This is a genomic window from Sandaracinaceae bacterium (assembly GCA_020633055.1).
Classification (GTDB): domain Bacteria; phylum Myxococcota_A; class Polyangia; order Polyangiales; family Houyiibacteriaceae; genus JADJJE01.
Genome location: JACKEJ010000010.1, coordinates 57672 through 288357 on the forward strand (window position 1 = coordinate 57672; position 230686 = coordinate 288357).

Here is a 230686-nt window from a genome sequence, read left to right on the forward strand (position 1 = left end):
CTCCCGCCTCACCTGGCACCGGCCAGCGACTGCGCGCGCGGGAACCTGGACGAGTGCCGCGAGCAGGCCGGCACCCCAGAGGGGCGCGCGCTCGTCGCCCAGGTGGCGAACGACGCCACCAACGCGTGCGCGGCGGGCCAGCTCGAGGCTTGTCTGCTCGCGGGGCTGCTCCAGAGAGGAGGCATCGGCGTCCCCCGTGACCTGCCGAACGCTCGTCGACTGTACTCGGTCGCATGCGACGGCGGCCTGCTCCGCGCCTGCGCGCACTTGAGCACGATGCTGCGCAGTGGCTCGGGGGGACCCGTCGACGACGCCAGGGCCATGGCTGTCGCAGCCCGCGCGTGCGACAGCGGAGACCCGAGCGCCTGCGACCACCTGGGGTTCCGCTACATGACCGGAGCGGGCGTCGACGTCGACGCCGTGCGCGGTCGTGCGCTCATGTCGCGTGGGTGCGACCTCGGCTCGATGCTCGCCTGCTGGAACCTGGCCGTTGCCTACGAGCGTGGGCAGGGCGGTCCCGCGGACCCGGAGCGCCAGCGGAGCACCCTCGCGCGGTCGTGCGAGGGCGGACACATGCCCGCGTGTACGCGCCTCGGCCGCCTCATCGACACGGGCCGCGGTGTCCAGGCCGACAAGAGCCGCGCCGCACAGCTCTACGAGCGAGCGTGCGCCGTGGGCGAGGTCAGCGCCTGCTACTACCTCGCGTTCCTGCTGGTGAATGGACCGGACCACTTGCACAATCCCGACCGCGCGTACGCGTTGCTGAGTGGCCAGTGCACCGCAGAGCACTGGGACTCGTGCCGCTTGCTGGCGTTCCTGTACCTGGATGGCATCGGAACCACGGAAGACCGCCCACGAGCCCGCGAGTTGCTGCAGCAGTCGTGCGCCCATGGCGTCGACCTCGCGTGCAGGGACCTCGAGACATACGCCAGCAGCCTGGCAGAACGGCCAAGCACCGCGCCCGTGCCGCCCGTCGCCAACACGCAGTCTCCTGCGCATACCACGGTGACTCCTCCGGCAACGCCGCTCACGCCGGCGCGTGACCCGAATCGACCCGCCGACCCCCTCGGTCGGGTTCGGGCTCGACGCCACACGAACGACGGGACGGCGTCGCGCGAAGAGATCCGCAGGAACATCGCGTCCCGCGCCGTGCCGCACGCGAGGCGGTGCATCGCCGGCCTCGGGGTGCCTCCGAGCGAGTACATGCTCACGGTGACGTTCTACGTGGAGGCCGACGGGTCCGTAGACTTGGTGGCAGTGGAACCATCCCGCCAGAACGCACAGGTGTCGCAGTGTGTCGCCGTCGGCTTCCGCCAGATCCGTCTCCCGACGACCGCGGCGGGTGCGCTCGTGCAGTTTCCGCTCCGATTCTGACGCGGCGGGACACGGCGCTATGACGGTGGGCACGGCCTAGCGACCGCGAGAACGCCGTGGGGCCTTGCGCGGTGCTGCCGGCGGCGTGCGCTTGCTCGAGCGCTCCCGAGGCTGTGCCGAGCTGGTGCGGGGCCGCGAACCACCGGGGTTCGCGGGAGCCACGTCGAGGTGCACCAAGCAGGACTTCATGGTCGGGCCTACGGGCGGCTCGGGGAAGTCGAGGGGGAGCGCGCAGTCGACGATGCGCCCGTCGCGCCCGGCCTGGGCGAGGCCTTCTCGGATGTGTCCGCGGAACGCCCGCGGCGTCATGCGGCGGTCGTTGCTGCACAGCAGCAGGAGCCCCCCGCGCGCGGCGACCCGCGCAGAGAGCGCGCACAGCTCGACCCAGTCGCTGCCCGACGTCCAGCGGGTGCGCTTGGTCTTGGAGTAGGTCGGCGGATCCACGACGACGAGCTCGAAGCGCTGCCCGTCGTGCCGCTGGGAGCGCAGCCAGGCGAAGACGTCCGTGCGTACGAAGGTGTGCCGTCGCGTGTCGGCGCCATCCGCGGCGTCCGCGACGGGCGTGACGTCTGCGCGAACTGCCCCGGAAGTGCCGCGCGACGAGGAGGCCACCAACGCACTCACCTGGGCCTCGGCCCAGCTCAGCGCGGGAGCCGCCACGTCCAGCGTGCACGTGCGCGCGGCCCCACCCGCCACGGCCGCTACCGTGAAGGGCCCCGTGTACGCGAAGAGGTTGAGCACGCTGCGCCCCCGAGCCAGCTCACGGACGCGTCCGCGGTTGTCGCGCTGGTCCAGGAACAGCCCGGTGCTCAGACCGTCGCCGAGGCGCACACGATACGGGACGCCAGCCTCGTGCACCGTGACCTCGGGCTCGTCGGTGGGTTCACCCCACGCGGGGCGCTCCGGAGCCAGTGCCTCGGTGCGCGTGTCGGCCAGCGTGTTGCTCTGCTTGGGGCGACGCTTGAGGTAGACGCCGCGTGGGCCCAGCTCCGCCAGCACGGAGAGCAACGTGTCTTCGTGAGCGGCCAGGGCCTCGTCGCGGAGGTGCACGAGCAGATGCTCGTCGTAGACGTCCACGGCCAGCCCGGGCGCGCCGTCCCCCTCCTCGTGCAGCAGGCGGAACGCGGTGGTGACGCCGCGCTCGTGCTCGACGAACAGCCCGTAGCGTCGCGCTCCGGCGCGCCGCAGCGCCGCCCGGAAGGCCTCGGCCAACGCGTCCGGGGAGCGCTCGGGCGCGACACCTGCGAGACGCAGGTGGTCCGGCAAGGCAGGCGCGCACAAGCGCAGCGCCGCCCCCGTGAGCGGGTGGCGCAGGCGCAGCTCCTCGGCGTGCAGCATCAGCCGTGGGGCTGGGGGCCCGCCGTAGAGCGTGTCCCCCACGAGGGGAAAGCCGCGGGCCGCGAGCTGGGCGCGGATCTGGTGGGTGCGGCCGGTCTCGATGCGCACGTCGACCAAGGCGAGGTGACCCTCGACCTTCACGCGCCGCACGTGCGTGACCGCGCGCTGCCCGGCGCCGGCCGCAGGCCCGCCCCTCTCGCCGCGCGCGCGTCCCGCACCCGCCGTGCCGGGCGCACTCCGTGTCTCTGACGCGCCCTGCAGCGGCGGACGTCCACGGCTCCCCCGTGCGTCCTTGCTCCCCAACACCTCGGTGCGCCCGTCACGCCCCGGCACAAGCACGTCCTCGAGCCGCAAGGAGGCGGGCAGCCGCGTCACGTCTCCGGCCACCCAGGCCACGTAGCGCTTCTCCACTTGGCGCCCCTCGAACTGCTCGGCCAGGCCCGGGTTGGCGGCGCGCGCCTTGGCGAACAGCAGCACGCCCGAGGTCTCCTGGTCGAGACGCTGGTGCACGCCGAGGTAGGCGCGACCGTCCCGGCCCCGCTCACCGAGCGGCGCGCCCTGCGCTTCGGCGCGCTCGTCCAGGAAGCCGGAGAGCCGAAAGCGGGCGTCGTCCGGCGACTCCGGCCGAGCGCTCTGGCTGGGCATGCCCGCCGGCTTGTTCAGCGCGACGAGGTGCTCATCCTCGTAGAGGATCCACGCGGGGTCGAAGCGCGTGAAGGTGCGCGCGAGCCCCACGATGCGTCTCAGCCCGCCTCGGCGCGCAGCGCTTCGGGCAGCAGCAGCGACGGCGTGCCGCTGGCCGTGATCCACAGCTGGTGCGCCGCGCGCGTGGCGGCGATGTGCAGGAGGTGGCGCGCCTCGTCGTCCTGCGGGTACGTGGTGGAGTTGCACTCCACCAGCACCACGTAGTCGAACTCGAGGCCCTTGACCTGGCGCACGTCGGTCACGTCGACACCGGGCCGGAACGGGAAGTCCTGATCGGCGATGCGCCGCAGGTTGGGCACCTCGCCACGCTTGAGCCCCTCGGCGTACTCGTCGGCCTGCTCGGGGTAGCGCGTGATGACGGCCACCGACGCGAGCGGCTCCGCCAGCACCAGGTTGCGCAGCGCCTCGGACAAGAAGCCCACCGTCTCGCCGCTGCTCCCGAAGCGGAACAGCTCCACCGGGGCGCCGCCGCGCGTGGCCTGCCCCGTCACCTCGTTGCGCAAGTGACCCAGGATGTCGGTCGCGAACTCGATGATGGGGGCCGTCGAGCGGTAGCTCAGCTTCAGGGGCTCGATCTCCACGTGCGACAGGCCCAGCTGCGCGAGCACGGTGCGCCAGTCGGTGAAGCCGTTGTCCATGTGGAGCCGCTGGGCCACGTCGCCCGCGAAGGTCACGCTCTTGTCGCCGCCGCGGCCGGAGACGGTGTCCAGCACCACCGACATCTCGACCGGGCTCAGGTCCTGCGCCTCGTCCACGAACGCGTGCTCGTAGGTCAGCGCCTGGCGCTTCTTCGCGCGCAGCGGACCCACCAGCTGCTGATAGGCGTGCAGCAAGAGCGCGTCGTCCTCGCGGTCGAGCGACACGGTGTCCTTCTCGCTCGCGCCGTCGATACCGTGGTCGTGGTCGCTGGCCTCCTGTGGCGCGGCGTCCTCGTCGCGCTCCCGGTCCAGCCGCTCCTCGCGGTAGGCGACGATGTCCGTGCAGCGCCGCGTGCAGTAGGCGTGGCACCACTCGAGCTCCGCCTCGGACAGGCCCGGCGCGTCGTCGCGTTGGAACGCGGCACGCAGCAGGCCCGCGTCGGTGAGCAGGTCGGCCCACAGGGCCACCACGTCACCCGAGCGCTCCACCTCTTGGGTGATGGTGCGCTGCAGCTCGTGGCGCCCCGCCGCGTTCACCTGCCGCGACTCGTTCTCGGCGTTGTCGAGCCACGCGGAGAGCAGGTGCAGGCGCGCGATGATGGGCTGCCCTGCGCTCTCCTCGAACGCGCGCAGCGCACGCCCCCCACCCTCGTGGCGCTTGCCGATGTCCACGATCCGCGCCGAGATGTCGGCCGAGATCTGCGCGATGCGCTCGTCGAAGACCTCTTTGAGGCGCGGGTGCTTCTTGAGCCGGATGACGTGCGCGGGGGTGTCGTCCGCCACGGAGATGGGCACGTGCGGGAAGTGCCGGCGGCGCGCCTTCTCGGCCCAGCGCTCGTAGGTGACCACGTGCACACCCTCGGCGCCGAGCGACGGGAGCACGCGCGAGATGTAGCGCACCAGCGCGTCGTTGAAGACCACCACGAGCATGTTCTCGGGCGTGAAGCGCTGCTTGTCCTGGAACGCCAGGTAGGCCAGCCGGTGGAGTCCGATGGTGGTCTTGCCGCTGCCGGCGCCGCCCTGGATGACCACCACCCCGGACGTGGGGCGGCTGATGAGCTCGAACTGCCGCGGGTCGATCAGCGCCGTGATCTCCGACAGGCTCTTGTCCTCGCGCGCGTCGGCGTCGCCCACGCCGAGCGTGCCCGGCTTGTGGTGCGACTCGGGCCGCATGGCCGCGCCCTGCCCGCCCGAGAGTGCGACGGCGCTCTGCCCGAGCCGCCGCCAGCTGCCATCGGCGCGCAGCTGGAAGCTGCCCTGCGGCGACCCGATGCGCTTCAGGCGACCGTCGGAGATGCCGAGCGTGCGTCGCAGCAGCACCTCGCCCTCCACGTCGCGGTCGCCGAAGGTCTCCTCGTAGTCGTCGCCCTCCTCGTAGCGGTAGTAGATGCGGCTGACCGGCGCGTCCCGCCAGTCCACGATGCGGATGCCCGTCTTCGGGTCCAAGAACGTGGCGCGCCCGATCAGCACCTCACGCTTCTTCTCGTCCTCTTCGAGCAGCAGGCGCCCGAAGTACGGCGAGCGCTTGTCGATCTGCCCCTCGCTCACCTGCGCGCGCCGCAGCGCCACCTGCTGCAGGCGCTCCATCTCCTCGACCAGCGGCGGAATGTCCTCGAGGCGGGCGTCGCGGATCTGGTCGCGCAACGCCACCAGCTCCGCGTCGTAGTCGGCCTGGCTGAGCGAGCGCCGGGGCCCATCTTCGCGCGCGAGCAGCGTACGCTGGACACGCGCCAGGACCTTCTGCTCTTCCTCGACGATCTGGTCGAGCTCTTGGTCCGATTCGGTCGCGGGGGCGGAAGAAGTCGTCATGGCAGCCGAGGGTGGGGGTCCGAGGATGGGAAACGCGGGTCGGACGGAGTAGCACGGTTCAAGGGGGGGTCCAGGCGCTGGGAGGTGCCCGCGAGCGGGGGCGCAGCATCGCCTCACGTGGTGCAAGCTTGCACGGCGCCGGTGCAGGAACGAAAGCGTCACATTTGTTTCCTGGAAATCGGCCGCGAAATCACTCGTTTTTGGAAGCCCCTCCCGGACCTTCGCGCTGGCACGGACCTCGCAATGGTTGGCGAGCCAGCGGAGGAAGTACGTGCAAGCATCGGGCGTCACCCACATCGGCCGCCGGCCGAACAACGAAGACAGCTACCGCATCGAGCCGGAGCTGGGCTTGTTCTTGGTGGCCGACGGCATGGGCGGCTACGAGGGCGGGGAGGTCGCGAGCCGCCTCGTCGTGGACACCCTGGCCGCGTTCTTCGCGAAGCCGGACGAGTTCACCGACGACATCGCGCCGTCCGCCAGCGCCCTCGACGGCCCGAGCGAAGCGGAGGAGCGCATGGCCCTGGCCATCCGCATGGCGCACCGGGAGGTGCAGCAGGAGGCGCAGGGGCGCCTGCGTGAGATGGGGTCCACGCTCGCAGCGCTCCACGTGCACGACAGCAAGGTGCTGATCGCCCACGTTGGGGACAGCCGCGTCTACCGCATCCGTGACGGCCACATCGAGCAGATGACGCGCGACCACTCGCTGACCGCCGACCTGGAGGCCGCAGGGTGCGAGAGCATGCTGGCGCACCTGCCGCCGCACTACCGCCACATGGTCACGCGCGTGATCGCGGCCAACGCGAACGCGCAGCCCGACTTCCGCGTGGTGGACGCGCAGGCGGGCGACACGTTCGTGCTGTGCAGCGACGGAGTACACGACGTGCTGGGGGGCGACGCCATCCTGGACGCCGTGGACGACGCGGAGTGTGAAGAGGCGAGCGAGCGCGTGGTGGCGCGTGCCTTCGCGGAAGGCACGCAAGACAACATCACGGTGGTCGTGGTCCGCGTTTGAACGACGTGTTCAGCCGACCTTGACGACGGCGCCCTCGCTGTCGACGACCGTGACCGCCACCTCGACGCCGCGCCGCACGCTCTGCGTCACGACGCAGAAGTCCTCGAACTGCGCCAGCACGCGCTCGAGGTGTGGGATGTTCGCGGCGGCGTTCCCGAGCGTGAGCTGCACGGCCATGTGGGTGATGCGCTGACGGCCCTCGACGCGCGCCATGGTGCCGGTCACCTCGGCGCGCACCTTGCCCGGCTCTTCCTTGTACTTGCGGACCGCGAACAGCAGGCTGGCCGCGAGGCAGTTGGCCACGGACGCGGCCAACAGGCGCCCCGGGTTCGGTCCCTGACCGTCGCCCAGCGGCGCGGGCTCGTCCGTCAGCAGCTGACCGAAGTCGCCGAAGTCGACCTGGAAGCGGTAGTTCTCGATCAGCTCGAGGCTCACGGTGAACGTCTGGTTCTCGGACATGCGTTTCTCCTGGATGGCAGCCCGCGTCAGTCGCCGCGCGGGAGCTTCTTGATGAACACCTTGGAGCCGCGGCCAGGGTCCACCTTGGCGCGCTTCAAGGCGGGCAGGTCGGTCCTGCGGGCGGGCTCGAAGCCCCGCTCGATGAACCAGTGCGCCGTCTGCGTGGTGAGCACGAACACGCGCGTGAACCCCCGGTCCCTGCAGCGCTTCTCGACGAAGCCCAGCAGCTCTTCGCCGCGGCCGGTGTGCCGGTACTCCTCGGAGACCACCACGCACGCCAGCTCGGCCATCTTCTTCTCGGGGTACGGATAGAGCGCCGCGCAGGCCACGATCATTCCGTCACGCTCGATGACCGTGAAGTGGTCGATGTCGTCTTCCAGCATCTCGCGCGAGCGGCGGATGAGCACGCCGCGCTCTTCGAGCGGCTCGATCAGCGCGTGGATACCGCCCACGTCGGCGCGGCGCGCCTGGCGCACGTCCTCGAACGCCTCACCCGTGACCAGGGTCCCCACGCCGTCGCGCGTGAACAGTTCGCGCAGGAGCGCACCGTCCGCCGTGCGCTCGATGAGGTGGCCGCGCCGCACACCGCGTCGCACCGCCACCGCGGCGGCCTCGAGGTGACGCCGGACGTCGCGCCCCAAGCGCCGCTTCGCGGCGACCATGCGCTCGGCCTCGGACGGTGTGATCTCGTGCAGCGCGTTCCCGCGCCCGTCCGTCAGCGGCTTGCCCTCGGTGAGGCAGATGATCTTGTCGGCCTTGAGCGCCACCGCCGCAGCCGACGCGACGTCGGGGGTGCCCACGTTGAACGCGTCGCCGGTGAGCGAGTAGCCGATGCTGCTGAGCAGCACCACCGCGCCGTCATCCAACCGCTGCCCGATGGCCTCGGCGTCGATCTTGCGCACCAAGCCGCTGTGCTCGTAGTCCACGCCGTCGATGACGCCCACGGGGCGCGCCGTGACGAAGTTGCCCGACGCGACGCGCACGCGCGCACCGGCCATGGGTGAGTTGGGCAAGCTGGTGGAGAACAGCGCCTCCAGCTCCACGTGGATGGTGCCCGCGGCCTCCTTGACGCAAGCGAGCGCCACGTCGTCGGTGACCCGCATGCCGGACACGTAGCGCGGCTCCGCGCCGCGGCGGGCCAGCGCCGCGTCGATCTGCGGCCGTGCCCCAGCGACCAGCACCACGCGGATGCCGAGGCTCTGCAGCAACGCCACGTCGTGGATGAAGTCCCGCGCCCCCCGCGACTGCAGCAGCTCGCCGCCGAACAGGATGACGAAGGTGCGCCCGCGGTGCGCGTGGATGTACGGCGCCGACGACCGGAACCACTGGACGAAGGGGTCGCTGGAGGCAGGCATGGCCGCGACTCTATCAGGCGGGGCGGCTCAGCCGCGCCGGTAGTTCGGGGCTTCCTCGGTGACCACCACGTCGTGCACGTGGCTCTCCTTGAGCCCCGCGCCCGTCATGCGGATGAAGCGCGACTGCGTCTGCAGCTTCTCGACGGTCTGGCAGCCGGTGTAGCCCATGCCCGCGCGCAAGCCGCCCACGAGCTGATAGACCACCGAGCTTAGCGGACCGGCGTAGGGGACGCGGCCCTCGATGCCCTCGGGCACCAGCTTCTCGGCGTCCACCACGTCGCCCTGCGAGTAGCGGTCGGCCGAGCCCTTGCGCATGGCGCCCACGCTGCCCATGCCGCGGTAGCTCTTGAACGTGCGGCCCTGGAACAGCACCAGCTCGCCCGGCGCCTCGTCGGTGCCGGCGAAGAGCGAGCCGATCATGACGGTGCTGGCGCCGCACGCGATGGCCTTCACCACGTCGCCGCTGTACTTCACGCCGCCGTCCGCGATGATGGGCACACCGTGCTTGCGGCCCACGGCCGCGCAGTCCTTGATGGCCGTGACCTGCGGCATGCCGATGCCTGCCACCACGCGGGTGGTGCAGATGGAGCCGGGCCCAATGCCGACCTTGACGGCGTCGGCGCCGGCCTCGATGAGCGCCTCCGTGGCGGCGGCGGTGGCCACGTTGCCGGCCACCAGCTCGAGGTGCGGGTAGGCCTTCTTGGTAGCGCGGACGGCGTCGATGACGCCCTTGCTGTGCCCATGCGCCGTGTCGATGACGATGACGTCGACGCCCGCCTCCGCCAGCAGCCGGATGCGCTGCGCGCTCTCGGCGCCCACCCCCGTCGCCGCGCCCACACGCAGGCGCCCGTATGCGTCCTTGATCGCGTGCGGATAGCGCTCGGCCTGCAGGAGGTCCTTGATGGTGATGAGCCCCACCAGCTCGCCCTGCTCGCCCACCACCAGCAGCTTCTCGATGCGGTGCTTGTGGAGGATGCTCTTGGCGGCCTGCGTCTCCACGCCGGGCGAGACCGTGACCAGGTCGCGCGTCATGAGGCTCATGACGGGCTGGTCGAGGTTGGTCTCGAAGCGCACGTCGCGGCTGGTCAGGATGCCCACCGGCTTGCCGTCCTGCACGACCGGGAGCCCCGAGATGTCGTGCTGACGCATGATGTCCAGCGCCTGCGCGAGGGGCTGATCGGGCCGCACCGTGACGGGGTCCACGATCATCCCGCTCTCGGCGCGTTTCACCTTGAGGACCTGCGTGGCCTGCTCTTCCGGCGTCAGGTTCTTGTGGATGATGCCGATCCCACCTTCGCGGGCCATGATGACCGCCGTGCGCCACTCCGTGACCGTGTCCATCGCGCTGGACACGATGGGGATGCGCAGCTCGAGCCCTCGTGTCAGCCGGGTGCTGACGTCGGCGTCCTTGGGCAGGAAGTCCGCGTAGCCGGGCTCGAGGAGAACATCGTCGAAGGTGAGGGCCTCGCGGAACGCGCTTGTCTGATGGGAATCGGTCACGGGGGGTTACTCCGTCGCGTTGGTAAGGCGCCGGAGTATAACCGGAAACGAAGTGGACGCTATGCGGGCAGCCGCGCGGAGGTCATGCGCCCCCGCGTCTCGGTGCAGGTGGCGCGGTGCTGGCTACGGGGCGGTCCCGACGACGATCACCGGCAAACACGTCGGGTCTGGACGCACGGCGCAGCGCGGCACCGCGCCAGAGACGTCGCAGTAGCCGATGGCGCAGTCCGCGATGGCCACGCAGGGGTCGGTCTGTACCGTGACGCACTCGTTGTCGATGCACACGGCGGGCGCGCACGGGCTGCCGTAGTCGAGGCAGTTGTTGGGGCACCCTTCGGAGTACTCGCAGTAGCCCGTGCGGATGTCGCAGGCGCCACCCTCCGGACAGCGATCGAGCTCGCGGCCATCGTCGCAACCGCTGGGCAAGCAGATGGCCTTCACGCACTCGCCGAGGTCGGCGCTGTCCTGACAGATGTCGTCGTTGAGACGCATGGCACAACCGTCACCGAGGAGGTCGGCCGTGGGGTCGTCCGGCGCGCAGAGGTTGACCGTGCAGTCGACGCCGTCTTCGCAGAACTGGTGGTTGGGGACATGCTGGCAGCGTGGCGCGTTGACCTGCCCCGCGGTGGTGCAGATGTCCGTGGTGCAGGCGATGCCGTCGTTGCACAGGGCGTTGCTGGGGACCGGCTGCGAGCAGGTGCCGTTCGGGCTGCAGGTGGACACGGCGCAGCTGTCGGCGTCCGTGTTGCAGCGCGCGCTGCTGGGAGCGTAGACGCACGCACCCAGCACGCAGGTGCCGACCAGGCACTGACCCTGGAGAGGACACACCACGGGCGCCCCCCGCACGCACATGTTGTCCTCGCACGTGACGGGGCCGGCACACGGGTCGCCCAGGTTGCAGTCCGACGCATCGTCGCACGACGGAAGGGGCTGGCAGTCGGCGACCACGTCGCAGTACTGACGGTCGGGACAGACGGCGTCGGACGGAACGTTCAGGCAGCCCATGGCGGGATCGCACTGGTCGGACGTACACGTCACGCCATCGTCGCAGTCGAGGATGGCGTCAGTGCCGACGCAGTGGTTGTCCACGCACTGTTCGATGCCGTTGCAGACGTTGAAGTCGTCGCACTCGGAGGCTTCTGTGCACTCGAGCCCGCCGATGTCCCGTCGGCCGGTTCCGGCGTCGCTGCCGCTCCCGTCACGCGCCTGAGTGTCCAGCACCAGCCCACACCCCGTGGCCGAGACGGCACACATGAAGCAGGCGACCCACATCCAAGAAAAGCGTTTCACAGCGCCTTCCATAGTGCCGCGTCGCCCGGGCAACGCCAAGTGGGTGCCCCGAAATTGCTCAGTAGGCCTTGGGGAGCTTGCTCGTGTCCATGTGATCGAGGGCGAAGCGGATGAGGCCACTGCGGCTCATCTTGGTGTGTCCCTCGGCCTTCAAACGCGCGACTTCGGCGTCCAGCCGGGCGAGGTCGTCGCGGTACATCGAGATGCAGAGCACCTCGTAATGGCTGGGCTTGGGCTTCTGCTTGCGCTTGGCCTTGACCTTGGCGAGCGGCTTGACCACCGGCGCAGGCGTCGGTTTGTAGAACGACTCGCGGAGGACCTCGCGCACCTCGTCTCCGTCGAATAGCTCATCCATCGCGCGTGCCGGTTCGTGACTCATCTCTCTCTCCTTCTCTCTACACCAGGCCGTGTCGGGCCCCACTCAGGCCGACGCCAACAGCTCCTGAAAGCCGGCCGAGGCGCCGCGCGACGCGGGCTCGGTGACCGACAGGACGTGCTGCACCAGCTGGCGATAGTCTGCAGCGCCGTGGCACTCCGGGTCGTACTCGAAGATGCTCTGCTTGGCCGTGGGGGCTTCGCGCAGGCGCGTGTTGACCCGCACCGGCGGCAGGCACTTCTCGCCGAAGTGTTTGCGCAGCGCGTCCACCGCGTCGCGGGCCACACGGTTGCGGCTGTCGTAGAACGTGGGCAGCACCCCTACGATGTCGACGTCGTGCTTCAGCAGTTCGCGCACGTTGCGGAGGGTCTTGAGCACCTGCTTCACGCCGACCAGCGACAGGTAGTCGCAGGACACGGGGACGATGACGCTGTCGGCGTAGACCAGCGCGTTCTGGTTCATGAGCGAGAGCGCGGGCGCGCAGTCCAGCACGACCACGTCGTACGAATCGCCGAGCGTTCCAAGGCGCTCGCGCAGCACGCGGTCGCGGCTGGCTCGCTGCGCCAGGTGCAGCTCGGCGGCGGCCAGCGTCTCGTTGGAGGTGATCACGTCGAGGCCCTTGCGGACTGGAATGGCGGCGTCTTCGGGGGCGAGGCCGTGCACCAGCACGTGGTAGAGGGTCTTCTCGCCCCGAATGCCCAGCGAGGCCCCCACGTTGCCCTGGCCGTCGGCGTCGACCAGCAGGACGTTGTAGCCGGCCTCGGCCAGACCAGCCGCGAGGTTCACGCTGGTAGTGGTCTTGCCGGTGCCGCCCTTGTGGTTGAACACGGCGATGCGGCGCACGGTGCGCGTCGGCGCCATGAGACCGCTGCCCGTCTCGCTTCGCTCGGTACCGGCGGCGCGGCACTCCGTGGAGCAGTAGTAGCGGCGCTCGCCGTCGGTCACGGCCGCTTGGAACGGGTACTCGAGCTCGAACGCGCGCGCGCAGACATCGCAGACGCAGTGCGGGGCCGCCGCGCGAGACGCGCCGGGCTGCGCGCCGACTTGCTCCGCGTCGAGCGCACCCGAGAGCAGGCGCTGCTGACAGACCATGGAGCACACATAGACGAACGCGCCCGCTTCTTCGCGGACCTGGTAGCGAAAGCGTACTTCGAAGTCGCGCTCGCAGACGCGACAGACACCATGAGGTGACGACATGAGTCCTCGTTGCTCGGTTCCTGAGGCAGTTAATGAAACGCCTCTCTCTTCCGGTAGTTCACTTGGGGGGCGGTGGTCAAAAAAGTGGTTGTTCTGTCCGTCTGCGCCCGGCGGTTGGCTGCTCGGAGGCTCAACGAACGTCGTCGCGAAGTGGGCCTCGGCTTGCTGGACGCCGCCGCGCAGGAGGCCTCGGCGCCGGGGCCGGTCGCGCAGGCGCTCCCTTCGGTGCCTCCCCCATTTCGGCGCGCCGTTGGCGCTTGAAATCGGGCCCCCCCAATCCCCTGTGCCGAGGCCTCCTGCGCGACGGCTTCCGTGTGGCGTGGGGCTCTGGGCGCTCGGCGGGTGAACGAGTGGGGTGCGCGTCCGGTGGGCGGGGACTGGTCCGAGGAGGCGCTTGTTCGACGGGCGCGGCGGGTGAACTCGCGGGGTCGTTCGGCTTGGAGGGGCTGGTGGGGCCGTGACGGGTTCGGGTGGTGCGGGTTGGACGCGGGGTGGGACGCGGGGTGCGGGACCGGGACGCGGGGTGCGGGCTGGATCAGTCGGCGGTGAAGCCGACCTTGTTGTGCGTGCCGTCGCAGTAGGGCTTGTTCGCGGACTGTCCGCAGCGACAGAAGAACACCTTCTCGGTGCGGTCGGTGGTGCGCCCGGTGCCGGAGACGATCTCGAGCGGGCCCTTCACCTGCAGCGGCCCGTTGGGCAGGGGCTTCACCTGAATGGGTCCGTTCCGCACCGCGAGCGGCTCGGTGGGCTTGGTGGCCGGTTCGCCGGTCGCCTGGAACGACGCCGCGGTGTGGCTCCCGTCGCAGAAGGGCTTGTGGGCAGACGCTCCGCAGCGACACAGCGTAGCGCGCAGCCGCTCCCCGTGCCCCGCGATGCTCATCTCGGCGTGGAGCGCCAGCGGCCCGTTTTCGCGGACGCGCGCGAGGTTGACCTTGGGCGGCACCTCGCCCGGACCGCCGTCCAGGCGCTCCACCTCGATGGCTCCCGACGGGCACCCCAGCGCCAACGCGAGCAGCTCGTCCGGCGTCGCCGCGTCGGGGTGAATCCACTCCCCCTCCACGTTCGGCACGAACACGTCGGGGCGCCCTAGCACGCACTGCCGCGAGTGGATGCACTTCTCGCCTTCGAAGCGGATGAGAGCCTGCTTTCCTCGGACGACCTCGGTCATGGCGTACCTCCAGCGTGTGAAGGACACGAGTCTACGCCCCCTGGCCGCGCGCGTGTCCATCGATTCCCGCACCACCAAGCCCCACCCGCCCAACTCCAGCTCACCCGAGCCCCAAACACACCCATCCATCCCGCACCACCGAGCCCCACCCGCCGCATCCGAGCCCATCCGAGCCCACCAAGCGCCCAAGGATCCGGAGCAACTCGACGGATCCCCACGCGCCCACGATCACGTCACCCGGACGGCGGCGGGGTGGGTCTCAGCAAGGGGATTGGGGGGGCCCCATTTCACGCGCCAAAGGCGCGTAGAAATGGGGGAGGCACCAAAGGGAGCCCCAGCGCGACCGGCCCCGCCGCGGGACCCACCCCGCCGCCGTCCCGCTCCGACGCAACCGCCCCGCACAGGCTACAAGTCGAGCTCCTCCGCATCCGCCTGTCGGGCGCGCTCCATGATGAACTCGTACCGGCTCTGCGGGTCCTTCCCCATCAGCTGGCTGATGACCGTCTCCGCCTCGAGCGCGTCCTCGATGGTCACGCGCAGCGCGCGCCGCTGGCGCGGGTCCAGCGTGGTCTCCTTCAGGTCGCTCGCCGGCATCTCGCCCAACCCCTTGAAGCGGCTGATGTCGGGCTTCACGTTGCGCGGCAGCCCGCGCAGCACGCGGTCGCGCTGCTGCTCGTCCAGCGCCCAGTACGTCTCCTTGCCCGCGTCGATGCGGAACAGCGGCGGCTGCGCCAGGAACACGTGCCCGTTGCGGATGAGCGACGGCATCTTTCGGTAGAAGAACGTCAGCAAGAGCGTGGCGATGTGGTGCCCATCGCTGTCGGCGTCCATCAGCAGGAAGATGCGGTTGTAGCGCAGCTTGCTCAGGTCGAAGCCCTTGCCGATGCCCGTGCCCAAGGCGCTGACGATGTTCTGCAGCTCCTTGTTGGCCAGCACCTGCGCGTCGGTCGCGCGCTCGGCGTTCAGCACCTTACCGCGCAGCGGCAAGATGGCCTGCGTGCGCCGGTCGCGCGCCGCCTTCGCGTTGCCACCGGCCGAGTCACCCTCGACCAGGAACAGCTCGCAGTCCGCCGGGTCCGTGCTGGCGCAGTCGCTCAGCTTGCCGGGCAGGTTCAGGCGGTGGCTGACCGCGGTCTTGCGGCTCACCTGCGCGCTGGCCGCGCGGCTGGCCTGGCGCGCGCGCGCCGAGATGATGATGCGCGCGATGATGGCCTCGGCCGCCGACGAGTTGTTGTGCAGCCACTGCTCGAGCGCCGTGCGCACCGCGTTCTCGATGGGCGCGGTGACCTCGGCGTTGTTCAGGCGGTCCTTGGTCTGGCCCTGGAACTGCGGCTCGCTCACGTAGGCGCTGACCAGCGCCACCACGCCCTCGCGGATGTCCTCCGCCACGATCTTCAGGCCCTTGGGCGCGATGTTGTGCGCGTCCATGTAGCCGCGGATGGCCTTGTTCACCGCCTGCTTGAAGCCGTTCTCGTGCGTACCGCCGTTGCCCGTGGGGATGCCGTTGGCGTAGCTCTTGATGAGCTCGTCGGTGCCCTCGGTCCACTGCAGCGCCACCTCCACGCGCGGGTCTCCCTCGCGCTCGTAGGTGAAGGCCACCGGGTGGATGGGGGGCTTCTTGCGTTGCGCCACCAGCTTGGTGAGGAAGTCCGCGATGCCGTTCGGGTGGTGGAACTCCTCGCGCGAGCCATCGCTCTCCAAGCGCAGCACGATCTTGAGCCCACGGTGCAGGTAGCTCGTGGCCTCCAGCCGCTCGCGGATGCGGTCCGGCTCGAACGCGCCGCTCTTGCCGAAGATCTGCGGGTCGGGCTTGAAGTAGATCTCCGTGCCCTTCTTGCGCGCCTCGCCCACCTTCTTGACGGGCGCGAGGGGCACGCCGCGCTCGTAGCTCTGGCGGTACTCGCTGCCCTCACGACAGATGGTGGCCTCGAGCCGCTCGCTGAGCGCGTTCACCACGGACGAGCCCACGCCATGCAAGCCGCCCGACACCGCGTAGCCCTTGCCGCCGAACTTGCCGCCCGCGTGCAGCGTGCAGAGGATGAGCTCGAGCGCGCTCTTCTTGAACTTGGGGTGCTTGTCCACCGGGATGCCGCGCCCGTTGTCGGCCACGCGCGCCCCCTTGAGGTCCGCGTCGATGGTGACCTCGATGCGCGACGCATGCCCGTTGATGGCCTCGTCCACGCAGTTGTCCACGATCTCCCACAGGAGGTGGTGGTAGCCCGTGCGGTCCGTGCCGCCGATGTACATGGCGGGGCGCTTGCGCACCGGCTCCAGGCCCTCGAGGACCTCGATCTGATCTGCGGAGTAACTCATGCGTCACCTGCCGGAATCTCGGGGGCCTCGGGCAGGTCCATGACGACCTTCTCCACCGAGCCGCGCTTGAAGAGAGAGAAGCCCTTGCCGCCGCGCGAGACCAGCTCGTACTTGCGGGTCGTGATGCGGTACTCGTTGCCGCCCTCACGCTTGACCAGGAGCACGTCGGAGTCGCGCGTGAGCACGCCCGCGCCCATGACGTAGTCGTCGCCGCTGAGCTTGATGAGCGTCACGCCGCGGCCAGCGCCAGCCAGCGCGTTGACCTCGTCGCTGTTGCATACCAGCGCGCGCCCCTCACGGGTACAGCAAGCCAGCGCGTTGCCCTCGTCGACCAAGCCCACGAAGACCACCTCGTCGCCGTCCTTGAGGCGCGTGAACTTGCGCCCGGCCTTGGTGCTGGGGTCGCGGTGCCCGCGCAGCGACAGCCGCAGCGACATGCCCTGCTTGGTGACCGCCACCACGAACGGCGCCTCCGGCTCGCTGCTGCCCTCGGTGGGCGCGGGCACGTCCAGCATGCGCGGGTCCATGCCCACCGCGTAGATGATGCGTTCGCCGTCCCCCATCTTGAACAAGGTCGGGATGGGCGAGCCGTGCCCCGTCGTGGCCGGGATGTCCACGATGCGCGTGACGTAGCACGTGCCCTGGTTGGAGAAGAACGCGACGCTGGAGCGCGTGGAGCCGCCCACGATGGCGAGCACCTGGTCCCCCTCGCGCACGCGCACCTTGGACACGTCCTTGACGCTGCCCTGACGCTTGACCCAGCCCTGCACCGTGACGACCACCATGGCGTCCTCGTCCACGATGAACTCCTCGGCGTCGAAGGCCGGCTCGTCCACGTTGGTGAGGATCTTGGTGCGCCGCAGGTCCAGGTACTTGTCCTGCAGCTCGTGCAGCTCGGCGCGCACGATGTTCCAGCGCGACTTCTGGTTGCCCAGCTGCTGCACGATGATGGCGGCGCGCGCCTGCTTCTCGGCCAGCTCCTCGCGGATGACCAGGATCTGCAGCTTGGCCAGGCGGTGCAGGCGCAGCTCGAGGATGTGGTCGACCTGCAGGTCGCTCAGCCCGAAGCGCTTGGTCAGCTTGGCGGCCGCGTCGGCCTTGTCCTCGCTGTTGCGGATGATCTTGATGGTCTCGTCCAGCGCGTCGAAGACGATGACGTAGCCTTCCAAGATGTGGATGCGCTCCCACAGCTTGAGCAGCTCGAAGCGCAGCCGGCGCGTGATGACCTCCAGCCGGAAGTCGAGGAAGTGCCGCAGCGCGGTCAGCAGGTCCACCCGCTGCGGCGCGCACACGTCGCCGCCGGGGACGACGATCTCCACGCCGGCCTCGGGCACGCCGTCCGCGATGTCGTAGTCGTTGGTGGGGATCAAGCACGTCAGGTTCACCTGCATGCTCATCTGCAGCGGCGTGTGCTTGTTGACGTACGCCATCACCAGGTTGGGGTCGGCGCCCGGCTTCAGCTCGCACACGATGCGGCAGTCCTCGGTGGACTCGTCGCGCACGTCCACCAGCCCCGGCAGCTTCTTGGCGATGATGATCTCGGCGATCTTCTCGACCACCGCGCGCCGCTCCACACCGTACGGGATGGCGTTGATGGCGATCAGGTCGGGGTCGCGCTTGCTGTCGCCGGGCTCGAGCTTCCACGTGCCGCGCAGCTTCAGGCTGCCGCTGCCCGTAGCGTAGACCTCTTCGATCTCCGCCTTGCTCGCCAGCAGCTCACCGCCCGTGGGGAAGTCCGGCCCCTTGATGAACTTGAGCACGCCCTTGAGCGAGATGTCCGGGTCGTCGATCATCGCGAGGCAGGCCTTCACCACCTCGCCCAGGTTGTGCGGCGGGATGCTGGTGGCCATGCCCACCGCGATGCCCTGCGAGCCGTTCACCAGCAGGTTGGGGAAGCGCGCGGGCAGCACCTCGGGCTCGAAGCGCGTGCCGTCGTAGTTCGGGCGGAAGCCCACCGTGCGGTTGCCCAGGTCGTCCAGCAGCTCGTTGGCCAGCGCCTGGAGGCGCGCCTCCGTGTAACGCATGGCGGCGGGCGAGTCCCCATCCGGGGAGCCGAAGTTGCCGCGGCCGTCCACCAGCGGCAGGCGCATGGAGAACGTCTGGGCCATGCGGACCATGGCCTCGTAGAGCGCGGTGTCGCCGTGCGGATGGAACTTGCCCATCACGTCGCCCACCACCGCGGCGCTCTTGCGGTGCTTGGCGTCGCTGCGCAGGCGCAGCTCGTTGTGCATGGTGTAGAGGATGCGCCGCTGCACGGGCTTGAGGCCGTCCCGCACGTCCGGCAGGGCGCGCGCGGTGATGACGCTCAGCGCGTAGTTGAGGTAGCGGCGGCGGGTCTCCTCGGCCAGCGAGGCGTCCGCGAAGTCTTGGATGGGCAGCTCGGGCTGCGTTTTCTTTGGTTTCTTGGCCATATCGCCCAACGACTGCACTCGCGTTCAGGAGTGCGTGCGGCTGCGCAGATACCAAGGGCCACGCGGCAGAGCAAGCCCGTCAGTCGTCACGGGCGCGCAAAGGCACGGGCGCGAAGTGGTTCAAGGGCCAGGTCCCGCCCCCTCGCTCCGGGGCCGTCACGAGCGCCTCGCGCACCCAGGCTTTGGCGTGAATCACCGCGGGAAGCATGGGCTCCCCATGGGCCAGACGGGCCGCGATGGCGCTCGCCAGGCTGCAGCCCGTCCCGTGCCCGGCACGCGTCTCCACGCGTTCGGCGCGCAGCTCGTGTAGCGATCCGTCGATCGCCAGCACGTCCACGGCGGGCCCTCTGAGGTGCCCCCCCTTCACCAGCACGGCGCGGGGTCCGAGGTCGAGCAGCGCCCGGGCGGCGTCGCGGGCCTGGGGCAGGGTCTGCACCTCGCGCCCCGTGAGCCAAGCGGCCTCGGCCAGGTTGGGGGTGAGCACGGTCACCTGGGGCAGCAGCTCACGGCGCAGGACGTCACGCGCGTCCTCGGCCAGCAGCGCGCCCCCCGGGCCGGCCGAGGCCAAGCGCACCGGGTCCACCACGCACAGGAGCGGCTGCGCCACATCGGGCTCGCCCACGCGGGGCGGACGGCGGGCGGACGCGTCGCGCAGGCACTCGGCCACCGCGCGCACGTTGGCCGCCGAGCCAAGCGCGCCCGTCTTGAGCACACGCACCGGCAGGTCGGTCAGCACGGCGCGCAGCTGCGCCGCCACCAGCGCCGCGTCCAGCACCACCACCTGCTCGCAGCCGCGCGTGTTCTGCACGGTGAGCAGGCTCATCACGGCCGCGCCATACACGCCGTGCTGGTGGAAGGTCTTGAGGTCCGCCTGGGCGCCAGCCCCGCCCGAAGGGTCCGAGCCGGCCACGGTCAGCGCAACCGGCGCGACCGCCTGCGTCGCCCGCTGGCCGTCGGGTGTCTGGTCCGCGTGGTTCGAGTCGTCCGTTCCAGCAGGCACCGCCCTGTTGTCGTCCGAGCCGTCGCCATCCGCAACCCGGCGCGGACGCATCGACGGCGCACGCGTGACGTGCTCTGTGGCACGCCCGCGGAGCCGGGCTGGACGGAAGGTCACCACGCGTGAGAGCGTAGCCCTCACCATCAGGCCATGACCAACGACGCCGCGACCACGCTGGTAGCGATCAGCAAGCGCTTCGAGGTCATCCGTGAGCTCGGCCGTGGCGGCATGGGGGTGGTGCTGGAGGCCTTCGATGCGGCGCGCGGCCTAAACGTCGCGCTGAAGCTCATCCCCGACGGGAGCGCCCAGGGCACGCTGGCGCTGAAGCGCGAGTTCCGGGTGCTGGCGGACCTGCAGCACCCCAACCTGGTGCGGCTGCTCGACCTGGTGGTGCAGCCACAGGGCTCCTTCTTCACGATGGAGCTGATCGATGGCGTGGACTTCCTCGAGCACTGTCGCCCGGGCGGAGACCTGCGCGCCGCACCGCACGTGAGCACCGTGGTGGCCCGCACGCTCGGCTCGTCCGGCTGGACCGACGGCGACGACGCCGCCCAAACGGACACACACGGCGACGCGGGCGTGACACGGGTCGACGAGGCGCGCCTGCGCCGGGCGGTGGAGCAGCTGGTGCACGGGCTGTCGGCGCTGCACGCCGAGGGCCTCGTGCATCGGGACTTGAAGCCCAACAACTGCATGGTGTCGCGCGGCGGGCGCGTGGTGCTGCTCGACTTCGGTCTGGTGCAGCCCGTCGCGACGGAGCTCGGCCGGGGGAGTGGGCGCATCGTGGGCACGGTCGCCTACATGGCCCCCGAGCAGGCTCGCGGGGAGACCCACCTGGGCCCCGCCACGGACTGGTACGCCCTCGGCGTGATGCTGTACGAGGCCCTGTCCGGCGTGCGGCCGTTCGAAGGGAACGCGACGAGCATCATCGTCGCGAAGCTCACCGCGGAGCCGCGGCCCCTGCACGAGCTGGCGCCCGAGGTCGCGCCGGATCTGGCGGAGCTGAGCATGGCGCTGCTGGCGCGCGACCCGGCGGCCCGACCGGATGCCGCGGCGATCTTGGCGCGCCTCACCGGCGCGCGCGCCTCCCTGCCCCCCGGTCCACGCGGCGCCCCGCTGGTGCAGCGTGACAAGGAGCTGGCTGCGCTGGAGGACATCCTCGCGCGTCTCGCGCGGGGCCGCGGTGCCATCGTGCTCATCCGAGGCGTGTCCGGAGCGGGGAAGTCGGCGCTGGTCACGCGGGCGCTCCAAGCGTTCGGGGCCAAGAAGCGCGCCGTGGTGCTGACGGGCCGGTGCTACCCACGCGAGGTCGTCCCGTTCAACGCCTTCGATCGCGTGATCGACCAGCTGGTCACGGCGCACTCCGAGCGGGTGAGCGAGGTGCTCCGCGCGCTCGGTGGCGAAGACGTGGCCGCGCTGGCACGCATCTTCCCGGCTCTCTCCGCGCTGGTGGGGTTCCACGCCGACACCACGGAGCCGCTTGGTGTGGAGGCGCGCCAACACACGCGTGACCGGGCGTTTCGCGCCGTCCGAAAGCTGCTGAGCGGCCTCGCTGCGTACTGTCCGGTGGTGATTTCGCTCGACGACGTGCAGTGGGCGGACGCCGACAGCCTCGCGCTGGCGGGCGCGCTCGCCAACACCTCGTCGCTGGGCGGCGTCGGCCTCCTGGTGAGCTACAGGCAAGCCGACGAGGCCCCGCCGCGCTTCGCGTCGCTGCTGCGTCGGGCAATCAACGACGCGTCCCTCCGCTGGGAGTTCCTGGAGCTGCCCGTCGGCCCCCTCGATCACGCCGCCGCGGTCGCCTTGGCCGCGTCGCTGCTGGGGGACGACTCGGCCGACAGCGCGCGGCTGGCGGACTCCATCGCGACGGCCGCCGAAGGGCTGCCGATTGGGATCGTCGAGCTCGCCCGGCTGGTGCGCGCAGAAGCAGAGGCCGGTCGCGCCATCGACTCGGTGGAGTCGGTGGACCACGCGATCCGCACGCGCTTCTCACGGCTCTCGCCCGCGGCCAGCCGCCTGCTGCACCTGGTCGCGGTGTCGGAGGGCCCGCTGCCCCTGAAGGTGGCGCGCCGCGCGCTCGGCGACGTGGAGGAGGACGACCCCACGGCCGTGCTCACCGGCAACCACTGGGTGCGCGAAGACAACGTGGGCGGCACGCTCATGTTGGACACGCAGCACGACCGGCTGCGCGAGGTGGTCGGCGGGACGCTGACGGCCGAGCTGCGTCGGGACTACCACCAGCTGCTGGCACAGGCGCTGGAGGTCGAAGAGCCCGCCATGCACGAGCACCTCGCGCACCACCACGCGGAGGCGGGACACCGGACGCTGGCAGTGGCGCACGCGCGCACGGCGGCTGAACAGGCCATGCAGCAGCTGGCCTTCGACCGTGCCGCGAAGCTGCTGGGGCGCGCCGCCAGCCTCGCCAGCGAGGGGGAGCGGGGGCGCCTCGCCGTGCAGCTGGTCCAAGCGCTGGTCGCCGCGGGGCGCGGGAGCGAAGCGGCCGCCCTGGCGCTGCCGGCCGCGGCAGGACGCACGGATCAGGACGCGCGCGATCTGCGGCGCCTCGCTGCGGAGGGCCTGCTCCAGACGGGTCGCGTGGACGCGGCGCTGGACGTGTATCGCAGCGTCGCCCGGGACGAGGCCATCACCCTCCCACGTGGCAAGGCGAGCACACTCACGGCGTTGCTCGCGGCCCGCGCCACCCTCGCGCTGCGGTCCGAGGTGCCGGCCGGGCAGGACGACGAGCGACAGCGACGGCGCATCGACGTGCTCACGGCGCTCAGCGCCGTCTTGCTGCTGATTGACCCGCTCAGCGGCGCCTTGATCCACACGCGGCGGCTGCTGCTGGCGCGGCAGTACGGCGACGCGCGCCAGCTGGCAATCGCGCTGGCGAGCGAGGGCGCGATGCGGTCGGCCATGGGCAACCGCGTGCGCGGGGCGGCCATCATCGCGGACGCGCAGCAGCGCGCCGAGGCCAGCGGCGACCCCTACGCCATCTCGGCCGCGCTCTTCGCCAGGGGCATCTTGGCGTACACGGAGTGGCGCCTGACCGACGCCGAGCGAGACCTGCACGAGTCGGAGGCCGTGCTGCTGGGCGCCGCCACGGGAGCCTCGTGGGAGCTCACCACGGGCCGGCTGTTCCGGTACTTCTCGGCCATCGCCGGGGGTCGCTACCGCTCGGCCCTGCACGACCTGGCCGAGCACCGCGAGGACGCCCGGCGGCGACGCGACAGCTACGCGACCGCCGTGCTGGGGACCGCGTGCGCGGCGTTTCAGCACCTCGCGGTGGACCAGCCAGCAGGCGCCCACCAAGCGCTCGACGAGGCCCTCGACGGCTGGCCCGCGGAGCCGTTCTTGCTGCCTCACCTGCTCGAGGCCGTGACCCGGGCCGTGGTGTACGCCTACGAGCGACGGTTTGCAGAGGCCTACAGGCTGGCCGTCGCGACGCACAAGCGGGCGCAGCGCGCGGGACTGTTGCGCCACCAGATCAACCGCGCGCGTGTGGACCAGCTGGTGGCGTGCTGCGCGGCCCGCCACGGAGACACTCGGCGGGCCACCCGCCACGCACGCGCGCTGCTGGACCAACCCCTGGGCGGCCTGGGCCCCGCGGGACACATGGTGCTGGGTGCGCTCGCCGCGGAGGCTGGCGACCACGTCGGGGCCGAGCGAGCGCTGAGGGCCGCCGTGGATGGGCTCATGGAGACCGAGTTCGGCTCCTGGCGCGCCGCCGCCTGCGCCGCCCTGGCCGAGCTGGTGTCTGCGGACGAGGCCGCGGCGCTCCGCGAGGTCGCGGACCAATGGGTGTCCGCGGAGGGCATCGTCGCCCCGCACCGTCTGTACGCGGTGTTCGTCCCGTGGTCCGTGTTCGACCGCGTCGAAAAGGAAGAGTCCGCATGAGGGCCATCGTCATCGCTGGGGTGATCGCGTTGTTGGCGCAGGGCTGTGGCGACGCCGCGCGCGTCCCGACGTTTCAGTCCGGGGTCCCTCCCGAGCGCCCGCTGCTGGGGCAGAGCCCCGAGGAGGAGCAGGCGTTCTGTGAAGAGGCGATGCGCTACATCGACGCGCTGTACCCGCTCGAGCTCGCGCAACGCGGCGAGTGCATGACGGGCGCGCTGGTGCTGGGCCTGATCCGCGGTGAGCCGGCGTGCGAGACCGAGATGACACGCTGCCTGGCCGAGGCCGAGGACATCCCCGTGACCGACCTGATGTGCGACGTGCACGACTTCACACCCTACGCGGGGTGCGAGGCCACGGTGGGCGAGGTGGAGGCCTGCGCCAACGCCACCGCCGACACGGTGGTGCGCCTGGTGTGGCCTCTGGGCTGCGCCTACGCCTTCGAGCTGCTCGCGCGCGACGAGCCAGCCGCCGAGCTCGACGCCGCCATCGCGGCGCTGCGCAGTGGACCGTGTGCACCGCTCGCGCCCACCTGCCCGTACTTCGGTGTCGCGCTGGACGAGCTCGCCGACAACCTGCGCGGGCGCTGAGCCGAGGCACGGGCACCCGCAGCGGGCGCAGGGAACACACGCCGGACACGCGGCGTTGGCGAGCCACCCCCCATCCGGGCACCGTCCGGGCACTCCCCGGCAACCCCTGCTACCCTCCCCCCGCTTCGTGACTCGTTCCCTCCCCACGACCCTGCTGGCCACCTCCTCCGCGCTGTGCTTCGCGCTAGCGTGCGGCGGTGGTGACGAGCCCGAGAGCACAGAGCCGGAGCCCGTGGTGGCGGCCGAGCCGTCCGTCGCCGAAGAGGCCGACGCGGGCGCCGAGGGCGAGTTCGCCGAGCACACCATCGCCCAGGGCCAGACCCTGTGGGACATCGCGCAGCTCTACGGGGTGTCCGTGCGCGACATCCTGGACGCCAACGAGATGACGCGCCGCGACGCGCGGCGCATCCACCCGGGCCAGGTGCTGCGCATCCCCGGGGTCACCGGGCCGCTCGAGCCCTCGGGCAGCACCGAGGACGCAGGGGTGGAGCTTGCCGTGGAAGAGGTGGCCGACGGAGGCGTACGCAGCGGCGACGGGGGCACGGACGAGCAGCTGGCGGCGGGCGCGTACCACACGCTGAGCGAAGGCGAGACGCTGTGGGACCTGGCCAACGCGTACGACAAGACGGTGGACCAGCTGCTCGAGGCCAACACCTTCAACGACGACGACGTGCGCAGCCTGCGGCCGGGGCGTCGCATCCTCATCCCGGGCATCGAGGCCAGCGACATCCGCAGCTCGGTGCGGCCCGAGGGGCGCGGCATCTGGCACACCGTGGGCGAGCGCGAGTCCATCTGGGAGATCGCGCGGCGCTACCGCATGGGGGCCAGCGAGATCATGGGCGCCAACAGCCTCAGCCGTGAGGACGTGAGCGACCTGCGCACCGGGCGGCGGCTGTTCATCCCTGGGCGCGGGCCCAGGCCGGGGTCGCGGCAGGCCTCGGCCGAGCGGCCCATCACACCGGCGCAGCGTCGGGCGCTGGGACGCGCGCGCCTGCTGGGGCTCGGGACCGACCGCGCGGGGCACAAGCTGCTGGGCGGTCTGGTGGAAGACCGCTGGCTGCGCGCGGCGGGCGGCAACGCGGGGCGCTTCGCGGGCACGCTGCGCTGGCCGGTGACCAACGGGCGCTTCGTGCGCGGCTACGGCTCCGGCGAGCAGGGCTACCACCTGGCGGTGGACATCGCAGGGGACATCGGCTGGAACGTGCGCGCGTCGGCCCCGGGCCTGGTGGGCTACTCGGGCGACGGCATCCGCGGCTACGGCAACATCGTGCTGGTCATCCACCAGGGCGGCTGGATCACCCTGTACGCGCACAACTCCGTGAACTTCGTGGTCGCGGGCGAGCGCGTGCGCGCCGGGGGCGTGTTGGCCGAGGTGGGCAGCACCGGCATCAGCCGCGGCCCGCACGTGCACTTCGAGTTCATGTACAACGGGCAGAACTGCGACCCAGCGCGCCTGTTCCGGCCCGGCCTGCGCTACAGCGGCACCCGCTCGCGCCCCGGCAACCTGGAGTGGCTGGTGCCCAACAACCGCCCGGACGACATCGCGTGTGGGCGGCGGCGGCGTCACCCCCGCGGGCGATGGACGCTGGACTCGGACGTCTCGCCGTAGCGTGCGGACGCTCTGGGCGCGCGTCGTGGAAGCGCGACCGCTGGGCGCGCCGCACCCGCTGCGACGGGAGCGCGACGAGAGCGCGGACCGCTAGCGCGGCGGGGTGGCTGCGGCGGGGGGCGGGGTGGGCGCGTTCAGCACGTCCAGCGTGTCGGACAGGCTGTCGCGGATGCACCCGTAGCAGTCGGTGCGGCCGTTGCGACCGCAGCCACGGCGCGGCTGCGTGTCCAGGTGGTCCACCGCCGGGCGGGCGCGCCGGTCGCCCAGCTCGCGGATACGGTCCAGGGCCACGCGGCGGGCCTCACAGCTGCGCGCCGCCTCGAGCTGTGCCGCGGCCTCCAGCCAGGCGGGCAGCTCCGTGGAGGGCTCGTAGGCCAGCACGCGGCGGGCAGCGTCACGGCGGTCACCCGTCTCGGCGCTCTCGTTCATGATGGCCACGTCGGCCTCGAGCACCTCGGGCACCGTGGTGCCCTGCCCCGTGGCGCGCAGGATGAGGTTGAAGTCCTCGTCGATGGGCATGGCCAGGAGCCCGGCGTACACCAGCCCGCCCACCGTGAGCGCCACACCCGTGAGCACGCCCAGGATCCAGAACAGCACGCGCCGTGCCTTGCGCGGGGGCGTGAGCGCCGAGCTGGTGGTCTGCTCGGCGCGCTTGGCCCGAGCCTTGCGCGCGCCCGTGTCGTTGAGGGCTGGGTCCTTGCCGTGCGCCGAGTGGCCGTAGGCCAGCACCAGCAACGCGTCGCGCACCTCGGCGGCCGTGGCCGGACGGTCGGCCGGCTTGGTCTCGAGCAGGCTGCAGATGAGCTCGTCCAGCTCTTCGGGCAGGTGCGCCCACTCGTCCGACATGCGCAGGCGGGGCGCCTTCTCGGTGAGCTGCAGCGTGAGGATCTCGCTCACCCCGCTGACCTGGTCGCTGGGGTAGCGCTGCTTGCCCGTGACCATCTCGTACAGCATCAGGCCCAGCGCGTAGAGGTCCGTGCGCTCGTCCACGGGCTGCCCGGTGGCCTGCTCGGGCGCCATGTAGCCCGGCGTGCCCATCACGTGGCCCACCGTGGTGAGCGTGCGCAGGCGGCTCATGCGGCCCGGATCGTCGGCGTCCAGGCTGCGCACCCGGGCGATGCCGAAGTCCAGCACGGTGGCGCGAATGGCGCCATCGATGCGGCGCGCGCACATGACGTTGTCGGGCTTGAGATCGCGGTGCACCACCTCGGCCTCGTGGGCGGCCGCGAGCGCGTCGGCCACCTGGGCGGCGATGGCGCAGGCCTCGGCCCACGGGATGGCCCCGCGGCGATGCAGCTCGTCACGCAGGCTCTCGCCCGGCACCAGCGGCATGACCATGAAGCGCCCGCCGTCTTCCAGCTCGCCGTAGTCGATGGCGGTGGCGATGTGCGGATGATCCAGGCGGGCCATGGCCAGCGCCTCACGCGCGAAGCGGGCGCGAATCTCCTCGTGCTCGCGGTAGGCCGGGAGCAGCACCTTGAGCGCCACCTGGTGCCCCAGACGCACGTGCTCGGCCGCGAACACAGCCGCCATGCCGCCCACGCCGATGATGGACTCGATGCGGTAGCGGTCGTCGATGATGACGCCGAGCCACTCGTCGAGGCTGAGATCCGGCGGGATCGAGAACGGCGGCTCCTCCTGAGAGAAGGCGCTGTCGTCGCTGGCCGACACCCGGGAAGGCGTCTTGGGTAAGGAAGGATCGGTCTGCATTACGAAGAGGCTCGCCCCCTTCTATCACTTCGAGCGCGCACTGAGAATGTGCGCAGGCATCATCATGGAGAATTCACGCAGCCCTGAACGAGAGCCCTCGAGAGCGCCCCGCGCGAAAATGTTTCGAGACGACGTTGACAGCCCCAAGGACGCGAGTATAGTGCCGCTCTCTGCCGCGGGGTGGAGCAGTTTGGTAGCTCGTCGGGCTCATAACCCGAAGGTCGTCGGTTCAAATCCGGCCCCCGCAACCACCACCAACTATTGGTCCGATACGCCTGGCTTCACGGTCAGGCGTATTGCGTTTAACCAGTTGGGGCGTCTGGGACGGCCCGCAAAAAAGGAGGGCCCCGGACGACGATGCGCAACGCGAGCGCGTAGGGGCGGACGATCGCGAACGCGCACCCGCATGCGACCCCCACGCGCGATCAGCATGTCTACGGCGACCCATTGGGAAAGATGCGCGTACCGGATGAGCGGCCTGGCGTAGGCTCCGGTTCTGGTGGCCACGGAGAGAGCGCCGGCGATGGTGGGCAGCGGCGGCCGCAGGTGTACCCGAGCGCCTCGTCATAGATGCGCTGACCGCAGCGATCCATGTGACAAGCAAATTCCATAGTGACCGCAACGTGAGAAAGTGGTCCTATACGACGGATGGGCTTTCATCACCAAAGGGGCGCGTAGTGTCTACCGCCCGCAGCGAGCGGCAGCGTGATGCTACCTGCTGAAGAGGCACTCGCTGATGCGAAGCGTCGCCTTCTAGCCGCCGCAGACATTGGCGACCACCTAACGTTCATCCAGAAGTTCGCCGCTCGCTATGAGTGGCCCCAGCCTGCCGTGGATCACATCCGGGGCGCGCTAGAAGCCATTCGCGCTCGACAGGCAGACAAGGACCTGTACCTGGGCGTGGTCGGAGAGTTCTCGAGTGGGAAGACAACGTTCATCAACGCGCTCATGCGGGACGACCTTCTCAAGACCGACGTGTTGCAGGCGACCACCGCGACTGCGACCTGGATGCGATACGGGGACCAGCTCGATGTCGAGGTGACCTTTCAGGACGGCGAGCAGAGATCGTACCGGCGTGACGGCATCACGCTTTGGAACCGCTTCACCGCATGGTTCAAGAGACCCAGCTTCGGAACGGAAAAGAGCCGTCTTCGTGATTTCATTCATCGCACCACGGCGGAGGAAGCCGTCGCCGCGACGCTCGCTGGCGTGACGATCTTCCATCCCTCGGACGCCTTCCGGAGGGGACTCGTCATCATCGACACTCCAGGCATCAACGCCGCCAACCCTCGGCACGCCGAAGTCACGACTCGGGCCGTTCGGGAACAGTGCGACGCTGCCATCGTCGTGATCCCGGCAGACGTTCCGGTCTCTCAGTCGCTACTGGCGTTCATTGGCCAACATCTTTCGGATTCGGTTCACCGCTGCGTCTTCCTCGTGACGAAACTCGATCTCATCCGGCGGCCGACGGAACGCGAGCGACTGTTGCGAACGATTCCCAAGCGTTTGGAGGCTGCGCTTGGCGTATCGAATCTGTCCGTGTTGGCGGTGGCGCCCCGGACGGTTGTAGATCAGGTGACAGCGGAGGAGGAGGAGAACCCGCAGGCGGCCGAGGCGTTCCGTCGAGAGTTCGCGGTGGTCGAAGCGGAGATTTGGCAAACGTTAGGGGAGCAGCGGGAGGTCATCCTCATGGAGCGGCTGACGGTGCTGATGTCTCAGCTGCTCGCCTGGATTCCGCAGGCGCTAGACGTTCAGGAGAATGAGTACCGACGGCGCCACGAGGCCTTGCTCCGAAGTCAGATTCCCGACCTGGCCGGCTTCACGGCTGCGCGGCGGGCCTATCATCGCCAGCATCTCGCACAGTCGAGCGCGCCCCTGCGCGAACTGACACTGTCCCAGATTCGTGAGACGAGGAATGGGTTGCTGCGCGAGGTTGAAGCCGCGGTGATGGCTGTCGAGAGCAAAGCCGGGCTGAAGGGCGTGGTGGACGAGACCATTGCACCGCGGATTACCTTCGTGAAGGGGTGGCTGGGAGAGCAGGTTGCTGCTCGTCTCGACGAGTTGGGTGGTCTCGTCGCCGCGGAGCTCGCGGCATTCGAGGCTGAATTCCAGGCCCTGTATCGCCAGCTCTCGACGTTGGGCGGGGCCATCGATTACACCGAGACGCTCTCGAGTCGGTCCCTCGCTGGGAACGCACATCACGGTCTCGCGGCCGTAGCCGCTGGCATTGCGGCCGAACAGGAGAGCGCAGCTCTTCGTACCTTCGGGGGTGCGGGGGCCGGTGCAGCGATCGGCACCATGCTCATGCCCGGCATCGGTACCGTGATTGGCGGTGCCCTGGGGTGGTTCGCCGGTGCGCTCTTCGGCCCATCGCTCCCCGAGCTGAAGCAGAAGTGCTTCAGCCAACTGCGCGAGACCATCGACGCGGCGTTTTCGCAGACCCATACGAACGTATCTCGCGCCTTCGATCAGGCCGTCTTCGAGCGACAGCTGGGCCTCGCAGCGACGATCGATCGCTACTTCGCTCACTACGGTCAACTGGTCGCCCAGATGATCGAACGAGACCGGCAGGAGGCCCAGCGGCTCGAGGCCAAGCGTGAGATGATTCGTCGCGATCTTCGGGATATTGAGACGCGTCGCGCAACGCTGGAACGAGGGCGTGCTGTGTTGCGGCAGGCTGGTCGGGGTAGTCTTTCCCGGGAAGGTGCAGTGAGATGCCAGTGAGCTTCGAACTCTTGACCTCGTTGCTGCATCACCATACGGGGGACATCGAAGGGGTACTTGATGGTGTGGTGCCTGGTGTGGGCGGCCTCGAACACGCTGTCGGTGCCGTCGACGACCTTTCCGGGATCTGGGGGGATGCGGGCCAGCATGACGCGGTCGACGTGGAGCCCGTCGTGGGCGGCGACCCTTGGGCCGAAAGTGACGAGACCCGTGCGGACCATTCCCTGGAGGGGACGGAATTGACGTCCGACCCATGGCATGACGAGGGCTTGTCTCACCACACCGACGTGCTCCGCTACGAGGGCGATCCTTCCCACGATGCCTGGATGGACTCTCTCGACCAGGACGCGTTGAACGACGCGACAGGCGAGTCGGCTGCACTTGCGGTCGACGCCATGACGGCGTCCGACCCGTTGGCGTGGGAGGCGGAACCTGACGGCGTCGTCCTGGTCGGCACCCCGGATTTGGATGCTGCGTACTGGCATCATCAAGAAGGGGAGAGTTCCTGTGCCGTCGTGAGCCAGGGCTCGGTCCTCGCGTCGCTCACGGGTGAGCACTTCTCGGAGCAACAGCTGGCTTGGGAGGCCACCCAAATGGGCTCCTTCGACCCCGTGTGTGGGACTCCCCCGACAGCGGTCGGTGATCTTCTCGAGGCGCACCACGTGCCTGTCGACCGACTGGTTGGTGCAAAGGTGGGTGATCTCTACCGGGCGCTGCAGATCGGCGAGAAGGTCATCGTCGGTCTGGACGCGAACGAGATCTGGTTTCCGGACCATGGGGCTGCGGGCGAAGTCGCAGAGCTCCCCGATGCAGGTCACGCGGTGTGCATCACGGGGTTCGAGATGTCCGAAGACGGCCAGCTGTCCGTCATCATGAACGACTCGGGCGTTCCGGACGGTGCTGGCCGTCGAGTCGCAATGATGGACTTCAAGAACGCGTGGGACGACTTCGGCAACTTCGCCGTGATCACCAGGTGCAAGGGGTGAGGTGACGCCTTGACTGACCAAGAACAACTACAGGAAGCGATTGCCGCGTTCGATCGCGCTCACCCCGTCGACCATTCGAAGCCCAAGACGCTGTGGGACCTCGTCCGGCGCGTGCACGCATCACCCGTACTCGCGGAGTGGGTGACGTTGGAGAGCGAGGTGCTCACACCGCTCTTCGAGCGCGCCGAGCCAGGAGCTCGATGGGGCGCCACTCTGGTGGTGCACGCGTTGCTGGCAACCCGGAGTCAGTCCCCCGGTCGAATGACCCCGTGGGGGTACGTTGCGTGGTCGTGGCCATCGGGCAGACCGCTCGCCATGCTCGAGCTGGGAGGGCCCTTTCTCGCAGGGGACATGCCGTCTCTGTCCGTAGCGGACCGATGTACGCCCGAGATATGCCATGCCGCGGAGCGCGCATTGGGCAGCGGCGATCAGATGCCCAGCGTCTCGGCCGAACTGCTGACTTGCTACGCTCCGATCCTGCGCGCTCTCGCGAGTCGGAGTACCCCCGATGGTACGCAGCGAGCTTCTGAACCCGAGTCGCAGGTCGCCGAGGAGGGCACCAACGCAGCATCACCACCCCGCCGGCCCCCGCCGGTGCGTGAGCTGCTCGGGGCGCTCTCCAGCTCGCGTGCCTTGCTCGAAGCGTGTGGCTATGGGGAACTCCAGCGCGAATGGCACAGGATTCGTGCGTGGATGAACGCGCCGCAATTCACAGTGGTCGTCGCTGGGGAGTTCTCGCGAGGAAAGAGCACCTTCGTAAACAGCCTGCTCGCAGATGAACTCCTGCCGGTAGGAGACCTACCCACGACCGCGATGGTGGTGCGGATCTCGGACGGCCCCGAGGAGCGCTTCGTTCGGGTCGACCGCGAGCGCCGTCGCGAGACGCTCTCTCGAGAGGACCTCGATGCGCTAGTCGCGGACGATGATGGCGTGGATCCTGAGGGGATGCTTCACCTCGAACTGCCGAACTCCTGGCTGAAGGCGAGTGGCATCCAGCTGGTCGACACCCCTGGTGCTGGCGATCTCAGCGGTACCCGCGCCGAGCTCGCGACCGCGGCCATCGCGAGCAGTGACGCAACGCTCGTTGCCGTCAGCGCTACCATGGCGATGAGCCTGACGGAGCGCATGTTCGTCGAGCAGAACGTGCTTACGCGTGCGGTTCCAAAGGTCGCGGTGGTCGTCACGCGTCTGGATCAGGTGTCGCAGGCGGATCGAGCACGAGTGCTGGCTCATGTTCGGGAGCAGGTCGCGGAGCTCGCACCCGGTGCCGAGGTGTGGTCTGCCCATGGTGCCCATGTGCTCCCCTCCACGGTCACCGATATGGTCGCAGGCCCCGACGCCATTCGGCGTCGGTTGACGGCGTGGGCCAAAGACGCTTCGGAGGTCGACAGTCGCATCGTGCAGGTGGGGGAACAGCTTCTGTCTGTCCTCGATGGTGCTGGCGAAGCTCTCGCGGCCGAGTGCGACATTGTACGAAGCTACCTCGCGGGCGAGCGTGATGCAGCGGCGGCGGCGGCGAGCGCCCTTTCGCGCGCGCAGCTCGGATGGGGCGACCTGGAGCTCGAGTTCGGCCGCAGAGAGTTCGCCGTCTCGGATTGGGTCGACCAAGAGCTCCGGGGTCAGCACGGCCGGATCTCCGACGAGCTTGGCTACGAGCTGAGTCGTCATCCCGCACCTGGGACGTGGTGGGAGAAAGACCTGCCGTATCGGTTCAACCGAGCCGTGACCCAGCACCTGAGCCATCTGGAGAAGCAGCTTCAGCAACGCATCGCGACCGACGCAAATTGGCTCCGCACTTCAGTGCGCGAGCAGTTCGATCGTCAGCTGGGCCTGGAGAGACCGGGTGCGGTCGTGGAGGCACCGGCCGAGGCTCCGGATCTGGTGGACGCGGGCTTCAACATGGGGACGGCGCAGAAGGCGGGCCGCATCGGCTCTCTGTTGGTAGGTGTCGTGGCCGCGGCGCTGTTCAGCTTCCCACCCGCCGCGATTCTGGTTGGTGGGATTGCCGGCCTGCTGTCGGAGTCGTTCACGAAGCGCAAGGTCGAGGACCAACGCGAGCGCCTTTGCAAAGAGCTCGAGACCGTGTTGACGACAGCTCTCAAAGAGGTGGGAGACGCCACCAAGGTCCGCATCGCGGGCATCTATCGCGAAATCATGGCGGAGACGAAGAAGCAGGAGCAGCTCTGGCGTTCGTCCCGAGAGCAGGCGATTTCGAGGGCGAGCACCGTCGACGACAATCAGGAGCTTCTGGCCAAACTGGAGGCGAGAACGGCAGAGCTCCAGTCCCTGAAGGCCCAATTGATCAAGGTGATGGAGGGATAGGACGATGTCCGATTTTTCACGCACATACGAGGTCTATCGCGCGCGCATGCAAGCGCTCGGAAAGATCGTGGCCAAGGCCGAGCAGCAGTTCAAGGCACTCGATATGTCGGCATGGGCGGACATTGCGTCAGCTGTGCAGGGCAGACTGGAGTCTGACCGCTTCAAGGTAATTGTGGTCGGCGAGTTCAAGCGCGGGAAGAGCACGTTCATCAATGCGCTCCTCACGGAGGAGGTGCTTCCAGCGTTCGCGACACCGTGCACCGCCGTCATCAATGAGGTCAAGTGGGGCCCGGAGAAGCGTGCTGTCTTGCATTTTCGAAACCCGCTTCCCGGGCACCTGCCTCCGCTCCCTGAACGTGCGCGGGAGCATATCGCGAGCTTCGCCGATGGAACGGTCGGTCCGATGGAAGTCGAAATCGACGAGCTCGAAGAGTATGTGGTCATCCCGGAGGACGCCAACGACCAGGCCCAGGCGGTCGCCGAGTCGCCCTACGAGAAAGCCGAGATCTACTGGCCGATTCAGCTTTGCCAGAACGGAGTCGAGATCATCGATTCCCCGGGGTTGAACGAACACGGGACGCGGACGAAGGTCACCCTGGACTACATGAACCAGGTGGACGCGGTGTTGTTCGTGATGTCGTGTCAGGCCCTCGCCAGCCAGTCCGAGTTGAAGGAGATTCAGAGGAGCATCCGGGGGGCAGGGCACGAGCACATCTTCTTCATCGCGAATCGCTTCGACGAGATCCGACCGCGCGAGCGTGACCGACTCGTTTCCTACGGCAAAAAGGTGCTGACTCCGCTCACGGCGATGGGGTCCGATGGCGTCTATTTTCTGTCGGCCCTCGACGCCCTCGATGGTCGCCTCAACGGTGACGATGCACGGGTGGAGCGCTCGGGCATCGATCCTCTGGAGGCTGGATTGGCTCGCTTCCTCACGAAGAATCGCGGGTCGCTCAAGCTGTTGGCGCCTGCGCAGGAGATCCTGAAGGGCGTCCGGGAAGCTCGCGCAGAGGTCATCCCAGAACGCCGCGGCATGCTCGACACGAGCGAGCAGGAACTCAGGTCTCGCTACGAGAAGGAGAGGCCGGCATTCGAGGCGGCCGATCGTCGTCGCCAGCAGATTGTCGGAAAGGCCGACCAGGTCAGGGACCGGCTACGCAAGGAAGTCGAGCGAGTGGCCTCGGCCTACTTCAGAGCGCTGGCCGACAAGATTCCTCGATGGGCCGAGGAGCTCGAACTAGAGACTTCATTCTCGGTGATGACGCTCAGTCCCAAAGCGAAACTAGAAGAGATGACAGCGGAGGTTCTCGCTGGTCTACAGAGCCAGATAGAAGAGGATTTCAAGACTTGGCAGGAGACTGAGCTCAAGCCGATCGTGGAAGACCGATTGCAGCACATGAACGACTCATTGTCGGCGGACATTGGCGTTCTTCTCAGCGACCTGAGTAGCCTGTCGGAGAGGTTGAGTGGAACCTCGAAGGGTCTGGAAGAGTCGCCTGACGTCTCGCCGATGGAGCGAGTGTTGGCTGCTGCCGGCGGATTTTTGATCGCGGGCGTAGGGGCGGGATTGGTCGGCGGGACCCTCGGCTTCAAAGAAATGATGAAGAGCCTTGGCCCGCAGATTGCGCTGATCGCCGGGATGTTCGCCTTGGGGCTCACGAACCCCATCACGATGATTCCCGTCCTGGTGGCAGGCGGCGTGCTGCAGGGAGTGCTCAAGGGAGGTCAGATCACCGACAAGGTAAAGAGCAAGATCGCCGAGCAGCTCGCCGGCGACATGCGCGAGAAGGCGGACGAGCGTTCGAGAGCAATCGCTGACGATGTCTACGAGCAGACAGGAGCGCTGCGCGATGGAATCGAGGCTGGAATGGCTGTGGAGGTTCAGAAGATCCGCGAGCAGGTGGAATGCATCCTGGAAGAGCTTCGCGAGGGGCGAGAGCAGGCCACGCAGAAGCGGGCGGAGCTCGACGCGTCCCTGAAGGTGCTCGGTGCTCTCGAGGGCGAGATCGACGACCTCGTGATGGGATTGGTCAACGAGGTGGTGTGAACCGACAACGGGTAGTTCGTCGACCCCGTCACTGCTCATGCTTTCAGTCGGTCACAATCACACCGCCGGATGGCCTCTCGGGGCCTGGTAGCGTGAACGAACTCACGATTCCTGCCTTCACCCCACCCTCGTCTGGTATTCTCTGCTCCCCCGGGAGGCTCATGAACACCCACGCCTACTATCAAGCGGCTCTGGCCGGATTGCGTCATGTCGAAGCTCGTCGCCCCACGGGACGGCGCTTCGGAGCGGACGCGGACGCTCGCTGGGCGCGCCTCGCGGGTGATCTGACGACGGCGGAGCGGCTGGACCTGCTCATCCGCGACGCGGACGCGCAGTGGCCGGGGGCGTTCGGCGCTCGGACGGTGTTCGCGCTGGACGGCGTGGCAGAGGACGAGGCGTTCGGTCCGGAGTGGGAGTCGCTGGACGCAGTGGACGCGAACGAGCTCTGGCGAACACCCACAGACGCCGCGGTGGAGTCCAGCGCGGAGCGGTCGCTCGCAGCGGCGGCCTCGGCGTGGCGGCTGAGGCCGGCCGTGGACGCGGTCCACGCGGAGCACTTCACGGGGCCAGTGGATCCGGCGCATCGTCTCCTGGTGGTCGGCCCGAGCGCGGTGGCGGCGACGGTTCGCGCGTTCGCCGCGGGCTCGGATCTCGACTTCGGAGAGCAAGTGGTGGTGGTCGCCACGCCGCCGGCGCATCGGCAAGTCGCGGCGCTGGCGAGCGCGCTGCTCAACGCGCCTCGCGGGACGGCGCTCCGCCTCGCGACCGACAAGACCCCGCTGAAGCGCGCCCATCGGCTCGTCGCCTCCACTGACGCTGCGCCCGAGGACCTCGCCACCGCCCGCGCGCTGACCGAGGCCTGAACGATGGCGCTCGGCAACGACCGCTTCCATCTCATCGGCGAGACGCCCCACGCGCACGAACGCGAGGCGATCAAGTTCGCGCGGGAGCAGCTCCCGGATCAGGACCCCTACCACCTGTGGGGTCTGGTGGAGCTCTACGAGCGCTCCACGGGCCGGACGCACGAGATCGACATGCTCGTCATCGGGCACTCGGCGATCTACCTGGTAGAGGCGAAGAGCCACCCGGGCCAAATCGACGGCGACATCGTGGATTGGCGCTGGCGACCGCCCGACTCGGATCGGGTCATCTGCCTGACGCCGCCCTTCCCGGGCGCGAACCACAAGGCCAAGGTGATCCGCTCGCGCCTCGAGCGGCTCGTGGGCCGCCGCGCGCGAGTGCCCTGGGTGGAAGCCCTGGTCTTCATGAGCGCGCCGGACCTGGAGCTGAAGCTCACGGGAGACGCGCGCACGCACGTGGTGACGCGCGGCACCTTCCGCGACGCCATCGTGCACCACCGCTTCCCCGGCGCCCCGGAGAACTGGCGCGGCCAGCGCATCAACCGGCCGGACATGCTGGAGATCGTGCGCGCCTGCGAGGAGCTGGGCTTCCGCCCCCGCAAGGCCAAGCGCTACGTCGGCTCGTACGAGACCCAGGAGCTGCTCGCCGACGGCCCCGGCTACCAGGACCGCGTCGCGGTCCACCGGACGAACCCGCACATGCGCGCCATCGCGCGCACGTACCTCGTGCCGGATCAGACGAGCGTCGCGCGCCGCCAGCAGCTCCTCCGCGCGGCAGAGCGCGAGTCGCATCTGCTCTGGGACGTCCGCGATCATCCCAACGTCCTGCGGATGAACGACTACGTGACGGGCGAGGCCGCCCCCCTCGGCCCCACCGTCCTCTTCGACCCCTTCGACCGCGGCGTCCCGCTCGACGAGTTCCTCAAGAACACGCCGAACCTCGAGCTCCACGAACGCTACGAGATCATCGAGCAGGTCGGCCGCGCGCTCGCGCATTGCCACCGCCGGAGCGTCGTCCACGGCGCGGTCTCGCCCTCCGCCATCCTCGTCCGCCGCGCCGACGTCTCGCCCGACGGAGAGCCCCGCGGCGCGATCGAGACTCGCCTCTACAACTTCCAGCTCGGCGTCGGTGGCGCCGCGGATCCCACGAGCCACCTCACGGCGTTCGCGCTGGACACCAGCGCCGTCTACCAGGCTCCCGAGGTCCTCGAGAACCCCGGCGATCGCTCCCCCGCGTCCGACACCTACAGCCTCGGCGCGGTCGCCCACCTCGTCTTCACAGGCGCCCCGCCCGGGACGACCCTGGTGGACGTCCGTCAGCGCCTCCAGCGCGCCGGCAACCTGAACCCCGCGGACGTCTCCGGCGGCGAGATCTCCGCTGGCATCTGCGAGGCCATCGCCCTCGCCACCGAGCTCTCCGTGGCCTCGCGCGCGGACAGCGTGGAGGATTGGGTCGAGCTGCTCCTCGAGGGCATGACCGAGCCCACCGAGCCCTTCGCCGCAGCTGCTGCGGCCAGCGCCCCGGCCGACGTCGATCCGCTCGACGCCCCGAAGGGCGCGCTCCTCGGCGCCGGCGATCCCGCGCACCCCGACGAGGCCCTCCGCGTCCTCGGCTTCCTCGGCCAGGGCGCCACCTCGCGCGTCCTCCAGGTCCGCCGCGTCCGCCTCGCGCGCGACGCCGAGCCCACCGAGATCGACGGCAAGGACCTCGCCCTCAAGATCAGCCTCGAGGCCGTCCACGACGAGCGCCTGCACGCCGAAGCCGACGCCATCGAGCGCTTCCGCGACTCCCACATCGTGCACCTCGAGGAGCGCCGCGTCCTCGCCGGCCGCACCTGCCTCCTGCTCGGCTTCGCGGGCGAGCACACCCTCCAAGAGCACGTCTCGCTCAACGGCACGCTCGACCTCACCACAGCGTCCCGCCTCGGCGAAGACCTCCTCCACGCCCTCGAGTACCTCGAAGAAGAAGCCCGCGTCGTCCACCGCGACATCAAGCCCGCCAACCTCGGCGTGCTCTCGCTCAACAAGCAGCGCCTCCGGCTCCGCCTCTTCGACTTCTCCCTCGCGTCCACCTCGCCCACGGAGCTCAACGTCGGCACGTCCGCGTACCGCGACCCCTTCCTGCCCGATCGCGCCGCCTGGGACTACGCCGCGGATCGCTGGAGCGCCGCCGTCACCCTGCACGAGATGCTCACCGGCGCGCGCCCCTCCTTCGGGGGCTCCGCCATGGCGCCCGACGCGCAGCTCCGCCTCGCCGCCGAGCGCTTCGACCCGGCCGCCCGCGACCGCCTCGTCGAGTTCTTCACCTGCGCCCTCGCGCGCCAGGTCACGGACCGCTTCCAGACCGCCGCGGACATGCGCCACGCGTGGGTCGCCAGCTTCGAGGCCCCGGCCCCGAGCCTCGCCACCGCGCCGAGCGCCGCCGAGAGCCCTGCCCCATCCGGGGCGAGCGAGCCCACCCCCGCGCCGACCTCTCCCACCGCCGCGACCCAAGCCACTGTCATCGACGCGCCCTCGACGGAGCCCACCCCCGCGACGCCCAGCGACGGCGCCGCCCAGCCCTCCGGCACCGGCGTCGACGCGGAGCGCGCGTACACCGCCGCCGACCTCGACCCCATCCGCCCCGACACCCCCATCGAGGCGCTCCCGCTCAGCCCCCGCGCCCGCAACGCCCTCGACCGCGCTGGCTACTCGCGCGCCGAGGAGCTCCTCGCCCTCCCGGAGAACCGCCTCTCCGCCATCCGCGGCGTGGGCCGCCTCGTCACCCGCGAGGTCCTAGCTTTCCGCAACGCCTGGAACGAGCACGCCGCGCCCTCCGCGCCCTCCGTCGAGGCCTTCGTGCCCGGCTTCGTGCCCCCGTCCGGCAGCCGCCCCACCCTCGAGCCCGTCGTGGACGGCGCCTTCGCGGCCGTCCTCCGCGACGCCGGCATCACCATCCTCGGCCTCCTGGCCATCGCACCCCGCGCGCAGATCGAGGCGCTCGCCGAGAAGCACGGCGCCGACGCCAACGCCCTCCGCAAAGCGCTCGTGAAGGCGTCCGGGAAGACGACGAGCAAGCACACGGCCGCCCAGACCGCCGCGACTTCCCAGACCGACACGTCTGGCGCCGACGACACACTCACCAACACCGGCGAGGCCCTCGCGCCCCCGCCGGGCGGCAAGACCCCCGCCGAGTGGCTCGACCTCCTGCTGCCCGCGCGCCCCAAGTACGCCGAGTACGTCCGTGGTCTCTACGGCCTCGCCGCACCCTTCACGGGGCGCCTCAACGTCACCATGAGCGAGGCGGCCACACACTTCGGCTGCTCCCGCCAGAACCTCTACCTCGCCGTCGGCCGCGCGCGCGACACCTGGGCCGAGCTCGACGCGCTCGATCCCCTCCTGCTCCTGGTGGAGACCATCATCCGTGACGCCGGGGGCGGCCTCTCCCTCGCCCGCGCCGCGGAGGCCATCGCCGCCCTCCCGCCGAGCGAGACCCTCGTCCCCTCCCGCGAGCCGGACCCGGGCCTCGCGCGCGCCCAGGCCGCCGCGCTCTTCCGCGTCGCCGCCGAGCTCGAGAAGGACGAGACCGACAGCATCCGCGTGCTGCGCCTCACCGCCGGCGCCGAAGCAGACGCCTCCCCCGACGCGGCGTCCGACGCGAAGCCCGGCGAGCGCCTCTTCGTCGTCGCCACCCAGGAGCACGGCGACGCCATCCGCCGACTCGCCAAGGCCGCGGATCGCCTCGCCGCGCGCAGCGTCCTCGCGTCGCCCGACCAAGTCCAGCAGGACCTCGCCGAGGCCGCGAAGGGCAGCCCCTTCGCGTCCCTCGACCCGGCGCGCCTCGTCGCCCTCGCCGCCGACGCCTCGGGCGCCGCCGCCTGCTCCTCGCGCCTGGAGATCTACCCGCGGGGCATGAGCGTCGAGCGCGCCCTCGAGCTCGTCCACTCCTCCGGCATCTTCCGCCACGGCCTCCGCCCCGAGCACGTCCTGGCCCGCGTCCGAGCCCGCTTCCCAGACGCGGCCCCCCTGCCGCCACGCCCTGCGCTGGACGCCCTCGTCGGCGCCTTCGGCCTCGTCTGGGACCCGGAGCAGCTCCACTACACCACTCGGAGCGCGCACCTCCACACCAGCCTCTCCACCGAGCTCCACTCCCACACGCAGATCGGCACGACCTCGGTCGCGCCCTCTCGCCCCTCCGGCGTCCCCCCCAGCGCCCCCCGCCGCGCGCCCACGCCCGCCAAGAAGGTCGACGCCCACGCCCGCAAGAGCCGCGAGTTCGACGAGCAGCTCCGCATCGCCGTGGACCGCCGTCTCTTCCGCGTCGTCGGCGTGAACGTCAACCACGCCCTGCTCGCCGAGCGCGCCCTCGCCGCCCGCCTCGGCGTCACGCCCACGGCCCTGGACACAGAGCTCCTCCGCATGCTCAGCGTCAAGATGCGCGAGTTCGAGGTGGACGAGGCCGACGTCCACGACATCGACCGCGAGGGCCCGGGCGGCCCCGATTGGGGCGAGTTCTGCGGCCTCGTGGCCAGCGCCGCCGACGCCCTCGCCGACCGCCTCTTCCCGCGCGAAGGCCAAGCCGCGCCCGAGGAGAGGGAAGACGCGCCCCCGCTGCTGCTGACCCGCCCCGGGCTCATCGCCCGCTACGAGCTCGGCGACTTCCTCACCCGCCTCGTCACCGCGAGCCAGGCCAGCGACGCCCGCGCCACCTTCCTCCTCGTCCCCCAATTCGACGAGCGCGGCGTCCCGCACATCAACCGCACTTTCCCCATTGAGAACGCCCGCGGGGCCGCGCTCCACCTGCCCTTCGCGTGGGTCCAGGACCACCTCCCCACCCCGGATCGAGGAGCCGCCTGATGGCCGCCAAGAAGAAGACGCCCCAAGCCGCGACCAAGACCGCGACCAAGACCGCGACCAAGCGCGGCTCCAAGAAGAAGCAGGGCCTCGCGGACCTCCCTGCGCAGGCCGATCCGCGCGCCCCACTGGACGCCGCGCTCCTGCTCACCTCCGCCCGCGGCGTCCTCGCCATATTGGAGAAGGACCTCGAGGCCCGCATCGAGCACTCCCCCGCCGTCACCCGTGCGCTGAAAGCCCAGCACGCCCACGAGAAGGCTGACGAGCGCACCGCCGACGCTTTCCCCCAGTGGCGCGACGCCTTCGTCGAGCAGGTCGCCGCCGCCTGGCTCCTCAGCTGCGTCTTCGTCCGCGTCCTCGAAGACCGCGGCCTCCTCGGCCAGCATCGCCTCGCTGGCCCCGGCGCCGCCGACAGCCAGCGCACCTTCTTCGAGATGGCCCCCTCGCTCACCGAGCGGGACTACCTCCTCCTTGTCTTCCGCGAGCTCTCCCGCCTCCCCGCCGCCGCCGGTCTCTTCGACGCTCAGCACAACCCCGTCTGGAAGCTCGCCCCCAGCGCCGAGGGCGCCAAGGCCCTGCTCCAGCTCTTCCGCACCCCCCACGCGGATGCGCCCGCGCTCCGCTTCGGCCAGGACGACACCCGCTTCCTCGGCGACCTCTACCAGGACCTCAACGAGAACGTCCGCAAGCGCTTCGCGCTCCTGCAAACGCCGGACTTCGTGGAGTCCTTCATCCTCGACCAGACCCTCGACCCCGCCATCCAGAAGTTCGGCCTCGACCAGACCGACCTCATCGACCCCACCTGCGGCAGCGGTCACTTCTTGTTGGGCGCCTTCGAGCGCGTCTACGACGCGCGCTTGCGCGAAGAGCCCGGCCTGGCGCCCCGCGAGGCCGCCCGCCGCGCGCTCGACCAGGTCTACGGCGCCGACATCAACCCCTACGCCGTCGCCGTCGCCCGCTTCCGGCTCACGCTCGCGTTCCTCGACAAGGCCGGCTTCGCACGGCTGGCGGATGCGCCTGCGCTCCCAATCCACGTCGTCGTCGCCGACTCGCTGCTCCACAACCCCCAGCACGAGCAGCTCACCTTCGGCGGCCAGGACGGACAGTCCGCCGCCGACTGGGAGGGGAAGCTCTACGCGCTCGAGGACGAGGCCGCGGCGCGAGCGGTGCTCGGGCGGCGCTTCGCGGCGGTGGTGGGGAACCCGCCGTACATCTCGACGAAGGACAAGGTTCTCAGGGATCGCTACCGCGCCAGCTATCGAACCGCTGCCGGGAAATACACGCTCGCGGTTCCGCTCACTGAACGCTTCTTTCAGCTTGGCAGGGCGGGAGCTCGGGTGGGAATGATCACCGCCAATTCGTTCATGAAGCGCGAATTCGGAAAGACACTCATCGAGGACTACCTTCCCACCGTCAACCTCGACCTCATCGTCAACACTTCGGGTGCGTACATCCCCGGGCACGGCACGCCCACGGTGCTGCTCTTCGGATCCTCCGAGGAGCCGTGCGGCGACGAAGTGCTCGCCGTGCTCGCCAAGCGTGGCGAACCCAAGACTCCGGACGACCCTGCGCGCGGCGAGGTCTGGTCCAGCATCGCGGATCACTACCGCGAGGTCGGGTTCGAGAACGATTACGTCAGTATCGCGGAGGTCACACGCAGTGATCTCCGAGTACATCCGTGGAGCCTAGCGGGTGGCGGCGCCGAGGACCTCAAGTCACTGATCGAGGACCGTGGCGCCCGGACACTTGCGGACGTCATTGACACCATTGGAGTCATGTGTGTCCCGGGCACGGACGAGGTTCTGACGGCTTCAACGAGCAACACGTTTCGCAGGAATGGGTTTGCTGAGGAGGCCTGGCGTCCGTTCGTTACCGGCGAGATGATTCGTGATTGGTCGCTGGCCAGTGGCGCATGCGTATACGCGCATGGCGAGAGTGGAGAGTATCGCGAAATTCCGTCCGCTGAGCGGTACCTATGGCCGTATCGCTCCACTCTTGAGAACTACATATTCTTTGGAAAGACCAAGTCTCAACGAGGACTTGACTGGCGGGAGATGGGAACCGTAGTCAAGGACAAGCTCAAGACCCCCCTCAGCATCACCTTCGCCTTCGTCGCCACCCACAACCACTTCGTCCTCGACCGCGGCGGCAAAGTCTTCAACCGCTCCGCCCCGATCATCAAGCTCCCCGAAACCGCCACCGAGGACGACCACCTCGCCCTCCTCGCCTACCTCAACAGCTCCACTGCGTGCTTCTGGATGAAGCAGGTGTTCTACCCGAAGGGCGGCGACCAGATGGGTGATGGTGGGCGACTCTCGAAGACGTCGTGGGAAGATCGCTACGAGTTCGCCGGAACTGGCTTGAAAGGACTCCCGCTTCCCGAACTCGACGGCCTTCTCCCCTATGCACGAAAGCTCGATTCGCTAGCGAATGAACGCCAGGCGCTTTCGCCAGCGCGGCTCATCGAGACGACAGATGCGGCGGTGCTCGCGCAGCGGATTGAGGATGCGCAACTCCGTTCCAACCGCCTGTTCTTCGAGATGGTCGCGCTCCAGGAGGAACTCGACTGGATGGTCTACAGGCTCTTCGGACTCGGGACGCAAGAGCTAGCGGGAGTGCTCCACGCGGGCGAACTTGCTCCGGGGCAGAGACCCTTCGAGCGGAGCGTCTGGAAAGCAACGGGTGGCGAGGGTCCCGATGCCGTCTGGTTCACTCGAAGCGGATACGAGCCACCGACCGGGAAGCCAACCGCAATCGAGGCAGCCCGACAGGCCGCCACCGACGCCTCACGCAACCTCGGATTGATCGAAAGCCTCGACTGCAAGCGTCGTTGGACGCTCACCGATCACGACGCCGCGTTGCGAAGCGCTGCCAGCGCTCACTTCGCAAGTCGCCTGGAAGGCATGTTCGAATCGCCGCTCGTGACGAGCGAGGCATCGCTGTTGCAGCAGCTCCTAGACGACGCCAAGAGCACGGCGCTGGCGGCGATGATCTTCGAAAGCGCGGATGCCCTTCGCTCACAGGCCGGCCTCCTGGCCGACGACACCATCCCCTACCTCGCCGCCCTCCGCTTCACCCCCGCCGGCCTCGAGAAGCACGCCCAGTGGCAGCACACCTGGGACCTCCAGCGCCGCGAGGACGCCGGCGAGAAGCTCGCCGAGCCTATCCCCGTGCCGCCGAAGTACGACCAGAAGGACTACCGCGACGGTCGCTTCTGGTCGCTCCGCGGCAAGCTGGACGTGCCCAAGGAGCGCTTCATCAGCTACCCCGGCTGCGAGTCCGACGAGGACGGCGAGCCCGTCTACGGCTGGGCCGGCTGGGACCACCTAGAGCGCGCCCAGGCGCTCGTCGCGCTCTACAACGACCGCAAGGACCGCGAGGGCTGGACCACCGAGCGCCTCCTGCCGATGCTCGTCGGGCTCCAGGAGCTCATCCCCTGGCTCCTCCAATGGCACAACGAGCCCTCCGCCGAGTTCGACGGACTCCGCATGGGCCAGACCTACGCCGACTTCCTCGACAGCGAGCGCCGCAACCACGGCGTCACCCCCGAGCAGCTCGCCGCATTCCGCCCCGAGGACCACCCCGAGGTCTTTGGCGGGAAGAAGAAACGCACGAAGTAACCGGCCGCCGCACCGCGTCTCCGAATCATGGCATCACCCTCCACCATCTCTCCCCGCGTCCGTGACCTGCTCGACCTCCCCGAGCGCGTCCGCAAGGGCGACTTCGTCCTCAAGCTGAACGAGGGCCTGACCCGGCCGGAAGAGACGGCCGGCACCTTCGTGGCCACGCCGCCTCTCGTCGACGCGTTCGATCGCGCGCTCGGCCTGGTGGGCAGCGCGCTCCGCGACGGCAAGAGCCAGGCGGCCTACCTCCACGGCAGCTTCGGTAGCGGTAAGTCGCACTTCATGGCCGTGCTCAGCCTGCTGCTGGAGGCGCACGAGGCGGCGTGGAAGAAGCCAGAGCTCCACGCGCTCCGCGAGAAGCACGGCTTCGTCGGCAAGACCAAGCTGCTCCAGCTCCGCTTTCACATGATCGGCAAGGAGAGCCTCGAGTCCGCCGTCTTCCGCGGCTACCTCGAGGCGATGGACGAGCGGCATCCGGGCGAGGTGCTCCCCGGCGTGTTCGCGGACGAGGCGCTCTTCGACGACGCGGCCAAGTTCCTGGACGAGCTGGGCGACGAGACCTTCTTCGAGCCGATGAACGCGAAGAGCGGCGGCCAGACAGGCAACAAATCGGGCGGCAAGACGGGCGGGCGGCTCGGGAAGTTCGCGGAGAGCAAGCGCTGGACGCGGGAGCGCTTCGAGGCGTGCCGACGCTCGCTCGTGCCGAGCGAACGGGCGGAGCTCTTCACGGCGCTGGTGGAGACGCGCTTCCCCTCCTACCGCGACCAGAACCAGTTCGTGGACATCGACGACGGCCTGGCCGAGCTCGCGCGCCACGCGAAGGGCCTGGGCTACGACGGCATCGTCCTCTTCCTGGACGAGCTCATCTTGTGGCTGGCCCACAAGGCGAGCGACAGCCAATGGCTGCACAACGAGGTGCAGAAAATGGTGAAGCTCGTGGAGGCGCAGGCCGCGCACCGCGAGGTGCCCATCGTGAGCTTCATCGCGCGGCAGCGGAACCTGGCGGACATGGTCGGCGAGGAATACGCGGGCGACGAGCAAGCCCGCCTCGCGCACTCGCTCGAGTATTGGGAGGGGCGCTTCGACAAGATCGTCCTCGAGGACCGCAACCTCCCCGCCGTGGTGGAGAAGCGCGTCGTGAAGCCCAAGGACGACGGCGCGCGGGCTCAGCTCGACAAGGCCTTCGAGTCCATGAAGCGCGGCGCCACCGGTGGCTCGTGGGAGACCATGCTGGGCGGGCTCGACGGCGCGGCCTTCCGCCAGCTGTACCCCTTCAGCCCGGCCCTGGTGGACGCGCTCGTCGCGCTCAGCAACTCGCTCCAGCGCTCGCGCACGGCCATCCGGCTCTTGAACGAGCTCCTGGTGGACCACGTGGAGGACCTCCGCGTGGGCGAGGTGGTGCGCGTCGGCGACCTCTTCGACGTGCTCGCCGGGGGCGAAGATGCGGCGGACGGCGTGATGCGCGCGCGCTTTCAGAGCGCGAAGCGGCTCTACAAGGAAGACCTGCTCCCCGTCATCCAGGCCACGAACCAGACCGCCACGCCCGAGAAATGCCAGCGCCTCCGCCCGGACGCGGTGGTGGCCATCGGCTGCTCCAACTGCCCGGAGCGGAGCTGTCGGCACGACAACCGCATCATCAAGACGCTGCTCATCGCCGCGCTCGTCCCGGGCGTGGACGTGCTGAAGAACATGACGGTGAGCCGCCTGGTGCAGCTCAACCACGGCTCCCTCAAGACCCCCATCCCCGGCAACGAGGTGGCCACCAGCGCCAAGCGCCTGCGCGACTGGGCGAGTCAGGTGGGTCAGCTGCAGATCGGCGAGCAGAGCGACCCCACGGTGAGCCTCCGCCTCGAGGGCGTCTCGGTGGGCCCCATCCTGCAATCGGCGCGCGACAAGGACTCGCACGGCGCGCGGCAGCTGGCGCTGCGGAACATGCTCTTCGAGGCGATGGGCCTCGAGTCCCCGAACGACTCCAAGACGGAGAAGGCGCTCACCTGGCGCGGCACGAACCGTCGCGGCCTGGTGCGCTTCGCGAACGTGCGGCGACTCACCAGCAGCACGCTCGAGTGCGCGACGGAGGACGACTTCCAGGTCATCGTGGACTACCCCTTCGACGACTCGGGGCACGGCCCGAGCGACGACCAGGACGTCCTCGAGGCGTTCATGGCCCAGGGCAAGGGCACGTGGACGCTGGTCTGGCTGCCGAGCTTCTTCTCCCAGGAGGTGAACGAGCTGCTCGGCGAGGTGGTGGTGCTGGAGCACATCCTCTCGTCCACCGAGACCAAGAAGCGCTACCTCGGGAGCCTGGGCGTGGAGGATCGCGCGCGCGCGGAGCTGGACCTCGAGAGCCTGAAGGCGCAGAAGCGGAACCGGCTGCGGCAGTCCATCGAGCAGGCCTACGGCATGCGCGCGGACCGGGCGGAGGACCTGGACAGCGGGCGCCTGGTGGACAAGCCGCTCGTGGTGCTCAAGCCAGGGGCGACGGTGCAGATGTCGCTCGCGCCCAACCTCGGCGAGGCGCTGGACAGCTTCCTCCCGCAGCTCCTCGAGCAGCGCTACCCGCGGCACCCCGAGCTCGAGGGGAGCTTCTCTGCGCGCCGCATGGAGGTCTTGCTGGACGCGTTCGGGCGGGTCGTGGACGCGCCGGAGAAGCGCATCGCGGCGGATCGGGATCTCGTGAAGTCCGTCCGGACCTCGCTGGCGGCGCTCGGCCTCGTGCGCGTGACGGAGGGCGCGGTGCTGCTCATGGAGGACAAGGTGCTCCAGGAGATCGAGCGACGGCGCGCGCAGGAGGGTGAGGAGCACCCCACCGTGGAGGAGGTGCGCGCGTGGATCGACGGGACGGGCCGCATGGGCCTCCCGCTCGAGATCCTGGACCTCGTGGTGCGCTGCTACGCACGCTGGTCGGCTCGGACGATGGTGGTCGGCGGGCGGGTCTACACGGCGAGCGCCAAGGGGGTGCTGCCCTCCGACGCGGTGCTGGAGAAGCCGCGCCTCCCCGGCGAGGCGGCGTGGAACGCGGCGCTCGGGCTCGTGAGCGTGGTCTTCGGCGAGACCTTCGCGGGCAAGGGGCTCCATGGCGAGAACCTCGTCCGGTTGGCCGAGCGGTTGCGCGAGCGGCGCGAGCGTGCGCTGGGGCCGGTGGAGGCGCTGCCGGGTGCGCTGCTCGAGCGGCTACGAGGGATGGGCGTGGATGCGGAAGCGTCCGGCGGGAGCGACGCACCGCCGCGGCTCGTGACGGCGCAGAGCGCCCGCGCGCTGCTGCACGCGTTGGACACGGACGACGCGGTGGCGCTGGTGGAGGCGCTGGCCGCGTTCCAGCCGGCCACGAGCAGCAAGGCGCTGCGCGACCACCTCACCAGCGCGGCGGCGGTGCTGAAGGTGCTGCAGGACAACCTGGTCTTCGGCGTCTTCGAGTCACTCGGCGCACGCGCGGACGACGTGCCGGGCGCGGCCGAGCTCTTGGACGACGTGCGGCGCTGCCTGCGGCAGGACGAGCTGAACGAGCACGCGGCGACCACCCTGCGCAACCTGGCGGAGCGGGCGCAGCTCCTGACCGCGCCCACGGGCCCGGCCAAGCCTGGCGGCGGCGCGAAGAAGCCGGGGACGAGGGTGGTGGCCTCGCGCACGCTCGACGCGTCCGGCCGAGCGGCCGCGCTGGCCGCGCTGGACGAAGCGGTGGCGGAGCTCCGCGCGGCCATCGAGTCTGGCGAGGATGTCGTCCTCCACGGCAAGCTCGAGGTCCTCGTGCGAAGTGACGACGACGGAGGGCACGGATGAGCGCGGACGCGACAGCGGCCGGCCTGGTCGTGCCCGTCGTGAGCCGGCAGGACCTCGCGGAGGACTTGAAGCGCCTCTATGAAAGCCCGCGGGAACACCACCTCTTCGCCTACTACGGCACGGGCAGCGAGGACGCGGTGGACCTCCCCAACGCGGCTCGCGTCACGGTGGTCCCGGTGCGGAGCGAGCTCGAGCTGCGGATGAAGCTGCCGCTCCTCGATGACGACGCGCGGGTGGCGTTCCTGGTGCCCTTCAAGGGCGAGGTCCCGCTGGACCTCCAGGCCCGCTTCGCGCTGAACGGGCGCGTGCGGCGGATCCGGGCGGATGCGCGGCTCCGCCGCATCTTCGGCGTGAAGGATCTGGACGACGAAGTGCACGGCAGCGCGCTCGCGCAGTACCTGCTGGACCAGGGCGCGCCAACGATGGCGGTGCGCGAGAACGTCTCGCGCCTCACGCCCGCCGGCATGTGGGACGCGTACTTCCAGCACACGTGGCGGGTGACCTGGGCGGGTGATCCCACCGCCGCGGCCGCGCTCGGTTGGGCCGTGCGCGACGGTCACGGCCCCGCGTTCGCGAAGGCGATGGCCGAGGGGCTGGGCGCGGCCGCGCGCGAGGAGTGGCTCGGCTACCTGGAGGTGCGGCTGCCGGCCCTCGGCCGGACGCTCTGGGAGACCTGGGAGCGCGGCGAGGCCGAGAAGCTACTCACCTACGGCATGGTGCTCGAGCCCTTCGCGGAGACGTTCGCGGCGGCCGCGGACGAGGCGGACGCTGGCGGCAGCGGCGGCAACGGCACCAACAGCGCCACCCTGACGAAGCCCGAGGTCACCTGGACGCGCATGACGTTGAAGGCCGAGTTCGGGGTCGAGGATCCGGCCTCGGCGTTCAGGCTCGCCGCGCGCCTCGCGCGGGCCACCGACGGTGCGCTCCGCTACGCGAGCACGCGCGACTCGGAGCGCGACACGGCGTGGCTCCGCACACTGCTGGCCGCGGCGGACGCGATCGCGGCGGATCCGGCGCTCGCGCACGGCGTGTCCCAGAGCCGGCGCCTCCCCCGGGCATGGGCGAAGCGCCTCGACACGCTCGGCGCGGCGCTGGAGTCCGCAGCGAAGTCGGCCAGCGCCGCGCAGAAGCGCGGACCGGACGCCAGCCGCTCGGGGCTCGAGGCGGCCGATGTCGAGGCCGTCCACCGCGCGCTCCGTGGGCTGGAAGAGCATCACGCCTACTTGCACGCGAAGGGCGTCGTGCAGCGCGCGGAGATGGCGGCGCGGCTCGTGGCGTGGTTGGCGGCGCGCCCGGAGCTGGAGCGGCTCGGCGGGCTGACGCCCTCCTCGGACGCCGAAGCGTTGGCGCGTTGGTACGCGGACGAGGGCGGCTACGTGGACCGCGCGCGGCGCTACGCCCGTGGGCCGGCGGTGGACGCGCTGGGGCGCGGAGCCCAGGCCGTCGTCGCGGTGGCCGACGGCGCGCGCGAGGAGCTCGACCGGCGCTTCGCCGAGGGGCTCGCCGCGTGGCTCGAGGCAGGGAAGCGGTCCACGCAGCTCGTGCCGATCGAGAGCGCGCTGGACAGCGTGGCCGTGCCGTTCTTGCAGGCGAACGAGGAGCATCGCCTCTTGGTGTTGCTCATGGATGGGATGGCCTGGGCGCAGGCGGTGGAGCTCCTGGAGTCGCTCGGTGAGCAGGGCTCCGCCTGGGGTCCGCTGGCGTGGCATCGGCTGAAGAGCGGTCGACTGGGCGAGGGCTTCTACCCGTCCGTCATTGCGTCGCAGCCGACGCTGACGAACGTGAGCCGCGCGGCGTTCTTCGCGGGGAAGCCGATCGACGACGGAAAGCTCCCCCCGACGGATCTCGACGTGCGCCGGTTCCGGGACCACAAGGGAATCGGCAAGTTCTTCGAGGGCGCCGACACGCCGACGCTGCTCTTGCGGAGCGACGGGCACACCCCGGGCGGTTCGGCCTCCGAGGCCGCGCTGAACCTCGTGGCGGACCCGAACGCCCGGGTGGTGGGCATCGTCATCAACGCCATCGACTCCTCGCTGAAGGGCGACGCCCAGCAGGTGCAGCGGTGGGACGTGAAGGCGTTCCGCTCGCTCGAGGATCTGCTCACCAAGGCGCGCGACGCGCGCCGGAGCATCCTCCTGGCGAGCGACCACGGTCACGTGCCGAGCGACCGGCTGACGTCCATGCCCCGCTCCACCGACGGCGGCGCGCGTTGGCGGCAGTGGGGCGGTCCGAGCGACGAGCTGGCCGAGGGCGAGATCCTTTTGCGCGGCAAGCACGTGTGGACGCCGAAGGGCGCCGAGGGCGTGGTGCTGCTCACGGACGACGCCAAGCGCTACGGCGGCTCCGCGACGGCGGGCGAGCACGGCGGCGCCACGCTGGCGGAGGTCGTCGCGCCCTGCGTGCTCATCGGCGCGAGCGTGAACGCGGACGAGGCCGAGGGCCCGGACGCGGCCACCCGCGTGATGGGCGCGCACGCACCCTCGTGGTGGCTCTTCGACGTGCGCGACAAGGTGCGCCCCTCGAGCGTGCCGCCGCCCCCGGTGGACAAGAGCAAGAAGAAGCGGGGCGCCAAGGCGCCGGAGGGGCAGCTCTCGCTGGTTGGGGTCGTCCCGCCCGAGCCGCCGCCCCCGGCTGCGGCTCAAACGGCGCCGGCCGACGATGCGCTCCGCGCGGTGCGCGCGCTGGGGCAATCCGAGGAGTTCCGCGCGCGGGCCAAGGGCGAGGACGAGGCCAAGTTGCTGCGCGCGGTGGACTTCCTGATCGCCCAGAACGGCGCGGCGCGCGCGGCGGCGTTCGCGTCCGCCCTCGGGGAGCTGCCCTTCCGAGTCGGCGGCGTCGTCTCGCGGATGCAGGGCGTGCTCAACGTGGACGGCTACGCCGTGCTCCGCTTCGACCGTCAGAACGACCAGGTCTACCTGGACCGCAACAAGCTGAACGAGCTCTTCGAGGTGAATGTATGAGTGGTCCGAGTCCGCTGAAGCGGCGCGAGGTCATCGACGCGCTCCGTGTGGGTGCGGTGCCGGAGCGCGGGCTCGAGACCTTCGCCGTAGGCATGGACCGCTTCGAGCGCGCCATCGACGAGGAGCTCGACAGCGCGGCCGCCGGCGCCGGGAAGTTCAAGGCGGTGCGCGGCGAGTACGGCACCGGCAAGACCTTCTTCTCGCGCTGGCTCGAGCACCGCGCGCGGCAGCGCGGCTTCGCGACGGCGAACGTCCAGATCTCGGAGAGCGAGACGCCGCTCCACCGCATGGAGACGGTGTACCGGCGCGCGGTGGAGAACCTCCAGACCGCCGAGTGGTCGGAGGGCGCGTTCCGCTCGCTGATCGACAAGTGGTTCTACTCGCTCGAAGACGAAGTCCTGGCGGGTGGCTCGGTGGACGTCTCCGACGCGGACGCCATCGCCAAGGCGGTGGGCGAGCTGCTCGAGCAACGGCTCGCGTCCGTGAGCGCGACGCAGCCACAGTTCGCGGCGGCGCTACGGCGGGCGCATACGGCGCGCGTGAAGGGCGAGCACGCCATCGCCGAGGGGCTCATCGCCTGGCTCATGGGGCAGCCCAACGTGGGCGCGGACATCAAGCGCAGCGCCGGCCTCAAGGGCGAGCTGGATCACTACGGCGCCTCGGGCTTCATCCGCGGCTTGCTGGAGGTGCTTCGGCAGACCGGGCGGCGTGGGCTAGTGCTGGTGCTGGACGAGGTGGAGACCATCCAGCGCGTGCGCGCGGACAGTCGCGAGAAGAGCCTGAACGCGCTCCGGCAGCTCATCGACGAGCTCATCGCCGGAACCTACCCCGGCCTGTACGTGCTCATCACCGGCACGCCGCAGTTCTTCGACGGGCCGCAGGGCGTGAAGCGCGCGCCGGCGCTCGCACAGCGACTGCACACGGAGTTCGGCAAGGACCCGCGCTTCGACAGCGCGCGGGCCGTGCAGCTCCGCCTCCTCCCGTTCACCGAGGAGCGGATGATGGAGGTCGGTCGACGCGTGGTGACGCTCTACCCAACTCACGAGGAGGAGCGCGTGCGCGGCACCGTAAACGACAAGGTGCTGGAGAGCCTCTCCCGCGGGGTCACCGGAAAGCTCGGCGGCAACGTCGGCGTCGCGCCGCGGATCTTCCTGAAGCGTGTGGTGGACGTGCTCGACCGCGTCGAGGAGCACCCCGACTTCGTGCCCGCGCGGGACTACGAACTCGTCGTGAACGCGGAGGAGCTGCACGATGAAGAGCGCGTGGCCGCCGGCATCACGCGGAGCGTGGACGACATCGAGCTGGACCTGGGCTGAACGATGAGCGGTGGCGGCAACGGAGGGGACGCGTTCGATCGCCTGAGCGGCGCGCTCCAATACCAAATCGTGAACACCCTCGGGTGGCCTGCCCTGCGACCAGTGCAGCTCCACACCATCGACGCCGTCCTCGGCGGCGAGAACTGCGTCGTCCTCGCGCCCACCGCCGGCGGCAAGACCGAGGCGTCCTTCTTCCCCGTCCTCTCCGCGATGGACGACGAGGATTGGCGCCCCGTCTCCGTCATCTACCTCTCGCCCATTCGAGCGCTGTTGAACAACCAGGAGGAGCGCGTCAGCTACTACGCTGGGCTCATCGGACGCAGAGCGTTCAAGTGGCACGGCGACGTCACGGCCAGCGCGCGGAAGAAGTTCCTCGCCGACCCGGCCGACATCCTGCTCACCACCCCGGAGTCACTCGAGGCGATGATGATGGGGACGAAGGTCCCCACGCGAGAGCTCTTCGCCGGACTGCGCGCCGTCATCGTGGACGAGATCCACGCCTTCGCAGACGACGACCGCGGCGCGCATCTGAGCGCCGTGCTGGAGCGCCTGAGCCGCTACTGCGGGCGCGACGTCCAGCGCATCGGCCTCTCTGCCACCGTCGGCAACCCAGACGCCATCCTGCGCTGGGTGCAGGGCAGCTCGAAGCGGCCGGGGCGCATCGTGAACCCCGGCGGCGCCAAGAAGACCCCCGACATCTCGCTCGACTACGTGGGCTCCATGGAGAACGCCGCCGTCATGGTCGAGCGCCTCCATCCCGGGCGAAAGCGCCTCGTCTTCGTCGACTCGCGGCGACAGGCCGAGCAGCTCGGCAAGCTCCTGAGCGATCGTGACGTCCTCACCTACGTCACCCACGGCTCCCTCAGCGTCACCGAGCGCCGCGACGCCGAGCGCGCCTTCCACGAAGGGAGCGACTGCGTCATCGTCGCCACCAGCGCGCTCGAGCTTGGCATCGACGTCGGCGACCTCGACCACGTCCTCCAGATCGACAGCCCACCGAGCGTCGCAAGCTTCCTCCAGCGCATGGGCCGCACCGGCCGCCGCAGCGAAACCCGGCCCAACTGCACCTTCCTGTGCACCAAAGACTCGAGCGTCCTACAGGCGGCCGCGATCATCCAGCTCAACGCCGAGGGCTTCGTCGAGCCCGTGAAGCCGCATCGCCGCGCCGCGCACATCTACGCGCATCAGATCATGGCGCTCTCCATCCAGCTCGGCGGCGTGCCCCCTGGAGACATCGACGCCTGGCTGAACGGCGCCACCGCCTTCATCGACCTCAGCGCGGAAGAGCGTGCCAGCGTCATCGAGCACATGCTGACCGAAGAGATCCTCGCCCTCCGCGGCGGTCGCTACCACCTCGGCCCCGCTGGCGAGAAGCCCTATGGCAGCGGCAACTTCCGTAACCTCTACGCCGTCTTCGACGCCCCCCGGCTGATCCACGTCCGCTGGGACACCCGCGACATCGGCACCGTGGACGCCAAGTTCCTCATGACGCTCTGCTCGGAGGACACCCCCGCTACCTTCACCCTCGCCGCGCGCGCGTGGGTCGTCGCGCACGTCGACTGGGAGCGCGGCGTGTGCATCGTCCGCCCCGCCCTTGAGGGCAGAGCCGCCCGCTGGGCCGGCAGCCCCCAGCACCTCAGCTACGAACTCTGCCAGGCCATGAAGCGCATCCTCATGGACGTCGAAGTCGACCCCACGTGGTCCTCCCGCGCCCAGAACGTCCTCGCCACCCAGCGCGCGGAGCACGGCTTCCTCGTCGACGGCCCCCTCAGCATGATCGAGGGCAGCGACGAGATCACCCTCTGGACCTTCGCCGGGGGCGCCGCCAACGTCCTGCTCGCGCGGATGATCGAGAAGGAGCTGGGCGAGAAAGTCATCTCCCGCAACACCTCGCTGACCCTCAAAGGCGACGCCGGCAAGAGCGCCGCCGCCGTCCACGCGGCGTTCGATGCCTGGCGCGCCGAGGGTCGGCCAACAGAAGGGGACGCGCGCGTCCACGCCGAAGGCGCCGTGCGCGGGCGCGTGTCGAAGTTCCAGTTGTGCCTGCCAGAGGCGCTGCTGTTGGACCTGCTGGTGAACGCGGCGGTGGACGTGGAGGGGGCGAGGAAGGTGGTGGAACCGTGTCGAGCATGATGGTCGTCGATGGTCAGAACGAGATTCGAACCTATATGAAGAGGTTTCGACGCATGCTGATCGCCGCGGCGACTGAGCGCGGCGAACACTGGATCGGCTTTCCCGGGGGACGTCGGACGGCGCAACTCTACGTACTTCGGGAACGCGGCATCTGGCTCGCGAACATCGGCGAGCTAGAGAACCGCTACTTCAACGCGTTCGGTCACGTCATGCCAGAGGACCGACAGACGCTTCCGATCGACGTCGAGATCAACGTCCCCCTAGAAGGGATCGACCGCCGCGTCGCTGCGGTGTTCCTGCGGGATGCGAGGGGCAAACTCTATATCGGTCACCGCGGCAAGATCGGAGGTGGGCGACCCGGCGTCGGTCCCGAGCTGTTCTGGTCCCAGTACAGAAACCAAGCCGCGAACGTCATGGACGGCGAAGAAGTAAACCCCGTTGTCGTCCTAGGTGCCCTCGACGACCCCCGACTGGTCGATTCGGTGGTGGACTTCGTCCACCGGATCGCAGAGATCAAGCGGGTCGCGCACGAACCGGAATCCACGTCACCCCGTGAAGAGGACCACGCTCCAGCGCCCTTCGTACCGGAGTTCGAGGGAAGCAAGACCATTCGGGGTCGGGACTACCACGCGACCTGGCACCACGGCGTGGTCGTTCGTCAGCTCGAAGCCGAGCTTCGGAAGCGCGGATACGAGACTTCGAACGATCGAGCACGCGACCTCGTCGCCCGCAAGGGTCGAACGGAGATCGTCTTCGAGGTGAAGACGAGCGCGGCGACCCAGAGCGTCTACACCGGCGTCGGTCAGCTCGTGTTCGGTGCGCCGCGGCGAGGGTCGCGAGGCCAACGCGCCGTGCTGGTCATCCCCGATTCGTACTCGCCGGACCTAGCGGCTGCTCTCGGCGTGGAGAGGATCGAAGTCGTTGGCTATCGTTGGCACGGCGAGACCGTGGAGTTCTCGGGGCTGCCCGGACGCGATGCGCCGTCTGCTCACGTGGCCAAACCATGACGGTCGAGATGCTGACATGAGGGGCCGGGACGCCGTATCGAGGGGACTCAGCGCCGAACTCGGGGTCGCGAGAGTCGCGGCTTTCGATCACCGCGAGCTGCTCGAGCGAGCGATCCACAACCTTCGCGTGCTGACGGCGTTCGACACGAGCCCTGGTGGTGACGGACACGCTCGATGTGTCGATTGGCTCGGCGAACAGCTTCGTTCTCTCGGCTTTTGGGTTCGAGTCGTAGGGGGCGGTCCGCAACCGCCTCTCATCGTGGCCCGGCGGAACGGTACCGGCCTGGACGGTCATGTGGCGATGTACGGCCACTATGACGTCGCGAAGGTCGAACGGGCAGACGCGTGGCGCCACCCTCCACGCGAATGCACGTTGGCGGACGGCCGGCTCTACGGGGTCGGTGTCGCCGACAACAAGGGTCCGCTTGCGGCGAGGCTCGCGACGTTCGAGATGGGCATGCGCACACCCGAGATCTCGTGGTTCATCCAAGGGGAAGAGGAGACCGGGTCGAGCGTCGCTCGCGTGCACCTTCCTGCACTCATGGGTGACCTGCAGCCAGCGATCTGGCTGGACGAGACCGGCTACCACGATGGCGCCGACGGTACTCTCAGGCTCCTCGCGCGCTTGGCCGGGGTTGGCGGATCGAGCGAACCGCCGGACCGTGCGCTGCACGATCTGATGATTCGGTTGGAGAGTCTGGCGCGCGAGTGCGGCGTATCCGCGCGACACGAGTGCCGCCCGCTCAACAAGAACGAGGTCGCGGGGGGCTGTCCGTTCCAGGCCTCACTCCCATCCGGCGCGCGCTACCTCGCGATCGGGGTCAACGACTCCTCGTCCAGCATCCATGGAGCGAATGAATCCATTCCGACCTGGACGATCCCGCTTCACGCGGCGGAGCTCGAGAGCATCTTCGAATGGGCGCATCAGCACGGTGCGTGTGTGCCGGGATGAACGTGCTCTTCGATCCAAACCCGTTCTGTTTCGGATCCGCTTCGACGATGCGAGCCATCATCGATGCCTTGCCAGACGCTCGCGCTCGGGTGCTCGCGGGCGGACCGGTCATCGATCTATGTTCGGATCTGGTCGTGGAGCAGCACGACGTTCGCGACGTCGAGGCGTTGCGCAAACGACCCGACCTCCTCGCCTGGGCCGACGTCTACGTCGCCATTTCGAACAACACGAACGTAGACGTGGTTGCGGCGGCAGGTGTCCCGCTGGTGTTCGTGGACGTCCTCTTCTGGATGAAGCGCCAACGCACGCACGCCATGGACGTGGCCAGTGTCTATGTCATCGAGAACTACCCTGGGGTGGACGCGAGACTCGCCGACCTCCCCGTAGACGGTGCGATTCGAGTCGGTCCCATCCTGGCCCGGTCGAAGCGTGCGTCAGACGGCCGGGCACCGGTCCACGTGAGCATCGGCGGCGCGGCATCTCCGGATCTCGTCCCTGGACGGAACACGCAGTACCCGACTCGAGTCGTAGCGCTCGCGGATCGACTCGCGCAACGAGAGGGATGGCCCTTCCTGGAGGTCGCGATGGGTTCGGCGGCCAGGGCGTCCGTCGTCCCCAGGTCCCGGGCCGGTGCGGTAACGCTCGACGGTGCGACGTACCGCCGTCGACTCACGCAGGCTGACGCGCTGCTCACGTCCCCAGGGCTGAACGGTCCGCTCGAGGCTTTCGTAGCCGAGGTCCCTGTCGTCTTCTTGCCACCCCAGAATCTCACGCAGGTCTTCCATCTACGAGCCTACGAAGAAGCGGGGTTGACTCCCGCGGGGCTCGGACTCGCCGACCTCCTCCCTGGGTTCCACGTAGATGCGCGCGCCCCCGAGGCGGTCGGAACGGCGCTCGTGCTCGACGCCCTGGCACGCCTGTCCGACCGCCACTGGGAGAGCGTACTGGAGCACGTGATGGCTCGACTCGCTGCGGTTCGTACGGAACCGTTCGAGCAGACCCGGCGACAGCGTGCGTGGGTCGACTCGTTGGGGATCGACGGCGCGAGCGAAGTCGCCGACCAGATTCGGAGGCTCGCTTCATGAGAGTCGCCGTCGTCATTCCGACATGCGATCGGCCCGACCTTCTGCCGCGCGCTCTCGCGAGTGTCGCGGGCCAGCGACGCCCACCAGATGAGGTCATCATCGTCAACGACGGAGTCCGTCCGGTTGATGCGCCCGGAGCCCGCGTGGTTCGGTCCGGGCCCTACGCTGGGCCGGGCGCCGCGCGGAACGTTGGCGCGGACGCTACGCGGGCGGACGTCATCGCGTTCCTCGACGATGATGACGAATGGCTCCATGACTACCTATCGTCCGTGTTGCCGACGTTGGATTCGGCGGACCTCGCGCTGACGTCGTTCATCAAGGAGGGCTCGGGTGGCGAGCGCGTGTTCGAGAAGGTGCCGCCGACGACGCTCCACGGCGCCGACTGGGTCATTCGGAACCAGGGCCTTCGTGGCTCGAACGTGGTGGTTCGCGGCGACACCTTTCGCCGACTTGGTGGGTTCGACGAGCTGCTGTCGTGTGGGGAGGACATGGACTTCGCCATACGGGCCGCAGAGGCGCGTGTGAGTTACCGTCGCGTCGCGGAACCTCTCGTCGTCTATCACGCTCATGATGGCGCGCGCCTGACGTCCCGGGGCCCCAGGCACAGGCAGGCCCATCGAACATGGCTCGCGGCCCAGGGCGACCGACTCGGACCTGATCAGGTCGCAGCATACCGCGCTCGCACGCAGGAACTATTTGGCGTGGACCCGGGGCCTCCGCCCTCGCTCGTGTGGATACTGGGGCCGCCAGGAGCCGGGAAGACCACGTGGGCGAAAGGCCACGCCCGCGGCACGGATCGGGTGATGGACGTCGACGAGATCCTGTTTTGGAGGGATGGGGCGGACCTCGGAGTGCGCACCGCCAAGAGGCACCTCGCGTCGATGGTGCGGAGCGTCGAGGAGCAGCGTCCCGTCGGCGACCGTCGGCTCTTCGTCACGGCGGCCTACCTCGACCCCGAGGACCTGGGCGTGTTGGGGTCTCGAGAACACGTGATTGGAATCGTTCCTGCGCGCACCCAGTGGATCGCACGCATCGAACGGAGGGACGGCTACGTGCATGCCGCCCACGCCGAAGAGCACACCAAGTGGGCAACTCGGTGGGGGATCGGGGCGCGTGCGGCCGACGCGGTGGGGGAGGCAGGGGCGTGACGCTTCTCTCTGGAGGCCGAGTCGACGCGTACTTGTCGCGTCTGCGGACCACCGACATCCAGCACGACGGCCATGGGCTGATGCGCCTGCACGCCGCGCACCTCATGGCAGTGCCCTATCACAACCTTCGAGGGCTCGGGCAGGAGCTCGGAGAGCCCGCCCCGCTAGAGGAGGCGGTCGACGATGCGATCGCCGGAGTTGGGGGATCATCCGACCGGACGACGGTCCCATTCACGTTGCTGCTTCAGAGCTTGGGCTTCGACGCCCGGCTGGTGAGCGCGCAGGTGAAGGAGCCAAACGATCACGTGGTGTGCGTCGTCACTGTCGGGGGTCGTCGCTTCCTCTGTGATGTCGGCAACGGTTGGCCGTGTCTTCGCCCCTGGGTCCTGGACGCCGATGTCCAAGAGCAGCAGCACCAAGGCCAGAGATTTCGTTTCGTCCCGAGGAGTCCGCGAGGGCCGGAGTTGCTGCGCGTGTTGCCTGATGGGACCACCAGGACAGCGTGCGTGGTGGATGCGGCGCTTCGGCTGCATGGTGGAGCTCCGCTCGGAGGAGCGTCCCATACGCTGCGGGCGACGTCCGTTCGTACCGATGTGGTCCTCAGCTTGTCTGGACTGACCTACCGGAGGGATACGCGGTTCGGTCGGTTCGAGCGTAGGGTCTGCGGCCGCGAGGGTCTCGAGGCACTCCTCGTGGGTCCTTTCGGTCTGCCCTTGGCGCTGGTGGGTCGGGCGCTGGATCACGTGGCTCGCTGGCGTCCAGACCTGCTCGTTCGGCCACGGTGGTTCGCGCTGGGTTGTGGGGAGATCGGCCAGAGCGCGGGCCTTCCCGTACCGCCACGACGGGTCGTTCCCGACGTGCTGATCACGCTGGCAACCGTGGGTCGCGAGGCGTCTGTTTCGCGATTGTTGGACTCCCTGGATGCCGAGGTCCGGGAGTCTGGTTACCCCGGACGAGTCGGTGCCCTCATCGTCGACAACCACGATGCGCCACGAGCCGCGACGACCGTCTCCAAGGGCGGAACCACGCACTACCGAATTCCCATCACCAACTTGCGGGCTACGTTGGACGAAGCTGCCGCTGCCGGAGCGATCCCGGCCTGGCGGGACGGATCGCCCGCGCCCATCGGGGTGGCGCGCACCGCGCAACTCGCCGCCCTCCGCGCGCATCTCGAGGTGCCTCTGGTCGGCCTCCCCCACCCGACGAACCATCCCACGGTGGTGTGGATGGTGGATGACGACGTTGCGTTCTGTCAGCTCGGAGCCGACGGTGAGCCGCGGCGGCGCACGAACCTTTTGTACCGTGCGGCCAGGTACTGGGCCGAAATGCCGCAGCACGCCGTTGTTCTCGGAACGTTCACCGGTGACCCTCCAGTGCCCGGGTTGGACTGTCTGGAAGGACAGCTCTCGGACCTCGTTGCGTGCGTGCGGGGCTTGTTGGCTGTGGGGCCATATGGCTCATGGCAGCCGCCCCCCACTCCCGCGCCAGTCTTCGACGCGTACTACGACCTTACCGAGTCCGAGCGTCCTGGCTCGCGGACGACCTGGCCCTACGCCGCGCACCAAGTTGGTGAGCCTGCGCGAGCGGTTGCGCTTCGACTCCTGCTGGACATCCCACGACTGCTCGACGGTCAACAGCTGACTCGCCCCCTGACCTGGGATGGGGACGACGCAGACCCCAGGCCCTCGATGCGACGAGGTGGAAACGCGTTGTTCCTCGACCTCGACGCCTTGTTCCGTTGGCCGACACCGGTACTGACGACCAGCGACGGTGTGACCACGCGTCGGGCCGACACGATCTGGGCGGCGCTCGCAGCGGCAGATGACCCCACGGCCGTGGTGGAGGCGACGCTCCCTCTTCTTCATGGCCGTGAAGGGCAGCGTGCAGAACTCGGCACGGACCCGTCGGTCGACGCCGCGCTGCATTCCGCGGCGCAGCTACGGGGAGTCGTTCTCGCGCGGGCAGTTGCTGGGCGACGCTCGATCCCACAAGAGCTTGCGGCCCGTGAACGCAAGGTCTCCGCACACCGTGCCCGAGTGCGGCGTCGTCTGGTCGATCTGGGTCAGTGGGTTAGGGAGTTCCTCGCGTGGCATTGCGAAGACATCGACGAGGCCATCGAGCCGGCGTTGAGGGCGCTCCACGAGCTCGGGCGTCGCACGGAACGCGAGATCCCAGCGGGTGACCCTGCGGAGCTCGAAGCGTTCGTACGCGACCTTCCCGCTTCGACCGAAGCGTGGCGAGGAATCTGGTGAAGGTCATCGTGACAGGAGGCGCCTTCGACGAGCGCGGCGATGGTCTCGTCTGGCTGGCAGATTTCGCCGCTGAGCGCGCCGATGTGCTCGTACGGTGGAAGCCCCCGGAACAATTGAGGGTCGCCGCGAAAGGGTTCGCCGGCGGCAGTCTCGGAGACGACGGTCTCCTCTACGTTGCCGCCCACGCCGCGGTGGTGCGGATCGACCCGAGGTGTGCGGAAGTCACCGGCCTGCTGCACCAGCCGTGCATGAACGACCTGCACCACGTCGCCGTGGTCGGAGGGCACCTCTACGTCGCGAACACCGGCCTCGGCGCCGTCGATGTCTTCACGGTCAGCGGGGAGTTCATGGGAAGTCACAGCCTCCTCCCCGCGTGGGCGAACTCGAAGCGCATGCACGGAGAGCGCGCGCCCGAACCCTTGACCCGTGCACACTTGGCATGGTCGGGGACGCCGCCGACATCATGGCCCGAGTCCGCAGATCGAGGCGATGGCTACTTCACGTCGTCTCGTGAGCCACAGGCGTTTCACCAGCGCAAAGTGCCCGACCATCTTCATGTGAACCACGTGGTGTCACTCGACGGCCGGCTGCTCGCCACGTGCTTTGCCGATGGGTCGCTGCGTGACCTGCGGACGTTCGAGGTCGCAGCGAGCGTAGGCCGACCCTTCGTTCATGACGGAGTCGTGCATGGCAGTTCGCTATGGCTCACGTCGGTCGACGGCACCGTTTTCGAGCTCGATCGCCGGACGCTGGGTGCCCGACGGACGCTGGATGCATGTGGGTCGCGTCATCGCGGTTGGTGCCGTGGGCTCGCGGTGACCTCCGAACACCTCATGGTGGGCCTCACCGAGTCGCGACGAGGCGGGTCGCTGCAGCAGCCCTGGGCACAGGTCGAGACCAGCGGGACCGAGACGAGCGTGCTTCTTCTCGACAAGGCCGGTGGCCGTCTGCTCGCGCGTGTCGAGATCAAGGACAGGGACCGTCACACGAAGCTATACAGCGTGCTCCCAACGACATGACCAAACCTAGCGAATCGCCAAGTCGCGACGCGGAATCGAGCCCGTCGTCGCTCATGAGACCACGACTGCCCGTCGCGGCGGTCGTCGGCGCGAGGTCCGCGTCGGCATCGGCGCTTGTCGTGGCCGAGAGCCTCGGGACGGGCCTGGTGGACGCTGGCTTTCGTCTTGTCACGGGAGGCATGGGAGGCGTGATGGAGGCGGCGTCCCGTGGGGCGCGGCGGTCGCCCCGCTGGACGGATGGCGCGGTGGTCGGTGTCCTCCCTGGCCTGTCCGCGTCCGATGCGAACTCCTTCGTCGACATCGTGATTCCGACCGGTATGAACTACGCACGCAACGTCATCGTCGTCGCGATGGCCGACGTCGTAGTCGCCCTCGGAGGCGGCTCGGGGACGCTGAGCGAGATCGCTCTCGCGTGGCAGCACGGCAAGCCTATCGTCGCGCTGGATATCGGCGAAGGGTGGAGCTCACGCCTTGCAGGAGAGCAACTGGACCATCGTCGGAGGGACGTCGTTCACCGCGCGGGCTGCGTAGGAGACGCCGTCGAGCTCGCTGCGCGACTCGTCGGCACCGTTGAGGGTAGCCGTGGATTCTGAGCCAGAGCTCTCCGAGCGACTGCGCTGGACGCTCGCGTGGCAGTCGCAACACCTCGCGCCAGAGCTGGAGAGGCCCGACGCGGAGCGTCGACTGCGGAGCTTCTGGCGCGAGACACGGCGCATGGACGATGTGATCGAGTTGGTGCGACCCCACGGGGCATCGACAGCGATCGACGTTGGGGGTGGGATGACGACGCCTCTCCGATGGATTCCGGGTCGGAATCTCTGCGTTGACCCGCTCGCCGAGCACTACGCACGCCTGACGTCGCTACCGCTCGAGGGCGTCGACTATCTGGCGGGTGGCGGAGAGTCTCTTCCAGTCGAGCGAGAGACGATCGACCTCGTGATCTGCACCAACTGCATCGACCACACCGACGATCCTGCGGCGATCGTAGCGGAGGTGCGCCGCGTCCTTCGACCCGGGGGTTGGTTCTGGTTCACGTGCGAGGAACATGAGATTGGTGCGAAGCGGAACGCTGGGCATCCACACGCGCTGAACCGTGCTGACATACGAGGCCTCTTGAACGGCCTCGACGTCGTTCTCGATTGGGAGGAACCGTGGCGCGGCGTCCTGCGGTATCTCGTGGGCAGCGAACCTGCCCCTACGTTCGAGCTGGGATTCCTGGCGCGAAAGCCGGAGGTCGCGAATGACGAGTGAGAACGCCGGGACACGCCTGCTGATGCTTCACCGGGTGCTACCTGATGCTCCGGCCGCGTTCGGGCTGCCTAGCTGCTATCGAATCCGTGGGACTGCCATTACGCCAGCGGAGCTGCTGGGGATTCTCGAGCGAACGGCAGATGTGATTTCGCTCGGGGAGCTCGAGCGGACGCTCGCCGATGGATACGAACCGCCCCGCGGGCGGATCCTTACCTTCGATGACGGCTACCGCGAGCACCACGACGTCGTTGCGCCGCTGCTCGAGTCTCGAGGGGTTACTGCGACTTTCTACGTGGCTACGCAGATGCACGCCGAGGGGGCCGTCGCCGCCGTCGACGCGTGGTACTGGGCGCTCGACAACGCGACGCGACCCATGGCGACCATGCGGTTGCCGACTGGTACCGAGTTCCGGGGTGCGGTTGATCGCTTGGAGGGGAAGACCGCGTGGGTCGCGGGCGCACCGAAGATGGCCTTGCTTGCGGCTACGCCGGAGCAGCAACGCGTCATGGTTTCGACCCTGGCGGACTCTCTCGGCTGCGGACTTCCCGAGGATCTCGCTGCTCGACTCTACATGCGGCGAGAAGAGTGGAGAGATCTAGCCGCACGCGGACACCGCATAGGCGCACACAGCGTTCATCATCCGCGCCTCACCCAGCTCGACGCCCACGCGCTTCAACGCGAAGTAGAGGAATCGGTGCGCACCGTCGCCGAACTAGGGGAGCCGGTCGCCTTCGCGTACCCTGACGGGGCGCTCGATGACCGAGTGGTCGCGGCTGTCCGCCGGGCTGGAGTCTCGTCGGCCGTTACATGCATGCCGGGGGTCGCTACGGCAGGCGTCGAGTTGTTGCGGCTTCCGCGTGAGTTCGTGAGCCCCTCGCCGGATGGTGTGCGACCTTTGGCGTGCCCTCAGTAGGACGCCCTCTTGGATCTAGGATTTCTACGTTCGCGACACCGACGATCTCCTTTCGCCGTCCACCTGTACCGTCGCGCCATGGAGCCGCACGCCCCGCGGCACCGTTAGCATCACGATGCCCGCAACGGCAGAGCGGACACGAACTTCGCAATCGACGGCCCTGCATGGCGCCTCATCGTGCTGGTTCTCGCCGCGACCGACACGGTAGCCTTCCCCACGGCCGAGATCGTCGCACCCCGCGACGCGCGCCGAGACAAGGAGACCATGGCGACGTTCGACTCCACCAAGACGCGGCTCGCGACCGTGCTCGACGACATCATGAGCGGGAAGATCCAGCTCCCGGACTTCCAGCGCGGCTGGGTCTGGGACGACGAGCACATCCGCTCGCTGCTCGTGTCCATCGCCCGCGCGTTCCCAATCGGCGCCGTGATGCTGCTCGAGACCGGGGGCGACGCGCGCTTCAAGGTCCGGCCGGTGGAGGGTGTCACCGGGCTCCACCCGGCGACCTCGGCGGACCTCGCGGAGAAGCTGATCTTGGACGGGCAGCAGCGCCTCACCTCTCTCACCCAGGTGCTCAAGATGCACACGCCCGTCCTCACGAAGGACCCGAAGAAGCGCGTCCTGCGGCGCCACTACTACATCGATATCGATATGGCGCTCTCCGGCCCGGAGCACTACGACGAAGCGGTGATCGGGGTCGATGAGGAGCGCACCCTGCGCACGAACTTTGGACGGGACATCACGCTCGACCTCTCTTCGTCGGAGAAGGAGTACGCGAACCTCCACTTCCCATGCGACCAGATCCTGAACTCGGACGCTTGGGAACAGGGGCTCCACGAGCATCGGCCCGACCGGTTCGGCGCGTACATGACGTTCCGCAAGACCGTCCTAGAGCAGTTCCGCAGCTACGACGTGCCGGTCATCGAGCTGAAGAAGGACAACACCAAGGAGGCGGTCTGCCTGGTGTTCGAGAAGGTGAACACCGGTGGCGTCCAGCTTTCCGTCTTTGAGCTGGTCACCGCGACGTATGCGGCCGACGGTGTGAACCTCCGCGACGAGTGGTACGGCAACGCAAGCGACGGCATCGAGGGGATCGGGCCGAGGCTCCACCACCAGCCGCTCCTCCGCGACGTGCAGCCGACCGACTTCCTGCAAGGATTGTCGCTACTGCACACGTACGCCCGTCGGCGCGCCGACCTCGCCGACGGGAAGACGGGGAAGCAGGTCACAGGCGTGAGCGCGAAGCGGGAGTCCGTGCTGGGCCTCCCACTGTCGGCGTACAAGAGCCTGCGCGAGCCTCTGTTCCGCGGGTTCTGGCTGGCGGCCAAGTTCCTTCGCAAGGAGTCCTTCTTCTCGCGACGGGACACCCCGTACCGCACGCAGCTCGTGCCGCTCGCGTGCATCCTGACGCTCCTCGAGGACCGCTGGCTGGAGCCAAAGGCGTACGACCGGCTCGCGCGCTGGTTTTGGTCCGGGGTGCTCGGCGAACTCTACGGCGGCGCCGTCGAGACGCGGATGGGGAACGACCTACAGGAAGTCATGGCGTGGATCGATGGGTCCGAGGTCGAGCCGGGCACCGTCCGTGACGCGAACTTCCAGCCGGCACGCCTCGACACGCTGCGCTCACGCAACAGCGCGGCGTACAAGGGAATCCACGTGCTGATCCAGCGCAATGGCGCGAAGGACTGGTTTTGGAAGACGACAATCCGAGAGCTGGACGAAACGGATTGGGAGGAGTGCAAGCTCGACATCCACCACGTCTTCCCAAAGGACTGGTGCCAGAAGCGCGGGATCCCGCCGAAGCGCTTCGACTCGATCCTCAACAAGACGCCCATCTCCTACAAGGCGAACCGCATGATCGGCGGACGCGCGCCCAGCGCGTACCTGGAGCAGCTCGCGGCGCACGCGCAGGTCCAGCTCGACAGCGCAGCGATGGACGCGTTGCTCGCGACCCACTTCCTAGACCCGGGCTTCCTTCGGAGCGACGACTACGACGGCTTCATCGAGGCGCGCCGGCGGACGCTCTTGGCCGAGATCTCTCGCGTGATGGGGAAGCCGCTTGTCGCGAGCGAAGAGCCAGGGGTGGACGATGGAGACGAGGACGACAGCGGCGAAAACGACGACGTCGTCGACTGAACCGGGGAGGACGAACAGTCGCTCGCCGTCCCAAGTGTAGTCCACCGCGCATCCAACCCCCGTCGTCTCCCCCGGCTCCGCGAGTTGCGCTACGGTCCGCGCCGAGCACGCCCGGAGGACGCAGGCGTGCGACGAGCGGAGCCGTGCAAGGAGTGACTGTGACGAGCGAGCGAGTTCGGGCCGGACGCTGTGCATCCATGATGAGCGTGGCGGCGATGGTGGTGGGCTGCGGCTACCCTACGCCCTACACCGTGTCCCGTCTGCAGCGGGACGCGCAGCGGCGTCCGTCGCGCGCGCTGGTCCACTACCTGGGTCAGCCGGGCGCGGACGTGGCCGTCTGTCGTCCGGGCGCGCCGGAGTACAGCCTGCAGGCGTTCGCTGACGACGACGCCGAGGACTTCAACGACGCGCTGCTCGCGGGACGTGTTTCGCCGGCTGCGTACGAGGGCTGCAGCCTCGCGTACTTCTCGGCGCCCGACGGACGCGCGCTGCGCGGTTGGGTGTCTGCTGCGCTGGACGTGTTCTTGCGGACGGCGCCCGGTACGTCCTCGGCGGAGGAGATCAACGCGACGACGTTTCGTGTCTTGGCGGCTGGTCCGCAGCGGATTGCGCTGTCGGACGACGAGATGGCGGCCCTGGTGGTCCGTCGCGACGACGCGCGTTCGGCCGGCCCGGCGCGTGAGCGCGCGGCGACGCTGCTGGTGTCCGCCGAGCTCGAGCGCGGGCCGTACCGTGGCCAGCCGGTGACCGAGGCATCGCTCGGCAGCGTGGAGGACGAGGCCTTGTTGCTGCAGATGCGCGCGCGCCTGCCGGCCCCGGCTCAGCGCCGGGCGGCGACCGAGCGGCTGGTGGCCATCCGCATCGCGGCGAGCGACGACCCCCACGTCACGGGTGACCCTACCGCGCATGCGCGCATCGTCGCCACCGGGCGCAACGCCCAGGCCGTGCCGCGGGAGCACATCGAGCGCGCCTGGTTCGAGGGTGCCGCCACGGACTTCACGGTGGTGGTGCAGCAGGACATCGCGCGCGGGTCGTCGGCACTGGGCGCCTTGCGCGCGGGCGAGCAGCACATCGTGCCCACCCTGGACCTTCGCCCGGGGTTGCGCATGTCGGTCGCGGGCTTCGCGCGGCCGCTGACGCTCTGCGCACCGGCCGACGAGGTGAGCGTCCAGCCGTGTGTCGACGCGGCGAGCCTGGCCATCGCGAGTCCCGCCGCGCGCATCGACGCCGAAGGCACGGTGCACTTCGCCGAGGCATTGCGCACGGTCGACGTCATCGCGCTGGTGTCCGAAGCGGGCGTCATCCCGCTGCCCATCGAGCTGGACCACACGTTCCTGTTGAGCGTCACGCCGCGAGTCCAGATCGAGGCGCCCCGATCGCTCGTGTTCGACGGAGGACCGCCGCTGGTCGTCGCGCTGCGGCGGACCCCTCACGTCTGGGTGGTCGATGTGAGCGGCCCCAACGGGAGCGTCGTGGTCGCGTTGCCGCCCACGGAGACCCACGGGTTCGTGGTGGTCAGCCGGGGGCCCCCGGGAGCGTCAGGGACGATGGGTCACGCTGGAACCGCAGGCTCGTCGGGGATGAACGGTATGCCCGGCGGGTGCCCGAACCGCTCGGGTGGCAACGGCGGCGACGGTCGTCCCGGCGGACGAGGTGGAGACGGCGGGCCCGGCGGCAACGGCGGAAACGGAGGTCCCATCGAGGTGCGCGTGGTGTGCAACGCGGCGAGCTGCCCGGAAGACGAGCGGCTAGCCCTCGCCCTGGTGCAGAGCGTCGGCGGCCAGGGCGGCCAAGGCGGCCAGGGCGGCGCTGGGGGTCGCGGCGGCAGGGGCGGAAGCGGCGGAAGTGGCGCGTACTGTCCTGGCTACGGGCGCTACGGCGAGCCCGGGTATCGCGCGGCGAGCAGCGTCAGCGGCGGGCGCTCGGGCAGCAACGGTATGGATGGGGCGCGCGGCAACACGGGTCGTCGCGGCGCAAACGGCGCGGCAGGGCCGATCACGCTCGTGCGCGTCCGCGAGTGACGAACTCGAGTCGGTGTATGAAGGCGTGCTGGACTGAGCGCAGGGTTCGAGCCGGATGGAGGGGCGGTCGTTCATTGAACCTGTCAGCCCGCTACCGCGCGGCAGGCTCGATGAACACGGAGCACACGCTGGTCCACGCCTGTCCAAGCCCGGCGACACAGAAGTCCGAGGGGGCGGTGGCGCCGTCCAGCACCGAGACCTCCACCACCCGGCTGTCGTTCGCGGCGAGGTTGCCACTGCACGCTAGAGCTGCGCCGAGGCGCTCTTGGTCGCCGTTGCGTTGAACGCCCACGCGCACGCAATGCGAGCCGGGCGACCAGCCCATGTTGGTGAACGTGCAGGCGGCGTCCCCGTTGCCTCGCACGGAGCACGACTGCTGCACGCTCGCGCCGACGCCGGAGTTGTTGAACGCGAACTCTGCCGACCAGGAGAGCACCATCCAGAACAGGATGACGGTGAGAATGACGGACTGATACTTGGAGGTCATCGCAGCGGTGTACCGCGGCATGCCGGGCCAACCTGTATGCCCGTTGCGAGGCACTGAACGGATGACCGGGTTGGACGCCAGCGACGTTGCCACGACGCGCAAGGGGCGTGATAGCGTCCGGACAGCTCGGTTGGAGCACAAGTGAACTGCGGGAGGACGCCGAAATGATCGCTCACATGATTCACGCGCTGGGGGCTGGTGGCCCGTTCGCGAGCCGCGCGTTCCTTCCGGCGTTCGTGGTGGCGATGCTGCTCCGCTTCGGAGTCGGCTGGGTGGGCGGCGAAGGAACGCAGTTGGAGCTGGCTGCCGCAGTCGCAGCGCAGAGCGCGTCCTGGTTCACGCACGACGTCACGCTGTGGGTGTTGGGCGTTCTCAGCTTCCTGGAGCTGGCGGCCACCAAGAGCCAGGAGCTGCGCGAGCTGCTCGGCCAGCTGGATCCGCTGGTGAAACCCGTCATGGCGGGCCTCACCACGCTGGGCTTCGTGTCGACGACCGACGTGGAGATCGTCGAAGCCAGCAGCACGCTGGCCGCTGGGGTGGGGAGTGGGGGCTTCGCGCTGCTCGCCGCTGGAGGGACGTTTGCAGCCACGTGGGTCCGGCGAGAGCTCCTGGATTTCGTCGAGGAGATCGACGCCGACGACACGCTGGGTATCGCCAAGGCCATCTCGTGGTTCGAGGAATTCTGGGTCATCGGCCTGGTCTTCCTCACGGTGGTCCTGCCGTTCGCGTTCATGGCCATCGTGGCCGTCGGAATGGCGCTGATGGCGTGGATCAACCGAGAGTTGGAGCGGCGTGCCGAGCTGAACAAGGTGGCTTGCGAGCACTGCGAGCGCCCCGTGTTTGCTTCCGCCCCGCACTGCCCCGCGTGTGGGCTAGCGAGAACGCAGGTGTGCGACGTCGGCCCGTTCGGGCAACCAAACCTGAACAGCGTCGTCTCCGACGTCGAGAACCAGCCCCTGCGGCTGCTGAGCAAGCGCAGATGCAGCATGTGTGCGTCCGCGTTGACCGAGCGCACGCCGTATCAAACGTGCAAGAGCTGCGAGCGTCCCGCCTTCGCGAACGACGCCGAGATTCAACGATACGTGGCGTGGGTGGGCGCCCGCGAGAAGCAGGTCCTCGTGGTGTGCCTCGTCCTGCCACTGGTCCCTCTGTTGGGCGTCGTCGCGTCCATCGCGTACTACCGAGTGACGCTGGTGTCTCCCTATCGCCGGTACGTTCCCGCGCGGCGTGCGTTGGTGGCTCGGTGGAGTGCTCGCTTCGTCACCACCGCGCTCTTCGCCGCTCAGTGCCTGCCCGGCGCCATGTCCGTGGCGGCGCTGATCAACCATCGGGTCTTCCGACGCGCTTTCCTGGGCTATGCCGCCCACGCAGGCAGCGCACAGCCCAGCGCGGAGAGTAGCGCCACCGGGCCTGCAGTCGTCCGATGGAGCCCCTCTGTCATCGATACCTTGCGGCGGCAGCGAAGGGTGCTCGTGGCGACCATGCTGATGGCTGCGGTCGCGCTACCCATCCTCGCCGCCACGCTGCTGCGCGCGAGCGGTGCCGACGCGCTCGCCCTGCCGCGCTGCCCAACCCCGGCCGAACAACTGGTGGGTACGTGGCGCGCACGTCCATACCTGGTGGAGACGTACGAGTGGGGGGGTGCGTACACGCTGCAGGTGCTGGTTCCCGAGATGCTCGGCGGGTTGATGCCCGAGACCGAGCTCATGACCCTGGAAGGCACGTACGCGGTCTACGAAGGCGACGTGGTGATCACGACCATCGCGGGCATCTCGCGCGCCTACGCCTTTGGGGTGCGGCACGGCACGCAGCTCGAGATGACCGGGGAGACCGCAGTGACCACGACCTACGAGCGTGTGGGCGAGCCTCCCCCCGGAGTGGCCATGTGCCCACGCACTCCCCCCGCCGGCCTTGGGGTTCCCGTCGTCGGTGACGCCGCCGCACCTGCTACGGAGCCGAACGTTCCACCCCACACGCGGCCTCCCGGGCCAGCGGTGGCGACGACTCAGCCCGGCACCGAGCCCGGCACCGGTGCCGCGGGGACCCCGGACCCCACGAGCACGACGCAGCCAACCGTGCCTGCCGAGCCGCTCGGTTGGCTGCCGCTGTTGCGCCCGTGGTCGCGCCTGCACCTGCACACGTCGGAGTGCGACGAGGGTGCGTACGACCACTTGCAGACGCACGCCGTCCCCACCCTCACCTGGACGCCACCGCAGGGACCATCCGTCGTGATGCGCATGGACCGAGTGGAGCGCGCAAGCGGATCGATGCTGATCCTGCTCGCGCAGCTCGGAGATGACCCGCCGTTGGAGTTGCTTCGCTACGGCCCGGTGACTCACTCGGGATGCCAAGACGACCAGAGTACCGTCGGCTACGTCGGCATTCGCGAAGACGGGACGTTGCTTGTTTCGATGGAGCGCTTGCCGCAGCGGCGCGGAGCGTCCGAGCCTGCGCGCGCGGGCCACACGCTACGCGCCATCGTCCGCTGGAACGCCGCCACTGGCCGCGCAGACACCGTCGACTCGTGGGAGGGACGCGTCGTGGAGGTACCCGCCCACTTGCGGGTGCGGAGCCGGTAGCTCCCATCCGCGACATCACCCGGCCGCGCGACTGTCAGCTCTTCAACTACCTGCCGCGGCCCGCGTGAGCTTCGCGGAGGCGCACGGCGACAACCAAGTGTTCGACCGCTTCGAGGAGACCATCGCGGACAGGTGCCGGTGGGTGCTGAACACCGTCGGCCTGTGACCCCCACGCGTGGACGCGCCGCGCGAAGCTCGACCCCAGTTGGCAACCGTCACACATGGCTACGCCCGGCGCCAACCGCATTGGCATGCGCCCCCACGAAACGTCGAGCAACGCGTTGGAACGGCGCTTGCGAACACGAGGCGCGTGCCCCACCGACCTCTCATCGTGTTCGCCATCAGCGCAGCGCTCCTCGGGCGCCCGGCTCCTGCGGCAGCCTGCTCGTGCGCGGAACGCTTCGAACCCGTGGAGACGCACGAGCGGTCGCTCGAGTGGACGGCCGACGGCTGGCCGCCGCCGGAGGAGCTGGCCGATGCCGACGGTCCCCTTCTGCTCACCGTGGAACGCGCGGAAGACGTGGGCGCGCTCGAGCTGTGGGTGAATGGGCAGGCGCGTGCGTTCTCGGCGCGCACGGTCGACGACGACGCGCTCTGCCCCAGGCATCTCGTCGCGCTGGTCCCCGATGAGCCCCTGCGGGAGGGCGACACGCTCCGCGTCGAGAACGGGCTGCTGCGTGAACGGCTTGGCGCTGGCCCCATCAACGAGCCGAGCTACGCGTTCGAGCGCACCGTGGGCGTTGGACGGCCACAGCGCGCGGTCGAGGTGACGGCGCGCGTCGAGTGGGTGCCCGAGTGGCCCCACACCTTCGTCGGGTCGTGCATTGGCGACCAAGTCGCGGGCCTCGAGACGCAGGGCACGGCGGTCCTCACCGTGGAGACAGCCGACGCCCAGGTCGACTACGTGGTGCGCGCGACGATGGACCTCCCCGACAGCACGGCGTTCCGCGCATTGGCGACGAGCGTGGTGCACGCCGAGCTGATCGACGGCGAGCCCGTGGTGACCGCAGAGGGCGGCAGCCGGGCGCGGCTCTGGATGCCACTGACCCACTCCAGCAACGGGCCACAGTGCGTGCGCGTCGAGGTGTTCGACGAGCAGCTGCTGCCCGTGCTCGACGAAGCGTTCTGTCCGACCGAGTGGGACCCCAGCCGGCCTACGGTCGAGCACACGTTCTCGACCACCCTACGCGAGCTGCCCTCCCCGCCCGTGCCGTCGGAAGCGCAAGCGCTGACGTGCGGCGCGCTGACCTCGGGCGCGCCAACACCGAGTGCGCCCAGCGGTCTCGCGTTCGCGGTGGCGTTGGTCTGGCTCAGCGCGAGGCGTCAGCGGCGCGCCACGCTCGAGCGCGTGATGACGCTCGAACCCCTGGCGAGCGCCGCGGGTCGTCCGTCGACCTAGCCCACGAGCGCGGGCCGTCCGCCTACCAAACCCCGCACGACGAGAAGACCTGGATGCCCCAACACTGCAGGCAGCCGTTTGCTTCGAGTCCACACGCCCAGTTGTTTTGTCCCGAGGTCATCGTCACGGTCGTGTCCGCTGGCACGATGGGGATCTCGCCCCAGCAGTGAATGCGCTCATCATCGGTGCGACCGCATGCGTACGACGGCCCGACGGCGAGCTCCTCGAAGACCAGTCCCACGGGGACCACGGGCGGCGTCGGGACGGGCCGCCAGTTCATGCAGGACGTCGTGCCATCCTCTCGCGTCGCACACATCTGCGACCCGCCTGCGACCAACAGGCGCGCCTCACTGCCGAGCTCCGCGACGAACGACGTCGCAGAACACCCCCAGCACTCGAAGCTGTTGTCCGCTCGCATCCCGCAGGTGTGACACGAGCCCGACGTGAGCGACGAGAACGCGCCCGTGGCCGGTGTCGTCTGGCCCGACGCCGACTCTCCCCAACAGACGACCGTCCCGTCTGCCTGTCGGCCGCACGTGTGCGCCTCGCCCGAGACGAGGTCCTCCACGCGCAGATCCGCGGGTGGCGCGGTTTGGCCTCGGTGGTTGCGACCCCAGCATTCGACGCTTCCGTCTGCCAGTCGGCCGCACGTGTGGTCCCCGCCGGGCGCCACCTGAACGAACGGGCGCCCCGGTGGAGGCACCGCTTCACCGTAGACCGAGCCGCCGCGACAGAGCGTCTCGCCGTCCACGGAGACTCCGCACACGTGGTCGCCCACGCCGACACTCTGGAAGCGAACGTCCTCCGAGAAGGGATGTCCGAACACGGTGGTTTCGTTGTTCCAGCACACCACGCCGCCGCTCGGCTCGACAGCGCACCCGCCCGCCCCTGCGACGTGGAGCGCCGCGAAGGTGCCGTCCACACTCGGCGCGCTCGTCCCCCAGCACGAGAGCAACCCGGCGGAGTCCAATGCGCAGACGCCATCGCGCCGAGCGGACACGGCCGTGTAGCGCTCCGAGGACGGTCCCACGGGCGCGCCGTCGGGTGCGTTGCCCCAGCACACCAGCGAGCCATCATCGCGCAGCGCGCAGCCGAACCCGAACCCGAGTGCCACGTCGGCGAAGTCGGTGCCGGCCGGGGGTGTCAGGAACGTCGCCTGAGGAACGCCCCAGCATGAGAGCGACCCGTCGAGGCGAATGGCGCACACCCCGAGAGACGCGGTGTCGAAAGCCCGATAGCGGTCGTCCGTCTCGGGGACGAGCGGGGCGAGGGTCCCAAAGCATCGAACCCTCCCCGAGGGGTCGAGGCCGCACGTGTAGTCGGTGTTCGCATCGAGCGCGGTCACCCGGAAGTCTGCCGGCACAAGAGTCTTTGCGAAGCCCGAGGATCCCCAGCAGATGGCGCGACCGTCGCTCGAGAGGCCACACGCGTGGTCACGTCCCACCGTGATAGACGCGAACTCCATGTCGGTGGGCGGCATGGCTTGGCCGTCGTAGTTGAGGCCCCAACAGAGGGCCCTACCCGCAGCGTCCAAGCGGCACCCGAGCGCATCGCTCACGTCGATGCGCCGTGCTCGTTGGACGCAGGACCCCGTCTGGGCGATGAGTTCGGCGCATGCCCCAGGGTCGACGGTCGCATCCGCGCTGCCGTCCGGGACGGCGCCGTCAGACGGTGTTGTGGTTCCCGAGCCACCGCATCCGGTCCAGAGCAGCAAGCACATCGCAACCAGTCCCGTTCGGCTCCTCATCTGGTGATGATAGGGCGGCGCACCGTCATCCTCAAATTCTTCCTGAACGTCTCGCGCGAGGAGCAGCGCTTGCGGCTTCGAGCACGTGTGGCTCTGACCGGAACACACGGTCCGGCCGAGGCGGAGTGTGTTCACAAGCGATTTCCCGTGAAGACCGCTAGCGACGGCGTGGCAGTCTCGGTGTAGTCTCGCCGGGTGTCGTGGACGGTCGCGAGTATCGGAACGGCCTTGGGAGGGGCGCTGCTTCGCCACGAGATCCTGGGCAGCGCTGCGCCGTTCGTGGACGATCGTTACCTCGTCACCCGGGTCCTGGGCCGCGGTACGTCGGGGGTCGTCGTGGAGGCGTGGGACAGTCGCCTAGCGCGCGCACTCGCCATCAAGCTCGCCCCCGTCTCCTCGGCGTCGGCATCGATGCTCGACGAAGCGCGCACGCTGGCGCAGCTGCGGCGTCCGCCCAACATCGTTCACGTGTACGAGGCCGCCCGTGGGCGGCTGACCCTGGACGACGGGGACGTCTCGGTGGACTTCATTGTGATGGAGCTCATCCGCGGCACCACCCTGCGTTCTGTCACTGCCGCCCCCGGCATGACCCCTGCCCGCGTCGTCGAACTCTACATCGGGGTTCTGCGCGGCATGGTGTTCCTGCACGAGCACGGCATCGTCCATGGCGACATCAAACCCGACAACGTCCTGGTGGACAGCAGCGGCGCCCCCATTCTCGTCGACCTCGGGTTTGGAGCCGTCATCGCCGAGAGGGGTGTCGGAGTACGACGCGGCGCGATACAAGGCACGGCGCCCTACATGGCCCCCGAGGTGCGTCGCGGCGAGATTCGCCGACGGAGCGATGTCTATGCCGTGGCCGTCTCGATCTGGGAGACGCTCGCTGGTGAGCCACCGTTTGCCGCGGAGAGCCCAGAAGCCAACATGTTCGGGAACGTGCGCGGCCAGCGAGGTCGGGAGCGGATTCCACGGACGCTGATCCGCATGCTGCAGTCGTGCATGCGACCCAATGCGAGTCGCCGGCCAACGTCCGCAGCGGTGTTGCGTGCCTTGGAGAGGTCCTCGCTCTTCGTGAGCGGAACCTTCCAGCGCACACTGAAGGTCGGCGCCGCGGCCTCGGTCGTCGTCGCCGTGGTCGCGGCATCGAACGGGAGCCTTCAGAACTTGTGGTCGTCGTCGGAAGCGCCCACCGCGCCGGACGCGTACCCGCTCGGGGAAGCCGGGGACGGTTCGGACGGCGACCCATCGTCCGCCACGCGCGAGTCACCCGCCCACCCGCGAAGTGCCCTGGAGTCCGCTGGAGCTGAAGTGCACGAGGCATATCGTCGCTGGTATCGACACTACTTCGAGCGCAACGTCGAGGCTCACTACGCCGCCTATCACTTTCCGTTGGAGACCTTCTACGGCTTGTCCGGCGGCGTCTCGCGGGAGCGACTCGAGGGCCTGCAGCGGGGGGTGGACCTCCGCTACGCGGCTGCCATGCCCGTCACGCGTCGCTGCTCGTATGCGGCCCCTGTCTCGCCAACGCGCGTGTTCGTCCTGGAGCGGAGCTGCTCATCGAGGGAGCAGGTCTTCCGCTTTCTGGAGTACCGGCGCGGACCCGACGGCTGGAAGATCCACCGCGAGGCGGACTCCGCGCGGCATCGCGGTTGGGACGTGGAGCGAGTCCTCGAATACGCACAACGCTGGGACCCGTCGCTCAGGTAGCGCGACGTGCAGTTTTTCTGAGCTGATTTCCCCGTCGTTGGCTCGACGACCCTCGAGCGGAGATGCACGCACAGCTGACGGCGCTGTGGCAGCGTGTCGAGCGGCTCGAGACTCAGGACCGCGCGCGAGTGTGTCCATGACCAGCCCGAACGACACCATTGCCGAAGGCCTGTCGGCGGCGCTAACCTCGCTCGATGAGGGCAAGGACATGTCCCAACTGACGGCGCAACAACGCACCCAGGTCGATGCGCTCATCAAGAGTGAGTGGCCCAAGCTGGAGCGCTTCTTCCGTTCCAAGGTCCCGTACGGCGACATCCAGGACGTGGCCCAGAACACGTTGCTCGCGTACGTCAAGCGAGTCGGAACCCCGATCAAGGATCAAAGGGGCTACCTGTGGCAGATCGCCCGAAACCAGGTGGCCGACATGTACCGTCGCCGCCGCGTGCTCCCCGACGGCTTCGACAGCAGCGTGCACTCTGTCATGAACTTCGGTCCCACGATGAGCAGCGTCATCAACCGCAAGAACCAGCTCACCAAGGCGCTTCAGAGCCTCGCGCTCGACCAGCAGACAGCCATCGAGCTGAAGTACGGCGAAGGGCTGACAGACTCTGAGGCCGCCATCGCATTGGAGGTCAGTGTGGCGACCTACAAACGCTATGTGAGCGCGGGGCTCTCGACGCTCCGCGACCAGTACGGCGTCACCGATCTCGAGCAGCTGGGCGACGCGTACCGCAACGGCTGACGTCGCGTGCCGAGAGTCGCGACGTCGTGCCACGCGGACGTCCGGCCATCACGACCGTCGTCGTCTCATCAGCTCCCGAGCAGCGGACTTCAGCCGATCGTGGGCCGTGCTGCGACGAAGTAGCCGAAGGGCCCGCGCGGGGAGAGGCGACGTGACGGTGTGCTCGACACCGCTCACGCGAAGGCCCCACGGCGTGTGGTCCTTCCCTTGCGAGCGCGAGTGGAAGGTGATGGTGCCGGCGGGCACCTCGACGTGGATCTCGACGTCCGGGTAGTCGTCCGTGTGTTCGATCCACGGCGTGTACTCCCCTGGCGTAGCTGGTGCCCGTGCGAGGGTACTCAGGATCCTTTTCGCGACGGCCTGCGGGAGAGTCACCTCGAGAGACTCCTTGCGGCGCAGTTGCTCACCGACGCTGAGCTCGGCGGTACCGCCGAAGCTCCCGTCCGACTCCCGCGCGAGCATGACGTACATGATCTTTGGCGCCACCGGACTGAGCCCATGCCAGTAATCGCGCAGCTCGAGGCGCGAAGCACCCAACAGGCCATATGGGTCCCGGTGCGCGACGCGTGCTGCGCGGCCGCTCTCCACGGGGTCATCTCGCTCGGCGGCCTCCTGCATGGCGCCGAGCATAGCAAGCGTCACGCCCCCGAAGGAGCAGCTGAACGCTCCACGACTGCCTATCGCGGTCAGTCTCGAAGCCAGCGCGCGGTGTCCACCCGGAGGATCTCGCCGTCCCCGCACAGTAGCAGGTCGCCCGGGGACCTCCCGGGGACGAGGCTGAGCAGGGTGCACAGGTGTGTCTCCCGCCGCCGTGTGGTGGGCGTGTAGCCATCTACCAGCAGCTCGGCGTCGAACGTCATCGTGCCGAGGTCGCAGCCGAACAGCCGCCCCTCGCTGGTGGAGACCACCGCGTAGTCCGAGGAGAGGTACGCAGCCTGCTCGAGCCGGTTCCAGTCCTGCTCGGGGAACTCGCCCTTGGCGATGAGCGCTTGGTCTGGGAAGGCGACGCGCTCGAGCGCGCCATTGTCGACGAGGAGCGCCTCGGCTCCGTTGGGGGAGAAGCTGCAGAGGTACAGCTCCTCGCGCTGCCAGCGCCAGAGGCGGAGCGCGTTGCCCTCGAGCGCGCTGCTCCACATCACGCAGCCGTCACCACCGTCCGCGCCCCACACCAAGGGCGATCCGTTGGGCTGCAGCGAAAGGAGGTACCCGCAGTAGGCCCTGCCGTCGAAGTCCCGCGTGAGCGTCACCTCGCCGCTCGGTGACAGGTGCTCGAGGCGCACGCTCACGCCGTTGTCGGCGGTGAGGAGCAACCAGAGCCCCAGATCGTTCTCCAGGAGCACGTCCTCCAGCTGGTACTCCCCTCGCTGGATGTCCACGGGGGCGTGCTGCGCGCTGGTCTCGATGTCGAACCGATGCAGCGTGCTCTCCACGAGGACGCCCATGCGCTTGGCGTCCGCGCTGAGCTTGACGGTCCGGGCCTTGGACGGGAACACGTGGTCGAAGCGCGGAGTGAGCGAAGGGGTGAGCACACCCGCGCGACGGGACGACGTGAACGCGACGTACCCACGTGCGACGTCCTGCGCTGACGCAGTGACGCTCGAGCGCGCAGTGACCGGCGCCGTACGGGTGAGAGGCAGAAGCTGATCCTCGGTGAAGCCTTCGGGCAACATGCTCTTGGTCTCGCCTTCTCGAATGGATGACATCACGGGGCCGCGAGGTCGTTCGGGTTGGCCTCACGGTCCGCGGTGGGCTCTGGACAATGGAGCCCAGGGTTGGTCGCGGCGTTGGGCACGTACACCTGCCAGGCGTCGGCGCTGGGCGGGTAGCTCTCTGTGGGGTCGTTGCACTGGGCGGACTGCGTGGGCCCCACCACCACGAAGGTGCCCGCGGCGAGCTCGCACTGCGCCACCCAGCGCAGCTCGTTCAACTCGGTGCAGATGGCGTAGTCCGCCCGGTAGGTCGCGACGTCTCCGCTGGGCGGGGTGAGCGTCCACCACCCTCCGATGCGGTTGTTGGTGCCGCTCTCCGGTCCGTTCCACATGCGGTACACCGGGGCGCTCTCAACGAGCTCGGTGGGCAGCCCCTCGGTCACCCCACCGTGGCCGGGCTCGCCCGTCGCACGGTCCACCCAGCCCGTCTGCTCGGCCGTCGGCTCCACCAGCCGGAGGTGCACGGCGAGCTCGGCCGGCAACGGCGACGCGCCGCTCTCGGGCCCTTGCACGGGGGGTGGCGTGGCGCAGCCCGTGGCGACCCATGCCACCACGAGCGAGATGAGCGACGGACCAACGACGCACAGGCGCCGCGACGAAGAGAACTTCCGATGACCCGCGAGCATGTGTTCCTCCACGCGCGGAGCGTATCCTGGGCCCCGCTCGCGACACAACGACCCAGACACGAACGAGTTCTCGCAGCGCGAGGCCAGGCGACATTTCGCAGCGCTGCGCCGAAGGATGCTGAAGTACCCTGCACGGCATGGTCTGGGTCGTCTTGGGACTGAAGCGAGCGACGGAGCGGGTGCCCGGCGGGGCGCAGCTGCAGCGTCGCTGTGAGAGCTGCCAGGAGGACACCACGTTCTACGAGAAGGAGCTGAAGAGCACGTTTCGGCTCTACTTCCTGGACGTGTTCGACTTCAACCGCGACCGCGTGATGGCGTGCGGGGCCTGCGGCGCTTGCTACGTGACCGACGAAGTCGGCGGGGCACGGCTGCCCTCGCACACGGCGAGCCTCGAGAAGCAGCTGGAGCGCGGCGGGCAGGCCGTGGGTAAGTTCGCGGCGGACATGGGCGAGAGCGCGGCCACCGTCGGCGCCGAGATCAGTCGAGGGCTGCGCACGACCGCCTCCGACGTGACGCGTGGTCTGAGCGACCTGGCTGCACGCGCTGGGAGCGGGAGCCTGCCCGATCTTGCCAAGCGCGCCGTCGCAACCGTCGCGGCCGGCCCACAGCGTGAGCGCGACCCCGAGCCGAGCGCCGACGAGGTGGTGGGCCTGCGCGAGCTGGACGTCCCTGACGACCTCGAAGAGCGCTTCCGCGAGCTGGAGCGCAAAGCCGGCATTCGGCGCGACAGGTAGCCACCGCAACGAGGTCCCAGCCATGACCGACACCCGCACCGAGTTCACTCGCCTGACCCTGTTCGTTCCTGGATCGCCACCCACGCTCGACACCTGGGGCGCCAGGCTCGCGAGCGTTGGGCTGACCATCGAGGACGGTCGCTGCACGGGTCTCGCGGGCGTGGGGCCCATCACCATCAGTCACATCCCCAACGATGGCCACTTCGCTGAGGCGTTCTGCTTCGGCACCGTTGCGGAGCCAATGCTCGCGGCGTTGGCGCGTGCACCGAGCGCGTTGGTCTGCGAGCTCCCCGTGGACCTGCTCGCGGGGCGCGCGGCCGTCGTCACGTTCGTCCGCGCGCTGCGCGACGCAGGTGCCCTCGCGGTGCGCATCGAAGAATCCAAGATGGGCTGGGCCGTCGACGACTGGCTGGACCACTTCGCGTCCGACGACCCGCGCCGCTGGTACCGAGGTGCTGTCTTCGCGCTCGTCGGCGACGACGCATGCGAGACGTGCGGCATGCACGCGTTCTCTCTTCCGGACGCTCTGGTTCCCGTCGAGGAGAACGCAGAGGACGCCAGGTACTTCGCAGACGTGCTGTGCATGTACCAGCTGGCGGAGGATCCCACGTTGGCGTCCGGCCACACCTTCGCCCCCGACGCGGACACCCCGCGACGCGTCCTCGTTCGTTGGCCAGCCCTTGCGTACTCGTCGGGACACTCGTGCCACAACCCCTATGGCGTGTGGCGCTGCGAGAGCCCGCAGCCGAACCAGGTTGGCCCCTCGGCGGGAGCGTTTCTGTTCACGCCGTCGCTGCATGCGTTGCTCGTCGCGCGGCAGCGCGCACAGAAGGCGCCGCTGACCCGAGCCGATGTCCTCGCGGTGCGAGACGAGGCCGCGTGCATGGGCGTCGACCACGGCATGGCCCGGCAGATGGAACGAGCCCGAGGGTACGCCGACCTCGACCCCGTGCTGCTCTGGGAACAATGGAGCGCGATCGTCGACGCTAGATAGTGCCGCACGTCGCGCGTTGTCGCGTTGTCGCACACCACCGACCGAAGACTGTCAGCCTGTCGCGTCGCGCTCGTCCGGAGCGCGAGTGGATTGCGGAATCGCGATGGTACGCACCTTGCTCTGCACGCTCGCATGCCACGTCACCCGCACGCCTCCCTCCTTCCACCAGCGTCCCCACGCGCGCCCACGAGAGTTCGTCGCGCACATCCGCGGGGCTTCACGCTCATGGAGATCCTCGTCGTCATCACGCTCATCGCGCTCATCAGCGGCGCGGTCGGCGTGTCGGTGATGAACCACCTCATGGAGGCCAAGGTGAAGCTCGCCCGCGTGGACGCGGCGACAGTGCGACAGGCCGCGCGCGTGTTCCAGCTGAACGAAGGGCACTGCCCCACGATGGAGCAGCTGCAACAGTCTGGGGGCCTCGACGAGGAGACGCGCACCGAGGATCCGTGGGAGACCCCCTTCCACCTCGACTGCGACAACGGGCCGCGCGTGCTCTCGGCCGGCCCAGACAGGGAGTTCGGCACGGACGACGACATCGGCTCGGCGCACGGCGACCCGTCCCGCTGAGCGCAGTTCGACTGGACCCGCGAGCGCGCCCGTGGCGCCGGTAGCTCACACGTCGCCGTCGGGGTGCTGGTTGGACGCGATGTCGCGGAAGAACGCGTCCACCGCGCGCTGCTCCTCGGCGCTGCGGGTCGGCAGCGCGCTGAGCCCATCGCACCACGGCAAGCGCGACTCGAGGCCCACCTGCAGCACGGGCGCCACGTCGCGCGGGTCGTCCAACGTCGCGATGGCGACCTCCACCGAGTAGCCCAGCGGCTCGTAGGTGAGCGGCGTGCCGCAGTCCGCGCAGAAGCCGCGGCGCACCTTGTTGGAGCTCTGGAAGTGCCGCAGCGCCCCCCGCGTGAGCCGGAAGCCCTTGGCCGTGACCAGCGGCGCGAACGCGTTGCCGAACGCCTTCTGGCACATGCGGCAGTGACAGATGGACGCGCGCCCCAGGGGCCCGTCCACCGCGTAGCGAATGGCGCCGCACTGGCACCCACCGGTCCTGATCTCGGTCATGGGCGAACTGTAGGGCGCGCGACGGTGTTGGGGACCCTTCGTCTGACCGAGACGATCCCCGTATTCCCGTACGGGACAACACGTGGCTCGAAGTGGGCTCGACCGGCCGAGTGTTCCCGTTCGGGAAAATTTCCCTAGTTCAGCGCACCTACCGTGCGCTACGATCCCGTTCGGGATCACGCCCATGAAGCACACGGGAAGACACATCGAGCACATCGACGACCTGGCCTCGTCCATCCGCGACGCGCGGCGCGGCATGGGCGCAACCCAGAGCGAGCTCGCGGGGTTCGCGGGTGTGGGCGTGCGGTTCGTCTCCGAGGTGGAGAACGGGAAGGAGACCGCAGAGGTGGGCAAGGTGCTGCAGCTGCTGCAGCGGCTGGGGCTCGAGCTGTGGGTCGTGCCGCGCGGCGGTCAGCTCCCCGAGGACGATGAGCGCTCCTGACGAGACCCTGACCGTCTTCCACGGCGAGACGGTCGTGGGCGAGCTGACGCGGGACGCCGACGAGCGGCTGCGCTTCGAGTACGCCCCTGCGTGGCTGGACGTGGGCTTCGGCATCTCGGCCAGCCTCCCCCTGACGCCAGTCCCGCACGCGGGGACGTTCTTTGCCAACCTCTTGCCCGAAGGCGACGTCCGCACGCTGGTTGCGCGCCGGCTGGGGGTCTCGGCGGGCAACGATCTCGAGCTGCTGCGCGCGCTGGGCGGCGACTGCGCGGGCGCACTGTCTCTGGGTGAGCCGGGGTCGCCCGAGCACGCCTACGACGAGCTCGACCCCGAGGAGCTGGTCACGTGGATGGACGAGGGCACGCCGGCGCTGTCGCACACCGCGGGGCGCGCTGGCACGCGGCTGTCGCTCGCGGGTGCGCAAGACAAGCTGCCCGTGCGCCTCTCCGATGACGGTCGCCTCCTGCTCCCCCGCGGTCGCGCCGCGAGCACGCACATCCTCAAGTTCGAGAACCGGCGCTTCAAGCACCTCGTGGCGAACGAGCTGCTCACCATGCGCTTCGCCGCCGCGCTGGGGCTGCCCACCTGCCAAACCTCGGCGCGCGAGTTCGACGGGCGACGCGCGCTGGTGGTGGCGCGCTACGACCGCCACATCGACAGTGACGGCCACGTGCAGCGCCTGCACCAAGAGGACCTGTGCCAAGCGCTCGGTCTCCCGCCCACCCGCAAGTACGAGAGCGAGGGCGGTCTCTCGTTCGCGACGTGCTACCACGCCGTGCAGCGCCGCAGCCACGCCCCCCTGCCGGATGCGCGCGCGCTGCTCGACTGGATGGTGTTCTGTGCGCTGGCCGGCAACGCCGATGGGCACGGCAAGAACCTGTCGATGGTGCGCAGTTCGCGCGGCGCGTGGCAGCTGGCACCTTTCTACGACCTGGTGTGCACCGGCGCGTACCCGCGTCTGTCTCAGTCGCTGGCCATGACGGTGGGCGCCACCGCCGACCCGTGCTTCATCCGCGGGCGCGACTGGGCAGAACTGGCGCGTGACATGAGGGCTTCCCCCCGCTTCGTGAAGCAGCGCGTGGGCGACCTGCTCGAGCGCGCACCGGACGTGTTCGAGACGGTGGCCAGCGCGGTCGACGCCGAGCTCGGTCGCAGCCCCGTGCTCCAGCTCGCGCGCCGGCGCATGCGGAAGAATGTCCGCAGCCTGCGCGCGCGCCTGGCCGAGTAGGGACGCGCCGCCTCGTGCGTCAGCCGGCCACCGCCGGGCGCAGCACCTCGCGCGCGAACGTCGCGATGCTCGTGGGCGTGGTCGTCGACGCGTCCCGCGGCTCGGCGGGGTCCATGCGGCCGTTGCTCAGCCCCTCCAGCAGGCCGCGGAACAGGTCCACCACGAAGTCCGGCGCGCCCGACTCGCGCATCGCCCCGAGCGCCGCGTCGAGCGGGACCGAGACGAACGCCACGGGCTTCTCCAGCACGCCCGTCAGGGCCTGGGCCACCTCGTTCATGGACACGTCGGCCGGGCCGTGCACGCCCCGATAGCGGTGCCCCACGAACGGCGCGCGCAGCTCCTCCGCGGCGACCGCGGCGATGTCGCGGGTGGCGACCAGCGGCATCTTCTTGTCCCCCGCGACGGGCATGTACCAAGCGCCCTCGTCGCGGAACGACGCGACGTTGCCGAGGAAGTTCTCCATGAAGTAGGCGGGGCGCAGGGCCAGCACGTTGGGCAGCGCGGCGCGGAACGCGTCCTCCACGTGCCGCATGATGCTGACGGGACCGTTGCCGTCGTTGTGTGCGCCCACGCTCGAGAGCACCACCGCACGGGAGACGCCGTGCTTCTGCGCCGCCGCGGCTGCCGCCTTGGCCGTCTGCACGGCCCAGTCGTGGAAGTCCGGCCGGTAGGTGGGCGGCGTGAGCCAGAACACCGCGTCCACGCCCTCGAAGGCGCGCGCCAGCGTGACCGGGTCGTCGACGCTGCCCTCCACCACCTTGGCGCCGCGCGCGGCGAGGTCGGCCACCTTGCTGGCGTCACGCTGGATGAGGACGAGGGACTCGCCAGCCGCGAGCAGGGCCTCGGCGAGAGGACGTCCGATGTTGCCGTTGGGGGTGTTGATGAGGATGGTCATGGGCTCTGCTCCTTGCCGCGTGGGGTCTGCCCTGCGGCGTCTCGGGTTGGACTCCAATCTGCTGTCCGGACCGAGTTGAGACCATCGATGTGTTCTCAACTGAAGTTGAGCTACGCTCAACTTACCCATGGACCACGCGCGCCTCGCCCAGACCAACCTCAACCTGCTCGTCACGCTCGACGTGCTGCTCGAGACGCGCAGCGTCACGCGCACGGCGGAGCGCTTGGGGGTGACGGTGTCCGCGGTGAGCCACGGGCTGCGCGCCCTGCGCGAGCACTTCGACGACCCCCTCTTCGTGCGCACGCGCCGCGGCCTCGAGCCCACGCCGCGCGCGCTGGGGCTGCTGGGCCCGCTGCGCCAGGGGCTGCGCACGTTGGACCAGACGCTGGAGGACGACCCGCGCTTCGACCCGGCCACCAGCACGCGCACCTTCACCCTGGCCACCACGGACTACGTGGGCACGGTGCTCGGGGGCCCGCTCATGCGCACCCTCGTCGCAGAGGCTCCGCGCGTCACGCTCGACGTCCGCGGCCTGCGCGACACGGAGGTGGGGGTGCAGCTGGAGCGCGGCGAGGTGGACGTGGCCATCTACCCCGACTTCGCGCAGGTGGGCGCGGTGAAGCAGCGGCGGCTGTTCGACGACGGCTTCGCCTGCCTGGTGCGACAGGACCACCCGCGCGTGGGCAAGCGCCTGTCGCTCGCCACCTACGTGGAGCTCCCCCACGCGCTCATCAGCCCACAGGGCAGCGGGCCGAGCATCGTCGACAAGCAGCTGGCCGAGCGCGGCCTGTCGCGCCACATCGCGTTCCGGGTGCAGAGCTTCCTCGCCGCGCCCTTGGTGGTGGCCGAGTCCGACCTGGTGCTCACGGCGCCCACGCTCTTGGTGCGCACCTTCGCGCGGCACGCCGGCGTGCGCGTGGTGCCCCCTCCCCTCGCGGTGCGCCGCTTCCCGCTGAACCTCTTCTGGCACGAGCGCGTGGACCGCGACCCGGCCCATGCGTGGCTGCGCGCGCGCATCGTCGAGGCGGCCCGGCTGGTGGCCAAATCCGGTCGCTGAGGGCGGCGCGACACCACCGCCACGTCACGGGCGCCGAGCGCGCGCGACACCAACGCATCGTCAGAGGCGCCGACGGCGCGCGACGCCACCGCCGCATCACGCGCCCGGCGCATCGTTCACCAACGCTGGCGCGCGCTCGCTCCGCGCCCCATCAGGAGCAGGAGGATCATCGCGACCAGGAACGCGTGTGCCCCGCGCACGGGAGCCCCGCCCGTGGCGCAGCTGCCGCAGCCCTCGTCGCCGGGATCGCTCGGCGGGGGCAAGCCGCGCAGCGCAGCGCCCACGCGCGCCACGTTGCCGGCCTCGTCGCGCACCTCGATCTCCAGCGCGCCGTCGCGTGCGGGCAGCTCGAACTCGGGGCCGGGTGCAACGGCCCAGTCGGACCACGAAGCGCCCGCCTCCCCCGCAGCGCGCAGCCGGTACAGCAGCGTGTCCGCTCGGCTGACCGCGTCGGACACCTGCAGCACACGCCGACTCCCCTGCATGATGAGCTGGGTGCTCGGCGGCCGCACGTCCACCAGGAACGAGACACGCGCGGGCGTGAGGTCCGTCGACGCAGGCAGGCCCACCACGCGCGCGCGCACCTCGAGCTGGTGGCGTCCTTCGAGCCTCAGCGTCCCACCCGAGAGCACGCCGTAGGGGCTGCTGCTCCACGCGCTCCAGGTGCTCCCGTCCACGCGCGCCTGGTACTCGTAGCGCGTGCCCACCGGGCCCTCCGCGTGGCTCACGAATTCCACGCGGGCGCCTTCGGCCTCCGGGAAGCGCTCGAGCTCGAATTCGCCCGGGGCCGGGAGCGCCACCTCCAGCAGCTCCACCTGTGTGTCGGCGTTCTCGACGATGGCGGCGGGGGCCGCCGCAAGGTCCACGAACAGGCCGAGGAAGCGCTCCGGCTCGCCCCCGTCACCGACGTCCACCACCGTGCGGAACGCCCCGGGGCGCAGCGGCGCGAGGCCGATCGGGAAGCCCGCCGCGGACAGCAGTGTGCTCGGGTCGAGCGTCGGAACGGCCCCGGCAGCCATGGAGAGCGCGAGCGGCACGACCCCCTCGACCGCGTGCGTCACCAGGGCGGGGTCCTCGCGCACGAGCTCGTGGTTGCTGAGTCGCGTGTCGCTCAGCTCGGCGCGCTCGATGACTGGCGTGAGGCGCCCAGCATCATCGATGTCGACGTCGAGGTCCACGTCCACGTTGGCGGTGAACGTCATGAAGCGCGCGTACCGCTCGTTCGTGAACACGTAGAAGTCCACTGCCAGCTCCGGAAGCTGCAACGTCATGAGTGGCCCCTGGTGGGTGTCTTCGCCCAGCACGATGCGAGGCGGCAGCGCGGGCCGCAGCGTGATGCCCAGCGCCACCTCCTTGGCCGGGAAGCTGAGGTCGTCCAGCGAGCGGACGAACAGCGAGAACAAGCCCGTGCTGAGCAGCTGGTCGAGCCGCGTGGTGGCCTCGATGCACAGCGCGCCCGAGCGCCACAGCTGGTACAGGCCCCAGTTCATGACGCGCTCGCTGAGCCCGGCCTGGAGGTGGTTCGTGTCGGCCCCCCCCTCGAAGGCCGCGGCCATGTCGATGTCCATGGGCGGCTCGCTCAGCCCCAGCGCGCTCAGCTGCGTGTCGCTGAGCGTCGGCGTGCAGCGCGCCGCGTCCAGGCTGTCGAAGCCGCCGTAGAGCGGCACGCTGTAGCCCTGGTTCGCGGCGTGCGCGTCGTCGGACACTGCGAACAGCAGGTCCACCGCGGCGCGCAGCCCGGGCGTGATGGCGCCCAGCGCGTCGCTCAGGTCCACGCGCGCTTCGCTGCCGAGGATCTGCGGCAGGCAGTCGGCGTCGATGGGCTCGAAGAACTCGCGCGTGCCGTTGCCGTTGGTGTCGTCGAACCCGTAGCACTCGGTCAACAGCACCATCTCACCCTGGCGCTCGACCGTGCGCGAGATGGGCACGCTGGTGCCCGGGCACAGGTCCTGCGCACCCGTCGAGGGGTTGAACACCGCCTGCTGGCACAGGCGGCTGATGTCGTCGCGCGCCTCGTCCACCGCCTCGGTCAGCACCTCGGCCGGGTCGCCTGTGAAGGTGGTGACGAGGTCGTAGACCTGCTGCAGCGACAGCCCGAAGAAGTTGCAGGTGCTCGAGAGGTCCGAGGCCTGGATGCTGTTCTCGGCCAGGTTGAAGGCCCCCAGCCCCAGGCGCCCGAAGCCTGGTCGCTCGGCCGAGGGCACCACGCCGCCTTGGACGCGCATGCTGACCACGTCGGGCGCGCTGCGCCCCGTGTCCACGTCGATGCTGCAGCGCTGAAAGCCGAGCCCGATGCCCGCGAAGCGCTGATAGACGATGACGGGAATGGCGGCGCGGTTGCCTGCGCCGTCGAACGACTGCGCGCGGACGCTCGCGTTCAGCTCCACGAAGGAGTCCACGGGGGCGAGGGTGGGCGTGCCCGCGACGTCTGCGTGCAGCGCGCATCCTTGATCCGCAGGCAGGAACACCTGCGCGGAAGCCGCCTCGATGCCGCACGCCTGGCGGATGACCCGGAACCGGTAGCGATGCCCGGCCACGACGGGGAAGTCGCAGTAGCCCGCGTTCGGCGCCAGGTGCCCGCCGGTGCACACGGTGCGCCCCGCGGTCAGGTCGTACACCCCGAACGTGGTGAGCAGCGTCGTCCCGAAGGGCGAGCTCACGCCGAGGATGCCCCGACCCGAAGCCGCGGCCGTGTACGTGGCGTCCGTGGTCTTGTCGTCCCCGTCGAAACACTCGGCCACCGACGCGTTGGGCGCGGTGAACGTCCCCACGCGCTCCGCGCACAGCAGGATGTCCACGTCCGTGCCGATGGCGCCGCCGCCGGCGAGGCCGGCCTCGATGGGGATGGGGGTGGACTGCGCGACGGCGTTCAGCTGGCTCTCCAGGAAGCGCAGCCCGTCGGGCGTGAGCCGCACCTGGGTGGCGTTGGGGATGCGCCGGTCGCCGCGGGGGTCCTGGCCCGAGGGGAAGCCGCCCGGGATGGGGCCGAACGCGCACGCGTCGCCGCACGCGCAGTCGTCGCAGCCCGAGCAGTCGCGCCCGCAGTCGGACAGGCAGTCCGCCACGCAGCCTGCAGCGCACCCTTGTGTGTCGCAGCCGCCCAAGAACGGCGCGCCGAAGACCAGGACGAGGAGGGGGACGTGCGAGAGACCCCAGCACGAGAGGGGGTTGCGAGATGGTTCCGTCATGACTCTTTCCTCGGGCGCGGACCACACCCCGTGGCCGCTCGGTCACGACATTGTATAAGACAAATTATATAATACAACTATGCGTGAGCATTTTCGGAGAACCGTGTCAGACCGTCCGCTCGGCGTCCCCATGACCGTTGCCAGCGACATCGAACGCACCCTGCTGCGCCGCATCCTGCGCGGGGAGTACGAGCCCGGGACGCGGCTCCCCACGGTGCGGCAGCTGGCGATCGAGTTCGGCACCACCATCCCCACCATCCAGCGCACCATCGCGCGGCTCGAGGCGCAGGGGCTCATCCGCGCCCGTCAGGGCAGCGGGCTGCTGGTGCTGGACCCCAAGGCCAACGGCAACATCAACCTGCTCTCGGACTGGTTCGACGCGCTGTGGGACCAGCCGACGCGCGCTACGGACCTGCTGGACCAGGTGCTCACCATCCGCGTGGCCATCTCCATGGCGTTGGTGGACCTCATGCCGCCCCCCACGCCCGAGCTGGCGGTGGGCTTCTCGGAGGTCATGACGGCCGAGGGGGTCGAAGCCATACGCGACGCAGACGTGCGCTTCTCGCAGCAGATGCTGGAGCACGCCGGGAACTTCGCGATCACCATCCTGTTCAACACCGTGGAGCACCTCGTGCGCACGGTCGACGGGCTGGCCTACGCGTTCTACGCAGACGCCGCGCTGCACCGGCGAACGCTGACCGCGTTCCTGGAGCACTCCATCCAGCACTCGGAGGAGTCTCGGAAGAAGCTGCACGCGGCGCTGGTGGAGTGGAACGCCGCCGCCACGGGGCGCTTCCGGGCGTATCGCGAGATGGCGCTGACGGAGAGGCGCGCGCGGGAACAGCCCACCGAGGCGCCGAAGAAGCCGAAGAAGCGCGGTGGCCGCGGCGCTCGCGCGTAGGCGCGTCACGGAGCGGGTCGGTGGGGTCGCGCAGGGTCGCGCTACGGCTGCGCGCCCTGCCCCAGCAGATGGCGCAGCAGGAACTCCGCGCGCGTCTCGGGCGTCTCGGGCGAGAGCCCCAGCGCCGGCACGTATGCCACGACCTCGAGGCCGGCCGCGTTGGCCGCGTCGTACACGGCGCGCGCGTGGTGCGCGTGATGCAGCAGGCTGTCCCAGCTGAGCGGGTACGAGGCGCGGTCCTGGTAGTTGCCCACCCACACCGGCGCGTCGTCCGCGCTGATCCACGCGAGCATGTCCACGTCGTGTCGGTACGCGATCACCGCGTCCGACTCCAGCGCGGCCAGGTCGTCGACACCGTAGAACGAGCGCACCACGGCCTCACCACCCACCAGCTCCGCCAGGTGCAGCACGTCGACGCTCCAGTCGGGGAAGACCACGGGGTCCCAGGCCAGCACGTCGTACGTGGCCTGCGTCGAGCTCAGCGCCACCGCGCGGAGGCGGGTGCTCTGGCGCGCGATGAGGTCGTCGGACCACGCGTCGGCGAGGTCCTCGTGCGCGCCGAGCCAGAGCGCCGTGCCCGCACCCGCCGACACCCCCTGCATGGCGAAGCGCTCTGGGTCCAGCTGGAGCTGCGCGGCGTGGGCCCGCAGAAACTGGACGGCCCGCGCGACGTCTCGCATCGGCTTGGCCACGCCGTCGCGGTCCGCGCGCGCGAGCAGCCGGTAGTTCACGGCGCCGAAGGCCACCCGCGCAGCCAGGTAGCGACGGATGTCGTTGGGCACGCTTCCGACGTAGGCCGTGTGCTTGCCCCCGTGCGTGAACCCTCCGCCGTGTGCGTAGAGGACGAGGGGCACGCGCTCGCCGGGCGCGAGGTCCGCTGGGAGCAGCAGGTCGAGGCGGTGGCGCGTGTCGGGCCCGTACGCGATGTCCTCGTAGAACACCGCCGCGACGGGCAGGTCGAGGGGCGCCGGCTCGGGCATCAACGCAAGGGGCTCCGGCGGGGGCAAGTCGGGCGGGGACACGCGGATGGGTGCGTCGCAGCCGAGCGCGAGCATGACGATGAGGGCCCAGCAGAGCCGCCACAGCATTGTATAATACACACCAACTCAATATCAGCCGAGAGCGCGCCCGTAAAGAGCGGAGAGCGCGCGCGGACGAGACGGGCGCCGACGGGACGGCCCCCTCAGTGCGGGTCGGCGCAGGCTTCTTGCCCCGCGCGCGGCCAGCGGACCGCTGGGTGGGCGCGCACGACACGCACCTGCGTGGGCGAGAGACCGCGCGCCGAGGCGAGGCTGGGGCGCGCGTTCATGAGGTCCGCACCATCGGTGTCGTCGAGCGTGTCCACCGTCTCTCCGTCGGCCTCCACGCTGTGGAAGAGCCCCAGGTAGTGCCCCAGCTCGTGCGCGAGGTCGCGGGCCAGGCCCAGCGGCAGGCCGTCGGCGTCGAGCCCGCGCGGCAGCTCACACCCCCCGCCGAGGAGCACGGCGTCGGCCACGCCGGCTGGCGCAAAGCCCCCCGGAACATGCGTGGTGTAGCCGTCGAGCGTGGAGGTGGTGGCAAACAGCGGGTCGTGGAAGCGCAGGCAGGGAGCGTAGATCACCGTGATGCGCGGGTCCTCGGCGCTCGGCGCGAAGCCCGGGCACGAAGCGCGCGCGTAGTCCAAAGCGGACTCTGCCTCGCTCGCGTCGCCCGCCTCGACCGTGAGCCCGGCGGCGTCCGCGGCGTCGGCGTCCAACACGCACACCGCGTGCAGGTCCAAGCGCAGCCGAGCGTCGGTCAGCAGCGCCTCGGCCTGCTGCACCCACGCCGCGGCGAGCGCGGTGCGCCCGTCCCGCCCCAGGAACGACTCGCCGAGCACCAACAGATCCACGCGCAACACGCCGCGCGCCGTGGGAGGCACGCCCAGGTCCCCAAGCGGCCAGTGCGAGAGCCGAGCCTCCACGCGTCCTGGCTCGTCCGGCGCGGGCCCGAGCGTGGCGCACGAGCGCAGCCCCAGCTGCGCGTCCACGAACGCGCCGAGCTCGCCAGCGTCGGTCGGGATGCCCAACAGCCCACCGCCGCGGAGCAGCGCGGTGCGCTCGGGGCAGTCGCGGCAGAATGTACGCGCACCGTCGAGCGTGATGAGCTCGGCGTCGAACTCGTCCGTGGCGTGAACCACCTGGACGCACGCGTCGACGGGCTCGAGCTGCACCTGCACGTAGCCCGGCTCGAGCACTCGGAACGCGTCCGCAGGTTCGCGGGGGGCGAGGCTGCGCGTACCCAGCGGGGTCGCGCCCGTGACGGGCAAGAAGCTGTCTTCAGCGCACGCGACCGCTCCTCCGAGCGAGGGTGAACCCCCACACCCGGGCGACCACGTCGCGAGCGTGGTCACGCCCAGGCACGCGAGGACCCAGCTTGGGGCGCTGGGCCACGGGCGCGACCTCCCGAAGCGCACGCGCGCTCAGGGCTCCCGCTGCGCGAGCGCCGCGCGGGCTTCGTCCACGGAGACGTAGCGCCCGAGGATCTGCAGGTTCTCGGGCGTGGGCTCGTTCGCCAGCCACGCCGCGAGCGCCGCACGCGCCTCGGGTTGCGTCTCCGCCGCGATGCCCACCAGGTGGATGGCCGCCGCGCGGGCGCCCGGGTCGGCGATGTTGCTCAAGGTCGCCGCCGTAGCCGTGGCGAGCTCGGGTGAGACCACTGGGCGCGAGCTCTGCTGCGCGTTGGTGTAGGCGGCCTCCACGAGCGAGCGGCGCACGACGTCGCTGGTCTCGCGGGTGAGCGCGTCGGCCACCACGGGCTGCACCAGGTCGCGGCGCATACCGCGTAGCGCGTGGTAGGCGCTGGCGCGCACCGTCTCGTCCGCGTCCGTGAAGCCGCCCTCGATGGCATCCAGCAACACATCCGTGCCCGCGTTGCCGGCGGCGTCGATGCCCGCCAGGCGTCGCGCCGGGTCGGAGGCGGACGCCAGCTCGCGGATGTACGCCCGGGCCTCGGTGCGCACCTCTTCCGGGGCCTCGTCGCCCGCGAACGGCCCCATGGAGCGCATGATGACGCCGCGCACCCCCTCGTCGTCGGTCGAGCGCGCGTTGGCCTCGGCGGCGACGCGCATGGACTCGAACGACTCGAGCGTGGGCGTGGTGTTGGTGCCCAGCGAGAACGCAGCGCGGCGCCGGTTCATGGGGCTGAGGTCCTGTTCCGTCATGGCGAGGGCGAGCGCCTGACGCGACGCGGGCGTGTCGGCCGTGCCCAACACGAGGAACGCCATGGCGTGCAGCGCAGGGTCCAGCTCGCCCTCACGGATGGCAGCGACCAGCGCGTCGGCGCCTCCCTCGTGCCCGCGGATCCAGGCCAGCAGGAACTGGTAGGCCTCCTCGTGCGCCGGGTTGGTGGACGCGTTCCACAGCGCGAGGGCCTGGGTCATGACGGCCTCCGCGTCAAGCGCCACGATCTCGTCGCGGTGCATGCCACCGATGACCTCGGGCTCGCGGTGCACGGGCGCGCCCTCGCGCTGCTCACGGAAGGCGAAGAGGGCCGTGTCACCGGGGTGCGGCAGGCCTGCCGGCGCGTCGGCGTCGGTGCGCTCGAGCGAGAAGTCGATGGTGAGCTCGATGGGGCGCGCGCCCATGCGCACGCGGTGCCGCACCCGACCGCTGAGGGCGCTGACGAAGCCCCACGTGCCGTCGAAGGTGCCGCTCGCGTGGTTCTCGAGCATGCGGATCATGGTCGCGTCGACCGAGCCTTCGCTGTAGGTCTCGGCGCGGCGCGTGAAGGAGAGCTCTTGGCCCTCGTACGCGGTGCGCTCGTAGGCGGCGAAGAACTCGCCGTTCAGGTCGTGCTGCGACGCCTCCCAGGTGGCGTCGTGGGTGTCGCCGCCGACCACCTCGAACATGCGCACGGTGCCCTCGATGGAGGCCGCCGTCGCGCCGTCTACGGACTCGCGGAACGCGAACGCCTCGAAGCGACACTTGGTGTTCATGCGGATGAGAAAGGGCTCGTCCAAGCCCTCGGACGCGTCCGCCGCGTCGTCGGGGACCATCAGCCCCGCCACCGTGGCGGCGCGGCTGAGGCCTCGCGGTTCCGTGAGGGTGCGTAGGAAGAGCGACGCGCCGAGGGGGCTCGTGCTTCCATCGCCGTCGCGCGAGTCCATCGCGATGCGGAAGGCGCGGGTCTCGCCCACCTCGAAGGCGCAGCGCATGCGCGGCGCCTGTTCGGCGACTTCACCCGGCGTGACCGTGGCGCCGCGGGAGCGCAGCGTGAAAACGGAGGCCGCGGCGAGCGCGACGACTGAGAGAGCGAGGAGACCTTTGCGCGACATCCGATTCACCTGATGGACGGTTCAGAGGGACAGCATGCGACATCTGCGGCCGCTGCGGGACCCACTCGAGAGCAGGCCCCGCGCGGCGCAGGCGTCAGTTGAGGACGAGGTCGGGCGCGGTGAAGTCGTACACCACACGCGTGTCTCGGGCGGCGCCGAAGGTGAACAGCGAGACAGTGGCCACGCGGTTCCAGGTGAGCCCGCAGGGGTAGCGGAACCACCCGCGACGGCAGATGCGGATGCCGCGCAGGTCGGCGAACAGGGAGATGCGCCCGTTGGGGCCGCGCAGGTCCTGGTCCACGTGGAGGTTGAGGCGCGCCGTGGCCGAGGGGGTGTCGCCGAAGTTCGGGTCCTGCAGCGTGAAGCCCACGTTGAGGGCCCCCGTGGCGGGCAGCGAGTAGTCGAAGAGGGTGAGCGAGCCCTCGACGCCCGCGCGAGCGATGCCGAGGTTCACGGCGACGCTGATGGACGCGCCCACGCTGAAGTACGGGCGCGCGGAGGCGATGATCTGGCCCTCGGCGTCCGCGTCCGGGAACACGCGGCCCCCTTCGACGGCGTCCCCGTAGGCGGCGCCGACGCTGAACTCGAAGCCCACGGAGCCCTGCGCGCAGCCCTCGACCGAGAGGGGCACGGGGCCGATCTGGAAGCGCGTGCTCACGCAGCGGCGCTGCGTGTAGCTCCAGTCCTGCGCGTACAGCTCGGCGCTGTCGGGCACGCTGCGCGAGAAGGACTCCACGCGCGAGCCGAAGACGTCGAGCGACATCTCGAGGCCGCTGCTGGCCGGGTCCTGCAGGTTGACCGCGGCGCTGGCCTTGGCCTGGCCGAGGCGGATGCGCGGGAAGCGGTCGGAGGCGAGGTCGGCGTGGCCCTCCGTGTGCGACGACGCGGAGCCGATGCGGGCCTGGTTCGTGGACTCGAAGCCGATGTTCACGCCCACCACGTTGTTGCCGATGTTGCGCGAGAGCGACGTGTTGGCGCTCAGCTCGTTGGCGGCCGCCGCGGGGGGGCGAGCGCGCACGCCGAGGACGTTGAAGCGGTCGCAGTTGTTCGCGGCGAGGACGTCGGCGCCCGGGTCGGCCTGGATGCCCGTGCCGCCGATCTCACCCTCCTCCTCGAAGTCCGGGTCGAGGCACACCTCGATCACGAACTCCTCTTCCGTGCGCCAGTCGCCGGTCTCGATGAGCGTACGCACCTCCTCGGTGGGGAACAGCTCGAACGAGTAGTCGTTGTCGGAGTTGGCGGTCAGGCGGCGCCACGTGGGGTTCGAGAGGGTCTCGCCCTGCTCGTTGTCCACCTCGAGGTCCACGAAGTCGCCCGCGAAGGGGCCGCCGGCGGGCGCGATGCGCACCCGCTGCGTGAGGACGCCGCCCACCAGATCGCGGTCGCCGATCTCGCCCGTGTCCGGGTCCATCACGTCGTAGGGGTCGTGCCCGAACGCGCGGCGGTCGATCTCGACGGTGAGCATGGCGCGCTGCTCCTCGTCGGTGCCCTCACTGGGCTCCCAGAAGAGCGCGATGTTGCCATCCGGCGTCACCCGCTCTTCGATGTCCGTACCGGGCGAGGGCTGCACGCGCAGGGTGTGCACACAACCGTCGGGCTGCGCGCCGTCCTCGAGCGAGCTGCGGCACTCGGGGTTCTGACCGTCGTAGTGCTCGGCCTCGGTGAACGCGTAGAAGCGCCGGGCATCCTCGTCCATCGTGCTCTCGTCGACGTCGACGAGGACCATGATGTCGTAGTCCACGGAGGTGCGGCCATCGCGCAGACACTCCTCCGGGAGCTCGAGGATGGGCTCGAAGAACTCGTCGCGGCCACCGCCCACGAGGTCGTAGTGCAGCGTGGCCACGTCGCACTGAGCGAGCGCGGCCAGCTCCTCGTCGCTGGGGGCGTTGCCGTCGAAGTGCTCGATGAGGCTGACGTTCACGGCCACCGAGCGCGGCTCCTGCAGCTCCTGCTCCGAGTCGGCGCGCAGCGCGAGCTGGATGGGCAGGCGGTGTCCCAGGAACACCGGGTGGGACGTGTCGTAGGGGACGCCCAGGTGCGTGACGGTGATGGCCGAGAAGACCGGCGCGGTGTCGGAGGCGACGCACACGCCGTTGACCAGTGTCGTGCCGTCGCCGCAGGACGTGTCGGAGCCGCAACCGGGTGACAGCGACGCCATCAACGCGGCGGCGCCCAGCGGCAGGGCTCTCAAGTTCTCGAACCAACCAAACTTCCTAGTAGTCATCCAGCTCTCCTGACGACTCGGCGGGCATCTCTCGCGATGTGCGCGTGCTGACCGAGTGCGTGGATCGGTTGTAAAGCATGAATCGCGATTCGCTCATGATTATGGGCCGATTAAGCGCATCGTAAGTGTGGCGCGGGGCTGGCGTGGGGATCGGTCGAGGTGTGTGCGCGTGGAGCACACTCAGAGGGGTCAAAGGAGGCAGCGGCGTGGGCCGCCCCGGAGCACGTGGGGAGGCCTCCGGGACCGCGGCGCAGATTAAGCGACACGTAAGTCCAGCGAGTGCGGCCGTCCCCTAGGGTGTCGCCGTCCCCCCGGACCTCTCTCGAGCCCGCCATGCCCTCTGTCACCGAACCGCAAGAGCACCCCGTCGGCGAACGCCCCAGCTTGCTTGGTCGCACGGTGGGACGCTACGAGGTGCTCACCCGGTTGGCCGCCGGTGGCATGGCGTCCGTGTACATCGGACGTGCCTTGGGCATGGCGGGCTTCGAGCGCTTGGTGGCCATCAAGGTGCTGCACCCTCACCTGGCGCACGAGCGCGAGTTCATCGCCATGTTCCTGGACGAGGCGCGCTTGGCGGCGCGCATCCGGCACCCGAACGTGGTGCCCACGCTCGACGTCCACGACAGCGGTAGTGAGGGGTACTTCCTGGTGATGGATTACGTGGAGGGCGACCATCTGGGCACGCTGGTGCGTCGGGAGGCACGGCAGGGACGCAGGCTGCCGACGGACGTCGTGGTGCGCGTGGTGCTGGACGCGCTCGCCGGCCTGAGCGCGGCGCACCGCCTGACGGACGACGACGAGCGGCCCCTGAACGTGGTGCACCGCGACGTCTCCCCGCACAACCTCCTGGTGGGTGTCGATGGGGTGTGCCGGCTGACGGACTTCGGCGTGGCGAAGGCCGAGCTGCGGCTGACGCAGACGCACGCTGGACAGGCGAAGGGCAAGCTGGGGTACATGGCCCCCGAACAGGCAGGTGCCGGCGCCCCGGACCAGCGCGCGGACCTGTTCGGGATGGGCGTGGTGCTGTGGGAAGCGCTCACGAGCTGCCGCCTGTTCCGCGGCGAGAACATGGGCGAGACGTTGGCGATGCTGTTGGACGAGCCCATCCCGCCGCCGTCCAGCCGGGCCCGCGATCTGGCGCCGTTCGACGCGCTGCTGCGACGGGCGCTGGCGCGCAACCCCAACGAGCGTTTTCAGACGGCCGACGAGTTCGCGGACGCGCTCGAGCGAGTGGCCCGCGACGTGGATGGCGTGGCCAGCGCGCGCGACGTGACGCGGCTGGTGGAGCGCGTGCTGGCGGACGACCTGGTGCAACAGCGGAACGCCGTGAAGCGAGCCATCGAGACGCTGGGGCCAGCGAGCGCGCGCAGCACACCGCTGCCCCTGCCTCGGCAGAGCGGTGGGCTCGAGAGCCACGCGTCCAGCGCCGCGCGCGTGAGCCGTGTCGGATGCGAGTCCGGGCGAGAGAGCGAGACACCGGTCGACCCTGGCACACACGGCCGACGCGACGCCTTGCCGCCGCCCGTGACGGCACCACGTCGCGTGCGACACCTGCGCCTCGTGGTGTTCACGCTGGTGCTGGTCGCCTGCGCGTTGGGGGGTGCGCTGGTCGTCGGTGTCGCGGGCGGCCGCAACGCGTGGCCCAGGGTGGCGCGCGTCTGGCATCACGTGCGGGTCGCGTACGGGGATGTCCCTGCTGGCGCGGGGAGCGCGTTGGTGGCGGCCGTGGCTGGCGCACCTGGCGGCGCCCGCGGGAGCGCCGACGCCCCGCACGCAGACACGCCCCCTGGAGACGCCACGCACGAAGCCAGCCGCGCGCGAGCGGAGCTGATGCCAGAGCCGGGGTCCCGCGAAGCACGCTCGCCCATGCCGCGCGTGCTCTTGGACTCCACTCCGCCCGGGGCGATGGTGGCGCGCGACGGTGTGTTGGTCGGGAACACCCCGCTGCACGTGCCCGTGCCTGGAGCGTCCACGCGCACCGTGTACCAGCTGAGCCTCGGCGGCTACGAGGAGGTCGCGGTGAGCGTGACCGAGCACACGCCCAGCCGCGTGGAGGTCGCGCTCATGGCTCGCGACACACGGAGCGGACCCGAGCGCAGCGTGAGCGAGCGCCGCGAGGTCCCCCGGGAGAGGGCGAGCCGCGTCGATGGCGCGCACGGCGCCGCGACGCGCACCGCTGACGCGCCAGACAGTACAGCCGCGACACGGGGCAGCGCAGCTGCGGCACGCGCGTTCGCCCCCGACGTGATGGACCCCTGGCAGTAGGGCGCGTGCTCGGCGCGACGTGGGGTACGCTGGGCGGACCATGAGCACCGCAGAGACCTTCGACCTGCTGGCCGACACCCTGGAGCGCCGCTTCGAGGCGGGCGACAAGCGCACGGTGCTCATCATGGGGGCGGGCTTCCATCACCACCTGCGCGGGCACCTGGCGGGGGCCACGCAGGACCCGAGTGGCGCGCTGTGGCGCTTGTTCACGGACTGGAACGGGCTCTTGAGCCGCATCGCCGAGGACTACGAGATCCCCGTCCTGCGCCACGAGGACCCCGCCGCCACGTGGGAGAGCCTCGTCATCCGCATCTCCACGCAGAAGCGCGACAGCGCGGCGCGGCGCAGCGGGGTGCAGAGCGCGGTGCACGACGCCGAGGACGACGCGCTGGACGTGCTGGCCGAGCGGCTGGCGGAGCTGCCCTTCGACGAGACGCACCTGACGGGCTTGGGCCAGAAGCTGCTCGAGGGCTACCGCGACGTCATCAACCTCAACATCGACCGCACCCTGCAGCTGGCGCTGAGCGCCGCGGGGGCCACCGTGCGCGAGCCGAAGAAGAGCGCCGCCAAGGACGCGCTCAGCATCCCGAGCGCCACGTGGACCAAGGGCGAGCGCGCCGGGCGCGTGTGGCAGCTGCACGGGTGCGCGTCCCGACCGCGGCAGATCGTGCTGGGCACGCGCGCGTACGGCCAAAGCATGACGCGCCTGGGCGTGCTGTGGGACCAAGCCAAGTCGGCCGAGCGGCGCTGGCCCGGAGCGCCCGGCGTGGGCCGCTGGACACCCGCCGACGCCACGCGCTGGATCGAGGCCCGCCGCGCCATCGAGCCCTTCGACCCCGGCCGCGCGCCCCTCTCGTCGCTGGACCTGTTCCTGCAGAGCGACCTGGTGTTCGTGGGCACCAGCCTGGACCGCGCCGAGACGGACCTGTGGTGGGCCCTCCACCAGCGCATGCGCAACTTGTGCCGCGTGCGCGTGTCCGACCGGCCGCGCACGTTCGTGCTCACCCAGCGCGTGGACGGGCCCGACCCCAAGGCGCGTCACCTGATGACGGGGCCGGCGGGCATCCGGCCTGTGTTGTTCGAGAGCTGGGACGAGCTGTGGGCGACGGTGCTGGGCCGGTGGTGGGTGTAGGGGGTCCGCGGAGCTCGTCTGCGGGGCGGTGCGCGTTCGGCGCTGGACGGTCCGGAGCACGGCCGTAGGATGGACCGCGTGACCGTGAACGCCGAGGCCCTGCGAGACCTGCGTCGTTGGGACATGGCGACGGGCGTGCAGCGGGTGCAGTCGCTGTGCGCCGCGCTGCCGACATGCGGAGACCGGGACGCGCTGCGCGCCTCGGCGGCCGCCCTGCCCCGTCACGTAGAGGGCCTCCCGGCAGAGGTGAGCCTGGCGCTGGCCGAGCTCGCCCTCGAGCTGGCGCCGTACGAGCCCACCCTGCCGGATGACGTGAGCGCGCTCGCGCCGCACCTGCAGGTCGCGTGGCACCGGGCGGGGCTCGCGAGCGGCTCCACCGAGACCCTCGCTGAGATCGGCGACGAGCAGCTGCGGCGGGCGGTGACAGGTTGGTCCTTGGATGCGTGGGTGGCGCCTACGCTCGTCCTGGAGCGCCTGCTGGGCGCACGCTGCGGGCAGCTACGCGCGCTCGGGCTCGGCATGCTGCCCAGCGCGGTGCACAGCCTCGCGGCCACGCCTGTCCAAGCGCTGCGGTGGACGACGCGACTCGCCGCGGATCCGGAGCCGCACGTGCGGGAGGCGGCTGTCGCGCTGCTCGGCGCGAGCTGGGTCCATGGTGGGACGTTCCAGGACGCGCGCGAGCGGCGCCGCGCCATCACCACCGCGCTCGCGGACACGGACGCCGGCGTTGCTCGGGCGGCATTGCGCGCGAGCACGACGATCGGCGCCTGCCGTGAGGCGACCGATGCGCTGCGAACGCTGCTCCAGGATCCCGGCCACGCGTTGAGAAGCGAAGCGCTCGAGGCCCTTGGTGAGATCGCGGAGGACTCGGATGTGGACCTCGCGCTCGCGCTCGGCGAGTCCGACCCGCTCCTGTTCGGCCCTGCGGTGCGCCACTTCTTGCTGGCCACGCACCGGCGCGGCGTGTTCGTGCGGGACTCCCATGTGGACGCGGTGCTGCGCTGCTTCGACGCCCACCACGCGTGGACGGCGGAGGAGCTGGTGCGCGTCACCTACATCGCGAGGGCGACGCTGGTGGAGCGCCTCTCGCAGCTCCCGGCGGACGACCCGCGCTGGCGCCGGCGCGCGGCGGTCCTCGGGAGCAGCGTGGGCACGGGCGCGCACCAGCTCCTCGAGCGCTTGCTGGGCGAGGTGAGGTCCCCCTCGAACGCGGTGGCGCTCATCCACGCCGCGTCGTGCAGCCCGGAGTACAGCGCAGAGCTCCCCCTGCTGCGCTTGCTCGATGAGCACCCCGAGCCCGTGCTACGCGTGCTGGAGCTGAAGGGCGGACCGGAGACCTACGAGCGCGTGCTGGGCCTCGCCCTGGACCCCGCTGCCCCGACCGCCACGCGGGTGCAGGCGACACGGGTCGCGTGGGCCCTGTCCACCGACCGCGACCGCTTGCTGCGCGACATGACCACGGTGCTGGGGCCGCGCGCGGCGGGCTTGTTTCTCCCCGCGCGACGCGAGCCGCAAGACTCGAGGGTCGCGGTCGTACTCACCGAGGTGGATTGGGACCCGCCCACCGGTGACCCGGTGCTCGCCGTCGAGGTCTTCAACTTGCTGTGTGAGTGTGGCGAGTACCCGCACCTGCCGCGCGTCGTCGCGCTGTTCCGCCAACAGGTGGAGCGCTGCGTGCAGCTCGCGCTCGAAGGCGACTTCACCGTGAAACGGCAGACGCTGCCCGAGCTCGAGCAGCAGCTGTATCGCTTTGGTCGACGCATGGTGGACGCTGGCCGGACGCTTCGGCGGTACCACGAAGATGGGCCGGAGACCGGACGCGACCTGGTGCTGCGCGTGGCGCTCGACTGGCTGGACGAGGCCCCCGCGCCCGCCGTGTGCGTGGCCCTGCTCGAGATCATCGCGCGCCACGAGCCCACGGGGATGACGCTGCGACGCATCGAGCCGCTGTGGCGGCACCGTTCGCGCGAGGTGCAGCGCGCGGCGATCGCGGCCATCCTGAGCGCGGGCGAGGGCGCGCGAGGACTCGAGCTGTCGCTGTGTCTGCTGAGCACCAACGCCGAGGCACGCATCGTGGTGCAGGCCCTACAGGCCATCGGGACGTTGCGCGCCACGTGGGCCGAGCCCATGGCGCTCGCCGCGCTGGAGCGGCCCGAGATGATGGTGAAGAAAGAGGCGGCCCGCGCGCTGGCACAGGTCGGTGGCCCGCGGGCCGTGGCGCCGCTCTTGGCCTGGCTCGGGCGGCACGACAACCGCGCGTTTCGAGCCGACCTCTCCGCAGCGTTGGCACACGCGGCCGGCACAGCGCACGCGGCCGTGCTGGTGGAGGCGCTGGCCTCGCCAGGCGAGGCCGACGACGGGGAACACGGCGCGGCCGAAGTGACAAGCGTGAGCGACCCACGGCGCACCGCGCTCCTGCACGACGCGCTTTCGGGCGTGCTGCCCATGAGCGCCGCGCTGCGCCTGTCCCGGTCGACACGTCCGTGCGATCGAGCGCTCGTCGAGGCATGTCTGGCAGGCGAGGTGGCGCTGGCCGACGCGGACGCCACGTCGTTCGCGGCTGCGCTGCATCGCGCGCGGGGAGCACGTGAGCATCGGACCACGGACCCAGCGCGCCGCCTGCGGGTGGAGGGCTTCTCGGCCGACGCGGCGCGGGAGCTGCTCGGGCGCTCGTCCGAGCAGCTGGTGGCGGCGCTTCCAGTGGTGCGCCACGGCTTGGCGGACTGGGTGACGTGGATGATGGCCGACCCTGGTGTGGTCAGCGCGCACCCACACGCGCTCGAGCTGGTGCTCGACGCCGCGCACGGACCACAGCACGAGCACTTCGGTGCGCTGATGGCCTTGGCCGAGGTGCGCGCAGAGCATGTTCCCCCGCGCGCGTTGGTCGCGTTCGTCGAGCGTTGCATCGTGCCCTCGGGGGACACCCTGCTGCGTGCCCGCGCGGTCATGCTCCTGCGCACCGCGCCCATGGGGGACGGCGTGAGCGGACGTCGCCGCTTTGGGCTCTTGGCCAAGCTGGGGGCGGTGCGGGACAACAGCGACGTCGTGCGCTGCCTCGACGCAGCGCGCTGCGGGCCCGACTACGCGGGCGAGTCTGCGGCGCTGCTCGCCGAGGCGCTCCAGCTGCCCGCGCGGACGGCCAGCGAGTCCGACGCGCTCCGGGCGCTGCGCGAGGAGGTCGAGGCGTTCTTCCGCTGGCCACACGAAGAGCAGGCGCGATGGCTGGAAGCGGCGCTCGTGCGGCGCCCGCTGGACGTGTTCGTTGGACCCGAGCAAGCGCCACGCCGTGAGGCAGCGGAGCCCAAGGACGCCCGCGCGCTCGCCGCGCTGCTGCGCACCCTGGCCGAGGAGGACCCGCAGGCGCAGACCCTCGCGGCGAGCCGAATCCTCGCGTGGCCCGACGCGACCGACGCTTGGCCCGCGGTGCTCTCGGCCTACCTGGCGGGACGCATCCGGGTGAGCCACGCGCAGCGTGCACCGCTCGCCACCGTGCTCATGGCGTGGCCAGAGGGCGCGACCGCTCGACGGGCCGCGGCGACGCTGTTCCCGCACTGTCCCCCGTGGCAGCAGCGCGCGTTCGTGTCGACGTGGGTGCGCCGCTGGTTGGATGGCGATCAAGGGCTCACGGAGCAGCTCGCATCGACCCCAGAGGACCTCTTGCTCCCGCACGCGCGCGACGCGGCCGAGCGCGGCGACTACCGACTCGTGCGCTGCCTCGCGCCTAGCAGCTCGGTGGCGCTGCGCCATTTCCGGGAGTGGCTCGAGCCGCGGTCGTCCGACGACGCGGCGCGGCTCCATCCCCGCACCAGCATCTCGTCCCACATCGACGCTGGCACGGGGCGTGGCTCGGACGACCCGCTCTTGGGGTTGGACGCGACGGGCCTGGCCGCGCTCATCGGGCAGCGTGATGTGAAGAAGGGGCTCGCCGTGCGTGCCATCCACGCGCTTGCTGGACACGGCGACGCGGCCATCGGCCCTCTCTCTGCGCTGGCGCTGAACGACCGAGCGCACGTCCGCAGCACCGCGTTGCGCGCCCTGAAGAAGGTGGCGCCACGCAGCGTGACCTTGCCCGTGACGCTGGACGCCCTCGCCGTGGAGACCCGACACGACGTCGTCGTGCAGCTGCTGAAGAGCCTCGGACACGCGCGCCACGAGCCGGCCCTGCCCGCCCTGCTGGAGCACTGCACGCATGCGGACGCACGCATCGCACGGGGCGCGCACGAGGCCCTGCGCGGCTGGGGCCCCAGCGCCATCCCTGCCGTGCGAGCGGCCGCACGACGTGCGCGCCCAGACCGTCGCGGCACGTACGAGGCGCTGCTGCGCGCGCTGGAGACGGATGCTGGATAGGATGCAGTCGGCCACAGCCGGTGACTGGCCGACTTGCGTCACACCGCTGGCGCGGACGGGGGCACGGGCGACGCGAACTGCGCCACGAACGCAGCGACCGCCGGCATGGCGCGCAGCTCGTTGAGCATCCACCACCGAGCGAAGGGGAATGCCACACCCCGGCGGAGCACGTGCGCGCAGAGGTCGTCCCACTCGGTGGTCGTTGCGGGACCGGCCCCCTGAGCCACCGCCAAGAATGGTTGTGCGTCGCGCCAGACCCCGACCCACTCGTTGGTCACCTCGTCCACCGTGCCGCCCACATCGACGATGCGCGCCGTATACGCCCCCCGGGGCGTCAAGGGGACCAGCGTCCAGGACCACAACGCCGGCGCGATGCTGCGGTCCACGGGCGCCCAGCGTAGGTGCCGGTGGGGATCGTCTCGCCGCGGGTCGAGGAGCTTCGCGGTCTCGTCACCCAGGCGGCCGACGGACGCCTCATAGTCCAGCATCGAGCCCGGCGGGGTCAGCGCGCAGGACTCGTCTTCGAGCGCAAAGTGGTTGCCCTTGAAGGACGAACCGTTGCACGTGCCGCACGCGAACACGAGGTTCTCCCAGGTCCATGTCAGCCACCAGTAGCGCTCATCGTCCACGCTGCGGTCCTCGCGCAGCCGGAGCTTTTTCGGCCGGAAGTGCTCGATGGGCAGCGACGCGAAGCCACATGGGCGCTCGCAGTAGGCGCAGCGCTTGTTCTGGTCCACGAAGAGCTGCGCCTTGACGCCAGACGCATCGTAGCCGTCGAGGAGCGCGCGGACAGCGACCGTATCGCCGCGCGCGTGCGCGTCAATTGCCTTCTGGAGCTTCCTCGTGCGTACCGTGGCGAGCGCGGCTGGCTCGCTCGAGAAGCGGACGGGGATCATTCGCCAGCAGCATCCGCTGCGCCGGGTAGCGCAAGCCGCTCGGAGGGCTCGGTCTCGACCTGGATGCCGCCCTGGGCGAGCACTGCCTTCAAACGCCCGAGCTGCGTCTCCTCCGCATCTGTCCGGAAAGGGTCTGTCGCGATGCGTGAGTATTCTTGAAGCGTCTCGCCTTGCGGGTGCAGGGTCAGGCGGTCCACGCCGAACCAGTCGCGGTAGATGGCGGTGCCCGTGAGCGTCCGCGGGTCGGGCTCACCGCTCAGGTCCACCGGTTCATCCGGACCGAGAGGCTGTAGCAAGCCGCTCTCCCGCTCGTGGACCATGCGGACTACGTCCCCGGAGATCCGGTCGTGGCCAAGACGGACAATCTCCTCGCGGCGCACACCTGCCAGGATGACGGGCGAGTGAGTGCTCACGACGAACTGGACGTTGGGGAACACGGCGCGCAGAGCGTCGACCAAGCCCGCCTGCCACACAGGGTGGAGGAAGGCGTCAATCTCGTCGATGAGGGCCACTCCATGGATGTCCCGTGTGCTGCGCAGCTCGGGGTTCACCAGCATGGCGTGCCCAATGAAGTCGGAGATCCAGGCCAGGATGGACTGATAGCCATGGGAGAGTGCCGTCGCCGGTAGCTTGTACGCGTTGGCTCCCAGCCGACACTCGAAGCGGTCGCGCTCCAACAGGTCATGCCCGCTCTTGACGCCGCCTGACCCGCGGAGCTCGATTCCAGAGATCATCGGCGCCAGCGCCTCGTGCGCTTGGAGGGCATCGCGGAGAACCTTGGCGAACGAGGCATCCGGGCCAGCCGGGAACAGCTCCGCGAACGCCAGCGAGTGAAGCGCCGCGCGAGGCTGGAAGAGAGACTCCATGCGCTCGATGGCAGGCTGCTGAAGGGATGACGAGTACGTGGGGGCCGGCAGGAAGCGGGACACACCGTAGGCGGCAACGAAGAGGTCTCCCGTGTTCGAAGCCCGGTGCTCGTCGAGATCGTCGACCGTGACGTTGCCCGCAGGATGATCGACCCTCAACGTCGCCTGGTTCCGCTGCAGCGTGACCTGAGCCTCGAGCGACCGAGCGGCCAGGTCAGAGGATGGTTGAGCCGCGAAGCGCGCGGTGATCCTCATCGGCTCGTCCGAGTCGTCCTCGAGTCGGCGCCGGTCGTAGAGCTGTCCAATGACCGGCTTGGCGAGCGAGTTGACCAACAGCCGCCCGGCCGAGGCCATCGCGATGGCTTGCAGGATGGAGCTCTTGGCCGTGCCGTTCTCGCCAATGAGCACGGTCCACATGCGCGGCTCACCCGCGACGTCCTCGAACGAAAGCCGAAAGTCGCGGAGCAGCTTGAGATTCTGGATGTGGAGGTCGCGGAGGAACATGCCGTTGGCTCGACCCAGGCTACCGCATCCCGTGTCGCGGCACCAAGCCGAAGCCCCGGCGACTCAGGGCCACGGCGCGAACGACGGCTGATGCGACGGCACCACCTTCGTGGCGTACTCGCGCAGCTTCGCGAGCCTCTCGTCCAGGAGCGTGCTGGTGACGCCGAGCGCGGACGCCATCCCGCCGAGCAGGTCCGCGAACGCGTCGAACTGGAACACCCCCGGGCGCGCGGGGTCCTCGTAGAGCTTGTAGGGCGACGTCGCCGCGTCTTCGAGCACGGCCAGTGCGTCGCGCCCAGCGAGCAGCGCCTCAAAACGGCTGGGCGCCTCGCGACCCGCGCGCACCTCGTACAGCCACCACCACAGGGGCCGCCCTTCGACGCGCTCGTCGAGGGACCCCTGGGGGTCGAGGCCCAGCGCGCGCTCGTTGCCGTCGATGCCGCTGAACAGCCCGGCGCGCCCGAACGCTTGATACAAGCCCGGCGCGGGCCCACCGCGCAGCAGCCCCGCGCGCTCGCGCAGCACGGCGCGTGCCTCGTCCGAGAGGTCGGCCGGGTCCAGCAGGTGCGGGGGTGTGGCCGCCCCAGCCGCAGCGATGGCCACCGTCCAGCTCTCGGCTTCGGGGCGCACCTCGGGCGGCAGACGCTCGACGAGGGCGAGGTGCGCGGCGAGGTCCCCGCGCCGCGTAGTCGCGCCACCCAGGATCTGCGTGCGCACGCGCGCCAGCGCGCCATCGAGGAACGGCAGCCCCGCCACCACGGGCTTGGGCAGCGGCGCGAGGGCCGCGTCCAGCACGTCGTCCATGCGCTGAGGGCTCGCGAGCATCACGCCCAGCGCGGCGCAGATTCCCACTGGGGCCTTGTCGCCCACCGCGTCGAGCAGCGGGTCCACAGGGGCGCCCAGGTATCCCAGCGCCAGCAGCAGCGACGCGCGCGTGGCCGCGTGACGCTCCACCGCGAGGCGAGCGACGAGAGCCGGGACCGACGTAGCCGCCTCACCAGGGACCCACGCGAGCGCGAACGCGGCGCCCGCGCGCACACCTGCGTCGGTGTCGCCCAGGCGTTCGCAGATGGGCGCCGCGAGGGCCGCCACCGCAGCCTGCGTCGCGCGCATGGGGCCGATGTCCGTGCGCGTGAGACCCGCCAGCGGCAGCCCCCGGGCCACGTGCAGGCGGTGGTTGCCCGCCGCCATGTCGCCGAGCACACCCAGCACCTGCCCCAGCTGCGGCGCGAGCTCGCCCGGAGCGTCGAGGCGCGCCGCGAGGACGGGCACGAGCGTAAGCGCAACGTCCAAGAAAGGCATCCCGTAGCCGCCGTTCACCGCCACGGCGCGGAAGTGGATGTCCTTGAGCGCACGGGCTCGGACGCGCGCATCGGGGGAATCCAGCTTCTCGAGCAACCCCGGGATCACCCCACCCGTGCGCGGTCCGAAGGGCGTGTCGAACGAGTCCCAGTCGATGTCGCTCATGGTGCGGGCGATGCTACGGAGCGGCTGGTGCCTTGCCAAGACGGGACTCGGCCAGCGTTCGCGTGGGACGGCGGGTGGTCCCAAGGCGGCGTGGACGACGAAGTGGGTCAGCCTCCGGCTTCCGTGATAGCGTCCGCGCCGTGTCGATCAAGCGGCTGCATCTGAAGGACTTCACGGCGTTTCGGAGTGCGGAGTTCGAGTTCGCCGCCGGGGTGAACGTCTTCATTGGCGCCAACGCGACGGGCAAGACCCACGTGATGAAGGCCCTCTACGCGACGCTCAAGGCGACGGAGGACAAGCTCTCCGCCTCGGGACTCGACGTGCGCCTCAAGGAGAAGCTCGCGCGCGTGTTCCGACCCGACGACATGAACATCGGCCGCCTCGGTCACCGCGTGGGAGCCGGGCACCGGAGCGCGACCGTACGGGTGGTCGACGACGACAAGCGAGAAGTGGCGTTCACGGTCTACACGAGGAACGCGCAGCTGAAAGTCACCAAGAGCAGCATGCGGGAGCCCCCCGCGCCCATCTTTCTCCCGTCACGTGAAGCGCTCGCGATGTACGAAGGTTTCATCGCCGCCTACCAGGCTCGGGAGCTGTCGTTCGACGAGACGTACTTCGACCTGGCGGTGGCGCTGTCGGCTGCGGCGGTCCGAGGCGCCAAGCCGCCAGTGATCACGGAGGTGCTCAAGGAGCTCGAAAGTGCGCTGGGCGGGAAGGTGTCGCTGACCGGCGACCGCTTCTACGTGGGTACCCTCGAGGCCCACCTGGTGTCTGAGGGGATGCGAAAGCTCGCGAGCGTCGTCCGCTTGCTCACGAACAACGAGCTGCGCCAGCGCGGTGTGCTCTTCTGGGATGAACCCGAGGCCAACCTCAACCCGCAGCTGTCCGTCATCGTGGCGCGCGTGCTGCAGCGGCTCGCTTCCGAGGGCATTCAAGTCTTCGTGGCCACGCACGACTACTTGGTCGCCGAGAGCCTCGGCCTGCTCGCCGCGGAGGCCGACGCGCCTCCCATGCGCTTCTTCTCGTTCACGCGCGCGCCGGGTCATGAAGCCGTCGAAGTCGAGGGCGCAAGCGACCTCGACGACCTCGAGCGGAACCTCATCCGAGAAGAGTTCCTCAGGCACTACGACCGGGTGCGGGGCGCTGGATGACCGTGGTGGTGCAGGAGGGGGCGTTGCAGCTGACCGTCGCGTCGGAGCGCGTCCTCAAGTGGGACGACCATCGCGCTTTCTCGGATGGCCTCAAGCGGCGCGCAGGCACCAAGGCGGTCGACGTGTGCGCCGTCGTCGACGGTGTGGGGCCAATCTACCTCGAGCTGAAGGACTTCCGCGCCAGCGCCATCGAGAACGCCGATCGCACGCGGTCTGGGGCCCTGGCGCAAGAGGTCGCCGAGAAGGTACGGGACACCCTCGCAGGGCTGGTCTGGGCGTGCGGCCGAGGCATCGGCGAGAGCTACCACGAAACCCTCGTAGGGAGCTTCCTGCGCCCTGGTGACGGCGCCAAACCCATCGTGGTCCTGTGGCTCGAAGAGGACACCGCTGATCCGGGTGGTGCCTCCGCCCTTCAGGACGCCATACGCAAGGCGCTTCGGCCTCACATCCTAGCGAAGGTGATCGTCACTTCGACCCATCTCGAAGCGCGCTCCAGTGCGCCGCTGCAGTGGCTTCACGCGACGGGCCTCCCCTCTGCGCACGTGGCGCGTCGGGGAGCACGGAAGAGCCGCCCACGGACGCGCTGACCGCTGCGACCACGCAACTCCCATCGACGTGGCCATCGCCGGCCGGCGGCTCAACCGTCCAGCGACCGGGCCAGCTCCGCCAGCGCGCGATGCCCGTCGCGGAACACGGGCCATCCGTCACCCACCAGCACGGCCTCCACGCGCTCCAGCGCAGCCAAACGCCGCACGGAGTCCACCGCCCGCGCGCGGTCCACCAGCTTCGCATCCGGAAGCATGGTCAGCGCCGCGGCCCGATGTGCGCGCACGAGGTCCCCGGTGATGAGCGTGGTGTCGTCCACCAGCAGCGCGAGCTCGCCCGGGGTCTTGCTGCCGTGCAGCTCCAGCGCCACCACGCCGGGAACCACCAGGTCGCCTTCGCCAACGAAGCGGCCACACGCGACCGGGAACCCCGCGCTCTCCCCGCGCGGGCCCACCACCTCGGCGCCGAAGCGCGCTGACAGCTCTTCCGTCGCGCGCGTGTGGTCGCTGTTGGTCACCACGATGGTGGTCACGGCCCCGAGCGCCTCCACGTGCGCCAGGTCGTGCGCCGACAAGGGCAGCGGGTCCACCAGCAGCACGCCTTCGTCGCGGACAAGCGCGTACCCGTGGAAGTCGATGTTGCGCGCTTCGTCGAAGCGGGACCAAGAGAACAGGTCGGGGCGGTGCAGGGTCTTCATGGTTTTCGCAACAGTCGGAGAGAACTGCACGCCGCGCAAGCGGTCACGCGTTCGGCGGGACTCACGTGAAGACAGCGGGCGCCCCCGCCTCGACCACGCGGCGCGCCCCGTCCACGTCCACCGCCGCTGTCACCAGCAGGTCCTGCAGCAGGGACTCGGGCAAGCACACCTGGAACTTGGACACGCGCCCGCGCACCGCGCCCTCGGCGTGCTTCCGCGCGTCTTCCAGCGTTGGGTGCCCCTCGCTCCGCCAGCGCCCGAGCAGCGCCCGCACCGCGGCGGCGCTCTTGCCCGCCTCTTCCTTCAGCGTCACCAGCGCGTCCACCAGCGCCGGGCTGAACGGGTACAGCTGCCGGAAGGCCGCGCCGTCGAGCGCGCCCAGCATGGTGTCCCACGAGTCACCGGCCCCGCGCCGCAGCATCTCGAACGCGGCGTCCAGCTGGGCACGGGCGGCCGCATCCTTGGGGCGCACCACACGCTTCTCCACCACGGCGGGCAGGTTGCGATCCTCCAGCTTGATGGAGTCGAAGCGCCCCTCCCAGTGCTCCAGCGACTCGTGCAGGCGCGCGCTCTCGTCGCCCGCGTACTCCTCCATGAAGTGCGACTTACCGCTGCCGAAGCTGCCGTGCAGATACGCCGCCTGGCTCTTCCCGTCGCGCAGCGCGCTGCCCACCAACCCCAGCGCCCGGTCGAAAGCGTCCACCAACGGCGGCGTCGCCACGAAGTCCCCCGCCGTCTTCTCGGGGTCGTCCACCCCCTCCGTCAGCTTCAGGACAAAGTCGCCCTTCCGCACCTGGTCCGGCAGGTCGAGCAGGTCACGAACACGGGGGCTGGCAGAAGGCGGGGTGGCCATGAAGCAGGGGTCTCGCTAAAGCGCGTCGCGGAGGGCGGGAGGACGCCAGAGCGGAACCTCCCGCGATGGCGGCATAGTCAACCTGTCCGCTCGACGGGGGGAAGTTCACGGAGCCCCTCGGCGGGCTCCGCGGACACGTCGCCCGCGCCGTCGAAACCGGCTCATGTCAGCGCTCGAACGGTTCCCGCCGGGGGACGCGTGGCCGACTCAGCTGCCTTCGCGCAGCGTTGTGGGCACCGGCTTCGTAATACCGTGCCGGCGTGTCCGAGTCCGTCTCGCGCCTTGCGACCGACCTTGGGGGGACCTGCTGCGGGTGAACCTCGTCGGCGAGCAAGGCGTGCCCACGCTGGTGGACTTCGGGTTCGCGGCCCGTGTGCGGCGATAGAGCGGCGGCGCGCGGCGTGGCGAGGTGGTGGGGACGCCGCCCTCCATGGCGCCCGAGGCCTACGTGGGGCACCGCCACCGCCGCTTCCTGGCGCGGAGAGCACCGCGCCGTTGGGTGTGGACTTCGTGGCTTGCGCGAGCTTGCCCCGCTCGTGGACCCTCGAAGTGGTCGTCGGCAGCCAAGGTTTGCGCCGACGCCAAGAGCCCGAGCGCAGCGCCCCGAGAGAATTCTGCACCACCGGTGAGCCGGTTTCGCAGCCCTGGCGACGTGTCCGCCGCCAGGGTCGTCACATCGAGGTGAGCGGCCCCATGGCGACAAGACACCGTCCTGGAGTCTCGCACCGCGATGGACACACGCCGCCGCATCTCCCTTCCGCTACACCCCCTCCCCTCTCCGCAACGCGCGACCGAACACCGACGCGTCGTCCTGGTGGACTTTCACTGGACGCGCGACAAGGACCCGCGCGTGCCGCTCGGACACGCCTCGCTGCTCGCGGCGCTAACCGCGCAGCTCACGCTGGACGTCCGGTCGCTGGTGATCCCCGTGAACCGCCCGGGCAGCGACGCCTCCAGCGTGGTCCGCAGCATCCTCGCGGCCACGCGCGACTCCGCACCGTCCACGGTCGACGTGGCCTTCGGCGCGTACGTGTGGGGCGAGTCCCTGCTGCGCGATGTGCTGCGACGCCTGCGCTCCGCGGGCTTCCGCGGCCGCATCATCGTGGGCGGCCCCCAAGTGTCCTACGCCAGCGAAGGCCTCGAGCAGCTGTACCCCGAGGCGGATGCGTTCATCCGCGGCTACGGCGAGCACGCCCTCACGGAGCTGGCCTCGACCGCCGAGCGCCGCGACATCCCCGGTGTGCACTTGCGCGGCGAGCTGGACCGCGGCGCGCAGGCGAAGGTGGACCTCGAGTCGCTCCCGTCGCCATGGCTCGGGGGCATCGTGAAGGTCCCGGCGAGCGGCTTCGTCCGCTGGGAGACGCAGCGCGGCTGCCCCTTCCGCTGCGCCTTCTGCCAGCACCGCGAAGCGGGGGCGCGGTTGCCGCGGCGCACCCTCTCAAGCACACGCATCCAGGCGGAGATCGACATGTTCTGCGACCTGGGCGTGACAGACATCGCGGTGTTGGACCCCATCTTCAACCTCGGGCCGCACGCCGTGGAGGTGCTGGAGCGCTTCGCCACGCGGGGCTTCCGAGGCCGCCTCTCGCTGCAGTGCCGCGCCGAGGGCATGCGTCCCGAGTTCCTGGACGCCGCCGCGCAACTGAACGTGTGCCTGGAGTTCGGCCTGCAGACCATCCACGAAGACGAAGGGCGCGCGGTGGACCGGCGCAACGACATCGCACGCGTAGACCGGACGCTCGCGGCGGTGCGCGAGCGGGGCATCGCCCACGAGGTGTCGCTCATCTTCGGCCTGCCCCACCAGACGCTCGCGTCGTTCCAGGACAGCGTGGGCTGGTGCCTGGAACGACACGTACCGGTGCTGAAGGCGTTCCCCCTGCTCCTGCTGCGCGGCACCGCGCTCGAGCGCGACCGCGCGCGCTGGGGCTTGTGCGCCACGGACGGTGAGATGCCCCTCGTGACGCACTCGAACACATTCACGCACGAGGATTGGCGGCAGATGGCGCGGCTGTCCGACGCCCTGCGTCTGACCGAAGGCAACCACCCAACCACGATCGAAGCGCTGGTGGCGAGGTCCGCCGGCCTCGAGCCAGACCTCTTCCGCTGGCTGCCCGACGCGAACGAGGTGGCTGCATGATCCAGAGCAAACCCATGTTCATCGTCCTCGAAGGGCTCGACGGGTCAGGCAAGAGCACTTGCGCCGCGGGCATGGCCTCCGCGCTGGGGGCCACGCTGCTGACGACCCCGTCGCCTGAGGTGAGGCGCTACCGCGACGACCTCGTGCGCAGCCTGCAGCCCAGCCAGGAGGCGGCGCAGCTGTTCTACCTGGCGACGGTGTTCGCCGCGTCGAAGAGCATCACCGACGTGCTCGCAAGCGGGCGGTCCGTGGTGTTGGACCGCTACTTCCTGTCCACCCAGGCTTACGCCGCGTTCAGGGGGTCGCGCCTCGACGTGGACGACCTGCAGGCGGCGCTGTGTCCGGCCGACGTCACGCTGTACGTGGACGTGTCCCTCGAGACCCGCTTGGCACGACTGCGAGCCCGTGGAGCAACCGAGGCGGACCTCGAGACCATCACCCCCGATGCGGACCACCGGCTGCGCGAAGAACACATGCGGCGCGCGCACCTGCCCGTGGTCGGTCGCTTCGTACGCCTCGACGGACAGGCCGGCGACGCCGCGCACGTGCGGGCGAACGCGCTCCGCGCCGTGGGGGAGATGTCACGCTGACGAACGCAGACGCACTCGTCAGCGTTGATTCGGAGCTGGCAGCGCCTCGCCGCTGGCCCCTTCAGGCGCGCCGAGACGCGGAGTACACTCCCGCCATGACGTTCCGCCACGCATGTGTCGGGGCTGCGCTCGTGGGGGCGCTGACCCTTGCTCCGCAGGCCGGGGGCGACCGGGCCACGGTCGCGGCCCAGCACACACACCAGCACGCGCGCCCGGTGAACCCGTGTCAGCTCACGGGGACCCACGTGTCGGGCGTGGTCTCGGTCGACCTGCGCGACGGGAGGCACGCCGAGCTGCTGCTGGTGGACGTCAGCGCCACCGTGTCGATGGCACCCTCGCTGGCCGACGTGATGGTGCACGTGACAGCCCCCCTGACGTTCTCCGGGCGCTTCGTGACGCGCGACCTCGGTGGCCCCGCGGCCTACCTGCGCCGCACGTACCGGGCTCCGCACGGAGGCGTGCGGCTGGACGGCAACGCGCCCTTCGAGATCACGCTCTCGAGCGACCCTTCGCACGCGCGCGCGCGGCTGCCGTCTCCCTTCGGCGATGGCGTCATCTCGATCCCGGTGCCGTGCTCGGCGCTGCACGCAGGCGCCCCGCGCACCGACATGCGCACGCCGCCAGCGGAGGCGCACCCGCGCTATGTGCAGCTGGCCCCCGGCACCACCGTCCTGTCGGGCGCGGGCACTGGCCACGAGCTGGCGCGCATCGAGCGCAGCGACAGCTCGCGCGCCCCCGTCACCTTCATCGGCACGGTCGGCGAGACGCGCAGCGGCTTCACGCGGGTGTCGCTGCGGGGCGGGCCCATCCACATCGACGGGTTCGTGCCAGCGGGGAGCGGCGCAGCGCTCGATCCGGCCGTGGACCCCGCCGACTACGCTGCCCTGTACTCTCCCACGCTCGAGGCGGTGAGCACCCTACGGCGCGTACGCCTGCCGGCCGGGACACCCGTCTACGCCAGCCCGAGCGCCGAGCACAGCTGGACCAACCTGACCGCGCCGCTGGACGTGTACCTGCGGGCAGCGGACGGCCCACGCAGCGCCATCGTGCTCGCGGCCGAGCAGCTCGCCATCCACCCCTGTCGCTTCGACGGCGTGGCGGGGCGCCCTCCGTGCGGCGGCGCGCGCGACCTCCCTCCCCTCAGCCTGCGCACATGCACGGCCGATGGCTGCACCGACGTGGCGTACGTCAACCCGCCCTGACGGCCCAGCAGCCCCCGGAGCCCACAGCAGCGCTCACAAGTCGAGCGACACCGACAGCATCACCCGCCGGCCGCGCTGCGGCATCGTCCGCGACGCAAACGGATTCACGGGCAGGTCCGACTGCCAGTCGAACAGGTTGTACACGCCGATGGCGTAGTTGAGCCCCAACTCGCCAACGACGCCGGTGAGCACCACGTCGGCGATGACCGCCCAGCCGCTGTCGTCGAGCCCGCTCAGGTCGATGCGGCGTGGGGCGTCCACGCTTACGCGCGCGGCGGCGCGCAGCAGGCGGTCCACGATGGGGAACACGGCCCGGGTGGAGGCGTACAGATACGGCGCGTTCGGCACGCGGCGGCTCGGCACCACGCCGTCGCCGGTGGGTGACTCCAGGTAGCGCGCGGCGAGGTAGCCCAGCTGCGCGGCCAGCATCCAGCCGTCGCGGAACTCGCGGCGCGCCTCCACGTCGGCGCCGAGGTTGAGCTGGTCCACCCGGCTGTTGGCGAAGTAGAGCAGGCCCACGCCGTCGGGGTCTTGCGCGGGGGGCACCTGCCGCGACTCGATGAAGTCCTGCGCGAACTGCGCGTGCAGGGACAGCAGCAGGCTCCAGTCCTCGTCCAGCTGGCGCGTGTACTCGAGCTCCCCCGAGTACAGCGTCTCGGGCGAGAGCTTGCCGCCGCAGCACGAGCTGGCCAGCGTGGTGAACCCCCCGTCTTCGTAGAACAGCTCGTAGATGCTGGGGGCCCGGAACGAGCGACCGGCCAGCACCTTGAGCGTGTCGTGCTCGGTGGGGCGCAGCACGACGGCCAGGCGCGGGTTGAACGAGCCGAAGCTGTCCGTGGGCTCGGGCAAGAGCCAGCCGTCGACGCGCCCGCCGAGCGAGACCTTGACCCTGTCGTTGGGCGTCCAGTCCCCGAGGACGTAGCCCGCCAGGGTGCTGAAGTGCGTGTCGAGGCTGAGCACGGGGCTCATCACTCCCGCGCTGTCGGCCTCCACGGAGTGGACGCGCACGACGGGGTGGTGCGTGGCCTCGGCGCCGGCCGAGAGACGGAAGTGCTCTCCGATGCGCACCGCGAGGCGCGCCTCGCCGCCCACCCAGACGCCCCCGTAGGTCTCGCCGTAGGCCTGCTCGAAGGCGTCCCCCGTGACGTCGTCCTCGCTGTCGTAGATGTAGTCCAGGTTGAAGTACGTGACGTTCGCGAACACGCGCGTGCGCAGCTGCACGGTGTCCGAGAGGCGCGGCTCGAAGCGCAGCTCGAGCAGGCCGCGGTGGTCGTCGTAGTTGTTCTCGGTGCGGCCGAAGATGGTGTCGAACGAGCCGGTGGGGATGTCGATGGTGCGCGCCGTGTAGAAGAGCTGCAGCGTGAACGGGCCGGCCCACGCGCGGATGTTGCCGGTCACCGCGTCGAAGCGCTCCACGTGCTCCGCCACGTTGCGCTCCTCCGTACCGTCGCCGTCCGCATCGAACAGCAGCCCCACCGTGCGCCCGCCCGAGCGCGCCACGGACACCGACGCCCGGAAGCCCGCGTCGTCCGACAGCCGCACGTTCCCGAAGGCCCGCGCGCGCGCCACGTTTCCGTCTGCCAGCGAGAGCGCGAAGCGCGCGCCCGTGGGGAGGTCCTGGGCCCGGGGGACCAGGTTCACGACGCCCGACACGGCACCCGTGCCGTACAACACGGAACCCGCGCCGCGCACGATCTCGATGCGCTCCACGTCGCCCAGGTCCACGCGCGCGTCGTAGCCGATGAACGCCTGCTGGAGGATGTTCTCGTTCAGCGTGGCCCCGTCCGACAAGATGAGCAGGCGGTTGTTGTAGTCGTTCGGCTGCCCGATGCCGCGCACCGACGCGTTGGTGTAGATGCTGTCGTCGGTGATGGCGAAGCCGCGCTGCCCACGCAGGGCCTCCGCCACGGTGGGGTAGCGGAACGCGTCCAGCTCCACCGCGGTGACGATGGACACGGACGCCGGGGCCTCGTCCACGGACTCGGTCTCGCGCGACGCGGCGCTCACCTCGCGCACGGTGCGCAGCCGCAGGTCGGTCAGCTCCACCTGCTCGTCGCGCGCGACGTCCACCTCCACCACCTCGGGCTCGTAGCCGCGCGCCGACACGCTCACCCGGCGGCGCCCCACGGGCACCCCGGAGGCCACCACGGGCGTGAAGCCCACCGTGGCGTCGTCGATGCGCACCTGCGCGCCTTCGACGTCGGCGCGCACCACGATGGAGCCCGTCTGCGGCGCCAGGCTGGTGTCCACGCGCGTGGTCTCGCCTTCCACCACCGTCACGGCCCGCACCGTGGGCTCGTGCCCCTCGGCGCTGATCTGGAGCACGTGCGGCCCCGGCGCGAGCCGCAGCTCGCATGGCAGCACGCACGCCACGGCGCCCTCCTCCGCGTCCACCCGCACCTCGGCCCCGACGTGCCCGCGCAGCCGGACCACGCCCACGATGCGCGGGAGGTCGAGGCGCACCGTGTGCCGCTGCCCCACCTGCACCGTGACGGGCTCGCTGGTGGCGTCGTGATGCCCCACGAGGCGCGCGAGGATGCGGTACGTGCCGGCCGGGAGCGCGATGACCTGCGGCGCGGTGCCGACCGACCCCAAGTCGAAGCGGTCGACGAACACGGTGGCGGCCTCGGGCGTGGTCTGCACGTCGATCAGCGCCACACGCTGCGCGATGTCGGTCATGGCCGCCGCGATGCGCTCGCGTGCCTCGGTGTCCTCCTCGGCTGCGAGTGCCGACGCGTAGTAGCGGTAGGCCTCCGGGTACATCTCGAGGCGCTGATACGTGCGCGCGATGTTGAACACCACGTTGTGGTTGGGCACCAGGCGGTTGGACGCCAGGTAGTGCTCGAGCGCGCCGAGGAAGTTGCCCACGCGGTAGGCCTCGTTGCCGAGCCGGAAGTGGAGGTCCGCCTCGTCCGCCGTGCCGTCCGCGTGCACGTGGGCAGCCGGGGCCGCGGCGCACGTGAGGACGGCGAGGAGCAACAGTCGGACCCAGAGAGGGCAGCGTGGAGCGCCCTTCGCAACGCGAGCGGGGGCCATGCCTACCTCGACTGGCGCAGGTCGTTGTCGTGGATGCGCGGGGGAGCGTCGGGCGTGGCGCCGGACGGCGTGCGGCGCGCGCGCATCGTGGCTGGCGTCCGCCCCGGCAGCGCTTCGAGCTCGACGCGCGGCGGCGGGGGCTGCGACGTGAAGGTGACGACACGCGGCTGGTATCCGTCGGCGCTGACCACCAGGGTGTGCGGCGATCCGTCGAGCTCCATCTCGACGTCGACCGTGCCCACCCCCGCGGGCTGTCCGTCCAGCTCGAGCGTGGCCGTGTCGGGGCTGCTGACCACGACCACGCGCACGGGCGCGGGCGCTGCAAGCGGATGGGCGGGTTCGTCCGCGACGGGCATGACCTCTGGCGTGGCGGGCCCCGGGGAGTCGGTCGCTCCTGACGCGGCCACGTCGGAAACCTCGTCGCCGCCGGCGGCAGGGGACGAGCGCGAGCTGCTGGGGTCGCGCGGCCAGACCAGCACCAGCAGCGCCAGCACCAAGCTGCCCCCGAGCGCCCCGAGCATGAGCCTCCCTCGTCGACGCTCCGGCTCGACCTCGGGCCGCGTGGACATGGGAGGCACCCGGATGACCGTGTCGCTGCTGCCGTCGACGCGCCGCCACGACACGGTGGAGGACGCGTCGCGGGTGGGCAGCGTCTCGTCCACCGAGTCCATCTGGGAGCGCCATGCCGTGGTTTCGTCATGGCGCAGCGCTTGATAGGCCGTGACGGCCTGCGGCGTGGCGAACGGCAGCAGCGCCTCCGCGAACGCGTCCATGTCGGGGTAGCGCTGGTCCGCGTCCACCGAGAGCGCCTTGAGCAGCACGGCGTCGAGGGCCTCCGGGATGTCGGGGGCGTAGGCCGAAGGCGCGCGCGTGATGCCCTGGGTCACCTCGTACAGGATGCCGACCACGTTCTCGCTCTCGAACGGGAGCGCCCCCGTGATGCACTCGTAGATCACGAGCGCCAGCGAGTATTGGTCCGCACGCGCGTCCACGCTGGTGGCGCCCCGCGCCTGCTCGGGCGACATGTACTGCGGCGTGCCGAGCACCGACGTGACGGCCGTGATGGCGGGGATGCCGTCGGTCGTGACCTTGGAGACCCCGAAGTCCAGCAGCTTGGGCACCGAGCGCCCGCTCGGGCTGCGGGCGATGAACACGTTGTCCGGCTTGATGTCGCGGTGGATGACGCCGCTGCGGTGCGTCTCGGCCAGCGCCGCCGCGATGGGCAGCAGCATGTCGAGCGTGCGCGCGATGGGGATGCGGCTGCCGGACGCGACCCCGCGCAGGAGCGTCTCGCCCTCCAACAGCTCCATCACCAGGTAGGGAACGCCGTCGTGCTCGCCCACGTCCGTGACCTCGACCACGTGCGGATGGCGGATGCGCGACGCCGCCTCGCCCTCGCGCAGGAAGCGGTCGCGGATGGACGCGTTCTCGGCCATGTCCGGCAGCAGCACCTTCACGGCCACGCTCTTCTTGAGCGCCCGATGGACTGCCTCGTACACCTCGGCCATGCCGCCCGCCCCGATGCGCCGGACGAGCTCGTACTGCCCGAGCGTCTGGCCGCTACAGGAGCCGAGGTTCGACGAGAGTCGTGACGCGTTGTCGGTAGGGGTCGTCATGGGCGCCCGAGAACTCAGATTCCCCGCATATTGCCCCATCTCGGGGCTACGTGGGACCCGAATCGACGAGCCCCCAGCCCTACCCGCCTTTCGCGAACCGCACGTTGCGCATGCTCAGCGAGCCCAGGTCGAACACGTCGCTGGTGAAGCTCGCCGCGTCCTGCGCGTCGCTCGCGCCGTAGGCATAGAGCAACGGGAGGAAGTGGTCGGGCGAGGGGTGCGCCAGCCGGCCGTCCTCGGTGTCGGGCCAGAGGCGCAGCAGGGCCTCGGTGTCGCGCTCGCTCACGGCGCGGGTCACCTCGGCGTCGAAGCGGGCCGCCCACGCCGGCGTGTCGGTGTTGCCGGTCTGCATGCGGGTGAACGCGTCGCGCAGGTTGTGCGTGATGTTGCCGCTGGCCAGCACCAGCACGCCCTCGTCGCGCAGGGCGCCCAGCGAGCGCGAGAGCTCCAGGTGACCCCGCACGTCGAGGCGCCGGTCGATGCTGAGCTGCACCACCGGGATGTCTGCCTCCGGGAACATGAAGCGCAGCACGGTCCACGTGCCGTGGTCGAGGCCCCAGTCCGTGCTCAGCCCGGCCCGCTCGGGACCCAGGGCGCGGCGCACGCGCTCCGCCAGGTCCACGCTGCCGGGGGCGCGGTACTCGATCTCGTGCAGCGCGCGGGGGAAGCCCGAGAAGTCGTGGATGGTGCGCGGCTGCGCGTCCGCCGTGAGATAGGTACCCCCCACGAACCAGTGCGCGGACACGGCCAGGATGGCCGTCGGGCGTGGCATGTCCCGACCGAGCTCGGCGAACGTCGCGCTGTACGGGTTCTCGGTGATGGCGTTCATCGGCGAGCCGTGCCCCACGAAGAGCACGGGCATGCGCGTGCTGGGCGCGTTCCGTGGCGCCGGGTCCGTTCCGTCCATGGGTCGTGTCGCGGTGGTCATGGGGCTCTCCGGGGGAGTGGTTGTGGGACTGGGGGTCGCCGGGCCGCCGGCCTGCAGGCGCGCGTCCTCCCGCCGCGCGCAGCCCGGGGTGAGCGGGAGCAGCGCGGAGGTCGCGGCGAGCGTCTGCAGGAACTGTCGTCGGCCGAGGGTCACGGCTGAATCCTACGCGGCGGCGCTGTCGGCCGCTTGCACGGCCTGCAGCTCGATCTCGATCTCGATGCGCTCGCCGACCAGCACGCCGCCCGCCTCGAGCACCTGGTTCCAAGCCAGGCCGAAGTCACGCCGGTCGATGGACGTGCTGGCCGTGAAGGCCACGCGCTGGTTCCCCCACGGGTCCTTCGCCTGCCCGGCGTAGGTCACGTCGAGGGTCACGTCGCGCGTCGCGTCGCGGATGGTCAGCGCGCCGTCCACCGCGTAGGTGTCACCGCCGGTGTGACGTACGCTCTTGCTCACGAAGCGCAGCTCGGGGAAGCGCTCGACGTCCAGGAAGTCTCCCGAGCGCAGGTGGTTGTCGCGGTCTGCGACGCCCGTGTCGATGCTGGCCGCCTCGATGCTGACCTCGGCCTTGCCGCTAGCGAGCGAGCTGGGGTCCAGCTGGAGCGCGCCGCGCCAGGTGGCGAAGCGGCCGCGCACCTTGGCGAAGACCATGTGGCGGACGGTGAAGTGGATGCCCGAGTGGGCCGAGTCGATGTTCCAGGTGGTGGTCATGGAGAGCTCCTTGGGTGCGAGTGATGGACTCACTGTGCATTGCGCTCCGTGCGTTGATTAGACCGCTTGATTTGCAATGACTGTCCCACAAGTGGAACAATCCACGACATGGCCGACCTCAACGAGCTCCAGGTGTTCGCGCAGGTGGCCGCGCTCGGGAGCTTCACCCGCGCCGCCGCCGAGTTGGACATGCCCAAGTCCACGGTGAGCCGGAAGGTCTCGGAGCTGGAGGCGCGGCTGGGCGTGCGGCTGCTGCAGCGAACCACCCGCAAGCTGAGCCTGACCGAAGCGGGCCACACGTACTTCGCGCACGCCCAGCGCGTGCTGGCCGAGCTGGAAGAAGCAGAGCTCGCGGTGACCCGCATGCAGGACGCTCCGCGCGGACTGCTGCGCGTCACCGCGCCGCTGAACTTCAACCACCTGGCGCCCGTCGTGGCGGTGTTCCTGCAGCGCTTCCCGGAGGTGCAGGTGGAGCTGGTGTGCGCGGACCGCGTGGTCGACCTGGTGCACGAGGGCTTCGACGTCGCGGTGCGCGTGGGGGCGCTGTCGGACTCGTCGCTCATCGCGCGCAGCCTGGGCAGCGTCGAGAGCCACCTGGTGGCGAGCCCCGCGTTCTTGGCAGCCCACGGCGCACCTGCGAATCCCAGCGAGCTCTCGCGGCTGCCGGCGCTGGGCTTCGGCGTGGGCAGCATGCGACCCACGTTCCGGCTGGTGCGCGCCGGGGCGGAGGTCGCCGTGCAGGTGACGCCGCGCCTGGTGGTCAACGACTTCGTCTTCCTGGATGAAGCCGCCCGCGCTGGCCTGGGGGTCGCGCTGCTACCCCTCTTCCGCTGCGCCGAAGACCTGGAGAGCGGCGCGCTCGTGCGCGTGTTGCCCGAGTGGTGCTCGCCGCCCATCCCGCTGCACGCCGTGTACCCGAGCACACGCCACCTGTCCCCGAAGGTCAGCGCGTTCCTGGACCACCTCGCCCAGCCGGGCGCTCTCACGAACGGCACGCCGCCATCGGGCGCTGTACGGCCTCGGAGCACCACACGCGTGCCGCCGAAGGCAACGCACCGAAAGCGTCAGCGCCACCACACTTCGTAGTCGTCGTACTCGGCGCCCTCAGCCACGCTGGTCAGGTAGCGCACCTGCGCGAGCGTGACCTGGTCGCTCAGGTTGACCACCTCGGGCAGCAGCCCCTCTTGCAGCACGGGATGGAAGGTCTGGGTGCGGCGCAGCACGGCGCGGCGCGGGCCCTCCTCCAAGATGGTCCAGCCGCGGCCCTTGGGGTCCGCGATCATCGTGTCGGCGGCGACCTTCAGCGCGCGCAGGACCTCGACGCCGCTGTCCGACCGCGACACAGAGCCGAAGCTCTCCATCGCCTCGAACGCCCGGCGCCCCACGAACCGCCCCGCGTCACGCAACGTAGCGGGCCCCATCTCGCGACCAATCCACGCGCTCAGGTCGTTGTAGGCCGCGATGGGCACGAACTGGTTCGGCGTCTCGAGGTCGACGTGCTCCACCAAGCGTCGCGCGGCGCGCGCGTAGGGCCCGCTCCCGATCGCGTCCAGCAGATCCCTCACGAAGCCATTGTGCAGCGTCACTCCGTCCGTACTCGAGTCCATCGTTCTCCTTCGATGCGCCCCGAACGCGCCACAGGGGTCTCCGCGCGGCAAGTCACTCGGGGGTCGAGATGCTCCCCGTCCCAGTGGCCCCTGTCAACGGCGCAGACGCGATCCGGCGCGCGCTCACATCGCGTGGACGCGCTTCGCGCGCAGCTCTTGGATGCGACGCTCGAGGAAGCGCTTGTCCGCGTCGCTCTCGGCCAAGCGGAGAGCGCGTTCGTAGGCTTCGATGGCCTCCTCCGTGCGCTCGAGCCGGCGCAGCAAGTCGGCGCGCGCCGCGTGCATGAGGTGGTAGCGCTCGAGCTCACCCGTCGCGCTCAGCTGATCGAGCGCGCCCAGGCCCGCCTCGGGTCCGCGCCACATGGCGAGCGCGACGGCTTGGTTCAGCCCGATGACGGGCGTCCGGTGGATGCGCATCAGCAGGCCATAGAGCCCCGTGATCTGCGCCCAGTCCGTGCTCTCGTGATCGGGCGCGGTGGCGTGCACGGCGGCGATGGCCGCCTCGAGCTGAAAGCGGCCGATCTGTCCGCGCCGTAGTGCGTCGTGCAAGAGGACCCGCGCCCGCTCGATCTGCGGCAGCTGCCAGAGGCTCCGGTCCTGGTCGGTCAAGAGCACCAGGTCCCCGTGCGCGTCGTAGCGCGCGGCCCAGCGCGCGTCGTGCAGCAGCATCAGAGCCAGCAGACCTTCGCACTCGGCGTCCTCCGGCACGGCGCGGCTGAGCGTGGCGGCGAGGTGGATGGCCGTCTGTGTCAAGCGCGTGGGCGCGTTGGCGCGGGCTTCGCCGGTGTCCTCGGCGTGAGGGTCGGGCGCGCGCGAGTATCCTTCGTTGAAGATCAGATAGAGGACGGTGCGCACCGCCCCGAGGCGCTCGGCGAGCTGGTCGTCCGGGGGGACGCGAAACGGGATGCGCGCCGCTTCGATCTTGCGCTTGGCACGCACCAGCCGCTGCGCCAGCGTGGGCACGGGCAAGAGGAACGCGCGCGCGATCTCCTCCGTGCTCAGGCCCGCCAACGTGCTGAGGGTGAGCGCCACCTGCGCCTCGACGTCGAGCGCGGGGTGGCAGCAGGTGAAGATCAGGCGCAGCAGGTCGTCGTGGATGAGCGTCACCTCGGGCAGCTCGACCTGTGGCTCCCCCAGGTCCGCCCCAGCGGCGTCCAGCAGCCTGCGTCGCCGCGACTTGGCGCGCTGTGTGTCGATCACGCGGCGGCGCGCGGCCGTGAGCACCCAGCCGCTCGGATTGTCCGGGGGGTGGCTCTCCCAAGCGCGCGACGCCTGCAAGAGCGCATCCTGCAGGGCGTCCTCGGCCAACGTGAAGTCGCCGTCGCACAAGCGGATCAGCGCAGCCAAGACGCGGCTCCGGTCCTCGCGGTAGACACGCTCGAGGAGGCGCGCGACCTCGTCCTGGCTGCGGTCCGGCGTGCTCATCACGCGCTCAGTCGAAGGTCATGACGGGGCGCACCTCGACCGTCCCGAACGGGCTCGACGGGATCTTCGCGGCCCACGCGATGGCCTCGTCCAGGTTCGCCACGTCGATGAGGTAGTAGCCGCCGAGCTGTTCCTTGGTCTCCGCGAAGGGGCCGTCCGTGGAGAGCGTCTTGCCGTCGCGCACGCGCACGCTGGTGGCGGTGGTGGTGGGCTGGAGGGCGTCGCCAGCGACCAGCTTACCGGAGGCCTTGAGCTCGTCCGTGTACTTGAACCAAGCGCCCATCCAGGCTTGGGCGTCGGCCTGGGTGGCGGTGTGCTTCGCGACGTCGGCTTCGTTCGAATAGATGAGGAGCATGTACTGCATGGGTCTGTCTCTCCGTGTCTTGGGGGGCTCTCTGCCCGTGGTTCATGGGGATGTCGCGCGAGGCGCGCACGGATCGACAGCCCGCGCGCAGATTCTTCGTTTTTCTTTTCTGCGCCGCGGAGGAGGGCCCGGGTCACGCCCACGGACACGACCCGCAGCGCGTGGAAAAGGTACAGGTCTCCACCCAGCGCGCCCAGCCCGTTGCCCCCTCGCCAACGACGGCCCGCTTCGCGTACGCTCGCCGTCCTCATGACGTCACGGCGGCTCGAGTTCGTCGAGGGGAAGTCCTCGAAGTTTTGGCAGGCGACGCACACGGGGACCGAGGTCACGGTCGTGTACGGGCGCATCGGCACGGACGGCCAGACGCAGGTCAAGTCGTTCGACACCGAGGCGGACGCCAAGAAGGCGTACGACAAGCAAGTCGCCGAGAAGCTGAAGAAGGGCTACGCGGACGCGGCCGCGAGCCCCACGGCAGCGGGCGGGGGAGCTGGCGCCGGCGCGTCGCCTGCGACGGGGGCCAGCGGAGGGACCACGCCCGCGAAGGCCGGCGCGAAGAAGCCAGCCGAGAAGGTGGCCGAGGGGAAGAGAGCGGCGAAGAAGCCCACCCGCGCGGCGGCGCCGGGGCCAGCAAACGAAGACCCCGCGGCCACCGAGGCACCGCGTGCGCCCGACATCACCGAGGCTTCCTCTTCCGCGCTGCCCGAGACCGCACGCGCGACGTCCCAGCCGCTGTCTGCCCCAGAGCCCACGCTGACGCTCGGCGCGGCGGACCGCATTGCGGGTCTGCTGGACCCCATCCCGCTCCCGCAGCGCACTGGGCCGCAGCCCTTCGACCGAGACGCGTGCATCACGCGCTTGGCCGCGCTGGGGAAGCCCGACAAGTACATGTACAGCTTGCCCTGGGAGCGACTGGGGCTGACGGCCGACATCACCGAGGACGAAGCCTGGTTCTGGATCAAGGTCGTGGCGGCCGGGTCGCAGCTGAAAGGGGCGGTGGACAAGGCGAAGACCATGTCCGTCGAGCCCATGGATCTCGACCAGTACCGGGGCTGGGAAAACCACAACGAGGGCACCATCGCGGCCTTCTACGTGGTGCTCGGCCTGGACGGCTTCTGCGACCGTGTCTTCGCGCACCACAGCCCCGCGAAGCAAGCGCGCGCCATCATCCAGCAGCTCCTCCCGGTGATGGACGGTGCCCAGCGGGACGCGCTGCGCGCCGCCATCGAGGCACGCGTGGGGACCTCGGTGCCAGCTTGGGCCACGTGGCTGCTGGCCGTGCTCGGGCTCGACCGCACCAGCGTCGCGACGCAGCTGGCGGCCCAGAGCCCGCTACCCCCTGGCGACCCGCGCTATGTGGCCTACAGCGGCGAGAGCACGGCCCTGCTGCGCGCCACCTTCGGCCTGCGCGACCCCGCCGCCATCGTCGCAGAGGTCGAGCGCCTGCGGGCCTATCCCGCGAACGCCGCAGACGCGCGCGCGCTGTATGCGGCTGCAGGGTTCGGGGCCGCCGACGGCATCGCCAAGGGCGTGCTCGCCATGCCATCCAAAGCAGACGCCGAAGGCCTGGCCAACGTGCTGGCCCTCGGCAAGTCGACAGCCGTGGTGGAGCCCATGCTGCGCGTGATGCTGGAGTCGAAGGTCCCTGGCAGCGCGCGGCAGTGGCTGGACGCCAACACGGCCTTCGCCATCCCCGGGCTGCTGCCGCTGGTCACCGCGCAAGGCGCCAAGGCCGAGGCCGCTGCGAGCTACCTCCGTGAGCTGGCGCGCGCCGGCCACGCCGACGCCATCGATGCGGCGCTGAGCGGAATGGACGAGCAGGTGGCGCGGGCCGTGCGCACCAAGGTGCTGAGCGCCCACGAAGAGCAGCACCCCGTGGCGGACGACAGCGAGCTCCCCGAGTGGGCGACGCGCTGCTTCGGCGACCCCGCCAAGCTCACCATCGAGCCCGTCATGCTCGAGCCCGAGCAGCAGGATCCGCCCGCGCGCGTCGACGTGGGCCCCGTGGCCCTGAACCGCTCCGCGAGCGCGCTGCCACCGTATACCGACCCCGGAAATCCGCCTGCGTTCGACCTCGAGGCGTGCATCGCGCGCATGCTGAGCTGCCACACGACGCTCGGTGCGCCGCCGAGCACCTATGACTACTGGGCGTGGGAGAAGCTCTCGTTCGCGCTCCCCATGGCCCCGGAGGAGGGGCGCTTCTGGGTCTTGGCCATCCGCACCGCGGGCTACCGCGTGACCCCCGCCCAGGCCGAGAAGAAGCTGCGCGCCATGCGCTTCGACCAGCCGCTGGACGACGCGCCGAGATGGGACACGCGTCCGCTGACCGGGGCGTGGGCCGAGGGGGGCCTGCGCTCGCTGCTGGCCTATGCGCACTCGGAGCACAACGCCGGACACTTCGCAGACCAGGTGGTGCAGCGCGTCGTGCCCTCCCTCTCGCCCGACCAGCGCGCCACCATGCTGCGCGAGCTGCTGGCGCTCCCGGCTCCGACCACGGGTGCCCTGCTGTTGGCGCAACGGCTGGGTGCGAGCGACGCCGAGATTCGCGCGGCGCTCCCGCGCCTGGTGCGCGGCGAGCACGGCGCGGCGTCGGAGCTGCTGCGCCTGCTCTACGTGTACGAGGACGCGGAGACCATCGTGCGCGAGGCCGAGCGCGTGAAGGCCGTGCCACGCAACGAGAAGGAAGCCCGCGAGTGGCTCGCCGCCACCGGGGTGCTGGGCGTGCCCACGTTGGGCACGGTGGCCACCGCCTCGTACCAGAACGACCGGGCTGGGCTGGTGCGCGCGCTGACCTGCGTGGAGGCACCCTCCGCGGCCCCGTACATGCTCGCGCTGCGGAAGGGCACCGCGAAGGAGGCCGCGCGTCAGTGGCTGGAGAACAACATCGCGCACACGGTCGAGGGGCTGTTGCCGTTGGTGGGCACGAAGGACAAGCAGGCCGCAGCGGCGACCGATCACCTGCGTGACCTGTGCCGGCGCGGCTATGGCTGGCTGGTGGAGCGAAAGGCCGGCGGCCGCGCCGACGTCGCCAAGCTGGTGCTCGACCCGCGCGCGGGCCTGGCGAAGCCGAACGCGTCGGACGCTGCCATCGCTGGACGCCTCGCGCCCATCTCCATCAAGACCGCACACGGACCGCGCGCCCTCGGCCCCGCGCGCACGGCGACGGTGCTCGCCGAGATCCGCTCGTCCAGCTTGGACGCCCCCACGCCGCGCCTCGCCCTCTTCCGCGAGCACGTGGACGAGCACGCGCGCGACGCGTTCGCGTGGGCGGTGTTCCAGAGCTGGCTGCAGGACGGCGCCAGCAGTAAGGAGCGCTGGAAGATGGAGGCCGTGGGCCACCTGGGCGGAGACGCCTCGGCCATCGCGCTGGCCAAGCTGGTGCGCGTGTGGCCCGGGGAGAGCCAACACCAGCGCGCCGTGCTGGGGCTCGAGTGCCTGCGCGCCATCGGCACCGACACCGCGCTGATGCAGATCCACGGCATCTCGCAGAAGGTCAGCTTCAAGGGCATCAAGGAGCGCGCCGGCGAGTGCATGGAGGGCATCGCGCAGGACCGCGGGATGTCACGGGACGAGCTGGCGGACCGCATCATCCCCGACGGTGGCCTCGACGAGCGCGGCTCGCGGGTGTTCGACTTCGGTGCGCGTCGCTTCGAGTTCGTGCTGGGGGACGACCTGAAGCCCATGGTGCGCGACGAGGGGGGCAAGCGCCTGCCGAACCTGCCGAAGCCCAACAGCAAGGACGACGCGGAGCTCTCGGCGGAGGCCGTGGCCGCTTGGAAGCTGCTCAAGAAACAGGTGGCCGAGGTGGTGAAGACGCAGGCCGTGCGGCTCGAGCAGGCCATGGTGGTGGGCCGCCGCTGGAGCCCCGACGACTTCGAGACGCTGTTCGTACAGCACCCGCTGATGGTGCACCTGGTGCGCCGCGTGATCTGGGCCGCGTACGACGCCGAAGGGGCCTACCTCGGAGGCTTCCGCGTCGCCGACGACGGCACGCTGGCGACGGTTCGGGACGAGACCTTTGTGTACCCCGAGCACACCGCGTCGGTGGGCGTGGTGCACCCCTCGCACCTCAGCGCGGACGACGCGCCGGCCTGGGGCGAGATCCTGGCGGACTACGAGATCGTGCCGCCGTTCGCGCAGCTGGGTCGGCCCACGTACGCGCTGACGGAGGAGGAGTCCAAGGGCACGATCATCACCCGCTTCGAGAAGGAAGAAGTGGAGGGCCGCGCGCTGGTGTTCGGGCTGGAAGCCCTGGGCTGGACGCGCGGAAGACCGCAGGACGGCGGCGCCTTCTGTGCGCACCACAAGACCTTCGGCGGCGTGACCGCCGTGGCGACGTACCGCGACGGCTGCTGGGTGGGCACCAACGGCGAAGACTGGACCCCGCAGAAGGTCGACGCGGTCGGGTTCACCACCGACGCTGCGGAAGCCGAAGACGGCTTCTTCAGCTGGGCCTACACCAAGGGCGCGGTGCCGCTGCGCGACGTGGACTCCGTCATCGTGAGCGAAGTGCTGCACGACCTGACGCGCCTGGTGGAGAGGGGCAAACAGGGATGAGCGACGACGTACAGCGACCTCCTGCCGAGGAGCTCTTCGCGGACGAGCTGGCCGCGCTGCGCAAGGACGACGGAGACGCCGCACGCCCGCCGGGCTGGGCGCTCACGCCGCGCTCGGTGGTGCGCTTTCTGCTGGGCGACGCGAAGGCGAAGCTCGCGCCCAAGTTCGTGGGCAGCCGCGCCCAGATCGAGCGCTGCATCGTGGCCCTCGCCACGAGCCGCGGGCTCATGATGGTGGGCGAGCCGGGCACAGCCAAGTCGTACCTGTCCGAGCTGCTGGCGGCGGCCATCTCGGGGGACTCGACGCTGGTGATCCAGGGCAGCGCCGGGACCACCGAGGACGCCATCAAGTACAGCTGGAACTACGCCCTGCTCTTGGCCGAGGGCCCTACCGAGCGCGCGCTGATCCCCGCGCCGCTGCACCGCGGCATGAGCGCCGGGAAGCTGGTGCGTTTCGAGGAGATCACGCGCTGCCCGCTGGAGATCCAGGACACGCTGCTGTCGGTGCTCTCCGAACAGATGATGGCCATCCCCGAGCGCGAAGACAGCGGCCGCTCGCTCTACGCGAAGCCGGGCTTCAACGTCATCGCCACGGCGAACACGCGCGACCGCGGCGTGAACGAGATGAGCGCGGCGCTCAAGCGGCGCTTCTGCTTCGAGACCATCGGGCCCATCGCCAAGCTGGAAGACGAGATCGCGCTCGTGCAGCGTGAGGTCAGCCGTCAGTTGAGCAAGGCCGGCATCAAGGCCACGCTGCCGGCCGACATGACGGAGGTGCTGGTAACCACGTTCGCCGAGCTGCGCAACGGCAAGACCACGGCGGGCAAGTCCATCGAGCCGCTGACCGCGGTGATGAGCACGGCCGAGGCCGTGGCCGTGGGCTACGCGGCGTCGGTGCACGCGGCCTTCTTGGGTGAGGGCGAGGTGCGAGGGGAGCACCTGGTGTCCAGCCTGGTGGGGACGGCGCTGAAGGACAACGCCGACGACATCCCGCGCATCCGTCACTACTTCCAGCAGGTGGTGGCGCCCCGCAAGAGCGGGGCCTGGCGCGACCTGTATGAAGCGCGCTCCCTGTTGCCGGAGAAGTGAGTGGAGCCCGTCTTCGTCCCGGTGCGCCACCACAGCCCCGCCTGCGCGCGTCTGGTGCGCGCGCTGGTGGCCGAGCTGAAGCCGTCGCGCGTGCTGATCGAGGGCCCGTCGGACTACACGCGGCACGACGAGCTGCAGCTGCCGCACCAGCTGCCCATCGCCATCTACACCTTCGTGAGGAGCGCGGAGGGGCGCAGCGGAGCCTACTACCCGTTCTGCGAATACTCGCCCGAGTGGCAGGCCATTCGCGCGGCGGGCGAACACGGCATCCCCTTCGCGTTCATCGACTTGCCGTGGGCCGCGCGCCCCATGCGCGACGCCGCGCCGCAGTCGCGCTACGGGGACGGCCCCATGCGCCAGGCGCGGCTGGTGGACGCGCTGTGCGCCGAGCTGGGGGTCGAGGGCTTCGACGCGCTGTGGGACACGCTCTTCGAGATCGACCCGGACGTGCCGCACGCCGAGCTGCTGGAGCGCCTCCGCGCGTTCTGCGACGAGCTGCGCCTGACCGACGAGGCGAGCGACGCCGTCTCGCCCGCAGACCTGGCGCGTGAGGCGTTCATGCGCGCACGCATCGCGGAGGCCCAGGCCGTCCGAGGCCCTTCGGACGGTCCGCTGCTGGTGGTGACGGGCGGCTACCACACGCTGGCGCTCACGCGTCCCGACGGCGCGGTCGAGCCCGAGCCCGAACCCGAGCCCGAGCCCGAGGAGGCCGGCATCGCGCTCACGCCCTACTCGTTCGAGCGCCTGGACGGACAGACGGGCTATGCGGCGGGCATGCCCTCGCCGGGCTTCTACCAAGCGCTGTGGGACGGCGCCGAGCCCCTGCACATCGCCGTCCTCGCCCTGCGCGAGCGCAAGCAGGCGGTGAGCACGGCCGACCTGATCAGCGCCGAGGCGATGGCACGCGGGCTCTCGGCGCTGCGCGGTCACGCGCGGGTGTTCCGCACGGACGTGCTCGACGGCGTCCGCCTGGCGCTGGTGAAAGACGCCATGGACGGGTCCCAGCACCCCGTGCTCGGCGCCGTGCTGGAGGCGTTCCGGGGGCGTGCGCGCGGGCGCCTGGCCGAGGGCACGCAGCGCCCCCCGCTGGTGCACGACATCGAGCGCGTGCTGCAGAACGAGAACCTGGTCCCCGAGCCCGTGGCGCGCAGCGTGGAGCTGCACCTGCTGCGGCCCGCCGAGCGGCGAGCGTCGAGCGTCCTGCACCGTGTCGCCGGGCTGGAGCTGCGAGGCGTCACGCTCACCGAGGGCACCGACTTTGCCACCCGCAAGGACCTGGTGGAGCCCTTCGAGCGCTGGTCGCTGCACTGGACGCCCGAGTTCGAAGGAGACGCCATCGAGGCCGCGCTGTACGGGAGCACCCTGCGTGAAGCGAGCCTCGAGCGCCTGCGTGAGCGCGCGGAGCACGGGACGCGCGACGCCGAGACCGCCGCGTTGCTCTGCCTGCAGGCCGCTCAGGCGGACCTGGGCGAGCTCGGAGAGTCGCTGTTCCAGAGCCTGGTCACCTTGCTCCGCGAGGAGGCGGACTTCGTGCGGCTGGCGCGCGCGCTGGGCCACCTGCTGTACCTGGTGCGCTTCGACGAGGCGCTCGGCAGCGCGGGCGACGAGCGCTACGCGGCCCTGCTGGGCGAGGCCTACGACCGTGGCACGTGGCTGCTGGCTTCGACCAGCGCGGGCAACGCCGACGTCGTGGACGGGCTGTCGCGGCTGGTAGACGCGCGCCTGCGCTGCGCCGACCGCCTCCCCCTGCCCCCGCTGCTCGACATCCTGTGGCTGGTGCTGAACGACGGCGCGCGCGACGCGGCGCTGCGCGGGGCAGCGGCTGGGGCGCTCTATGCCCTGGGCGAAGAGGGTGGCCTCCACATCGCCGAGCGCGTCGGCAGCTTCGCCCTCCCGAGCCAGCTGGGAGACTTCCTCAGCGGCCTGTTCACGCTGGCGCGTGAGGTGCTGCGCGTCGACCCGTCCCTCATGCTGCGCCTCGACGAGCTGCTACTGACCTTCTCGGACGACGACTTCCTGGCGGCCCTGCCCGCGCTGCGCCTGGCCTTCTCGTTCTTCCCCCCGCGTGAGAAGCACCACCTGATCGACCAGCTGATGCGTCGCATCGAGGACGGTGGGGCACCGCTCGCGCCGCTGGCCGTGGGGGCCGAGCGCGCCGCCGAAGCCATGCGCCTGGAGCGTGCGCTGTTGACCGAGCTGCGCCAGCACGGGGTCGCCCTGTTCGACGAGGACGCGCGGTGAGCACCGGACGCACACGGCGCCTGCGGTGGCGATTGGTGTTGGGCAGCGGCTCGGAGGACGTGCTGGGCGGCCTCCCCGACGAGCACAGCACGCGGCAGGACGAGGCCCTGGAATACCTGTACGGGCGCGAGAACAAGGGGCGCAACGTGCGCGACCGCGGTGGACCCGGCAGCCTCGACCCGTCGCAGCTGAGCGTGCCCGACTGGATCAACCAGGTGCACGAGCTGTTCCCGGCGCGCGTCATCGAGCGCATCGAGAAGGACGCGCTCGAGCGCTACGGGCTCGAGGAGATGGTCACCAACCCGGACATGCTGCGCAAGGCCGAGCCGAGCGAGACGCTGCTGCGCGCCGTGCTCCGCACCAAGCACCTGATGAACCCCGCCGTGCTCGCGCTGGCACGGACGCTGGTGCAGAAGGTCGTGCAGAAGCTCCTCGAGCAGCTCTCCACCGAGATCCAGAACCCCTTCGTGGGCTCCATCCTGCGACGCCGCTCGCACATCCGGATGGCCAAGAACTTCGACGTGTCCAGCACGCTGCGCCACAACCTGCGCTACTGGGACTCGGAGGCGAAGCGCCTGGTGCTGCGCGATCCGCACTTCCACACGCGCGTACGACGCCACATCGACAAGTGGCAGATCCTGATCGTGGTGGACCAGTCGGGCTCCATGGTCGGGAGCGTCATCCACGCCGCGGTCACGGCAGCCATCTTCTTCGGCATCCCCGCCATCAAGACGCGCCTGATCCTGTTCGACACGAACATCGTCGACGTCACCGACTACTGCACGGACCCGGTGGAGACGCTGATGAAGGTGCAGCTGGGTGGCGGTACGGACATCGCCCAGTCGCTGGTCTACGCGGAGAGCCGCATCGAGAACCCGCGACGCACCATCGTCGTGCTGATCACCGACTTCTTCGAGGGCGGGCCCCCGCAGAACCTCTACGCGGTGACGAAGCGCCTGGTGGAGAGTGGCGTGACGCTGCTCGGGCTGGCCGCGCTCGACTCGGACGCGCGCCCCTTCTACGACCACGACATCGCGCGCCGCATGGCGTCGCTGGGCGCCCACGTCGGGGCCATGACCCCCGGTGAGCTGGCGGCGTTCGTGGCGGAGAAGGTGCGATGAGGGCAGACCTCCTCGCGCTCACGGACGACGACCTGACCGCGCTGTCGAACCGTGGGACGGTGCGGCGGGCGCGCGCGGAGACCGACGCGGGCGAGCTGAAGGTGGAGCTGACGGTGGGCGAGGACGGCACGCTCACCGCCGCGTGGTCCGATGACACCACGTGCACGCTCCCAGCGGGCGTGTCGCTCGGGCGGGCGCGCTGCACCTGCCCCGCGCAGCCACCCTGCCGGCACCTCGTGCGCACCGTCATGGCCTACAGGCGGGACACCGCCGCGCCAACCGCCGCCAGCGCTGGGAGCGACGCCAGCGCGCCATCGGGCGAGCCGACGACCGAGGCTGACGTCACCGCACCAGGCTCCGCGCCCGCCCACACGCCCGCCCACACGCCCAACGAGCTGCCGAACGCGCTCGTCACGCGGGCCCGCAAGCTGTGGACGGCCGGTCAGCTGTTCGAGCTGACGCGCACCGCGAAGCCGGTGGCCCGCTGCCACTCACTCGGCACGACGACGCGCTTCTTGGTCCCAGGAGACGCGCACCATGCGGTGTGCGACTGCGGTCAGCCCGCCCCATGCGAGCACGCCGCGATGGCGCTGTGGGCGTTCGAGCGCTTGGCCCCGGAGGCGCATGCCGGTCTGGTCGACACGCGGGACACTCCCTACCCCGTGCCCCTCGACGCGCTGGACGCGGTCGACGCGCTGCTCGAGGAGTGGCTCACCGTGGGCCTGGCCAGCGCGCCGACCACCCTGCTGGACCGCACCCAGCGCGTGTCACAGGAGGCACGCAAGGCGGGTCTGGTGTGGGTGGCGGAGGCGCTGGCCGAGCTCGCCTCCGAAAAGGAGGCCTACGACCAGCGCGACGCGCGCTTCGACGCGGGCCAAACGGCGCGCGTGTTCGGCGAGCTGGCGCTGCGCAGCGGGGTGACGCGCGCGGACCGCGGCACGGTGCCGCCTGTGTTCGTCCGCGGCGTCCCTGCGGACCGGACGCTGCAGATCCCGTCGAGCAAGCTGGTGGGGTTGGGGTGCGCCGCCAGCATCGGTCGCACTGGCGTGAGCCTGCACGCGTTCGTGCAGGACGAAGACACGGGGCAGGTGTTCACGTTGGTGAAGGACGCGGCGCTGCGGTCGGCCGCCGGGACCGAGCGCCCCTTGCACGAGCTGGCCCGCGCGACCGTGGGCAAGGGCATCACGCTCGCGAACGTCGCGATGGGTCGCACACTGGCGAAGGGCGCAAAGCGCTCCGCCTCCGGCGTGCTGTCGCTGGGGCGCTCGCCCGCAGCCTGTAGCCCGCAGACCTTCTCGTTCGAGCGGCTGCGCGCGCCCGTGTTGGCGGAGGGTTTCGCGGAGGTGGACGCCCACCTCGCCCAGCTGCCGCCCAAGCCGCTGCGCCCACGCAAGCTGGCCGAGGACGTCCACGTGGTGCCGCTCCGCCGCGCGGGCGACGTGCGCTTCCTCTCCGCGACACAGGAGACGGTGGCCCTGCTCGAGGACCCTGTGGGCGGGACGGCGCTTTTGCGCTTCCCGTTCCACGAGCGCGCCGCCGCTGGCACCGAGGCGCTGCTGCGGGCGCTGTCCGCACCGGGGCTCGTGTTCGTGAGCGGACGCTTCCGGCGCGGCGCGCAGGGGCTCGTGGTGGAGCCCACGCTGATCGTCAGTGAGCGCGACGGAGTGCGTCGCGCGGTGGCGCCGTGGATCGAGGCGCCCAGCGACGAGGCGGGCGCCCATGCGCGCGGGCGAGCCCTGGACCGCGACGACGACGGCGCGCACTTCCTGGCCGACGAGCTGGCCGACGCCATGGGCGAGGCGGCCGTGGTCGGGACCGCCGGATGGACCCCGGGGCACCGCCGCGCGTTCACGGAGCACGCGCGCCGAGCCGACTCGCTGGGGCTGGTCGACACCGCCCGCTGGCTCGCCGAGCTGGCCGACGCCCCCTCGGCGAGACGCGTGCTGCGTCTTTCAGCCCTCGCGACGTGGGCCGAGGGGCGGGAGCCCTAGTTCGCGGCATTGGGCGTGTTCTTCGCGCTGCGGGTCGGCGCGCTAGGCCGGGCAGGCGCTCGCTCCGCTGAAGCGCTTCGCGTCGCGGACGCGCGCGTAGGCCTCGAGCACTTCGGGCAGCTGGGCGGGCGTGCTGGCGTGCAGGATGACTCCGTCGGCCCCGGCCGTGAACTGGTCCTTGATGCGCGCCGCGCAGGTGGCGGCGTCACCCACGGCGGCCGGGAACCAATGCTCTGGGATCTCGCGCTCGATCTCGCGCAGCTGCTCGAGCGTGGCCGTGGCGTCGATGGCCGAGGTCATGCGCAGCACCGGGCGGGACCGCCGGAAGCGGCGCAGCCGCTCGGGGTCCCAGCCGTTCACGGCGACCAGCAGTTCTCCGTAGCGTGGGGCCTGCAGGTACGTCGCCATGCGCGCGACGATGCGCCGCAGGCGGTCCTCCTCCGTGGGCTCGTGTACGGTCGCGAGGACGCTCCAGACCTTGACGGCGCTCGAGTCGCGCCCGGCCGCCTTGGCCCCTCGACGCGCGGCCTCCACCTCGCGGCGCAGCGCGTCGTCGCTCAAGAACGTGTGGAGGATGATGCCGTCGAACACGCGGGCGGCGCGCTCCACGGCCTCCAGCCCGAACCCCACGAACAGGCAGGGAATGTCCACGTCGAGCCAGCTGCCCATGTGGAGATAGGGGCTCACGCCGTATGCGCTCTTCAGCGCCAGCACGCGCTCCCCGCGCCAGAGCTTGCGCATGGTGGTCACGAAGCGCCCGAGCTCGGCGTTGCTCACGTCGGAGAGGCCCATCATGCGGGAGCGCACCGCCACGCCACGCGCGAGCCCCAGCGCAAAGCGCTCGTGGCTGAGCTTGGCCGCCGTGGCCGCCATGGTCGCGGTCACCAGCGGATGACGCGTGTCGATGTTGGTGGCGGCCGTGCCGACGTAGATGTGCTGGGTGGCGGCGCAGGCGGCACCCACGCACACACCCGCGTCCTTCACGTCGAAGCGCTCGGAGATCCAGATGGACCCGAGTCCGAGCGCCTCGGCCTCCCGCGCCTCGTCGACCAGGCGCGATGGGTCCTCTGCGTGACCGGCCAGCCCGTACAGCCCCAGCTCCGGAAAGCGCAGCGGACTGGGCCCCGCGAGCGTCAGGCGGGACTCGGCGCGCTCCGCCTGGCCGCTGGGCACCGCGGCGTGCCGGCGCCGCGCGCGCTTGTTCCCCGGGATGGTGAGCAGCTCCGCGCCATCCAGGTCCAGCACGTGCCGCGCGTGGCGCTGCGCCATCGTCGCGAACATGCGGTCCCCACGCTCCGTCTGCTGCACCATCATCGAGGCGATGACCGTCACCACGAGGCCGGTGAACGTGCCGCGCCGATAGTCTTCCCAGCACGCGTCCCAGTCGTAGCCGGCGACACCCGCCGCGCACAGGCTGTCGTGATAGCGCCGCACGATGTCGTGCTCCACGTGGCGCCGCACCTCCGGGGCGAGCCCGGCACCCAGGAAGTACGCCACGTCGCCGAGGGGGTTCCCGAGCACCACGCTCTGCCAGTCCACCACGGCCACCCCGGGCGGACTCGTGCGCTCGTCCAGCAGCAGGTTGTCCAAGCGATAGTCGTAGTGCACCAAGCTGAACGCGCTCTCGGGGCGCTCGAACGGGTGGCGCGTGGACTCACCCGCCAGCGCGATGATGTCCGCCTCGTCGGCGGTGAGCTCGTCGCCGTAGCGCTTCAACACGCCGCGCACGTTGTAGCGGTACAGGGCGCGCCCCAGCTGTTGCAGCGACGACGAGCCCGCGTCCAGCCAGTCCACGCCCAACAGCGACGCGTCGCAGAAGCTCGGCGCGTGCAGCCCCACCAGCTGCTGCACGGCGGCGTCGGCGACCTCCGGCGTGCAGCCCTGCAGCTGGTCGCCCTGCCGCGCGGGCGCGAGGTCTTCGAGCAGCAGCGCGAACGCTGGCCCACGGCCCTCGATGTCGGCGTAGTAGCAGCGCGGCGTGCGGATGCTCACGCGCGCTTGCAGGTCGCGGTAGAACGACACCTCGCGCAAGTAGTTGGTCAGCAAGACCCCCGACATGCGGCTCTTGGCGTCCAGCGCCGGGAACTTGCCCACGAGACGTGTCGGGGCGGACCCGTCACCTCCCGTGACGTCGAGCGTGTAGCGCAGGCAATGGCCTATCTGCCCCGTGCCGATGGGCTCGGCGCGGAAGCCCGTGACGGTCACGCCGTCATGGCCGGCGGCGCGCAGCCGCTCGGTGAAGAAGTCGGTGCGGATGGTCTCGGGAGTGGGGATGCGCGTGGCCATGGGTCGCCGTGCATGGAACGCGATGCGCCTGCCGGGGCGCAAGTCATTCGAGCCGACGTTCCCGCACACTGCCAGTGCCGACGCCCAGCGCGCGCCGAGCGCCACGCGTGCGAGCCTCTGCCATGGCACGACCCATGAACGCGCGAGACCGCCACGAAAGATGGTAGCGTCGAGGCTCGTGGAACCCTCGCAACACTCGCGCGAGCCCTTGCTCGCTCTGCGCGCCGAGCTCGGCGCCTCCCTCCCCCCAGAGGTCGAAGCCCTTCCCGACGAAGCCCTCGAGCACCTCCTGGCCTGCGTGCGCGCCCAGAAGGCGCACCAGCGTGGCGCGCTCGACACGGCCGTGGAGCAAGGCCTCACCTTCGTGCCGGCGATGCTGCGCGGCGCGGTCCGCAAGATCCTCTTCAAGGGCTGAGCACGCATGAGCCGCGTCGAGACCATCGCCGAACGCACCAAGCTGGCCCGCCTCCTCTCCCTGGAGCACGAGCAGCTGCACCACTACCACGCCCTGGACGCCCAGGGGTTGCGCGCGCTGCGCGAGGCGCTCAGTGACCACTTCTTCGACGACAGCCGCGCCATGCTCGAGCGGGTCGCGAGCGCCAGCCGCCTGCTACCGAACGCCCTCGTCGCGAGCGTGGGCGAGCGCTCCTTCGGGCCCATGTTGTGCGCGCGCATCACCGGGCTGCTGACCCCGGAGCGCGCGGCATCCCTGGCCGCGCACATGCCCGACGCGTTCCTGGCCGACGTCGCGATGCAGCTGGACCCTCGCAGCGCGCGCGGTGTGCTCGGGAGGCTCGAGACCAAGCGCGTGGTGTCCGTGGCGCAGGTCCTGCTCGCGCGAGGCGAGCACCTCACGCTGGGGCGCTTCGTCGACTTCCTGGCGCTCGACGTGATCGGCGCAGTGGTCGACGTCATCGCCGAAGAGGCGGTGCTGCTGGACATCGCGTTCTACATCGAGGCCAAGCCGCGTATCAGCGAGCTGGCCGGGCTGCTCTCGGCCGAGCGCCTGCGGAGGTTGGTGCTTGCCGCAGGCGAAGGAGACGGCGACACGTGGGTGGCCGCGCTCGCTCTCATGAGCCACCTGGACGACGCGTGGCGCCGCCGCATCGGGGACCTGGTGGTCGCCGAAGGCGAGGTCTTCCTCGGCCAGCTGGTCGATGCGGCGCAGGCACACGACCTGTGGGACGCGATGCTGCCCATCGTGGGTTCCATGACGCCGGACGCGCGTGTCGCCCTGGCCGCGATGCCAGCGCTCGGTCGACGCGACGTGCTCGAGAGCGTGGTCCGGGCTGCCCACGCGGGCCGGCTCTGGCCCGACTTCCTCCCGCTGGTCGGCGCGCTGCACGGCGACGCCCGCAGGCTGGCGGCGACCGTGGTGGAGGGGCTCCCGGAGGCCATGCTGCTCGACATCATCGCCACCGCACACGAGCGCGCCCTGTGGCCCGCGCTGCTGGGGCTGGTGGAACAGATGACTCCCACGGAGGCCAGCACGGCGCTGCGTCTGCTCGCTGCCCAAGAGGAGCCGGTCGTGGCGGCGCTGCTGAGCGCGGTAGACGGCACGCAGGTCACGTGGGCGCAGCTCTTGCCCCACGTCGACGCGATGCGTGACGAAGACCTCGCTCGCCTCGGGCGCGTGTTCGCGCAGGGCACGCACGCGCAGTCGCTCGCGCAGCTGCGACACGCCGCCCAGCAAGACGGGCGCTGGGTACGCCTCGAGCCGCTCTTGGGCCGTTGATCGTCAGTCCGTCGGGCTGGCGGACTGATCCTGGAAGTGCCAGTCCGCTACGGTGTCGCCGAAGCGACGCCCGCTGTCCCACCCGTCGAGCGCGGGGTCCACCGCCAGGCGCTCCGAGCCGAACACCAACGGCAAGAGGGGCAGCCGGTGCGCCACGGCGCGGTCCATGCCCTCCAGCAGCTGCAGGCGACGCTCCGTGTACAACGCGCGCCCCCATCGATCCACGATCTCTGCGGTCGCGTCGTCGAACGCGAAGGTCCGCGCCGTAGGGTCGAAGCGCCCGTTCGCGCGGGGCAGGTTCCAGTAGCGGCGAGGGTCGGAGTCGTCGCCCCCGTCGCGGATCATCGAGAGCCGCAGCCCGCCGTGGTCGCGCCCACGCGCAGCGCGGTCGGTGGCCGACACCTCATGGTCCTCCACCACCAAGCCGACGTCCGTGAGCGCCTGGGCGATCCGCGCGGCCACCTGCTGGTCCACGGCGCGATCCGTGTGCGTGAGGCGGATGGTCTCCCCCAGCACCCCCGCCGCCTCGAGCGCCGCCCGAGCCGCTTCGGGGTCGTACGGCAGCGCGTCGGCGGCGTCCGCCTCGACGTGGACGGACGGCGTCTGGGCCGGTCGCCCGAAAGGCCCGAAGATCTCCGCTGCGAGCGTCGGCCGGTCGATGGCTTGGAGGATGGCCCGACGCACCTCGAGCCGCGCCAGCAACGGCGACCGTTCGTCCGGCGTGAGCGCGTACATGTCGCCGGCGGGGCGCACGATGACGCCGCTCGGCCGCTCTCGCTCTAGTTGGTCTGCCACCTCGGGAGTCAGCGTCCCCGGCTCGACGATGTCGATCTCGCCAGCGGAGAATGCGGCCACGAGCGCCTCGACGGTGTCGAAGACGCGCACCTCGATGCGCGCGATCGCGGGCGCGGGACCCGCATAGTGCTCATTCGCCGTGAGCACCGCAGACTGCCCCGCGGCGAACTCGGTGAGGGCGTACGGCCCCGCGCTCGGCAGCGCCTGATTGCGTCGCGCCTCCCGCACCGCGTCGAAGCCCCCGTCCGTGGCGATGGCCTCGAGCAACGCGTGACGCGGCAGCGGGTAGAACCCCTCGAGCGCATACGCCATCGCGTCGGCGTACGTGAGCACCAGCGTGCGCTCGTCCGGAGTCTCGATCGCGAGCACGTTGGGGTCCGGCGACACCTCGAGCGCGAAGCGGAAGTCGTCCGACGTGAGCGGCTCCCCGTCAGACCAGCGCAGGTCGGCGCGCAGCGTCCACGTGATGACGAGCGTCCCGTCTGCGCGAAAATTCATGAGGTCGTTGGTGACGCCGGGCGCCTCCACGGCCAGCTGCCCGACCAGCTCGCCCTCGGGGGTCTGCGTCGTCAGGCCCGCGCGCTGTGGCCCGCGGAGCACGCCATAGGACGCGGACGTCAGCTGCAGCGTCCCCACTCGCAAGACGTCCCGCGTCGAGGTGGCGCGCGCGGGGAGCGCCTGGGCCGTGACGTCGGCCTGAGCATCCGACGCACGACCGAGATCCAGCATGAGGATCGTCGCCACGAGCGCGATGACGGGGATGCCACGGCGTGAGTAGCGATCCAAGCGGTGCGCCACCGGGGTGCGATCGGTGCGCGAGAGCCAGTAGGCGGCCACCGTGACCACCAACGTCAGGGTGGACAGGGCGTACGCCAGGATGAACAGCTCGTCCACCACGGTCAGGTAGCTGACGTCGGGGATGGTGCCGGCGACCGTGAACTGGAAGGCGAAGCAGGCCAGCAGGACGGTCACGCCGATGCTCGTGCGGGCGTCGACCAGATCGGGCGCCAGATAGAGCGCGAACAGTGCAATGAGCAGCAGCAGCAGCAGCGGCAGGAACACTTGACCGCGATGGTGATGGTCGGGCGCTGGAGGGTCACCTCGAAGCCCACGCGTTGGATGGTCGTGGAGCGCCCCTCGCCCTCGATGGAGCCGAGGTCCGACGCGTAGAGCAGCTCCTGCATGCGTGGCTGGAACTCGGGCTCGTAGTCCCAGCCGGTCACGCTGAAGCGCGACGCCATGCCGCTGCCCGTCAGGTCCGGCACCAGCTCCGCGCTGCTCCCCGACAGCTCGAACTGGATGCCCAGGTGCTGGGTGTCGAAGGGGAAGCGATGCAGCGGGAACTCGCCGCGCAGCATGCCGCGCAGGTGGTAGCGGTGCGAGTGCCAGTCCCCGTCGGAGGACTCGCCGAGATCCACCATCTCCATGTCGAAGCACGAGTTCTGAACGCGCAGCGCGGATGGATCGAGCTCGCCGTACCACTTCAGCCACACGTCCGCGTCCACGTCGTACGTGCCGTTGCGCTGATCGAAGCGGGTCACGTCGTGGAGGTACACGCCGACGTACGCGCGCTCCGCAGGCGCGGCCTGGGCACGGCCTGGGACGGCCACGAACGCGGCCACCCAGAGGGTCAGGAGAGACGACCAACGCGTGGCACGCAGCATCACCGGAAGGTACCACGCGGCCAAAGGCGTCGAGCGCTCACACGGCGGGCGGGCGCACGCCACCAGCGCAGCCTCAGGACGCGCGCTCCGCGTCCAGCTCGAGTGAGGCGCGGGACGCCTCGGGGGCCGTCGCGGTGCCATCCTGGGCGAGGCCGACGCTAGGGAACGCGGCGGCGAGGAAGCCGACCACCAAGGGACCGCCGAACGCGGCAGGCCAGAACAGAGAGTGGTGACACGCGGCAGGGCATGGCCCCCCGTGGAGCGTGAGGGCGATGCCCCCGAGGTAGAACACCGGAAACGCGAGCAGTGCGGCCTTGAGCGACTTGCGGCGACGGGGATGCATGACGCCGGGCCGAAGCAAGCGGCGGGCCAGCCCAGAATCATTGCAAAAACCGGCCGCATGGCCGAGCTCCTGCCGCCGGAGTGAGAAGCTCTGTTCGCAGCGGGTGCGCACGGTGGGTGCCACCCGCGCGTCACGTGTGTCTTCAAGACGCGACGTAGACCGTCTTCTCGTTGACGAAGGCACGGATGCCCGCTTGACCCAGCTCACGTCCAAACCCGCTGCCCTTGATGCCCCCGAATGGGAGGCGCGGGTCCGAGCGCACGTGGGTGTTCACAAAGGCGCAACCCGCCTCGAGCTCGTGGGTGGCGATGTGCGTGCCGCGAGCGATGTCGCGCGTGAAGACCGCCGCCCCCAGCCCAAAGCTGGTGTCGTTCGCGAGCGCGATCGCGTGCGCTTCGTCGCGGGCTGGCAGGATGGACGCCACGGGCCCGAACAGCTCTTCGTGATAGGCGGGGACCCCCTCGCCCACGTCGGTCAGCAGCGTGGGTGGGTAGAAGGCGCCCGCGCCCTCGGGGACCGCGCCTCCCAACAACAAGCGCGCCCCCGCTGCCACGCTACGAACCACCTGGTCGTGCAGCTCGTCGCGCAGGTCCGCGCGCGCTTGAGGCCCGAGATCCGCGGAGTCGTCCGTGGGAGCTCCCATGCGGAGCGCACGCATGCGCGCCACGCACGCCTCTTCGAACTGCCCGCGGACGGCGTCCACAACGACGAAGCGCTTGGCCGCGATGCAGCTCTGCCCCGCGTTGATCATGCGGCTCTGCACGCAGGTGGCCGCGGCCGCATCGACGTCGGCGTCGTGCAGCACGACATAGGCGTCGCTCCCGCCCAGCTCGAGAACGCACGGCTTGATGACCTCCCCCGCCTTGGCCCCGATCGCGCGACCCGCGGCCGTGCTCCCCGTGAGCGTGACGGCGCTCACGCGCGCGTCTGCGAGCAGGGCGCTGGCGCGGCCCGAGTCGATCAGCAGCGAGGCGAAGGCCCCCGGCGTCAGGCCCGCCGCGTGAAAGACGTCGGCGATCGCGAGCGCGCAGCCAGGCACGTTGCTGGCGTGCTTGAGCAGGACCGTGTTGCCCGCCATGAGCGCGGGCACCGCGGCGCGGAACACCTGCCAGAAGGGGAAGTTCCACGGCATGACCGCCAGCAGCGTACCGAGCGGGACGCGGGCCACGAAGCTGTGTCGCGCGTCCGTCTCGACGGGCGTGGGCGCCAAGAAGCTCTCGGCGTGCTCGGCGTAGTAGTCGCACAGCCACGCGCACTTCTCGACCTCCGCGCGCCCCTCGCGCAAGACCTTGCCCATCTCGGTGGCCATCAGGTGCGCGTAGGCCTCGCTGCGCTCCCGGAGCGTGAGCGCGGCGCGCCTCATGATCCGGCCTCGGTCCGCGAAGCTGCTGCGCCGCCCTGCACGGAACGCCTCGTGCGCCGCGTCGAGGGCGCGCTCCACCGCGACGTCCGAATGCGCAGGATAGGTCGCCACGACCTCGCCGCTGCTCGGATCCACCACCTTCTGCACGTGTTCTTCCATGCGGTTCACGCTACTGCTGACACAGCGTCGTCGCCACCCAGGGCAGCATGGCGCCTTCGCAGCGCACGGCGCTCGAGAGCATCGGATAGGTCACGCAGCCGGCCTGCGCCGTGATCCAGTTGAGGTGCTCCCCCTGGATGGGCAGCGCAGGGTCGTACGTACCCGCGCGCGAAGGCTCGGCGCGGTGCCGACGCAACGCGTCCACGGGCCCCAGGCACACGTCGCGCGCGGCTGGCATGGTGGTCCCGAGCGGAGGCATGAGCAGGACGTCAGTGCGCGCGAGCACGTCGTCCACCTCGGCGTCGTCGCTGCCCGTGAACACCAGGTTGGCCTGGTACGGGTCACTCTCTGGTCCGCGCCGAAACACGTGCTGAGCGCCGTCGCCCATCACGTAGACCGGAGTCGCCCCGGCAGCCCCGGCGAACTGCGCGCTGCGGACCCGCACGCGGGTGAGGGGGGGCCCGGGGTCTTGGGGCGGACTGCGGAAGCGCGAATACGTGACGAAGCCGCCCGACGGGAGCGACGTCGTGAAGACGTACTCGCTCTCGTCGCTGCCGGTGGCGCCCGGAAACGGCAAGCGGATGGGCTCCTGGCGCATGCCGGGAGGGCGCACTTCGCTGCGCGCCGCCGTCTCTGGGGAGGGCTCGACCGCCCGCGCGCACCCGAACGACAGCAGCGTGGTCAGCGTCAGGCGAGCGAAGAGGGGCGTCCGCATGAGCGCAGGGTACCGTATGATGACGCGCATGACCGAGCCCGCCCCCGCACGTCCGCGCTTCCCCTTCCCCCGCTACCCCCGCGGCTGGTTCTGCGTCGGCTACGGACAGGACCTCGGCGTGGGCCAGGTGGAGCCCGTGACGGCCTTCGGGCGCGAGCTGGTCATGTTTCGCGGAGAAGACGGAGTCGTGCGCGTCATGGACGCTCACTGTCCACACCTCGGCGCGCACCTGGGGGTGGGCGGCAAGGTCGAGGGGTGCCGCATCCGCTGCCCGTTCCATGCATGGGTGTTCGACGGGAGCGACGGAAGGTGCGTGGAGGTCCCTTACGCCAAGCGCATCCCAGCCAAAGCCGCCGTGCGCAGCTGGGATGTGCGTGAAGTGAACGGCATGATCATGGTCTGGCACGACATCGACGGCGCGACGCCCGCCTGGGAGCTGCCCGAGATACCCGAGTGGACCGAGCGCGAGCGGTGGACGCCGTACGTGTTCCGCAAGTGGCGCATACGCAGCCACAATCAAGAGATGGGCGAGAACGTCGTGGACCAGGCGCACTTCCAGTACCTGCACGGGATGAGCGAGATGCCCGTCCCGCACACCATGGAGTTCGACTACCCGCGGCTGCGCATGGTGACGCCCACGAAGATGGAGACCCCCCGGGGCGAGGTCACGGGGGAGCTCGAGGCCACCAATTGGGGCTTCGGCTTCTCCACCAGCCGCTTCACGGGGCTGATCCCCACCACGGTGGTCGCGTCCACCACGCCCATCGACGACGAGTTCGTGGACCTGCGCTTCGCCTTCACGGTGAGCCTGGCGATGGGTGAGCAGGTCGCGAAGGGGGTGGGCAAGGCGTTCAGCGCCGAGATCGCGCGCCAGCTGGAGCAGGACAAGCCGGTCTGGGAGCACAAGGTGTTCTTGGAGCGGCCGGTCATCTGCGACGGTGACGGGCCCATCGCCCGCTACCGCAAGTGGTGTGACAACTTCTACCCCAGCTGGTACCTCGAGCAGGCCCGCGAAGCCTACTACGGCGCCGCGTGAGCCGCGGCACCACGACGGGCGCCGAGCCGCCCATGCTCGCGCGCGCGCTCATCACCCTCGGCGCACCTCTCGTCGTCTGGTTGGTGCGCCACGCACCACTCGACTCCCTCGAGGCACACGGCACGGCGACCGTGGGGGACCTGACGGTCGGTCTCGCGCCGGTCGCGACGGGCTTCCTCCTGGTGGAGGTCTTCGCGGCCTTGCTGCCGAGCGCGCGGGCGCTGCGTTCGAGCGGCCCAGACGGGAGGGCACGCCTGACACGCTGGGCGATGGTCGCCTCGGCGGGCGCGCTGGCCTTCCAGCTGCTCGGGGTCGCGTTGTTCTGGAACAGGCTGGGCGAGCTCACGCTCGGCAGCGCGCTCGCGCTGGTCGCGATCAACGTGCCGTTCACGCTGGGCCTCGCGTGGTTGGCTCGGGTCGTCTCACGGCAGGGGCTGGCCAACGGCTACGCCGTGCTGTTCGCGGCGCACGCGCTCCCGGTCGAGCTCGTGCTGGACCACCCCTACGGCAGGTTGGCAGGCTTGGGCGTCTGTGTCGGGAGCATGGCCGTGGTCGCGGCCACCCTCCGCAGCCCGAAGGCCACGCAGCGTCGCGGGGAGCTGGTGCTGCGCGCCCCGCTGTGCGGTCTGCTCCCGATCACGCTCACGGGCGGCTTGCTGCTGCTCCCCTACTCGCTCGGCTCGAGCCTGGAGCAGCTGCTACCGCTGGACGCGCTCGAGCACTTCCTGCCCGGCCGGCCGCAGCACGTGCTGGTGCTCGCGGTCTCCGTCGTGCTGCTGAGCGTCGCGTGCTCCTGGGCCTTCCACCGCCCGGACACGGTCGCGCCCCTGTTTCCCGGGATGGATGCCTTCACGGTGCGAGAGGCCGTGCGCGAGGCGCTCCCCTACACGGTGATGGCCCTCTCGGCGCTCACCGTCGGGGCGACCCTGGTGGAGCGCAGCATGGGGGCGCCGCTACTCGGCTACCTCCCGGGGCTGGCCTACCTCACGGCGCTGTTGTTGGACGTCCGCGACGAGCGGCTCGCGCGGGAGCGGCTCGGCCGGCTGGTGCCGGTGTGGGACGAACACCGGGCATACGCGCTCGGGCCGCTGCAGAAGGCCCTGGAAGACGCGCAGATCCCGGTGCACGCGCGGGCCGCGTACTACCGCCCGCTCGTCCAGCTCGCAGGCCCTCTCGTGCCGCTGACGCTGATGGTCCCCCCCGCGCATGCCACGGCGGCGCTGGAGGTGCTGACCGCCCGCAACGCGGCGTTCCAAGAGCAGCTCGCCGGTCACGCGCCCAGCACGTTTTGACGCGCGACGCGGCGACATGCACTACGCTGCCGCTCATGCTGGACGCCCCCGCCCTGCGCTGCCCCTACTGCAACGAACCCGCCGAGGTGTGGGTCGAGCCCGACGTGGAAGGTGAGATGTCCGAGGACTGCCCGGCGTGCCACCGCCCTTGGCGGGTGTTGGTCCAGCGTGACGACTTTGGCGAGGCGATCATCACGCTGCGGCGTTCGTAGCGAACGACCCCTCAGTCGGGCGTGAACCGGGGCGCCAAGCGCCGGACCAGGCTCGGGGCGAAGCGCGCCAGGTACACCCCCGCCGTCTCCTTGCCGCCGATCACCAGCTCGTGGCGGCCCGACTCGATCGCGTCCGCGATGGCGGCGGCGACGCGGTCGGGTGCCAAGCCCGACTCGATGGCCTCGGACGTCTTCCCGTGCGCGGCGCCTCCTTCACCGAGCGCCGCGCGCGTGATGTCCGTCCGCACGTACCCGGGACAGATGACGGCGACCTCGACGCCAGTGCCGTGCAGCTCGGCGCGCAGCGAGTCGAAGTAGCCGCGGACGGCGAACTTGCTGGCGGAGTAGGTCGACCGATGCGGGGTGCTGACGTAGCCCGCCACGCTGCTCACGACCGAGACGTGCCCGACCCCGCGCGCCACCATGGCCGGTGCGAGCGCGCGCGTGAGCGCGACCGGGGCCATGAAGTTGAGGTCCATCAAACTCCGCACGTCGTCCATGCTCGTGTCGAGCGCCGCAGCGCGCTGACTGCGCCCGGCGTTGTTGATCAACGCGTCCACACGCCCGAACGCCGCCTCCGCGCGACGCACCGCGTCGTCCAGACTCGCGAGCTCGTTCAGGTCCACAGGCACCGCCGCGACCCGCGCAGCGCCATGCGCCTGGACCAAGGCGTACAGCTTGTCGCCGCGACGCGCGCTGACGACGACCCGAGCGCCGCGGGCCAACAGCACGGGCACGAGCGCCTCACCGATGCCCGAAGACGCCCCCGTCACCCACGCAACCTTCTCGCTCAGTTTCATTGCGCGGAGCATATCAGGCGGCGTCCCCGGATACGACGGTGTGGGCAGAGAGGTGGACGTCGCACAGCGCCGTTGGCAGTAGCCTCACAGAAAATGCAGATGGTGAACGCCGCGGTTGCCGCGCACGTCACCGCGGGCATCATGTGGGGAACGAGTCGACCATCCCCCCCTCTCCAACGCCGCCACGCAAGGCCGGAAGGGAACCATGATCGAGCTTCAAGACGCGGAGGACGCGAAGGTCGTGGCGCTGGGGCTCCTCGAGGCGGCCCCGGACGCCGTGTTGGTGATCCGCAGCGGTGGCACCATCGCCTTGGCCAACCAGATGGCGGAGCGGCTGTTCGGATACGAGCGCGCGCAGCTGATCGGCATGCCCGTGGAGCAGCTGGTGCCAGTGGCGGAGCGCGAGGGCTTCGCCCAGCGGCGTGCGCGCTTCGAGCGCTCGGGGCGGGCGCGGTTCATGGGGGACCCGGCGAGCCTGGAGGCCGTGCGCCGAAGCGGAGAGCGTGTGCCGGTCGAGGTGGGACTCAGCCCCGTGGACACCACCATCGGCCGACTGACCATCGCGATCGTGCGAGACGTCACGCACCGACGCGCGCTGGAGCGCCAGCTGCGCCACGCGAGCTCCCACGACGCGCTCACGGGGCTGTTCAACCGGACGCACCTCGAGGCATGCCGCGCCCAGCTGGAGGGCAAAGCCGGGCAGATCGGTGTGATCCTCATGGACATCGACGGCCTCAAGGACGTCAACGACGCCTACGGACACGACGCTGGCGACCAGTTCATCAAGCGCATGGGCGTGGTGCTGCGGGCGACTGCGGCCCCGGAGGACGTCCCGACTCGGCTGGGCGGAGACGAGTTCGCCATCCTCGTCCCGCACACGGACGCGGATGGTCTGGCGGACAAGGTGCGGCTGCTGCTCAGCGAGCTGACGCGCCACAACGACATCCACCGTGGGCAACCGCTCGCGTTCTCCCACGGCGCCGCCCTGACCGAGCAGTGCGGCGGCGTGGCCCTCGCCATGCGGGTCGCAGACCGACGGATGTACGAGGACAAACGGAAGCGGCGGCGCGCGCGAGGTCTCCCCGACCGTCGCCACACACCGCCGCCGTGAGGGGCCCGCGCTCAGGGCGCGGGGATGGTGAACACGCGCGTTCCGTTGGTCTCCATCGCGTTGTTGGACCACCAGGTCGCGATGTGTGAGGTGTCGCCAGAGAGCGACTGGCAGGTCCAGAACCCCGTCGAGTCGGACGAGTCCAGGGGCGCCGGGCCGTCGCCTCCCTGCAGCGTCCAATCCGTCGCAGCGGCTGCGCGGACGGCGAGCAGCGCCTCCTGCGTCGTGGCGTCCTGGTAGACCACGCGAACCTCGCCGGCGGCCGTGACGACCACGTCGGCGTCAGCGCCCACGATGTGACGTGCACCCATGTTCCGAATGCCGTCGTCGATGAGACTGCGGGTCATGGAAGGCGTCGCGTTGCCCAGGGTGCCACCGTCGATCTCGGCCAGCTTCAGCTGCTCGCTGGCACCGTCGACGTACACGACGTACCAGTCGTCGCTGCCGGCCACGAACAGGTCCGCGTTGTAGCCCGCGTCCCCGCTCCCGACCGCGTCGAGGCCGTCGATCGCGAAGGCCGCGCGCCACATGTCGCCGCTGCTGTCGTAGGCGCTGCCGCGCAGGGTGCGGCGCACGCGGTCGTACCAGACCAACGCGAGACCGGTGGAGGTGGCGCGCAGCGAGGTGTAGAGCCCGTTCACGATGGGCTGGTCCTCGACCACGGTGCCCGTGGAGAGCACCTGGCAAGAGTAGTTCCCACCGGTGTCGTCGCTCACGCAGCGGGTGCCGGAGGCGCAGCCCATCTGGGTCACGCCCTCGTCGTCGAGGTGGGAGCAGTCGGTCGTGGGCGCGGCCGAGAGCGCCGCACACCCGCCGTCGGCGCGGCACACGAGGTCGTTCTCACACAGCGCTTCGGTGCAGCTGACGGTGGTCGGGCCGCTGACGACGGTGACGTCCCAGTCGGTGTCGGCCGCTGGGGACGCAGACGACGCGATGGCCACTTGAACCATGCTCTGAACCGGTGTCCCCGGGTCGGTCGAGGGCGTGATGGTGAGGAACGAGATCGCGGGGTGTCCGTTGGCGAGGAAGGCGATCGACGTGAACTGGCCGTCGTCGGCCGTGTTCAGCACCGTGTGGATGGACCAGGTGGCGCCGTCGTCGCTGCTGCTCGCGTACTTCAGCGCGCTGTTGGTGCGGTCGTAGTAGCTGATGGCGATGGTGCCCGCGCTGTCGATGGCGATGGCGTTCCACTCCCCGACGTTGTCGCCCGCCGCCGAGATGCCGCCGCGCCAGCCGTTGGGATCGGGCAGGATGCCCCCGATCGCCAACGGCGAACCTGCCGGCACACCATCCACGAGGGTCCACGTGACCTCGCCGCTAGTGACCGTGCCGAACAGCAGGTCACCGTAGCGCGGGTTGGTCACACGACCGGCGGTGTAGCCGCTGAGGAACACCGCCGTGTCGGTGCTCGCGATGTCGAGGTGGGTGGCCTGCTGACCCCTGTCGAGCGGCGCGATGAACGTGCAGTCGTTGTCCGAGGACGGCTGCTGGAGCTCGGTGCACACGAGGGGCGCAAAGCACTGGGGGGTGTCTTGGCAGACCTCCATGCCCTCGCTGTTGACGCAGCACGTGATGGGCGGGCCCATGTCGGCGCCCAGGTCGGTCATGCCCGTGCCCATGTCGTCATCGACGACGGGGGCCCCACTGTTGTCGCAGTCGCACCCTGCGGCGCCCAACGCCAGCGGCACCAACATCAGCAGACCAAGTTCGCGAGCTTTCTTCAGCATTCTGATAATCCTCGGAGCAGCCGGACGTCCACGAATGCGGATATCCTCCCAAACGATATGCTTCATGGTCTTCGAAGTTGGCGCTATCAGCCAACGTTTTTTTTCAGACCCCTGCGCGCGGGTGGAATCTTATGCGCACACCAGCCGGCTGGACCGTGAATTGGGTGACCTCACGGAGGGGAGCGTCCGGATCGGCAAGTTCGAAGTCGAACGTGCGGACCACCATCGCCAGCACCATGGCGCACTCGAGCAGCGCCAGTCCTCGCCCCGGACACACCCGCGGACCGGCACCGAACGCCAGCAGCATGCGGCGATGATGACGGCGCTGCTCCGCGTCCCCCTCGATCCAGCGCTCCGGGCGGAACGCTGTCGGGTCGTCGAAGACCTCCGGGGAGGTCGCGATGAGGCGCGTGAGGAGCATCAGGACGGTCCCCGCAGGGAGCGTCAGGTCGTCGACCACCACGTCCTCCGTGGCCTGGAGTGGCACCAGCGGCGTGGGCGGGGTCAGGCGCAGCGTCTCCTGCGCGATCGCGTCGATGTAGGTCAGCTCGCGCGCTTGCGCCAGGGTGGGCACGTGGTCGCTCCCCAGCGCCGCGTCCGCCTCGGCGCGCGCCTTGGCCACGACCTCCGGATGCTTGGCCAGGTGGTACAGCGCGAACGCGAGCGTGTTGGCGGTGGTGTCTTCGCCGGCCAGCAGCACGGTCAGGACGTTGGCCGCCACCTCGTCGTCGCTGAGCGGTAGCCTGGCCTCGTCGTCCGTCGCCAGCAGCATGGACTCGAGCAGGGTCGCGGGCCGCTCGCGATGGCTGGGGTCCTGGGCCTGACGCTCGCGCGCCTCGACGATCAGCTCGCGCAGGAACCGCCGGAGGCGACGCATGCGGAGACGGGTCGGCCAGCTGACGCCCGGGAGCTTCCAGTAGTCGAAGGGGCTGTTGCTGCGCCGCTCGACGACCTGGAACACGTGCGCCAGCTGGCGCTGCAGCTCGTTCCCGCCGTGGCTCACGGTGTCGAGGTCTCGGCCGAAAGACACCACGGACGTGACGTCGACCGTGTAGCGCATGAGATCGGCCAGCACGTCCTCGCCCGCGTGCCGCGCCCCCCGCGCGCTGCCCAACCAATGGCTCCGTAGGCGCTCGGTCGCGAGACGGATCGAGTCCTCGAAGGTGTCGAGGTGCCGCGCGTGGAAGGACGGATTGATCAGGCGCCGCTGACGCCGCCAGGCCTCTCCTTCCGACGCGAAGACCCCGCCCACGTGCAGCTCGTACATCACGTCGTTGGTGCGCTGGATGCGCGTGTAGCGGTCCGGTCGCTGCTGCAGCGCGGCTCGCGCGATCTCCGGGTCGGTCACCCCGACGATGGTGTTGGGCCCCACGTGGAACTTGAACATCCGGCCGTAGCGGCGCGCCCACGACTCGAACTGGAGGTGCGCGCGGTGCACCGCGATGGGGTTTCCGATGAGCGGGAGCGGGCGAGGTCCGGGCAGGTCACGGAGCGAGCGGCTCATGCCGCGTGATAACACGAGTCAGGGCGTCGCGTGCTCGCGCGGACTTCTCGAAGCGCTCGCCGGCGCACTCGGCTGAGCCACGGGCGAGGACACGGCAGGTGTCGGGGCGGGTCTCGTACGTGCTGCACACGAACCGTCGAAGACCCGCGTCGAGGACCAACGCAGCACAGTGCCCTTCTGCCATGCGGAGGAAGCAGCGGTTGCCCTGCCAACGGGTGAGCTCCTCGGCCGCGTCGCCCAGGCGCCCGTAGTCGTCCCCGCGGACGGGCACGTAGTCGGGGCGGTCGCCGAAGCAGCAGGCTCCGCAGTCGAGGCACTCGGGCAGGTCGTCGCTCATGGGCGCGCCGACGATAGCGCGCTCTTCACACTTCTTCACACGGCACCTCACAGTGCCTTCACACGCGGGTTCCACGGTGAGGCTCGAAAGGAACCCAAAGACCATGCTCTCCATCGTGTTCGGCCTCGCTTGCCTGGCCGGTCTCATTCACATCAACCGCGACCACCTGCCCGGGCGCTGCGGCCACGCAGGTCACCGCCACGGAGGCTTCGGCCCGCATGAACATCGAGGGAGGGGCTTCAAGATGCGCGGCCGCTTCTTCCGGCACAAGCTCGATCGCGCGCTGCGCGAGGTCGATGCCACGCCTGAACAGCGCGCCGAGATCCGCACCGTCTTCCACGAGCTGCGCGAGGAGCTCGGCGGGCTTCGCAGCGGACTCTCCGGACAACGTCGCGACCTGGCCGAAGCGCTGCGCGACGACTCCGTCCATGAAGAGCGCGTCGAGGTGGTGTTCACGGCACAGCGGGACGCCCTCGAAGGCGCCCAGGGGGCCATCAAGCGTGCCCTCGACCGCGTTCACGCCATCCTCGACCCCGCGCAGCGCGCGCGCATCGCAGACCTGTTCGCAGGCGAGCGCCCGGCTCCGTTCGGTCCCTACCGCTGACCCCCGACGAAAGACGAAGAACCATGCGCATCCTTCTCTCCATCCTCCTCGCCTCCGGCGCGGTGTTCGGCATCGGCTCCGGCATCGCGCGCTTGCACCACGGGGGCCGTCATCACCGCCAACACATGATGGAGCGCGTCGCCGAGACATGTGTCGAAGCGGCCCGCCGGCTGGACTCACGCGGCGAGGGCAGCGACCCGGACGGCCTCGAAGGGGCCTTGGACGGTCCCGGTCCGCGCGGACATCACGGCCGTCATGGTCACCACGGGCGCCACGGGCGCGGCCCAGGGGACGGCCCCGGGTATCTCGGCTCGCCACCGCAGACGGTGTTCGTGCCCTATCCGGTCGCGTTCCCAGCGCCCGCGCCCGGCGCCGTCAGCGGCCCTCACGCCCCACATCCCCCTGGCGCGGTCTCCGGCCCACACGCCGAGCCGGGCACCGCCCAGACCGACTAGCGCGTATGCTGCCCCGATGACGTTGCGCGTCCTGCTCATCGACGACGACCGACGGCTCTTCGAGCTGCTCGGCGAGTACCTCGGCAAGCACGGGGTGGTCGTCGAGCACTGCGTCGACGGTCCGAGCGGGCTCGCGCGACTCTCGGACGGCGGCCACGACCTCGTCCTGCTGGACGTCATGATGCCCGGGATGGACGGGCTCAGCGTGCTGCGGCGCATCCGAGCCGACAGCAGCGTCCCCGTCGTGATGCTCACGGCGCGAGGGGACGAGACCGACCGGGTGGTGGGTCTCGAGCTCGGCGCCGACGACTACGTGGCGAAGCCCTTCAGCGCGCGCGAGCTGCTCGCGCGCCTGCGCGCGGTGCTGCGGCGTGTGCAGCCGCGCCTGATGGACGAGCGCCTGTCCGCGGGCGGGCTGGTCATGGACGTCCCGCGACGCCAGGTCAGCCTCGATGGTGAACCCGTGGAGGTCACCGGCCTCGAATTCGACCTGCTGGCAGCCCTGATGCGGCGCGCGGGTCGTGTCGTTCCACGCGACACGCTGCTCTCGGCGGCGGGGCGAGACGAAGTCGTCGGCGAGCGGACGGTGAACGTCCACATCTCTCACCTACGCCGCAAGCTCGGCGACGACCCGCGGCGGCCGGAGCGCATCCGCACCGTACGCGGCGTCGGTTACCTGCTGTCGACGGGCACGTGAAGCGCAAAGCACCCCATGGCAGAGGCTGGCACCACGGCCGCCACGCAGACGTCACGTGCGACCGCTCCGACCGGGGCCCGTTTCGCCGGCGGCACCCGCACCGCGGTCACCCAGGCTCGCTGCAGCGGCGCCTCTTCCTGTCGTTCGGGGGCGCCATGCTGGTGGCTTCGGTCGCGGCAGGCGTCGTGGGCTTCGTCCTGCACCCCGCCGAACGGGGGCCCGACCTGCGGTCTGCCCAGGCGTTCGTCGCGGCCCGCTTCGCGGAACGCTGGGGGGACGAAGCGGCGCTCGAGGCGCTGGCCGAAGAGCTGCACGAAGCGTCGGGCCTCACGGTGCGCCTCGAGTCCACGTCAGGGCACGCTCGCCTCACGCGCGGCCCTCGTTGCGGGCGCTTCTTGCGACCGACCTCCGTGGTGCGCGCTGGCGAGGTGGTTGGCAGGGCGACCGTGTGCGACCCCCGCCGGCCGCGCTTCTTCCCACACGGCGTGCTGCTCACGCTGGCCTTCGTGACGGCGCTGTGGTGGTCCTCGGGCGTCATCGCGCGGCGCCTGGCGCGACCTCTGGAAGACACGGCCCTGGTGGCCCGACGGATCGGCGAGGGCGCGCTCGACGCGCGCGTCCACGTCCGGCGGAGGTCTCCAGCCGAGGTCCAACACCTGGCGCGGGCCATCAACGACATGGCCGCGAGGGTGGCGTCCACGCTCGCAGAGCAGAAGATGTTGTTGGCCAGCGTGTCGCACGAGATTCGGACGCCCCTGGGGCACCTGCGGCTCCTGGTGGACCACGCCGCGGACGCCGGGCTCGAGCCGCACCTGACGGCCGAGCTCGAACGCGAGGTGCTGGAGATCGACGACCTGGTGGCGCAGCTTCTCGCCGGTTCCAAGCTGGACACCCTGGGCGCCGAGCGGCGCGTGCTCGCGGCTTCCGACGCAGCGCTGCAGGCGCTGTTGCGTGCAGGCGAGTCGGAGCAGAAGCTCGACGTGACGGGCACGCCGTCCGTCTCGGCGGACCCCACCCTGCTGGCGCGGGCGCTCGCGAACCTGCTGCGAAACGCCCGCGAGCACGGCGGGGAGCTGGTCTCGCTGGCGGTCTCTCAGCGCGGGGACCGCGTGTGCTTCGAGGTGCGCGACGCCGGGGCAGGTCTCACGGCGGAGGAGCTCGAACGCCTGACACGTCCGTTCGCGCGAGACGGGGCGGACAGCGCAGGCTCACTGGGCCTCGGCCTGACGCTCGTCGCGCGCATCGCCCTCGCCCACGGGGGATCACTCCGTGTGGGCGAGGGCTCTGCGCTGGTGCTCGAGCTACCCGCGCGCTAGCGCCCGCTGAGGGTGTAGCGCAGCTCGAGCTCCGCGAAGTGGGCAGGCTCACGGGTGCTGAAAGCATCCTCCGCCGGGACGAAGATCGAGTAGTTCCCACGCAGGGTGAGGCCCCGCCCAATCGTCCAACCGACGCCAAGGTCCGCCTCGGCGCCCTGGAAGCGCTCGGCGGCCTCGGGCCGCGCGAAGAGGTGGACGTCCAGGCTGGCCCATGCCGAGTCCGTCAGCGAGACTCGCCCGTGCAGGATCCCGCTGATGACGTTGCTGCGGCCCCCCATGATGTCTGCCACGCCGAGGAACTTGTGCGCGGTCGGGAACAGCTGGTTCCACGCAGCGACGTTGTCCCCGTTGGCACCGCTCGCGATGAGCGCCTCGGCGCTGAGGCGCACACGACCGAGACGCGCACCCACCTCGACGTCGGCCTGGTACCCAATCAACGGGTCACCACCGTCCGAGCCAGAGATCTGCACCCCGACCTCCGCGCGGAGATCGAGCGTGTCGCCGCGATGGACGACGCGTGAACCGAGCGTGGTCACGTGGCGTCGCGGCGTCGAGAGGGTCGGGTCTGGGTCCGGGTTCTCGGCGAGGAGCAGCTCCAGCGCGTAGACGTCGAGCTGGAGCGTCTCGCCGAGGAGCGGCCCCAGGCCCGCGTAAGCGCCCATGAAGATCACGTCTCCGGCCGCGAAGTTGGTGTCGAGGTTCTCGACCAACTGGGTGCCAAAGACGTCGAGGAACGCGCCGTCCGAGCCTAGCTTGGCGTGCAGGCGGGCGCCGTCGAAGGCGCGTCCCACCTGATGCCAGCCGACGGGGCCGATCACGAGCTCCTCGCCATAGCTCATCTCGAAGCGACCGACCTCCACGTCGAGGTGGTCGGTCCCCAGCAGCAGCACGGCCTCATGGATCCCTAGCGCGGGGTCCGTGAGGGTCCCGCCAGAGGACCAGAAGCCAGCGGCCTGAGGCACGAAGCGCCCGCCCACCCGCACACGCCCGAGGTCTACCGGGGTGAGCGCGAGGCCCAGCCGGAAGCGATAGCGCACGAAGTCCGTGTCCGCCTGCCCGATGCGGTCGTACCCCGCGCGGAGCTCGGGACGCGTGAAGACGGACGCCGTCACGCCCAAGGGGAAAGGGGGCGCCGCGGGGGCCTCCGCCGTGGCCGCCTCGGGCGGTGGCGGTACGGGCTCAGAAGGGGGCGCGTCGGTGGCGACCGCGATCTCTTCGGGCGAAGAGTCCGTCGCGCCCGTGGCGTCTGCGCCCTCGGTGGCTGGGGTCGGTGCGGGGAGCGCCTCCTGAGCGGCGGCGGGCATCGACCGCAGCAGCGCCCCGAGCACCAGACCGCAGCCCACGGTCACACGGACCGCGGGCCGCACGTGGAGGAGCGCCGTCACGCGGCCAACCCCGCCGAGCTGGTCTCGTACTGCTTGCGCGCCTCGGCCTCGGCCTCCTCGCTGAAGCGGATGCCGAAACCCAGGAGCCCGATGACCGCCACGGCCACGCCGTAGATCATGAAGCACTCCTCGAGCGACGAACCGCTGCGCAGCATGTACTGGGCGTAGACGACCGCGCCCACGTTGCCGCCTGCGCCGACGATGCCCGACACGGCGCCCAGTGAGCGCTTGTTGATGAAGGGCACCACGGAGAACGTCGCCCCCTCCGCCATCTGCACGAAGAGCGAGAACACGATCATGGTGCCGATCGCGAGCCCGATCGTCCCCATGCGCGAGAAGAGCACGAGCGCGAGCCCTTCGGCGACCATGACGGCGATCAGCCATCGGACGCGTCCCGTGAGCCCACCCCCGGCGGCGAAGCGGTCGCCCAGGTAGCCTCCGAGCGAGCGGGCGAAGATGTTCATGAGTCCGAAGAGCGACGCGATCAGCCCCGCGGTGCCCTCGTCCATGGTGAATCGCTCCTGGTAGTAGCTCGCGGCGCGGCCATTGACGAAGAGCTCCATGCCGAAACAGCCGGCGTACATGAGGAACAACAACCACACCCGGTGGTCCTTGCACGCGGTCACGAACAGCCCCTGCTCTCCAGTGCGCTTCTGCGGGCGCTCCTCGGGGAGTTCGGAGTAGTTGCCCTTCGGGCAATCCGTCGTGAAGCGCCAGTAGAGCGCCGCCACCATGAGCATGAGCGCGGCTGGGACCATCATGGCCGGGCGCCATCGGGAGAGCTCCGAGCTCGCGAACCCCAGCGCCGTCATGGCGCCGGCGAGCATGGGCATGACCGCTTGCGTCACGCCGCCACCGAGGTTCCCCCACCCTGCCGTCGTCGCGTTGGCCATGCCCACGACGTTGGAAGAGAACATCACCGACGTGTGGTACTGCGTGATGACGAACGAAGCGCCGATCACGCCGATGCACAAGCGTGAGATGAAGTACGACGTGTAGTCGTATGCCAGCGCGGAGCCGGCCGTCGCGAGCGCGCCGAACACGAGCAGCGACACGTAGGCCTTGCGCGGGCCGATGTGGTCGCAGAGCGACCCCACCCCCAGCCGAGCGAGCACCGTGACGCCGACCGACGCGATGAAGCTCGTGAGGATCTGCTCACGCGTCAACCCGAGGTCAGGACCGATGGTGGCCGACATGAGCGGAGCGTGACTGAACCAACCGAAGAAACACAGAAAGAATGCAAACCACGTCAGGTGGAATGTTCTCATCTGTATGGTCTTCAATGAGAAGACATCAATGGATGTAGACCGACCTTGTTCATCGAACATGACGCACTATAACTTGCGTTTGTTTCCAGTGAACATCCATCACGTTTAATCTCGAAACACATGAGCGCTACCGCGCGGAATGTCGTTTGACGAAACCTTCTCCAAACGCACCGCAGAATACTTGTATGAAGGCTGGCGCGAGCTAGGGTCGAAAGCCGGAAAAGTGAGCTTGTTCGTCTCCACGTAGTGCATCGGAATGAACACGTGACCCGGCTGAACGATGTGCGTCACGTACGCCCGCGCGACGAGCGACCCGCGTCGCGACGAGACGCGCACCCACCCGTTGGGCGCGATCCCCAACTCTTCGGCATCCGCGGGAGAAATCTCGACGTACTGGTCTTCGGGCGCGAGCTTTCCGAGCACGGGGCTCTTGCCAGTTCGCGTCTGCGTATGCCACTGCGCGGAGCTCCCGCGCCCCGTCAACAGCGTGAACCGGAAGAAGGCGTCCACCTTCTCCGGGATGGGGCGAGTGTCCTCGAACCTGAAACGAGCTCGACCGTTCGGCGTGTGGAACCTGCGGTCTTCGAACAGGCGACGTTGCTCCAACTTCTGAGGAGCGCGACCCTCGGGCAGAGGCCACTGGATGCCGCGCATCGCGTCTATCTGCTGGTACCCTTCAATTCCTGTAATGTCGCAAGGCATATCCCTCGTTAGTTCCTTGAGAACGTTGAATACAGCCTCAGGCGAGTCCCACTTTCGAAACATTTCACCACAACCCCACGCATCCGCTATCAGCTGAAATATGCGAAAGTCACTGAGCGCATTTCCGGGGGCTCGTGCCACTTGCTTGATGACGCTGATGCGGCGCTCCGAGTTGATGAAGCACCCTTCTTTCTCGCCCCACCCCGCAGCTGGCAGGATCAGATCCGCTTGGTCGGCGGTCTCGCTGGAGTCGTACATGTCTTGCACCACCAGGAAGTCGAGGCGGCTCAGCACGTCGCGAGCGTCGGACTGGTTGATCCACGAATGGGAGGGATTCGTGGCCACCACCCACAGGCCCTTGATCTCGTCGCGCAGGATCGCTTCGAGGATTTGGTCGTAGGCGTAGCCCGCATCCGTAGGGATGCAGCCTTCATCTATCCCGAGCGACGACGCCACCTTCTGACGGTGGGCAGGATCGTCGAAGCGGTGCCCCCCGAGCAGGCTGGTCGTGTTGCTGAACAGGCGCGAGCCCATGGCGTTGCACTGCCCCGTGATGGAGTTGGGGCCCGTGCCTGGCCTCCCGATGTTGCCCGTGAGCAGGGACAGGGCGATCAGCGCCTGCGCCACCCGCACACCTTCGTGGCTCTGGTTGACGCCCATCGTCCACCAGAACGACACACGCTTGCCCCGCGCGATGATGTCCGCCAGGGCTTCGATCTCCGAGGGGGGCAGCCCGACCCGGTCGGCCACGCGGCTGGGCGAGTATGCGCGGACGTGGTCCGCGAACCCGTCGTAGTCGTCGGTGTGGTTGGCGATGAAGTCGTGGTCGACCTTTCCGTCGCGGATGAGCACGTGCGCGACCGCGTACAGAAGCTCGAGGTCGCTCTTCGGCGCGAGTGGCAGGTGCATGGTCGCCTGCTGGGCCGTCTCCGTGCGCCGCGGGTCGATCACCACCACCGTGGGGTCGTTGGGGTTGCGGCACACGCGCTCCCACAGGATGGGGTGTGCGATGCACGGGTTGGCGCCCACGAAGATGAGCGTATCGCTCTCCTCGAAGTCTTCGTAGCTGTAGGGCGGCGCGTCGAACCCGAAGCACTCCTTGTAGGCCACGACCGCCGTCGCCATGCACTGACGAGTGTTTCCGTCACCGTGCCGCATGCCCATCCCGAACTTGGCGAGCGCGCCCAGGTAGGCGAGCTCCTCCATGGGGATCTGGCCCGTCCCGAGGAACGCCACGGAGGCCGGCCCGTGCTTGGCCTGGATGGCCTTGAAGCGCTCGGTGAAGGTGGTGAGGGCCTCCCTCCAGCCGATGGGGGTCAGGCGACCCCCGCGCGCCATGCGCAGCATCGGCGAGCGCGCCCGGTCCGGAGCGCGGAGGGGTGCCAGGGACTCCCAGCCCTTGGGACACGCCATGCCCAGGTTCACGGGATAGAGCGCAGACGGTGTCAGGCTGACGGCCGCGCCGTCGCGCATGTGCACGTCGAGGCCGCAGCCCGTCGAGCAGAAGCCGCACACCATCGTGGTGGTCGAGTCGGGCTTGAGCCTCGTGGGCACCTGTCCGAGCCCGAACCCTCCTGGTGAGCGCATCAGCTCGCGGGTCAGGACCCCGCCGTCGTCGCGCAGGAGGCGCTTGGCTCGCTGAACAATTGTGGGTCGCACCTTGGCCATCAGCTCACGACTCCCGGCATGCGCGGCGCGCTCATGGCCGCAAAGAAGAGGACACGCTCTACCAGCTCACCAGCGAGCAGGAGAGACGCGCTCGAGAGCGCCACGGTGACGAGGGCGCCGAGAGGCACGCCTTCGGGGGCGCCGAAGAACACCAGCGGCAGCACCACGCCACCGAACAGGGCGAGGCCCGCGCGCAAGCCCAAGAGGCCGCGCAGCTCGCCGAGGAGGAGACGGGCGGAGCGCCCGAGGTCGCCGCCCGGGTCGCGACGGTGGCGGATGACCGACAGCTCGCCCAGGAGCTTGACGCAGGTCACGACCGCGAGCGCGGGGGCGGCGAAGCGGAGCCACGGGCGCAAGAGTGGCAGCGGGTCGGTGTGGGTCGATGCCAGCACCACGATGGCAGCCGCGGAGCTGAAGGCCAGCCCGAGCACCACACTGGTGAGCGCAAACTTGAAGCCCGTGGCGTAGCCGTGCCACCACCTCCGCCGCGTGGCGTGGTAGAGCATCACCGAGCAGTAGACCCCGCTCGCACCCGTGAGCGCGACGGCAGGCGCCAGGACGGGGAGGGCCGCCTCCGACCACACGGGAAGCTGCGGCAACGCGCTCCACACGCTCGCTCGATCTGCCTGGAACAGCGCCGCCGCGTAGGTCACGGCGGCCCCCGCGAACGCGCCGAACGTCAGGATCTCGCGGCTGAGCCACGAGGTGCGCACGCCCAGCATCGCGCGGAAGGCGTACTGCGGTCGCCCGAGGTGAGCGGTGCTGGCGCCCAGCGCGAGGAGCCCCAACGAGAGGGCGAGGAGCCCATGCCACGGCCGGACCGCGGCGAGCGCCTCGGCGCTGAGCACGCCCTCGAAGATGGACCCGACCCAGAACGCGCCCACGGAGAGCTGCGTCAGCACCAACATCCAGACCAGCGGCGTGTGGATGTGCGCTGGGCGCACCGCGTGGAAGTCTGCCGGGAGCGTGTTCGCTGGCATGACCCGCGTGCCCACGTAGCGCGTGGTGGGGACGCTGATGCTCGACGAGGGCGCGCCCGGCACCAGGCTGCCTTCGCTGGCCACGGCGCGCGCCTCGTTGACGTCCACCAGCTTGATGGAGATGGCGTGTGTCGGGCACGCCTGCACGCACGCTGGGGCCTCCCCCTCGGCGAGGCGATCGGAGCACATGTCGCACTTGCGCACGATGCCCTTCTTGGGGTTGTACTGGGGCACGTCGTAGGCGCAGGTGAACATGCAGTACTGGCAGCCGATGCACTGGTCGTCGAGGTGTCGGACAATCCCCGTCTCGGGGTTCTTTTCGTACGCGCCGACCGGGCAGCCCTTCATGCACGCCGGCTCGAGGCAGTGATGACAAGCCGTCGTGACCGTCTGCTGGAAGGGCTGCGTGATGTCACCGCCGTGCAGCACGCCCACCGCGCGCCACGTCTCGCTCTCGTCGAGCCCGTTCAGGCTGTGGCAAGCCGTGACGCACGCCTTGCAGCCCGAGCAGGCGTCCAGGTTCACTTCGAAGGCGTACTGCTGTCCGGGTCCCGGAGCGGTGGCCGGCAGCAGCGAGCGGTAGATGGGCTCCAGCAGCGGCGTGGTCGCGTCGTCGTGGAGCTGGCTGAAGCGCTCGACGGCGCTCATGTCTCCCTGGTCCGCCAGCAGCTGATCCAGGAGCGGGAGCCGACGTTTGCTGACCGCCGGGGCCAGCGCTTCGCTGTCGAGGATGGGTAGACTCGCCGTGCCGGTCGACATACGCGCGCCTCACTCCGCCGCGTGGGCGTGGCAGGAGGAACGCGCTGCGCAGAGCTGGTCCGCGAGCGCGCTGGCGGGCGGCACGCGGGCGAACACGCGCCCGTCCTGCACCTCCACCGGGAAGGTCATGATCTGGTAGTCCTCGCCGCTCAGGCACTCGCCGCTCACCAGCGAGAAGCTCTTCTTGTGCATCGGGCAGACCACCTTGGGCTCCCCCTTGGCGTCGCCCAGCAGACCGCGCGCCAGCACCATGTCCTCCTGGTGCGGGCACATGTTCTGCGTGGCGTACCACTCCCCGCGTGAGGCGAAGTGATAGATGGCCAGCTGCACCTCGCCGTGCCGAACGGCCATGCCCCCTTCGGCCGGGAACGCGTCCGCCTCGCCGAAGTACACCAGCTCGTCCTTCGCTACCCCTCCCTCGGTCGTCGTCACCACCGGCAGGCGCAGCTTCCGGGGTGCGGCGGGAGGATCCCAGTCCGCCACGCGGTGCTGCCCACGCTGCTCGATCATGAACACGTTGTCGTCCGGGTCGTCGCTGTTCGCGAAGTGCCGAAAGCGGGCGCGCTGCTCGGGGTCGCGCACCACCGCGGCCCATTCGCACTGGTACGTCTCCACCAGGTGCGCCGCCATCTGCTCCAGCTCCGCGCCGAGGCCGAGGGTGTCGTGGACCACCACATCACGCACGTGCTCGATGCCGCCCTCGAGCTTGTCGAGCCACACCGACGTGCGCGTGAGGCGGTCGGCGGTGCACATGTAGTACATGAGGAAGCGGTCGATGTACCGGATGAGCGTGGGCTCATCGAGGTCGGTCGCGAGGAGGTCCGCGTGGCGCGGCTTGGCGCCGCCGTTGCCGCACACGTAGAGGTTCCAGCCCGACTCCGTCGCGATGACGCCGAAGTCCTTGCTCTGCGCCTCGGCACACTCGCGCACGCAGCCGCTGACGGCGCTCTTCAGCTTGTGGGGCGCGCGGATGCCGCGGTAGCGCTCCTCCAGCCGGATGGCCAAGCCCACCGAGTCGTCGATGCCGTAGCGACACCACGTGGACCCGACGCAGCTCTTCACCGTGCGGAGCCCCTTGGCGTATGCGTGACCGCTCTCGAAGCCGCTTTCCACCAGCTCCTCCCAGATGTCGGGGAGCTTCTCGAGCGTGGCGCCGAACATGTCCACACGCTGCCCACCCGTGATCTTGGTGTAGAGCCCGTAGCGCTGCGCGATCTCGCCCAGTCGGATGAGCCCCTCGGGCGTGATCTCGCCGCCCGGGATGCGCGGCACCACCGAGTACAGGCCGCGCCGCTGGATGTTCGCGAGGAAGCGGTCGTTGGTGTCCTGTAGGGTGGCGTGCTTCGCGAGGATCATCTCGTTCTGCAGGCTGGCGAAGATGCTGGCCGCGGTGGGCTTGCACACCTCGCAGCCGTGCCCGCCCGTCCCGTGCTCGCGCAGCAACTCCTCGAAGGTGTCGATGCCGCGCACGCGCACCACGTCGAACAGCTCACGGCGCGTGAGGTCGAAGTGCTCGCACAGGCGCTTGCGCGTGCTGCGACCCATCGCCGCGAGCCCCATGTCCAGCAGGTCCACCACCTGCGGCAGGCAGCCGCCGCAGGACGTGCCGGCCTTGGTGCAGGACTTGAGCGCGGAGAGCTCGCACGCGCCGCCGCTGACCGCCTGCAGGATGGCGCCCTTGCTGACGTTGTTGCACGAGCACACCTGGGCCGCGTCGGGGAGCGCGGCGAGCCCCGTCGCAGCCCCGCCTCCGCGGGCCCCCAGCAGCAGCTCTTCGGGCGTCCCGGGGATGGGCTCCCCGCTGCGCGCGTAGTGCGTGAGGGTCCCGTAGGCGGAGGCGTCGCCGAGCAGCATGCCGCCCAGCACATGCTGCGCGGAGGCGTCGAGGATGAGCTTCTTGTACACGCCCGACGTGAAGTCCTGGAACGCGACCACCTGCGCGTCGCTGCGGCTCTCGTCGGCGAAGGGGTCGCCGAAGCTCGCCACGTCAACGCCCATGAGCTTCAGCTTGCAAGAGAGGTCCGCCCCCTCGAAGCGCGCCTCGGGCTCGCCGGTGAGCGCCCGCGCGAGCACCTCGGCCATCTCGTAGCCGGGCGCGACCAGCCCGTAGATCATGCCGCGGTGCAGCGCGCACTCGCCGATGGCGTACACGTCGGGCGCGCTGGTCGCGAGGCTGTCGTCCACCTGGATGCCGCCGCGCTCCCCGACCGCGATGCCGGCCTCGCGGGCCAGCTCGTCGCGCGGCCGGATGCCCGCGGACACCACCACCATGTCGAACGGCAGCTCGTCGGTCTGCGTCAGGAGCCCCGTCACCGCCGGGTCGCCGAGCACCTCGCGGGTGGCGCAGCCCACGTGCACGGGCACGCCCATGCGCTCGATCTCGCGGCGAAGTAGGCGCCCGCCGATGGCGTCGAGCTGCCGGGGCATGAGCCGGTCGGCCATCTCCACCACGTGCGTGGTGACACCGCACTCCTGCACGGCGCGGGCGGCCTCGAGCCCCAACAAGCCGCCGCCGAGCACGGCACAGCGCGTTGCCCCCTGCGCATAGGCGCGAATGGCGTCGAGGTCCTCGAGGGTGCGGTACACGAACACGCCCGGGCGCTCGATGCCGGGCATGCGCGGCACGAACGCGGAAGACCCCGTGGCCAGCACCAGGTGGTCGTAGGCGCAGCGCTCACCGCTCTCCGTGACCACCTCGCGCGCGTCGAGATCCACGCGCGTGATCTTCGCGCTGGTGCGCAGCTCGATGTCGTTGTTCGCGTACCACGTGCGCGTGGCGAGCAGCAGCGGATCGGCGCTCGAGAGCTGGAAATACTTCGTCAGCTGGACGCGATCGTAGGCGGGCCAGGGCTCCTCTCCGAACACGATGATTCGGGTTGTTTGCGCGTTTGTTCGCCGACGAAGTTGGTCGCAAAAGCGCTGACTGACCATGCCGTTCCCGACGACCACCACGGTGCCGGCGACCGGCCCGAGGAGGCCAGTTTTCACGGATTTCGACGACTCTCGATCATGCGTGGGTGCGTTTGTCACACCTCAAAGCTAGGCGATAGCGGGACAAGCGCAATCGTTGTCAGTCGAAGTTAACGACCCGATATGCTGGCGAAACACGGTTTATTTCCGAACCGCGAACGGCTTGTTTCAGCTGTGTGTCCGAGGGTCCAGGTCGTAGCGTGAGCCAGGCTTGTGGAAGGTCGTCCGCAGCTGCCGGAGCAGCACCCCGTGGAACGCCCTTCCGTCTGCACCGACGGGCAATTGCCCGCGGACCAGCCAGCCGAAGATGAGCTGTCCGATGCCCGTCATCCCGCCCCCCACCTGCCCGATCCAGCCGATCAACCCCACGCCCGCCTGACCGATCGCGAGCAGCCCAGCGGCGAGCTGACCGGTGGCGAAGAACACGCCCGCGCCATAGAGCGTGAGGGAGACCAGGCCGATGCCCGCGAGGCCGACCACCACGACGCCATTGCCGCCTCCGAAGGCGAGCCAGCAGGGCTCCATCGGACCGACGCACACCGGCTCCATCCCGAAGATGGTGACGGGCGCGTCGGAGGACCCGAGCAGGCCGGCGAAGCCCAGGCCGATGCCGGTGGCGAGGGTAGCGCCGAGAATGACGAAGAGGCGAGCCATGCAGGGATTCTGTCCCATCGCGGGGGCCGATAGTAGCTGCCGCCGGGCTGCCGAGGTCGTAAGCTGATCTGACCAGTTGACAAGCGGACCGAGAACGATGACCATGAGCTCATGCTGCGTCCCATCACCCGCCAGTCCATCGCGGCCTCGGTCTTCGACCAGCTGCGTGATCACATCGTGCAGGGGCAGCTGGCCCCCGGCGACAGTCTCCCCTCGGAGCGCGTGCTGGCCGAGCAGCTGGGGGTGAACCGTGGCGCCGTCCGTGAGGGCCTGAAGCGCCTCGAGCAGGCTGGGCTCGTGAGCATCCAGCAGGGGGAGACCACGCAGGTGCGCGACTTTCGGCGCACGGCTGGGCTCGAGCTCCTCGGCACCATGCTGCTCCGGGCGGACGGCACCATCGACACCGCGGTCGCGCGCAGCATCGTCGAGCTGCGCTCGGAGCTCGCCCCCGTCATCGCGCGGCTGGCCGTCCGGCGGGCCTCGGAGCAGCACTTGGACCGGGTCGACGCGGCGGTGGCGGCCATGCGCGCGACGAGCAACCTCGACGAGCTGCAGCACGCGGCCCTCCACTTCTGGACCGCGGTCGTGGACGGAACGCAGAACGTCGCGCTGCAGCTGGCGATGGGCTCGCTTTCCCGCTCGTACGGCGCGGTGCTGTCGCAGCTGGCCAGCGTGATGGCCGCCGAGGTGCGGGCCACCGAAGACTACGCGGCGCTGGCGAGCGCGCTGCGGGGCCGCCGCGAGCCATCTGCGGTGAAGCGCGCCCAGAAGATCGTCGCGCTCGGTGCCGACGCTGTCGGCGGTGTCATCGACGCCGTGAGCGCCTTTCAAGGAGAAGCCCGATGAGCACACCTAGCGCAGCGCCCCGAACCTTCGCCGACGTCCCGACCACGAGCGGTGACACGGAGGCCAGAGCCAGACCGGCCAGCGTCCGTTCGCTGCCGGACGCCCTGCGCCTCTTCTTCTCCCACGCGAGCCCCCGCCTGCTCGGCGGCAAGGCGCTGCTCTTCCTGCTGGTGCGTCCTCTGCTGGGCCCCTTTGGCTGGGGTGACGTGTTCCTCGTCGTGGGGATTGGGCTGTACTGGCCGTTCCAGGAGTGGTTCCTCCACACCAAGGTGCTGCACCGCAAGCCGTCCACGCTGGGCCCCCTCACGCTCGACACCTACTTCGCGCGCCGTCACCGGGAACACCACCAGCGCCCGTGGGACATCGAGACCGCGTTCCTGCCGCTGCGCGTGCTGGTGCCCCTCATCCCCGTGAACATCGCGCTCTTCACCCTCGCGACGCCCACGCTGGGACTGGCCGCCACGGGCATCACCGCCATGACCGCCGCCAGCCTGCTCTACGAGTGGACGCACTTCCTGACCCACACGGGGTACAAGCCGAAGAGCGCGCTCTATCGCAAAATCCGGCGCAACCACCGCATGCATCACTTCCGCAACGAGCAGTACTGGCACGGGTTCACCGTCCCGTTCGTGGACGAGCTCTTCGGGACCGGCCCGGACCCGCGCGACGTCCCCCAGAGCGAGAGCTGCTACTCGCTGGGTGTCGCCCCTGGGCGGTCGTAAGCGCCCACAGGCCGTTCCACGAGTCGCATGGGCCAGACGAAAGTAGTAACGTGACTACACCCTTCACAAGGGGGAATCATGGCCATCACGACACTATCCAGCCGTGAGCTGAACCAGGACATCGGACGCGCCAAGCGCGCCGCGAAGGACGGGCCGGTTTTCATCACGGACCGAGGCAAGCCAGCACACGTCCTCCTGAGCATCGAAGAGTACGAACGCCTCACCGCCCATCGACGCAGCCTCGTCGAGACCTTGGCGATGGAAGGGCTGTCGGACATCGAGTTCGAAGCCCCACAGTTCGACATCGTCGCTGAGAAGCTCGAGTTCCCATGATGTTCCTGCTGGACACCAACGTGCTGTCCGAGCTCCGAAAGCTGGGCGACGGCAAGGCCGCTCCGCCCGTGGTCGCGTGGCTCTCGAAGATCGATTCGAGCCGCTGCTTCATCTCCGCCCTGACGCTGATGGAGATCGAGATCGGGGTGCTGCGGGTGGAGCGACGCGACACCGTTCAGGGTGCCCTTCTGCGTGCGTGGATGGACGAGCGCGTGAAGCCCGAGTTCTCCACACGGACCCTCCCGGTGGACGCCGAGGTCGCGCTTCGCTGCGCGAATCTGCACCTACCGGACCCAAGGTCCGAACGTGACGCCCTGATCGCGGCGACTGCACTGGTCCACGGCATGACCGTCGTGACACGCAACACGACGGACTTCAGAGCCACTGGCGTCCTGCTGCACGATCCATGGCAAGCGTGACCACGCCAGGCGAGCAACTCGGTCCATTTCTCGGTGCGTGGTACGGCGCCTCCGACCGATCTGTGTACACACTCACTGGCGACCCCGCGCGGCTCCTCTGGCACACGCGGCGCCCCGGGGCGGGACAGGTGGAACAAGAGCGCACCGTCGTCGCGCTCGATGGCGGTTCACGGATGGACGCGATCGGTGGACGCTGGGCACGGGCCGAGCTGCGCGCGGGCGCGCTGACCATCACCACGGGCACGGGCGAGGATGAGCAGCAGCGCGTGAAGCACACCCTCGACAGTGACGCGTTGGTCGTCGAGCGCGCTCAGCTCGTGAATGGCGCGTGGCAGGTCGACGAGACCCGCTATCAGCGCACCGACACCAAGCAGGTGCTGCTGTACCGGCGGGACCTCGCCATGCGCAAGGGCAAGATCGCCGCGCAGTGCGCCCACGCGTCCATGGCGGTCTTCTTCGCACGGCACGCGGGGCATGTAGACGCGCTGCACGTGCCCCTGGACGGGCCCATGGCCGTCTGGTCGCACGGCCGCTTCGCCAAGGTGGTGCTGTCGGTGGAAGGCGAGGCGGAGCTGCTTCGGGCACACGACCTGGCGCTCGCGGCGGGACTGCCGACCGCCGTGATCACCGACTCGGGCCGCACCGAATTCCACGGCGTCCCGACGCGCACCGCCATGGCGCTCGGGCCGGCGGCCCGCGAGGAGATCGACCGCATCAGCGGTCCCACGGGGGCCATCGCGACGAAGCTCGCCTGACGGCTGGAAGAATCGGTGGCGCCGTGCGTCACACGCGGAATCGCCGCTGGTCACGGGGTGTCTCCTCCACACGATGTCCCCGTCGCCGTGGCCCCTGACGTCCGTGTCCGTCGATGACCTGCGCAGCAGGCTGCGAGAACACACCCTGCGCGGCGAGCGAGACGCCGCGTGGTGTGTTGCATCGGTGCTCCATCACATGGGCGTGGCGGACACTGCCGAGACGGCGCTCTTTGAGCGCGACGCCCCACGGAACCCGTTGCCGCGCCGCAAGGTCGACCGCTTCACGTGGCGGGCGGGCCTCGCGCACCCCGACGAGGACGCGCGCATCTCCGCGGTGTTCGAGCCGCTCGTCCCCGCGCTGTTCGCGTGCGTCTCCGCGTCCTATCGCGCCCACGCGCTTCGTCGTCGGGACCTGGTCGACCCGCTGACGTCGGATCTCATGCTCGGGCTCTCGTGGGGCTACGTGCTCTCGTGTCTGGAGCCGGCCATTCGTCCGAATCTCTATGTCGTGGATGCGCCGTTCGGAGTCACGGACGCGGCCAGTCGCCCGATCCCCTCCGTTGTCGTCGGCGCGCAGATCGGGCACGCACGCGGCCCGCAGTTGCTCTTCGCGCTCGCCTACCACGCGTCGTTCTACCGAACCGATGCGTTCCTGTGCACGCTCGCGGCGTCCGCCGCGGAGCTCCGTTGTCTGTTCCTGGCCGCGTTCTGCATCGCCGGGCTGCGCCCCCCCGACCCGGAGATCGGCCCGTGGGCGCGGCAGCTCGGCCCGCACATCCGCCCGGTGGATCGCGAGGCCATGGGCGACGCGGCCGCGCGCATTCTGGCCGACGGGGAACCGATCGACCTCCGCCGCTGGGCCGCTGGCGTGGACGCGTCGGCCGTGCGCGCAGGACTGCTGGTCAGTGGTGACCTCGGGGCAGCCTTGGACTGGCTGCGCAGCCGCACCCCACGTGGCCTGCGAGGCGCCTACAGGCCGCCGACGCAGCAGGTGGCCGAGCTGCTGACGTTCGCGCTCTCGCAGGAGTACCTAGAGCTGCGCGAGCAGCTGGGGGTGCGCCTTGGCGAGCCGAAGGGCGCGCCCACCCGGCCTGGGTGACCGGGTCCGGCTCGACCGTGCGGTGGATCGCACCCGAGCGGTGGTCCGAGCTCCGCGCGTAGGCTGGGCGCGTATACTCTGCTAGGACTCGCACGACATGGCGCTGCAGCATCGATTCCTGGCCGGGATGAACCGCAAGACGTGGTCGCTGAGCGCCCGCGTCGACAGCGCGGACGGGACCGAGTCGTCGCGACGCGAGCTGCCTTCCTCGCACCCCTGGCTGGCTCCGAGGGCGGGCGTGCTGGGTGCGCTGCACGCGCTCGTGGCGCGCGCGCTCCGCTTCTTCGGGTACGCCCTGCTGGCGTCCCCCGTCTTGGTCCCCGTGCACCTGGTGATCCGCCCGTTCAGCCCCGTGGCCGCCGGCTGGGCGGTGGTGGCGTTCGCGTGCTTGGCGGTCGCGTTCTTCGCCACACTGAACGCGTTCATCCTGCTGTCGGCCATCCGCTACGCGGTGTCGACGCGTGACACCCTGCGTCTTTGGTCGCGCGCAGAAACCGACGAAGCCCGCACGTTCGTGTTCAGCGACAAGGAACCCTACGCGGTGCGGGGAGAGGTGCTCAGCATCGGCGCCCCGGCCGACGGCGACGTCGTCGTGCGCGAGCTGGTGTCGCGGGCGCGCGGCGTGCGCGTCCTCGAAGCTTGTGACTTCGCGGTCTACACGGACGCCGGGGAGTACGTCGTGGTGCGCGTCGAGGACCCCCCGCTGCTCTTGGCGGACCGCGAGCCGGCGCGCGCGCTGGCGCTCCCCGAGGGGACGCGCAACAGCCTCGCCGAGCGGGGCATCCCGCAGCCCGAGCGGGAGCGCAGCCTCCACGTGTACGGCGTGCGCGTGGGCGACCGGGTGCTGGTGGTGGGCTCCACCGCCGAGCCCATCGCGCGCGTCGACCGCTTCGAGCTCGGCGGCGAGGCCCGGGGCGTGCGCGGGGCCGGGGGACGAAACGAGCCTTACCGCGGTGACCGGGGCGACTCGGCGGTGCTCCTGCGCTGCACCGAGCGCGAGCCCATGCTCATCGTGCGCGAGGGCGGTCCGTGAGCGCCACCACGGCTCCGCGTCTCGGCGCGCGCGAAGGCATCGTGTTGCGCAGCACCGCGGGATTCTTCGACGTGCTGCTCGCTTCGGGCGAGGTCGTGCGGGCTCGGCTGCGCGGTCGCCTCAAGCAGGTGCGAAAGAACACCGACCTGTGCGTCATCGGCGACCGCGTGATGGTGGTCGAGACGCGCGACGGTGGTGTCGCGGTGGAAGAGGTTCTCCCGCGGCGCACGGTGTTCTCGCGCCAACACCCGGCACGTGGCGGCCATCGCGAAGACGTGCTCATCGCCAACCTGGACGTGCTGGTGGTAGTCATGGCCTTCGAGGCTCCACCCTTCGTGCCGCGCATGATCGACCGCTACCTCGTCATCGCCGAGCACAACGGGGTCGAGGCCGTCGTGGTCGCCAACAAGCTCGATCTCCGCATCGAAGAAGAGGACTACATCGACGAGTCGCTCGCCCTGTACGAAGGGCTGGGCTACCGCACCTTCCGCACGTCGGCCGACACCGAAGACGACCCGGGCGTCGCTGCGCTGCGCGCCCACCTCGCGGGACGCGTGTCCGTCTTCAGCGGGCCGAGCGGCGCCGGCAAGAGCAGCCTGGTCAACCGCGTGGAGCCAGGCCTCGGCCTGCGCGTCGGGTCGACGAGCGAAGCGCACGGCAAGGGGCGCCACACCACGCGCGTCGCCACGCTGCATCCGCTCGCCGACGGCGGCTTCGTCGCCGACACGCCAGGCATCCGAGAACTGGCGGGGTTCGAGATCCCCGAGACCAAGCTGGCCAGCTGCTTCCGCGAGTTCCGGCCCTATCTGGGTCAGTGCGGGTTCCGGAGCTGTCGGCACCTGACGGAGCCGGGGTGCGCCATCCTCGCGGCCGTGGAGGCGGAAGAGGTCGACGGCGAGCGCTACGAGAGCTTCGCCAAGCTGCTGTTGGGCGAGGAACGCCCAGATCGGGTGGGCTGAGTGGACACGCACGAGACGCCCACCACGCCCGACGCCTTCCCGATCCCCCCCGGCCTCCCGTCGCTGGAGCGCCCGGAACGACTGCTGTGGTGGCAGGGCGCGTTGGCCATGCTCGGCATGATCCCGATGCTGATCGTGGCGAACGTGGCTGCGGCGCTCGTGTCGGTCGCCGTGGGCTCCGGCACGGAAGGGCTCGCGCAGCTGCAGGGCAACACGGAGGCACTGGTCAGCTTCCCGCTCGTCGCCGCCGGGCAGGCTGCGAACCTGATCGTCTTCGTGACCATCGCCGTGCTGGCCCCGTTCCTCGCGCGTGTCCCACACCGGACGGCGCTCGGCTTGGGTGGCGCACCCGTCAGCGTGTTCGCCCTCGGCGCCGTGGGCATCCTGGGGCTCTCACCGCTGGCCGACCGCATCGTGCGCGAGCTCACCGTGTACTTTCCAGACCAGAGCGCCCTCGAGATGATCGAGCGCGCGGTCAAGGGGCAACCGCTGTGGTCGCTCGTCCCCGTGCTCGCCGTCATCCCCGCGGTGGGCGAGGAGCTGTTGTGCCGCGGGGTGCTGCAACGCAGCCTGCGCTCCCCCTGGGTGGCGCTGCCGGTGTCGGCCGTGTTCTTCGCCGCCCTGCACATGGACCCGCTCCACATGGCCGGAGTGCTCCCGCTGGGCTTCTTCCTGGCGTGGCTCGGCCAGCGCACCAACTCCGTGTGGGTGCCGATCGCCGCGCACTTCACCAACAACCTCGCCGCCACCCTGTCCCTCTTCGCCAGCGAGAGCCTCACGCCCGAGGAGGCCGAGCTACCCCTGTACGCCATCCCGGTGGGTCTGCTGGTGACGCTCGTGTGCAGCGTCGGCATCCACTTCGTGATGCGCTGGCAAGCGAGCCCCACGCCTCCTGCACCTCCCCGCGATGCCTCGCTCGCAGAAGGGTCCCCATGACACACGTGCTGCCCGCCGAGGGCATCGACCTGCGGTTCCCCATGGACACGGGCTGTGTCGGCTGCTCGCCCACCAACCCCATCGGGATGCACCTGGTGTTCCGCCGCGAGGGCGACGCCATCACGGGTCGCTACACGGCGCCACCGCACTTCCGCGGCGGGCCCGGGGCCGTGCACGGCGGCATCCTCGCCCTGCTGCTCGACGAATACTCCTGCGCGGCGGGCTTCTTCTTGACCGGGAACGTCTGCGTCACGGGCTCGTTCGAGCTGCGCTACGAGCGCCCCGCGCACATCGGCGACGAGCTGCGCATGGAGGCCCGCATCGTCGACCGCAGCCACCCCCGCTACCTGATCATCGAGGCGACCGTCCAGCACGCGGGGGTCATCCTCGTACGCTCCGCGGGTCGCTTCTTCCCGATCGACCCGCCGTCCGACGTATCATCGCCGGCATGAGCCTGAACGACTCCGTGCCGCCCCCGGCCGCGCAGGACGCGCGCCCCTCGACGCCTCCCCCGGGAGGCTCCGCCGCCTCGCCGGGCACCGCCGAGGACATCTTCGCGCGGGGCCGGGCGCGCTTACCGCTCGTGAAGGTGGTGGGGGTCTCGCACATCGTCTTGGAGCGCCCCCTGCTCGACGACATGCGGCACTTCCTCTTGGACTTCGGGCTGCGTCGCAGCGCACAAGACCGCCACGGCGACTACTTCCGGGGCAGCTCCGGCGCACACCACCTGGTGGCCGTCCGACGCGCACCCACGCCGCGCTTCGCCGGCGTCGCGTTCGTGGCCGCCGAGCGCAGCGACCTCGACGTGCTCACGCGCGTGGCCGGCGCCAGCGGCGTCGAGCCCACCGACGAGGCGGGCGGCGGAGAGCGCGTGCGGCTGCGCAGCCCCTCGGGGCTCGAGGTGCAGGTGGTACACGGGGTGCGCGAGCTCGCGCCCCTACAGACGCGCGCCGCGCTCTCCACCAACCGCGTGCGCCAGCGCCACCGCGTGAACAGCCCGCAGCGGCGCGACCGTGGGCCCGCACAGGTGGAGCGGCTGGCCGCCGTGTCGTGGCAGACCCCAGACGTGGAGCACGACGCGGGTTGGTTCATGCAGACGTTCGGGCTCATCGCGTCCGACTACCTCGTGCTCGGCGAGCGCACGAAGCAGGCCATGGGCGCTTTCCTGCGCGTGGACCTGGGGCGCACGCCGGTCGACCACCACGCCGTCGCCCTGTTCGCGGGGCCGCGCGGTCGGCTCCTCTCCGCCAGCTTCGAGGTGCTCGACTTCGACGACATCGCGGTCGGCGGAGAGCACCTCTACGCCACGGGCGCCAAGCACGTCTGGGGTCCGGGACGCCACGAGGCGGGCAGCGCGCTGTTCGACTACTGGCGCGACCCGCACGGTGACGTGCTCGGCCACGTGTCGGACGGTGACCTGTTCAACGCAGAGATCGTCCCACGCGAGGTGCGGCTCAGCCGGTCCGCCCTGCAGCAATGGGGCCGACCGCTGCCCCCCGACTTCTTCGACGCGCAGCAGGAGAGCGGCCCCCTCCGCCAGCTGGGGGGGCTCATCACCAACGACCACGCCGCGCGCCGTTGGGCCCGCTTCGCGCGCGCGCTGCGCTGAGCGGGTCTCGCCAGGAGGAACTGCTGCACACGCTGCCATGCGGCGCGCGCACTCCGTCAACCTGGTGCGTCGCTGGATCGAGCGAGCTCGGCCTCCAAGTGCCGCCGAAAGTCGGTCAGCGCACCCTCGTAGCCGCCGAAGCGAAAGTGGGTGTTGGCGCCCGTCGCGATGCCTCGCTGGATCTGCTCGCCGAGGACGAAGTCCTCCTCCAGCGTCAGCACGGTGAACTCGTGGTTCCGCTGCATGAACTGCTTGGCCTTGGTGGCGAGCGCGGGGTCCTCCTGGCCGACCCCGACGCTGAGCACGGTGATGCGCGTGCTGTCGACCGCGAGGGGTGTCATCAGGATCAGATCGAAGTGCGACTTCTGGAGCAGCACCATCGCGTTGGGGTGCAGCGAGTAGACGATGTGCGTGTGGTCGCGGATGCGCCACCGCTCGCTCGGGATGGCGTCGAGCTCCTGCAGCGACCGCTTTGGCAGCACCTGTCGCGTGTGCGCGCCGATGCGCTCCCAGGTGGATGACGTGTCCGTGAAGAACGGCGCGATGGTGTCCTTGTGCGCGACGCTGAAGTGGTACGACTCGATGCCCCCCTCGACGATGAGCTTCCAGTTGGCGGCGACCACACGCGAGTACGACGCGTAAGCCGTGGGGCGTAGCCCGAGGACGTGCGTGAGCTCGTCGGCGCACTCCGACGGCAACGCAGGCGGCGCCGCGCCGGGCGTGGGACACACGAAGACCAGCCCGGCGCGCTCGACGCACGGGAGCTCGACCAAGCCGTGCTCCGCGGCGACCAGCGTGGGGAAGCCCTCGGGGTGACGTGCCCGTCGCAGCGCACCGTCGGTATCGTACGTCCACGCGTGATACGGGCACACGAAGCGCTCACAGCGACCGGCCGGCCGCAGCTCGACTGTCGCGCCACGATGCCGACACACGTTGAGGAAGGCGCGCAGCTGCCCGTCGGTCCCGCGGACCACGAGGGCGGGCGCGCCGAGCACGTCCGCGCGGACGAAGTCCCCAGGCCCAGCCACGTCCGTCGACAAGGCCACGACATTGAGCTCGCGCCGGAACACGCACGCCAGCTCTCGCTCGAAGCGCGCCGGGTCCGTGTAGTCCGAGACCGGGACCAGCGCTTCCTCCGCGGTCGCGGGGCGCCGCCGCTCACGCATCAGGGTCAACGACTCCCCCAGCAGCTCGATCTCCTTGTCGCGCTTCATGACGCCACCTCGTCCTCGATGCACAGCACACGCTGCATGAAGTCCTGGAGCTCCCGCACCACCCGCTGGCGCGACAACCGCCGGGGGCGCGCCAGGGCGACGCGCAGGCACTGCCCCACCCCACCCATCAGCAGCGCCCCCGCGAGCTCGGCGTCGATGTGTGCGGGCACCCGACCAAGGCGCTGGCCCCGCGCGACGTTCTTGGCGGCGCCCGCGATCAGGCGCTCGCCGCGCACGCGCTGGTGCCTCACCGCGACCGCATCGCCGAGCAGCTGCTGCTGCATCAGTGCGCCCAGCGCGTGCCCGTAGTGGAACGTCACGGACAGGCGGATGCGCTCCTTCTCGCAGAGCCACCAGTCGTCGGACACCTCGGAGAGCGTGGGCCGGTACGCGAGCGCCTCCCACTCGTCGTAGAACGAGTCGATCAGCGCGACGAGCAGGTCGCTCTTGGACGCGAAGTGCCGGTATGGCGCCCCGGCCGACACGCCCGCGCGGCTCGCCACGGCCGCGAACTCGAGCGCGCCGTCGTGCACGACCAGCTCCTCCGTGGCCGCCTGGAGGAGGCGCTCACGCGTTCGACTACCGCGCTGTGTCTGTCCTGCGGGCATGCGCGTACACATGTAAAGTGAATTCACTTTACGGTCAAGACATCGCGCGCGAGGCGGCGCGGGTCGCGCCGGGCAACGGACGTCGCGCGCCCGGCTCAGCCCGGGGCCGCAGCCACGATGGCCAGGTTCCGCGGGCTGGTACGCGCGGAGAACAAGGGCACCACTTCGGTGCGCCAGCCGCTCTCGTCGAGCAGCCGCGCCCGGTCCAGCACGATCGCCAGCTCGAGGACGCGCGCCAGCGCGTGACGGGGCAGCGCCATGCGCGCGTCCACCGCGTGGGCTCGCGCGGCCCGCGTGGACGCCGCGGCGACCTCCGCGGCGGTCGCGGGCGGGAGACCTCGCGCGGCGAGCGACAAGGCGACCACCACTTCGAGCCCCTGCCGGAGTCGATCCTTCGGGACCCCCTGCGCCTCGGCGCCGGGTTCGACGTAGAGACCTCGGGCTTCCAGCAACAGTCGCAGGGCCAGCCGTGACTCGCGCCACGCCCGCTTGTCCGCGAGGCTCCCGCTGCCCTCGAACGACACGGGCGCGAGGTTCGCGAGCCCGAGCGCGCGCTTGGGCACAGTGAAGCCCGCTGTCTTGCCCTCGGCAGAGAGCGCTCCGCGCGCGGCGGCGGCCGTCTCCTGGAAGCAGCAGCTCACGGCCAGCACGTGCGCACGCGCGTCTCTCGCGCGGCTCACCAGCGCGTCCCCGAGGTCGCCGCAGGGATGCAGCCCCACGACCAGGTCATGCGGCCGCAGCGTGAGTCCGTCTCCGTCCGAGCCGTCGGCGTGCACGAAGCGTGGCCCCTCCACACCGGCGAGGTCAATCGCGCGCGCGACACGAGCCTGGTTCCAGTCCACGCCGAGCGTCTCTTCGGGCCGCAGCGCACGGGCGAGCGCGCGGGTGAGGTGACCGTGCCCTGCGCCCAGGTCCACGACCCGCGTCACCCCCGCGAACTGGCGCTGCGCCACCCCGGCGAACGCGTCGAGCTGCACCTGCTTCCTGCGCTTGACGTGGCGTTCGAGCGTTCGAGCGCTCGGGTCGCGTCCCTCACCCCAAGGCGCAGAGACGTCCGCCGCCCCCGCGGCCAGCGCACGCAGCGAAGCAGGCGCGCATCGCTGCCCCGCGAGCCAGCCCGCCGGGTCGTGCTCGGCCTCGTGCACCTGCTCGTCCGAGAGCGACAGGAGCCAGTCCGCCCAGCCACGTCGTTGGGCCCACGCAGGATGAGACCCCCCGGCGGGGCGCTCGACCACGACGTCCTCGGTCTCCCGAAGGAGGCCGAGGACCCGTGGAAACACCGCAGCGATGTCCGGCCTGACCGACACGTGCCCTGCATGACACGGCACCTGCCGAAGAGCAGCCAGGACGCTCCGCTACATCAACTCGCGGCCCGCGCAGGCGCTTCTGCCGCGCGCCACCGCCGGAACCACGCGTCACCCGAGTCGAAGCCCGCGCGCAGGATGTGCTGGATGCGCTCCTGCGACATGTGGAACTCGGTCGTCCCGTAGCCCTTCACGGGCAAGCGGCACACCAGCGCTTCGTGCAGACGCGCCTCGTCGAGGTCGCCCGCCGACATCATCGCGTTCACGACGCGCTCGAGCCGCCCGACGACCTTCCCGTGGGTGTCCTCGACCCCGAGGTGATCCGCGAGCGAGATGCCCTCCGGGGCGCCGCCGGGCGTGAGGGTGTCGTCCAGGTAGAGCCCCACCACGTCGTCCTCGGGCGTGGGGGGATCCCCCATGACCTCCTGCACCCAGTCGTCGTCCGAGATGAGCAGGCGCAGCGCGAAGTTGGAGACCACGCCGCCGTCCACGAACGTGTGACCGCTCAGGTCCTCGCCGAGGTAGCGCCCCCACGCGGGGAGCCAGACCACCTCGGGCCAGAAGAACGGGATGCTCATCGACATCCGCACGCCCCACAGCACCGGGCAGTCCGGCGTCGTGTGGTGGTTGAGGACGCGCATGGCGGTCGCCGCGGTGTCGGTGACCACCAGCGACAGCGACCGCCCCGTCCGCTCGTAGAGCTGTGCGAACGTGAGGGAGCTGGCGTTGCGTCCCCCCGCGTCCATCTGCTCCGCCATCCAGCGCACGAAGCCGCGGGCCGAGAAGAGCCCGCCGCGCTCGACCAGCGAGAACACGCTCGGAAAGAAGTGCAGCTTCAGGAGGCCCCGCATGACCGCGACGTCCACGCGGGACTCGATGGTCTCGGGGACGAGCGGCAGGTCCAACGCGTGCAGCGCTCCCCCCATGCTGCTGTGGAGCAGCTCCTCCCGGGAGAACGGGTCGGGCGTCGCGATGAACTCGGTCATGCGCGACTGTCCTTGCGCGTTCTGCTCCAGGCTGAGCCGCATCAAGCTCGGGCCGTCGTAGCCGAGCGCCCCGAGCGTGGCCGTGATGGCCCCGGCCGAGGTCCCGACGAGCCTCCCGAAGGTGCACCCCCGGGCCTCGAGCGCGGCGACCGCGCCGTTCAGCGCCAAGCCCTTGGCGCCGCCCCCTTCGAACACGATGTCGACGTTCATGGTGGTGGTCTCCGTGCGAGGGTCAGATGTTGATGCTCGCGGCGATGTTGGCCGGGAGCAGGTACGTGTACTCCGGCAGCCCTCGGTCGCGGAGCTGCTGGTTGCGCTGCGCGATGATCTTGCCGATCTCGGCGAGCTCTGCCTGGAAGGCCTGGTGCACCTCGGGGTGCGCTGCCCCCACCGCGTCGAAGCCGAGCAGCGTGGCCTCGGACGGCGTGGACAGGAGCCACGAGAACATGCCCTGGAACAGCGCGACCTGGCTCGGGGGCATGGCCTCGAGCAGGAACGACGCGTCGATGTCGTCCGTGCCTTCCGGCATGGGCTTGTACATGGACGCCGCGCGGTTCAGGGGCGTGGCCGTGTAGGGGTACTGGGGGTAGTTCAGCGTCGAGTGCATCGCGCTGGCGGTCCACACGATCACGCGCAGGCAGTCGGCCAGCAGCTGCCGTGTGCCGATGGCGTGGGGGAAGCCCTTGATGTATGCGCCGTCGGGTCGTGAGCTCTCGGCGGCCCACGCCTGGATGGCCGGGTCGGCCGCGACGGCCGCGTCGTTCGCGTAGAGCGCCGATACCGTGCCCAGCGTGTAGCGCCCGAGCGCATCCCAGATACGGTAGCCGTCGTCGCGGAAGAGGTAGCCCGAGAGGCCGTCCGCCTCGCCCCGGTCGAAGCCTCGGGCGAGCAGCTGCTCCGGGAAGCTCATCCCGAAGAAGTCGTACTCCTTCCACGCGCGCGACACGATCTCGACGCCCTGCGCGGTGCCGAGCGCGAAGGTGTTGTCGGTGATGGCGTCGGTCTGGGCGACGAGCGTCTGGCGCGCGAGGAAGTTGATGCCCAGCGTGTCGACGAAGTGCGGGGCCAGGAACGCTCCGAGAGGGTGGCCCGGCTGGATGAGCTGGTTGTGCGCCGCCACCGCCATGGGCTCCACGCCCAGGTGCGCCAGCCCCAGGTGCCAGATGAACTGGTGCACCTGGTTGTCGGCGCAGGCGACGTGCATCTTGGCCAGCAGGTAGCGGTTGGGCGCCTTGGAACCGGGCGTGTAGACCGGCCCCCCCTCGCGATCGAGCTGGATGCCGAGGATGTTGAGCCGGCTCTCGCCCCCGTCGAGCAGCTCCTTGTAGACCAGCAGGATGGGCGCGTAGAAGAACATCGGCGCCTTCTGCTCGAGCCCCAGCAGGTCGCGGTAGTCCACCATGAACAGGCGCTTGTCTGCGATGAGCTCCTCTACCCCCTTCCCTTGCGCGGCCAGCGACCGCAGCGCGTCGGGGACGGCGGCCTTGTCCTCGACGCGCGTGATGAGCATGGGGTTCAGGCCCTGCACCAGCTGACGGCAGAGCTCGGCGTCGTCCTGCCAGTGGGCGAGCGTGTACTCGGGCGGCTGGATGAAGTCACCGAAGAAGGCGTCGTACTTCGCGAGGGAGGCGGGGTCTGCGGCGGCGAGGCGCGCCGGTGTCCCAATCTGGGAGAACGCATACTCGAGCAGCCGCTCCACCATCGCGGCGGTCTTCTTGGGCGAGAGGGCCTGGCTGCGGGGCAAGCCCTTCACCATCCGCGGCATCGGGTCGATGGGGTAGGTGTCGTACTCCCAGCGCGCGGTCTCGGGCGTCAACATGTTGCCCACGATGGCCATCACCTTGGCCTTGGCCGCGTCGACGATGGACGCCATGTGCTCCAGCGCGTCCACGTGAGCCTGCGACGCGGTGGGCCCGAGCCGCGACTCCCCATCGCTCAGCTGCAGCGTGAGCTGCACGGCGAGCGTCGCGTTCGCGCTGCCCTCGACGGGTAGCGAGAGGGACTTCGGGACGCCGTCCTCGAGCGTGTGGAGGTCGACCGTGGCGTGCCCGACCAGCAGGTCGTGACCGAGCCTGCTCTCGAACACGCTGAACCCCAGGCTACCCTCCTTGTCGAGGACGTCCAGCGTCACCGTCTTGCCGAAGATTGGCGAATGACTGGCGTGCACGGGCGTCACGTTCTGGTGCTGCGCGCCGTTGAGCTCGACCATGACGTACGGGCTCGGAGGAATGAACCTCTCGATGATTCCGTCACCCGATGAAGGCAGATTGGATGCCGCTTCGACCTTGACATGCACCTTCCCGAGAGATGGATTGAAGTAACGATCGAGTGCCTCGATTCCGCTCTGATAGCCGGGAGCCTGGACCTGCTTGATCATCCCGATCACCATGCGGCCGGCGTCCACCCAGGCGCGCCACGTCACCTCGGTGACCGCCTCGGACACGGCGCGCATGGAGACGATGGTCGCGATGCCGTTCAGCGTCGGGACCGAGGGCGCCACCATCACCAAGTCGTAGCGCAGGCTGTGGTTCTCGTCGTCGCGCTCGACGAGTCGCTCTTGATAGACGTTCTTGTCGGGCAGCGTCTGGAAGTTCCGGATGGCGCCGATCTCGTCCTTGCCCGGCGGTAGCAGCTTCATGAATCCGTAGATGTGCCACCATTTGTCCATCTCCCCAAACGGACGGTAGAGCTCCCATACCTTGTCAATCGACGCGCTTACATTTCCAATAACCTGCACCGTAGGCGCGACGATCGTATCGATCGTTCCCATGTTCTTCCCCCATTGTTCTTCGCTCCTATGAGCGATGTAAGAACGTGTTTAGAACACGAATCCACCTGACGGCAATAGGCAAACCCGCCCACTCGATTTGAGGATGTCACCCGCATCGGACGCGCCCGTGGCCTGAACACGGATAGAGAAATCCCCGACGGGAGCTCGCGCCGGCGGGCCGCCGAGCGCGGTCCGTCTGCCCCGGGAAGAGGCACGACGTGCCACGTCGGCCGCGACAAGAGATCGGGTAGGACCGTCGCTCTCGAGCGTATACTGGGGGGCCATGGACACCCCCGACCTGGAGAGCATCTTGGCGCGCCGCGACCTGGCGGGCGCCGAGGCGGCGCGCGCGCACGTCGGCCCCCACTCTGTGTTCCTCTCGAACCACTACTGGCGTACCCAGGACTGGGTGGAGCGCTCCCTGGTCGTCCACATGGTGCAGGACCAGCGCGGTCCGCACCTGCGCAGCCTGTTCAACGACTTCCTGTGCGCCCCCGAGCCCGCGTCCGAGTACAGCGAGCACGTCGCGCTGGCCAAGGCCGTGTGCCTCGCCCAGCTGCGCGGCGATCCCTCCCTCGTGGCTCACTACCAGGATGACCGGGAGGCGCTCCGCCGAGATGTCGAAGCGGAGGTCGGCGGCACCCCCGCGCCCACCCCTGTCCCCGAGCTGCTGGGCGCTCCAACGCCAGTGGCCCCGCCCGCCCCCGCCGCGCTCGCCGCGCTCGACAGCCCGCGCAGGAGCAGCTCCGGACCTGCGCAGCCACCTGACCCGAGCACGCAGCGCCTGCCCGTCGTGCTGGGTGCGCTGGTGCTGCTGATGATCATCGTGGCGCTGGTCGTCGCGCTGCAGCCGGGTTGGGCCAGCACGCAGGGGCCATGACACGTGGCAAACCTCTCGCGTGCGTGCGATCGTCCAGGGGATGACCACCGACATCAAGCGGCACGAGGAGCTGGCCCAGCTGCTGGACGCCATCGTCCAGAGCTATGACGGCCCCGAGGAGATCAACAACCTCGACAGCGCTGCGCTCCCCAACGAACGCAAGGTGATCGAGGCCTACGAGCACCTGAAACCCATCATCTACATGGGCTTCTACTCCAAGCGCTCGCTCAACCGGGGCAACCTGCGCTACGCGGTCAGCGAGCACCTCTACCCAGCGTGCGAGATCCTCGTCGAGCAGATCGGCCGGGCCTGCACCTACGAGCATCGCGTGGGCCGTTGCCCGGGCAAGCCACCCAGCTGGGGCGAGGAGGCAACGCTGCGGCTGGTCCAGCGCATCCCCATGCTCCGCGCGCGCCTCAACGGCGACGTGCTGGCGGCCTATCAGGGAGATCCGGCCGCACCCAGCGTGGAGGAGGTGGTCTTCAGCTACCCCAGCATCGAGGCCATCACCGCCTATCGCATCGCGCACGAGCTACACATCGCGGGGGTGCCGCTCTTGCCGCGCATCATCACGGAGTACGCGCACTCGCTGACCGGCATGGACATCCACCCGGGTGCAGTGGTCGGCGAGCGCTTCTTCGTGGACCACGGCACGGGTGTCGTCATCGGCGCGACGTGCGTCATCGGCGACGACGTGAAGCTCTACCAAGGCGTCACGCTGGGCGCTCTGAGCCTCCCGCGCGGAGGCGCCACCGACACGGGCGGGCAACGGCACCCCACCCTGGAGGACGGGGTCACGGTGTACGCGGGGGCGAGCATCCTGGGCGGCGACACGGTCATCGGGAAGGGCTCGGTCATCGGCGGGAACGTGTGGCTCACCCGCTCCGTCCCGCCCGGCTCCAAGATCTTCGGGAGGGCACGCGATGAGTGAGACCCACTCCGACGTGGCGCGGGCGCTGTTCGCAGCCATCGCGGCAGGGGACGTCGCCGCGGTGGACGCCCTCTATCACGACGACGCGGTGGTCTTCATGAACACCACCGGCGCCACGCTCGAGAAGCGCAAGATGCTGGGCGTCATCCGCTTCCTCAGCACGCAGGTGAGCCAGCTGCGCTACGAGGACGTGCGCCTGCAGCCCACACCGACCGGCTTCGTGCAGCAGCACGTGCTGGCGTGTCGCGCTCCAGGGGGCGAGGAAGTGCGCGCGCACGCCTGCCTGGTGGCCGTCGTGGAGGACGGGCGCATCCGACGCCTGGACGAGTACCTGGACGCCGCCGCCATCGCCCCGCTGACCACCCCGCGCTGACCTCGCGCGAAACGGCGCTGAACGGCACTGACCCCCGGGGAGGAGCCTGAACCGCTCGCGCACGCCCCCCGTCACGGGCGTGGTGTGGGAGGTGCGCATCGGCGGGTGACCGGCCGACGGTCTCATGTATACTCCGTACACAATGACGACCCGCGGCAGACTCTCACGGGAGCGCATCTTGGAGGATGCGCTCCGCATCGTGGACACCGAAGGCCTGCAAGGGCTGACGATTCGGCGTCTGGCGCAGGAGCTCGACGTCACGCCCATGGCCGTGTACCGGCACTTCAAGAACAAGAGCGACATCCTGGACGGCTTGATCGAGCTCGTCATCGCGGAGGGCGGCGCCACCGAGCACGACACGGAGGGCTGGCAGGCCTGGATCGAGGTCACGTTCATGCGCATGCGCGCGTCCCTGCTGCAGCACCCGGGTGTGCTGCCGCTGATGGGCAGCAGCGCGAGCTACGGGCTGCAGTCGCTGCGCATCATCGAGAAGCTGCTGGGCGCCCTGCGCGGCGCGGGCCTCGACGGTGACGCCGTCGCCCGCATGCTGCACGTGCTGGTGAGCTACACGCTCGGCGCGGTGGCCATCGAGATCGCGGCGCGCGAGCAGCAGCAGAGCCTCGAGGGCGGCACCCAGCTGGAGTCGCAGCGCAAGCTGCGGGAGCGCTTCGAGGGCGCGGACATCACCGAGTTCCCCAACCTGGTGGCGCTGGCCCCCAAGCTGTCGCGCTTCGTCGAAGAGGCCGAGTTCGAGCTGGGGCTGCGCCAGATCATCCACTCGTTCACGCCCTGATGCGGGCGCCCCGAGAGCACGCCATGACCGACGACAACACCCCCGAGAGCGCGGCCGAGCCCTGCCTGCTGACCCACGACGAAGGGCGCGTGCGCGTCCTCACCCTGAACCGCCCCCGCGCCCTCAACGCCTTCAACCAGGAGCTTTACCTGGCCCTGGCGGAGGCCCTGCGCGCCACCGACGCGGACCCGCAGGTGCGCGTGGCCGTGCTGACCGGAGCGGGCGACGCGTTCACCGCGGGACAGGACCTGAGCGAGATGGCGAGCATGGCCAACGCCAAGGGCGTCATCGGCTTCGAGGTGCTGCTGGACACGCTCGCCGAGTTCGGCAAGCCCCTCTTGGCGGCGGTCAACGGCGTAGGGCTGGGACTGGGCCTGACCATCCTGCTTCACACGGACATCAACTTCATGGCGGACGAGGCCAAGCTGAAGTGCCCGTTCGTGACCCTGGGCGTCGTCCCGGAGGCCGGCAGCAGCTTCCTCCTGCCGCACGTCATGGGCTATCAGCGCACGGCCGAGTACCTCTTCAGCGCGCGCTACATGAGCGCCGAAGAGGCCCGCGAGGCAGGGCTCGTGCTGGAGACGCTGCCGCGCGCGCAGCTGATGCCCCGCGTGCTGGAGGTGGCCGAGACGATCGCCAAGCAGCCGCCCGCAGCCGTGCGCGAGACCAAGCGCCTGATGCGGCACGCCACGCGCGACGAAGCCCGGGCGGCGCGTGCGCGTGAGGCGGAGGAGTTCAAGGCGCGCATGGTGTCGCCGGAGTTCCGAGAGGCCATGCTGGCGTTCAAGGAGAAGCGCGCGCCGAACTTCGACTGAGGGGCCGCGTCAGCGCGTGCGCGGCCTTGACTGTGCCGCACAATTGGGTCAAATGTCCTACACAGCACGCGCCGTAGGAGCAGAAGCGACAGGCTTCGTCGACGGGGGTCAACGGACCCGGGGTACGTGCTCGAACAGAAGCCCTGTGGGCGGGAGTTCCGAGATGTTGCAGCGAGAGACACGGAAGGTGGGCGTGCTGTGGGCGCTCTTGGCGTTCGCGTGTGGGACGACCGCGGTGGACGCGCGTGCTCAGGACGGAGAGGGCCAAGAAAGCACAGCCCCGACCCCCAGCGCGCGTGAGCTCTTTCGGCAGGGGCAGGTCGCCTACGAGAGCGGTGACTACGAGGAGGCGGCGCGTCTTTGGGAGCAGGCGTACACCGTCGAGGCGGTGCCGGCGCTGCAGTACAACCTGGCGCAAGCTTACGGTCGCCTCGGCCGCCTCAGCGAGGAGCTCGCGGCGCTGCAGCTCTTCGTGGCGCGGGCGGAGCCGGGGAACCCGCAGTTGGACTCGGCGCGCGCCCGCCTGGGCACGCTCCAGGAGCGCTTGGCGCGCACAGGCATTCAGCTCGAGGGCCAGCACCCTGGGGCGACCGTGCTGGTGGACGGTGAGGTGCGCGGTCAGATGCCCATCGACACCATCCTGCACGTCGGTCCCGGCAGCCACGTCCTGCTCGTCCAAGCGGATGGCTACCAGGACTTCCGCGCCACGGTGGCGGTGCCCGAGGGAGAGACCATCTCCGTCGCCGTGCTGCTGGAGGAGCATGATTCGGATGGGCGGTCGCTGACCGCGCCCATCGCGCTGTACGCGGCGGGTGGAGGCCTGGTGGTCGTGGGGGCCGTCCTCGGAGGGGTCGCGCTCTCCACGGCGAAGGGCGCCCGTGCGGGCTCGTCCGACGCAACGCGCGCTCGGGGGCTGGCCTTGGGCGCAGACCTCGCGATCGGCGCCGGAGTCGCGACCGCCGGCGTCGGGCTCGTCATCCACCTGCTCCGACGTCGCTCCTCGAGCGACGAAGAGGACGCGACCGAGGTCGCGCCCATCGCCGGTCGCGGGAACTTCGGCCTCCAGCTCACCCACACCTTCTGAACCATGCGTATGGCCAAGCACACTCCTCTCCTCTTCGGACTCCTGTCGACCGCGTGGCTGGCGACAGGGTGCTCCATCATCGTCGACGGCCAGCTGGACGACGCGCCTCGCGAGGTCCGCTGCGAAGAAGAGCCGGACGGCACCGAATGTGGTGACATGACCGACGGCATCCGGCGGGTTTGCCTCTCCGGGACGTGCCGCCTGAGCCAGTGCGGTGACGGCTACACCGACACGGAGAACGGCGAAGAGTGCGACGATGACGACGACGTGGCGGGGGACGGCTGCGAGCCGTCCAGCTGCTTGTTCAGCTGCAAGGTCGACGCGGACTGCGACGACGGAAACCTGTGCACCGGCGCCGAGACCTGTGACCTCGCCACCCACACCTGCATGCCTGGGACCCCGGGCACCGGGACGCCATGCACGCAGCCCGACAACGCTCCCGGCGTGTGCAACATGGGGCTGTGCGTGCCGGAAGGATGCGGTGACGGCGTACTCGACGGGGAGGAGTGCGACGACGGCAACCTGTTCGACAACGACGGCTGCGACTCCAACTGCACCTTCTCCTGCACGGCGGATGCGGACTGCGACGACGGCGACCTGTGTACCGGGACCGAGACCTGCAACCTGACCGAGCACGTGTGCGTGCCCGGCACGCCCGAGGTCTGCCCGGATGCCCCCGACGCGTGTCACGTCCAGGGGACCTGCCAGGCCGGCGTGGGCTGCCCCGCCCCGAACGACGCCACGCTGCTGATCGACCTGGACGGAGACGGATATGCCGCCACCGCGCTGGGCGCGTGCGGCACGGACTGCAACGACGGGGACGACGAGATCCACCCCGGGCACCCCGAGGTGTGTGGCGACGGCAAAGACAACAACTGCGAGAACGGACAGGCCGACGAGGCCGTCGTCACGTGGTACGCAGACTGCGACGGAGACGACTACGCGCTCTCGGGCGCCACCACGCGCATGTTGTGCAACAAGCCGCCGACGGACGCCGCCTCTACCGGGTGCCCCGACGGGAACGGCGACTGGACCACGCGCAACCCGAACTCGGCCGTGAACCGCGACTGCGCGGACCACGACTCCCGCGCGCATCCAGGGGCCTACCCCAGCACCGACCGCTCGACCTGGCCCACGTCGGCCATCCCCGGCACCAGCAGCTGGGACTGGAACTGCGACGGCACCTGGGAGCGCGCCTATCAGAGCTGCACCTCCACGTTCTGTTGCTTCATCCAGATCAACTGCAACTCGGCCATCACTTGTTGTGGCGGCGGGACCTACGGCTGGGTGGACGGCACGGAGCCCGGATGCGGGACGTCGGAGTACTACGAGCTGTGCGGGAACGAGGCCAGCAATGCGAACTGCCCCTCGGACGAGTACCGCCTGCAGCGCTGCCGCTGACGTGCGGGTCGCTCGCCGCGCAGGGCGGGCGACCCACCCAGGCACAGGCTGACGCGCGCAAGCCGCATCCCGCAGCGGAGGACGGTTGCCCCGCCTCACACCCCGGGACGCAGGCCGCTCAGGTCTCGCGTGAGGTGGCCACGGGGCGCACGCGGCACCACTCGCTGAAGCTGCCCACGTAGAGCGCGGCGCCCGGGAGGCCGGCGTGCGCCAGCGCGAGCAGGCCGTGGCAGGCGGTCACCCCGCTGCCGCAGGAGAGCACCAGGTCGCTCGCTGGGCGGCCCTGCAAGAGGGCCTCGTACTGGGCGCGCAGCTCCGCGGGCGGCAAGAAGCATCCGTCCGGGCCCAGGTGCTGTGTGAGCGGGTGGTTGAGCGCGCCGGGGATGTGCCCCGCCACAGGGTCGATGGGCTCCTCCTCACCGCGGTAGCGGGGCGCGCTGCGCACGTCGACCAGCACGTGGGTTCCCGTCGCCTGCGCGGCCTCGACGCCGGCGAGGTCCACCGTGGGCAGCGCGTAGGCCGCGGTGGGGTACGGCGCCTTGCCGTCCCAGTGGGCTTCCCCGGACTCGCAGGGCAGCCCCGCAGCACGCGCGGCGGCCCACCCACCGTCCAGCACGGCGACGCGCGTGTGGCCGGCGGCGCGCAGCATCCACCAGGCGCGGGCGGCGGCGTTGGCGCCCCCCATGTCGTCGTAGACCACCACGTCGTCGTCGGGGCCGATGCCCAGGCGGCCCAGGGTCTCGGCCCAGCGCGCGATGGGCGGCAGCGGGTGGCGTCCACCGCGCGCCGGGTCGTCGGGCGCGGAGAGGTCGCTCTCCAGGTCCACGAAGCGCGCGCCGCGCAGGTGCTCGGCGAGGTAGCGGGCGCGCGCGTCGGGGCCGCTGCGCGCGTCGAGCAGGATCGTGGGGGGAGCGCGCAACTCGGGCGCGTTCGGGTCGACAAGGGCGGTGGAGATCACGCCGTGAATGTACCTCACCCTGGGCACCCCTCGCTGGAGCGCAACTCAGCCTGGTGCGCACACATCGCACATGTGGCCGAAAGTGATTGTATACATACGCCTTGCGACACTCACTTACATAAGCCACGGTGCGCGCCCGTGACTGCTCCGACGTGCAAGCTCCGGAGTCGCCTCGCGAGGGTGGCGGCGCTCATGACGGTGGGAATCGCGCTCGCGGGGACCTCCCCTGTCCGCGCAGACGAGCCCGCGCCGAGCCCGACGACCGACGGCCGACTGGTCGCGCTCCCCGCAACGACCACGGGCGACCTCGCGGAGGCCCGCGAGTGGGCAGCGGCGCTCCGGCGCGTATTGGCTGCGGAGACCCTGACTGTCGTCCCCAACGACGAGGCGAGCGGCACCTTCGAGGCGCGCGTGTCCTCCCCCGCGGTGGCGCTGAGCGCGTCCGACATCGAACGCTGGGTCGCGCGGTCCCAGTCCGCGGTGCGACACCTGGCTCGCGCCGACTACGACCGCGCGCGCGCGGACCTGCTCGAGGCCCACGCCCTCGCCAGCGGAGCCGCCGACGAGCTGAACCGCGAGGCAGAGCGCGCGCGCCAGGTGCTCGACACCTGCCTCTACATGGTGCGCGCATACGTGGAGACGCGCGACGACGAGAGCGCCATGAACCAAGCGCGTGCGTGTCGTCAGCTGGTGCCCGGCGCCGAGCCGAGCCCCTACCGCCACACGCCCGAGGTGCGCGACATCATCGCCCGCGTCGACCGCAACATGGCCGCCGAGGCGCCCGGACAGCTGGTGGTCACCAGCGAGCCGAGTGGCTGCGCGGTGCGGCTGAACGGCATCGCGTTCGGGGTGACGCCGTTCCGCATGGACGACCTCGCGGCTGGCGAGTACCGGCTGCAGGTCGAGTGCGACGACGTCGAGCGCGGGCGCATCCGACGTCTGCGAGTGAACGCAGGGGAGACGACGGTGCACGTGGATGGCGCGTTCGACACGGCGATCCGCTCGCGACCCGGGCTGGGGCTCGTGTACGACGGTGCGGATCAGGCCTTTGCGCTCGCCGGCCCCCACGCCCTGGCCGTCGCGGCGGCGCTCGACGTGAGCGAGGCGTGGCTGGTGTGGGTGGTCGAGCCGGGGCGCGTGCGCGTGGACCGCGTGACCAGGACGGACGTCACGAGCGTTTGGCTCCGAGCAGCGCTCGCCCAGCCGAGCGACGCAGACGCCACGCTCCGCACCGCGGTGCGTCACCTGCGTGCCGGTCGCAGCCTGGACCTCGAGCGGCCAGAGGCACAGCCCGGGCAGGGCTTGCGGGTGCCCGCAAGCGCGCCCACGCCCGAGACGGGAGCGCCGGTCGTCGACGACGCTCCGAGCGATGGAGGCCCCGACTCGGGCCATCCACCGCGGTCGAACGGTCGCCGCGTGGCGCTGGGCATCACCTCTGGAGTGAGCGCTGCCGCGCTGGTGGGCGCGCTCGGGCTACACATCGCGCGCCTCCACCGTGGCGAGGCCTTTGCGCTGTATTTCACGCTGTCTCGCCAAGCCGCCTGGATCGACCTACGGCTACCCAGCACGCTCCTCGCCGCCGGCGGCGGCGCCTTGGCGCTGGCCACGTTGCCCGGCCTGCTGCCCGAGCGGGAGGGAGTCCCGCCGGGCGCCTGGATCGCGGGTGCTGTGGGGGTTGGACTCGCCGCCGCCAGCGTCGGCAGTGTACTCGCGCGCGAGTCGTGCTCGGACTTCGGTATGGACCGCCGCGCCTGCATCGAACGCGAACAAGCGGGTGACCGCGCCATCCTTCTCGCGGCGGGCGCGGCTCCGCTGATGCTCGCGCCGCTCGTGTACGCGCTGCGGCCCGCGCGGGTCACGCCCGAGCTCGAGGTGTCACGCGCCGGAGCGTGGCTGTCCGTGCGGGGCACGTTCTGAAAACACGCCAGTGCACGCAACGGGCGGAGCCGAGCGCCGAGAACGCCGCGTGATGAATCAACACCTTGCATTCAAGGGGGAAAGACTGTGAAGAACTCGAGAACACTCATGTGCCCGCTGGCGTGCGCGCTCGGCTTGGCGCTCATCGCTCAGGGCTGTCGCGAAGACCTCGGCTGCCCGCCCGGCACCATCATGGTGGGAGACGTCTGTGAGGACGCCCCGGACATGGGCGTCACACCCGACGCGAGCGATGACGGCGGATGCGTTCCGTCCGCCTACTACCCGGACCTGGATGGCGACGGACTCGGCGCTGGCGAGGCCGTGAGCACCTGCACGGCGCCCGAGGGCTACGTCGACAACGCGGACGACTGCGACGACGACTGCGACGTGTGCGGCAACGGAGAGGAACTGTGCGACGGCGAGGACAACGACTGCGACGGCGAGACGGACGAAGCCATCGAGGTCGTGTGCGGCACGAACGCGGGCGAGTGCTCCACGGGCGTACAGCACTGCGTCGGAGGCGTGCTGGGCGAGTGTGAAGGCGGCGTCATGCCTGCCATCGCCGAGGTGTGCGAGGGATCGAAAGACGAGAACTGCGACGGCGAGGTCGATGAGGACTGCACCTGCGCCGCGGGTGAGACGCGGCAGTGCGGCACCGACGTGGGTGAGTGCTCGTTCGGCACGCAGGCCTGCACCGCCGCAGGTGTGTTCGGCGAGTGCGAGGGCGCGGTCGTCCCCACCGCCGAGCTCTGTAATGGGCTGGACGACAACTGCAACGGCGTGGAAGACGACGGAAACCCCGGCGGCGGTGCTGTCTGCGGAACCGACGCCGGACAGTGCTCCCCTGGGCGTACGGCATGCGTGCACGGCGAGCTGGCGTGCATGGGCGGTATCAGGCCGATGACGGAGGTCTGCAACGGGTTGGACGACGACTGCGACGGTGTCGACGACAACGGCGTGACCACCACGTTCTACCGCGATGCCGACAGCGACACGTACGGAAATCCGAACCTCACGATGGTCGCCTGCAGCGCCCCCGTGGGTTACGTCGCAAACGACCAAGACTGCGATGACACCTGCGCCGCCTGCCATCCCGGTGGGACGGAGGTGTGCGACGAGCGGAACAACGACTGCGACGCGCTGACCGACGAGGGCGTCGCGACGACGTACTACCAAGATTCGGACTCCGACTCGCGAGGCAATCCCGCCGTTTCCGTGCAGGCGTGCATCGCACCTCTCGGCTACGTGACCAACAGCATGGACTGCAACGACGCCTGCAACGTCTGTTGGTCTGGCAACCCCGAGGTCTGCGACGGGTTCGACAACAACTGCATGGGGGGTGTGGACGAAGGCGTGCTGACCACGTTCTACCGTGACGCCGACATGGACTCGCGCGGCAATCCGGCCATGTCCACGACCGCGTGCACGGCGCCGAACGGCTACGTCGCCAACGCCGACGACTGCAACGACTCCTGCGACACCTGCTGGACGGGCAACGCCGAGTCGTGCGACGCGATCGACAACAACTGCACGGCCGGCGTCGACGAGGGCTTTGCGTGCGTCCAGGGCAGCCCCCAACCGTGCACGACGACCTGCGGAACCACGGGCACGGGCGTGTGCTCCGCAGCCTGTCTGCTGCCTGGACCGGCCACCTGTACGCCGCCGCCGGAGAGCTGCAACGCCATCGACGAGGATTGCGACAGCGTGCTGGACGAAGGTCTGATCGCGCGCGTGAGCCAGGGAGGAGTGTCGTTGGGTTCCGACGCGAGGCTGGCGCGCAGCGCGGACGGGTACGTCGGGGTGCACCGACGTGGCGCCTCCACGTACGCCTACCGAGTCGACGCTGAGGGTGAGGTCCGTGGGGATCCCGACACCTACGTGAGCATCGAGACCGCCAGCGTCGTCTCCGTGGACATCGATCGCATCTCGAACACGGCATGGGCCGTCGTCAGCACGATCGAAGGCGTTGGCGTGAGCGGGCGCATCCTGGGCCTGAACGCCTCCGCGAACCCGACCATCAACGACAGCGAATCTGCGACCGACGCCAATGCGAGCGGCGTCGCGCGCATCGCGGCGAACGCGGTGACCGATGGGTTCGCGATCTACCAAGCGGGCAGCGCCGTTCGCCTCGCTCGACTCGACTTCATCGGTGCGGCGCCTACCCCGACGACCATGCCCGGCGCCCAGCCGCGGGCCGAGCTGGGCATGGACATCGCGGCGCTCGGGACGGTGCAGCTGGGCTACGTCGCAGCCTGGGTGACGGGCGCTTCGCCACAGGTCCAGCTGGCGCTGATCTCCTCGGCCGGGGCGATCACGAGTCAGGCCGCCCTGGGCGCAGGGTCCAACCCGAGCATCGAAGTCGACGACGACGGGAATGTCGGTGTGGTGTACGTCGGGATCGACAACCTCCCTCGCTTCCATCATCTGACGGCGGCCCTGATGTGCCTCGACGGCGGCGGAGAACGGAGCACATGTGCGAGGACGCTGGGCACGCGGGCGGTCAACGCGCCGTCGGGAGGCTTCGTGAGTCGCCGTACGCTGGACATCGCAGCGGACGGGGGCGAGTTCTGGATTGCGGCCCGTGTCTTGGAGGGTGAGCAGGTCTTCCGCGTCAGTCGGTCGACCACCCACGACAGCATCTTCCGCACCGTGACAGATGCGGCCACGCTCTTCATGAGCGTCGCTGCGCGCGATGGTCGCGCCCTTGTCCTGAGGGGTTCGTCAGCGTACACGCACGATCCCTTCGGCTGCCCGTAACCAACGCTCCTCGCAAGCAGGCGCGCGGGTCGCGGGGGCTACACCCCGCGGCCCGTCAGCCGCTGCAGGATGCGCTGGAACTGGGGGACGCTGAGGTCCACGTGCTCCACCACCCGCCCGTAGAGCGTGGCGGTGGGCACGTTACGACCCGGGAACTCCTTCTGGGTCTCGTGCAGGCAGTAGAGCACCACGCGCTCGACGCGGGTGAGGCCGTCGCGGACGTCGGGGACGAGGTCGTCGGGGTCGAGGGGCATGGTGGCGGGCTCAGCGCTGCCCGAACTGGTCGAGCACCCAGTCGCTGAGGGGGGGCACCACCTCGCCGGGCTGGAGCGGCATGATGCACCAACGCAGTAGGTGCAGGCCCAGCGGGATGTGCACCCACGCGTCGTCCAGGTAGGCGCGCACCAGGGGCGGCGGGGTCAGGCCCAGCTCGTCGGGCTCGCTGGGGGCCCACTCCACGCGGCGGTTGAACTCGCGCGCGGCGATGACGGCGACGAAGTCGCACAGGGCCTGGAAGGTCGCCGGCGCGATGTAGCGGATGGGCCCGGGACGCAGCGACACCAGCGCGTGCTCGAGGGCCGCCAGGCTGTCGCAGGTGGGCTCGGGCGCGGGCAGACCGAGGTGCTCGGGCGCCAGCTTGGCCAGGTGTGCGTAGAGGGCCCCGGGGCGCTCACCGAAGACGGCGTCGCCCAGGCGCTCGCGCAGCGCGCTCTCGAGGGCCGCGGCGCGCTGTCCGGCCTCGCCCTCGGGCAGCCGGATGTCCGCCTGGTACGCACTGAGAGGCTCGTCGGGCACCTCGTGCCCGTGCTGCTGGGCCTCGCCGCGCAGGTGGGCCAGGGCGTCGCGCCAACCCTGGCCGGCGCGCACACCGTCGAGGGAGACCGGAGCCAGCCCGAAGGCCCGCAGCGCGGCCGGCACGTCGCCCCCGATGTCGTCGAACACGGTGAGCCGCAGCGAGCACAGCTCCTGCGTGAGCTCGCGCAGCTCGGACGCGGGGCGCGACAGCTCGGCCAGCAGGGCCGCCTCCACGCGCGGGCGCAGGCCGGCGTGCAGCGACGCCGCGCCCCCCGGGCTGCGCCAGCAGGTGAGCACCAGGCCGCGCCCATCGGGCTCGGACACCTCCAGCACGCGCGCGTGCAGCGGCTCGAGCGGCAGGCGCGGTGTGGGCCGGGACAGCGCAGGGAAGAGCTCCTGGAGCGTGCCCTCGGGGGCCGTGGCGGGCTGGGGGTCTTGGCTGTCGTGGTCGGTCGAGGCGCTCATGAGTCTCGGGGACGCTAGCAGCCGCACGGCCCCGTGTCCCTCCGGCTGGCGAACGCGAGAGGCGCGTCGTGGCAGGCTCACGGAACGAGAGGCCGCGCGGCGGCTAGGCCAAGCCCCCGCCCGCGCTGCGCAGATGCGCAGCTGGTGCTGCTGGCCGCGCATCGGCACCCTCACCAGGAGCGCCTCGGCCTGTGGGCTCGCCTGCGCCGCAGGGTGCGGGCCTTCCGTGCCCGGCGTGGCGCTTCCGTCGAGTAATGCACCCAAACGCGCGGGGCTGATATCCTTCCCGCGATGCTCGTGTGCCCCACCTGCCGGCTGAACCACCCCGACACCGCCGAGGTGTGTCTGGTGGACGGAACGCCGCTGCAGAACGTGGCGGACCCGCGGCTGGGGTCACTGGTGGGCGGCTGCTACCGCATCGAGCGGGTGGTGGGCTCGGGCGGCATGGCCACGGTCTACGCCGCCACCCACACGCTCAAGCCCGGCCGCCTGGTGGCCATCAAGATCCTGCACCCGCGGTTCGCAGACGACACCAAGGTGCGCACCCGGCTGGAGCGCGAGGCGCGCGCCGCGGCCACGGTGGCGCACCCCAACGTGGTGGACGTCTACGACTTCGGCCTCACCGAAGACGGCGTGCCCTACCTGGTGTGCGAGCTGCTGGTGGGCAGCCCGCTCGACCGCTACCGCAAGAGCCACAAGCTGAGCGTCGCCGACGCCGCCGGACTGGGTCTGCAGGTGGCCCGCGGCCTCGGGCGCGCCCACGACCTGGGCGTGGTGCACCGCGACGTGAAGCCGGAGAACATCTTCGTGTGCCAGAGCGAAGACGGCGAGCCGGTGGTGAAGCTGGTGGACTTCGGTATCGCGCTGGCCAACGACGAGTCCCGCCTGACGGCCGCGGGGCACTTCGTGGGCAGCCCGCAGTACATGTCGCCGGAGCGCTTCAAGGGCGACGCGGATACGCCGGCCACGGACATCTACTCGCTGGGCGTGGTGCTGTACGAGCTGCTGACGGGCACGCCCCTGTTCGAGGCCAGCACGCTGTCTGGCTATCTGCTGCTGCACCTCGAGCAGGCGCCACCGGACGTACGCAAGCGGCAGCCCACGTGCCCCGAGGGGCTGGCGCGGCTGGTGCACGAGATGCTGGCCAAGCAACCCGCGGACCGCCCCGCCGACGTGCACGTGGTGGAGCGCCGGTTGCTGCCGTTCACGGCGCACAAGTCGCGCGTGGAGCGGCGCGTCAGCGCCAACGCGCTGGACGACTCGAAGGTGCGGTCCAAGGACACCGACCTGGACGCGTGGGCGCGGCGCGTGAGCGTGTACGGCGAGATGCTGCGCACGGCCTGGCCATCGGGCGCCCCGCGCGAGGTCCAGGCGCTGGTGCTGGAGCTGGACCAGACGGTGAAGAACCTGCGCGAGGCGCGCGGGACGGACCACGCGCTGGTGGCGCAGCTGGAGCACCTGGACGGCGAGCTGCGCCTGCGACGCGACCAGCTGGGGCGGGCCATCTCCACGCTGGCCGCCGACCTGAGCGAGGCCCGCGCCGACTTCCGCGCGCGCTGCGCCCACCCCGACGCGTGGCGCGCGCAGCTGGAGCGCGCCCAGGCGCTCCAGGCAGAGCAGCCGCACGTACCCGACTCCGAGATCCTCGCGTGCATGCGCCAAGCCACGGCGTCCTACGGCGAGTGGGTGCGTGCCTGGGAGGCCACCCCCATCAAGGACCTGATGTTCCAGCTGGAGCAGCTGCGCAAGCAGCAGGAGGAGGTCGAGGCCAACGCGCGCAAGCGGCAGGCCGAGGTCGCCGTGCGCGCGACACACCGCAGCATCGCGCGCAACGAGTCCGAGGTCGCGCTGCTCCGCATCTCGCACGAACTCAACACGCGCCTGCGCCCCATCGAGGCCGTGCGTGCTCACTTCGAGCGCCTGAGCTGACGTCGATGACGAAGAGGAGCACAGCCCGATGAGCGCGCCCCCTCCGCCGCGCTGGCTCAGCAGCGCCCGTGGCCGTCGCTTCGCGAACCCCGAGGTCATCGGCACGGGCGCTGGCGGGACCGTGTATCGAACGTTCGATCACGAGCGCAACGGCGTGGTGGCGGTGAAAGGGTTGCGGGAACCGAACCCAGACTCGGTGGCGGGGCTCAAGCGCGAGTTCCGCGCGCTGAACCGTTTGCAGCACCCAAACCTGCTGCAACTCCACGAGCTGCTCTATTGGGACGGCGAGTGGCTGCTGACGATGGAGTGCATCGACGGCCAGAACTTCCTCGAGTGGGTGCGCCCCGGCTACCAAAGCCACCGCGCCGCGAGCCGCGACACCAGCCGCGCCACCCCAGCGGACCCCTCCCCGACGGGCGCGGGCTCGGCGTCGCACAGCACGCTGGCCACGGGGGTGTTGGACGAAGCCAGGCTGCGCGACGCGCTCGGGCAGCTGGTCCTCGGGCTGGACGTGGTGCATCGCTCGGGGCGCCTGCACCGCGACATCAAACCGTCCAACGTGCTCGTGACGAACGGCGGCCGCGTGGTGCTGTGCGACTTCGGCTTGGTGACCGAGATGCAAGCCGCGGCGAGCGGCGCGGCGGTCGTCGGCACGCCCTCGTACATGTCGCCCGAGCAGGCCGCTGGCGCGCCACTCGGGGCTGCGTCGGACCTCTACGCGGTGGGCGTGATGCTCTACGAAGCGCTCGCGGGGCTGCGGCCGTTCGCGGGCGAGTCCGAAGAGATCATGCAGCGCAAGCAGCGCGTGGTGCCCGTCTCGCCCGGACAGCTCGCGAGCACGCGCGTCCCGGTCGACCTCGAGCACCTGGCCATGCGCTTGCTCTCCATCGACCCGGCGCAACGGCCGACAGCGAGCGACGTGCGGGCCGCCTTGGGGGAGCCTCTCGGGCCGCCACCGCTCGCCGCAGAGCCGCCGTTCGTGGGGCGCGTCGCCGCGCTCGCCACCATGCACGGCGTGCTCGGCCGGGTGCGCACCTCCGGTCGTGGGCACTCGCTGTTGGTGCAGGGCCCCGCGGGTATCGGCAAGAGCGCGCTGCTGCGACAGTTCGCGGACGAGGTCGCCAGCAGCGAAGAGGCCAACGTGCTCATGGGCGCCTGCTACGAGCGGGAGTTCGTCCCACACCGCGCGCTGGACGAGGTCATGGACGCGCTCTCCACGCACCTGCGAGCGACTGACGTGGACCTCGCGAGCATCCTCGAGCCCGAGGAGCTGCAACCGCTGCTCACCCTGTTCCCCATGCTCGCTCGCGTCCCTGGGCTCACGGTGCCTCCGCTCTGGCGCGGACACGAGCCCGCCACGCTCGACCCGCGCGAGATACGCCAAAGGGCCTTCGAGGCGCTGCGACGGCTGATCACGACCACGGGCCACGGCAAGCCGTGGCTGATGATCGTAGACGACCTCCAGTGGGGCGACGAAGAGAGCCTTCCGATCCTGAGCGCGCTGCTCGGACACCCCGCCACCACACCGCTGCTCTTCGTGGGCGCCATGAGCGTGCCGGAGGACGACGCAGACACGGGCCCGGCGCACCAAGAGATGATGCGTCGCCCCCAGGCGTTCGGCGGGGTCACACGCATCGACCTCGACGTGCTGACGCGCGACGACACGGAGCGGCTCGCCAGCAGCTGGCTGGGAGAGACGGCCACACCCGAGCTGACACGCGAGATCGCCAAGCGGGCAAAGGGCATCCCGAGCGAGGTGCGCAAGCTGGCGGACCGGGTCTCCAGCGGGCAGACCACCCTCGACGGCGCCGCCGAGACCGACGCCGTCGAGGCTCGGATCCGGGGGCTGACGGGCGAAGCGTCGCGGCTCCTCTCCGCGCTGTCGCTCGCCACCCATCGCGAGACCCTGCGCGTCCTCTTGCGCGCCCTCGGGGGACTGGCGAATCAGGAGCACGCGCTCGCGACGTTGCGGCGACATGACTTGGTGCGCGCCATCCCCGCCGGTCAAGAGGTGCAGCTGGAAGTGAGCGAGGACCGTGTGCGCGCGACGGCGCGCGCGCGCTTGGGCCCGGACGAGCGCGTGAACCTCCACCTGGCGCTACACGCTGCCGTGAGCGCCATCCGACCCACCGACTACGAGACTCAGCTGTTCCACGCGCGCGCTGCCGGCCTACACGGGCTCGCGTCCGAGCACGCTCTCTCGGCAGCCGCTGCGGCGCAGCGTGCGCTGCGCTTCGAACGCGGAGCCCGCTTCGCCCAGATGGCGGTGCAGGTGCTGCCCCACGAGCAGGTCAGCTTCGCCATGCGGCGCACGCTGGCGGAGGCGCTCGCCCTCGCCGGGCGTGGGGCCGAGGCGGGGCGCGCGTACGTCCGCGCCGCAGACTCGGCACCGACCGACGCCCTGGCACAGGAGTGCCGGCGGATCGGCGCGGGTCACCTCCTGCGCAGCGGGTACCTGGACGAAGGAGAGGCCGCGATGAACGCCCAGCTCGCGGCGTTGGGAGCCGACCCCCTCGACGTCCCGGACGGCCTCGTGTCGCGCGTGGTGGCGGCGGCCACCGCGCGGTCGCGGCAGGTGCTCGGAGGGCACGAGCGGGGTCGCGGCGACATCGGGCCCGAGGCAGAGCTGGTGGACACCCTCTGGGAGGCCGTCACCGGCCTGGCCCTGGTCGACCCGGCCCGCGCGGGCTGGCTCCAGCTGCGCCACCAGCGCCACGCGCGCCGGCTGGGTGACCCGGGTCGGCTCGCACGCGCCCTGTGGTCGGAGGCGGTCATGACCGGGCTGAGGGGGCGCGGCGCCCCCGGCGAGCTCGACGGCGTGCTGGCGCGCGCCGTGAGCCTGACGCCTGGCGACCCAGACGCGCGCGCGCGCATGGCCGTGCTCCAGCCGCTGGTGCGGGGCGTGTTGAGCCTGGCCGCTGGCGAATACCCGATGGCGCGCGGCCAGCTGGCGCGTGCCCTGCGTGTGGCCCGCGAGCGCGGTCCCGCGCAGGCCTGGGACATCGCCGTGGCGGAGACGCACATGCTCTGGGCCATGGCGCAGCTGGGCGAGCTGCGGACGATGTCCACGCGCATCCAGGCGCTGCTGGCGGATGCCGAGCCGCGCGCCGACCGCTTCTTCGAGTCGATGCTGACGACGGGCCCGTGCACCCTGGCCAAGCTGGCCGAGGGCGACCCCGCAGAGGTGCTGCGCCGCGCCGAGCGGGCACGTCACACGTGGGAGCGACACGCTGCACCTCTCCCGTGCGCGCTCGCGGACCTCGGCACCGTCTACGCGCACCTCTACCGCGGGGACACCGAACAGGCCGAACAGTGCGCCCACACCATGCTCGGCGCCGACCTACCTCGCGCGCGCCTGGGCGTACAACACCTGGACGCCGAGCTGGCGTTCGCGCGTGGACTCGCTGCGCTCGCCACGGCCCGGGCGCCACACTCCCCCATGCGCCATCGCCAGGCGCTGACGCACGTGGAGCGTTCGGCGGCCGCCATCCGCGCGCACGCGGGTCCGCCGCACCACGTGCTCTCGCGCCTCCTCGACGGCCTCGCGCTGACGGTGAAACGTCGTGAACCCGAGGCGATGGTGGCGCTGCGCGAGGCGGAAGGCGAGCTGCGTCGCCGTGGCATGGCGACGCTGGCGACGGTGACGCGCGCCGCGCACGGCGTGGCCCTCGGCGGAGACGCCGGCGCGGCGTTCGTGGAGCAGGCGCGGCACGACCTGCGAGCGTTCGGTGCGCAGCATCCCGACGCGCTCCTGAGCATCTGGATGGGTCCGCGGCGCCCCGAATGAACGCGCGCGCGGCTTGATCGGGTCTCGACGAGGAGATAGAACACGTTCTAGTCTCGACGGCCGCCGCGCACCCCCGCGCTGCGCCGCGCTCGGGAACTTGCTGGAGAGCACCGTGTTCACTTCCGATCAACTCACCATCGAACGCGACGGGCACGTCGTCACCCTGACGATGAACCGCCCCGAGAAGCGCAACGCCTTCGGCCTCGAGATGCTCATCGCGATGGCTGACGCCTTCCAGATGTGCGACGACGACACCGACGTGCGCGCCATCATCCTGACGGGCGCGGGCGGGCACTTCTGCGCCGGGTCCGACCTGAAGGAGAACCAGCTGGGCCAGAAGGACGAGCGCACGCTCATGCTCCAGGAGCGCTTCAAGACCGAGCCGCGCATCCACTGGAAGGCGCTGCTGCGCGAGTACCGTCCGGCCGCGCCCGTGATCGCCGCGGTCGAGGGCTTCGCCGTCGCGGGCGGCACGGAGATCTTGCAGGGCACGGATCTGCGCGTGGCGGGCAAGAGCGCGACCTTCGGCGTGACCGAGGCCGCCCTCGGGCTGTTCCCGCTGGGGGGCTCCACCATCCGGCTGCGCCGCCAGATCGGGTATGCGCGAGCCGCCGAGATGCTGCTCGCCGCGCGGCGCATCGACGCCGAGACCGCCGAGCGGTGGGGACTCATCAACTACGTGGTCGAAGACGGCCAGGCGCTCGACAAGGCGCGCGAGCTCGCGACTCGCGTGGCGGCCTGCGGTCCGCTAGCGGTGCGGGCCATCAAGCGCAGCTTGGTGGAGAGCGACGGGCTTACCGAGGCCGATGCGCTGGCCCAGGAAGAGGCGCTGGGCGCCCCGGTGTTTCGCAGCGCCGACGCCAAGGAGGGCCCGACCGCCTTCTTCGAGAAGCGCAAGCCCGTCTTCACGGGGAAGTGACGTCCGCCCCGGTGTGCGCGGCCGCGCTTCTGCGCCGGGGCAGACCCGTCTGAGTGTCCTCGCAGGGCGCTGGCCCCGCAGCGCCCTGTGACGCTTCCGACCCAGGCCGCACCACAACGGCGGCCTGGGCGACGCGCCGCGTCAGAGCGGCGTGACCGCCGTGGCCGCAGAGCAGGTGCCTGCCGCGATGGTGCCCACCTGCACGGCCGCCGCCCCGGCGCTCATGTTGCCGTTGTTGGCCAGGTTGGGCGTGAGCGCGAACGCGCCGTTCCACCCGGTGAACGCGAACGTGCCCGCCGTCTGGCCGAGGGTATAGCTGCTGGTCGTGCCGTTCGCGCTGTTGTTCGTCATGTCCACGCACGTCGCGGAGCCGGCCGCGCGCGTCTGGGCAACGATGCCGTCTGACACGCCGCTGCCAGAGACCGTGTTCCCGTCCAGCTCCGCATCGAGCGTGGCGGCGCTCGACGGCGGGACGTCGAGGTCGATGCCGCTGAACGTGGGCGAGAGCGACGTGATGGTGACCGGACTGTTCGAAGCGAAGAGGCGCGTGTCTGCGCCGCCCGTGGAGACCACCAGCACACCACTCGCGTCGGTCGCCGTCACGGCCACGTTGGTGAGCCGCAGGTCGGCCCGTCCGTCCGACACCAGCGCATCGAGCGCGGCGCGGCCCGGACCTCCCGTGCCCACCGCGAGCGTCCCGCCGTTCATGTCGTAGCGAAGGGTCGAGGTGGGCGCCAATACGTCGATGAAGGCCGCTGCATCCACCGCCGTGACGGTGCTCGACACGACCCGCAGCTGCGAGGTGGAGGCGCCGTCGGCGACCGCACGGATGCCGCGTCGTGTGGACGTGAGCATGGACGAGAGCAGGTCCACCTGCACCGACGACCCAACGATGGCGCTCACGGTGAGCGCCGAAGAACCCGCCGCACCCCCGTGCGTCTCGAGGACGGCGTTGGTGACGATCACGTCGAGCGAGGTCGTGCCTGTGGCGCTCACCACGAGCGCGTCGTGGTCGGGCGAGCCGCTGGGCACGGGGACGGTCTCGATGTCGAGGTCGGTCAGCGTGACCGTGGCCGCGGGGCTCGCGGTCGCCGCGTTCAGCACCATGCCCTGCGCCAGGCCCGCACCCGACAGCGTCGCCCCGTTCACGGCGAGCGTGCCGCTCAGGTCCTCCACGAGCACGCCGGTCGCGCTCACGCCGGTCTCGGTGACGCTCACGTTCGTCAGGTCCACGGCGCTGTTGCCCGTGATGTACGCGCCCGTCGTGGTGGCGCTCGTCACGTTCATGTTGCGCAGATCGACCCCGGCCGCATCGTCGAGCGAGATGCCGATGCCAACGGGCGACGCGATGGCGCCGCCGCTGCCCGCGGTCGTGCCGACGCCGGTGACGGCGAAGGCGCCCGTCGTGTTCGTCAGCGAGAGGCCCGTCGCGCTCGATCCCGTAGAGGCGAGCGAGCGGAGCGTGACGCCGAGCGACGCGTTGCTGGCCACGAACGCTGGCCCAGCGGTGGCCGCGATGGTGGAGGTCGCCGTCGTCACGTCGAAGCTCATGGGCCCGGTGAGCGCCACCGCCGTGCCCCCTGCCGTGGTGGCGCTGAGCGCGGCGATGTCGATGGAGCTCCCCGCCGCGCCCGTGACGCTGATGGCTCCGGTCGTCGAGGCGGTGGCCGTCACGGAATCCAACGTGAGCGCGACCACGGCGCCGCTGACGTCGATGGCCCGCGCGCCTTCGGTGACGACCGCAGCACCGCCGCCCCCCGCGTTGAGCGTGAGCCCCGTCGAGTTGTTCGCCTGGAGGCCGACGCCGCCGCGCGTGGTGATGGTGGCGGACACCACGGCGACGTTGCCCGTGACGTTGTCGAGCGCGACGCCGCGGTTCGCGACGGCCACGGCCGCCGCGTCGACCATGACGGACGCCAACGAGAACGAGCTGACCGTCACGCCGCTGAGCACGAGCCCCGAGGCTTGGTCGGCGTCGAGCGTGACTGTGCCGCCGAGCGCCACCGCACCACCCGACGCGAACAACGCCGCCGACGCGCCTCCGCCACCGGTGCGGTCGATGGCCACGTCCGTGAGCGTGCTGCTGCTGCCCGCGCCGCCGAGGTGCACCGCGTGCGCTGCGCCGGCCGCCGTGCAGCTCACGTTGACGTTCGTCATGGTGACGCTGTCGTCGCGCGCATCGACGCCCTCGCCGCCAGCCGCGACCACGTCGAGCGCGGTCAAGGACGCCCCGCTCGCGCCCGCGAGCACTTCGATGGCAGGCCCCGCCGGGTTCTGGATGACCGGATTGCCGGGCATGGGGACGCCGGTCACGCTCTGCCCCGCGTGCACGCTGAAGCCGTTCGCGTCCGTGTCGTACGCCGTGGCGTTGAAGCGCACGGAGAACGCCGTGGCCCACTGCACGCTGTCCGCCATCACCGCGTCGGTGCCCAGTCGCGGGAAGGGCCGGAAGTCGGTGCCGCACACGCCCTGTTCGTCGGCCGGGAGCGCCGTACACGCAGCGTAGGCGACCGAGCGGTCCACCACGAGCTGCTGCACGCCCGACAGGTTCACCGTCGCGGTGGCCTCGTCGCAGGTGGGCGCGTTGCATGGGTCTGCCCCGGTGTCGCCACCGGTCACGGCGCGGAACGGGAACGTGTCGACCGTCCCAGAAGGACCACCCGCCGCATAGATGACCGGCGGCGCGTAGACGAACGTCCCGTCCGCGAAGACCTGGTAGAACCCGCCGAGCGTCGTGGTGCCGCTGTCAGCGCGGTACCCCACCGTATCGACCGGGTCGGGATCCGTGGCAGGGAGCGTGCGCGCCATCGCAGCGGGCAGGTGCACGCCCCAGGTGGTCGCGTAGCTGACGTCCGTGGCGTCCACGTCATCATCGGTGTTCTGGACGTCGAGGGTGAACATGACGGGCGTCGAGCTCGAGGTGCCGTCGTTGGCCGTGACCGTGACCGTGAGCGTGTTGCCCGCGGGCGGGCTGGTGAACGCGTCCGCTTCGGGCGTGAGGGTGAGCACGTGCATGGGGCAGATCGTGCCGTCGCCGATGCCCGCGTTCGCCAGGACGGTCTGGTCGCTGCTAGTCCCGGAGAGGGTGATGCCGCTGCATGGCGTGTCCACGTCCGTCACGGTCACCGTGATCATGGCCGTGGTGTCCTCGTCCATCACCTGCGGACCAATCGCGGACACGACAGGTGGGTCGTCGACGGCCGTGACCGTGACCGTGAACGTGCGGTCGGTCTGGTTGGGCATGCCAGCCAGCACGCGCACCGTGACGGTGACGGGCACCCCCGAGGTGAACGCGTCGGGTGCGGGCGTGACCTGCACCGTCCAGTTCGTCACGCTGCCAGCGCCCCCGGTGCTGACGATGGCGATGCCGCTGACCGGCACCACGGCGCCGTTGCTCGTGAGCACGGTGATGTCGCCCGCCGTGATGGAGGTGTCCACGTCGGTGACCGTGAACGGCAACGCTGCGGTCATGCCGTCTTCCGGGATCGTCTGGTTCGCGATGGCCGAGATGGTGGGCGGATCATCCACCGGCGTGATCTCCACCGCGAACACGTCGGTGCCCGTGAGTGTGTCGGCGCTGGTCGCGGTGAGCGTGATGTTCGCGTTGGGGGGCGAGGCCTGGTTGGTGCCGCCCGTGACGCCGAGGTTGAACGTGCGCGTGCAGGTGCCCCCCGTGGGGCTGACGACGAGGTTGCCGTTGGGGATGAGCGTGGTGTCGCTGCTGACGGCCCCCAGCATGATGCTCTCCGCGCCGTTGACCACGCCGCTCACGTTGCACAGGTCGGGGTCCTGGACCGTGACCGCGATGACCGACGTGATGTCCTCGGTGAGGGCCATCGCCCCGACCCTGTCAGCCACGGCGACGATGACGGGGGCGTCCGGGGTATTGGTGACCGTCAGCTGGAACGTGGCGCTGGCCGTCCCGGGTGTGGGCGTCTGGTCGTCCGCGACCTGGAGCGTGACGTTGCCGACGCCGAAGGCGTTGGGCTCGGGCGTGATGGTCAAGGTGCACGCCCCCGCCGCGTCGCACGTGGGCACGAGGTTCGCGTTGGTCACCAGCGCGGGCAGGGCCGAGGTGGCCGTGACCACCAAGCTGCCGTTCGCGTCGTCGATGTCGTCGACGTTGAAGCTGAGGATGGCCGTCCCGACCGTGTCCTCCATCATGCTGACGTTCGTCACGTTGGTGATGGTGGGTGGATCGTTGACCGGAGCCACGGTGTACGTGAAGGTCCGCGTGTCCCGCGACATGGGGTCGCTGACGCCGACCGGATCACGCACCTCGAAGGTGATCTGCGTGGAGCCGCTGGCGTCCGGCACCGGCACGAGCGTGAGCCGCCACTGCCCCTCGTCTGGCCCAGCCGCGCCGAGGTACGCGACGGTGAATGACTGCAGGACGCCCGGCGTCGCGGCGACCAGCGTGAAGCCCGCCGAAGGCCCGCTGACGGGGAAGTCCGCCGGCTGCGCGTTGTCGATGTCGCGCACCGTGAACGTGATCTGAGTGGACGTGTCTTCCTGCGCCGCCGCGAAGGGCGCTGGGTTGAACACCGTGAACACGGGCGCGTCGTTGACGGCTACCACGCTCACGGGGACCGTGAAGGTGGTCTGCGCAGGACCCGTGGAGCCGCCGGCCCCGTCGTCCGTGACGGTGATGGTGATGGTCTCGTCGCCGAAGGTGTTCGGGAAGCTGCTGGCGCGGAGCTCGAACTGGTCGCCCCCCACGGACACGAAGGCGATGTTCTCGATGACCGTGCCACTCGAGCCCGTGGCGCTCACGGCTAGGCTCGCGACCGGCGTCTCGACGTCGTTCACGGTGAACGTGCGCGGCCCGATGTTGTCGGGCCCACCCGCCGCGCGCTCCTGGACGAACAAGGGGTTCGGGATGGGCGCGTTCGGGACGATGGTGGGGGCGTCGTTGATGGGCGTGACGTTGACGACCACGTCTTGCGAGACGCTCAGCATGGTGGGCGTGCTGCCACCCATGTCCGTGACCGTGACCCGCAGCGTGGCCGAGCCGTTCTGGTCGAGCGCCGGCGAGAGCATGACGCTGCGCGTCCCCCCCGCCCCGCCGAGCACGATGCTCCCCATGGGAAAGAGCGCGGCGTTGCCGCTGACGAACGTGACCGTGTACGTCTGCTGCGTGTCGAGGTCGTCGTCGACGTCGCTGACGCCGAACGTGAACGTGAACGGGGTGTCCTCGTTGGTGGTCTGTGCGGGGATGACGCCCGTGAGCACGGGCGCGTCGTTGACGGGCGCGACGGTGAACACGAAGGGCGCGGTGACCACGGGGTTCACGCCGTCGTCGGCGCTGATGACGATGTTCGCCACGCCGAACGCGTCGGGCTGCGGCGGCAAGCTGAGCGTGTAGACGCCGCCGCCGTTGTTGACGATGCTCAGCGCTCCGGTGGGGACGAGCGCGGCGTTGTCGCTGGCCGCGGTGACCGTGGGCGCGGGGGAGTCCACGTCGACCACCATGAACGTCAGGGTCGGGGTCACGACCGGGTCTTCCATGGTGGTGACGTTCATCACCCCCGTGATGACGGGCGGATCGTCCAGCGCCGTGACGCTCACCATGAACATCATGCTCGTGCTGAGCGCTCCGTCGCTGACGGTGATGGTGACGATACCGGTCCCGTTCTGATCGGGGGCGGGGGTGATGACCAACGTGCGCGACGCATCTGCGCCACCCAGCTGCAGCCCGGACGAAGGGAGCAGCGTGGGGTTGTCGGACGCGATAGTCACCATGAGGTCGCCGATGGGCGTGTCCACGTCTCCGATCGTGAACGGCAGGGCGGGCGTCGGGGTGTCCTCGTCGGTGACCACGTCCGCGATGGGCGAAATGGTGGGCGCGTCGTTGACGTTGGTGATGCGCAGGGTGAACGTGGTCGTGCTCGACGCGGCACCGTCGGTGGCGGTGAGCGTGATGAGTACGTCCCCGAACGCGTCGGGCTGCGGGTTCAGCGTGACGGTGAAGTCTCCGGACGCGCCCCCCACGGCGACCCCGGCCTGCGCCACGAGCGCTTCGTCCCCCGTGGTGGCGCTGAGCGCGAGCGACGAGAGCGGGCTGTCGATGTCGGTGACCGTCACGCGGATGGGCCCCGCGGCGACCTCCTCCCGCGTGGTCTGGAGTGGGACGGCCACGATGACGGGGGGGTCGTTCACCGGCAGCACCGTGACGGTGAACATGGCCGTCGCGCTGAACTCGCCGTCGGTGACCAGCACAGTGACCTGCACCACGCCGCTCGCGTCGGGCTCGGGGGTGATGGTGATGGTGCGGTCGGTCCCCGTCGGGCTGAAGGTGATGCCCGCGGACGACAAGATGCTGGGGTCGGAGGAGACCGCGCTGAACGTGAGCGTGTCGACCGACTCGGCGTCGGCGACGGTGAACATCCCCGTCACAGGCACGTCCTCGTCGGTCGTGAGGTCCGGGATCGTGCCGAGCGTGGGCGCGGTGTTGCGCAGCTCCGAGCTGCCCACGACGGGCTCACCACAACCGCTCGTGCCGAGCATGATGGACGCTGCGAGCGCCGCAGTGAGCGCGACGGTCGTGTGTGGGGACGTGGCTGGGTTCATGCGCTCCATCATCGACCTCGCTCTCTGCCCGAACCCCCGTCCAACACCTCGAACTCGACTCGCCGGTTGGGACCGAGCGCCTCGGGCGAGTCCCCTTGCACGCGGGGGTCGGTGTCGCCGACGCCCTCCACCACGAAGCGATTGCGCCCGATGCCCTGCCTCACGAGCCAGGTGACCACGGCGTGCGCGCGCTCGCGGCTGAGCCACGTATTGAACGCCGGATCGCCGAGGTGGTCCGAGTGGCCGATGACCCGCACGCGGCGCAGGCCACGGTCGTCGCGCATCAGGCGCGCCACACGCCGCAGCTGCTCGATCGCGTCGGCGTCGAGGTGCGCGCTCTGGAACGGGAAGTAGATGATGACATCGAGCGCCGCGCCGTAGTCGCGGGCTGGACATCCACGGTGCGCGACCTCGCCGAACTCGTCCGGGCAGCGATCCTGGGAGTCGCGCACGCCGTCACCGTCGCGGTCGTTGCCGTGGTCCCCGCGCGCTGGGTCCTCGCTGTTGTCGATCGGGACGGGCTCGGGTTCCGGCTCAGGCTCCGGCTCCACCTCTGGCTCCGGCACCACCTCCGGCTCGGGGACGGGTTCCGGCTCTGGCTCTGGCTCGGGGACTGGCTCGGGCTCCAGCTCGGGCAGCGCCTCGAGCTCGGGCGTCGGCTCGGGCTCCGCCTCCGGCTCACCGTCTCCCGAGCAACCTGTGTCGCGCCCCCACGAGACCGAGAGTCCCGCTTGCACGATGCGACCGTCGGCGCCTCCCTGTGGGGCGTCGCTGGGCTGGAAGACGTGGCTGTAGCGCACGAAGGGCCCGAGGCCGAAGGCCCCGCAACCGACGCGCAGATCCAACCCCACCCCTCCGTACACCCCGGGGCGGACCAGCGACCCGGTCAACACCACGTTCGCGCCGCCCTGCAGCCACAGGTCCGCGCGTGAGGCCGCAGGCAGGAAGTGCACCTTCGCGCCCACCCCGAGCGACGCGTACGTCGCCCAGCCGCTGCCTGGATACAGGTTGTTGTCGTATGGAAAGTAGACGCCGTTGAACAGGGCCTCGAGGCCGATCCAGCGGGACAGGCGGTACTCGTAGCCAAACCCCACGCCGAAGCCCCACTTGTCCCGGTCGTCGTCTCGACGCAGGGACAACCCCAGCGCTCCCTCGAGACGCAGCACGTGGGGGCCTCGAGAGGTGGACTGCGCGCGCCCGACGCCGACGGTGGCGCACCACGCGGGCACGGCGAGAGCCAGGACGAGGACACCACGAAGCAAAGCCGACCAACCCATAAGCGCCTACACGCTACCACGTGCGTGGGTACGTTGAGGCCTTCCTGCGGAGCCTTTTTTTCTAGGGGTTTCCTCCCACGCATCCCGCGCTACCTCGTATGTACAAGCGCGTTTCCACTTCGTTTCGTACAGCCGTGTGAAAACACAGAAGAAAAACCAAGTGAAAGGTGGTCAAGGGGGGGCTGTTCGACGTATGCTCACCTACTGAAGACCAATGGCTCAGGGCGAGTTCAGCACCGATCATTTGGACGACCTCGAAGAGTTCGAACGTCCTGACCGCTACGTGGGCACCGTGCTCGCGGACCGCTACCGCGTGCTGCGTCTGCTCGGCGAAGGCGGCATGGGTGCGGTGTACGAGGCCGAGCACACCGTCATCGGCCGGCGCGTCGCCGTCAAGGTGCTGCACGCGCAGTTCGCGTCGGAGAGCAAGGTCGTCAAGCGCTTCGTGAACGAGGCGCGCGCCGCCGCGATGATTGGGCACCCGAACATCCTCGACTGCACCGACCTCGGACAAGCGGACGATGGATCGCCCTTCCTCGTGCTCGAGCTGCTCACGGGGCGCGACTTGGACGAGGAGATCCAGCAGGAGGGACCCATGCAGGTCGGCCGCCTGGTGGACATCATGCTGCAGACCGCCAGCGCGCTCTCGGCCGCGCACAAGAAGGGCATCGTCCACCGCGACATGAAGCCCGACAACATCTACCTGGTGGAGGGCGGCCCGCGCGACCCGCACGTCAAGGTGCTGGACTTCGGCATCTCGAAGTTTGCGTCCCACATGGCTACCAGCCCGGGTACCGCCGTCGGAGCAGCCATGGGCACGCCATACTACATGGCCCCCGAGCAGCTGCGCGACGCCTCCGCGGTCGACGCGCGCGCCGACGTGTACGCGGTGGGCGTCATCATGTACCAAGCGCTCACGGGGCGCGTGCCCTACATGGCCGACTCGCTGGCCGGCCTGGCGCTGCAGATCACGACCGGCGACGCCCCGCCGCTCGGCATGCTGCGCGGGAACCTGCCCGAGGGGCTGGAAGAGGTCATCGCCACCGCCATGGAGCGCGACATGGACGAGCGCTACGCTTCCATGGATGAGCTGGCCGAAGCGCTGCGCCCTTACCAGACCGTACCCGCGGGCGAGATCAGCGTCCGCACGGACCTGCCTCCCGGTGGCGCGCTGCTGCGGGACGGCACGCGCTCGCACATCCGCACTGGCCCCGGCGGGCGCAAGAAGACGCCAGCGCCCGGACGGTCGGAGGTCCCCGCTGGGGGGCAGCGAACGCTGATGATCGCGCTCGGTGCCGTAGCGGTCCTGGCTCTCGTGGGTGGCGGCGCGGCCATCGCGCTCTCCAGCTCGGAGGCGGACGTCCCGCCCGTAGCGGCGGTGGCCCCCACCCCCGTCGTGCCAGCCGGCGAAGCGCCCGCTCCGGTCCCCGCGCCCGAGGCGGAGACCCCCCCCGTGCCCGAGGCCCCCTCCGTGCCCACGTACAGCCTCCACATCGAGAGCGACGTGAGTCCCGCGCGGGCAGTGGTACGCGGGCGCGTGCTGGACCTGCCGTACGACGCCGAGATCGACGGGCGCAGCGAGCCCGAGCTGATCGAGGTCAGCGCCAGCCGTCACCAGAGCCTGCGCTTCCTGGTCACCATGGACCAAGCGCGCAGCCTGCGAGTCAACCTCCCGCGTGGCAGCGGTCTGCGCGACGCCACGGACGCCGAGCTCGAGGCGGCGCTCAACGGTGGCGCCAGCGCCGAGGCCGACACCTCCTCGTCGTCGGGGTCGTCCCGCCCCCGCAGCGGCACCCGTGGTGGCGAGTCCGATGCGCCCGCCCAGACCGTGATGGAAGCGCCGACGCCGCGCCCCGACCCGCCGTCGCAGCCACGCGGTAACCCCCGCGTCTACAGCGGCCCTGCGGGCGACCTGCCCACGCTCTGAGGGCCCGCCCCCCTCGGGCAGCCCACTCATGGCCAAGCGCCTCTTCAAAAGCCTGTCCCCGGATGCGCGTGTCGTCCGTCGCCTCGCGTCCGACGCCGAACGCGACCGCGTCGCAGCGGACGCGTGGGCGACGGCCAGCGACGAGACGCTGCTCGGCGAGGCCACGCGCACGCGAGAGGCGTCGACGCCCGCGCCGCTCCGCCACCGCATGGGGCTCGCGATCGCCGCCATCCGACGAGGAGCAGCGATCGACCCGCATCCGGAGCAGATCATGGCCGCGCGGGCGTTGATGACGCGCTGCGTGGCTCAAGTCCACACGGGGGAAGGCAAGACCATCAGCGGCGCGCTCGCAGCAGCGTGCCACGCGCTGGGCGGTCAGCGCGTCACCATGGTGACGACCAACGACTACCTCGCCGCGCGCGACGCGGCGATCGTTCAACCGGCGCTCGCGCGACTCGGCCTCCCAGTCGGCCACGTCGAAGAGAGGACACCCGTCGAGCGACGCAGGATTCAGCACGCGGCTGCGGTCGTCTATACGTCACTCGCGCAGCTCGGCTTCGACTTCCTGCGCGACCAGCTGGTCATGTGGGCCGCTGACCGAGTGCTCGCGCCCCCAGGGGTAGCGCTGATCGACGAGGCGGACGCGATCCTGGTCGACGAGATGTCGACGCCCATCAACGTCGCCCGTACGAGCAAAGAGGCCGGTCCAGCGCTCGACGTGCTCCGCGACGCGGTCGAGCGCCTGCGCCCGTCTCGCGACTTCGAGTTCGACCGAGAGACCGAGCAAGCCCTACTGACCCCGGAGGGCGAGGTGCGGCTCGTTGCGCTCCTCGCGGACGCTGGGGTGGTTCCACGTGGGGCCGACCCTGCTGCCCTGTTCGCGCCCGCCCTCGCGGCGTCCGTGTTCGCGGCGCTCCACGTGCACGCGGCGCTCCGCCGCGACGAGCACTACCTCGTGCAGGACGGCCACATCACCCTGATCGACGCTGCCACGGGGCGCCCTCAGCCGCACCGTCGCCTGATGCACGGCCTCCAAGCGGCGCTGGAGTGGAAGGAGCGGGTGCCGGCCCGCCCCCGGACGGACCGCGTGACCAGCGTGTCCACCGGGGCGCTGCTCCGACGCTATCCGCATGTCGCAGGCATGACCGGCACGGCGGCGGGGATCGACGAAGAGTTGGCGGGTAACCACGACCTGGGGGTGATCCGCATCCCGCCACACCGTCCGTGCGTGCGACGCGACATCACCGACGCCATCTTTCGGAGTGACCGCGCCCGGCGCGCCGCCCTGTGTGACGAGACGGTCCTCTTGCACGAGCGCGGTGTGCCCGTCCTGATCGGCGCACCGAACGAGCAAGCCGCCGCGGCGGTGGCGGCCGACCTGCGCGCGCGGCAGCTCACCGTGTCCGTCCTGAGCGCCAAGGCGCCCGCCGAGGAGGCGCGCGTGATCGCCGACGCGGGGCGCCCTTTCGCCGTCACCGTTGCGACGCCGCTGGCGGGTCGCGGGGTGGACGTCCGGTTGGGTGGGGTCGCGACGCACGCCCCAGGGCCAGGTGGGGTGCGCACCGAGTCGGAGGACGCGCGGGCCGCGGTCGTCGCGCTCGGAGGTCTGGCGGTGCTCGGCTATGGGCGCCGCAGCGCGCGCCGCCTGGACGACCAGCTGCGCGGCCGGGCAGCGCGCCAGGGGGAGCCCGGGTGGTCCCGCTTCTACGTCTCACTCGACGATCCCGAGCTGCAGGCCGTCGACGACCACGATGAGCTGCGAGCGCTCCGACGCGGCGCGCTCCGTCCCGACGACGAGCGCGCCGCGCGGGACCTCGTGGACATCCTGCAGGAGCGCGCCACGCGACGCGCCGCGGGGCACCGGATGGCGCGCGCCGCCCTCGACGGAGTGTTGGACGAGCTCCGGGCGGCGTTCTTTCGCCTCCGCTTTGCGGCGCTCGCGGGCCATCCCCTCGGAGGCGACGAGGAGGGGCCGTGCCCCGACGCTGGGGACGGTGATGCGCGCGACGCCTGGCAGAGCGGTGCCAGCCAGCTCGTGCAAGACCTCGTTCGCGACGCACGCTCCCGACGACCACCAGGGTCACCCCTCCACCCGTGGAGTCTGGCGCGACACCTCGAGCGTGCGTTCGGCGTGTACGTCGCGCTGCCGCCTGCGCCCGTGCCCGTCACGTTCGAGCCCGAGTTGGTGCGCGCCCTCCAGTGTGGCGTGGTCGACGGTCTGGACGCCCAGTGGAGACGCGCGCTGAGGGTCACGGTGCGGGCCTCGCTGCGGTCCGTCGAGCCGCGCCGAGTCGACGACGCGGCCGCTACGGCAGAGCGGGGGCCTGCCGCCCTGGGGATCCCGCTTGCGGCGCTCTCGGACCCGGCCGAGATGCGCACCGCCGTGTCGCGACGAGTGAGCGCGCGCCTCCGCCGCAGATTCGGCTCCTCGCCACGGAGGTGGGTTCGTTTCTTCCGCCTGAGCTACGTGACACACCTCGACGCACAGTGGGTCGCCGCACAGAACGAGATGGAGGTGCACCGGGACGATGCCGCGCTCGCCGGTGCATCGGACGCGCGCGGCCTCCACCAACTGCGCGTCACGCTGCATGGTCTGTGGGGCGAGCTCCTGGCGCGGGTGGAGGACGAGGTCGCTCGGGACCTCCTGACCATCCCCGCGGGGCGCCTCGACGCGCTCGAGGACTGGGAGCTGGCAGCGGGCGATGCACGTGGACCTGGGACCCCCTGGCGCGTCGCCCGCGCTCCGAACGTGCCTACTTCCTGACGTCCGGTTTCGCGGGGTCGCCTCCCCCCTGGGCGGCGAGCTCACGTTGGACGCGCTGACGCTGCGCCCGGACCTCGCGGACCTCGTCTTCGATGCGGGGGAGCAGCGCCTCGTTGGTGCCGTTGAGCGCGTCGACGAAGGCCTGGTCGAAGGGCGCGCGGTCACGCACGCGCGCATAGAGCTCGTCGAAGACGGCGGCGTGCTCGGCCGCGATCGCGTCGGGCTCCTCGAGCTGCTCCACACGCTGCGTGTTCAGGTCGGGCTTCACCGCCGCCACGGCCGCCTCGGCGTCGCCGGCGCGGAGCCACCCCAGCGCCTCGCGGATCATATGGCCTGGGTCGCGGAGGGTCTCTTCGTAAGCGACGAGGTGCAGCGGATAGCGCCGCGTCAGGTGGTCCGCGATCAACGCATGATTCTCGGACCACCACTCGAGCACGGGGGACACGTGCGCGGGCATCGGACGCCCGGCCGGCCGGTGCTTGTTCTCGTACTCCATCGCGTACAGGCGGCGAAGGGAGGCGTCGTACTCGCGCCAGTTGCGAACCGTGCCGACCACCCGCTCGACGTAGGCGAGGTCCGATCGCACCAAGCCTGGGACGAAGACCTTCACCGCGTGGCCCCGCACCGCCGACGGGTGCACGAAGTGCCCCGTCTTCGGGTGAGGGTTGGTGGTGAAGTTGATCCCGTTGCGGAACCAGGACTCGTAGAAGCCCGCAGGATTGGCCTCGCGGATGGTGTCCCCCCAGTCCGCCGAGAACGCTTCACCGAAGACGGGCAGCTTCGCGTCGCGGAGGATCTGCATCCACATGGACGTCCCCGAACGCTTCGTGCCCGTGACGATGATCATGGCGCGCCTAGTCGAACGCTGGGCAGGCCGCCACGGCAGCCGCTTCACACTCTTCGGGGACGAGGACTTCGGTGTCCCCGTACTCCTCGGAGCACATCATCTGGGCGCTCCACGCGTCGGCGATGCAGGCGTAGTAGTCGATGAACGCCTGACCACAGCCCCGACCGTACTCTGCCTCGTAGACCGGGGCGAACGCCGTGATCATGGCACCGAAGGCGGCTTCGCAGGTCTGCTGCGCGTAGGACGCGTAGTCGTCGCACGTGATGAGCGCCTCGCAGAGCGCGCTGGCGTCGAAGCCGGGGACGTTGCGGCGGTGCACGATGACGTAGTAGCCCGCCCGTTCGATCTCGACGCGCGCGACGCCCGCAGTGGGGGTCGCGAACGGCTCGGCGTCCAACTGCCACTCCTCGTCATAGGAGTCGTACGTCACCATGACCACGGCGCCTCCGTCGCCGCCGAAGGGGATGTCGAGGTCCGCGTAGCCGTCGAAGTAGCCCACGTCCGGCGTGGTGGTGACCTCGATACAGGAGCTCGCAGCCGTGAGGCCGGCGGGCAACGCGATGGGCAAAGAGGCGCAGTCAACCGAGCGGATCCGGACCTCCGTGTCTCCGACCCCAGGTCCTTCGTCGAACACGAGGCGCACGTCCCCATCACTGACGGTTCCGCCGGCGTTTCCAATGGTCGCCGTCGCGTCGACGTCCACGGTCCGCCGCGTCGTGTCGACCCCGTCGTCCCCACTCCCGCCACACCCGCCTCCAAGAACCAGCGTCGTGGCGGCCAGCACGCGCGGTATCGGTCTCCTCGAGATCAACATCGTATTTCCCTTTCCTTGCGGGACACTCCCGGTGCCCGGGACGCTACACGCGCCGCTCGGGGATGTCCACAGGCCGTCGAGGCTGAGTGGACCGGCCCCGGACATCCTGTTACACCCCCCAACCCCCGATGTCCCACGACTACGAAAGCCGGCGCACGTTCGCCATCATCTCGCACCCGGACGCGGGCAAGACCACGCTCACCGAGAAGCTGCTCTTGTACGGGGGCGCCATCCACGCCGCCGGCTCGGTGAAGAGCCGCAAGTCCAAGCGCAGCGCGGTCAGCGACTGGATGGAGCTCGAGAAGGAGCGTGGCATCTCGGTCACGTCGTCGGTGCTGCAGTTCAAGTACGACGAGATCGACTGGAACCTGCTGGACACGCCGGGCCACAACGACTTCAGCGAGGACACCTACCGCACGCTGACCGCGGCCGACTGCGCCATCATGATCCTGGACGCCGCCAAGGGCGTGGAGCCTCAGACGCGCAAGCTGTTCCACGTGTGCCGCATGCGGGGCACGCCCATCGTCACGTTCGTGAACAAGCTGGACCGCCCCGCGCGCGACGCCTTCGACCTGATGAGCCAGGTGGAGGACGTGCTGGGCATCCACACGGTGCCCTTCACGTGGCCCATCGGCAGCGGCGACCTGTTCCAAGGCGTCTACGACCTGCGCAACCGCGTGGTGGAGCGCTTCCAGAAGGGCGACGCGGGCAAGCGCGCCGAGGTGACGGTCAAGGGCATCGACGACCCCGAGCTGGACGGCATGCTGGGCGCCGAGCCCGCGGAGACGCTGCGCGGCGAGATCGAGCTGCTGGAGGGCGCGGGCGAGGACTGGGACGAGGAGGCCTTCCTCGGGGGTCAGCTGACCCCGGTCTTCTTCGGCAGCGCGCTCAACAACTTCGGCATCGAGACGTTCCTGCGCGACTTCAAGGCGCTGTGCCCCACGCCGGGCCCGCGCGCCGCGGGGGACGTCACGGTGAGCCCGTCCGACGACCGCTTCAGCGCGTTCATCTTCAAGGTGCAGGCCAACATGGACCCGTCGCACCGTGACCGCGTGGCGTTCGCGCGCATCTGCTCCGGCAAGTTCGAGGGCGGCATGCGCGTACACCACTTCCGGCTGGGCAAGCAGATCCGCCTGAACCGCGCGGAGCAGTTCTTCGCGCAGGACCGCGAGACCGTCATGGAGGCCTACGCGGGGGACATCCTGGGGCTGTACGACCCGGGCATCTTCCGCATCGGCGACACGCTCAGCAGCGACGGGCCGCTGGCGTTCGACGCGGTGCCGCGGTTCTCGCCGGAGCACTTCGGGCGCATCCAGCTGCTGGACCCGCTCAAGCGCAAGCAGCTGCAGAAGGGCATCCAGGAGCTGGCCGAGGAGGGCACGGTGCAGCTCTTCAGCCAGCCCGGGCGCGAGAAGGACCCCATCTGTGGGGTGGTCGGGCGCCTGCAGTTCGAGGTGCTCACCTTCCGCATCCAGCACGAGTACGGCGCGAAGATCGTGTTCGACCCGCTGCCGTACACCGCAGCGCGCTGGGTGGAGGGCGCCGCGGACTGCGAGGAGCTGGACCGCCGGCGCGTGCCGCTGGCCGTGACGGACATCGACGGGCGCCCCGTGGCCCTGTTCCGCGACCAGTGGGAGCTGGACCGCATCGCGCGTGACAACGAAGGCTGGGTGCTGCACGAGACGGCGCCCATGCTGGCGGGCAGCTGAGCGCCGCTCAAGCGGGAGGACGCATGGTGCGCCCGACGGCCCAGCGCAGGGCTCCGGGCGCGACACGTGCCGCGAGGGCCAGCGCGCGGGAGGAGCGTGGGAAGACGATGAGCGGGTCGTCGCGGCGTGCGCCGGCGAGGACGGCCGCGGCTGCGGCTTCGGGGGAGAGCGGCGTTCCCGGCACGCCCTGGACACGCTCGCCGTAGGAATAGCCGTGTGCGTCCCGCGCGGCGCCGAAGATGCCGGTGCGGATGAGCCCCGGGCAGGCCACGCTCACGCCGACGCCGTGTTGGCGCGACTCTTCGCGGAGCGCGAGGGACAGGCCCAGCACGGCGTGCTTGGACGCGGTGTAGACCGTGGAGAACGCCACGGGGTGGAGGCCGGCCATGGACGAGACGTTGACGATCTGGCCGCTGCGCTGCTGGACCATCTGCGCGTAGGCGGCCTCGGTGCCGTGCAGCACGCCGCGCAGGTTCACGTCCAGGATGCGGTCGCTGTCGGTGGGGTTGCACTCCTCGAAGCGTCCGCCCCCGACCACCCCCGCGTTGTGGATGGCGAGGTCGAGGCGGCCCCAGCGGGCGACGGACACCCGCACGGCTTCGGCGGCGTCTGCACGGTCGCGCACGTCGTGGGCGCGCTTGACGAGGCGGGGGTCGTCGGTGTGCTGCGCGTCCAGCGCAGTGGCGTCCAGATCGAGCGCCAGGACGAACGCGCCCTGGGCAAGGAGGGCGCGCGTGAGCGCCGCGCCCAGGCCAGAAGCGGCGCCGGTCACGAGGGCCACCGTGTCGCGTGGTGCAGGTGTGGGCATGCCGGACGGTAGCGCTACCGGAGCGCGGCGCGCGCCCACGAATAGCACCGCTGCTCCATTGTGGCGGTTGTGTCCTGCGCCCGGGCCGCGCACTGTGCCACGCATGTCGAACAGAGAACGTGCGCTGCTGCGCGGCCGGGTGCGTGTCCCGCTTGCACGCCTGCGCGAGGCGCTGCGCTCATCGCCCGTCCAGCTCACGCTCGAGCCCGCGGGCGCGCGGCTGCGGGTGCTGGGCACCGTGACGGCGCTCTCCGCGCCCATCACGTTCAGCACCGAGCTGGAGCTCAGCGGGCTGGTCGCGCGCGGGGACGCGCGGCTGCTCACCGTACGCTTCCACGACACCACGGCCAGCGTGCCCGACGACGCGCCAGGCCCGCTCGCCAAGACCCTGCGCGCCGGCGACGTAGACCTCGCGCAGGTGGGCGACCGCGTGGCGGCGCAGCTGGGCCTGCCCGCGTTCATCGTGTCGGCGCGGGGCAACGCCGTGACGCTGGACCTGATGCGCGTGCCCTGGCTGAGCGCGGGCGAGCGCGCCCTCGTGGCGCGCGCCGTGCGGCTGGGGACGCAGGGGCTCACCGTCAGCGCCGTGCGCGTGGTGGGCGACGCGCTCGAGCTGCAGCTCGCGCTCTTGCCGCTGGGGATCACGGGCTTCGCGCGCGCCGCGGTGGCCGAGCTGCTCTTGCCCGCGCTCACGCGCTTCGCCGAGGGAGGACCGTCATGAACCAGGAACACCGCGCCATCGGTGAGCTGTCGCTCGACGGCACGTGGCAGCGCAACAGCGACCGCTTCCACGAGATCGCGATGCAGGCCACGGGCCTGTCGGACTTCGGCGACCCGAGCTACCAAGAGGGGCTGCGGCGGCTGCTGTACTCCTACGACCACGAGGCCCGCTTCCACACGCAGGGCAAGCTGGCCATGGCCTACCAGCTGGTGGGCCTGCTCGCGTCGCGGCTGCGCACGGAGGACTGGTTCCGTATGCAGCCGGAGAGCGCGAGCCACGTCATCACGCGGCCGCTGGTCATCACGGGCATGGTGCGCACCGGCAGCACGGCGCTGCACTACCTGATGGGCGCCAACCCGGACATGCAGCACCTGCAGTACTGGACCGCGCTGCACCCGCAGCCGCGCCCGCCCCGCGCCACGTGGCCCGCCTCGCGCGACTTTCAGCACGCCAAGATCGAGCTGGCCATGATGTACGCCGCGGGCAAGAGCGTGCTGGAGGCCATCCACTTCATGACCGCCGAGGGCCCGGACGAGTCGGGCCGCCTGCTGGGCCAGGGCTTCAGCGACGAGCGCTTCGAGGTGGTCAACACGGTGCCCACGTACTCGGCCTGGTACGGCAACACCGTGCACCGCGAGACCTACGCGCGGCACAAGCGCGCCATCCAGCTCATCGGCTCGTACGAGCCCGAGAAGCGCTGGCTGCTCAAGTACCCCGTGCACCTGCGCAACCTCGAGGCGTTCCTCGAGACCTACCCGGACGCGTGCGTCATCTGGACCCACCGCGACCCGGCCGCCGTCCTTCCGTCCTACGTGAGCCTGTGCGCGCACTTCCGCTCGCTGATGGAGGTGTCCCCCGACCGCCCGCGCATCGCGCGCGAGCAGATGGAGAACTGGGCGCGCGCGTGCGACCGCAGCATGGAGCTGCGCGAGGGGCGCGAGCACCAGTTCCACGACGTGTACTTCAACGACTTCATGGCCGACCCGGTGGGCGAGGTGGCGCGCATCTACCAGCGCTTCGACCAGCCCTTTCCGGCCCACGTCGAGAGCGCGTTGAACGCGTGGAAGGACGCGAACCCCGCCGGCCGCTTCGGCACCCACGACTACGAGCGGAACGACTTCGGCGTGCCCAAGGCCATGGTGCACGAGCGCTTCGCGAAGTACATCGCGCGCTTCCCGCGCGCCATCGAGAAGAGGACGTCATGATCCGCCGCACCGACGCCGAGCTCGCGCGCATGGCCGTGGCCGAGAGCCTGTTCCCCACGGGCACGCGCGCCTTCACCTTCGAGGACGACCTCAACTTCATGGTGGCGCGGGCTCAGGGCTCGCGCCTGGTGGACGGCAGCGGCAACGAGTACATCGACTACCTGCTGGGCTCGGGTCCGCACGTACTCGGGCACGCGCACCCGGCCGTGCTCGAGGCGCTGGCGCGCGTGGGGCGTGACGGCACCTCGCACCTGGTGGTGCACGAGAGCGCCATCGCGCTGGCCGAGAAGATCGTGGAGCACGTGCCCTGCGCCGAGCAGGTGTCGCTGCACAACAGCGGCTCCGAGGCCACGTTCTTCGCGCTGCGCCTGGCGCGCGCGTTCCGCGGGCGCGACAAGATCCTCAAGTTCGAGGGCGGCTACCACGGGATGCACGACTACGCGCTGATGAGCAATCAGTGGACGATGGGCGCGCCCCCCTACCCGCGCGCCGTGCCCAACACGCACGGCATCCCGCGCGCGCTCGAGGCCGAGGTGCTGGTGGCGCCCTTCAACGATCTCGAGACCACCACGGCGATCCTCGAGCGCCACCACGACGAGCTGGCGGGCGTGATGGTGGAGCCGATGCAGCGCTCGTTCCCGCCGCACCCCACGTTCTTGCCGGGGCTGCGCACGCTGACGCGGCACTACGGCATCCCGCTCATCTTCGACGAGGTGGTGACGGGTTTCCGGCTGGGCCTGGGCGGCGCGCAGGAGCGCTACGGCGTGGTGCCCGACCTGTGCACCACGGGTAAGGCCATCAGCGGCGGCCTGCCGCTGGGGGTGCTGTGCGGCGCGCGCGAGATCATGCAGCTGGCCGACCCGCGGCGGCGCCTGCGCATGCTGCCGTACACGATGCAGACGGGCACCTACAGCTCGAACCCGGTGTGCACCGGCGTGGCCTGCGCGGTCATCGCCGAGCTGGAGAAGGGCGAGACTTACGCGCGCATGAACCTCGTGGGAGGCGCGCTCATGACCGCCCTGCGGGAGGCCATGGACGCGGTGGGGCTGCCGGCGCGCGTGTGCGGCGACCCGACCGTGTTCCAGATCTGGTTCACGGAGCAGGAGCCGCGCGACCACCGCTCGACGGCCGGCGCGGACACGCTGCGGCACATGCGCTTCTCGGACCTGCTGCTGCGCCGCGGGGTGCTGAAGGCGGCGGAGAAGTTCTTCGTGTCGGGGGCTCACACGGACGAGGACGTCGAGGCGACCATCGCGGCCTTCCACGCGGTGGCGCAGCAGCTGGCGGAGGAGGGGTGACGATGCGCAACGCAAGAGAGAACATCGCGCGAGAGCACAACGCGCGAGAGAAGGTCCTGGTCACGGGCGCGTGCGGGAACGTGGGCGCGGTGACCGTGTTCGCGCTCTCGGCGCGGGGCTACCACGTCGTCGCGCTGGACCTCGACACGGAGCGCAACCGCGCGCGGGCCGCGGACTTCGCGCCCGACGTGGACGTGCGCTTCGGCAGCATCTGCCACCGGCCGACGCTCGAGGCGGCCGTGCACGGCGTGCAGCACGTGATCCACCTGGCGGCCGTGATCCCCCCCGCCACCGACGTGGACCAGCGCATCGCCTACAAGGTGAACGTCGAGGCCACGCGCACGCTCATCGCGCTGTGCGAGGCGCTGCCCCAGCCGCCGCGCCTGACCTTCACGTCCAGTGCGGCCGTGTTCGGCGACAACGCGCGCGCCACGCCACCGCGCCGCTCGGACGAGGTGCCGTGCCCGTCGGACAACTACACGCGGCAGAAGGTGGACGGGGAGCGCGCGGTGCAGGCCTCCTCCCTGCGCTACGTGATCTTCCGCCTGGCTGTCACGCCGCCGGTCGAGCCCGCCGCGCTGGGGCCGTTCATCTTCGACATGCACGCGGACACACGCGTGGAGTTCACGCACCCCGACGACGTGGCGCTGGCCCTCGCGAACTCGCTGCTGCGCGACGACATCGAGGGCCGCGTGCTGCTGCTGGGTGGCGGCGCACGCAACCGCTACACCTACCGCGACTGGCTGAACGAGGCCTTCGCCGCGATGGGCATCGCGCCCATGCCGCGTGAGGCGTTCGGCCCGGAGCGCTTCATGACGGACTGGGTGGACTCCGACGAGAGCAACGCGCTCTTGGACTACCAGCGGCGCGACTACGCGCAGTACCTGGCCGAGGTGCGCGCCTCGCTGGGCCCAGCCGCGCACGTGGTGGACAAGGTGGGCCCCATCGCGCGCCTGGCGGCACTCGCCAACTCGCGGCACTGGGCCGAGGCGCAGGGACACCGCGCGTGGGTGCCCGAGGCCATCGAGCAGCTGCGCCTGGCCAAGGCCGCGTGGACCGCGGGGCGCGCGTGGCTGCCCACATGGGCGCGCCGCACGGGAGGGCGCGCATGAGTCACGCGGAACGAGCGCGCAGCGCCCAAGAGTGCGCGACGCACACGGCACGGACGTTCGACCCGAGGCGTCGCTCGTGACACGCGGCGCGCGGAACCGGTCGGCACACGACGCCCCCGACGAGGTGCTGCGGCGCGTGCTCGATCACTTCGCGCTGCCCAAGCTCTCGGACGCGGTCCCCAACGACGTGCTCACGCGCTTCGGCCTGGTGCGCCCCACCCAATACGGCGTGGCCTGCCGCGACGTGAAGCGGGCCTGTGCCGAGGCCGAGCGGCTGGGCGCAGGCCCCTTCGTGGTGGCCACCATCGACGCGGTGGGCTGGCGCGAGCGCGGCGTACGCGTGCCGGGCTGCCGCCTGGACGTGGGCCTCGGCTTCATCGGGGACACCCAGCTCGAGTTCCTCGGCCCAGGGCGCCGCACGCGCTTCTACAGCGACGCGCTGGACGGCGCCGACGCGCGCCTGCACCACGCGGGCATCTACCAGCGCGGCGTCGAGTCGCTGGGGGCGCACCTGGTCGCCGCCGGCCACCCCGAGGCGGTACGCGGCGGGCTGCACCTGGGCGCAGCGCTCTCCTTCGACTTCCGCTACTACGACACGCGCGACGCACTGGGAATCTACCTCGAGGTGCTGGACTTCCGCGTCCTCGACCGCCCGCTGATCATGGACCCGTTCATCCGCGTGGGCGCCCGCGTCGCCGCGCTGGGGAGGCCTGCACGCTCGACCGGGTGACTCGCGCGTGAGCCGCGCCGAGTGGTACCGTGCGCGCCGAGCCCTGCATGAGCGCGCGCAAGCCGAGCCCCACCGACGCCCCCTCCGCCCGACGCAAGCCGACCGCGACGACGGCCCCTCGGGCGACGCTTCCACGCGCGAGACCCAAGTCCGGCAAGGCCGCGGGGCGCCCACGTGGAGCCGACTCGGAGCGCAGCCACGACGCCCTCCTGGACGCGGCGCGCGCGCACTTTGCGCGCCGAGGCTACGGGCCCGCGAACGTGCGCGAGCTCGCCGCCGGGGCGGGCTACACCACGTCCACGCTGTACCACTACTTCGGCGACAAGCTGGGGCTCTACGTGGAGGTGTACCGCCACGCGGAGCGTCAGGTGGCCGCGGCCTATCGCGCCGCTGTGGAGAAGGGCGGCTCTCGCCAAGAACGACTGCTCGCGGTGCTCGACGCGGCGATCGCGCTCCACAAGCGCGACGAGAGCGTTCCGCTGTTTCTTGCCGCCGTGCCCCTCGACATCCGACGTCACCCCGAGGTGCGAAGTGCCATCGTGGCTGTACCGATCGAGACGCCTCGCATCTTGGCTCAGCTCGTGGCTGGCCCAGACGGGCGCGAAAACGCACAACTGGTGCAATTGATCACCTCTGTCACCACGGGCATGGCCCTCATGGTGGGTGAAGGTGGACACGCCGCCTACGAAGAGGCGTTGCGCACCTGCGCACGACACTTGCAGGTCGACGACGCGACACCTCGCTGACCCCGCGCGCGCCGCCAATTCGGGAGCTTTGACCGGCTGGGTATGGTATCCCTCGCGACATTCCAGCCACCCTGGGGGTCAGCGTCGATGGAACGTGAGCCCGCCTTGGGTAGAGAAGAGAGGACTACCGTGCTTCGAAACCAAGTTGCCCGACTGGCGCCCGCGAGCGCCCTGGTGCTGGCCGCCGCGTGCGCCATGCTCCTTCCCACGCGGTCGGCCCACGCGCAGACGCCCATCCCGGTGAACATCGAGTCCGCGCCCGCTGGAGCCACCGTCTACCTCGACAGCGCCGAGGGTCAGAACCTGGGCGTCACCCCGCTGCGCCGCGTGCGCATCCCGCGTGGCACGCACACGCTCATCTTCCGCCTTCCGCGCCACCGCGACGCCACCGTGCCGGTCAACATCGCGCGGCGCAACGAGACGTTCCGCGGCGTGCTCGACCCGCTCGGCGAGATCACCATCACGGCCGCCAACGACTCGGCCACGGGCGCCACCGTCCGCATCGACGGCCAGCCCATGGGCGTCGTCCCGGTGCAACAGCTGGTCGATCCCGGCCGCCATCTGATCCAGATCGAGCGCGAGGGCTACGTCACGTTCACTCAGTGGGTGCAGGTCGCTGGCGCCCAGCAGCTGGCCCTGCCTGTCCTGCTCGAGCGTCAGGCCCCCCAGACGGGCTCCGTGCTCGTCGCGGCCGACATCAGCGGCGCCGCCATCTACATCGATGGCGAGCCGCGCGGCTCGACCCCCACCGTGATCGACAACGTCACGGCTGGCATCCACCAGGTCGAAGTGCGCTCCGATGGCTTCCAGACGCAGTCGCAGTCCGTGGAGATCCGCGCGGGTGAGCGTGCGCGCGTCGAGGTGCAGCTGCGTCCCGACGTGCCGCCCGGAGGCACGCTGGTGGTGGTGACGCAGCCGCGCGGCGCCAGCGTCGTGCTGGACGGCGAGGCGCTCGGTGAGGGCCCCGTCACACGCGACGGTGTGTCGCCCGGCGAGCACATCCTCGAGGTCACCATGACCGGCTACCAGCCGATCACACAGCCTGTCACGGTCGAGGCCGGCCAGCGGCGTGCGGTGAACATCGTCCTGCAAGAGGTGGTGCTCGCGCCGGGCTCCATCATCGTCCGCTCCTCCGCGCCTGGTGCTGTCGTCGTCATCGACGGTGAGGAGCGCGGCGCGGCGCCCGTGGTGGTCGAGTCGGCGGCCGCGGGGACGCACGCCATCGTCGTGCGCGCGCCGGGCTTCCAGGAGTACCGCACCACCTGCACGGTTGGCCCCGGCCGCAACTGCGAGGTGGAGGCCGAGCTGGGCGCCGAGCCCGTGCGCGTGATCGTGCGCTCGAACGTCCCCGGCAGCTCGCTGTACATCGACGGATCGCAGATCGGCCCCGTGCCCTACGAGGGCACCGTGCCGTCGGGCAACCGCCGCCTCGAGGTGCGCGCCGCGGGCTACGACCCGTACGTTGCCCAGGTCATGCTCACGCCTGCCGCAGAAGCGCGCGTGTTCGACGTGGCGCTGCTCGAAGAGGGCGCGATGACGGACGACGAGCGCGCGCGGCTGGAACGCGAGCGCCTCGAGAACTACGCCGGCCAGACCAGCTTCGCGGCCAACGTCATCCCCACCTCGCAGGCCCTGATCGACCTCAGCGTGGGTTACCCCAGCTTCTTCGAGATGCGCGCGGGCACCGGCTTCGCGGATTGGATCGACGGTGGCATCGCGGTGCGCGGCAACCACCGCCTGTTCGAGTTCGAGCTGCGGTCGCGCGTCGCCTGGCGCGTCACCCCGCAGATCGGCCTCGGAGCCCAGATCTTCTTGGGTGGCGGCATCGGTCCAGACAGCGCCAACTCGTTCCGCGCGGGCGCGGAGGGCTTGGCCAGCATCCTGTTCGCGCGCCGCGCGGCCATGACCCTGTGGGTCGGGGTCGACATCTACAGCGACAAGTTCCAGGGCTCCATGGGTCGTGACGCCACGGGCATGCTGCGGGTCGGTGGTTCGTTCGAGCTGCGCCTGAGCGCTTACTGGAACCTGTTCACCACGTTCGAGGGCAACGTCCTCGGCAGCACGCGTGACATCTACAACGGTCTGTTCCGCACGGGCGGGCTGCCGAACACGCACGACGGATCGCCGTTCGCAGGCCGCTTCGGCTTCACCTACAAGTTCCACTGATCGCGGTGTGACCCACTGAACGCAGGCGGCCCCCGGGCCGCCTGTTTTCGTTTCGGCGGCGGCCGCGCTTCGCGCTTTGACGAACTGGTCACGAGTTTGGCAATCTCGCGCGCATGGACGCCCCCCCCGGCCAGGCGCAGCCGCTGACCGCCCTCGCGCTCGACCTCTACGCGACGCTGTTGGAGCTGGACCCGGCGCGCTTCGTGGCAGAGCGCGCGAGAGCGCTGCACGACGCCCTCGCCCGAACGGCCGCCGCGCTGCGCGAGCACGCCGCCACGGAGCAACCGACCAGCGACGCCGCGCGCGTCCTGGCCGACGCCCTCGCGACCCCGCCCGCCGCGGACGACCACGACGTGGGCACGTGGGTCGCGTTCCGCGTGGCGGTGGGTCCCGCCTACGAAGACCTGGTGGCAAGCCTCGCGCGGGAAGGGGCGCGCGTCCCCTCGCTGCGCCCCACGAACTACGCGCGCAACCTCTTTCACATGAGCTCGGGGTTGTTCGCGCTCACCATCATCGAGTTCTTCACCGAGCGCATGCTGTGGGTGGCCGGCGGCTTCCTCGCGTCGGCCATCGCGATGGAGAGCAGCCGGCGCGTGAGCCCGCGCGCCAACGAGGTCATGATGGCCGCGTTCGGAAAAGTGGCGCACCCGTACGAGCGGCACCGCATCAACTCGGCCTCGTGGTACGCGCTGGCGCTGGTGTTGCTGGCGCTGTTCGTGCCGCCACTGGCCTGCGCCGTGGGCGTGGTGGTGCTCGGCTTCGGTGACCCCTTCGCGGCCATCGTCGGGCGCCGCTTCGGGCGCACCAAGCTGCCCGGCGGTCGCTCGCTCGAGGGGTCGCTCGCGTTCGTGCTGGCGGGTGGGCTGCCGGCCCTCGCCGTGTTGCTCGGCTTCCACCACCTGCCCCTCGTCACGGCCGCCGTCGTGGCCCTCAGTGGAGCCGTCGCGGGCGCCGCCGCCGAGGTGCTGAGCGGTCGCCTCGACGACAACTTCACCATCCCCCTCATCGCAAGCCTCTCGGCCTGGGGCGCTCACTCGCTGCTGGCCTGACGCGAGCGTGCGATGCGCATGGATGGTACATTCCCCGCCATGAGACTGGTTTCGACGACCCTCTGCGTGCTGACCCTGCTGCTGGGGTGGGTCGCGCTCACACCGGACCCCGTGGCCGCCCGCTGTGCCCGCGCGCTGTGGATCCCCACCCTGGTCACCCCCACCGAGCAGCCCTTGCCACCGCAGGCCACGTTCCTGGTCGCGATGATGATCGAGTGGGACCTGCTCAACCGCGCCATCGAGGGGCGCTTCCCCGAGGACGCTGCGCTGGTCCCTGGGGACGCCGACGCGGCCGCCGCTGCTGCGAGCGCTGGGGTGGAGGCCGAGGGGCGCATCCCGTTGCGCGTCGTGCCGCTGGGCGCGGGGCTGGCGCGCTACGAGCCCACGTCGACACCGCGCGAAGGCGTGTACCAGCTGGTGGGGCTCGGCCGGCCACGCAGCATCACGTTCGCGCGCCGTGGCGCGCTGCGGGTCGGCAACCCGCGCCCGCCCAGCCGCGTGACGCTCGACGTGGGGCCGATGCGCGTGCGCGAGGGTCGCGGGGCCGTCGTCACGACGCGCGCGGTTCGCGCCACCTTGCCCGCGCCGGTGTCCGGTCCGCCCACCGCGCTGATCGCCTACTGGGACGACGAGCCCGGCGCAGCCACCGTCATCCCGCCCGACACGCGCGAGGTGGTCCTGTTCCGCGACACCATCCGCTGCGCATCGCTGCTCCCCGGCACGCGCATGCCGCGCGCGGGCGAGCAGCGCGAGCTCGCCACGGTGAACGCATTCGGGCGGGTTTCGCGCAGGATGTCCCTGTGAAGCTGCTGGCGCGGCTCGGTCCGCTCGCCGCGCTGCTGACCGTGTGGATGGCGAGCCAGCCGCTCACGCCCGCGCACGCCGAGTGCGCCGCCAGCTGGTTCCTGCCGAGCCTGGTGACAGACACCACGCGCCCCGTGCCGAGCGACGTGACGCTGTTGGTCATCGCCGAGTCCGACTTCCGCCACGAGGCCTACCGCGCGGGGGCGTTCGTGAACGGCTTTGCGCTGACGCGCCGTGGGCGCCGCGTGCCGCTCGTCGTGGAAGAGCTGGGCCTCGGGATCGCCCGCCTGCGCCCCTCGGGGACGCTCACCAACGGGCTGTGGCGCCTCGAGGGGCTGCCCACCGCAGCGAGCGTGAACGTCGCCGAGGGTGCGACGTTGCCCCCAGTTCCCAGCGCCCCAGAGGGCGTCTCCGTCAGCATGCCCCGCATGCGCGGTCAGGCCGCCACCTCGGACCTGGCGCGGGCCGTGATGGCCTTCTTCGAGCCCGAGACGGTGCGCAGCGCGCTGCTGCTGGGCTACTGGGGAGGCGAGCTGAGCGCGGTGTCGCGCGTGCGCCCGAACGACGCGCGTGTGACGCTGTATCGCCCCCTGCGCTGCACGAGCCGCCCAGGCGTGCGCGCCCCCGCCTCGGGGGAGGAGCGCGAGCTGGCATGGATGGACGGCTACGGCCGCGAGTCGGCGCGCTACCGCGTGCCCTGAGGAACGGAGTCGCGCCGACGCGTCGTGGACGTCAGCCCACGCCCCGGTGCTGTTGTGCTCGCCTCACATGCTCGGCGCCTCTCGGCACCCCAGCCTCCCGAGTTCGGTTGGATGCGGAGTTCGAGGTGGCGAGCGGTGAAGGTCGTGGGCTGCTAGCGAGCGCTCAGGATCTCCACGCCGCTCAGCGGCACACCGCCGTTCGGGCTGCGATACACGACGTAGAGAAACCGGTCATCGTGCGCGACACGCACGACGTTCGTTCGGCTCCCGCCATACGTCGAGCTCGGCATCGTCGGCTCGGTCTCACCAGCCGGATAGAACGCCACCGTCGGTCCGACTGTTCGCAGGATCCATCCACGCCAAGAATCGAATCGCCCGTCCCCACCGAGGTTCGGCGTCGTCGGCTCCAGATGAATCGGATCAGGGCTCGACGGGTTCGACAGGTCGTGCACGTCGAGGCCATCCACGCGCGCGACATAGAGCCGATCGCCATCGACATGCACCATGCCTCCAACCGCGTCCGTCCACTCCACGGCCTCCACCGTCGGGGAGACGCGAACGACTTGGATCTGCCCCGGATAGTTCGTGTCGAATCGGTCGTTCCGATATCCGCCATACGCGTAGTCCCCATGCAACGCGAAGTTCGGCGCCGATAGCTCAGCGCTTCCAACCTCCGCTGGCGCGCTCGGGTTCGAGAGGTCGATCACGTGCAAGACCTCGACCAGCATGTCGCCCGGATCGGCGAGTACATACGCACGGCCGTCGCGTACTTGTAGATCCACGATCTCCCCAAAGGCCATCGACGTCAGCTCGGTCGGCGCGCTCGGGTCGGAAGCATCGATGATTCGAAGGGCACCACGCAGCTCGACCACGATGTGGTCGCCAGAAAAGGCAACGAACCGAGGCGCGCCATTGCTTCCGGGCCACACGACGCGCCCCACCTCCGTGGCGTCCGACCCGTCGCCGATCTCGTAGATCAGCAGCGACTCTTCGGCACCCAGCGCAAAGATCTCTCCGTTCGAAGCGAAGCCTTCGGCATCC

The 230686-nt window shown here is 70.4% G+C and carries 165 protein-coding genes and 1 tRNA gene (2 of these 166 only partly in view); 99 read left to right on the top strand and 67 right to left on the bottom strand.

Annotated features, from left to right (window positions below; translation table 11 throughout):
• Positions 1-1374, top strand: partial view of a sel1 repeat family protein gene (locus tag H6726_22790; protein ID MCB9660490.1) — the 3' portion only. The gene continues 249 nt to the left of window position 1, outside the view; the window shows 1374 of its 1623 coding nt (coding positions 250-1623); the start codon falls outside the window, past its left edge; the stop codon is at positions 1372-1374.
• Positions 1375-1410: 36 nt separating this feature from the next.
• Here the strand turns inward: H6726_22790 and H6726_22795 are convergent, their stop codons facing one another.
• Together H6726_22795 and H6726_22800 are read right to left on the bottom strand one after the other, a co-directional pair.
• Positions 1411-3447, bottom strand: a complete 2037-nt coding sequence (locus tag H6726_22795; protein ID MCB9660491.1) for a class I SAM-dependent methyltransferase — start codon at positions 3445-3447, stop codon at positions 1411-1413.
• Between the two features lie 8 nt (positions 3448-3455).
• Positions 3456-5864, bottom strand: a complete 2409-nt coding sequence (locus H6726_22800) for an ATP-binding domain-containing protein (GenBank protein ID MCB9660492.1) — start codon at positions 5862-5864, stop codon at positions 3456-3458.
• 271 nt (positions 5865-6135) lie between these two features.
• Here H6726_22800 and H6726_22805 point away from each other — a divergent pair, with 271 nt between their 5' ends.
• The gene (locus H6726_22805; protein ID MCB9660493.1) at positions 6136-6876 is read left to right on the top strand and encodes a serine/threonine-protein phosphatase; all 741 of its coding nucleotides are present in this window, start codon (positions 6136-6138) and stop codon (positions 6874-6876) included.
• Positions 6877-6885: 9 nt separating this feature from the next.
• Here the strand turns inward: H6726_22805 and H6726_22810 are convergent, their stop codons facing one another.
• From H6726_22810 to thiD, 10 genes are all read right to left on the bottom strand, one after another.
• Complete coding sequence (locus H6726_22810; protein MCB9660494.1) at positions 6886-7335, bottom strand: OsmC family protein; 450 nt, start codon at positions 7333-7335, stop codon at positions 6886-6888.
• A gap of 26 nt (positions 7336-7361) precedes the next feature.
• On the bottom strand, positions 7362-8690 hold the full coding sequence (gene argA / locus H6726_22815) for an amino-acid N-acetyltransferase (GenBank protein MCB9660495.1): 1329 nt from the start codon (positions 8688-8690) through the stop codon (positions 7362-7364).
• Positions 8691-8717: 27 nt separating this feature from the next.
• Positions 8718-10190: an IMP dehydrogenase gene (guaB, locus tag H6726_22820; protein MCB9660496.1), complete on the bottom strand. Its 1473-nt coding sequence runs from the start codon at positions 10188-10190 to the stop codon at positions 8718-8720.
• A 123-nt stretch (positions 10191-10313) separates the two neighbouring features.
• Positions 10314-11480, bottom strand: coding sequence for a hypothetical protein (locus H6726_22825; protein MCB9660497.1), 1167 nt, complete (start codon positions 11478-11480; stop codon positions 10314-10316).
• Positions 11481-11538: 58 nt separating this feature from the next.
• On the bottom strand, positions 11539-11859 hold the full coding sequence (locus H6726_22830) for a hypothetical protein (GenBank protein ID MCB9660498.1): 321 nt from the start codon (positions 11857-11859) through the stop codon (positions 11539-11541).
• A gap of 42 nt (positions 11860-11901) precedes the next feature.
• Positions 11902-12717: a ParA family protein gene (locus H6726_22835; protein ID MCB9660499.1), complete on the bottom strand. Its 816-nt coding sequence runs from the start codon at positions 12715-12717 to the stop codon at positions 11902-11904.
• A gap of 871 nt (positions 12718-13588) precedes the next feature.
• Positions 13589-14221 carry a CDGSH iron-sulfur domain-containing protein gene (locus H6726_22840; GenBank protein MCB9660500.1) on the bottom strand — a complete coding sequence of 211 codons (633 nt, stop codon included), beginning with the start codon at positions 14219-14221 and terminating at the stop codon, positions 13589-13591.
• A gap of 405 nt (positions 14222-14626) precedes the next feature.
• Positions 14627-16534, bottom strand: a complete 1908-nt coding sequence (locus tag H6726_22845) for a type IIA DNA topoisomerase subunit B (GenBank protein MCB9660501.1) — start codon at positions 16532-16534, stop codon at positions 14627-14629.
• Positions 16531-18945, bottom strand: coding sequence for a DNA topoisomerase IV subunit A (locus tag H6726_22850; protein ID MCB9660502.1), 2415 nt, complete (start codon positions 18943-18945; stop codon positions 16531-16533). The genes H6726_22845 and H6726_22850 overlap by 4 nt, the downstream gene beginning before the upstream one ends.
• A gap of 79 nt (positions 18946-19024) precedes the next feature.
• Positions 19025-19996: a bifunctional hydroxymethylpyrimidine kinase/phosphomethylpyrimidine kinase gene (gene thiD, locus H6726_22855; GenBank protein ID MCB9660503.1), complete on the bottom strand. Its 972-nt coding sequence runs from the start codon at positions 19994-19996 to the stop codon at positions 19025-19027.
• Between the two features lie 96 nt (positions 19997-20092).
• Between thiD and H6726_22860 the strand changes: the two genes are divergently transcribed.
• From H6726_22860 to H6726_22870, 3 genes are all read left to right on the top strand, one after another.
• Positions 20093-23839 carry a protein kinase gene (locus H6726_22860; GenBank protein ID MCB9660504.1) on the top strand — a complete coding sequence of 1249 codons (3747 nt, stop codon included), beginning with the start codon at positions 20093-20095 and terminating at the stop codon, positions 23837-23839.
• Complete coding sequence (locus H6726_22865) at positions 23836-24426, top strand: hypothetical protein (protein ID MCB9660505.1); 591 nt, start codon at positions 23836-23838, stop codon at positions 24424-24426. The genes H6726_22860 and H6726_22865 overlap by 4 nt, the downstream gene beginning before the upstream one ends.
• 127 nt (positions 24427-24553) lie before the next feature.
• The gene (locus H6726_22870) at positions 24554-26035 is read left to right on the top strand and encodes a LysM peptidoglycan-binding domain-containing protein (GenBank protein MCB9660506.1); all 1482 of its coding nucleotides are present in this window, start codon (positions 24554-24556) and stop codon (positions 26033-26035) included.
• 90 nt (positions 26036-26125) lie between these two features.
• On the opposite strand, the gene H6726_22875 is transcribed toward H6726_22870, so the two are convergent.
• Complete coding sequence (locus H6726_22875; GenBank protein ID MCB9660507.1) at positions 26126-27745, bottom strand: serine/threonine protein kinase; 1620 nt, start codon at positions 27743-27745, stop codon at positions 26126-26128.
• Positions 27746-27919: 174 nt separating this feature from the next.
• Between H6726_22875 and H6726_22880 the strand changes: the two genes are divergently transcribed.
• From H6726_22880 to H6726_22990, 23 genes are all read left to right on the top strand, one after another.
• A tRNA-Met gene (locus tag H6726_22880) sits at positions 27920-27996 on the top strand.
• 454 nt (positions 27997-28450) lie between these two features.
• Positions 28451-30469 carry a dynamin family protein gene (locus tag H6726_22885; protein ID MCB9660508.1) on the top strand — a complete coding sequence of 673 codons (2019 nt, stop codon included), beginning with the start codon at positions 28451-28453 and terminating at the stop codon, positions 30467-30469.
• A complete protein-coding gene (locus tag H6726_22890; protein MCB9660509.1) occupies positions 30466-31455 on the top strand; it encodes a hypothetical protein in 990 nt (329 codons plus the stop codon). Before H6726_22885 ends, H6726_22890 begins: the two co-directional genes overlap by 4 nt.
• A gap of 9 nt (positions 31456-31464) precedes the next feature.
• Positions 31465-33777: a dynamin family protein gene (locus H6726_22895; GenBank protein MCB9660510.1), complete on the top strand. Its 2313-nt coding sequence runs from the start codon at positions 31465-31467 to the stop codon at positions 33775-33777.
• Between the two features lie 4 nt (positions 33778-33781).
• On the top strand, positions 33782-35824 hold the full coding sequence (locus H6726_22900) for a dynamin family protein (protein ID MCB9660511.1): 2043 nt from the start codon (positions 33782-33784) through the stop codon (positions 35822-35824).
• 161 nt (positions 35825-35985) lie between these two features.
• A complete protein-coding gene (locus tag H6726_22905) occupies positions 35986-36687 on the top strand; it encodes a hypothetical protein (GenBank protein ID MCB9660512.1) in 702 nt (233 codons plus the stop codon).
• A 3-nt stretch (positions 36688-36690) separates the two neighbouring features.
• Positions 36691-41520 (top strand): protein kinase, encoded by a 4830-nt coding sequence (locus H6726_22910; protein ID MCB9660513.1) that lies wholly within the window; start codon positions 36691-36693, stop codon positions 41518-41520.
• Positions 41520-45137, top strand: a complete 3618-nt coding sequence (pglX, locus tag H6726_22915) for a BREX-2 system adenine-specific DNA-methyltransferase PglX (GenBank protein ID MCB9660514.1) — start codon at positions 41520-41522, stop codon at positions 45135-45137. The genes H6726_22910 and pglX overlap by 1 nt, the downstream gene beginning before the upstream one ends.
• Before the next feature lie 27 nt (positions 45138-45164).
• Entirely contained in the window at positions 45165-48920 is a 3756-nt protein-coding gene (locus H6726_22920; protein MCB9660515.1) for a hypothetical protein, read from the top strand.
• A complete protein-coding gene (pglZ, locus tag H6726_22925) occupies positions 48917-51880 on the top strand; it encodes a BREX-2 system phosphatase PglZ (GenBank protein MCB9660516.1) in 2964 nt (987 codons plus the stop codon). Before H6726_22920 ends, pglZ begins: the two co-directional genes overlap by 4 nt.
• Entirely contained in the window at positions 51877-53196 is a 1320-nt protein-coding gene (gene brxD, locus H6726_22930; protein MCB9660517.1) for a BREX system ATP-binding protein BrxD, read from the top strand. The genes pglZ and brxD overlap by 4 nt, the downstream gene beginning before the upstream one ends.
• A 3-nt stretch (positions 53197-53199) precedes the next feature.
• Positions 53200-55329: a DEAD/DEAH box helicase gene (locus H6726_22935; protein MCB9660518.1), complete on the top strand. Its 2130-nt coding sequence runs from the start codon at positions 53200-53202 to the stop codon at positions 55327-55329.
• On the top strand, positions 55326-56336 hold the full coding sequence (locus H6726_22940) for a hypothetical protein (GenBank protein MCB9660519.1): 1011 nt from the start codon (positions 55326-55328) through the stop codon (positions 56334-56336). The genes H6726_22935 and H6726_22940 overlap by 4 nt, the downstream gene beginning before the upstream one ends.
• Positions 56337-56463: 127 nt before the next feature.
• On the top strand, positions 56464-57288 hold the full coding sequence (locus tag H6726_22945) for a M20/M25/M40 family metallo-hydrolase (protein ID MCB9660520.1): 825 nt from the start codon (positions 56464-56466) through the stop codon (positions 57286-57288).
• 134 nt (positions 57289-57422) lie between these two features.
• Entirely contained in the window at positions 57423-58373 is a 951-nt protein-coding gene (locus H6726_22950) for a hypothetical protein (protein ID MCB9660521.1), read from the top strand.
• Positions 58370-59521, top strand: coding sequence for a glycosyltransferase family 2 protein (locus tag H6726_22955; GenBank protein ID MCB9660522.1), 1152 nt, complete (start codon positions 58370-58372; stop codon positions 59519-59521). The genes H6726_22950 and H6726_22955 overlap by 4 nt, the downstream gene beginning before the upstream one ends.
• Positions 59518-61773 (top strand): arylamine N-acetyltransferase, encoded by a 2256-nt coding sequence (locus tag H6726_22960; protein ID MCB9660523.1) that lies wholly within the window; start codon positions 59518-59520, stop codon positions 61771-61773. Before H6726_22955 ends, H6726_22960 begins: the two co-directional genes overlap by 4 nt.
• The gene (locus H6726_22965) at positions 61770-62792 is read left to right on the top strand and encodes a hypothetical protein (GenBank protein MCB9660524.1); all 1023 of its coding nucleotides are present in this window, start codon (positions 61770-61772) and stop codon (positions 62790-62792) included. The genes H6726_22960 and H6726_22965 overlap by 4 nt, the downstream gene beginning before the upstream one ends.
• A 53-nt stretch (positions 62793-62845) precedes the next feature.
• On the top strand, positions 62846-63385 hold the full coding sequence (locus H6726_22970; GenBank protein ID MCB9660525.1) for a TIGR00725 family protein: 540 nt from the start codon (positions 62846-62848) through the stop codon (positions 63383-63385).
• Positions 63386-63506: 121 nt separating this feature from the next.
• Positions 63507-64043: a class I SAM-dependent methyltransferase gene (locus H6726_22975; GenBank protein MCB9660526.1), complete on the top strand. Its 537-nt coding sequence runs from the start codon at positions 63507-63509 to the stop codon at positions 64041-64043.
• The gene (locus H6726_22980) at positions 64033-64956 is read left to right on the top strand and encodes a polysaccharide deacetylase family protein (GenBank protein MCB9660527.1); all 924 of its coding nucleotides are present in this window, start codon (positions 64033-64035) and stop codon (positions 64954-64956) included. Before H6726_22975 ends, H6726_22980 begins: the two co-directional genes overlap by 11 nt.
• A gap of 264 nt (positions 64957-65220) precedes the next feature.
• Positions 65221-67092 (top strand): DUF262 domain-containing protein, encoded by a 1872-nt coding sequence (locus H6726_22985; protein MCB9660528.1) that lies wholly within the window; start codon positions 65221-65223, stop codon positions 67090-67092.
• A 197-nt stretch (positions 67093-67289) separates the two neighbouring features.
• Positions 67290-69113, top strand: coding sequence for a hypothetical protein (locus H6726_22990; GenBank protein ID MCB9660529.1), 1824 nt, complete (start codon positions 67290-67292; stop codon positions 69111-69113).
• Positions 69114-69204: 91 nt separating this feature from the next.
• Here the strand turns inward: H6726_22990 and H6726_22995 are convergent, their stop codons facing one another.
• Entirely contained in the window at positions 69205-69600 is a 396-nt protein-coding gene (locus tag H6726_22995) for a hypothetical protein (GenBank protein ID MCB9660530.1), read from the bottom strand.
• Between the two features lie 176 nt (positions 69601-69776).
• Between H6726_22995 and H6726_23000 the strand changes: the two genes are divergently transcribed.
• Positions 69777-72179 (top strand): DUF4126 family protein, encoded by a 2403-nt coding sequence (locus tag H6726_23000; GenBank protein MCB9660531.1) that lies wholly within the window; start codon positions 69777-69779, stop codon positions 72177-72179.
• A gap of 310 nt (positions 72180-72489) precedes the next feature.
• Positions 72490-73578 (top strand): hypothetical protein, encoded by a 1089-nt coding sequence (locus tag H6726_23005; GenBank protein MCB9660532.1) that lies wholly within the window; start codon positions 72490-72492, stop codon positions 73576-73578.
• A 22-nt stretch (positions 73579-73600) separates the two neighbouring features.
• Here the strand turns inward: H6726_23005 and H6726_23010 are convergent, their stop codons facing one another.
• Positions 73601-75136, bottom strand: a complete 1536-nt coding sequence (locus tag H6726_23010; protein ID MCB9660533.1) for a hypothetical protein — start codon at positions 75134-75136, stop codon at positions 73601-73603.
• A 384-nt stretch (positions 75137-75520) separates the two neighbouring features.
• On the opposite strand from H6726_23010, the gene H6726_23015 reads away from it, so the two are divergent.
• Positions 75521-77032 (top strand): serine/threonine protein kinase, encoded by a 1512-nt coding sequence (locus H6726_23015; protein ID MCB9660534.1) that lies wholly within the window; start codon positions 75521-75523, stop codon positions 77030-77032.
• 136 nt (positions 77033-77168) lie between these two features.
• A complete protein-coding gene (locus H6726_23020; protein MCB9660535.1) occupies positions 77169-77774 on the top strand; it encodes a sigma-70 family RNA polymerase sigma factor in 606 nt (201 codons plus the stop codon).
• Between the two features lie 48 nt (positions 77775-77822).
• Here the strand turns inward: H6726_23020 and H6726_23025 are convergent, their stop codons facing one another.
• From H6726_23025 to H6726_23035, 3 genes are all read right to left on the bottom strand, one after another.
• Positions 77823-78392, bottom strand: a complete 570-nt coding sequence (locus H6726_23025) for a hypothetical protein (protein MCB9660536.1) — start codon at positions 78390-78392, stop codon at positions 77823-77825.
• A 68-nt stretch (positions 78393-78460) separates the two neighbouring features.
• A complete protein-coding gene (locus H6726_23030) occupies positions 78461-79477 on the bottom strand; it encodes a hypothetical protein (GenBank protein ID MCB9660537.1) in 1017 nt (338 codons plus the stop codon).
• Positions 79477-80121: a hypothetical protein gene (locus tag H6726_23035; GenBank protein MCB9660538.1), complete on the bottom strand. Its 645-nt coding sequence runs from the start codon at positions 80119-80121 to the stop codon at positions 79477-79479. Before H6726_23035 ends, H6726_23030 begins: the two co-directional genes overlap by 1 nt.
• A gap of 125 nt (positions 80122-80246) precedes the next feature.
• Here H6726_23035 and H6726_23040 point away from each other — a divergent pair, with 125 nt between their 5' ends.
• The 3 genes from H6726_23040 to H6726_23050 all read left to right on the top strand — a co-directional run bounded on the left by H6726_23040 (position 80247) and on the right by H6726_23050 (position 82407).
• A complete protein-coding gene (locus tag H6726_23040; protein MCB9660539.1) occupies positions 80247-80843 on the top strand; it encodes a hypothetical protein in 597 nt (198 codons plus the stop codon).
• A 22-nt stretch (positions 80844-80865) separates the two neighbouring features.
• Positions 80866-81837, top strand: a complete 972-nt coding sequence (locus H6726_23045) for a hypothetical protein (protein MCB9660540.1) — start codon at positions 80866-80868, stop codon at positions 81835-81837.
• Between the two features lie 132 nt (positions 81838-81969).
• Positions 81970-82407, top strand: coding sequence for a type II secretion system protein GspG (locus tag H6726_23050; GenBank protein MCB9660541.1), 438 nt, complete (start codon positions 81970-81972; stop codon positions 82405-82407).
• A gap of 45 nt (positions 82408-82452) precedes the next feature.
• On the opposite strand, the gene H6726_23055 is transcribed toward H6726_23050, so the two are convergent.
• Complete coding sequence (locus H6726_23055; GenBank protein ID MCB9660542.1) at positions 82453-82902, bottom strand: GFA family protein; 450 nt, start codon at positions 82900-82902, stop codon at positions 82453-82455.
• Between the two features lie 184 nt (positions 82903-83086).
• Between H6726_23055 and H6726_23060 the strand changes: the two genes are divergently transcribed.
• The gene (locus tag H6726_23060; GenBank protein ID MCB9660543.1) at positions 83087-83344 is read left to right on the top strand and encodes a helix-turn-helix transcriptional regulator; all 258 of its coding nucleotides are present in this window, start codon (positions 83087-83089) and stop codon (positions 83342-83344) included.
• Positions 83331-84572: a type II toxin-antitoxin system HipA family toxin gene (locus H6726_23065; GenBank protein MCB9660544.1), complete on the top strand. Its 1242-nt coding sequence runs from the start codon at positions 83331-83333 to the stop codon at positions 84570-84572. The genes H6726_23060 and H6726_23065 overlap by 14 nt, the downstream gene beginning before the upstream one ends.
• A 19-nt stretch (positions 84573-84591) precedes the next feature.
• Here H6726_23065 and H6726_23070 read toward each other — a convergent pair whose 3' ends face one another.
• A complete protein-coding gene (locus tag H6726_23070; GenBank protein ID MCB9660545.1) occupies positions 84592-85467 on the bottom strand; it encodes an NAD(P)H-binding protein in 876 nt (291 codons plus the stop codon).
• 127 nt (positions 85468-85594) lie between these two features.
• On the opposite strand from H6726_23070, the gene H6726_23075 reads away from it, so the two are divergent.
• Positions 85595-86524, top strand: a complete 930-nt coding sequence (locus H6726_23075) for a LysR family transcriptional regulator (protein MCB9660546.1) — start codon at positions 85595-85597, stop codon at positions 86522-86524.
• Between the two features lie 116 nt (positions 86525-86640).
• On the opposite strand, the gene H6726_23080 is transcribed toward H6726_23075, so the two are convergent.
• Positions 86641-89712, bottom strand: a complete 3072-nt coding sequence (locus tag H6726_23080) for a hypothetical protein (protein ID MCB9660547.1) — start codon at positions 89710-89712, stop codon at positions 86641-86643.
• 130 nt (positions 89713-89842) lie between these two features.
• Here H6726_23080 and H6726_23085 point away from each other — a divergent pair, with 130 nt between their 5' ends.
• Complete coding sequence (locus H6726_23085; protein MCB9660548.1) at positions 89843-90613, top strand: GntR family transcriptional regulator; 771 nt, start codon at positions 89843-89845, stop codon at positions 90611-90613.
• 41 nt (positions 90614-90654) lie between these two features.
• Here the strand turns inward: H6726_23085 and H6726_23090 are convergent, their stop codons facing one another.
• The 4 genes from H6726_23090 to H6726_23105 form a co-directional block, all read right to left on the bottom strand.
• A complete protein-coding gene (locus tag H6726_23090) occupies positions 90655-91701 on the bottom strand; it encodes an alpha/beta hydrolase (GenBank protein MCB9660549.1) in 1047 nt (348 codons plus the stop codon).
• A 95-nt stretch (positions 91702-91796) separates the two neighbouring features.
• Positions 91797-92984 (bottom strand): hypothetical protein, encoded by a 1188-nt coding sequence (locus tag H6726_23095; protein MCB9660550.1) that lies wholly within the window; start codon positions 92982-92984, stop codon positions 91797-91799.
• Between the two features lie 69 nt (positions 92985-93053).
• The gene (locus H6726_23100) at positions 93054-94907 is read right to left on the bottom strand and encodes a HEAT repeat domain-containing protein (protein ID MCB9660551.1); all 1854 of its coding nucleotides are present in this window, start codon (positions 94905-94907) and stop codon (positions 93054-93056) included.
• A gap of 94 nt (positions 94908-95001) precedes the next feature.
• On the bottom strand, positions 95002-97131 hold the full coding sequence (locus H6726_23105; GenBank protein MCB9660552.1) for a hypothetical protein: 2130 nt from the start codon (positions 97129-97131) through the stop codon (positions 95002-95004).
• A gap of 333 nt (positions 97132-97464) precedes the next feature.
• Between H6726_23105 and H6726_23110 the strand changes: the two genes are divergently transcribed.
• The 3 genes from H6726_23110 to H6726_23120 all read left to right on the top strand — a co-directional run bounded on the left by H6726_23110 (position 97465) and on the right by H6726_23120 (position 104875).
• The gene (locus tag H6726_23110; protein MCB9660553.1) at positions 97465-99396 is read left to right on the top strand and encodes a serine/threonine protein kinase; all 1932 of its coding nucleotides are present in this window, start codon (positions 97465-97467) and stop codon (positions 99394-99396) included.
• A 40-nt stretch (positions 99397-99436) separates the two neighbouring features.
• Positions 99437-100528 carry an SIR2 family protein gene (locus tag H6726_23115; GenBank protein MCB9660554.1) on the top strand — a complete coding sequence of 364 codons (1092 nt, stop codon included), beginning with the start codon at positions 99437-99439 and terminating at the stop codon, positions 100526-100528.
• 78 nt (positions 100529-100606) lie between these two features.
• Positions 100607-104875: a HEAT repeat domain-containing protein gene (locus H6726_23120; protein ID MCB9660555.1), complete on the top strand. Its 4269-nt coding sequence runs from the start codon at positions 100607-100609 to the stop codon at positions 104873-104875.
• Between the two features lie 38 nt (positions 104876-104913).
• Here the strand turns inward: H6726_23120 and H6726_23125 are convergent, their stop codons facing one another.
• From H6726_23125 to H6726_23135, 3 genes are all read right to left on the bottom strand, one after another.
• A complete protein-coding gene (locus tag H6726_23125) occupies positions 104914-105771 on the bottom strand; it encodes a hypothetical protein (protein ID MCB9660556.1) in 858 nt (285 codons plus the stop codon).
• Complete coding sequence (locus tag H6726_23130; GenBank protein MCB9660557.1) at positions 105768-107141, bottom strand: AAA family ATPase; 1374 nt, start codon at positions 107139-107141, stop codon at positions 105768-105770. Before H6726_23130 ends, H6726_23125 begins: the two co-directional genes overlap by 4 nt.
• Positions 107142-107204: 63 nt before the next feature.
• Positions 107205-108608 carry a hypothetical protein gene (locus H6726_23135; protein ID MCB9660558.1) on the bottom strand — a complete coding sequence of 468 codons (1404 nt, stop codon included), beginning with the start codon at positions 108606-108608 and terminating at the stop codon, positions 107205-107207.
• A gap of 140 nt (positions 108609-108748) precedes the next feature.
• Between H6726_23135 and H6726_23140 the strand changes: the two genes are divergently transcribed.
• Positions 108749-109759: an AAA family ATPase gene (locus H6726_23140; GenBank protein ID MCB9660559.1), complete on the top strand. Its 1011-nt coding sequence runs from the start codon at positions 108749-108751 to the stop codon at positions 109757-109759.
• On the top strand, positions 109756-110346 hold the full coding sequence (locus H6726_23145; GenBank protein ID MCB9660560.1) for a hypothetical protein: 591 nt from the start codon (positions 109756-109758) through the stop codon (positions 110344-110346). The genes H6726_23140 and H6726_23145 overlap by 4 nt, the downstream gene beginning before the upstream one ends.
• Before the next feature lie 50 nt (positions 110347-110396).
• Here the strand turns inward: H6726_23145 and H6726_23150 are convergent, their stop codons facing one another.
• Together H6726_23150 and H6726_23155 are read right to left on the bottom strand one after the other, a co-directional pair.
• Positions 110397-111002 carry an MBL fold metallo-hydrolase gene (locus H6726_23150; GenBank protein ID MCB9660561.1) on the bottom strand — a complete coding sequence of 202 codons (606 nt, stop codon included), beginning with the start codon at positions 111000-111002 and terminating at the stop codon, positions 110397-110399.
• Positions 111003-111063: 61 nt separating this feature from the next.
• The gene (locus H6726_23155) at positions 111064-111855 is read right to left on the bottom strand and encodes a hypothetical protein (protein ID MCB9660562.1); all 792 of its coding nucleotides are present in this window, start codon (positions 111853-111855) and stop codon (positions 111064-111066) included.
• Between the two features lie 730 nt (positions 111856-112585).
• Here H6726_23155 and H6726_23160 point away from each other — a divergent pair.
• The 3 genes from H6726_23160 (at position 112586) to H6726_23170 (ending at position 115784) form a co-directional block, all read left to right on the top strand.
• Complete coding sequence (locus tag H6726_23160; protein MCB9660563.1) at positions 112586-113992, top strand: radical SAM protein; 1407 nt, start codon at positions 112586-112588, stop codon at positions 113990-113992.
• On the top strand, positions 113989-114582 hold the full coding sequence (locus tag H6726_23165) for an AAA family ATPase (GenBank protein ID MCB9660564.1): 594 nt from the start codon (positions 113989-113991) through the stop codon (positions 114580-114582). The genes H6726_23160 and H6726_23165 overlap by 4 nt, the downstream gene beginning before the upstream one ends.
• A gap of 95 nt (positions 114583-114677) precedes the next feature.
• On the top strand, positions 114678-115784 hold the full coding sequence (locus H6726_23170; GenBank protein ID MCB9660565.1) for a hypothetical protein: 1107 nt from the start codon (positions 114678-114680) through the stop codon (positions 115782-115784).
• A gap of 33 nt (positions 115785-115817) precedes the next feature.
• On the opposite strand, the gene H6726_23175 is transcribed toward H6726_23170, so the two are convergent.
• From H6726_23175 to H6726_23190, 4 genes are all read right to left on the bottom strand, one after another.
• Positions 115818-118763: a TonB-dependent receptor gene (locus H6726_23175; GenBank protein MCB9660566.1), complete on the bottom strand. Its 2946-nt coding sequence runs from the start codon at positions 118761-118763 to the stop codon at positions 115818-115820.
• Positions 118764-118822: 59 nt separating this feature from the next.
• A complete protein-coding gene (locus tag H6726_23180) occupies positions 118823-120436 on the bottom strand; it encodes a serine/threonine protein kinase (protein MCB9660567.1) in 1614 nt (537 codons plus the stop codon).
• Between the two features lie 79 nt (positions 120437-120515).
• The gene (gene ygiD / locus H6726_23185) at positions 120516-121343 is read right to left on the bottom strand and encodes a 4,5-DOPA dioxygenase extradiol (GenBank protein MCB9660568.1); all 828 of its coding nucleotides are present in this window, start codon (positions 121341-121343) and stop codon (positions 120516-120518) included.
• Between the two features lie 183 nt (positions 121344-121526).
• Positions 121527-122072, bottom strand: a complete 546-nt coding sequence (locus H6726_23190) for a YceI family protein (GenBank protein ID MCB9660569.1) — start codon at positions 122070-122072, stop codon at positions 121527-121529.
• A gap of 108 nt (positions 122073-122180) precedes the next feature.
• On the opposite strand from H6726_23190, the gene H6726_23195 reads away from it, so the two are divergent.
• Positions 122181-123158: a LysR family transcriptional regulator gene (locus H6726_23195; protein MCB9660570.1), complete on the top strand. Its 978-nt coding sequence runs from the start codon at positions 122181-122183 to the stop codon at positions 123156-123158.
• Here the strand turns inward: H6726_23195 and H6726_23200 are convergent.
• The 3 genes from H6726_23200 to H6726_23210 form a co-directional block, all read right to left on the bottom strand.
• Entirely contained in the window at positions 123137-123679 is a 543-nt protein-coding gene (locus H6726_23200; protein ID MCB9660571.1) for a hypothetical protein, read from the bottom strand. The two genes, H6726_23195 and H6726_23200, sit on opposite strands and share 22 nt — an antisense overlap.
• Before the next feature lie 123 nt (positions 123680-123802).
• Entirely contained in the window at positions 123803-125104 is a 1302-nt protein-coding gene (locus H6726_23205) for a sigma-70 family RNA polymerase sigma factor (GenBank protein ID MCB9660572.1), read from the bottom strand.
• Positions 125105-125111: 7 nt separating this feature from the next.
• Complete coding sequence (locus tag H6726_23210) at positions 125112-125468, bottom strand: YciI family protein (protein ID MCB9660573.1); 357 nt, start codon at positions 125466-125468, stop codon at positions 125112-125114.
• Positions 125469-125717: 249 nt separating this feature from the next.
• Between H6726_23210 and H6726_23215 the strand changes: the two genes are divergently transcribed.
• From H6726_23215 to H6726_23235, 5 genes are read left to right on the top strand one after another with little or no spacing between them, the layout of a single operon-like run.
• Positions 125718-130022, top strand: coding sequence for a DUF4132 domain-containing protein (locus H6726_23215; protein ID MCB9660574.1), 4305 nt, complete (start codon positions 125718-125720; stop codon positions 130020-130022).
• Positions 130019-131110, top strand: a complete 1092-nt coding sequence (locus H6726_23220) for an AAA family ATPase (protein MCB9660575.1) — start codon at positions 130019-130021, stop codon at positions 131108-131110. The genes H6726_23215 and H6726_23220 overlap by 4 nt, the downstream gene beginning before the upstream one ends.
• Entirely contained in the window at positions 131111-133351 is a 2241-nt protein-coding gene (locus H6726_23225) for a hypothetical protein (GenBank protein MCB9660576.1), read from the top strand.
• Positions 133348-134472, top strand: coding sequence for a VWA domain-containing protein (locus tag H6726_23230; protein ID MCB9660577.1), 1125 nt, complete (start codon positions 133348-133350; stop codon positions 134470-134472). The genes H6726_23225 and H6726_23230 overlap by 4 nt, the downstream gene beginning before the upstream one ends.
• Positions 134469-136463 (top strand): SWIM zinc finger family protein, encoded by a 1995-nt coding sequence (locus tag H6726_23235; GenBank protein MCB9660578.1) that lies wholly within the window; start codon positions 134469-134471, stop codon positions 136461-136463. Before H6726_23230 ends, H6726_23235 begins: the two co-directional genes overlap by 4 nt.
• Positions 136464-136505: 42 nt before the next feature.
• Here the strand turns inward: H6726_23235 and H6726_23240 are convergent, their stop codons facing one another.
• A complete protein-coding gene (locus H6726_23240) occupies positions 136506-138749 on the bottom strand; it encodes a TIGR03857 family LLM class F420-dependent oxidoreductase (GenBank protein ID MCB9660579.1) in 2244 nt (747 codons plus the stop codon).
• Positions 138750-138957: 208 nt separating this feature from the next.
• Between H6726_23240 and H6726_23245 the strand changes: the two genes are divergently transcribed.
• The gene (locus H6726_23245) at positions 138958-139164 is read left to right on the top strand and encodes a hypothetical protein (protein ID MCB9660580.1); all 207 of its coding nucleotides are present in this window, start codon (positions 138958-138960) and stop codon (positions 139162-139164) included.
• Between the two features lie 6 nt (positions 139165-139170).
• The gene (locus H6726_23250) at positions 139171-140484 is read left to right on the top strand and encodes a hypothetical protein (GenBank protein MCB9660581.1); all 1314 of its coding nucleotides are present in this window, start codon (positions 139171-139173) and stop codon (positions 140482-140484) included.
• A gap of 3 nt (positions 140485-140487) precedes the next feature.
• Here the strand turns inward: H6726_23250 and H6726_23255 are convergent, their stop codons facing one another.
• The 5 genes from H6726_23255 to H6726_23275 all read right to left on the bottom strand — a co-directional run bounded on the left by H6726_23255 (position 140488) and on the right by H6726_23275 (position 145523).
• Positions 140488-142341, bottom strand: a complete 1854-nt coding sequence (locus H6726_23255; GenBank protein MCB9660582.1) for a hypothetical protein — start codon at positions 142339-142341, stop codon at positions 140488-140490.
• Positions 142248-142943, bottom strand: a complete 696-nt coding sequence (locus tag H6726_23260; GenBank protein MCB9660583.1) for a hypothetical protein — start codon at positions 142941-142943, stop codon at positions 142248-142250. The genes H6726_23255 and H6726_23260 overlap by 94 nt, the downstream gene beginning before the upstream one ends.
• Before the next feature lie 73 nt (positions 142944-143016).
• Positions 143017-143286: a hypothetical protein gene (locus H6726_23265; protein ID MCB9660584.1), complete on the bottom strand. Its 270-nt coding sequence runs from the start codon at positions 143284-143286 to the stop codon at positions 143017-143019.
• A 142-nt stretch (positions 143287-143428) separates the two neighbouring features.
• Entirely contained in the window at positions 143429-144808 is a 1380-nt protein-coding gene (locus H6726_23270; GenBank protein ID MCB9660585.1) for an NAD-dependent succinate-semialdehyde dehydrogenase, read from the bottom strand.
• A 10-nt stretch (positions 144809-144818) separates the two neighbouring features.
• Positions 144819-145523 (bottom strand): hypothetical protein, encoded by a 705-nt coding sequence (locus H6726_23275; GenBank protein MCB9660586.1) that lies wholly within the window; start codon positions 145521-145523, stop codon positions 144819-144821.
• 28 nt (positions 145524-145551) lie between these two features.
• Between H6726_23275 and H6726_23280 the strand changes: the two genes are divergently transcribed.
• The 3 genes from H6726_23280 to H6726_23290 are packed head-to-tail and all read left to right on the top strand — an operon-like array spanning position 145552 to position 148063.
• Positions 145552-146559 carry a Rieske 2Fe-2S domain-containing protein gene (locus H6726_23280; GenBank protein ID MCB9660587.1) on the top strand — a complete coding sequence of 336 codons (1008 nt, stop codon included), beginning with the start codon at positions 145552-145554 and terminating at the stop codon, positions 146557-146559.
• Positions 146556-147851 (top strand): hypothetical protein, encoded by a 1296-nt coding sequence (locus H6726_23285; protein ID MCB9660588.1) that lies wholly within the window; start codon positions 146556-146558, stop codon positions 147849-147851. Before H6726_23280 ends, H6726_23285 begins: the two co-directional genes overlap by 4 nt.
• A gap of 35 nt (positions 147852-147886) precedes the next feature.
• Complete coding sequence (locus H6726_23290) at positions 147887-148063, top strand: CPXCG motif-containing cysteine-rich protein (protein MCB9660589.1); 177 nt, start codon at positions 147887-147889, stop codon at positions 148061-148063.
• Positions 148064-148074: 11 nt separating this feature from the next.
• Here the strand turns inward: H6726_23290 and H6726_23295 are convergent, their stop codons facing one another.
• Complete coding sequence (locus H6726_23295; GenBank protein MCB9660590.1) at positions 148075-148863, bottom strand: SDR family NAD(P)-dependent oxidoreductase; 789 nt, start codon at positions 148861-148863, stop codon at positions 148075-148077.
• 205 nt (positions 148864-149068) lie between these two features.
• Here H6726_23295 and H6726_23300 point away from each other — a divergent pair, with 205 nt between their 5' ends.
• Positions 149069-149974: a diguanylate cyclase gene (locus tag H6726_23300; GenBank protein ID MCB9660591.1), complete on the top strand. Its 906-nt coding sequence runs from the start codon at positions 149069-149071 to the stop codon at positions 149972-149974.
• Between the two features lie 11 nt (positions 149975-149985).
• Here H6726_23300 and H6726_23305 read toward each other — a convergent pair whose 3' ends face one another.
• From H6726_23305 to H6726_23315, 3 genes are all read right to left on the bottom strand, one after another.
• Positions 149986-151701: a hypothetical protein gene (locus tag H6726_23305; protein ID MCB9660592.1), complete on the bottom strand. Its 1716-nt coding sequence runs from the start codon at positions 151699-151701 to the stop codon at positions 149986-149988.
• A gap of 103 nt (positions 151702-151804) precedes the next feature.
• Positions 151805-153205, bottom strand: coding sequence for a cytochrome P450 (locus H6726_23310; protein ID MCB9660593.1), 1401 nt, complete (start codon positions 153203-153205; stop codon positions 151805-151807).
• Entirely contained in the window at positions 153186-153542 is a 357-nt protein-coding gene (locus tag H6726_23315; GenBank protein ID MCB9660594.1) for a YkgJ family cysteine cluster protein, read from the bottom strand. Before H6726_23315 ends, H6726_23310 begins: the two co-directional genes overlap by 20 nt.
• 103 nt (positions 153543-153645) lie before the next feature.
• On the opposite strand from H6726_23315, the gene H6726_23320 reads away from it, so the two are divergent.
• The 4 genes from H6726_23320 to H6726_23335 are packed head-to-tail and all read left to right on the top strand — an operon-like array spanning position 153646 to position 156614.
• Positions 153646-154146: a Spy/CpxP family protein refolding chaperone gene (locus tag H6726_23320; protein ID MCB9660595.1), complete on the top strand. Its 501-nt coding sequence runs from the start codon at positions 153646-153648 to the stop codon at positions 154144-154146.
• 23 nt (positions 154147-154169) lie between these two features.
• Complete coding sequence (locus tag H6726_23325) at positions 154170-154601, top strand: hypothetical protein (protein MCB9660596.1); 432 nt, start codon at positions 154170-154172, stop codon at positions 154599-154601.
• 16 nt (positions 154602-154617) lie between these two features.
• A complete protein-coding gene (locus H6726_23330) occupies positions 154618-155298 on the top strand; it encodes a response regulator transcription factor (protein ID MCB9660597.1) in 681 nt (226 codons plus the stop codon).
• Positions 155295-156614, top strand: a complete 1320-nt coding sequence (locus H6726_23335; protein ID MCB9660598.1) for a HAMP domain-containing histidine kinase — start codon at positions 155295-155297, stop codon at positions 156612-156614. Before H6726_23330 ends, H6726_23335 begins: the two co-directional genes overlap by 4 nt.
• Here H6726_23335 and H6726_23340 read toward each other — a convergent pair.
• From H6726_23340 to H6726_23365, 6 genes are all read right to left on the bottom strand, one after another.
• Complete coding sequence (locus tag H6726_23340) at positions 156611-157999, bottom strand: alginate export family protein (GenBank protein ID MCB9660599.1); 1389 nt, start codon at positions 157997-157999, stop codon at positions 156611-156613. The genes H6726_23335 and H6726_23340 overlap by 4 nt on opposite strands.
• Complete coding sequence (locus tag H6726_23345; GenBank protein MCB9660600.1) at positions 157996-159327, bottom strand: MFS transporter; 1332 nt, start codon at positions 159325-159327, stop codon at positions 157996-157998. Before H6726_23345 ends, H6726_23340 begins: the two co-directional genes overlap by 4 nt.
• Before the next feature lie 45 nt (positions 159328-159372).
• On the bottom strand, positions 159373-161637 hold the full coding sequence (locus H6726_23350; protein ID MCB9660601.1) for a nitrate reductase: 2265 nt from the start codon (positions 161635-161637) through the stop codon (positions 159373-159375).
• The gene (locus H6726_23355) at positions 161637-163376 is read right to left on the bottom strand and encodes a dimethyl sulfoxide reductase anchor subunit (protein ID MCB9660602.1); all 1740 of its coding nucleotides are present in this window, start codon (positions 163374-163376) and stop codon (positions 161637-161639) included. Before H6726_23355 ends, H6726_23350 begins: the two co-directional genes overlap by 1 nt.
• A 9-nt stretch (positions 163377-163385) precedes the next feature.
• Positions 163386-166307 carry a nitrite reductase small subunit NirD gene (gene nirD, locus H6726_23360; protein ID MCB9660603.1) on the bottom strand — a complete coding sequence of 974 codons (2922 nt, stop codon included), beginning with the start codon at positions 166305-166307 and terminating at the stop codon, positions 163386-163388.
• Between the two features lie 207 nt (positions 166308-166514).
• Positions 166515-167000: a hypothetical protein gene (locus tag H6726_23365; GenBank protein MCB9660604.1), complete on the bottom strand. Its 486-nt coding sequence runs from the start codon at positions 166998-167000 to the stop codon at positions 166515-166517.
• 111 nt (positions 167001-167111) lie between these two features.
• Between H6726_23365 and H6726_23370 the strand changes: the two genes are divergently transcribed.
• The 11 genes from H6726_23370 (at position 167112) to H6726_23420 (ending at position 175711) form a co-directional block, all read left to right on the top strand.
• Positions 167112-167846, top strand: coding sequence for a FadR family transcriptional regulator (locus H6726_23370; GenBank protein ID MCB9660605.1), 735 nt, complete (start codon positions 167112-167114; stop codon positions 167844-167846).
• On the top strand, positions 167843-168568 hold the full coding sequence (locus H6726_23375; GenBank protein MCB9660606.1) for a sterol desaturase family protein: 726 nt from the start codon (positions 167843-167845) through the stop codon (positions 168566-168568). The genes H6726_23370 and H6726_23375 overlap by 4 nt, the downstream gene beginning before the upstream one ends.
• Positions 168569-168646: 78 nt before the next feature.
• Entirely contained in the window at positions 168647-168901 is a 255-nt protein-coding gene (locus H6726_23380; protein ID MCB9660607.1) for a type II toxin-antitoxin system Phd/YefM family antitoxin, read from the top strand.
• Entirely contained in the window at positions 168898-169320 is a 423-nt protein-coding gene (locus tag H6726_23385; protein MCB9660608.1) for a type II toxin-antitoxin system VapC family toxin, read from the top strand. The genes H6726_23380 and H6726_23385 overlap by 4 nt, the downstream gene beginning before the upstream one ends.
• 62 nt (positions 169321-169382) lie before the next feature.
• Positions 169383-170075, top strand: coding sequence for a peptidyl-tRNA hydrolase (locus H6726_23390; protein MCB9660609.1), 693 nt, complete (start codon positions 169383-169385; stop codon positions 170073-170075).
• Between the two features lie 73 nt (positions 170076-170148).
• Complete coding sequence (locus tag H6726_23395; GenBank protein MCB9660610.1) at positions 170149-171174, top strand: hypothetical protein; 1026 nt, start codon at positions 170149-170151, stop codon at positions 171172-171174.
• A 97-nt stretch (positions 171175-171271) separates the two neighbouring features.
• Positions 171272-172207 carry a hypothetical protein gene (locus tag H6726_23400; protein ID MCB9660611.1) on the top strand — a complete coding sequence of 312 codons (936 nt, stop codon included), beginning with the start codon at positions 171272-171274 and terminating at the stop codon, positions 172205-172207.
• A gap of 41 nt (positions 172208-172248) precedes the next feature.
• Complete coding sequence (rsgA, locus tag H6726_23405; protein MCB9660612.1) at positions 172249-173166, top strand: ribosome small subunit-dependent GTPase A; 918 nt, start codon at positions 172249-172251, stop codon at positions 173164-173166.
• Positions 173167-174102, top strand: a complete 936-nt coding sequence (locus tag H6726_23410; GenBank protein MCB9660613.1) for a CPBP family intramembrane metalloprotease — start codon at positions 173167-173169, stop codon at positions 174100-174102. It begins immediately after the preceding gene.
• Complete coding sequence (locus H6726_23415; GenBank protein MCB9660614.1) at positions 174099-174554, top strand: PaaI family thioesterase; 456 nt, start codon at positions 174099-174101, stop codon at positions 174552-174554. The genes H6726_23410 and H6726_23415 overlap by 4 nt, the downstream gene beginning before the upstream one ends.
• On the top strand, positions 174551-175711 hold the full coding sequence (locus H6726_23420; protein MCB9660615.1) for a 2,3-dihydroxybiphenyl 1,2-dioxygenase: 1161 nt from the start codon (positions 174551-174553) through the stop codon (positions 175709-175711). The genes H6726_23415 and H6726_23420 overlap by 4 nt, the downstream gene beginning before the upstream one ends.
• Before the next feature lie 56 nt (positions 175712-175767).
• On the opposite strand, the gene H6726_23425 is transcribed toward H6726_23420, so the two are convergent.
• The 5 genes from H6726_23425 to H6726_23445 form a co-directional block, all read right to left on the bottom strand.
• Positions 175768-176925, bottom strand: a complete 1158-nt coding sequence (locus tag H6726_23425; GenBank protein ID MCB9660616.1) for an aromatic ring-hydroxylating dioxygenase subunit alpha — start codon at positions 176923-176925, stop codon at positions 175768-175770.
• Positions 176922-177533, bottom strand: coding sequence for a TetR/AcrR family transcriptional regulator (locus tag H6726_23430; protein MCB9660617.1), 612 nt, complete (start codon positions 177531-177533; stop codon positions 176922-176924). The genes H6726_23425 and H6726_23430 overlap by 4 nt, the downstream gene beginning before the upstream one ends.
• Before the next feature lie 95 nt (positions 177534-177628).
• Positions 177629-178840 carry a methyltransferase gene (locus H6726_23435; GenBank protein MCB9660618.1) on the bottom strand — a complete coding sequence of 404 codons (1212 nt, stop codon included), beginning with the start codon at positions 178838-178840 and terminating at the stop codon, positions 177629-177631.
• 53 nt (positions 178841-178893) lie between these two features.
• On the bottom strand, positions 178894-180033 hold the full coding sequence (locus H6726_23440) for a patatin-like phospholipase family protein (GenBank protein ID MCB9660619.1): 1140 nt from the start codon (positions 180031-180033) through the stop codon (positions 178894-178896).
• Between the two features lie 22 nt (positions 180034-180055).
• A complete protein-coding gene (locus H6726_23445) occupies positions 180056-182560 on the bottom strand; it encodes an SRPBCC family protein (protein MCB9660620.1) in 2505 nt (834 codons plus the stop codon).
• Between the two features lie 316 nt (positions 182561-182876).
• Here H6726_23445 and H6726_23450 point away from each other — a divergent pair, with 316 nt between their 5' ends.
• The 7 genes from H6726_23450 to H6726_23480 all read left to right on the top strand — a co-directional run bounded on the left by H6726_23450 (position 182877) and on the right by H6726_23480 (position 188870).
• Positions 182877-183473 (top strand): hypothetical protein, encoded by a 597-nt coding sequence (locus H6726_23450; protein ID MCB9660621.1) that lies wholly within the window; start codon positions 182877-182879, stop codon positions 183471-183473.
• 40 nt (positions 183474-183513) lie between these two features.
• Positions 183514-184404 (top strand): serine acetyltransferase, encoded by an 891-nt coding sequence (locus H6726_23455; protein MCB9660622.1) that lies wholly within the window; start codon positions 183514-183516, stop codon positions 184402-184404.
• The gene (locus H6726_23460) at positions 184397-184777 is read left to right on the top strand and encodes a nuclear transport factor 2 family protein (protein ID MCB9660623.1); all 381 of its coding nucleotides are present in this window, start codon (positions 184397-184399) and stop codon (positions 184775-184777) included. The genes H6726_23455 and H6726_23460 overlap by 8 nt, the downstream gene beginning before the upstream one ends.
• A gap of 142 nt (positions 184778-184919) precedes the next feature.
• The gene (locus H6726_23465; protein ID MCB9660624.1) at positions 184920-185570 is read left to right on the top strand and encodes a TetR/AcrR family transcriptional regulator C-terminal domain-containing protein; all 651 of its coding nucleotides are present in this window, start codon (positions 184920-184922) and stop codon (positions 185568-185570) included.
• A 23-nt stretch (positions 185571-185593) separates the two neighbouring features.
• Positions 185594-186385: an enoyl-CoA hydratase/isomerase family protein gene (locus H6726_23470; GenBank protein MCB9660625.1), complete on the top strand. Its 792-nt coding sequence runs from the start codon at positions 185594-185596 to the stop codon at positions 186383-186385.
• Positions 186386-186548: 163 nt separating this feature from the next.
• Complete coding sequence (locus H6726_23475) at positions 186549-187469, top strand: PEGA domain-containing protein (GenBank protein MCB9660626.1); 921 nt, start codon at positions 186549-186551, stop codon at positions 187467-187469.
• 3 nt (positions 187470-187472) lie between these two features.
• The gene (locus H6726_23480; protein MCB9660627.1) at positions 187473-188870 is read left to right on the top strand and encodes a hypothetical protein; all 1398 of its coding nucleotides are present in this window, start codon (positions 187473-187475) and stop codon (positions 188868-188870) included.
• 118 nt (positions 188871-188988) lie between these two features.
• On the opposite strand, the gene H6726_23485 is transcribed toward H6726_23480, so the two are convergent.
• Positions 188989-189825, bottom strand: a complete 837-nt coding sequence (locus H6726_23485; protein MCB9660628.1) for a sulfurtransferase — start codon at positions 189823-189825, stop codon at positions 188989-188991.
• A 195-nt stretch (positions 189826-190020) separates the two neighbouring features.
• Here H6726_23485 and H6726_23490 point away from each other — a divergent pair, with 195 nt between their 5' ends.
• A complete protein-coding gene (locus H6726_23490) occupies positions 190021-191745 on the top strand; it encodes a PEGA domain-containing protein (GenBank protein ID MCB9660629.1) in 1725 nt (574 codons plus the stop codon).
• 87 nt (positions 191746-191832) lie between these two features.
• Positions 191833-194502, top strand: coding sequence for a putative metal-binding motif-containing protein (locus tag H6726_23495; protein ID MCB9660630.1), 2670 nt, complete (start codon positions 191833-191835; stop codon positions 194500-194502).
• Between the two features lie 38 nt (positions 194503-194540).
• Here the strand turns inward: H6726_23495 and H6726_23500 are convergent, their stop codons facing one another.
• Complete coding sequence (locus tag H6726_23500; GenBank protein MCB9660631.1) at positions 194541-194756, bottom strand: hypothetical protein; 216 nt, start codon at positions 194754-194756, stop codon at positions 194541-194543.
• 10 nt (positions 194757-194766) lie between these two features.
• Positions 194767-195762 (bottom strand): hypothetical protein, encoded by a 996-nt coding sequence (locus H6726_23505; GenBank protein ID MCB9660632.1) that lies wholly within the window; start codon positions 195760-195762, stop codon positions 194767-194769.
• 291 nt (positions 195763-196053) lie between these two features.
• On the opposite strand from H6726_23505, the gene H6726_23510 reads away from it, so the two are divergent.
• The 3 genes from H6726_23510 (at position 196054) to H6726_23520 (ending at position 202397) form a co-directional block, all read left to right on the top strand.
• Entirely contained in the window at positions 196054-197691 is a 1638-nt protein-coding gene (locus tag H6726_23510; GenBank protein MCB9660633.1) for a protein kinase, read from the top strand.
• Between the two features lie 28 nt (positions 197692-197719).
• The gene (locus H6726_23515) at positions 197720-201478 is read left to right on the top strand and encodes an AAA family ATPase (protein ID MCB9660634.1); all 3759 of its coding nucleotides are present in this window, start codon (positions 197720-197722) and stop codon (positions 201476-201478) included.
• A gap of 112 nt (positions 201479-201590) precedes the next feature.
• Positions 201591-202397 (top strand): crotonase/enoyl-CoA hydratase family protein, encoded by an 807-nt coding sequence (locus tag H6726_23520; protein ID MCB9660635.1) that lies wholly within the window; start codon positions 201591-201593, stop codon positions 202395-202397.
• A 141-nt stretch (positions 202398-202538) separates the two neighbouring features.
• On the opposite strand, the gene H6726_23525 is transcribed toward H6726_23520, so the two are convergent.
• Entirely contained in the window at positions 202539-208967 is a 6429-nt protein-coding gene (locus tag H6726_23525) for a tandem-95 repeat protein (protein ID MCB9660636.1), read from the bottom strand.
• Between the two features lie 8 nt (positions 208968-208975).
• Complete coding sequence (locus H6726_23530) at positions 208976-210106, bottom strand: OmpA family protein (protein MCB9660637.1); 1131 nt, start codon at positions 210104-210106, stop codon at positions 208976-208978.
• A 352-nt stretch (positions 210107-210458) separates the two neighbouring features.
• On the opposite strand from H6726_23530, the gene H6726_23535 reads away from it, so the two are divergent.
• Positions 210459-212171, top strand: a complete 1713-nt coding sequence (locus H6726_23535) for a serine/threonine protein kinase (protein ID MCB9660638.1) — start codon at positions 210459-210461, stop codon at positions 212169-212171.
• A gap of 28 nt (positions 212172-212199) precedes the next feature.
• Positions 212200-214935 (top strand): hypothetical protein, encoded by a 2736-nt coding sequence (locus tag H6726_23540; protein MCB9660639.1) that lies wholly within the window; start codon positions 212200-212202, stop codon positions 214933-214935.
• Here the strand turns inward: H6726_23540 and H6726_23545 are convergent.
• Positions 214925-215782: a hypothetical protein gene (locus H6726_23545; GenBank protein MCB9660640.1), complete on the bottom strand. Its 858-nt coding sequence runs from the start codon at positions 215780-215782 to the stop codon at positions 214925-214927. The two genes, H6726_23540 and H6726_23545, sit on opposite strands and share 11 nt — an antisense overlap.
• A gap of 7 nt (positions 215783-215789) precedes the next feature.
• Positions 215790-216566 carry a hypothetical protein gene (locus tag H6726_23550; protein ID MCB9660641.1) on the bottom strand — a complete coding sequence of 259 codons (777 nt, stop codon included), beginning with the start codon at positions 216564-216566 and terminating at the stop codon, positions 215790-215792.
• Between the two features lie 158 nt (positions 216567-216724).
• On the opposite strand from H6726_23550, the gene H6726_23555 reads away from it, so the two are divergent.
• On the top strand, positions 216725-218305 hold the full coding sequence (locus tag H6726_23555) for a peptide chain release factor 3 (GenBank protein MCB9660642.1): 1581 nt from the start codon (positions 216725-216727) through the stop codon (positions 218303-218305).
• A 7-nt stretch (positions 218306-218312) separates the two neighbouring features.
• Here H6726_23555 and H6726_23560 read toward each other — a convergent pair whose 3' ends face one another.
• On the bottom strand, positions 218313-219113 hold the full coding sequence (locus H6726_23560; protein MCB9660643.1) for an SDR family oxidoreductase: 801 nt from the start codon (positions 219111-219113) through the stop codon (positions 218313-218315).
• A 103-nt stretch (positions 219114-219216) separates the two neighbouring features.
• On the opposite strand from H6726_23560, the gene H6726_23565 reads away from it, so the two are divergent.
• The 10 genes from H6726_23565 (at position 219217) to H6726_23610 (ending at position 229645) form a co-directional block, all read left to right on the top strand.
• On the top strand, positions 219217-219834 hold the full coding sequence (locus H6726_23565; GenBank protein MCB9660644.1) for a hypothetical protein: 618 nt from the start codon (positions 219217-219219) through the stop codon (positions 219832-219834).
• On the top strand, positions 219831-221039 hold the full coding sequence (locus H6726_23570; protein MCB9660645.1) for a sulfotransferase: 1209 nt from the start codon (positions 219831-219833) through the stop codon (positions 221037-221039). Before H6726_23565 ends, H6726_23570 begins: the two co-directional genes overlap by 4 nt.
• Entirely contained in the window at positions 221036-222337 is a 1302-nt protein-coding gene (locus H6726_23575; GenBank protein ID MCB9660646.1) for an aspartate aminotransferase family protein, read from the top strand. Before H6726_23570 ends, H6726_23575 begins: the two co-directional genes overlap by 4 nt.
• A gap of 2 nt (positions 222338-222339) precedes the next feature.
• Positions 222340-223449, top strand: a complete 1110-nt coding sequence (locus H6726_23580) for an NAD(P)-dependent oxidoreductase (protein ID MCB9660647.1) — start codon at positions 222340-222342, stop codon at positions 223447-223449.
• Positions 223450-223480: 31 nt separating this feature from the next.
• Complete coding sequence (locus H6726_23585) at positions 223481-224179, top strand: hypothetical protein (GenBank protein ID MCB9660648.1); 699 nt, start codon at positions 223481-223483, stop codon at positions 224177-224179.
• 47 nt (positions 224180-224226) lie between these two features.
• On the top strand, positions 224227-224925 hold the full coding sequence (locus H6726_23590) for a TetR/AcrR family transcriptional regulator (protein MCB9660649.1): 699 nt from the start codon (positions 224227-224229) through the stop codon (positions 224923-224925).
• A 129-nt stretch (positions 224926-225054) separates the two neighbouring features.
• Positions 225055-227091, top strand: a complete 2037-nt coding sequence (locus tag H6726_23595) for a PEGA domain-containing protein (protein MCB9660650.1) — start codon at positions 225055-225057, stop codon at positions 227089-227091.
• 113 nt (positions 227092-227204) lie between these two features.
• Positions 227205-228140 carry a hypothetical protein gene (locus H6726_23600; GenBank protein MCB9660651.1) on the top strand — a complete coding sequence of 312 codons (936 nt, stop codon included), beginning with the start codon at positions 227205-227207 and terminating at the stop codon, positions 228138-228140.
• A gap of 39 nt (positions 228141-228179) precedes the next feature.
• Positions 228180-228944: a hypothetical protein gene (locus H6726_23605; GenBank protein MCB9660652.1), complete on the top strand. Its 765-nt coding sequence runs from the start codon at positions 228180-228182 to the stop codon at positions 228942-228944.
• Positions 228941-229645, top strand: a complete 705-nt coding sequence (locus H6726_23610) for a hypothetical protein (GenBank protein ID MCB9660653.1) — start codon at positions 228941-228943, stop codon at positions 229643-229645. Before H6726_23605 ends, H6726_23610 begins: the two co-directional genes overlap by 4 nt.
• Before the next feature lie 152 nt (positions 229646-229797).
• Here the strand turns inward: H6726_23610 and H6726_23615 are convergent, their stop codons facing one another.
• On the bottom strand, positions 229798-230686 hold the 3' portion of the coding sequence (locus H6726_23615; GenBank protein MCB9660654.1) for a hypothetical protein. The gene runs 212 nt beyond the window's last position; 889 of the gene's 1101 nt are visible here — the last part of the coding sequence; its start codon lies beyond the right edge, outside the window; its stop codon occupies positions 229798-229800.

Bases quoted from the DNA above. Each gene is read 5' to 3' on its own strand.
- H6726_22800 (MCB9660492.1), bottom strand. From the start codon at position 5,864: ATGACGACTTCTTCCGCCCCCGCGACCGAATCGGACCAAGAGCTCGAC.
- H6726_22810 (MCB9660494.1), bottom strand. From the start codon at position 7,335: ATGTCCGAGAACCAGACGTTCACCGTGAGCCTCGAGCTGATCGAGAAC.
- argA (MCB9660495.1), bottom strand. From the start codon at position 8,690: ATGCCTGCCTCCAGCGACCCCTTCGTCCAGTGGTTCCGGTCGTCGGCG.
- H6726_22830 (MCB9660498.1), bottom strand. From the start codon at position 11,859: ATGAGTCACGAACCGGCACGCGCGATGGATGAGCTATTCGACGGAGAC.
- H6726_22835 (MCB9660499.1), bottom strand. From the start codon at position 12,717: ATGGCGCCGACGCGCACCGTGCGCCGCATCGCCGTGTTCAACCACAAG.
- H6726_22840 (MCB9660500.1), bottom strand. From the start codon at position 14,221: ATGACCGAGGTCGTCCGAGGAAAGCAGGCTCTCATCCGCTTCGAAGGC.
- H6726_22845 (MCB9660501.1), bottom strand. From the start codon at position 16,534: ATGAGTTACTCCGCAGATCAGATCGAGGTCCTCGAGGGCCTGGAGCCG.
- H6726_22850 (MCB9660502.1), bottom strand. From the start codon at position 18,945: ATGGCCAAGAAACCAAAGAAAACGCAGCCCGAGCTGCCCATCCAAGAC.
- thiD (MCB9660503.1), bottom strand. From the start codon at position 19,996: ATGCGTCCGCGCCGGGTTGCGGATGGCGACGGCTCGGACGACAACAGG.
- H6726_22860 (MCB9660504.1), top strand. From the start codon at position 20,093: ATGACCAACGACGCCGCGACCACGCTGGTAGCGATCAGCAAGCGCTTC.
- H6726_22865 (MCB9660505.1), top strand. From the start codon at position 23,836: ATGAGGGCCATCGTCATCGCTGGGGTGATCGCGTTGTTGGCGCAGGGC.
- H6726_22875 (MCB9660507.1), bottom strand. From the start codon at position 27,745: ATGCAGACCGATCCTTCCTTACCCAAGACGCCTTCCCGGGTGTCGGCC.
- H6726_22900 (MCB9660511.1), top strand. From the start codon at position 33,782: ATGTCCGATTTTTCACGCACATACGAGGTCTATCGCGCGCGCATGCAA.
- H6726_22905 (MCB9660512.1), top strand. From the start codon at position 35,986: ATGAACACCCACGCCTACTATCAAGCGGCTCTGGCCGGATTGCGTCAT.
- H6726_22910 (MCB9660513.1), top strand. From the start codon at position 36,691: ATGGCGCTCGGCAACGACCGCTTCCATCTCATCGGCGAGACGCCCCAC.
- pglX (MCB9660514.1), top strand. From the start codon at position 41,520: ATGGCCGCCAAGAAGAAGACGCCCCAAGCCGCGACCAAGACCGCGACC.
- H6726_22920 (MCB9660515.1), top strand. From the start codon at position 45,165: ATGGCATCACCCTCCACCATCTCTCCCCGCGTCCGTGACCTGCTCGAC.
- pglZ (MCB9660516.1), top strand. From the start codon at position 48,917: ATGAGCGCGGACGCGACAGCGGCCGGCCTGGTCGTGCCCGTCGTGAGC.
- brxD (MCB9660517.1), top strand. From the start codon at position 51,877: ATGAGTGGTCCGAGTCCGCTGAAGCGGCGCGAGGTCATCGACGCGCTC.
- H6726_22935 (MCB9660518.1), top strand. From the start codon at position 53,200: ATGAGCGGTGGCGGCAACGGAGGGGACGCGTTCGATCGCCTGAGCGGC.
- H6726_22940 (MCB9660519.1), top strand. From the start codon at position 55,326: ATGATGGTCGTCGATGGTCAGAACGAGATTCGAACCTATATGAAGAGG.
- H6726_22955 (MCB9660522.1), top strand. From the start codon at position 58,370: ATGAGAGTCGCCGTCGTCATTCCGACATGCGATCGGCCCGACCTTCTG.
- H6726_22970 (MCB9660525.1), top strand. From the start codon at position 62,846: ATGAGACCACGACTGCCCGTCGCGGCGGTCGTCGGCGCGAGGTCCGCG.
- H6726_22975 (MCB9660526.1), top strand. From the start codon at position 63,507: ATGGACGATGTGATCGAGTTGGTGCGACCCCACGGGGCATCGACAGCG.
- H6726_22980 (MCB9660527.1), top strand. From the start codon at position 64,033: ATGACGAGTGAGAACGCCGGGACACGCCTGCTGATGCTTCACCGGGTG.
- H6726_22985 (MCB9660528.1), top strand. From the start codon at position 65,221: ATGGCGACGTTCGACTCCACCAAGACGCGGCTCGCGACCGTGCTCGAC.
- H6726_22990 (MCB9660529.1), top strand. From the start codon at position 67,290: ATGATGAGCGTGGCGGCGATGGTGGTGGGCTGCGGCTACCCTACGCCC.
- H6726_22995 (MCB9660530.1), bottom strand. From the start codon at position 69,600: ATGACCTCCAAGTATCAGTCCGTCATTCTCACCGTCATCCTGTTCTGG.
- H6726_23000 (MCB9660531.1), top strand. From the start codon at position 69,777: ATGATTCACGCGCTGGGGGCTGGTGGCCCGTTCGCGAGCCGCGCGTTC.
- H6726_23020 (MCB9660535.1), top strand. From the start codon at position 77,169: ATGACCAGCCCGAACGACACCATTGCCGAAGGCCTGTCGGCGGCGCTA.
- H6726_23025 (MCB9660536.1), bottom strand. From the start codon at position 78,392: ATGCAGGAGGCCGCCGAGCGAGATGACCCCGTGGAGAGCGGCCGCGCA.
- H6726_23030 (MCB9660537.1), bottom strand. From the start codon at position 79,477: ATGTCATCCATTCGAGAAGGCGAGACCAAGAGCATGTTGCCCGAAGGC.
- H6726_23040 (MCB9660539.1), top strand. From the start codon at position 80,247: ATGGTCTGGGTCGTCTTGGGACTGAAGCGAGCGACGGAGCGGGTGCCC.
- H6726_23045 (MCB9660540.1), top strand. From the start codon at position 80,866: ATGACCGACACCCGCACCGAGTTCACTCGCCTGACCCTGTTCGTTCCT.
- H6726_23050 (MCB9660541.1), top strand. From the start codon at position 81,970: ATGCCACGTCACCCGCACGCCTCCCTCCTTCCACCAGCGTCCCCACGC.
- H6726_23055 (MCB9660542.1), bottom strand. From the start codon at position 82,902: ATGACCGAGATCAGGACCGGTGGGTGCCAGTGCGGCGCCATTCGCTAC.
- H6726_23060 (MCB9660543.1), top strand. From the start codon at position 83,087: ATGAAGCACACGGGAAGACACATCGAGCACATCGACGACCTGGCCTCG.
- H6726_23065 (MCB9660544.1), top strand. From the start codon at position 83,331: ATGAGCGCTCCTGACGAGACCCTGACCGTCTTCCACGGCGAGACGGTC.
- H6726_23070 (MCB9660545.1), bottom strand. From the start codon at position 85,467: ATGACCATCCTCATCAACACCCCCAACGGCAACATCGGACGTCCTCTC.
- H6726_23075 (MCB9660546.1), top strand. From the start codon at position 85,595: ATGGACCACGCGCGCCTCGCCCAGACCAACCTCAACCTGCTCGTCACG.
- H6726_23080 (MCB9660547.1), bottom strand. From the start codon at position 89,712: ATGACGGAACCATCTCGCAACCCCCTCTCGTGCTGGGGTCTCTCGCAC.
- H6726_23085 (MCB9660548.1), top strand. From the start codon at position 89,843: ATGACCGTTGCCAGCGACATCGAACGCACCCTGCTGCGCCGCATCCTG.
- H6726_23090 (MCB9660549.1), bottom strand. From the start codon at position 91,701: ATGCTGTGGCGGCTCTGCTGGGCCCTCATCGTCATGCTCGCGCTCGGC.
- H6726_23100 (MCB9660551.1), bottom strand. From the start codon at position 94,907: ATGTCGCGCAAAGGTCTCCTCGCTCTCTCAGTCGTCGCGCTCGCCGCG.
- H6726_23105 (MCB9660552.1), bottom strand. From the start codon at position 97,131: ATGACTACTAGGAAGTTTGGTTGGTTCGAGAACTTGAGAGCCCTGCCG.
- H6726_23110 (MCB9660553.1), top strand. From the start codon at position 97,465: ATGCCCTCTGTCACCGAACCGCAAGAGCACCCCGTCGGCGAACGCCCC.
- H6726_23115 (MCB9660554.1), top strand. From the start codon at position 99,437: ATGAGCACCGCAGAGACCTTCGACCTGCTGGCCGACACCCTGGAGCGC.
- H6726_23125 (MCB9660556.1), bottom strand. From the start codon at position 105,771: ATGATCCCCGTCCGCTTCTCGAGCGAGCCAGCCGCGCTCGCCACGGTA.
- H6726_23130 (MCB9660557.1), bottom strand. From the start codon at position 107,141: ATGTTCCTCCGCGACCTCCACATCCAGAATCTCAAGCTGCTCCGCGAC.
- H6726_23135 (MCB9660558.1), bottom strand. From the start codon at position 108,608: ATGAGCGACATCGACTGGGACTCGTTCGACACGCCCTTCGGACCGCGC.
- H6726_23145 (MCB9660560.1), top strand. From the start codon at position 109,756: ATGACCGTGGTGGTGCAGGAGGGGGCGTTGCAGCTGACCGTCGCGTCG.
- H6726_23150 (MCB9660561.1), bottom strand. From the start codon at position 111,002: ATGAAGACCCTGCACCGCCCCGACCTGTTCTCTTGGTCCCGCTTCGAC.
- H6726_23155 (MCB9660562.1), bottom strand. From the start codon at position 111,855: ATGGCCACCCCGCCTTCTGCCAGCCCCCGTGTTCGTGACCTGCTCGAC.
- H6726_23160 (MCB9660563.1), top strand. From the start codon at position 112,586: ATGGACACACGCCGCCGCATCTCCCTTCCGCTACACCCCCTCCCCTCT.
- H6726_23165 (MCB9660564.1), top strand. From the start codon at position 113,989: ATGATCCAGAGCAAACCCATGTTCATCGTCCTCGAAGGGCTCGACGGG.
- H6726_23170 (MCB9660565.1), top strand. From the start codon at position 114,678: ATGACGTTCCGCCACGCATGTGTCGGGGCTGCGCTCGTGGGGGCGCTG.
- H6726_23180 (MCB9660567.1), bottom strand. From the start codon at position 120,436: ATGACGACCCCTACCGACAACGCGTCACGACTCTCGTCGAACCTCGGC.
- ygiD (MCB9660568.1), bottom strand. From the start codon at position 121,343: ATGGACGGAACGGACCCGGCGCCACGGAACGCGCCCAGCACGCGCATG.
- H6726_23190 (MCB9660569.1), bottom strand. From the start codon at position 122,072: ATGACCACCACCTGGAACATCGACTCGGCCCACTCGGGCATCCACTTC.
- H6726_23195 (MCB9660570.1), top strand. From the start codon at position 122,181: ATGGCCGACCTCAACGAGCTCCAGGTGTTCGCGCAGGTGGCCGCGCTC.
- H6726_23200 (MCB9660571.1), bottom strand. From the start codon at position 123,679: ATGGACTCGAGTACGGACGGAGTGACGCTGCACAATGGCTTCGTGAGG.
- H6726_23205 (MCB9660572.1), bottom strand. From the start codon at position 125,104: ATGAGCACGCCGGACCGCAGCCAGGACGAGGTCGCGCGCCTCCTCGAG.
- H6726_23210 (MCB9660573.1), bottom strand. From the start codon at position 125,468: ATGCAGTACATGCTCCTCATCTATTCGAACGAAGCCGACGTCGCGAAG.
- H6726_23215 (MCB9660574.1), top strand. From the start codon at position 125,718: ATGACGTCACGGCGGCTCGAGTTCGTCGAGGGGAAGTCCTCGAAGTTT.
- H6726_23220 (MCB9660575.1), top strand. From the start codon at position 130,019: ATGAGCGACGACGTACAGCGACCTCCTGCCGAGGAGCTCTTCGCGGAC.
- H6726_23235 (MCB9660578.1), top strand. From the start codon at position 134,469: ATGAGGGCAGACCTCCTCGCGCTCACGGACGACGACCTGACCGCGCTG.
- H6726_23240 (MCB9660579.1), bottom strand. From the start codon at position 138,749: ATGGCCACGCGCATCCCCACTCCCGAGACCATCCGCACCGACTTCTTC.
- H6726_23250 (MCB9660581.1), top strand. From the start codon at position 139,171: ATGAGCCGCGTCGAGACCATCGCCGAACGCACCAAGCTGGCCCGCCTC.
- H6726_23260 (MCB9660583.1), bottom strand. From the start codon at position 142,943: ATGCTGCGTGCCACGCGTTGGTCGTCTCTCCTGACCCTCTGGGTGGCC.
- H6726_23265 (MCB9660584.1), bottom strand. From the start codon at position 143,286: ATGCATCCCCGTCGCCGCAAGTCGCTCAAGGCCGCACTGCTCGCGTTT.
- H6726_23270 (MCB9660585.1), bottom strand. From the start codon at position 144,808: ATGGAAGAACACGTGCAGAAGGTGGTGGATCCGAGCAGCGGCGAGGTC.
- H6726_23275 (MCB9660586.1), bottom strand. From the start codon at position 145,523: ATGCGGACGCCCCTCTTCGCTCGCCTGACGCTGACCACGCTGCTGTCG.
- H6726_23280 (MCB9660587.1), top strand. From the start codon at position 145,552: ATGACCGAGCCCGCCCCCGCACGTCCGCGCTTCCCCTTCCCCCGCTAC.
- H6726_23290 (MCB9660589.1), top strand. From the start codon at position 147,887: ATGCTGGACGCCCCCGCCCTGCGCTGCCCCTACTGCAACGAACCCGCC.
- H6726_23295 (MCB9660590.1), bottom strand. From the start codon at position 148,863: ATGAAACTGAGCGAGAAGGTTGCGTGGGTGACGGGGGCGTCTTCGGGC.
- H6726_23300 (MCB9660591.1), top strand. From the start codon at position 149,069: ATGATCGAGCTTCAAGACGCGGAGGACGCGAAGGTCGTGGCGCTGGGG.
- H6726_23305 (MCB9660592.1), bottom strand. From the start codon at position 151,701: ATGCTGAAGAAAGCTCGCGAACTTGGTCTGCTGATGTTGGTGCCGCTG.
- H6726_23310 (MCB9660593.1), bottom strand. From the start codon at position 153,205: ATGAGCCGCTCGCTCCGTGACCTGCCCGGACCTCGCCCGCTCCCGCTC.
- H6726_23315 (MCB9660594.1), bottom strand. From the start codon at position 153,542: ATGAGCGACGACCTGCCCGAGTGCCTCGACTGCGGAGCCTGCTGCTTC.
- H6726_23320 (MCB9660595.1), top strand. From the start codon at position 153,646: ATGCTCTCCATCGTGTTCGGCCTCGCTTGCCTGGCCGGTCTCATTCAC.
- H6726_23325 (MCB9660596.1), top strand. From the start codon at position 154,170: ATGCGCATCCTTCTCTCCATCCTCCTCGCCTCCGGCGCGGTGTTCGGC.
- H6726_23330 (MCB9660597.1), top strand. From the start codon at position 154,618: ATGACGTTGCGCGTCCTGCTCATCGACGACGACCGACGGCTCTTCGAG.
- H6726_23345 (MCB9660600.1), bottom strand. From the start codon at position 159,327: ATGTTCGATGAACAAGGTCGGTCTACATCCATTGATGTCTTCTCATTG.
- H6726_23350 (MCB9660601.1), bottom strand. From the start codon at position 161,637: ATGGCCAAGGTGCGACCCACAATTGTTCAGCGAGCCAAGCGCCTCCTG.
- H6726_23355 (MCB9660602.1), bottom strand. From the start codon at position 163,376: ATGTCGACCGGCACGGCGAGTCTACCCATCCTCGACAGCGAAGCGCTG.
- nirD (MCB9660603.1), bottom strand. From the start codon at position 166,307: ATGGTCAGTCAGCGCTTTTGCGACCAACTTCGTCGGCGAACAAACGCG.
- H6726_23365 (MCB9660604.1), bottom strand. From the start codon at position 167,000: ATGGCTCGCCTCTTCGTCATTCTCGGCGCTACCCTCGCCACCGGCATC.
- H6726_23370 (MCB9660605.1), top strand. From the start codon at position 167,112: ATGCTGCGTCCCATCACCCGCCAGTCCATCGCGGCCTCGGTCTTCGAC.
- H6726_23375 (MCB9660606.1), top strand. From the start codon at position 167,843: ATGAGCACACCTAGCGCAGCGCCCCGAACCTTCGCCGACGTCCCGACC.
- H6726_23380 (MCB9660607.1), top strand. From the start codon at position 168,647: ATGGCCATCACGACACTATCCAGCCGTGAGCTGAACCAGGACATCGGA.
- H6726_23385 (MCB9660608.1), top strand. From the start codon at position 168,898: ATGATGTTCCTGCTGGACACCAACGTGCTGTCCGAGCTCCGAAAGCTG.
- H6726_23395 (MCB9660610.1), top strand. From the start codon at position 170,149: ATGTCCCCGTCGCCGTGGCCCCTGACGTCCGTGTCCGTCGATGACCTG.
- H6726_23400 (MCB9660611.1), top strand. From the start codon at position 171,272: ATGGCGCTGCAGCATCGATTCCTGGCCGGGATGAACCGCAAGACGTGG.
- H6726_23415 (MCB9660614.1), top strand. From the start codon at position 174,099: ATGACACACGTGCTGCCCGCCGAGGGCATCGACCTGCGGTTCCCCATG.
- H6726_23420 (MCB9660615.1), top strand. From the start codon at position 174,551: ATGAGCCTGAACGACTCCGTGCCGCCCCCGGCCGCGCAGGACGCGCGC.
- H6726_23425 (MCB9660616.1), bottom strand. From the start codon at position 176,925: ATGAAGCGCGACAAGGAGATCGAGCTGCTGGGGGAGTCGTTGACCCTG.
- H6726_23430 (MCB9660617.1), bottom strand. From the start codon at position 177,533: ATGCCCGCAGGACAGACACAGCGCGGTAGTCGAACGCGTGAGCGCCTC.
- H6726_23440 (MCB9660619.1), bottom strand. From the start codon at position 180,033: ATGAACGTCGACATCGTGTTCGAAGGGGGCGGCGCCAAGGGCTTGGCG.
- H6726_23450 (MCB9660621.1), top strand. From the start codon at position 182,877: ATGGACACCCCCGACCTGGAGAGCATCTTGGCGCGCCGCGACCTGGCG.
- H6726_23455 (MCB9660622.1), top strand. From the start codon at position 183,514: ATGACCACCGACATCAAGCGGCACGAGGAGCTGGCCCAGCTGCTGGAC.
- H6726_23460 (MCB9660623.1), top strand. From the start codon at position 184,397: ATGAGTGAGACCCACTCCGACGTGGCGCGGGCGCTGTTCGCAGCCATC.
- H6726_23465 (MCB9660624.1), top strand. From the start codon at position 184,920: ATGACGACCCGCGGCAGACTCTCACGGGAGCGCATCTTGGAGGATGCG.
- H6726_23470 (MCB9660625.1), top strand. From the start codon at position 185,594: ATGACCGACGACAACACCCCCGAGAGCGCGGCCGAGCCCTGCCTGCTG.
- H6726_23475 (MCB9660626.1), top strand. From the start codon at position 186,549: ATGTTGCAGCGAGAGACACGGAAGGTGGGCGTGCTGTGGGCGCTCTTG.
- H6726_23480 (MCB9660627.1), top strand. From the start codon at position 187,473: ATGCGTATGGCCAAGCACACTCCTCTCCTCTTCGGACTCCTGTCGACC.
- H6726_23490 (MCB9660629.1), top strand. From the start codon at position 190,021: ATGACGGTGGGAATCGCGCTCGCGGGGACCTCCCCTGTCCGCGCAGAC.
- H6726_23500 (MCB9660631.1), bottom strand. From the start codon at position 194,756: ATGCCCCTCGACCCCGACGACCTCGTCCCCGACGTCCGCGACGGCCTC.
- H6726_23505 (MCB9660632.1), bottom strand. From the start codon at position 195,762: ATGAGCGCCTCGACCGACCACGACAGCCAAGACCCCCAGCCCGCCACG.
- H6726_23510 (MCB9660633.1), top strand. From the start codon at position 196,054: ATGCTCGTGTGCCCCACCTGCCGGCTGAACCACCCCGACACCGCCGAG.
- H6726_23515 (MCB9660634.1), top strand. From the start codon at position 197,720: ATGAGCGCGCCCCCTCCGCCGCGCTGGCTCAGCAGCGCCCGTGGCCGT.
- H6726_23525 (MCB9660636.1), bottom strand. From the start codon at position 208,967: ATGAACCCAGCCACGTCCCCACACACGACCGTCGCGCTCACTGCGGCG.
- H6726_23535 (MCB9660638.1), top strand. From the start codon at position 210,459: ATGGCTCAGGGCGAGTTCAGCACCGATCATTTGGACGACCTCGAAGAG.
- H6726_23540 (MCB9660639.1), top strand. From the start codon at position 212,200: ATGGCCAAGCGCCTCTTCAAAAGCCTGTCCCCGGATGCGCGTGTCGTC.
- H6726_23545 (MCB9660640.1), bottom strand. From the start codon at position 215,782: ATGATCATCGTCACGGGCACGAAGCGTTCGGGGACGTCCATGTGGATG.
- H6726_23555 (MCB9660642.1), top strand. From the start codon at position 216,725: ATGTCCCACGACTACGAAAGCCGGCGCACGTTCGCCATCATCTCGCAC.
- H6726_23560 (MCB9660643.1), bottom strand. From the start codon at position 219,113: ATGCCCACACCTGCACCACGCGACACGGTGGCCCTCGTGACCGGCGCC.
- H6726_23565 (MCB9660644.1), top strand. From the start codon at position 219,217: ATGTCGAACAGAGAACGTGCGCTGCTGCGCGGCCGGGTGCGTGTCCCG.
- H6726_23570 (MCB9660645.1), top strand. From the start codon at position 219,831: ATGAACCAGGAACACCGCGCCATCGGTGAGCTGTCGCTCGACGGCACG.
- H6726_23575 (MCB9660646.1), top strand. From the start codon at position 221,036: ATGATCCGCCGCACCGACGCCGAGCTCGCGCGCATGGCCGTGGCCGAG.
- H6726_23580 (MCB9660647.1), top strand. From the start codon at position 222,340: ATGCGCAACGCAAGAGAGAACATCGCGCGAGAGCACAACGCGCGAGAG.
- H6726_23590 (MCB9660649.1), top strand. From the start codon at position 224,227: ATGAGCGCGCGCAAGCCGAGCCCCACCGACGCCCCCTCCGCCCGACGC.
- H6726_23600 (MCB9660651.1), top strand. From the start codon at position 227,205: ATGGACGCCCCCCCCGGCCAGGCGCAGCCGCTGACCGCCCTCGCGCTC.
- H6726_23605 (MCB9660652.1), top strand. From the start codon at position 228,180: ATGAGACTGGTTTCGACGACCCTCTGCGTGCTGACCCTGCTGCTGGGG.